Here is a 220748-nt window from a genome sequence, read left to right as displayed (position 1 = left end):
ATGAACGCCTTCGGCTGTAACCTTTGAAGCCGTCGCGACGAAATTGACCCTTGAGCGGCGAACGGTCGTCTTGAATTGCACGCCGAATACGTCAGATTTCAACCGATCGCCGTTTAATGGATGAATCGGACGCAAGCAGAGGGAGATCAGAATGTCAGACAAGAAGCTTTGCGCCGCCTTTGCGATCGCGGGCGCCTTCGCGACGGCCGTCGCTCTGGCGGAAACGGCTAAGGCCGCGAACGACCAAGAAAAGTGCTTCGGCGTTTCCTTGAAGGGCAAGAATGATTGCGCGGCGGGCCCGGGAACCAGCTGCGCAGGAACCTCAAAGACCAATTATCAAGGCGACGCATGGAAATATGTCCCGAAGGGCACGTGCACGTCTATCGTGACGCCCAAGGGCAAGGGCAGCCTCGAGCCGATTTCGCACTGAGGCCCCGGCATGGGCACGCATTCCGCCCCCGAACATCGCCGCGCGCGCGCAGCTTCCTCGCTGCCCGCCCGCGCTGGAGTCGGTTTCAAGAGCGTGCATCTCGCCGACATCGAAGCCTCGGCGCGCGATATCGGTTTTTTCGAAATCCACGCCGAGAACTACATGGGCGCCGGCGGAACTCCGCACGCGCAGCTTATGCGTTTGCGCCGAGATTGGCCCCTCTCGATCCATGGCGTCGGCCTGTCCGTCGGCGGCGCCGAACCTCTCGATCGCGAGCATCTTCGCCGCGTGAAGAGTCTTGTCGAGCAGTACGATCCAGCCGCGTTCTCCGAACATCTCGCCTGGTCGACGCAGGGAAGGCGCTTTCTCAACGACCTGCTGCCCCTGCCCTATAACGCGACGACATTGGCGCATGTCGTCGCTCATGTGGATGAAATCCAGGAGGCGCTCGGCAGGCCGATCCTCCTCGAAAACCCAGCGGCCTATCTGCTGTTCCGATCCTCGGAGTATTCGGAGATCGAGTTCCTGCGCGAAGTCGTGCGCCGCACGGATTGCCGGCTGCTGCTCGACGTGACCAACGTCTATGTCAGCGCAACGAACCTCGCCTATTCGGCGGAGGACTATATCGACGCCTTCCCGATGTCCTTTGTCGAAGAGATTCATCTTGCCGGATATGCCGAGGATGTCGACGAGATTGGCGACCCTCTGCTGATCGACGCGCATTGCGCGCCCATCCCTGACGCGGTTTGGCGCCTCTATGACCGCGCGCTGGCGCGACGCGGACCGGTCGCGACGCTGATCGAATGGGACAATGACGTTCCCTCCTGGCCGACCCTCTCCGCGCAGGCCACGCAAGCGGAGATGCGCCTTGAAAGGCGGCGGCGTGCTGTCAAAGACAGGCTGAGATCGGAGGCGCTTCATGACGACCTCGGCTGACTTCGATCAAGGCGCATTTGTCCGCACGCTGCTCGACCCGGAGCTGCCGCCGCCCAACGAACTCGAAACCCCCGGCGGCTTTCCGCCGGAGCGACGTTTGGCGGTCTATCGCAACAATGTGTGCGTCGGACTGGTCGACGCGCTGGCGGAGCGCTTTCCAATTTGCTTGCAGTTGGTCGGCGATGAATTTTTTCGCGCTATGGCGCAATGCTATGTGCGCGAACGCCTTCCGCGCACGCCGATGCTTTTCGAATATGGCGACGAGTTCGCGACATTCGTCTCGGATTTCGCGCCGGCGCGCGAACTTCCTTACCTTCCGGACGTCGCGCGGCTCGAATATGCCGTCGGCCAAGCCTATCACGCCGCGGACGCCGCGCCGCTGTCGTTGGATTTGATCCGGGCCGTACCGCTCGATCGACTGGAGAGCGCAACGGCTGCCCTGCATCCCTCGACGCAGGTCGTGGCGTCCGCGTATCCGATCGTTTCGATCTGGCGGCGGCACATGTCGGACGACGAGATGACGCCAGTGGAGCTGGACCACGGCGAAGAGGCGCTTGTCGTTCGGCCCGAGCTGGCGATCAAGGTGGCGGCTCTTCCCGCCGGCGGATCGGCCTTCGTCGATGCGCTTAGGAGCGGAGGAACATTCGGCGAAGCCGTGAATGCGGCGACCGCCGTCGCGGCGGATTTTAAACTGACCGACTGCTTGCGGGAGCTTCTCTTGACTGGAGCCTTCGTGGCCCTCAGCGTCGCGCACTGAACTTAAAAAACGCGTTTTAGCGTGGCCGCGGCGATCATTGATGGAGCTTGAACGTAATGAATTTCATAAGAAAGATCGCGCGCTGGTTGGATGCGATCCCCTATTCGCTGATCGCGCTTTTTCTGCGGATCGTCGTCGCGCATCCGTTCTTCGTCTCCGGTCAGACAAAGATCGAGGGACCAACACTAGGCCGCGAAATTTTCGGCCTTGATCTGTCGTTTCAGATCCCGACAGCGGTGCGCAGCGCAACCTTCACGCTCTTCGCCGAAGAATATAGATTGCCGCTGATTTCGCCGACCGCCGCCGCCTATGTGGCGAGCGGCCTCGAATTCGTCCTGCCGCTGCTGCTTGTCCTTGGGCTTTTGACGCGCCTCTCGGCGTTCGTTCTTCTGGCGATGACAATCGTCATCCAGATCTTCGTCTATCCCGATGCATGGTGGACGGTCCATGCCTATTGGATGGCGATCCTCACCGTGTTGATCGCCCGTGGGCCCGGCGCGATCTCCCTCGACCATCTGCTGTTTCGGCGTCGGAGCTAAGCGAGGCGGCCCTCTAGAACGGCGGCGATAAGCGCCGCCGTTGCATCCGAGACGCAAGCTCCATCTGTTCGTCGCTCACGCCTGATTCACCGCTCACGGCGCCTCGACATAGACAACAGATCCTGTCTGCTGAGGCGCGGTGTGTGCGTGCGCCAAGCCGACGCCGACTCCAAAGAAGATGACCGACCCGAGGATGGCTCCCACAATCGCGCTGGTGAATTTCGACATAACGTCCTCCTGTTGTTTTGCTGAGGAGAACGCTAGCCGTTTCAGAACCGCGCGAATGTGCGCCTTCGCACGCGGCCCTCACCGGGGCTGATCGTCGCCTGGCTTCTCAGCGCCTTGAACAGGAATTGCCTCAGCGGCGGTTTAGCCATACGCCGAGGACCGCTCCGCCGATCGCGCCGGCGATGGCGCACATGAATGCAACGGAAAGTCCTGCCGCGGCGACGCCCAAACCTGCGGCCAGTGCGGAGCCGATTCCGGCAAAGGCGAGTGGAGCCGTCGCGCCGCTGATGTCGTCAGAAGTCTTTGCGTCTGTCGTGGCGTATGGCTTGGCGTATGGTTTGGCCATCTTCGGTGTCTTGGCCATTGTACTGATCCTCGCTTGCGCTCAGGCCTTCCGCCTGATCACGCTCACAAGGACAGATAGGGCGCCACGCGTCGAAGGGACGAGGCGTGCGAGGTGGTTTGAAGCAGCTTAAGGAGGGGACCCAGCGCGTGCGCGACGCCGCGCTCTAGCAAGATTTTTCAATCCGCTTCAGGCGCGGCCGTCTCAGGCGCGATATATGGCGGCTTTATATCACCGGCGACGTAACGGGTAATCTTCGCTGTCGTAGAGCGGCCGAATCTCGCGGCCGAAAAAATGCTGTTCATCCACTTCCAGGGAACAGCCGGCGAGCGCTTTTGGCGTAAGCTCCTCTACGGCGAAGCGAATAGCCTCCGAGGCGTGCTCGAAGCGCCGAAAATTGAGGGACTTAGAATGCGAATTGGCCGCCTTGGAAAAATAGAGGGCGGCTTCCGTTGTATATTGCTTCGCGTCCATCGATTGCCTCCAGAAACTACTGCATGAAGTCTTCCCGCGCGACGAGTTCGAGAGCGGATTCTACGGCGACCCTTTCCTGCCCATCGCGTTCTCTCTTCATTCGGTATTGCAGGCCGGCGCCGGCGTCGGGCAGATGGCGCGTGACGCTGAACGAATCGGTCCCCGTCGCGGCGCCGAATTTTTGGATCACGCGAACCCCGATCGCGAATTTATGCGATGGGGTGGCGGTAAGCCTTTGCGCTGGACGCCGAAAGCTTCGGATCGTGTCGTTGTCATTGGTCATATAGAGGCGCTCCTCGAGTGATCGTCATGAGCGCATTCAGGCGGTGAGCCCGCCATGCGCTCGACTTACCGCCGTCGCTTCGCTTCGGCTTCGCGCGCCTGGAGCTTTTCAACGGTCTGCCAGGACGAATCCTTGACAACCGCCGCACCCCCGTCGCGGGGTTTATCTTTCTTGGGCTTTTTCGCTTCGCGATTACTGCGCCGTTGGCCTTTAGCCATGTCCGCCCCTCGTATGAATGGGCCTCGCGCTCAACGTCCACTGCTGCGCTATCTTGCGCGGACGTTAAATAGTGTCTTGGTTCCTCCTGAAAGGAACTTTCCCGGCCCCGGCGATCGGCCGCATTGCGGCCGGACCACCAGGGGCCGGGAAGATGATTAGGCTGCGACCTGCAGCTGATCGGCCGACGACTTTCCGCTACGACGATCGATGGCGATTTCGTAGCTGAGCTTCTGGCCTTCCGCGAGACCCATAAGTCCCGCGCGCTCAACCGCGCTGATGTGGACGAATACGTCCGGGCCGCCGGATTCCGGCTGGATGAAGCCAAAGCCTTTTTGGGCGTTGAACCATTTAACGATACCGGTCTGCATTGACGTGTCCTTTCGAGAACAGCTGTCTGCGCCATGCAAGATTGCGTGGCGCTTGGGGATCGAAGTTCTGGAGAGGAAGTCAGAAGCCGACGCGCCAAGGGAGCGGAAGCAAGATCATTCGGCCGAAACTCGATAGGCAATATTTAGCGCATATGGGCGAAAATACAAGCTGGAACGCGGGAAGAACTGAGCGAATATGAGACGTCGGCCGGCCTTCGAGCGAAAAACATTTCGGCCCGTTTCGGGAGTGAAAAACATTTCGGCCCGTTTCGGGAGTCAAGAATACATTGGGCTTCAACTTCGAGACGAAATAAGTCCAGATTAAAATTGCTTTCATCGGCAGCAGCGCCCATTTCGTAAACACCCTCCGGCTTCGCGGCACTGAGCACAAGGCGAAGGAGCAAGGGCGATGAGCGAAAAAGTGATTCTCCGATTTGCATCATCCGCGTGGTGGGCTGAGCATCCCCGGACGCATCTGGTTGTCGTGCATGCGATTCTGTCGCTCTCCACCCAAGATCGGACCCCAGAGGAGATCTGGCTCTCGCCCACCACCGACGAGTGGCGGAAGGTTGCTGAACTTGCCGCGGACTGCTGCGATGACGGCGACTTCGCTCTGACCGGCGACAGGATGGCTTGGCGCATCCTGTCGAGAACATTTCGCGCCGCCGCGCCGCCATTCACGATCTGAGTGGCGCGCCAGCGTGATGCGCGACCTCTGTTTTCACCGTCCGCACGCTTTTTTGAGGCGTAACGCCGTGACAGAACGCGGACCGCAAAACGCCCTTTGGAATTTGGCGCATCCACGCGCGTTTTGAATGCTGAGCGCGCCGCTGCAGCTACTTGTTGACTAGGAAACCAAATTCAGGCAGTTTCCTAGTCAACGGAGCGCCTGTGCCAAACGACAAGCCACCATCCGATCTCCACCACCACCTCGGCTATTGGCTAAGGGCGGTTTCCAACGCTGTATCGCAAAATTTCGCACGGCAGGTGGAAAAGGAGGGGGTCACCGTAGCGGAATGGGTATTTCTGAGAGTGCTCTACGACGCCAACCTGATTGCGCCGTCAATGCTCGCGGAACGCATGGGCATGACCAGGGGGGCAATCTCGAAGCTCGCAGAGCGCCTTGGCGAGAAGGGCCTTGTGGAGCATGAGGCGAATCCAACAGACCGGCGGGCTCAGGTGCTGGCTCTCACGCAAGCGGGCTGGGCGCTGGTTCCAGCCTTGGCGGAGATCGCGGATGCGAACGACGCCGCTTTCTTCAAGATGCTTGCGCCCGACGAGCAGCGCGCCTTGAGAGCGCTGCTCATGAAAATCGTGTTGGAACGCAAACTGACGAAGGCGCCGATCGACTAACATTGATCGGCAGAAGGACGCTATACACAGACGAGAAGGATGGCGCGATGCAAGCGCAGCGGATCTCTATTGCTCAAACCTGCCTGAACGCAGCCTACGATAAGACGATGGCGTTTCCCGATATCGTCGGAACGCTGATAAAGGCTGGGTTCGAGGGCTATTTCGTCGATTACCGCCGTAACGCCACAACCTATTTCCTGCTGGATGGGGAGAGCGTCGTGCTGGAAAACCGCGCCTCGGACGGAGTGATTGCCGCGCAGTTCGACGGGGCGGCCGTTTCGGCTCAAGTCAAGTGGGCGCAGACCAATCCGCCTGGCTATTCCTATGCCGCGTTCTGCAAGAACGTGAAGGCCTCGGGATGCGCGGGCTACATCGTGTCCTTCTCGGGCCGCCGCGTACTCTACTTTGGCCGCACCGCTGAAACGCATGTCGAGCACTTCCCGCAGTAGAGCCTCGAAAGTTTGTCGGGATGCGGCGGCACTTCGGCTTCAGGTGAGCGGCGGCATACGTCGCTCACCTGTTTTAACGCCATGCGAAGCTTTCGGATGCAGAGCAGATTGGACAGCTGCAGGTCTACCCGGCGCCAGGGGAACAGACCCAAGCGCTTGGTTCCGACACTTAGAAGATCGGTTCAGCAGCTTACAAATGGCGCGCCCGAGAGGATTCGAACCTCTGACCTCTGCCTTCGGAGGGCAACGCTCTATCCAGCTGAGCTACGGGCGCAATCGCGCTGCTTTTCTACAGGAAGCGCGCGTGCGCCGCAACGGCGGCGTCTGCCCCCCGAGACGACGCTCTGGCGACATGCTAAGCCGAAGACCTGAATTCTGAAGGCAAGACCTTAATCTGAGAGACTGTTTTGGCATTACTCGATCAATGGCTCGAGCGATTGCGCAGCGTGCGTGACAGGCTCATCGCCAATCCGAGATTCCAGCGCTGGGCGTTGAAAAATCCCATCACGCGGCCCTTGGCGCGGCGCGGCGCGCGCGCCGGCCTCGATCTCGCCGCCGGCTTCGTCTACTCCCAGGTTCTCGTCGCCTGCGCCCAACTGAAGCTCTTCGACATATTGCGCGACGGTCCGCTCAGCCTCGACGCGCTCGCGACCAAACTCGCGCTGTCTGAGCCCGCAGCGCGGCGCCTGCTCGAGGCGGCCGCTTCGCTGGGCCTTGTCGAACGACGCGGCGCGAAATACGGGCTGGGATTGCTCGGCGCCGCCTTCGCCGGCAATCGCGCGGCGCTCGCCATCGTCGAACACCAGCCGCTGCTTTACGCAGATCTCGCCGATCCCGTGGCGCTGCTGCGCCAGGAAAAGCGCGGCGCGCTCGCCGATTATTGGCCCTATTCGGATGGCGAGGCGCCCGAATCGCTCTCGGCGCAACAAGTCGGCCCTTACAGCGCCTTCATGGCGGCGACGCAGCCGATGGTCGCGCAGGAAGCGCTCGACGCCTACGACATTTCGCGTCATCGGCGCCTGTTGGACATCGGCGGCGGCGAAGGCGTGTTTCTTGCCGCCGCCGGCGCCCGTGCGCCGCATTTGCAGCTTGCGCTCTTCGATCTTCCCGCCGTGGCGGCGCGCGCCAAAGAGCGGCTCGAAGAGGCAGGCCTGCTCTCGCGCGCCGACATCCATGGCGGCGACTTCCTCAATGACGCTCTTCCAGAGGGCGCCGACGTCGCGACGCTCATCCGCATCGTGCATGACCATGACGACGCTTCGGCGCTGAAGCTCCTGCGCAATGTGCGCAAGGCGCTCGCGCCCGGCGCGACGCTGCTGATCATCGAAGGCATGTCGGGCGTCAAAGGCGCCGAGCCGCTCGACGCCTATTACGGCTTCTACACGCTGGCCATGGGCCGCGGCGAACCACGCCGCGTCGAAGAGATCGAGGCGCTGCTGCGCGAAGCGAAGTTTGGCAAATTTCGGCTCTTGCGGAATGCATTGCCGGCGCTTGCGAGCATTCTCGTCGCCGAGGCGGTGTGAGGTTTTGCCCTGGATTCCCGATCGCACGCTTCGCGCGCGTCGGGAATGACAACCCCGTATGTTCAGCAACGCGATGTCATTCCCGACAGGCCGAAGGCCTGATCGGGAATCCAGAGCAAAGGCGCGCGAAAAGGCGCGCACATCACCTCGACTCAATGCGACCTTCTCCACGCGATCAGGCCAGCCGTCGATGCGTCCAGCCCTTGCGTAGATTCGTCCTTATTCTCGATGATTGGCGCCAAACGGTTGGCGAGCTCCTTGCCAAGCTCGACGCCCCATTGGTCGAAGGGATTGATGTCCCAGATCACCGACTGAACGAAGACCTTGTGTTCGTAAAGCGCAACGAGTCGACCGAGCGTGCGCGGATCAAGATGTCGGTAAAGCAGAACGCTTGACGGGCGATCGCCCGGAAATGTCTTATGCGGCGCAAGGCGTTCGACCTCCTCCTCGCTCAGCCCCTGCCCGCGCAACTGCGCCTTCGCCTCTTGAAGCGTCCTGCCGCGCATAAAGGCTTCGGCTTGCGCGAGGCAATTAGCGAACAGCAGTTCGTGATGGCGTTCATCGGCCGCGGTCGGCTCCGCCGCGACCAGGAAATCGATCGGGACGACGTCCGTTCCCTGATGCAGCAGTTGAAAGAATGCGTGCTGGCCGTTGGTGCCGGGCTCGCCGAAAATCACTGGGCCTGTTTTATAACTGACGCGAGCGCCCTCGCGCGTCACCGACTTGCCGTTCGACTCCATGTCGAGCTGTTGCAGATAGGCCGGAAACCGCGCGAGCCGCTGATCATAGGGGATCACCGCATGCGCGGCGCATCCCATCACGTTTCTGTGCCAGACGCCGAGAAGTCCCATCAGCACGGGAATGTTTTGTTCAAGCGGCGCTTCGAGAAAATGCGTGTCGATGTCGTGTCCCCCCTGCAGAAACTGCAGGAAGTGTTCCGGTCCCACGCCGATCGCGAGCGCAAGGCCGATCGACGACCACAGCGAGTAGCGCCCGCCGACCCAATCCCAGAACCCGAAGACGCGCGCGGGATCGATTCCGAATTCGGCGACCTTATCGAGCCGCGTCGAGACGGCGGCGAAATGCGACTTCACCGCAGCCTCGCCGAGCGCGGCGACGACTCGGGCGCGCGCGCTTCTCGCATTCGCCATCGTCTCCTGCGTCGTAAACGTCTTCGACGAGACGATGAACAGAGTGCGCGCCAGATCGAGATTGTGCAGCGTGTCGGCGAGGTCGGCGCCGTCGACGTTGGCGACGAAATGCATGCGCGGCCCCTCGCCGCGATAGGGCGAGAGCGCGCGCGACGCCATCGCCGGGCCAAGGTCCGAACCGCCGATGCCGATATTGATCACATCGCTGAACGGCGCGCCCGTCGCGCCGCGAATGTCGCCGGAGCGCACCGCGCGCGCGAAGGCGAAAACCTTGTCGCGTTCGGCTTCGATCAGCGGCCGCATGTTTTCGCCGCCGACGAGAAGCGGCCGCGACGAGAGATCGCGTAGCGCCATATGCATGGCGGCGCGCCTTTCGGTGTTGTTGATGACGACGCCAGAGAACAATGCTTCGCGCCGCACGTCCAGATCACGCGTTTTCGCCAGCGAGGTCAGCAGCGCGATCGTCTCGCGCGTCACTCTATGCTTGGAGAAGTCGAAGAGAAAATCGTCGAGCTTGACGCTGAAATTTTTGAAGCGCGCGGGGTCCTCGGCGAAAAGATCGAGCGTTCGCGTCAGCTCCAAAGCGGAAGCGTGAAATTTCAGTGCGTCAAAAGCGACGGCGACGGCGTCCGACATTCTTTTCTCGAAGAGCAAGCGCGTTTTCCTTTGGGATTTGTACCCGATTCGCAGGCGGAGGGCGCCGAATGACTTTACTCCGAGAGGCTGGACCCTAAATTTTTACTGTATTGTGACAGAGGAATGTGAAATCCATATCGGCTGGATGACATTTTTCTGACAGCAGGACGACGATGGACGCGATTCATTTCCTCGACGTGCGCAACGGCGGCCCGGTCGCCCATGCGACGGCGCGGTTCGACGCGGCGGCCGCGCTTCGCAAGGCCTGTCTTGGCGCGGCGGCGCCGGTCGGCCGCCTGTGCCTGCCGTCGATTGACCGTATCGCCGCGAATTGGCTGAAGCGCTCCGCCTCCGCCTACCGGGCGGAGCTCGAGCGCATCGTCGCCATTCTCGGCTTTCCCGGCGCGATGACGCTGAACATGTCCTATCTCTTCGCCTGCACCACGCAAGCTTATGAGGACGAGCGCGGCCTGCCGCGCCTGCGCCGCACGCTCGACTGGCCCTTCCAGGGCCTCGGCAGGGGCGTGGAAATCGCGTTGCAGTCCGGCGGGGCGGGCGAATTTTACAACGCCACCTGGCCGGGGGCCGTGGGCGTGCTGAGCGCCATGGCGCCCGGCCGCTTTTGCGCCTCGATCAATCAGGCGCCGATGAAGCGGCGCACCCAGGGCTCCCTCGGCTTCGCCTATGACGCCGTCCTCAATCTGCGCGATGCCTTGGCGAGCGAAGGCGGTTGGCCGCCGGACCATGTGCTGCGCTATGCTTTCGAACATTGCGCAAATTTCGAGGCGGCCGTCGAGTTTATCGCCAGCGCGCCGATTGCGCGTCCAACTCTCTTCACCCTGGCGGGGGTGAGGCGCGGCGAGATGGCCCTGATCGAACGCACGGAACACGAGGCCCGCGTGCTGCGCGGACCGGTCATCGTCGTCAACGACTGGCAGGAGCCGCAGGCTGGCTGGCAGGCGCGCATGAGCTTTGAGAACAATGTGAGCCGCAAGGCGGCGATGCGCGCCGTCGCGCCTGACGCGCCGCCCTTTTCCTGGGTGCGTGAGCCCGTGCTCAACCGCCTGACGCGCCTCGCGGTGGAAATGTGCGCCGTCGGCGTGGGCGATTTCGCTGCGCGCGGCTACGAGTGCCCCTATCTGAAAGGCCGGCCGGAGCCGGTCACGCAGGACTTCTATCTGAACGCGGCGACGCCCACGGCGCTCGCGGCCTAATCCAGTCTCGGCGCGCTGGCGCGTCGCAGCCGATCATTGATCGCCTCGCCCAGCCCCCGCTCGGGCACATGCGCCACCGCGACATTGGCGATGCGGCGCGCGTCGAATTCCCGCAAATGGGCGAAGAGATTAGCCGCCGCCTCGACGAGATCGCCTGACGGCGAAAGATCGAGCACGAAAGCGCCGGAATTGGCGCGCGCGGCGAGCCGGCCGCCAAAATCGAGCGCCGCTTCGCCTTCGTTGAGTTCGTGCGCCTCCAAACGCAGGCGGGCGGCAGGCGCGTAATGTGACGGCGTCATGCCCGGCGCGAGGATTTCTGCGTGCGCCGGAGCCGCAAGCTTTGCGCCCAGAATCTTCTCGATCGCCTCCCGCGCGATCGCGCCGGGCCGCAGCAAGACGGGGGAGCCCTCACAGAAGGACACGATCGTCGATTCCAGCCCGGCGGCGGTGCGGCCGCCGTCCAGAATCATGTCGACCTTGCCCGAAAGATCTTGCGCGACATGCGCCGCCGTCACCGGGCTCACATGGCCGGAGCGGTTGGCCGAAGGCGCCGCAATTGGCCGGCCGAACGCCGCGATCAGCGCTTGCGCGACGGGATGCGCGGGAACCCGAACCGCGACGCTTGGCAGGCCGGCCCGGGCGAGTTCGCAGACAGCCCCGTCCGGCGCGAGCGGCGCGACGATCGTCAGCGGCCCCGGCCAGAAGGCCGCGGCAAGCCGCAGCGCCGGCTCAGGCAGCGCCGCCTCGCGGCGCGCGGCGTCGAGATCGGCGACATGCGCGATCAGTGGATTGAATGAGGGGCGGTCCTTGGCGTCGTAGATCCGGGCGACCGCCCATGCCTGCGTCGCATCGGCGCCGAGGCCATAGACGGTCTCGGTCGGGAAGGCGACCAGTCCGCCCTCGCGCAGGATCGCCGCGGCGCGAGCAATCGCCGCGGCGTCAGCCGGCGCAACAATCGTCACGCGTTGCGGCCGCTGTACGGAGGCTTGGGGATCGCCATATGCGCCTCGCGCAGCGCCTTCGACCAGCTCTCGCGCAAATCGCGAAAATACGGATCGTTCGAACCGATCCTGGTCGCCACCTCCATCTGCAGCGCGTCGCGACGCAGCAAGGCGATGTCGATCGGCGTGCCGACCGAAAGATTCGAGCGCATGGTCGAATCCATGGAAATAAGCCCGATCTTCAGCGCGTCATAAATGTCGGTGTCATAGGAGACGGCGCGGTCGAGTATGGGCTTGCCATATTTGTGCTCACCGATTTGCAGATAATTGGTGTCCGGCGTGCATTCTATGCTGTTGCCGGCGGTATAGATCATGAAAAGCCGGAGCGGCCCCCCGGCGATCTGACCGCCGAGCAGCAGGGAGACGTCGAAGCTGACGCCCTGCGCCGCGGGCTCCCCCTCGGCGTTGCCCGTCTGGACGCGTGAGAGGCGCACCGCACGCCCGACGAGCTGGGCGGCATGCAGCATGTTGGGCGTGTTCATGACGTTTTCGACGACGCCGCTCTCGGGATGCTCGATCCCGTCGCCGATCAGGTTCACGACGCCCTGCGTCACCGAGAGATTGCCCGAGGCGGCAAGCATCAGCACGCGCTCGCCGGGCCGCTCGAAAAGATGCAGCTTGCGGAACGTCGAAATGTTGTCGAGCCCGGCGTTGGTGCGCGTATCGGCGATCATCACCAGTCCATCGCGCACCAGAATGCCGCAACAATAGGTCATGTGCCTCCGTAGCGGTTCGCGCCAAACGCTGCAGGACTTACAAGTTTCGGGCCATGAGGCAAGTGCGGCGAGGCCACAGCGAAGGGGAATCGGGTGAAGGATCGTTTTCCTCACCCTCATCCTGAGGAGCCGCCCGCAAGTCGGGTTTACCCGACTTGCGGATTTAATGTCGATCTCGGGCAGGCCCGAGATCGAAGGCGGCGTCTCGAAGGACGAGGGTGAGGAAAAATACGGGAAACGGGCTTCCTCGCCCTTCGAGACGCGTGCTGCGCACGCTCCTCAGGATGAGGAAGCCCTTCACCCGATCACCTTGGGCCACAGCGAAGGAAAATCAATCGCCGTTTTCGCTCTTGTAAGGAAGCTCGGCCGCATGTTCGGCGGCCCATTCCGCCACCGCTGCGCGCTCGCGCGCCAGATAGTCCGAGACCGCCTCGGCGAGGCGTGGGTCGGCCAGGAAATGGGCCGAATGGGTGATCACCGGCCCATAGCCGCGGGAGATTTTATGCTCGCCCTGCGCGCCGGCCTCGACGCGCTTGTAGCCGCGGCGGATTGCGAATTCGATCGCCTGATAGTAGCAGACCTCGAAGTGGAGAAACGGCAGCGCTTCCAGCGCGCCCCAGTTGCGCCCGTAGATGGCGTCGTCGCCCAGAAAATTGATCGCCCCGGCGATATGCCGCGCGCCGCGACGCGCCATCACCAGCAGGATGCGATCCGCCATGCGCGCGCCGATCTCATCGAAGAACGCGCGAGTCAGATAGGGGCGGCCCCATTTGCGCGCGCCTGTGTCCATGTAGAACTCAAAAAACGAATCCCAGTGCGCCGGACGAATGTCGCTTCCCGTGAGCAGATCGATTGTGATGTCGTCGCCGAGCGCTTCGCGTCGCTCGCGCTTGATCGCCTTGCGCTTGCGCGCTGTAAGCCGCGCCAGAAAATCCTCGAAGTCCACATAGCCGTCGTTAACGAAGTGGAACTGTTCTCCGGCGCGGTAAATGAATCCGGCGCCGCTCAGCGCAACGCATTCCTGCTCCGTGCAGAATGTGACGTGAATGGAGGACGCGCCGCTCGCCTTGCGCAATCCGTGCAAGGCGGCGATCAGCGCCTCACGCGCGCCTTCGGGCGCGTCACTCGCGATCAGCAGCCGACGCCCGGTCACAGGCGTGAAAGGGGCCGCCACCTGAATCTTCGGATAATAGCGTCCGCCGGCAAGCTCATAGGCCTGCGCCCAGCTTTGATCGAACACATATTCGCCGAGGCTATGCGTTTTGATATAGGCCGGCGCGCAGGCGACAAGCCGCCCCCGCGAATCTTCGACGAGCGCATGCGCCGGCGCCCAGCCGGCGCGCGCGCCGACCGACTTCGACACTTCAAGCGCGCGCAGGAACGCATGCGAAACAAAAGGATTATATCGCTCGCCCACCGCATCCGGCAGGCCGGGCGGATTGGCGCACGCGTCCCAAGCCTCAGCCCCGACGGAGTCGAGCGATTCGGCGTATCGAACCGAAAATTCTTGCGCCGAAAATTGTTGCGCCATGTGTCCAGTGGAGCAGCCGCGTTTCAAAGCTTTCTAGCACAGCGCCGCGGCGCGCTCTAACATGGCGCGAATGGCGACATCATCCAAGCGCGACTTTTGAGCAGGCAAGAACGACAACATGAAAATTAACGGCCGTGACTACAGAACGATCTGGCTCGATTCGGACGGGCGGCGCGTTCACGTCATCGATCAAACCGCGCTCCCGCATCGCTTCGAGACGAAAACGCTCGCAAGTTGCGAAGGCGCCGCTGAAGCGATCAGCGCTATGACAGTGCGCGGCGCGCCGCTGATCGGCGTGACCGGAGCCTATGGCATGGCGCTCGCCGCCCAGAGCGATCCAAGCGACGACGCCATCGCTGGCGCCTATGCCGCCCTCCTCGCGACGCGGCCGACAGCCGTCAATCTGCGCTGGGCGCTCGATCGGCTGCGCGCGCTGCTCCTCGCGGCGCCGGTCTCGGTCCGCGCCGACCTTGCCTATGCCGAAGCCGCCAAGATCGCGGAAGAAGATATCGCGGCCTGCCAAGCCATCGGCCTCGCCGGCGCAGAACTCATTCATAAAGCGCGCGGCGGCGACGGTCCCGTCAACATCCTCACCCATTGCAACGCCGGCTGGCTTGCCACCGTGGATTGGGGCACCGCTTTGGCGCCGATCTACGCGGCGGCGCGGCAAGGCGCGCCGATACATGTGTGGGTCGACGAGACGCGTCCGCGCAACCAGGGGGCGAGCCTCACGGCCTTCGAACTGCTGGGCGAAGACGTTCCGCATACGATCATCGCCGATAACGCCGGCGGCCATCTGATGCAGCATGGTCTTGTCGATCTCGTCATCGTCGGCAGCGACCGTACGACGCGCGCCGGCGACGTCTGCAACAAGATCGGCACCTATCTCAAGGCGCTCGCGGCGCATGACAATGGCGTGCCGTTCTATGTTGCGCTGCCCTCTTCGACGATCGACTGGCGCATCGCCGACGGCGTCCGCGACATTCCGATCGAAGAGCGCGCCGCGCGCGAAGTCACCCATATCAGCGGCCGAGGCGCCGACGGCGCGACGTTCGAGGTTCAGCTCACGCCCGACGGGTCTCCGGCGCGCAACTTCAGCTTCGACGTGACGCCGTCGCGGTTTGTCACTCGGCTGATCACCGAGCGCGGCGTTTGCGCCGCAACGGAAGAAGGACTGAAGGGATTGTTCCCGGACCTCGCCGGTTAGCTAAGCTCTTTCTAACTCTCGCGCGTTCCGTAAGTTTTGAAGCGTTCGACCGTGCGCATGATCTCATCATCTGAAAGCACGACGGGTTTGCCGGCGAGCGCGCCGAGGTAGAAGACTTGCGCAAGCGCTTCGAGTTCGACGGCGCGCCACAATGCTCTGCGCATAGTCGCGCCGGTGACGATGGCGCCATGATTGGCGAGGAGCACGCCATCGCGATCCGCGAGCCCCGCCACGACGAGATGCGACAGTTCAGCGGTGCCGTAGGGCGCGTAATCGACGCAGCGCACGGTCGGGCCGCCGAAGGCCGCGATCATGTAATGCACGGCCGGAATATCGCGCCGCAAGGTCGCGATCGTCGTCGCATAGGGCGAATGCATATGCGCGATGGCGTTCACGTCCGGTCGGGCGCGGTAGATGTCGAGATGGAAACGCCATTCGCTCGACGGCGGTCGCGGACCGTCGAAAGCGCCGTCGGCCGCAAGCGGCATGCGCGCGATCAAGTCGGGCGAGAGTTCACGGCTGGGAACGCCGCTCGGCGTGACGAGCGCGGCGTCGCCGACGCGCAGGGACAAATTGCCCGCAGAGCCGTGATTGAGACCCAGCCGCTCCATTTCTTGCCCGGCGTCAACGATCGCCGTGCGTGCGTCATGTTCGTCCATACAAGAAGCCTTACAGGCGCGGCGCGGGCCCTGGCAAGACAGGCTGACGCATGCACGCGGCCCGCGCGCCAGGCGAACGCGAGCGCACGATGAGAGCGCGTGATGCATGCCCGCGATATTGCGCACGCCCGGCTTGCGGTATAGGACGGGCCTCCCCGTCTCGGGGCCGGTAGCTCAATGGTTAGAGCCGGCCGCTCATAACGGTCTGGTTGCAGGTTCGAGTCCTGCCCGGCCCACCAGTAAAAACAAACACTTACGAAATCACTTCAATGGCCGGGCCACCGATTTGGCCACCGAAACCCTACTTTTGACCGATCGCCAGTGCCGCCTCGTCCTGATAGTCTGGCGCGAGGTGACCATAGTGATCGATGACGATTTGTTCGCTCGTTCCGAGGAAGTCCGCGACCTTGCGCGTTGGCAACCCCTTCGCCACAAGCCATGACGCCGCGCTGTGCCGCAACGTGTAGGCGGTCACGCCGCCGCCTAGCAGTGCGAGCTTCGTCGCGCTGCCCATAGCGACTTTCACAGATGCGACGGGGTTGCCGTTAAACCTAACAACGTGACCGCGCTCGCCGTCGAGACGACGCCAGCGCAACAGATGCGCTTTCAAGCGTGGCGAGATTTTCACAGTAGGCTGACGCTTGTCAGTCTCTATCGCACCATCGGCATGGCGATGAAAAACGCCTCGCTCAATATCGACGTGCGATCTACCTGGGCCTCTATCCCATGTCGCATTTAAGATCGCGCCGGGTCGTGAGCCGGTGTAGAGGCCAAGGATCAGAAAGCGGCATAGATGGCGCAGCGGGCGCTTGTCCGTTCCGACGCCTGCCTGAATCTCGCGATAGCGCCAACATGTCCAAAGTAGGCGCGCCGCTTCGTCGCGCGTTAGCCATCGCTGGCGAGCCTGGCCCTTCTCAGGCAACACGACGCGCACAACCTCCCGGTGATATCCCTCGCGATGATGATGCGTGATCGCCGCGCGAAGATCTTCTAGATCACGACGCGCGCCACCGCCGGTGCCGACGCTTCCGCCCTTGCGCTTGTCGGATGATTGACCGTGCCGTGACGCGGCGTAAGAGCGGCATAGAGCTCCGTTAATGTCAGAGAGAGATATTTGGAGCCGAAAAAATCTAGGGGCCTCTCTATGCGTTCCGCTGTCTTCCCTGGACGCGCATGACCGGGCGCAACATCATCTGAATAGATGCGCAACACGTCCGAAACTCGGATTTCGCTTAGTGCGCGTTCGCGGCGCGGCGACTGGTATTTTGAGACGAGGTGATCCGCGAGCTTTCTTTCAGCCGCTTCGCGCTCGCCAGCGCCGCATCCAGTGCTAACTTGTCGTCCTGAATCTTTGATGATCCAGACTGCGTTTTTGACGATGCAGCCGGCAGAATCTCTTCGGGGCGGGCGCAACCAAAGGTGTGCGCCTTTGTTGGGACGAGGCATTGCTGAAACATCCGTTCGATGGCGGCGAGCGTTGTCCAATCTTTTCCCGCGACTCGATAGATTTCAAGAGTCCCCTTGCGCGCTTCACGGCGCAGCGCCGCGACCGTTAGGCCGGGAAAGTGCGACGCCGCGTCGGCCAGACGCAGCGGCTTGTCTTTAGGTGTGGGCTGTTCACAATGGCTCATGATCGATGTGCGAAAGGGGCGGAGATCGACCGCCCCTTTTCATTCTCGTTAGGCGGCTTTGCGATTTATGGCGGCGCTATACGCCCCATGCGCATGTTCGAGCTTGTCGATATATTTACGTTCGGCCCGATTAAGCTCACGGTGAGGATGGCGCGCCCCATAGGCAGACCTCCAAATTTGCTGAGCACCGCTCGCCTTTGCCCTCGCCTGCTTTAGCTCCGCGAGTCTTGTCTCAATCTCGCGAATTTCGGCAGCGCCGGGCGTTTCATCACGCAAAAGCGTGAAAGATACGGGCAGCTTTTTCACACGGCGCATGTCGTCCAGTTTATACGAAACATTTTCGCCGTGACCCACACACCTCATCTTGAACTTATAGACGGCGAGAATCCCCCGCGCGTTTTGCAAGATGTAGAAGCATTGCGAATCGGCGTGAAACTCGTCCTTGCCATCATTGGCGATGTAGACGCCGCTCGCCCCCGCCGGAAAGCGACAAGAGATGCGTTGTGGGTAATACGCCCCCTTTGCGGATCCCAAGACTTTTAGCCTCGCGATTGAGCGCAAGTTCCTGCTCGGCGGCCATCGCTGCCGGCTGATCGACGAAGAACCGAGCATTGCCAATGCTCAGCACCGCTGCATCCCGCCTTTCGGCCGGTGGGACGGCTTCGCGACGATCAAAAGAAGAGCAGGCAGACAGCAGCGAGACGACAATTCCCGCGATGATCAAAAGACGCGCCCATCGCGACGCACTACTCATGCTGCTCATAGACCCTCTCGAACGCCTAACTCATACTTCCGTCAGTGCGCATCGGCTTAAGCCGTATACTGCGCCCTCGATAAGTGCATGGATGGAAGAGACAACGATTGCTTGCCCAAATGGGCTCGTGCTCGCGTTTGATGTCCCAAAATCCTGCTGCCTATAAAGGTCAACGAACTGTCAGGCATCAAGCGCCGCGAAGTCAACGAAATGCATGTAGTTCGCGCGGTAGGATGGGAAAATTATGGAAGCAGTTGCAATTCGGCAACGAGATGGACAGATCCGCTGCAATGGACGATTCGCCTGTCAATCGGCGTTGAAGTTTGGCTCTGACTCACATTTGATGAAGTTTGGGCGCCGGCTTGCAATGGTTTCATCAAGGAATCAACGCCATGCCCCGAAGCTTGCGCCCTCGGCTTTTGTGCCGGCCGGTTTCCACGTTGAAAACGCCATCCATGATGGCGCGGTTACCATCATCACGGTCCGCCCCACGAGCAAATCGAGCCGATGTCCGACATGCACGGCAGACGCGGAGCGTATCCATAGCCGCTATCTCCGGCGTTTGGCCGATCTACCATTGACGGGTCGACAGGTTCGGCTTGTCGTCATCGCGCGGCGGTTCCGATGCGACGCTGCTTCCTGTCGCTGCGCCATTTTCACGGAGCGTTTTAGCGCCAATATCCTGGCGCCGCGGGCTCGCCGAACGGCGCGATTGGACTGCCTCGTTCATCATCTTTCTATGGCTCGTGCGCGTGACCGACAGATACGACGGCGCCGTCATGCTGACGAGAGCGCCGAGCGCTGCGCCGTCAAGTCAGATGATTTGCGGCGAATGCCGAGGCCATGACTTACGACCGCGCCGCGATCATGCGAGACGCCCGCAAGCGGTTCAGAGACAGCAAGCGACTCGGGCTCGTCTGGACGCGGGCAATGCCTGTCGACGTCGTGGGCGGCCCGCGAAAGCCCCGACCGTGGATTTAGCGATGGGCGTTGTCCGGATAGAGAGGATCGCCACAGAGCGGCGACGCGTCCAGTCGGGGGTATCGCTCCACGATAAGAGAAAATCTATCTGGAGCGTCCGCTTATGCCCCACCTCTGCCATTTGGCCACGCATTCTTCGCACTGCGGATGGAGCTAGTCCGCCGCCAACGTCGGGCCCCGCAGAAAACAATTTGTCATCCTTGCGGGCTATCGCGTCGACGACGCTCCTCGTCCTTTTCGTCCTGATCGCGGATGAGCCAATAGACCGCGCCGAGCGCAAGGGTGGCGGTCGCGAGGCCCAGCATCGTCGCAGGCGGCGCCTCGGCAATGTCGAGGACAATGAACTTTCGCACGACCGCGAAGAGGGCAATCAGAACCACTGTGCGCACCTGCACGATGTTCTGATGACGCTTGATCATGATCAGGACGGAGTGGTTGAACTCAAGCGCAATGAGCACCGTCATGATCATTCCGAAGACCGTCTGGAACGTGGCCTGATTCGCGGGATCGATCGCGTCCTGGATGAGCAGCAGCAGAATCCTGGTCCCGAGGTGATACAGGGCGACGCCGATGACCAGCGCGATCAGCGCGGTTAGAAACAGGCAAACGATCTGCTCAAAGCGCTCGTAGATGTCGAGCGCATGAAACGAGGCGATGTCCTTTTGCAGCTGCTTTCTGATTGTCTGAGATTCGACCATGGTCGCAAAGGCCTCGCAGCCAGAGGTGGAAGCGCACGACGCGCTGCGCACGGCAGCGCCGTCACGCAGAGGTCGCCTTCGAGATGTGAGGCTATATAAGCCACCGCCCCTTCAACGCCATCGCGGTTCTCCTATCGGTATCGGAGAAGAGCGAATTCCGCGAAGGTCCTTCCGAAAATTTCTCCGCCCGTCTTGAAACAGCGAATTTGATCATGAGCCAACGGGCTCATGGGCGCAGCGTAGCCGGCAAGAACGCGGATTGGCGATAGGCCGCTTTTTCATATCGGCCGGAGAACGCGCGAGCGCCCACACGTGTGGCGAAGCTTGGCTAACAATCAGATGATTAAAACGAAGCGAGCTGCAGCGTATCATTTGCGTGCAGCTGTTCGCAGAATGGATCAGCAGCTTACCAAGGGGCTGCAGCGCGATACATAAGAGTTTTCGCCCTATGTGGGACGAAGAGGAAAATATGGGAGGAAAGCCCATGCATAAATTCTTTGGAGTCGCGGTGGGCGCGTTGTTGATATTTGGGTTGGGAGCGACTGCTCAGGCAGCCCCAGCGCCAAATTCTCAGGGCAGCGTAATCTCCAACTCGAACCTTGTCCTTGCGGCTCAGAAAGAACGTCAAGAACGTCAGGGCGAGCGCCAGGATACTCGTAGCGGGCGTCAGGGCGAGCGTGAACAACGCCGCGACGATCGTCGCTAAGTCCCCAAATGACCGAATGACAATAATGTAGCCGGAAACACCTCGTGGGTTTTCGGCTACGTTTCTTTTCTGATCGGAATCTTAATTTTGGGTGAGGCGCGCGACGCGTCGATCGCAACACGTCTTTGCGTTGTCAGCCCAGCTTTGCCGCCAGCACGTCGATCTTCCCGATTTTCGGCGGCTGCGAGAAAAGCTCCGGCGCCTTCGCCATGAGTGCTTTTGCGACTTCCCCAGCAAGATGAGCCTCTCTGCCAGCTTCGTCGTTGAAAACGTCGAAAATGGCGTAAGTGGTGGGTGATACTCGGATCGCGAACCACGACACTGTGCCGGGCTCTGCTTCCACGAGCGGCAGCGCCGATTTCAAGAACGCCGCAACCTCGTGCTCCTTCCCAATCTTCGCCTCCAGCGTCGCCCAGATGCCGAATTTCACCATTGCGACCTCCTTAAGAACGACGGCCTCCGAGCCGTTAGTTTGCACCAAGCGTCCGCAGATGGCGGCAGCATGTTATTAACTATCGCGGCCGGTTGCTCCCGTCCCGGGGCGCAAATACGAATCGGCCTGTCGCCTGCTAACGGGCGACGATCCTTTCAACCGTAAAACTCAAGCCCGGCCGGCGATGACCGGGCTTTTTCGTGCGGGAGCGACGCTTTAAAAAGGCCCGCGGCCGTGAACCTCGGGCAAAAGTGACAGAACTAACCTGCCAGCCGACAGGCTTGGCGCCTGTCCTATTCATCCTCGCTAGACCAAGCCTCGATCAGGTAAAGCCTGTCGTAAAACTCGACGCGGCGATCGACCCTCGACTCGTCAACGACGGCATACTCAAAAATCTCGCGCGCTCGAACTGGGTCATCCTCGCGATGCAATGCAGTGCACCTCGCCCCCTCAAAGACGATGACCGCATATCGAGGTTCTGCCGATCGATTGATGCCTGGCATAGTGGCTGCCTTCGACTGGCACCCCAGTGGGATCCGAGATTACTGGCGCAGATTGTCCAGCTTGTGATGGTATCGAGGCGAGCCGCCTTGATTGGCGCGTCGACAGACTCGGGTGCTCGCTTGCGGAGGCGCCTATGGCATACATGCGCGTGCCGCGCTTTGTGCTTCCCGAACGACGCTCGCCTCAAGGTCTTCGGAGAACTGGCCGGTGAAAATCCGGGTCGGACGTGTCGAGCGGCGTTAACTCTTGCTCGCGCCTGAGCCATAGATGCACCCTCAAAAAGGCCGGCGTCGACGGCGACGAGCCGGGCGTGAAGCTGAGAAAAAGCCCGCACTGTGAACCCCGGGCGAGGTAGCTACGAAAAGGTCGCTGACAGGCGACGCCGCCTACTTGAGGATGAAGCGCATCGAGACAAGCGTCGCGGGTCAAGCGCCGCCTCGCGAGCGGGGGTCGAGGGCCCTGCTATCGCGGCTTTGCTCGCGTGGCGAGCGATGCAGAGCCGCAATCTCTCGATGTCGCTGTCGTAAGTCCGCTCGCTGCTCCATGCCTCAAAAGGCCCGAGACTCTGATCCGCGCCGCGAGCAGTCGCGAATCTCCCTCCGCTGTCGAGGACCAACGCAGAGGACGCAATCTTACCTAGGACCTCATCCGAACGGCGCAAGCGTCAAAACGGCTCGCATGCTACTGAGCGGATGAAATAGCCATTCACAGTTCCAACTGCTTCGGCCGGGACGAACAGCGGCGCTCGCAAGAGCGACGAGCCGGCGGCGCATTGCTAACCAGTGCGAAGTTCGAAACTTCAAACTCAAGTTATTTCTTGCGAAAGAGAGTGACCTCAATGGCTAATCGAACCATTCGCGTGTGGTGGAAGTCCGTCGCCACAGGCTGGCTGAATTTCAACTGGGATCCGATCACCTCGCAGTCGGTTGTTCACATCTCCGCCTGCGAGTGGAAGCCGAGCACCACGATCGGCGGCAAGAGCAAACACCGCGGCGCTGCACAGATTTTCGTAAAGAATATTCGCCCTCATGGCAGCAACGTTGAAGCGAACGGCGTCGAGTTCTTCGCACAAGTTGAATGGGGAACGCCTCTCGACGTCGTGTTCGACATCACTGTCTCTGACAACCCCGAACAGGAGCATACCATCTAGCCTCGTTTCTGATCTTCGGCGCTGCCGGTCAAGGATGCACCGGCGCGCCTAGTATCGGCAGTGTGCGCTCGCGCATTCCGCCGCAGAGTGGATATGCGCCACTGTCGGCCATGATCTCATGCGCCCCAAGGGAGCTTGACGGACTTAGGCAGACACTCGCCATGAAAAAGCAGACGGATCCTGATTTAGTTGGAAGCTGGACTTTCGAAGCAATCCGAACGTTTGCTGGCGCGGCCACGGGGGGAGAGGTCGCGGCCATGCAGGAATCATTCAAGCGTCAGGCCGAACTCTTTCGGCGTAACGGCGACGACGGCCGCGCCGCGTTTTGGCAGGCGCTGTCCAATAGGATTGCCGACGCGGCTGGCCGATCAGCCCGGCAAGCGAGTGAAGCGCTTCCCGCGTCTGATGCTGCCTGCAGCGTGCCCCCATAGTCAGCACGAAAGCGCCTAAGGCCACACAAAGCCGAAAAGTCACGTAAGCGCACGTTCGCACAGCGATGCTCGATTTGCTCGAGCAGCAGCGAGCGTGAAGCTGAAAAGCCAGCGCACGTAAGCCGTTGACGATAATCGCGGCGGAGAAACCAGTCATGAACTTTTATGTTTTCCTGGCCCCAAGCCATCAGTCGGCGACGGTTCACAAAGGATCTTGTCCTCACTGCAATGAAGGCAGGGGCCAGCGAAGGCCGGGACTAAAAGCAAATCTCGCTACGGAATGGCTTGGCCCGCATCTAGATAGCAAGAACGCGTTTGCAATCGCTCGCGGATCCGGCGTCAAGAATGTCACGGGATGCGGGCACTGCAAGCCTGAGAATACAGTTTAGAAACTACTCGCGCCGGACTTCTCTCTCCCGAACTCCCAATATTTGGAAACAGGGAAACAAGATGGGGGGCTCAAGCCACTTTGGCGACAGCGAAATGAGTGATGAAGCGGTAGCCGCCATATTCCGGCCTCATCTTGCCAGCTTGGATACCGGTGATACCTGGCGAGGAGATCGATGCCTATCGTCGCGAGCGATGCATCCTTGCGACAAGGATTTGTATGAGCTCGAATATCCCCGCTCCGTCGCGACGCTTTTTTCTCGGCGCCATCGCGCCAGTATTGGCGGCGGTCGCTCTAGGACCCGCCGTCGCCAGCATCGCCATCGTCGGCGATAGTCTCGCGTCCGGCTGCCCATTCGACACGCTGTCGTGTCGCCCCTTCGAGGTGATAAACTTCGCCAAGGGCGGCGCGCGGCTCGCGGATATCGCCGGGCAGTTGGAGCGTGCGCAACGGAATCGCGCGCAGAGCTTCATCATCGACGGAGGTCTGAACGATCTTTTCGGCTCCGCCGCGCCGATCCGGGACATCGAACGCGATTTCCGCGGTGTCCTGCAAGTCCTCGATCCGGGTGCTTCCGCGATCTTCACCTTGATGCCTTACATCGCCCAGAGAGAGGCGGCGCCGCGCATAGATGCGGCGAACGCAATGATGGCGGAGCTTTGCCTAGGGCGAGGCATCGAAGTGTTAGACCTCAATCCGCATGTCTCGCTCAATGGCGCGCGCCGCGCAGAGATGAGCGACGACGGGGTGCATTTCACGCCACGCGCCAATGCGGTGTGGATCGCGGCTCTTCGGGAGAAGTTGAGCGATCAGCTATTCCTCGACAGTGGGAGATTAGCGAAAATCTTGCTCGCGCCGAGCTGACCGCGGTCGAGCGCGACGAACATATCGCCGAGTGGATCAGGCTGACCGATCTTCAATCGGCTCAAGTTGAGCCAAATGAAACGAAGCGATCTGGGCCATCGCCATGAAGGTGAAGTCCGTGCCGCTGCTCGCGATCTCGGCATAGACCGCGACGAAGCCGCCGCGCGAAGGAGGTTGCTAAGGGCTCCCCGACCCCGCCGGCCTCTATTTCCTGCATTCGTTTCACGAGCCTCTCGGCGAGCGCATCGGCGACGGCGCCACGCGCTCTAAAACAACGAAAGAAGCGCGACCAAAGAAGCCATCCCAAGGGCGTCAAACACTATGCCCTCCCAAGTCGGTCCGATCCATGTCCCGACCGTGAGCAGGCTAACGCCGGCGACGAGAGATAGAAATGATGCCCCTATTCCATGACCGGTTGGGCGCTCGGCCATAGCTCCCCTCCATACTTGCCAATGACGATAACGCGGCCTCCCCGATGTCCCCGTCGTAAATCCGTTGGGTGCTCCATTCTCAAAAAAAACCCGCGACCTTGATTTTGAGCCGCGAGTTAGGGGCGCGCTCGATGGAAACGATCGGGCGCGTCTCGTCTGTCTATGGGCGCTGCGCTGAAATTGGGCGGCGAGTTCCTCTTTAATCGTCGCGCAGTCCAGAATACTAGTGATCAAAATCTAACGCTTGGCGCCCAGTTCTCGGCTATTGCGCGATAACGATGTCGAAGTCAGCGATGCGCCACGAGCGAACCAACAGCGCGCATTCCGTATTTGCTGGTGTTTAATCGGTTTCCTCAGCTAGACGACAAACCCTTGCTCGCCACCGCATGGGCAGCAACTCCAAGAGTCGTAGCATCGGCGACCACGCAACAGCTCCGATGCGCTATTACTCCTCAGCGTGGCTTGCCTGGAATTCGCTCCTCGGTTTCGCAGCACTTGAGCGCGCGTTCGATGTCGAAGCCGAGACGCTTCAGCACATCCGGATTCAGCGCACCGGACTCGAGCAGGCATCGCAGCTTTTCGCATACGCCTTCGTTTTGTCCGGTCGGCGGCGGCGCATCGCCACGCGCCCAGACGGCGGCGGTGCGAACGGCTTCGCGCGTGAAGAAGAAGCCGCGCAGCGTCTGTCCCTGCGACGTCATCCGCACCGTGTAGACGCCAGCGACGCCGGCGAAGAAAGCGGACTCGTAGACGCCATCGCCGGCGCCGGGCAGCGTCAAGTTCACGACCGCTCCGTCCGGATGCGTGACTCGGGCGGTCACCCGCGCACCATCGAGCGGAATCGACGCATATTGCGCAAGGCGAACGCGGAGCGTCACTTTCGCGCCCGGCTTGAGCGAGTCCTGCGAGAGCGACACAGTCATCTCGACGTCCGACCGCGCGTGCACGAGCGCTTCATAGCGGATGCCCGCGTTCTTCGACCCTTCGATCTCCTGCCGATGCGATTTCGCGCCACGTCTGGGAATGACTTGCCCCCAGTCGAGCAGCATCTCCCAGCGTCCCGGACCTTCGCTCGCGAATTCGCCCGGCACCGGCAGCGCGAAGCGATAGAAGCCGATGCGCGAGGCTTGCGTCCACGTCATCGACGGATGCGTCTGGTCGAGGACCTGTCCCGACGGCGTCTGCAGACGCACTTGCAGCAGCCGCGGCTCGGGTGTCAGGACGATCGCGTCCACTGCGGCGTCCGCTTCGTTAAGATAGAATGGAATCCGCTCGGTAACGCCAAAGTGGACCCAGCCGCCAGGATCGAGCACGACCTGATCGTTGGTCACGCCGGTCAAAATCTGCAGATAATATTTGTCCAAACGGAACGGATCATTCGCGTCGAGCGCGCCCGTCATCAGCATATAGCCATTCGTTCCATTGGTCAGCGCCTGCAGCGCCACAGGCTGAATCTGATCGGGCGTTCCAAGGCCGATTGCAAAGACGCGGCTGTTAATGAGGCCAGCGACGTCAGACAGATAGCGCGATCGGTTTTCGTATCCGTCCGTCAGCACCACGAGCGATTTGAAATCGACGCCCGTCTCGGGACCGATTAGGTTGGCGGCGGCAAATACGCCATCGCCGATCGATGTGAAGCTCGCATCTCCGGTCGCCAGCGTGTGCTTCGCAATCGCGGTGCGAATGACGTCGCGTCCGCCGGGGTCGGCTCCTTCAGGCCCCATGGTCGTCATCGGCGCGCCGGACGCCTCGTCGGTCGCGAAACGCACCAGACCGACGCGCGCGCCCTGAGGAGAGACCTCCACGAAGGCGGGAGCCGAGTCGAGCAGCACCTGAAGCCGTGTGCGTCCGTCTCCGCCGTCGTCCTGCATGCTTCCCGATCGATCAAGCGCCAGCACGGCGCCAGCTCTCGGCGCCGCAACGAAATTCGCCGTGATCGGCACATCACGCACGAAACCCGCCTCCGGACACTCGACGCGCACTGTCCCTGAAGCGGCGTCTCCGCCGATCCCGCCAGCGCAGGTCAGCCATAAAAAGACCTCGCGGGTCATCGGCGACGGAGCGGCGGCGACGCTGCTGGCCGCAATCGCGGTTCCGAAATTGATGCGCGTCGAACCGCCAGTGCGGCTGGGTCCCGAGATCACACGGAATGTCGCAGCGTCGCAACCGCTGATCCGGGCAATCACCGGCCGGCTCGAAGTTCTGCCTTCCGGACATTGGTTGAACACGACACCCGAGGTCACGAGCTCTACGGTCAGACCCGGAACGCCGCATGCGCACGCCAAGCAGAAGTTCAGCAAACCCGACGCGACTTCGCGGATCACGTCCTCGCGCTCAGGGCTCGTTGGCTTGAACCGGCTGGCGCGATGCTCAATCGTAAACGCCTCGACGCGCGAGGCGAATGGCGAAACCAGATGTCGCGACCACACGTAGTCGTCGGAAGCGCCGGCGGTGGGATACAAGGCGAAGGACTGCTGCGTGATATAGGCGCGACCGTTCACCGGATCGGCGCCGGTCTTGATCTTATTCGCGAGATATTGATGAATCGCGAGGTCGTTGGGGTGGATGTATTCCTTGACCCCGTCGCCCGAGCGGCCCCGTTGATGGTCGAACGCCGGGTTGCGCCAGTTCATCGCCGGATTTGTCGTCTCGTTTTCGTCATCGCCCCACGGGTAGTAGATCTCACCCGCGAACGTATATCCGTGAATGTCGATGAACCAGCGGATGCGCGGATATGTGTCGAGCAACCAGCGAACATTTTTCGTTTCGGTTTCCGAAAAGGCGCTCGGCCCATGGTAGACCTGATTAGAATTGCACGGGTCGTCCGAGGTGTGGCTCGTTACATCCGGATTGGCGAGATCGAAATATTTCCCTAGATCGAACGCAAAGTCGTAATTGCGATTTAGGTCCACGCCAACACATGACGAGCCGGGGATCGCATTGCGATTGCGCCGCCATCCCGCATCGGTCGTGTCGTGATCGAGACTGTGCTGACGCCCCTGCGGGTTGACGCATGGAACGAGAAAAACATTGACGTTGTTCAGGACGCGTTGGACATCGGCGGCGGAATAACTTTTGCCGCCATAGATGACGCCGCTGCCAGCCGTATAGGCGCCCAACAGAGCGCCGGCAAGTTCAAGCGCGATTTCCGGCGGCGTCCATTCGCGCGCATGCTGGCCGAATATGAGGAGCGCGCCGTCGACTGCGCCCGCGCCGTGCACGCCGATGCGCAGCGCCGTCACCGTTCGCGGCGCGACGCCAGGCTCTGCGCTCACCGCCTGCTCCGGTAGCGTGATGCGCTCGGCGATCGCTGGATAGGTCGACGCGAAGTTCTGGATGAGGGTTTCGATTTCGTCGACGTTAGTCCACACGGCGCACCTCTCTCAGACCGAGTGGCTTGGGCAGCTTTCCATCCGCGTAACGATTGCCCCGCGACACCTCGCCGGCCGAACGCTTCCCCTCTTCGGTCGCATTTGCCAGAACTTCCATCTGCACGGTGCGCTTGCGTTTCAGCTTCTTGATTGCGTCGGCGTCGATTTCCGCGACAATTTCCAGCGTGCCGTCCTCAAGCCGGCGCCGGGGCATGCATCCAGTGTCGGCTTCAATCGTCGCCAGTTCGGATGCATCCTTTACGCGCAACAAAACTCGGTATCGCGCCGACTCCATGGCCGCCTCCTACTAAAATGAACATGTAGCGCTCCCATCTCGATGCGCGGAAGCTCTCAAATGCGTCTTTATGGCAACTCTTGCGGCACCGGTAGGCGCCGCGCCTATGCTAAGTCAACGCTTTTGCTGGACATTCGTTCCACGGAATGATCCGCGTTGTTCATGCGCACGACACTCGACCTTTGATCAAAGTCGGTCGACGAACAATCGTTCTCGATGCGATGACAGGATGTCGGTGACGGATACAACGCTTCCACTCAATCTTTTCGCGGCTCCGTGCCCAGCATTGATAATGGCGATCCGCCGCGCCGCCAACAACGCAAAAACTATCTGAGGAGCGCACGACGGCGCTGTGAGCGCTACGCCCATCGAGGTGCTCGACGGCGCAAGGTTGCCAACCCCGACCAGCAGACGGGCGATCAGCTGCTTGGGGCGACAGTCCTGGCGGCTCCGCCGATATGATCGAGCGGGTTCGCAAAGCCAGCGGACGTTGCTGTGATCATCGATCCGTCGAAATTGCAATAGGAGTAGTGGAACCCTTCGCGCGGCTTCTAGGCATCAAGCTCACGGAGTGAAGCCAGTGCCAGCGATGACGCCGCTTCTGAATTTCTCTCATTACGCGCGTTCATGTGTCCAGACCTGCTTGACAGCAGAGCGTGCAATTCGCACGGTCCACCGTTTGGCCACCGATAAACATGAACTGAACGAGAACGCGACTAACCGCCAAGCTATATGAATCAACGGTTTCCAATGTATTTTACCGCCGCGCCGCCGCTCATAACGGTCTGGTTGCAGGTTCGAGTCCTGCCCGGCCCACCAGGCGATCGTGATTCCGCGATGTCACAATAGTGGCATGTGTCTCTGGCCCGCGCCTGCTCACAGGCCGATCGATGAGGCTTCGCTCTCCACAATTCCGATGCGCGCCGAAACCTCCATCCCCGGTTGAAGCGCCAGCTCTCGATTATCGACCTCGACGACGACGTCGACGGACGCGTCCGACTCCGTTTGGCGCGCCTCGGTCACTTTTCCCGAAAACGTCCGGCCAGGGACCGATTCGCTTGTCACGACCGCCTCTGCGCCCGGCGCGATCGTCAAAGCGCCCTCCCCCTCCGCTTTCACTCGAAGCCGAACGGTCTTGGCGTCGCCGATCATGAACAGCGGCGCGCCGGCTTCGACGCGCGCGCCGACAGCTGCCCTTCGCTCCAAGACGAAACCTGCGATAGGCGCGACAATCGCAGCGCCGGCTCGACCCGCTTCCGCCTTCGTCACCGCCTTGCGGCGCAGAGCGACTTCCGCTTCGGCGCGCTCTACTTGCGCCTGCGCGCGCGCCAGGGCGCCTCGGGCCGCGGCAAGCGCCTTGCGGCTCGCGGCGCGACTTGCCGAACGCGAGTCCAGTCTTTGGAGGTTCGCCTGCGCCCTCGCCTGCGCGCTCTGGCGCTGCGCCAGTTGCCGCTCAGCGGCCGCCAAAGCGCTTTTCGCGCGCGCGAACGCATCATCGCCGGAAGACGGCGCGAACGTCGCGCATGTCTCGCCCTTCTCCACTTGCGCGCCGACATCGCAAGAGAGCGTCGCGACGGCGCCTGCCGCAGGCGCATTGATCGGCGTCTGCGCGACCGGGGCGATCACGCCGCTGACGACGACCGTTCGACCAGCTGACGCTTCTTCGCGCGTGAGACTGACGCGCGTGTGAAGATAGAACGCGCCGCTTACGACAATGATGAGGAGCCCCAATAAACCGGCGACGACAGGTCGGACCCACTCGCCGGGCGCCACGACAGCGGCCGCGCCGGTCGCCGTCGCCGCAGACACGCGAGGCGCTGGAGCCCTGGCAGGAGAACGGAAAATGGCCTTCTCCACCTCGACGAGCAAGAACAGCACGACGCTCGCTCCGGCGATATGCCACCAGATCTCCGGGTCGAGCGGCGTGGTGTTGAATAGCGCCTGCATAAAGGGCGCGTAGGTGAACAGCGCCTGCAGCACCACGACGATGGCGACGGAAATCAGCACCGCGCGGCTGCCGAACAGGCCCTTCATTGAGAGTGACGACTCGGAAAGGAAACGAGCGTTGAAGAGATAAGCGACTTCGCAGGCGACGAGCGTGTTGACCGCGACCGTTCGCGCGCTGTCGAGCCCCATGCCGCGCGCCTTCTCCAATTCATAGAGGCCGAAGGTCGCGAGCAGCATCAGGAAAGAGACGAAGACGATGCGCCAGATGAAGTAGCGGGAGAGGATCGGTTCGCCCGACGGGCGCGGCGGGCGCAGCATGACTCCCTTCGACGGCGGCTCGAACGCGAGCGCAAGGCCGAGCGTGACCGCGGTGATCAGATTGATCCACAGGATCTGTACGGGCGTCACCGGCAGGGTCTCGCCCATTGCGATTGCCGCGATCACCGTGAGGCCCTCGCCGCCGTTGGTCGGCAAGATATAGAGGATGGTCTTTTTCAAATTTTCGTAGACGACGCGGCCCTCATACACCGCATGCACGATCGACGCGAAATTGTCGTCGGCAAGCACCATTTCCGCGGCCTCTTTCGCCGCCTCGGTGCCTTTGACGCCCATGGCGATGCCGATGTCGGCGCGCTTTAAGGCAGGCGCGTCGTTAACGCCGTCGCCGGTCATCGCAACGACTTCGCCGCGCTTCTGCAACGCCTGAACGAGTCGCAGCTTATGTTCGGGACTGGTGCGCGCGAACACAGTCGTGACGCTTGCCGCCTCGCCGAGCGCCTCGTCGCCTAAGGCGTCGAGGTCGCGGCCGGTGAGCACTGAATCGCACCGCTCCAGGCCGAGTTCGCGGGCGATGGCCATCGCCGTCGCGGCGTGGTCGCCGGTGATCATTTTGACGGACATGCCGGCGGTCGCGCATGCGCGGATCGCCTCGACGGCCTCGGGGCGCGGCGGATCAATCAGGCCGATGAGACCGACAAAGACGAGCCCGCTTTCAACGTCGCCGAATGCGAGTTGCTGCTGACCCTCTTCGGCTTTCTTGGAGGCGACCGCCAAAACCCGCTGACCGCGCGAGGCCATCTCAATGATGCGGTCGAGCCAGCAGGCGTATTCGAGAGGACGTTGCTCTCCGCGCACGTCCTGCTCCCAGAAGCACATTTCGAGCAGCCGCTCGGGCGCGCCCTTGACGAAAATGTAGCCAGCGCCGTCATGGTCGTGATGCAGCGTCGCCATGAAGCGGTGCTGCGACTCGAAGGGGATCTCGTCCGTGCGCGGCAGCTCCAGCGCCAGCTTTTCCAGATTGACGCCGCCTTTGACGGCGGCGGCGAGCAAGGCGCCTTCAGTCGGATCGCCCTCGACGCTCCAGGCGCCGTCAGTTTCGCGCAGCACGGCGTCGTTGCAGAGCGCAAGAGGGCGCAAGGCCGCGGTCAGGTGAACGTCCTCGCGCACCACGACATCCTTGCCATTGCGCAAGAAGCCGCCATGCGGATCATATCCCGATCCGGTCGTGTCGTAGGTCCCGCCGGAGATGACGATCGAGCGCACGATCAATTCATTGAGCGTCAGCGTGCCGGTCTTGTCCGAACAGATTGTCGTCACCGCGCCGAGCGTCTCGACCGCCGGCAGTTGGCGGATGATCGCCTTGCGCCGCGCCATGCGCTCGACGCCGATCGCCAGCGTAATGGTGATGATCGCCGGCAATCCTTCCGGGATCGCGGAAACAGCGAGCCCCACCGCCGCCATGAACATCTCGCCGGCGTCAAAATTCCAGACCAGCGCGCCAAAAGCGAAAACGGCGGCGGAAACGACCAGAATGACGACCGTGAGCCAGCGTGCGAATTCATCCATGCGCTGCAACAAGGGAGTGGTAAGCGTCTCCACCTCGGACAGCATGGCGTTGATGCGCCCGATCTCGGTCGCGGCGCCCGTGGCGACAACGACGCCCGTTCCCTGACCGTAGGTCACGACGGTCCCCGAATAGGCCATCGGCGCCCGATCTCCGAGCGGCACATCCACCATGACCGGCGCCGGGTCCTTGTCGACCGGCAGCGACTCGCCGGTGAGCGCCGACTCCTGCACTTTCAGAGATTTGACCCGGATGAGACGGATGTCCGCCGGAATCTTGTCGCCCGATTGGACATAGACGATGTCGCCAGGCGCTACGTCGGTCGCGTCGATGACGACGCGCTGCCCGTCTCGAATGACCGTCGCATGCAGCGACAGCATGTTGCGGACGGCCTCCATGGCCTCTTCGGCCTTGCCCTCCTGAATGAATCCGATGATGGCGTTGATGACGACGACCGCGACGATGACGGCGGTGTCGATCCAGTGCTGCATGAGCGCCGTGACGAAGGCGGCCGCGAGCAGCACATAGATGAGCACATTATGGAACTGCAGCGCGAAGCGCAGGAGCGCGCTGCGCCGTCTGCCGGCCGGGAGGCGATTGGGGCCATGGACGGCGAGCCGCCGTTCTGCCTCAGCCTTGCTCAAGCCCGAACGCGTCACGCCCAGGCGCTCAAGCGCCGCATCGGCTCCGATCGCCCAAAATTCCTTTCCTTCGGCCGAAGGCTGCATGCTTAGGCTCCTCCTCCCCGTCTTCCCCCACGGTCACGGCAGCCGCGCCAATTGATATGGGCTGCGCACGGCCGAACCGAGCCACTAGCATATTATGGTTCGTCGGGAGGGGGTTGGCAGCGCCACGTTTATGGCGGAGCAGCGCTGCCTAGGAGGCTAGAAAGTGTCGTTTGCGATGGAGCGCACGCATACATCGCTGACAGTTTCGTCGGTCGGCTTAAGTCCGATCCACTGGTCGACTGCCGCCGAGTCGAAACCAGCCTCGCAATGGTCGCCGATGCGCATCAGCGGGCGACGGATGAGCACCGGATCGAGCATCATCATCACCAATGCTTCCTGCGGCGTGACTTTCTCGAGGTCGATTTCGCCGGATTTGATGCGCGGCGAGGCGGCGTTGAACCATTCCGGCAACGGCTTGGAGCCGAAATAGGGACGCAGGCTCGAGGGGCTCCAGGATTCGGTCAGAAGGTCCCGAACCTCAACCTCATGTCCAGAGGCGACGAGCAACGCCTTTTGCCGCGCATTGCCGGCGCAGCCCGGCTTTTCGTAAAAGATGACATGAGCCATCAGCGACCCCTCACATTGCGGCCCACCAGTCGCGAACGCGAGCTTAGCGTGAAATTGTGCAGCGCGATACGGCTTCAGGCGAGCAAATTACGAGCAGCAGCGCCCGCTTTCGCCGCTTCAGCAGGCAGAGCGAACTAGCGCGAGAGTCCCCAGACGATATTCACGCGCGCAGAGAGACGCTCCAGGCCTGGACGCAAAGGAATCTCGGCGGCTCCGGGAGTCCCGGCCGCCTTCGCCGCATAGGCGCGCGGGCGCACGTCGATCTCCTCGAGCGGACGAATTTCGATCACGCGGGACAGCCGCAGCCCGGCCGCCTCCGCATAGATTTTCGCCTGCCGCTCGGCGTCCTTAACCGCTTCGCGCCGCAATGCGTCAAGCCGTTGCCTGGGTTGCGCGATTTCGAAGTCAATGCCTTCGAAGCTGTTAACGCCCTTGTCGATCAGACCGCCCGCGATTTCGCCGGCCTGTTCGATTCGAGTCACCCGCACGCGCAAATCGTTACGCGCGCGGAAAAACTTTTGCGATGTCTTGGGTTTGCCTGTCTTTGGGTCTCGCTCTTCGACAGTGACGGGCGTGAGCGTTACGCCCTGCGTCTGCACTTCAGCGTCGGGAACGCCTGATTTTTTGAGCTCGGCGAGAACAGCTTCGACCGCGCGCGCATTTTCCGCCGCGGCGTCGGCGGCCAGCGGCCGTTCGGTGACGACGCCGAACCGCAGGATCGCCAGGTCGGGCGCGACGTCCTCGTAAGCCTCGCCAATGACTGAGAGATTTGGAACGCCGTCCTTCAGCGTGTCGGCGTTCCCCGCGGCCGTGAACAACATCAGGCCGAGCGAAAGTGCGAAGAGCAAACGAATCATGGCATATCCTAGCAAAAGCTGCGCGCTAAAAGCTCATCAAAGCCGTAAAACCGCCGGCTAGCGGCGCTAACCCGAACCAGCATACAGAAGCGGCGTAGCTCGTCGCTTCGCGTCCGCTCGAAAAGGCCTCATGCCCACGCTTTATCATCACCCGCTCTGCCCCCATTCGCGATTTGTCCGGCTCGTCCTGTCCGAATACGGAATAGACGCTACGCTCATCGAGGAGCGCGTGAGCGATCGCCGCCCTGAATTTCTCGCGCTTGACGCCGCCGGCCGCACGCCAGTCTTCGTTGACGATAACGGCCTTGTCGCGCCCGGCGCCAATCTCATCGCCGAATATATCGACGAGACCTATGGCGCCGAACGTGGCGCGCAACGACTCCTGCCGCAGGAAATGGCGGCGCGCATCGAAACGCGTCGATTGGTCGACTGGTTCAACGTCAAGTTTTTCGACGAGGTCACCAACTGGCTGATCACGGAGAAGGTTTACAAGCGCTTTGCGCCTCCGGGCGGAGCGCCCGATATGGACGTGGTGCGTGTGGCGCGGGCCAACATTCGCCACCATATGCACTACATTGGTTATCTCACCAATGCGCGCAACTGGCTCGCGGGCGATCGTTTGACTTATGCTGACTTCGCAGCGGCCGCGCATATCTCCTGCGCCGATTATCTTGGCGATGCGCCGTGGGACGAAGTTGAGGCGGCGAAACACTGGTATCAACGCATCAAGTCGCGCCCCGCGTTTCGTCCGCTGCTGTCCTATCGGGCTCCAGGACTGACGCCGGGCCGCTACTATGCGGAACTGGATTTCTAAGCGTCGCTGAGCGGCGTCTGAAGGCTCAGGCGGCGCTGTCGCGAGCCGCGCTGCGGCCGCGCTTGACAACCATCGGGTGGAGTGAGGCAAGTAGCCCGCAATACGGGACCATTGTATGAGCGCACCCAACGAGCGCGAGAGCGAAAAGGTTGAGTCGAAGCCCGCCGACGCCGGCGATCCGTCGAACGGACTGCGGCAGCGCATTCGGCAGCAGGAGATATTGGCGGAGCTCGGCGTCACCGCCCTCCAGGGCGCTTCGTTCGATCAGCTGCTGACCGACACCGTGCGATTGACGGCGCAAGGACTGGACGCGGACTTCTGCAAAGTGCTGGAGCTACTTCCGTCTGAGAACCAGTTTTTGGTGCGCGCCGGCGTCGGCTGGAGTCGCGGCGTGGTGGGCGTCGCGAAAGTCGGCGCGGATCTCGACTCGCCTGCTGGATATGCATTACGCAGCGGCCAACCTGTCATCTCTAATCACCTCGAAAAGGAGACGCGATTTAGAACGCCCGAATTGCTGCGTCAGCATGGCGTTCGGCGCGCGATGAATGTGATCCTGCAGGGTGACGGAAAGCCATACGGCGTGCTGGAAGTCGACAGCCGCTCGCCGGCCGATTTCAGGGAGCAGGACATCGCTTTTCTGCAGGGCGCGGCGAATCTTCTTGGCATGGCGATCGAACGCGAGCGAGAAGAGCGCAAGCTAAGAGCGGCGCTCGCGCGCAACGAAGCGCTGCTCAAAGAAATGAATCATCGCGTGAAGAACAGCCTTTCCATCGTCGGCAGCATGCTCCGCCTGCAAGCCAACGACGCGGGCGACGAGCAGGTGTCGGAACTTCTCAACGAAGCCTCTCACCGGGTGGAAGCGATCGCGAAGGCGCATGACCAGCTGTCTCGCGGCTCGGACGTCGATTGCATGGACGTTGGCAAATACATTGAGGCGCTGTGTCACGATTTGGATGAAAGCGTCGCGCAATGCGACGTGCGCACAGAAGTCGAAGACGGCATCGTCATCGCAACCGATCGGGCGGTTTCGACCGCGCTGATCGTGAACGAACTCATCGCCAATGCGGCGAAATATGCTTACGAAAGCCAGTCGGGAATTATTTCGGTGAAGGTCGCGCGCCAGGGCGCTGAGAAATTCACTGTTTCCGTGCGCGACGAAGGCGCTGGAATGCCCGATGACATCGACCCTCGCAATCGCAAAGGGCTCGGCATGCGGATCATTGCGTCATTTACGCGTCAACTCAGTGCGACGATCGAAATGAAAAAGCACGATCCTGGCGCCGAGTTCATCGTCTCGATCCCCCTGCAAGCGCCCTGCTGACATGCAGGCGCCTGTTCCGAATGCATTGATGGGTTCGCCGACAGTTTATGATGTTCGATCGCCTGCGGTTCCGGCGCTGGAGGAGGAAATCCGCGCCCGCGCACTCGAGCTTGGCTTCGACGTCTGCCGCTTCGCGCGGGCCGATGTTGCGCCAGAGCAGGGCGAGCGGCTGCACGAATGGCTGCGGGACGGCGCGCACGGCGACATGGATTGGATGCGCGAGACGGCCGAGCGGCGGGCCGCGCCGCGCGCGCTCTGGCCCGAGGCGGCAAGTCTCGTCATGCTCGGCCTGAACTACGGACCGGATGGAGATCCGCTCGCTTCGCTAACGAAACCGGACTGCGCGACGATCTCCGTCTATGCGCGCAACCGCGACTATCACGACGTCATCAAGGGCCGGCTGAAACAGCTCGCCGGATTCATGCTCAAGCGGGCCGTCGCGGGCGACGCCAAGGTGTTCGTCGACACCGCGCCCGTCATGGAGAAGCCGCTCGCGCAGACAGCCGGCGTCGGCTGGCAAGGCAAACACACGAATCTCGTGTCACGCGAATTCGGATCGTGGCTCTTTCTCGGCGCGATTTTCACGACTCTTCGCCTCGAACCGGACCCGCCCGAGCACGATCATTGCGGCTCATGCACCAAATGTCTCGACGCCTGTCCGACGGCGGCCTTCCCAGCGCCTTACCGGCTCGATGCGCGGCGCTGCATTTCCTATCTGACGATCGAGCACAAAGGCCCTATTCCCCTCGAGTTGCGCGCCAAGATCGGCAATCGCATCTATGGCTGTGACGACTGTCTCGCGGTCTGCCCGTGGAACAAATATGCGAGCGCCGGACGCGAGGCGAAGCTCGCCGCGCGCCCCGAATTCGACGCCCCGCCGCTTGCGGAATTGGCGCGCCTCGACGATTCGGCGTTCCGAGCGCTTTTTGCGGGTTCGCCCATCAAGCGCATCGGACGCGACCGCTTCTTGCGCAATGTTCTGATCGCGATCGGCAATTCAGCCCGGCCGGAACTTGCCGCCGAAGCCGAGCGGCTCATCGCAGACGCCGCCGCCATTGTGCGCGGCGCCGCCGTTTGGGCGCTCGGCAGACTGGCGCCGACGCGAGCGGCGGAGCTGCGCCCCGATCGGCTGGCGGCCGAACCCGACGCGGCTGTCAGCCAAGAGTGGCGCCAAACGGCCTGAAACAGGCAAAAGCGCCACAGTCGCCTAAAAATCGGGGTCTTTCCCAGGTTTACTGCGTTGCGGCAGGCTACTCGCCGGCGATTTCGTTCTAATCTCTATCGAAGATCCCCTACTCAACCGCACCTCCGCCATGTCAGTCCTTTCGCGCCGCAATACCGACGAACCCGCAGAGGAGGCTTCCCGCCTTCTGCTGCGGATCGGCGTGTTTTTGCTGTTCGTGATCTCGCTCATCGCGCCCATTCTGGCGCGTCAGACGGTTTATGTGCTGCTGCCGATCGGCGCGGCGTTGCTGCTCGCCGCCGCGACGCTGACGCCGGAGGAAGGGTCGGGGCGCTCGATGCGCTCGATCTTGCTCTCGCCGCCCTTTCTCGCCGCTCTGTTGCTCGCCGCCTGGACGGCGCTCTCGCTGCTTTGGACCCCGTTCGAGGGACCAGCGGAACGCTTCGCAAAAATCACGGCGACGCTCGCCCTGGTGGCGCTCGCCACCGGATTTCTGCCGCTGCGCACCAAAACCTCTAATCTCAACCTGTTGCCGATCGGCGTCGCCGCGGCGACGATTGCGCTTGCCGCCGTCACTTTGCTGTTGAAGCCGCAGTACACGCTCGATGACATTCTCGATGTCGGACCGCTTGGCCGCGCCGGCCTCGGACTGGCCCTGCTCGTCTGGCCGGCGATGGGCGCGCTCGCCGTCCGCGGCCGGTGGTATTCGGCGGCCGCCCTCGCGGTGGCGACGGTGATCGCCTGCTATCTTTCCGGCGCCCCGAACGGCGTCCCGGCGCTGGCCGTCGGCGCGGCTGTTTTCGCCGCTGCCTTCGGCCGCGCCCGGCTGATGGCCATTTTCCTTGCGGCGCTCATGACGGCGATCGTGCTGCTCGCGCCGCTGACTGCCTATGCGGCCCATCTGATCTGGCCCGAACGTCCGCCCGGCTTCTTTAGACATCTCGCCTTCTGGGGTCAGATGATCGAGGCGGACGGCTGGCGGACATTGATCGGACACGGCTTTGGCGCGGCCACCTGGGGCGTGCTCGGCGGCTATCTGACGCCGGCGACGCCGCGCAGTCTGATCTTCAAGATCTGGTTCGATCTCGGCGTGCTCGGCGCGGCCGCGGCGGCGCTCGTCGCCGCCCGCACCAGCCTGTTCGTCGGCCAGTCGCGTCCGGCGCTCGCGCCCTTTCTTCTGGGCGGCCTCGGCGCGGGATTCGCCATTTGCCTGTTCGGTCCCGCGGCCGAGCAGCTGTGGTGGCTGACCCTCGCGGGACTGGACGCCATCGCCTTCGCGCTCGTGATGCGCGGGCAATTCCGGAAACGTCGCCCGCGCCTGCCGATCGGCTGGAGCGCGCCTGCCGAGGACCATGCATCGCCGTGACGCTGTCTTCCACGCTCGCCGACAAAGTCGAAACCCTTGGGCTTCGTGAGCCTGTCGCGGCCGCGGCGTTCCTCGGCGGCGCGCCGGTCTTCGCGCTCGCCGACGGGACGCTGCATTTCGGCGATGGCGCGGAGGGACGCCGCATTCCGGCCCATCAAGACGCGGCCATCCTCGTCGTCGCGCAGGACGGCGACCGACTCGTCACCGGCGGAGACGACGGGCGCGTTGTGGCGACCGACGCGAAGGGCGGCGTCGAAGTCATCGGCGACGAAAAGGGCAAATGGATCGACGCCGTCGCCGCGCGTGGCGGCGCGGTGGCGTGGACAGCAGGAAAGGTGGCGCGAGCACGCTCGGCCAAGGGCGACGTGAAGACGCTGGATCTGCCGTCGACATCGCGCGGGCTCGCCTTCTTCCCCAAAGGCTACCGGCTGGCGATCGCGCATTACGGCGGCGCGACCCTCTGGTTTCCGAACGCCGGCAAGCCGGAAGCGCTCGACTGGGCGGGCTCGCATCTTGACGCCACGATCTCTCCCGACGGGCGCTTTCTCGTCACCTCGATGCAGGAGAATATGCTGCACGGCTGGCGCCTCGCCGACGGCAAGCACATGCGGATGGCCGGATATCCGGGCAAAACGCGCAGCTTCTCCTGGTCGCATGACGGGAAATGGCTGGCCACCTCAGGCGCCGACGCCTGCATCGTCTGGCCGTTTTCGGGCAAGGATGGACCGATGGGCCAGGCGCCGCGCGAATGCGGCGTGCATTCGGCGATCGTGACGCGCGTCGCGTTCCATCCCGCCGCTCTGGTCATAGCGATGGGCTATGACGACGGCCTTGTCATGCTGGCGCGCCTTACCGATGGATCTGAGATTCTGGTGCGCCGTCCCGCGCAGGAGGACGATCGCGCACGGATCAGCGCGCTCGCCTGGGACGAGAAGGGGGCGCGTCTCGCCTTCGGCGCGGAGAACGGCGACGCCGGCGTGCTGAGCCTGCCGAAACCCTGAGCTGCGGAAGGGGCATGCCCGCGCGGAACTCCAGTCCTCATAAGAGGTTGAAGACCTGACCCTCTTAGAACGGGACGGCCAGGAGACAGCGATGACCCTGCATAGCGACAGCAATCCGCACCAGCACGTTCAGAGAATTCAAATCGCCTCCAGGAGACGATCAACCATCTGCGCGAGGATATCGAAAAGGTCGAGGAGCCGCAGCTCAAGGCCATGTTCGAGACCTCCGCCGAGGTTCTGACAGGATTGAAAAAGGCCTACAGCGACTACGAAGAAAAGAAGAGCCGGCTTGGCCCGGCGGACGCGAATTGCACAGCTGATCTGCGCCGTTTGCGTTGGGCGCGGGAAGCGCGGACATTCCTGTCATGACCGCGCCCGTTCCCAAGCTTCTGTCGATCGCCGGCTCCGACCCCTTCGGCGGCGCGGGCGTGCAGGCGGACCTGAAAACCTTCTCGGCCTTCGGCTGCTACGGCATGGCGGCGATCACGGCGCTCACCGCGCAGAATACGCAGGGCGTGACCGCTTCCTATCCTGTCGCGCCGGAGATCGTCGCCGCGCAGATCGAGGCGGTGCTGTCGGACATCTCCCCCGACGCGATCAAGATTGGCATGCTTTCGACGCCGGACATCACTCGGGCCGTCGCCGAGACGCTGGCGCGCTACAAGGCGCGTAACATCGTGCTCGATCCGGTGCTGGTGCCGACGCAGGGCGTCAGCCTCGCGTCCGCCGGGCTGGAGGCTGCGCTGGTTGCGGCCCTCCTTCCCCTGGCGCGGCTCGTGACGCCCAATCTTTATGAGGCGAGCGCGCTCACGCAAACGCCCCTCGCCAAAAACGCCGATGAGATGGCGGCGCAGGGGCGGCTCCTCTGCGACGCCGGCGCGCGCGCCGTGCTGGTCAAGGGCGGCGATCTCGAGGGCGAACCTGTCGACGTTCTTTTCGAGGCTGGAGAGAAACGGGTTTTTCGCGGGCGGCGCATTCCAACGCGCAACACGCATGGGACCGGTTGCGCCCTGTCCTCGGCGATTGCCTGCGAATTCGTCAAGGGCGCGCCGCTGATCGACGCAATCGCGACTGCGAAAGCCTGGCTGGAGGGCGCGCTGGAGGCGGCGGACCAGTTGCGATTGAGCGAGGGCCGCGGCCCGCCGCATCATTTCTATGCGCTGTGGCGCTAGCCCCGTCCTCGACCCTCCCCCGCTTCGCGGGAGAGGGAGCAGGTTGCGCCATCCCAACACGCGTGAATGTTCGGTTCATCCGACAGGGTTGGCGATAGGCGAAATGGCGCCGCTCCCCTTCTCCCGCTTTAGCGGGGGAAGGTGGCGCGAAGCGCCGGAAGGGGGCACATGCGGCAGTCCCGCATCATGACGGAACGCGCCCGCCATTTGCGACGCGCCACAGCCGGCGGCCGCTAGCCCGACAGCGCCGCCTTCACCGCCGCGCTGGCCTTTCCGAAGTCCATGCGGCCGGTATATTTGGCCTTGAGCGAAGCCACGACCTTGCCCATGTCCTTGATCGAGGCCGCACCGGTTTCTGCGATCGCCGATTTCACGGCCTCGGCCACTTCCGCCTCGGAAAGCTGCTGCGGCAAATAGGCGGAAATCACCGCGATTTCGCCGCGCTCCTTGCCCGCGAGATCTTCGCGCCCGGCTTTTTCATAGATTTCCAGCGATTCCTGCCGGCTCTTGATCATTTTCTGGAGCAGCGCGAGTTCGTCGTCCCCGCTGAGCGTCTTGCCTGCGCCGCGCGCCTCGATGTCCTTGTCCTTCAGCGCCGCGTTGATGAGCCGCAGCGCGTCGACCTTGGCGCGCTCGCCCGCCTTCATCGCCGTCTTGAGGTCCGCCGCAATCTTCTCGCGCATGTTATGTCCTTGGGGTTTCCAATTCCGGGGCGGATGCATTACATCCACAGCAATCGCGTCATGCCCGCGCTTGTCGCGGGCATCCACGTGGCGCCGCAGCCGTGGATGGCCGGATCAAGTCCGGCCATGACGCGCGGCGAGAGCGCTGTCAAGCCAGCGACGCGCCGGAGAGCCGAGACCCTGATGACCATCGATCAAGATAATGGCTGGAAGAAACCCCTCCACACCGGCGTGCTCGTTCTCGCGGGCGGCGAAGTGATCGAGGGCTACGGCCTCGGCGCCGTTGGCGAAGCGGTCGGCGAAGTCTGCTTCAACACCGCCATGACCGGCTATCAGGAAATCCTCACGGACCCCTCCTACGCCGCGCAGATCGTCACCTTCACTTTTCCCCACATCGGCAATGTCGGGACCAATGAGGAAGACGTCGAAACCGTCGATCTCGACAAAAGCGCCGGCGCGGTCGGAGCCATCTTCGGCGCGCCCTGCACCGACCCCTCGAATTTCCGCGCCCAGAAGCCGCTCGCCGACTGGCTCGCCGGGCGCGGCGTCGTCGGCATGTGCGGCATCGACACGCGTGCGCTGACGACGCTCATTCGCGAGCGCGGCATGCAGAACGCCGTCATCGCCTATGCGCCGGACGGCCGCTTCGATATTGCGGCGCTCAAAGCCAGGGCCGCCGCCTGGCCGGGGATCGACGGCATGGACCTGGTGCCGAGCGTCGGCTCAAAGGAGCGCTACGACTGGCGCGAGACGATTTGGCGACTCGGCGGCGGCTACGGCGCGCGCAGCGGCGCGCCCAAATATCGCGTGGTCGCGATCGACTATGGCGTGAAGCGCAACATCCTGCGGCTTCTCGCCGAACAGGATTGCGAAGTGGTGGTCGCGCCCGCCAGCGCGACGTGCCAGGAGATCTTGGCGCTCAACCCCGACGGCGTCTTTCTCTCGAACGGCCCCGGCGATCCGGCTGAAACCGGCAAATACGCCGCGCCGGTGATCCGCGACCTGCTCGAAGCAAAAATTCCGACCTTCGGCATTTGTCTTGGCCATCAGATGATGGCGCTCGCGGTGGGCGCGAAGACAAAGAAGATGCCGCAGGGCCATCACGGCGCCAATCATCCGGTCAAGGATTTCACTACCGGCAAGGTCGAGATCGTCTCGATGAATCACGGCTTCGCCGTCGATCGCGACAGCCTGCCAGTAAACGCCGTCGAGACGCATCGCTCTCTGTTTGACGGCTCCAATTGCGGCATCGCGCTCACTGACCGCCCGGCCTTTTCGGTGCAGCATCACCCCGAGGCGTCGCCCGGCCCGCAGGACAGCCATTATCTTTTCCGCCGCTTCGTCGAGATGATGGCGAAGGCGAAGGCGGCCTAACGGTTAACGGCCATCGGCGTCTCGGCTTTGTTCGCGAATTTCTCGCAAGGCGGCACGAGCTTTTCGAGCGGCTTTTCCTTCATCGCCGCTTCGCGCATGTCGAGATTCTTGAGCACCGTGAGATAGGGGCCCGAAGCCTGCGTGCGCAAATAGGTCGTCGTCAGCAGCGGGCCCGTCGGGAAGTCGCCACGCCGGCAGGCGTCCGCGCCGACGCCAAAGGAACCATGCGTCTTGCCGGGATCGCGCGCCTTCTCTTCCAGAAACTCCTTCTGCCGGGCGCGGATCGCCGCATAATCGGCCGGGTCGACGCGAAAGGCATAGAGGCGCGTTCCGGACTTCCGCTCGCCGGCGAGCGGCGCGACGTCTTCCGACGCGGTCGTTTCCCTAAGCGCGAAAACCATCTCATGCTTCGCGTTTTCTTGGCCGTCGCGCCACCAGCCAATTTTCAGAGTCACGCCGCCCTTCTGCGGCTCGAAAGTTTCGGGCAGGCGCACCGCCGCGCGCAGCAGGGCCGGATCGACGGAAGCGGCGTCGAAATTGCGCAGCGCCCACATGGTTGAGACCGGCACATGGCTGCAGGCGGCAAGCATGGCGGCGGCGAGCGCCAGGCTAGACAGGCGACGAATAATGCACGACATAGAATGCCTCATGTTTTTAGAGTAGTTTTTAATGTTTGACATTAAATTTTTCTTGTGTCAACGTAAGCGACATAAGGAGACCGCTATGACCGACTTCGCTGCCCCTTCTTCCTTCGATGACCGTCGCCTCGACTCGCTGCGCCGCCACATCGGCTGGCTCTGCCAAACGCTGCGCTTCGCGCTCGTCGGCTATTGCCTCTGGATTCTCGTCACGATCGTGATGTTCTGGAGCGACGAGTCGCTGGTCGTTTCGCACTTTGCGTCGCTGAAGGTCGATGTCGAAGGCCTGTCCGCCGATCAGCGGCTTGCGGCCTTTGGCGTCAGCTTCGTGATCTGGGCGCTGCTCGTCGTCGCCTGCTACGCCGGCTGGAGACTGTTCTCGGGCTATCTTGAGGGGCGCATCTTCACGCCTGATGCGGCAGGATGGCTGCGCTGCCTTGCGCTCGCAGGCCTCATCGCGGCGCTCGTCGATATCGCCACGCGACCGCTAACGTCGCTCATCCTCACGGCGCACAAGGCGGCGGGCGCGCATATGGTGTCGATCTATCTGCGACCTGAAGATCTTTCGACCGTCATGCTGCTCGCGACACTCCTCGCCCTCGCCCATATCCAGAAGACCGCGGCCGACATCGCCGATGAAAACGCGCAGATCGTCTGATGCCGATCATCGTCAATCTCGACGTGATGCTGGCGAAGCGCAAGATGCGCTCGCGCGATCTCGCCGCGCAAATCGGCATCGCCGAACAGAATGTGAGCCTGTTGAAGTCGGGCAAGGTGAAGGGCGTGCGCTTCGACACGCTCGAAAAAATCTGCGAAATTCTGCAATGTCAGCCGGGCGACATTCTCGAATATCGGCCGGACGACACGACGACGCCGTAACTTTTGGCAAGGAGCGCGCGGACATGCCGCGCACGGTCACCCGTGCACTTGGGATTGGGCTTGGGTTTGGGCTCGCCTGCGCCGCCGCGCTCGCTATCGCGATGATGCTGCGGCCAGAGCTTCGCCTCACCGCGCGCGCCGCGTGGAATGATCCGCGACTGCTCGCCGCTTTCGCCGACGATGCGCGCATTCGCTACGAACCAGAGGCGCGCGCTTGCGCGGCCGAGACGGCCGCGCTGCTTCCCGCCGCCATTGCGCAGATCGAGGCCGCACACGGGCGTCCCTTCGCACAGCCGCCGACGGTCGGCGTCTACGCATCCTATGAGAATTACGGAAGCGCCAACGGCATGGGCGATCCCGGCATCGCCGCCGTGACGCGGGCCGGCGTGGCGCTTTTATCGCCGACGCTGTGCGGCGACGAGCGCGATCGCCTCGAAGGCGTTCTCACGCATGAGCTGTCGCATGTGCATCTCTCGGGCTGGCGGCCGCTTGGCGCGCCGCGCCCGCCGCAATGGTTCACGGAAGGGCTCGCGGTGATGGCCTCAAACGGCGGCGGCGCCGAGGGCGTCAGCGACGAGGACGCGGCGCAGGCGATCCGCGACGGCTATCGCGTCGTGCTCGACGAGCGTCGATGGATCGACTTCGCGGCGCTCGGTTTTGAGCGCGAACCGCCGCGCGATCCAACGAAGGACGCGCTCACCCAGCGCCAGCGGCTCGCCTATCGGCAGGCGGGCATGTTCGTCGGCTGGCTGCGCATGCGCGACGAAACGGCGTTCATGCACCTCCTTCGCGCGCTCGAAGCCGGAGAGCCATTCGAAGGCGCCCTCCACTCGGCCTTCGGCGAAAGCGCGCCGTCGCTCTGGCGCCGCTTCGTTTCGGATCTCTCTCAACAGTCTAGCGCCGGCTAATCTTCAAAGACCTCACGAAGGCCAGCGAGAATCGCCGCGAGCGTAGATTCGGACGCTTTGCCCAAGCGCTTGACGAGCCGCTGCTTGTCTATTGTGCGAATTTGATCAAGCAGCACGAGCCCGCGCTTGCCCTTGAACGTCAGCGCGACGCGAAAGCCGGCGGGGCGGCTTCCCGTTGTCAGCGGCGCGACGATCGCGGTGCGCAAATGGTCATGCATTTCCGGCGGCGAAACAATCAGGCATGGCCGCGTCTTCTGTATCTCGCTCCCGACCGTCGGATCGAGCGCAGCGAGCCAGATTTCGCCGCGCTTCACCACGTCAGTTTTTCGTCGCCTTCATTGCCAAACTCCGGCCATAGAAGCGCGTCATCGCCATGCTCGGCGATACGGCGGGCGTCATCGCCCCAACCCTCCCGAACGCGCTTTTTGAGCGGCGTGACGACAAGGCGACCTTTCTCGACGGTCAATTCGACGTCATCTCCGACATCCGCCCCAATTTCGGCAAGAAACGGCTTGGGGATGATCAAGCCGGAAGAGTTTCCCATTTTTCGGAGCGCGCTGCGCATGACAGACCCATCAATGTTATAACTAAGTTATAACATTGATGGGTGGATTCGCAACCGCTCACTTCAAAAACACATAAATATCGACGTCGACGCTCGCGTCGTCGCCCTTAAAATCGGTCAGATATTCCTCGAGAATAAGATCCTTCGTATCGAGCCCCTTCTCGTCGAGATAGGCGGCGATGGCCTCATACGTGGCCTCGATCTCGTCGTAAGCGCCGCGATGCTGGAATTTGAGCGCCTTGCCGGCGGGCGACGCGCCGATGCTGACGCCCTCAGGCAGCTTGGGCTTGCCTTCCGGCGCCGCCGCAAGCGGAACCATCGCCTCGAAAGCGAAGCCCGTGTCGTCGGTTTTGGTGAAGACGGCGAATGGCCGACCGTTGACCGCAAGCCCCGCCTTTCCGACCGCCTCGCTGAGCCTGGCGAGAGCCTCGCCGACGGTCTTGCCGGCATCCTCCCACTTGCCCTGCCCCTTAGTCACAGCGGCGGGGCGCGCGTCGACGGTCACGGTCTGGCTCATCACCGCCTGCGCCGCATCGTCAGCGACGCCCGGAGGCGGGCTTGCATCGCCTGGCTTGACGTCAGTCGGACCGGCTTCAGTCGGATTGGCGTCTGTCGGACGGGCCTCGGTAGGCTTCGACTCGCTCGGCTTGGCGTCGCTCGTCTCGCCGGATGTCCTATCTGGCGCCGCGTTTGGTGGTGTAGGCCTTTGCAGCGTGGCAGATTTGTCCGCCTCCTGAACGCCGCCGACGGGAACCAGCGCGCGTTCGGAGTAGATCGCGGCGCCCGCGACCAGAATGATGAAGATCGCCAGCGCACGCCAATGGCGTCGCAGGCTGTCCAGCAAGCCCGGTTCTTCTTCCATCGTCGAGCTTTCCTAAACGGCCATCATGGCCTTTTCGCGCGCACATGCGACGCGCGTCCGGCGGGAGCCCGCAGTGGCGCTTCGGCGCAGCCTTCTCTATATACGAGCGCGTCTCTCGGAGAATAGACGAAAAGCTGCCTATGGCGCATCCGCTCGACCGTCTTCCGATTCTGCGCATGAACGGCGCCGGAAACGAAATTCTCGTTCTCGATTTGCGCGTGAGCGAGCATGAGCTTGCGCCGCAGGAGGCGCGCGCCATCGCCAAGGCGCCCGGCCTGCGCTTCGATCAGCTGATGGCGCTCCACAGGCCGCGCAGGCCTGGCGACGACGCGTATATGCGCATCTACAATATCGACGGTTCTCTCTCCGCCGCCTGCGGCAACGGCACGCGCTGCGTCGCCTATGCGCTGGCGCGCGAAGGCAAGGACGCGCTGCGTCTGGAGACGGACGCCGGCCTCATCGAAACGCGCCGTGAAGCCGACACGGTTTTCACTGTCGACATGGGTCGTCCGCGGTTGGGCTGGCAGGAGATTCCACTCGCCCGCGCCGTGGAGGATACGCGCGAGGTCGCGCTTGATCCGCCCGTCGCTGGCGCGCCGTCGCGTTTCTCCGCGGTCAGCATGGGCAATCCCCATGCCGTGTTCTTTGTCGACGACGCGACGCAGATTGATCTCGAGACGCTTGGCCCGCGCATCGAACGCCATCCGCTCTTTCCCGAACGCGTCAATGTCTCCTTCGCACAGATGCTTTCGCGAAACGATATTCTGCTGCGCGTCTGGGAGCGTGGAACCGGCGCGACCAAGGCGTGCGGCTCCGCCGCCTGCGCGACGCTCGTCGCCGCGGCGCGCGTGGGGCTCAGCGAACGCGCGGCGCGTCTGCGCCTGCCGGGCGGCGATCTCCAAATCGAATGGCGCGCCGACGATCATGTGCTGATGACGGGGGCGGTCGAATTTGAATTTGAAACCAGGCTCGATCCCCAGATTTTTGAAGGCGTAGCCGCGTGAACGCGCCGCTGCGCAACGCCGAGGTCGTGACCTTCGGCTGCCGGCTTAACGCCGTCGAGTCGCAGGAGCTCGCCAAAGCGCACGCCAGCGCGCGCGAGACAGTGATCGTCAACACCTGCGCCGTCACGGGCGAGGCCACGCGACAAGCGCGTCAGGCGATCCGCCGCCTGCATCGCGAGCGGCCCGACGCCGAGATCGTCGTTGCCGGCTGCGCGGCGCGGCTCGACCCTCCGGGTTTCGCCAAGATCGAGGGGGTGACGCGGGTTCTCGCCGAACATGCCCCAAATCGCGCGCTTGCGGGCAATGAGGGCACGCGCGGACTGCTTGCCGTGCAGAACGGCTGCGATCATCGCTGCACCTTCTGTATCATTCCTTTTGGCCGCGGCGCGGCGCGCTCGGCGCCGCCCAGTGAGGTCGTCGCGCAGGCCGGCGCGCTTGTCGCGAGCGGCAAAAAGGAGATCGTGCTGACGGGCGTCGATCTCACGAGCTATGGCGTCGACCTTGGCGAAGATTGGACGCTCGGGCGCCTCGTGCGTCTGCTGCTGCGCCGCCTTCCAGAGCTTGAACGGCTGCGTCTCTCGTCGGTCGATTGCATTGAGGTGGACGAAGATCTCGTCGAGGCTTTTGCGGAAGATCCGCGGCTTTGCCCGCATCTTCATCTGTCGCTGCAGTCCGGCGACGATCTGATCTTGAAGCGCATGAAGCGCCGCCATTCGCGACAGGACGCGATCAGCCTCTGCCGCGCGCTGCGCGAGGCGCGGCCCGACATCATCTTTGGCGCCGACTTCATCGTCGGCTTTCCGACCGAGACGGAAGCGATGTTCGACGCCACGCTCGACATTGTCGACGCCTGCGGTCTCACGCTCCTTCATGTCTTTCCATTCTCGCCACGCCCGGGAACGCCGGCGGCGCGCATGCCGCAACTCGCGCCGCAGATCGCCAAAGAGCGCGCGGCGCGATTGCGGGAAAAGGGCGACGCCGCGCTGCGCCGCCATTTCGACGCGCAATGCGGCCGAACCTTGCGGCTGCTGACCGAGCGCGGCGGCACGGCGCGCGCCGCCGATTTCACCCTTGCGCACACGCCGGGCGTCGAAGCGGGTCTGATGATCGAGGCGCTCTGCACCGGCCATGACGGGCGCGCGCTCACGACGCGGCTTACGGCGCTTGGTAGCTGATCCGGTAAATCGCGCCGTTCTGGTCGTCGGTGACGAGAAGCGAGCCATCCGCAAGCTCTGCGACGTCGACGGGCCGGCCCAAATAGGAACCGGAACCGTCGTTCCAGCCTTCGGCGAAGGGCGTGCTCGCGGTTGGTCCAGCGAGAGTGACCATCACCCGCGCGCCGATTGGGACGCTGCGGTCCCAGGAACCATGCTGCGCGTAAAACATCGCGCCCCGATATTCCTTCGGAAACATGTCGCCGCGGTAAAACATGACGCCAAGATCGGCCGCGTGCGGCGCCGTTTCGACGACAGGAAAGACGACGCCCTTCGGCGGCTCAGCGCGCGCATATTCATTGGTGCGAACATGGCCGCCGCCATACCAGGGGAAGCCGAAGTTCAATCCTGCGCGGTCGGCGCGATTGATTTCGCCAGGGGGACGATCGTCGCCCATGGAATCGACCTGATTGTCGGTGAACCAGAGCGACCCGTCCGTATCGAACGCCATGCCGACGGAATTGCGAATGCCGGTCGCGAAGACTTCGCGCTGCGATCCGTCGAGATTCATCCGAATGACGCCGCCGATTCCCGTCTTCTCGTAAAGCGCAAGCTTGTCTCGCGGCGTGACATTGTGCGGCTGGCCAAGCGAAATATAGAGCTTGCCGTCGGGACCTATTCGGCACACGCGGGAAGAATGGCCGCGACTCTCTTCGTTCCTTGGAATGAGATCGCCTGATTTTACGACGACCTTGGCGTTCGCCGCAGCGTCGCGCCACGTGTTTTCCGCATCGTCGAACCGTGTGACGCGGTTACGCTCAACGAGAAAAAGCGCGCCGTCATTTGAGAAGCAAACGCCATGCGGCATCGTGAATGGCATGGACGGCGCGAAGCGTTCGACCGCAGCGGCCGTCTTCTCCCCGGGCGTGATCGCATAGACGTCCTTCTCCTCGGCGCCGACAAAAATCGCCTTTCCTTCTCGCCCGATGGCGAGCGTGCGCGCCCGAGGCGCTAGAGCATAGAGCGCAATCGAGAAGCCCGGAGGAAGCTTGATGCGCTTGAGAGTGGATTCGATCTCCGCGCCGCGACGGTCTTGACCAACCGACTGAGGCGCGGCGACGCCGCCGCCCAGAGTCCAGAAAAGCAAAAGTGCGGCGGCTCCGACGCGCATGTCCAAAAGCCTTTCGAATAATCCTTTCGACGCCATATAGGCCGCAAAAAGGGCGGAGCCAGTTACGGCTCCGCCCTACCGCGGGTTCCCACTTCGGTCAAAGACACTCAGACGTCAGCGGTCTCTCGACATCGTTGACGTCGTCGTGTCTTCCCAATAGGGGGAGGACCCGTAGTTCCTGTGCAGCCGGCTTTCCCAGTCGCGATCGCTCCAGCTTTCTTCGCCTGTGAATTCAGGAGCGTTCTGCAGCTGCTCTTCCGTCACATCCGCGATGTATCCGCCAAGATTGGTGTCGTAACGGAACGCCTTCCATGGCAAGGGATGCTCGCCTTCGCCGATGCCGAGAAAGCCGCCGAAGGTCATGATCGCGTATCGAACCGAACCAGAGACGCGATCGATCATCAGGTGATCAATTGCGCCAATCTTGTTGCCGGCCGCGTCGTACACGTTGGTGCCTTCGACCTTATCGCTGGAAATGAGGTTGGCGTTTGGCTGTGCCATGCCCATAGTGACCTCCTGCAGCGCGCACTTAACCGACGCCATTGTCGAACTTGCCGCGCCTTTCCAAGATGAACACAGGGTGAAGGCCCTTGTTCCGCAGGAAAAAGAAAAAACGGCGGTTACATAAGCTTAGCGACGCCTTCCTTCTTTGGTAAAATGTCGCTATTGCAAGTGCGTGATGCGCGGCGCCTGCAGATGAAAAGCTTCAGTCGTCAGATGCACGGTCGCCCATCGCCAATGCATCAGGCGGATTGCGGCGAGCGGAATCGTCCTAGCTCCGTTCGTCGGCAACCGCAGCAATGGGCTTCGCCCAGCAGGTAAGAAGCGCGCATGTCTCCGGAATTCAGCCTTGGCTGGGAAGTCTTCGAGATCATCTGGATCAACCTGCTGCTCTCGGGCGACAACGCAATTTTGATTGCGCTTGCGTGTCGGCAACTGCCCGTGCGTCAGCGACGCTGGGGCGTTTTTCTGGGCGCCCTGGGCGGCGTCATTCTGCGCATCGCTTTCACGCTCGTCGTCGTCGAGCTTATGGCGGTTCCCTATCTGAAAATTGTCGGCGCGATTCTGCTGCTCATCGTCGCCGTGAAACTGCTGATCGATGAAGCCGAGCATTCGGACGTCAAGGCCAAACCCAACCTCTGGAGCGCGGTCGGGGCCATCATCATGGCAGACGCGGTGATGTCGCTCGACAATGTGATCGCCATCGCGGCGGCGGCGCATGGCTCGACCAATCTCATCGTCTTCGGGCTTCTCGTTTCGGTGCCGATCGTGATGTTCGGCGCGGGCGCGCTGCTGAAAGTGCTGGAGAGGTTTCCGGCGCTGGTCTGGGCGGGCGCAGGCCTTCTCGGCTGGGTAGCGGGCGACATGGCGGCCGCTGACCCAGCATTGCCCGCATTCGTGCATGTCGCGAACCACAGAGCGCTCGAACTTGGGCTTTCGATTGCCGGCTGCGTCCTGGTGCTGGCCGTCGCCTTCGCGATTGCGGTTTACCGGCAGTGGCGTGAGGACCAACGCGTCTCACGAGACTAGAGCGCTACCCGATCACATGAAATCATGTGCTCGATAAGGAATCGCTCAAAATCGAAATGGTGGAGCAGGTTCTCAGCGAAAAAGTCTGTCTACTTTTTCGGAACCTGCGCTAACCGCGCCCCATGCCCTGTTTGGCGAGAGGCTGCTGCGGATCGAGCGTGAGCGCGCGCTGATAGGATTCCTGCGCCTTGGAGCGGTTGCCGCTCTTGTCGTAAGCGACGCCGAGCCAGGCCCACGCCAGCGCGCTCTTGCTGTCGACGTTGAGCGCGGCGTTGAAGTCTTCGACCGCCTTGTCGAATTTGCCGAGTTTAACCAGGCTTTCGCCGCGCGCCAGATAGGGCGCCGCCGCAAAGGGATCGCGGTCGATCGCGTTGTCGAAATCCGTCACGGCGCGCGCATCATCGCCACGCTTCTGGTGGATGAGCCCGCGCGCATGAAACGCCTGCGCGCTTTCGGGATTGAGGCGGATCGCCTGGTCGAGATCGGCAAGCGCCTGATCAAGGTTGCCCTGGGCGCGCAGCAGGTTGGCGCGACCGACATAAGCCGGCGCATGTTTGGGATTGACTTCGATCGCTCGGTCGAAGTCGGCGCGGGCGGCGTCGCTCTGGCCCATTTGGCGGAGCGCGAGCGCGCGATTGGTGAAGGCCGCCGAATTATTCGGCTCGAGCTTGATGGCCTGCGTGAAGTCGCCGACCGCCTCCTGGAACCGCCCGACCCGAGCGTAAGCGACGCCGCGGGTGTTGTAGGCCTCGGCGCTCGACGGATTGCGCCGAATCACTTCGCTGAGCGAATCAATGTTGACGGAGGCGGAGTTGGCGTCAGTGTCGGCGATCTCGGCGATGCCGCGTCCCGGCGGACGGATGCCGCTCGCGGTCTCGCAGCCCGCGAGAGCGATGATGGCGAGCGCCACCGCGCCGCGCGTGAGAGACTGACCAGATAGGAGCGAAGCTTGGCGACGCGACGTCGCCGCACGGCAAAAGCCCATGCCTTCAGATCCTCCCAGCCGCAATACGACTTCCCCGTCTATCTTCTATGCGCAATTTTTAAAAAGCGCTTGCAATCGGGCGAGAATTCGACGGCTCTAGCCGGATCAGCGGGCGCCGACCGGCTTCGCCTTGACCGGCAGCAGGCCTTCGCGTTGGAGCTTCTTGCGGGCCAGCTTGCGGGCGCGACGGACCGCTTCGGCCTTCTCGCGCGCGCGCTTCTCGGATGGCTTTTCATAGTGACCGCGCAGTTTCATTTCGCGGAAGATGCCCTCGCGTTGCATCTTCTTTTTCAGAGCCTTGAGCGCCTGATCGACATTGTTGTCGCGAACGAGAACTTGCACGTATCCATCCTGTGTTTGGGACCCGCCGCGACGGCTCCGTCGTTGAGCGGCCATAATAGGGAATAGGTATCCGGGCGCTGACGGAGCGCCTGACCCGTGCGGCACGGGATAACAGAATCGCCCTCCCCTGTCCACGGCCGATTGGCGTGAACGTGCCTCAACCTATACTTAATGCGGCGCTCCACGGCGTCTATCCGCGCTGCGGATGACTGCTTGTTCGATCTCGGCGTTATAATATAACATTGGCTATGTTCGACATGACGACCCAACATCGCGCCCTGGCCCATGTGCCCGCCAGCGCAGCCACTGACGCTCGAGGGGCGCGGCTCTCAGCTCTCGGAGCCTCCGCCGGCGCCCGCGTCATCGTCGCCGCGCTGCTTCTTGCGGCCCTGTGGGCCGGCGCCTACTGGGCGCTGCATTGAGCGCGGCGGCCAATGCGCCGGCGATCCGGCTCGTCAATCTCACCCTCGGTTATGATCGTCGCCCCGCGGTTCATCACCTTGAAGGCGAAATCGCCCCTGGAGAGGGACTCGCCGTCTGCGGCCCGAACGGCGCGGGCAAGTCGACGCTGCTCAAGGCGCTCGCCGGGCTGCTGGCGCCGCTCGGCGGCGAAATCCGTTTCGGCGGTCTGTCGCCGCGCGCCGTCGCCTATCTGCCGCAGGTCGTCGACATTGACCGCGCCTTTCCGATCAATGTGCGCGATTTCGTGGCCATGGGCGCTCTGGCGCGCGTCGGTCTTTTCGGGGCGCTGAACGCGGCCGAGCAGATTCGGGTGGGCGCGGCGATCGAAACGGTCGGACTCGTCGGCTTCGAATCACGGACGCTCGAAACCCTGTCTGGGGGGCAGATGCAGCGGGCGCTGTTCGCGCGGCTGATCGTTCAGGATCAGCCGGTGATTCTTCTCGACGAGCCTTTCGGCGCGATCGACGCAGCGACGATCGACGATCTTTTGGCCTTGATCGCCCGATGGCGCACCGAAGGGCGTACCGTCGTCGCCGTTCTCCATGAACTGGACATCGTCCGCCGCGCCTTCCCGCGCACGCTGCTGCTTGCCCGCGAGTGCATCTTCTGGGGCGACACGCGCGACGCCCTTTGCGAAAAGAATCTCGTTCGCGCGCGCGCGATGTCGGAAGCCTTCGACGAGCGCGCACGCGAATGTCTTCGCGATGAGTTTGACGCCGAAGATAAGCTGCATGTTCACTGACGTCTTCGTCACGCCATTCGCCGATTATGAATTCATGCGACGGGCGCTTGTCGGCTCCCTGGCGCTCGCGCTCTCGGGCGCGCCGCTCGGGGTCTTTTTGATCCTTCGGCGTATGTCGCTTGCCGGCGACGCGTTGTCCCATGCGATCCTGCCTGGCGCCGCCGTCGGCTATCTCGTCGCCGGCCTTTCTTTGCCTGCGATGACCTTCGGCGGCCTCTTCGCCGGGCTCGTCGTCGCGCTCGCCGCCGGCGCGGCCTCGCGATTTACGACGCTGCGCGAAGACGCGTCGCTCGCGGCCTTCTATCTCGTCTCGCTGGCGCTGGGCGTGACGCTCGTATCGCTGCGCGGCTCAAACGTCGATCTGCTCCACGTGCTCTTCGGCTCAGTCGTCGGACTTGATGACGCGGCGCTCCTGCTGCTTGTCGGCGTCTCGACTCTCACGCTCATTCTGCTGGCGGTTTTCTACCGAGCGCTGGTGCTGGATACGCTCGATCCTCTGTTCTTGCGGCAGACGAGCGCATTCGGCGAATTCACGCCCTTCCTCTTCCTCGCCCTGGTTGTGCTCAATCTCGTCGCGGGCTTTCATGCACTCGGCACGCTGATGGCCGTCGGCGTGATGATGCTTCCCGCCGCTGCGGCGCGGTTGTGGACCCGCGATCTCGCCGTCGCCCTGCCGCTCGCGGCAGGGATCGGCGCCCTCTGCTGTTACGGCGGTCTCGTCTTCTCCAACGAGACCAGCGCGCCGACAGGACCCGCCATAATTCTCGCCGCGGGCGTCGTCTATTTTTTCTCGATGATTTTTGGCCGCGCCGGCGGCGTGCTGCGATTAAAACGGCCGCGCCGGCATCTTGAAGGATAGAGCGATGCTTACACGCCGCAGCGCGCTAGCGCTTTCACTCGCCGCATTGGCCGCGCCAGCGATGGCGGAGGCGCAGAAAATACCCGTCGTTGCAAGCTTTTCGATTATCGGCGATCTTGTGCGGCAGGTCGGCGGCGACCGGGTCGCTGTCACCACTATCGTCGGTCCCGACGGCGACGCCCATGTCTACCAGCCCAGTCCGGCCGATGGCCGCAACATTGCGCAAGCCCGGCTGATTTTCGTCAACGGACTCGGATTTGAAGGCTGGCTCGACCGTCTCGTCACTGCCGCCAAAAGCAAGGGAGAGGTGTTCACCTTAGGCAAAGGCGTCACTGCGCGAAAGGACGAAGAGGGGCAAGATCCGCACGCCTGGCAGGACGTCGCCAACGCCAAAGTTTATGTCGAGGCGATCCGGGAAGCGCTGACGGCCGTCGATCCCGAGGGCGCAAAGACCTATAAGGCCAACGCCGACGCCTATCTCGCCAAGCTCGACGCGCTCGACGCGGAAATCCTACAAGCGATCGCCGCCATTCCCAAGGAGCGGCGCCGGGTGGTTTCGACCCATGACGCCTTCGGCTATTTCGCCGCGCGCTACGGCGTCGAATTCATCGCCCCGCAGGGCGTGTCGACAGAGGCTGACGTCAGCGCCCGTGACGTCGCGAAGATCATCGACGCGGTCAGGGCGCATAAGGTTCGGGCGGTCTTTGTCGAGAACGTCGCCGACCCGCGCCTCGCCAAGCGCATCGCCAGCGAGACCGGCGCCCAGGTCGGCGGGGTCCTTTATTCCGATGCGCTGTCGGACGCCAAAGGCGATGGCGCAACCTATATCGACATGATGCGCCACAATGTAAGAGAATTGACGAAAGCCCTGGCGCCCTAACCCCCTCCCCACCCCTCCCCCACTCGTGGGAGAGGGAGCAGGCTTGGCCCCCTCAGAGAGTTTCGCGCAAGGCCGATCATTAGGGTCGAACTGGAGTAAGCGGCATTGACCGAGAAAATCCCCGTTACCGTCATCACCGGCTATCTCGGCGCCGGCAAGACGACGCTTCTCAACCGCATTCTCACCGAGCAGCATGGCCGGCGCTACGCCGTCATCGTCAATGAATTCGGCGAGATCGGCATCGACAATGACCTTGTCGTCGGCGCCGACGAAGAAGTCTTCGAGATGAACAACGGCTGCATCTGCTGCACCGTACGCGGCGATCTCATTCGCATCATCGAGGGCCTGATGCGCCGACGCGGCAAGTTCGACGCGATCATCGTCGAGACGACGGGGCTCGCCAATCCGGCTCCCGTCGCGCAGACCTTCTTCATGGACGCTGACGTCAAGGAGGCGGCGCGGCTCGATGCGGTGGTGACGGTCGCCGACGCCAAATGGCTTGGCGAGCGGCTGAAGGACGCGCCGGAAGCGAAGAGTCAGATCGCCTTTGCCGACGTGATCGTCCTGAACAAAACCGATCTCGTTTCAGCCGATGAGCTCGCGGAAGTCGAAGGCCGCATCCGCGCGATCAATCCCTACGCCGCTTTGCATCGGGCGGTGAGGTCGGACGTTCCCTTGCAGGCGGTTTTGGAGCGCAACGCTTTCGACCTCGACAGAATTCTGGAAATCGAGCCGGCGTTCCTCGAAGCCGAGGAGTCGAGTCACGATCATGACGATGGCCATGATCACGAATGCGCTCCAGATTGCGGCCATGATCACCACGACCATGATCATCACGACCACGATCATCAGCACGGTCATGGCCATGAGCATGAGCATGCGCATGCGCATGCGCATGAAAATCATCACGCGCCCCACGCCGGGCTGAAGCATTTCCATGACGACGAAATGCATTCCGTCTCGATCCGCCACGACGGCCCGGTCGATCCTGAACGATTCGTTCCGTGGCTGAACGATCTTATTCAGCGCGACGGGCCGGACATTCTGCGCAGCAAGGGAATCATCGCTTTCAAGGACGAGCCGCGACGGTTCGTGTTCCAGGGCGTCCATCAGATCCTGGACGGCGATTTGCAGCGAGAATGGAAAGAAGGAGAGAAGCGCGAATCGCGCCTCGTTTTCATCGGCAGGAAGCTCAAGGAGCAGGAAATCCGCGAAGGCTTCGAGAAGATCGTCCTTGGCGCGTCAGCCGCGCAGGAGACGCTTCATTCATAAGAAGTGATCTCGCGCTCGTCGCCATGTACGACCTTCGTGCGGCGGGAGTCGCCGGCCTTGCGGCGAATGAGAAATCGCGGACGACGCTTGCCCAAACTGGTCTCGCAGCGCCGGCGCGCGGAGGCGGCGGCGAACTCTTCGGCGACGGCCTCGAGCGAACGCAATGCGCCATCCTCCTCGGTGACGCGCGGCAGCCCCAGCCAGGCCGCCCAGTGACGCCAGTCCGACGCCGCAGCGCCGCAGTCTTGAGTATCGCCGAGAAGAATGTCGAGGTCCGGGTCGCGGTGCGCCAGCGAAAGAACGTAGCGCGGCGATCCGTCGTCCGCGGGCTGCACCTCGAGGGCGACGCCGCAATAGGCGGTGACGGGCACCGAGATGACCATGGAAACGCCGCTGTATCGGCGGGAGATCAAGACGTCTTCCCGGGTCACGCGGATGCGCCGCGCCCCGCCGTCGGCGCGGCGATCACGCTGAACGAAGACCCTTTCGTCGATCCTGCGCGCAGTATTGGCCTCAACCATCGATCGCTCCTTGCGGCTTGAATTCTCTGTCGGCGCTTATATTGCCGCAGCCTGCCGGCGAAGGCCCTAAAAAGCCTGGTGAACAGCACGTAAATCATTGCTTCTACGCATGGTTTAGGCGATGAGAGTGAAGTCCATGAAAACGAATTCGTTCAAATTGCTCCTATTCTGCGCAACGCGCCCGCTTGCGGCTCGCCGGCGCCTCACCTACTCCTCCTCATGATGGGCTCCAGCCAAGCAGAACTCGCCGCTTTTCTTCCAGAACTCGAGAGCGTCACGCGCAGGGCCGGCGACATCGCCATGGCTTATTTCCGCCTGGGCGAAACCACGACCGCCGCAGTGTCCTACAAGGGCGGCGGCTCGCCGGTCACCGAGGCGGATTTCGCCGTCGATCGGTTCCTGTTCCATGAGATGGCGCGGATCGCGCCCGAGGCGGCATGGCTTTCTGAAGAGAGCGTCGACACGGCCGAGCGGCTGACGCGGGACGCCTTGATGGTGGTCGATCCGATCGATGGAACGCACGCGTTTTCGCGGGGCGACGCGCGCTGGTCGGTTTCCATCGCTCTGGTGGTTCGCGGCCGGCCGGTCGCCGGAATCATCCACGCGCCGGCGCTCGGCGAGACTTATGTCGGCGCGCTTGGGCTCGGCGCCTTCCTCAACGGCTCCCCCCTCATCGCGCCGCAGCGCGCCGGAATCGCCGGCGCGGCGCTCGTCGCGCCTCGTACGATGCAGGACCGGCTGGCCGCGTCGCCCCGGGGATTCGTGATGGCGCCGCGAACGCCCTCGCTCGCGCTGCGGCTTGCCGATATCGCCTCCGGCCGGCATGATATCGTGGTCGCCGGGCCTAATGCGCGCGACTGGGACATCGCCGCCGCGGATATTCTCCTCGCAGAAGCGGGCGCCATGTTGAGCGAGCCGGAGGGCGTCGCGCTCACCTATAATCGCGCGTCGCTCGCCCGCGACATGCTCATCGCGGCTCCGAAATCGCTGTTCGACGATAGCCTCGCGCTGGCGCGGGAGGTCTTGGAAGGAAAATTATGAACAAAACGACGCAAGTAACCTCGGCGAAGAAAGAAAAACAGCTGTTGCATCTTGTATTTGGCGGCGAGCTGGAGACGCTTGACGGCGTGGCGTTCCGCGATCCGGGCAAGCTCGACATCGTCGGCATCTATCCAGACAACGATAGCGCGCTCGCCGCATGGAAAGCCAAAGCGCAATCCACGGTGGACAATGCGCATATGCGCTATTTCGTGGTGCATCTTTATCGGCTGCTCGATCCGGATGTGGAGGAGCTATAGGCGGCGTTCCAAAATTCGCCGGTATTGCCAGGCATAAAGGCGGCATCCCGGTTGGCTCGACGCGCGGAGAAGACGCCGTCAAATGGCGAATGTGGACCGGATTCTTAATAGATTGGAAACATGTCGCTTCTGACAGTGTACCGGCTGGCGACGATCGCGGCGACGCCCTTCGCCAGCGCCGCGCTCAATTGGCGTGCGAATCACGGCAAGGAAGATCCCGCGCGATTGGCCGAACGCATGGGCGAGTCGAACCGCCCCCGACCACGCGGACGACTCGTCTGGCTGCACGGCGCGAGCCTCGGCGAAAGCCTGTCGCTGCTGCCGCTCATCGACCGCTTCATTCAGCGCGGACTCGACGTGCTCGTGACAAGCGGCACCGTCTCGTCTGCGCGCGTTCTCAGCGCGCGCTTACCCGCGGGCGCTTTCCATCAATATGCGCCGATCGACGCCCCGAAATTCGTCGAACGCTTCCTCGATCATTGGCGTCCCGACATCGCGGTCTTCGCCGAGTCGGAGCTTTGGCCCAATATCGTCGCGGCCGTGCGCGCGCGCGGCGCGCCGCTGGTTCTCGCCAACGCCCGCATCTCCCGCAAATCCGCCGAGCGCTGGCGGGCTGTTCCCGGCGCGGCGAAATCCGTCTTCGGCGCCGTCGATCTTTGCCTCGCGCAGGATTCCGATAATGCGGCCCGCTTTCTGGCGCTCGGCGCGCGTTGCGTGCGCATCGCCGGCAATCTCAAATTCGACGTGCCGCCGCCGCCGGCCGACTCTTCAAAGCTTGCCGAGTTCAATGGCGCGATCGGCGGGCGGCCGGCGTGGGCGGCGGTCTCCACCCATCCGGGCGAAGAGGACCTCGTGCTCGACGCGCATGTCGACATGGCCGCGCAAACCCCGTCGCTGCTGACGATCATCGCGCCGCGTCATCGGGAGCGCGGCGCCGAGATTGTCGAAGCCGCGCGCGCCAGAGGATTGACTGCGGCCTTGCGTTCGCAGGAAGGCGAGCCGCGGCGCGACGTCGACGTCTACGTCGTCGACAGCGTCGGCGAGCTTGGCCTCGTTTTTCGAAGCGTCGGGGTCGTCCTGATGGGCAAGTCGCTGCTGCCCGGCGGCGGACAAAATCCAATCGAGCCGGCGAAGCTCGGCTGCGCCATCCTGCATGGCCCCTATGTCGAAAACTTCACGGAAGTCTACGGCGAACTCGCAGCCGCAAAAGCCGCCGCGCGCGTTACAGACGCCGCATCGCTGGCGCGGGCCGCGCATTATCTCCTCTCCGAACCATCGCGCATGCGCAAAATGGGGCGCGCCGCCGGCGAAACTGTCGAGAGACTGGGCGGCGCCTCGCGCGGCATCATGACCGCCGTCGAACCCTATCTCGCGCAAATGGCTGTCGCACAGCAATGACCGTCACGCGCCGCGCCGCTGTTTGAGATGCGCGCGCCCGCCTTCTGGCGTGAAGACGGCGCGGCGGCGCGGCTGCTGTCTCCGCTCGGCGCGCTCTACGGCGCCGTCGCCTGCAAGCGATTGGCGTGCGAAGCGCCGCGCGCCAATTTACCGACGATTGTCATTGGGGGACTGACCGCAGGCGGCGACGGCAAGACGCCGCTCGCCATCGCCATCGCGCAGCGTCTCAACGCGGCGGGAGAGCGCCCTGCCCTTCTCACCCGGGGTTATCGCCGCAAGCGCGGCGGATCGTCCTCTCTCGTCGTGGACCTGACGCGTCACGGCGCCGAGGACGTCGGTGACGAAGCGCTGCTGCTTGCGCGCGCCGCGCCGACGATCGTCGGCTCTGACCGACTTGCGAGCGCAGACCTGGCGCAGCGCCTCAGCGCCACCGTCGTCATTCTCGACGACGGATTCCACAGCCGTCGCGTGACGCCCGACCTGACGCTCATCGTCGTCGACTCGGACTATGGCGCGGGCAATGGCCGCTGCATCCCGGCCGGTCCTTTGCGCGCGCCGCTCGATGCGCAGCTTGCGGCGGCGGATATGCTCGTCGTCGTCGGCGACGGCCTGCCCGGGCGCGACATCGCCGCGCGCGCGAATAGACCCGTCATCGCCGCCCATTTGGCGCCCGACAGCGGAGCCGCGGAGGCGATGAACGGCGCGCGCCTCGTCGCCTTCGCCGGCATCGCAAGGCCGGAGAAATTCTTCAGCTTGTTGGAGGCATCCGGCGCCGAAGTCGCGGCGCAGGTCTCCTTCGGCGATCACCGCCGATTCACGCAAAGAGATTACGCGACGCTATCGAAGTTACGGCAGGAACAGGGCGCGCGGCTCGTCACGACGGAAAAGGATGCCGCGCGAATGGGCGGCCAGCTTGCGACGCTTGGCGTCGATACGCTACCCGTCACCTTGGTTTTCGATGACGCCGACGTTTTGGACGAGGCGCTTCGCGGGCTGTGTGAGGCGCGCCGCTCCGAGCCTTAATCGGGCTTCTTCACGCCAAGACGCATCAGCTTGGCGTGTGGGCCGCTGTAAGGCTCCTGCAGATCGACGTTCCAGTAACGCAGATCCTCGAGCGGGATCGGCTCGCCCGTCACCGCGCAGCGCACATAAGCGCCGGGCTTGCGCACGCGATATTCGCCGTCGAGATATTCGACGACAGCCTCTTCAGCGGGCTCAGGCTGGCGGTCATAGCGGTTCATGCGCGTTCTCAACCCGTAGCGCCGCGGGAATGGACGCCCCACCAGGCGCCTGAGCGTGGTCACAAGCGACCTCATCGGTGAAGCCGAACGCTCCCTATCGGCGGATTAACTTCCACGAGATATAGCATCCGAAGGCATACTAGGAAACGCCCGCCGGCGGTCATTTGCCTAAGCGTGGCGACGCTTACCAATAAACCTTGGCGCGAGCTCAAACAGATTGGGATGCGCGCCGGTGTAATTGGCGCCAAGCAAGGTGGGGAGTGGACCACCGTTGTAAAGGTTCAATGGCGCAACGACGTTCATTACGCGCGTCCAGTTCGCCTGGAATGCGATGCAAAAGCTTCCGCGCCCCCAGAGGGGGCGCGGCTTTTCGAGTTGCAAGAGCTAGAAGTAGACCTTCGCCCGCATTTCGAGGAACGTCGGGTGCGAGCCACTCTCGTAGGAAGACTGATTGTTCCAGTTCAACGGCGATTTCAGAGACATCACATGGGTCGCGTTGAACTGGAAGGCGATGCCGTTATCCGGATACCAATTGACGCCTGCCGTCACGTTTTGTTGATAGCCGCCATAGACGCCGGAGTTTGCGATAACGTTCTGCAAGAGAGTTGCATTGGCGATCTGTGCAGGAGTTCCCGGGAGGCCCCCGAATAATCCGAACGCGTTATTGGCGACCGCCAGGTTGTTATAGAGAGACGCGCCCTGGTATGGCCCGTTGTTCAGGTTGAGAACGCTCCAGCGGCCCACCAGACCCCATGCGCCCCATCCGCCCCTCATGAACGGATCCTTGATCTTCAGCTGACCAAACGTGACGCCGTTCTTGTCTTTCATGTCGTAGGACTGAGCTTTCTCTTCTCCTGTAATCCACCACTCGCCCTGCACATAGCCTCCGGTGGTCACGTAATTGGAATTACCGGGGGAGATAAACAGTCCCTGGGTGGGGGAAGCGGCGCCCAACTGAGCCAGTTGGGTCAACGCAAACTGCTGAGCTGCGGACGTGTTACGATTATAGTTCGCCATGAGCCACTCGCCCTGGACGAAGAAGTTTTCGTAGGACAGTGCGGCCTCAAGGTCGACTTTTTCGATATCCTTTATACAGTTACCTGCGGCGTTATACTGGTTCAAGTTTACCCCCGCCACGAAGGGGGCAGACTGAGCGAAACGGCCACACGAAAGATCCGTCGTTCCGAGGAAGTTCGTGCCCAGGACATTGGCTTCCGACCCGAGGCGATTCCCTGGCGCCGAGTTACGATCGTCGCTGTAGGCTGTCGCATTATTTGGCTGATGGTAGCTTCCGGCGACGCCTAAATGCACAAGTCGATGCTCATCCAAGATGGGCGCCCAGGTTACGCGGCCGGTGGTTTCCCAGTAGGCGCCGCCTCCCCAGGGTTGATACCAATTGGCGTTTTTCACGCCGTAGCCACTATAGGCCGGCACTAAAACGCCCGCATTTCCTGACGACGTATTCACCGGACGAGCGTTGAGATCCTGGAAGCTGAGCGAGTAAAGACCGAAGTGAGCCGTCCAATTGTCTTTGCCGATCATGCCAGCCGCCACGCCAATATGACGGAAGGGCGCGATTGCGTCGACCGCAAGCGGCCGTTCGATCGTGTCGCGATATTTCGAAGAAGCCAACGCCTCTAAGCTGAAAGACTCGTACTGGCTGCCGATCTTGAAATAGACCGGCTCAGCGAGCAACGGATGCGACAAGCGCGGATCTTGCAGACCGAGGTATGCATCGCGGAATCCGCCCCAAAGGAAATTGCGGTCGGTTACGTAGTTTCTTGACCAGAACTGGAGACCCGTGCCCCCGTTCGCATTCGGCAGATTTGTATTCCAAAGCTGCGTTGTAGAATTCGCGAAGTCGTACTGGATCTTATAAAACCAGGGCCTGAAGCTACCCTCGACTTCGAGTCGCGCCTGGCCAAAGCCAACATTGCCCTGCCAGCCGTTGCCCGGGGAGCCAACAGTCCCGCCTCCATCTACAAAGAGGCGACCGCCAATCTTGAAGCTAAATTGCTTATCCGCCGTTTCCACGAAAAGGCCGTTCCTAAAGCTGACGAAGACCGGCGGCGGCGGGGGCGGACCCGGCGGGCCCTTCGCCACGACTGCGGCGTTGGCGACGTTGGTCGCGATCGTCGCCTGCGCTTTGGCTCCGCGCGTCTCATGACGAAGTTTGGCGACCTCCGCTTCCAGCGGACGAAGCCTAGCGATCTCCGCTTCCAGCATGCGCAGCCGCGCCTCAGTGGCGCTGTCGGCCGCCTGGCCAGTTGTCGAGAGCAGTGCTCCCACCGTCGCTAGAGCGAGTGATTGATTGAACCGTGTAATTGCCATGTCCCAGCCTCGCGCTTTCATTAGCGTTCAAAAAACAGCGCGCGACTTATGGCCTCTGTCGGATGACAAATCCATGACTTAATATGTATTAGCGTAGTACTTAATCGCTATAATTCGATATGTTGCTGCCGTACCACACATTTAATCGCAGTAGATACAGTACGTGATTGACCTAATTACTAGTTAAAATCATTTTTAATTTCAATTTAGCCTTATGCATAGTATATCATTTTGCGTACGTCCTTATACATTTTATGACAACAGTCGCAGAGTCCCAATAATGCACTATTTTAGCAAACTTTCAGCAATATTATTTCTATAAAATACAATGTACACACATTCGAGAAATATAATTCCCGACTTAGAAATACAGCAGCAACATGCGACTGCGAATGTCTGCTCGGGTTAAGCAAACGCCAGGGCGCGTCGCAGCCCAGCAACGGACAAACGACACTCGAACCCGTTCCGACCAGGCGGGGCTGATGATGAAAGGCGCTGTGAAGGGTCTGGAACAGTAGCAGGCTTCTCACCTGCCGGCCGTGGGCTAAAGCCCGCCGACCACGGTTGATCAAACGGGCGCAAAGCTTATCGCCGGAGGGGCGTGGTGGCGGACTTGGCTGAACGGGGCTGAAACAACCCTCGTCGATCAGCTGCTCGTGGGACTAAAGCCTGCGAGCCCGACAGCGAAAGACCAAATCCAAATCGAGCGAGAATAGACGGAAATCAAAGGCGGGAACGCTCTGCTCGATCCGAGCGTTCCCCTGCAGCTCAGTCGCAATTTTTAAACTTCGATTCCTTGCAGCGAGCGACCATGGCTTGAGCCTTGGCGACGTCTGCCGGCGACAATGACTTTGCCGACATGTCGCGCACCGCCTTCTTTTCGGTCTCGCCCATCGACAGCGACTCCGTCGCAAGCTGCGTCCACATGAAGCCGCGCAGCAGATCGCGCTCGACGCCCTGTCCGGCGACATACATGTTGCCGAGATTCAACTGCGCGTCGGCGTCGCCCTGCTCCGCCGCGAGCCGCAGCCATTTGGCCGCTTCCTTGTAATCCTGCGCGACGCCGACGCCGTCATAATACATCGAGGCGATGTTCACTTGCGCCGCCGCCAATCCCTGGCCCGCGGCGAGCAAATTCCACTTCATCGCCTCCTTGTAATCTCTCATGACCACTTGTCCTTCGAGATACATGGTGCCGAGATTGAATTGGGCGGAGGCATTCCCGTGATCTGCGGCCAAGCGAAGCCATTTTAACGCTTCCTTGGGATTGGCGGCGACTCCCTTGCCCGTCAGATACATCGCGCCGATGTCCGCTTGCGCGCGCGCGTCGCCCTTCTCGGCCAGCGGCTTGAGCAATTTAAATGCGCCAGCGAAATCTCCGCGTCGCGTTGCGCTGACGGCGTTCTCATAGTCTTCAGCAAGCGCTGACCCTGCCAACGCCAACATGAAGGACAAGGCAATCGTCGCGATCAGCTTCATCTTTCTGGTCCTCGCACCAAAACCCAACCAAGGTCATTTCGTTATCAGACGAGCAAACGAAAGTCCCGAAATCGCAAACGCCCCCGGCGCGAACCGGAGGCGTTTGCAAGAGTTAGTCTGACCAGATGATCAGTAGTTCCACTGCAGCTGCATTCTCAGCAGATCCGCTTGGAACTGCCGATAGGGCGCTGCGACCGTATTGGTGCGGTCCATGTGAGAGTAGATCGCGGTGAATTCGAGTTCCGGCAACGGCTGGTACTCGACGCCGACGTCCCATTCGTTCACGCGGCCCTGCGGCGCGTTGTTATCGAATTTGAACCCGCCATTGTAGTATTGCCACTTGACGAAGGGGAAATACACGCCAGTGCCGAAGTCCTTGTCCTCATATTTATAGCTGGCTTCGACATAGCCGCCATTCAGCCGTTTCGCCTCGATGGCCGTCTGCGTCGCATTGAGCTGCGGCCCGACGCCCCAGTTCCATTCGGCGCGCAGGCCGAACGGCTGCGGATAGATCACCGCGGTGACGGCGACGCGCGAGTCGCGAATGCCCTGGCCGCCATTGGCCACGGCAGGTCCCCAACCGTTGACGGCGCCGTATTGGGCAAGGTTAAAGTTGCCAAGGCTGCTCCATCCGGGACCATTCACATAAGGGACAAAGGCCGATCCGAGGGTATTGTACGGGCTGTTCAACGGAATGAAGCCCGCCCAGTTCGTCGCCATGCCCAAAGAGGGCCTGATCGCCTGCGTATAGGGCACGAAACGTCCCGTGTAACCCTGGACGCTCGCTTCGACCACCTGACCATTTTCAAAAACGTAAGGATAGGTGAAGCGCGCGACGAGATGCGTGCCCTTGTTGAGTTCGATGCGGTTGGCGCCCTGGCCGTTGTAAACGCCGAAGGCCATCATGCCGTAGTCGCCAGAGCCTTTCAGATTGTTCTTCACGAGATCGCGAAAGAGATGCCGCATTTCCTTCGGCGTGTAATAGAAGAACAGGCCGATGTCGCGTTCGTCCTTACAGCAGGTATTGATCGCGTCGGCGCGATCGAGCGCCAGACGATTCTGCGACGACTGCATATTCTCGAAGCCGTAGGGAATCTTCGACTGGCCGGCGCGGACGCGGAATTCCTTGTCCTTGTCGAAGTAGATGTCGGCGTAGAGGTCGCGAATCTGCGCGAAATTGCCGGGCGCGTTGGAGTAACTGCCGACCTGGTTGTAGCCTGGAAAGGCGAAGACGGGATTGTAGAAATAATAGACGGCCTGACCGGCGGCGTTGGTCGGAGCTGCGAAGGTCGCCGAAGTCGAGTTCGCATTCGGAGGAGAGCTCGCGAAGTCGTTTTGGAAATAAAGGTACAGATGATCTGAGACGTCGCCGCTCAGAATGATGCGCGCGCGGCGAATGAAGAAGTTCTGGCGGTCGCCGACCGAACGGTCGTTCGTCGTTCTGATGTCGTACCAGTTGGGTCCGCCGCTCAGAATGTCATTGTAGCGCATCTGCGTATAACCGCGCAGGCTCAGCCTTTCATACCAGTGCAGCGGCGGCGGCGGCGGCGGCGGCCCCTTGTCGGCCGGGAGCGACGCGTGCACGACCCTGGCCTCGCGCCTCGCGCGGGCTTCGTCGGCTTCGAGCTTGGAGAGCCGCGCCTTGAGCGCGCGGATTTCGGACGCAGTGTCGGCTGCGGCCGGAGCGGTCGAAGCCATCGCATATAAGCCGAACGCAGCGATGGCGAGCGCGCGTTGTCCAACTCCAGGTTTCATTGGTTCCATTCCCCCGTTAACTTTCGGGGGACAGTGAAGCCGACGCTGGATGACAGACCCGTGACAAACTTTGCCCCAGCCGTAATGTGACGTTGCAAGGCACAAGAGGTGTGGCCCTGGCGCCACAGTCTCTGGCGCTGATCATTGTTTTTTGTGGCCTTACCGCCACAGCACAGGTTTTTTTCCGGAAGCGTCGTCGCGAATTTGCGGCTTTTTCGACGCGAGTTCTCCTCCGAATAGAATCGATTGGAGGCTTCTTTCAGGGTCGGCCAGTGGCATCACGCGTCACGCGTGACCTGGCGCACGCAGTCGGACCACGCTAATCCCGCCGCCCCGTCGCTCGACGCAGATTTTCGTCGCGATGCGCTGCTGGAGTGAATCGACATGGCTGATCACCCCCACCCGCCTGCCCTGCCCCTGCAGCGTCTCCAACGCGTCTATGACGACGTCGAGGGTCGCGGAATCGAGCGCGCCGAATCCTTCATCGATAAACAGCGTGTCGACGAATGAATCGCGCCCCTCGAGTCCGGCAAGCGCCAAAGCCAGGGCGAGCGACGCGAGGAAGCGCTCCCCGCCGGAGAGGGAACGCGTCGAACGCCGCTCGTCGCCAAGATCGCGGTCGATGATCTGGAGGCCCAGCGCGCCGGCCTCGCCCGAGCGCTCGAGGGCATAGCGCGGCGCAAGCAGCGCCAGGCGCTGATTGGCGAGCGCGACGAGGTGCTGCAGCGTCGCGGCCTGCGCGAAACGGCGGAACTTGTCGCCGCTCGCCGATCCGATGGCTTCATTGATCTCGCCCCAGAGTTTAGCGTTTGTGCGCGCCCGTTCGAGTTCCTCGCCGAGCGCTGTCGCGCGTTCTCGCGCCTCATCGTCCTTCGCGCCACGCTCGCGCAGCGCGCCGAGCCGCGCCGACAGTTCATCGAGGCGACCAGCGATGTCTTTCTCCTGAGCCTCGAGAATCTCACGCGAAACTTCCGCCGGGGCGACCGCCTGCGCGTCATCAAAGTCCTTCTGGCGCTCCATAACGGCAGCCTCGGCGGCGGCGCGCCCGGCTTCCGCCGCCTCGACGGAGCGACGTAGCTCCACGTGCTCTTCGCGCGACGTCGCAAGCAGAGGCGCCGCAGTCGCCTCGTCGAAGCCCGTGGCATAGAGCGCCGCTACGAAGCTTTGACGCGCTTGCTCGGCGCGGGCCGCGGCGCTTTCCGCCGCGCGTGCGCAATGTGCGTGACGCGTCTCGCAGGCCGCTTTCGACTGCTGGGCTTCAGCGAGCCGCTGACGCGCCTCGTCGCGCGCCGCCATCGCCGCCCTCTGGCGCGCCTCGAAGCGGGACCGATGCGCGGTCGTCGCTTCTCCCCCCAGAAGCAGCGCGCGCGCGTCGCGCGCCTCAGTAACGCTCCTTGCGCGCGCCTCATGATCGCCTTTGGCCTCGGCCTCGCGCGCGCATGCGCTGTCTGCTTCCGCCGCAACGCGCTCCGCCTTCAGCCCGATCGCGGCGCAGTTTGCGGCGAGCTCATTTGACCGCGCCAGCGCCTCCCGGTAACGCGCGCCCGCCGTCTCGAGCCGGCGGCGCGCAGAAGCGGCGTCGCGATCGAGATCGGCGGCCGAGAGGTCGCAAAGCTGCAGATAAGGCGCGAGCGACCGATCGAGTGATTCGAGACGCTCAACCAGTCCGGCGCCTTCCGCCCTGGACCGCGCGCGCGCTTCGCGCAAAGCTTCCAGCGACACGGCGAGCGCCGCACGCTCCTCCTGACGGGCGTCGAGCGCCAGTCGAACCGCGTCGCGCTCAGCGCGCAGCCGATCCCGCTCCTCCCGCAGCCGACGCGCGGCGCGAAGCTTTTGCGCGACGCCGTCACGCGCGGCCGCAAGCTCCTTCGTCAATATTAGCAGCCGCGGCGAGGCGGACAGAATTGACGTTGGCGGCGCCAGCTCCGGCGCCATATCTCGCGCGCCATCGGCGCTCAGCAACGACGCATATTCGGCCTCGGCGCGCCCGCGAGCCGCCTGCGCTTGTGCGGCGCGCCGCGATGCGTCTTCGTGAAGCGCGTGCGCCTGCGCCGCCCGCGCGCTTAAGGAGACAGTCTCCTCGTCCAATCCGCTGAGCGTTCGCCGCGACTCATCGCGCCGCGCGCGCAGCGCTTCGATTAACGCGCTCGCCGCGTCATGGGTCTCGGCGAAAGGATGTTCGCGCGCGCCGCACACGGGGCACGGCGCATCCTCGTTCAACGCCGCGCGCAATCGCAGCGCGTGGGGATCCGCCGCGGCGTCCGCCAACTCGCCGAAGCGTTCGGCCTCGGCGCTTTGCGCCGCCTGTCGCGCGCGCTCTGAACGTACTCCCTCAAGCTTCTGTCGAACCGCCGCTTCGTCCTGCGCGAAGCGGGCGATGTCCTGATGCGCGGAAGCCGCCGCGACGTCCGCCTCGTCAAATGTGCGCGCGCATCTGCGCAAAGCGTCGATCCATTCGACGGCGCGCGCCAAATCGTCGGCGCGGGCGAGCGCGGCCGGTTCGTCGAGGGCGAGGAGCGCGCCGTCGCGGTCCGCAATTTGCGCGGCAAGCTTTTCACAGGCCGCTCTGTCTCGCGCGTCGCGCGCGTTAAAATCCGCAAGCGTGGCGTCGCCGCGCTCGATGTCGGCGAAGGCCGCGGCGAGCGCGCCATCACAGGCGCGCTTGGCTTGCGAGATTTCGGTACGCTTCGTCAGCCAATCGTCGATGTCTCGCCAGCGTTCGCTGAGCGCCCGCGCCGGCTCGAGGCGCGCAAGATCGGCGAGCGCCGTCTCCTTCTCGCGTTCAATATCGGCGCGCCGTTCCATTGTTTCGGCGCGTTCGGCGCGCTTCTCCGCAGTGCGCGACGCGGCCTCCTCGGCGACGCTCCGCGCTTTCGCTTCCTCCTGCGCCAAATTGGCGATGCGCGCGTCGAGCGCCGCGGCTTTGCTCCATATCGGCGCATATCGAGCGAGCTCCGCTTCCGAGGCGGCGACCGACTCTGCAGCCAAGAGCGCGCGCGCCTCCTGAGCGGCGAAAGCTTCTTGAGCGGCGCCCGCTTTCGCTTGGGCGTCGGCGGCCTCTTCGAGCGCCGCCTTTTGCGCTTCCTCGGCGCGCCGCATCTCATCCCGCGGCGCGCGCAGCGGCTCGACCTGCGCGAGCGCCGCAAGCGTGTCGCGTCGCGGCGCCATCTCGTCGAACGCCCGCAATGCGCCCTCGCGCGCCGACATCGCCTGCGCAAGCTTTGCGTGCGCCTGAGCCAAGGCGTCGAACCGGCGCAGCGCATCAGCCATCGCGCTGCGCTTTTCGGCGACTTGCGCGCGTTCGGCTTCGGTCGCTGCGACGTCTGCGTCGATCGCGGCGCGCTCATCTTCCGACATCACGCCGATTTCGGCGCGACGGCGTTCAACAATCGTCGTCGCCTGCTGCGCCTCGCGAGCGCGCTCAAAGGCGCGCTGCGACAGAACGCCATAGATTTCGGCGCCGGTGATCTTTTCGAGAAGTTCGGCGCGCTCCTTTGCGTCGGCGCGCAAAAAGGCGTCGAATTCGCCCTGCGCCAAAAGCGCCGTCCGACGAAACTGGTCGAAGGTGAGATCGGTCAATTCGACGACGCGGGCGTTGACGGGCTCTATGCCACTCTCAAGCGCCGCGACGATTTCGCCGGCCTCGTCGATTCGCCACAACGACCTGACACGCTTTTGCAACGCGCCCGACGCTCTGCCGCGGGCCCGCTGCAGGTCGCAGCGCGCCCGATAGCGCAGCGCGTCCTTGCCGATAAAATCGACTTCCGCGAAACCGCGTCCGGCGCCGCGGCGAAGAATTGTGCGCGGGTCGCCAGAGCCGAGCGTCTCTCCGGACGGATCTGGCGCGCCTTCGCTCGCGCCGGCGGCGACGACGCGCGGGAATTTATCGTAAAGCGCCAGACAGATCGCGTCGAGAATCGTCGACTTGCCGGCCCCTGTTTCCCCGGTGATGGCGAAAAGGCCCGCCGAGCGCAGCGGCTCGCTGTCGAAGTCGATCGCGAAGCCTTCGGCGAGACTGGCGAGATTGGCGCCTCGGATCGCCAGAATGCGCAATGTCACGCCTCCTGCAGAAGACGCTCGAAAAAGTCGAAATGATTGTCGGTCGGGGCGACGCCGTGCGCCTGCTCAAAGGCTTCGCGAAACAATTCCGTCGGCTTACGCTCCGCAAGGCGCAGCGGCGTCGGCGCCGCCGCAGGCGCTTGTGGCCGCTCGACGCTGGTCGAAACGACGCGCAGCGGAAATTTCTCGCAGATGGCGTCGAGCTCGGCCTTCAACCCAACGGCTGGGCCGTCGACCCTGATCGCAAGATGCGCGAAGGGCCAGGCGTCCATCGGCGCCGAGGCGTCCAAATCGAGCGCCCCGAGCGCGGTCTCGAGTTCGATCACGGACAGCGCGCCTGTCGCCGGCGCCCGCAAATGCCGGACGGGGCGGATGATCGGCGCATGTTGGACGACAACGGCGCCGCTGTCGTCGACGTCGACGATGCTGACGCCATGCGCATAGCCGATTTCGGTCTTCGACATAGGAATGAGCGAACCGGAGTAGCGGATCGTCTCGCGGTCGACGGATTGCGGACGATGCAGATGACCAAGCGCGACATAAGCGATATCAGGCGAAAACATGTCGGACGGAAGGGCGTGTTCGCCGCCGACGAGAATCCGTCGTTCGGACCCTTCCGATTCGAGCGCGCCTGCGACATGAAGATGGCCGGTGACGATGAGCGGCGCCGCGCCGATTTCGCGCCGCGCGCTTTCGACCGCCTCGCGATAGGCCTCGCGCACGGCGCTGGCGCCGCCGCCGCTCGTCACGGGCAGATCCACCGCGCGCGGATAAGGCAGCGCGAGCAAATGCGCGCCAATTCTGCCGCTGGCGTCACGGATCGGCGAAAGATGCGCGCGGGCGTCGAAGGCGCCGTCGCGACGCGCAAAGGCGCCGATCGAAACGACGTCCGCCATCTCGAACAATGCGCGCGGCGCTTCGAGTCGCGCCGCCGGATCATGATTGCCGGCGACGAGCGCGATGCGCGCGTGCGGACAGGCGACGCGCAAGTCGCGCAATGTGTCGTAAAGCAGCCGCTGGGCGTCGGCGGATGGATTGAGGCTGTCAAAAACGTCGCCCGCCACGATGACGGCGTCGACCGCCCGCTCCCGGGCGATGGCGACAAGCTGCGCCAGCGCGTCGCGGTGCTCGGCTTCGCGCGACCAGCCCTGCAGCGTCGCGCCAAGATGCCAGTCGGCCGTGTGAAGAAGGCGAATCACTTCGGCAGTAGGCAACAGGCCGTCGGGCGTGGGCAAGGGCCACGCTTGGGCGCGCCGGCCTGCCGATGAATATTTCGCCGATTTTCGCCCATCGGGCAACAAACGACGAGCTGCTGATAGGCGAGCGGCGACAGTCCTGCGTAGATGTCGTCGAAACAAAGACATGCCAACTACTTTAATATACAAGCCGTTGCTTGCAGCGTACTGCTTCGCCAGCGTCTATCTCTTTCGAGCGGCGGAGCGCTCCTCAGCGTCGGAAGTCCTGTCGCGGGCCTTCACAACCCTGTCGTGGTGCCTGTAAAATATGCGGCATCGCAAAGGGCTGGACCTTGGCGCGGTCCGTCAGGCCCCTCCTCAATCCGAGAGGAAGCAGGGTGACTGCACACTTTCGTCAGCAGACCGTCTCGCCGCAGGCGTGTCCCGCGCTCGTGCTCAACGCCGACTACCGGCCGCTGAGCTACTATCCGCTCTCGCTGTGGGGCTGGCAGGACGCAATCAAGGCGGTGTTTCTTGACCGCGTGAACATCGTCTCGGAATACGACAAGACCGTCAAAAGCCCGAGCTTCGAGATGCGTCTGCCCTCGGTCGTGTCGCTCAAGGAGTATGTGCGGCCGACCCGTCACCCGGCGTTCACGCGGTTCAACGTGTTCCTGCGCGATCGCTTCACCTGCCAATATTGCGGAGAACATGAGGAATTGACGTTCGATCACGTCATTCCTCGATCGAAGGGTGGCGCGACGACGTGGGAAAATGTGGTCGCGGCATGTTCGCCGTGCAATCTGCGCAAGGGCGACCGGCTCCCGAAGGAAGCGCATATGTCGCCGGCGCAGGCGCCCTTTCAGCCGAGCGTCGGCGACCTGCATCGCAACGGCCGGCTGTTTCCGCCCAATTACCTGCACGAAAGCTGGATGGATTATCTCTATTGGGATTCGGTGCTCGAACCATAGCTTGGCGCGCCAGGAAAGACGGCTCCAATGATGCGCCGAATTGTGGTCATGGCTTTCGGCTTCGTCCTCGCTGTGGGCGTCGCCGCCATTTTTCTTATCGTTTCGGCGCTCCTTGATCCGGCGACGCGGGAGGCGGGATTCGCCGCCGCAACGTCCGGCCTGTTCGCCTTCGTCGAAGAAGATGTGCGCGCCGGCGGATGGAGCGAGCCTCTGGCCACTTTCGGATTCATCCTTTGGTCGATGATCATCGCCACCTGCGTCGCGCCCCTCGCGGTCGCGGCGTTGATCGGCGAGATCGCCGGCGCACGCTCGCTCCTTTGGTATGCGGGCGCGAGCGCGACGCTCGCCGGCGCGTCGCCGTGGATCGCGCGCGCTGCGATGGGACTTGATCGCGCCCACGAAGCGAGTCCGCTCGAATTAAGAATCGCCCTATTGTTTTTTCTGACCGGCGCGGTGGCGGGGGCGATTTACTGGTTGATCGCCGCGCCGTCCGCTCGTCAGATGACGCGCCCCAAACCGTCCCGTCGCGAAGTTTAACGCGCAGGCTTCCTGGGGCTGAGGCGCCGATAGACGATGAGCGCGGCGCAATATTTTTTGCGCGAGACATCCGGCAAATCGCCGGCCATCTGAACGAGTGCCAAGTCGCAAGAATCCTTCATGCTCGAGGTCTTATCGATACTCACACGTGCGCGGGCCGGCGAGTGACGCAGAATGCGCGCTGAAAGCGAACATTGGCGTCAGGAATGCTTGATCTCCATTTTGGCGACACATCGAGTGAACTGAGGCGCCTATGAGATCTTGAGGCGCCGACGTCGCGAAATCCCCGGGTTTTCTTGGACTCTGGCGGCGTCAGGATTGACGCCAAAAGCCGGAAGTGCTCTTAACCGAGCATGGCAGACTACCATTCTTTGATCGCGAGAGCGGTCGCCGCTCTGCCGCAGTCCACGCCGGACACGCGCCAAGCGGTCTATGAACGCGCCCGCAAGGCGCTGTTCAATCAGTTGCGCGGCATCCAGCCGCCGGTCGCAGAAGCCGATATTGCCGCCGAAGGCCGCGCGCTCGAAGACGCGGTCCAGCGAGTCGAAGCTGAGCTCGCCGCAAACGAGGCGCAAGCGACAGAGCCTCGCGATGGGACGTCTGCGCCGCAGCGCAAGCCGCATCCGAATAAACCTGTCGAGCGCGCGCCGAGCGATAACGCGGATTCGTCTTGGCGCGAGGCGCCTCACTCATCCATCACGGGCGAAGACGATGTCCCGCTGCGTGAAGCACAGAGGCCGCCAGCGCCGCTGCCGCCAGCGCCGAGGCCGCAGCGTTCGAAGCGTCTCATTCTGTCCGTCGCCGGCGTTGTCGTGGCGCTCGTGGCGGTCGTCGGAACTCTTGCCTGGCAACTTCGCGAGCAGCCTGAGGATCTGGCCAAACTGAAACCGGAGAAGTCCGCCTCCAATGGGCCCGAAGGCGGCAAGATCAACGACCGCGTCGCGGGCGACGGGCAAGCGGCCAAAACGGCCAAAGCGCCCACGCCGCGCAGCCCCGCCGTGCCGGTGGCGCAAAAGGCGGAGATGTGGGTGGGCTCGCTCGCCGAGCCCACAAAAGTCGACAAAATCTACAATGGCTCCGCCGTCTGGCGCCTGGAGAACGTCGGCGGGCCCGGCGAACCTGTGGGATCGGCCATTCGCGGCGACATCGAGGTCCCCGACGCGAAGCTAAAAATGACTCTGCTGTTTCGCAAGAACACCGACGCCACTCTTTCGGCCTCGCACACCATCAACGTGTCGTTCACGGTGGCTCCTGGCAGTCCCATCGGCGGCGTCAAGGCCATCGGCCCCATCCAGATGCGCCGCTCCGATGCACAGTCGGGAGAAAAAGTCGCCGGCATTCCCGTGCCGATCACCGAGAATAATTTCCTCATCGGGCTGATGCGGGGCGACCATGAGGCGCGCAATATTCTCCTGTTGCGGTCGCTCGCGGCGTTAGACTTGCCGATGCAGCTCGCCGACGGCCGCGCGGCGACGATCAACATGGAAAAAGGCCCGTCTGGCGAGCGCGTCTTCGCCGACGCCATCGACGCCTGGGGAAAATAAATCCCAGCTTCGCTGCAACGGCCATGACGGCAGCGGTCTTCGCTCTAGTGCGCTTCCCGATCACATGAATCACGTGATCGATAAGGAATCGCTCAAGATCAAAGTATATTGGAGCAGGTTCTCATCGAAAAAGTCTGTCAACTTTTTCGGAACCTGCTCTAAACGTCACACGACGAGCGTCAGTCTCTTCGCAGCGCGCGTCACGCCGGTGTAGAGCCATCGCGCCCGATGTTCGCGGAAGGCGAAGGACTCATCGAAAAGCGTCACGTCGTCCCATTGCGAACCCTGGGCCTTGTGGACGGTGAGCGCATAACCGAAATCGAACTCGTCCGAGTCCTTGCGAAGCGCATAAGGAATGTCGGTCTCAGCGCCGAACAGTTGCGGAACGACCGCCACACGCTGAAATTTAGCGGCTTCGCCATCTTCCGGCGTCACCAGCATTCTCACCTTGCCGCGGCGCAGGGCTCCGGCGCTCTTTACCGTAAACAACGCGCCGTTCAGAAGTCCCTTCTTGCGATTGTTGCGCAAGCAGACGAGCTTCTCGCCCGACTGCGGCAGGTCGCCCGTAAAGCCACGCAGCTGACGCAGGCGTCCGTTATAGGCGCGCCGCGTTTTGTTCAGACCGACGAGCACCTGATCGGCGCCGGTCACGAGCGCCGGATCAAGCGAGTCACGGCTGATCACGCGCGTATCGCCGAAGACGCCGCGCTCGACGCTCTCGCCTGCGCGGATCGCCATTGACAGGCGGATGATCGGATTGTCCGCCGCCTGTCGATGCACCTCTTTCAGCATCACGTCGGGCTCGGCGTCGGTGAAGAAGCCGCCGCCTTTCACTGGCGGCAATTGCGCCGGATCGCCGAGCACCAGCACCTTCTTGCCGAAAGACAGAAGATCGCGGCCGAGTTCCTCGTCGACCATCGAGCATTCATCGACCACGATGAGTTTCGCACGCGCGGCGGCGCTGTCGTCATTGAGAACGAAAGACGGCTCTTCGGTCTCCGTGTCGGTCGCGCGATAGATGAGGCTGTGAATCGTGCGCGCGTCCTTGCAGCCCTTGGAGCGCATGACGAGGGCCGCCTTGCCGGTGAAGGCTGCGAAGGCGACATCGCCCTCAACATGTTCGGCAAGATGCCGCGCGAGCGTCGATTTGCCGGTTCCGGCGTATCCAAACAGCCGAAACACCTGCCGCGCGCCGGGCGTTTCAAGCCAGCGCGCGACGGCGGTCAGCGCTTGATCCTGTTCGGGCGTCCAGATGGGCATGGCTACGGTGTCGAATCCAGGCGTCACGATGGCGGAGCCGACGCCGGCGAACAAGCGCCATTATCAATCTTGTCAGGCGCTGAAGCCCGCAATCAGCAGCGCGCCGCCGAGCGCGAAGGAGATGAGCGCAAACACGGGATAGCGCTTTTCATATGCCATTCGGGCGAAAATGTCGCGCACCGTCTGCGGCGGCAGAAAGAGCGTCAGGAAACCGCTGATCAGCGTGATCCAGCCGACAAGCGAGACGAGCGCCGCGGCCGTGTCGCTCCAAATGTCGTGGCCGATCACAATGGCGAGACCGATCGCGAGGCGTATCATGCCGACGAAGGCGATGGCGACAGGCTCGCGCGAAACGCTCTCGATCATCTGCAGCGCCACGTCCCTGCGCACCAGCATCCACGCCGACATGATCAGCGCGTAAGCGCCTATCAGCTTTGCGAGAAAAAGCGTAAGCGGCGTCATGAACGCCTCCTTGCCGAATCGCCCTTCACACCGCCGAGGAATGGCGGGCCGGCGCCGACTGCAGGTAGGCGTCAAAGGCGGCTGCGACAAGGCGAACGAAGGGCTTTCCATATTCGGTCACGGCGAGTCGTCGGCCCTGTACGTCGATGACGCCGTCGTCCGCAAGAGCCTCGAGCGACGCCTGCGCCGCGTCGAAGGCGTCTTCCGCATAGCCGTGACGCGCAGCCACCGCGCCGTAGTCAACATCGAAATCGCACATGAGGCGTTCGATCAGATCGGCGCGGGCGATATCCTCGCGCGTGAACGCGAGGCCGCGCGTGGTTGCAAAGCGTCCTGACTCGATCGCGCGTCGCCATCCCGCAAGATCGGTGGCGTTCCCGACATAGCCCTCCGGAAGCCGCCCGATGGACGAAACGCCAAAGGGCAGCAGCGCGTCGGCGGCGTCAATCGTGTATCCTTGGAAATTGCGGCGCATGCGCCTTTCGCGCGCGGCGACCGCCAGCGGGTCCTCGGGACGCGCAAAATGATCGAGTCCGATCGCCTCGAATCCCGCGGCTTCAAGGGTCGCCCGCACGGCCGCCGCCTGCGCGAGACGCTCGCCGGCGCCCGGCAGCGCCGCGGCGTCGATCAACTTCTGGTGCGACTTGAACCAGGGCACATGCGCATAGCCGAAAACCGCGAGCCTCTGCGGCGCGAGCGACGCCGCGAGTGAGGCGGTGCGCGCGGCGTCTTCGACGCTCTGCTTCGGCAGCCCATACATCAGATCGAGATTGATGGCGGTAATGCCTGCGCCGCGCAGCAATTCCACGGCGCGCGCCACCGTCTCATAAGGCTGGATGCGGCCGGACGCCTCCTGCACATGCGCGTTCAAATCCTGCACGCCGAGCGACGCCCGCGTAACTCCGGCGGCGGCAAGCGCCTCGACGAGATCGGCGTCGAGAATGCGCGGATCGAGTTCGATCGCGTGTTCAGTTTCGGCGGAAAGATCGAAATGATCGCGCAGAACTGCAACGATGGCGCTGAAACGCGAAGCGCCCAGAATGCCCGGGGTGCCGCCGCCCCAATGGATGCTCACGACGCGCCGCGCGCGCGTCGCTTCTGAGGCGAGGGAGATTTCGCTCTTTAGTGTCTGCGCATAAGACTCGAGCGGCGCATCCTGGCGCACCGCCTTCGTGTGACAGCCGCAATAGGCGCAGATGGCTGTGCAAAATGGAACGTGGAAATAGAGCGAGAGCGACGCGGAAGGCGCGAGGTTCGCGAGCCACGCACGCGCGTCGCCGTCGCCGATCGACTTGGAGAAATGAGGCGCCGTGGGATAGCTCGTGTAGCGCGGCGCGGATTTTTCGGCCAAGGCCAGCGACGCTGGGTCCATCCTAGTGACTCCCTCGCCGCCGCGCGGCGCCGCTTAAATTGATAGCGCGCCTCGGCCCGGCGCGCAAAAGCGACGACCTGCCGCACTTTGACGCGGGCGCGGTGTGAATCGGCTTGGACGCAGGCCGTGAAAAAAGGCAAAGTGAGGCGATTTCACGAGGGCGGGAGCATGGCGCAAATGGCGATATTTTCTGGGCGACGACAGCAATGGCTGGGGTTCTGCCTTTTCGCCGCCGCGAGCGTCTCGGCGCCGCTCGCGCTTGCCGCCGGACCGACGGAGGCCTCTGGCCGCTACTCGATTCTCCGCGAGGGAGACAAGGATACGGGCTGCATGCTGACGCTGGATGCGCGCACGCGCGGCGGCGCCGGCTTGAAGGCGCAGCTTGCTCCGGCCTGCCGCGACAATGGCGTCGTCATTTTTGATCCCATTGGCTGGGGTCTCGACAGGGGTAGGCTCGTGCTCACCGCTCGCAAGGGGCACAAGGCGCATTTTGAGAAGGGCGCCGACGGCGTGTGGCGCCGCGACGCCAAGGAAGGCAAGGCGCTCGGCCTTCGCCCCCTCTAGCAAGCCTTAGCTCTTCATCCGCCAAACGCTTCCGAAAAAGAAGCCTCCCGGATTTCTCCGGGAGGCTCTCCACCGTCGCCGCGCGAGAGGGGCGGGGTGCCGGCGACGGATCGTGTGGCGCGGCCGCCGGCTAATCGCAAACTCGTACCCGGCGATAGTCGACGATCTCGCCCCACGGACCATGAATCGGCTTCCGGAGAAAATGACACTCTCCGTATCCGTAATAAGCATCGGCGTGGTCTGCCCACGAGCCACGATAGGGCTCCGGCGCGAACCAGGCTTCGCGTCCGTCATCATAGGGATCGTAGCCATGACCAAAGCTCTCGCTTTGGTGGCGGCCATGACCAAAGCTCTCGCTTTGGTGGCGGCCATGACCAAAGCTCTCGCTTTGGTGGCGGCCATGACCAAAGCTCTCGCTTTGGTAGGGAGCATGGCGTTCGGAGGAATCGTCGCCCAGATCCTGCGCGACGACCGGGGTAGCTGCGAGCGCCAGGATGACAGCGAGGATGGAAAGCTGGCGCGACATCTTGGCTCCGGTCACTAGGGAGAACAGGCGCGGGGAGAAGTTCGCAAGCTCGCCTGCCGATACGCTCACTCTGACGCACGTCAGCTGAACCGGACATGGCCGCGCCGTTCATCCGGCAGTCAGCTTGCGGTGGGGCTTCTGCGTCTGTGGCGCGAAGCCGCAAAGCGTATCATTTTCGTCCAGGCTGATCATTTTCGCGACTGCGGCGTTTCAAAAAGGCACACTTTTTGGCGTCTCATCCCCGACGCCCACATCAAGTTGTCCAGGAAATCGCTGTGCATCCAGGGACCAGCGAAGGAACGGCTCAAGCGCCGCGCGTTAGCACGCAATCTGCAGAATAACGAGATATTGCGCCAAGTTGCGTCAAATTGGAACGTGCGGCGGCTACTTGTCGATGCCTGAGATGCGCATTGAAAGACAGCCATTCGGCAATGTGACCTGCCGCACTGCTGAGCAATCAGTTTCCGACGCAAGTTGCGCAATACCTCGGCCAAGCGGACAGGCAACCCGCTTCAGGCCCAAAACTGGGGATTAGAGCGCCGATGTCGATCGCGAATCCAAAAGAGATGCTGAAGCCCTTCGTCGCGCGCGCCAATGGCGAAGACGTCGAACATGAAATGGCGTCGCATGAAGACGGCGCACGCGGCACGCTCACGCGCGAGGACATTGCGCTGGCGATCCATCGCCGGCTTGAAGGCATGTCGCGCCGCGAAGCCAAGCGCCTGACCGATCTGGTGATCGAGGAAATGGCGGCGACTCTCGCGTCCGGCGAGTCGCTCAAGCTGCACGACTTCGGCTCATTCATCGTGCGCACGAAACGCGAGCGCGCGGGCCGCAATCCGCGCACCGGCGCGCCGGTGCCGATCGAAGCGCGGCGAGTCATCACGTTCAAGGCGTCGCCCAATATGAAGGCGACCATCAACGGCGAGATTCCTTTGACGAAGGTCAAGAAGCGGGCCCGTGGCCGCGTCGCGCGGCAGCAGGACGGGGCCGAAGTGGTGAGAATCTTCGCCCCCTGAAATCTCGGAAGTCCGCGCTCCTCCCTGTGAGCGGACCTCGGGCCCGATCGTTCGCCGCACGCCCCGGCGAACCTTCGGGCCCTCTCTATTTACGGCAAGGCCGCGCGATTGAGCTTGCCATTGGCGTTGCGTGGCAGCGCGTCGAGGAACATGACCGCGCGCGGACATTTGTAGGCGGCGAGATGCGCGCGGCAGTATTCGAGGATGGCGGTCTCGTCCCGCGCCACGCCATCGCGCGTCACGACATAGGCCTTGATGATCGTCGCGGTTGCGTCGCGCCCCGGCCGTTCCGCCGCCGCCGCTTCGACGACGCCGTTGATCTCGAGCAGCCTTTTCTCGACTTCCGCCGGCGAGACCCGGTAGCCGCCCGCGTTCATGACTTCATCGACGCGGCCGTGGCGCCACATGTAGCCGTCGGCGTCGAATTCGACGAGATCGCCGGAGACGAACCACTCGCCGCGAAACGCCTCGCGCTCCTCTTCTTCACGGTTCCAATAGCCGAGCATCATGCCCGGATCGTCCCGGCGCACGGCGAGGAGGCCTGTTTCGCCTGGCCGAAGCGGAGTCTCGCCGCCCTCTTGCGGCAGCGCCGCCACGGCCCTCCCCGGCTGCGGCCTGCCGGGCGAGTCCGGACGCACCGGCGCCGTCGGCCCGCTGGAGACGAAGGTCGAAATCTCGCTCATGCCGAAGGCTTCGAAAATCTCTTTGCTCGTACGGGCGCGCCAATCGGCGAGCAGGCTCGACGGCAGCGCCGCGCCTGCCGAGAGCGCATGGCGCAGGCTCGATAGATTGGCGCTCTCCGGCGCGCCATATTTGAGGATCTGCCGAAAGACGCCTGGCACAGCGGCGAAGATCGTCGCGCGATAGGTTTCGATGAGACGCGGCCATACCGCAGGATCTGGATGCCCGTTGTAAAGCACCGCGCTGGCCCCGGCCGACAGCGGATCGACGACGCCAACGCCAAGCGTATAGGTCCAATTGATGGCGCCGGCGTGCAACATCACGTCGCCGGGGCCAAGCCCCGTCCAATGCTCCCGCATCGGCCGTCGGCCCCAGGCGGCGCGATGCGCATGCAACACGCCTTTCGGCCGGCTCGTCGTGCCTGAGGTGTAAACGAGATAAGCGGGATCGTCAGCGCCGGTGTCGACATAGTCCGGGATGGGCGCGCTCTCGGCGAGCCGCGCCAGATCGGCGCCGCGCAAGATGTGAAAGTCTCCGCTATGCGGCTCGTTCTCGAAGGATGCGCCCAATGCGAGCACGGACGCGCCGCAATCGCGCGCCATGAACTCGGCTTCCTCGAAGGTAAGCTGAGAGGACGCGAGCAGCGCCACATAGCCGGCGGCGATTGACGCGAAATAGGCGAGCGCGGCATTGGCCTCATTGCCCATCCGGATCATGACACGCGCGCCCGCCGGAAGGCCGAGCGACCGCAAACCGGCGGCCAGACGCCGCACCTTCAAATCGAGCTCAGCGTGGGTCCAGCGCTGCGCGCCGGCGTCGCCGACGACGGTGAGCGCCGTCGTGTCGGGCCGCAGCCGCGCATTTTCGGCGAGGCAATAGCGCGCGAGATTGAAACGCGGCGGGACGGGGTCGTGCATGAGAGAAATCTTCGCAGTCACACGGCCTTCTGGCATTCGGCGCCAGCTTGGGCAAGAGCGCGCCTTCATTTGACAAATGTCGAGGCAAATGGCCACGGAATTTGGTCGCAGCCACATCGTATCGATTTGAGATTGACGCGCGCCAGATCGCGATGCACGGCTTTGGCATGACCCGCTATGTCGCGCTGTTACGCGCCGTAAATGTCGGAGGAACCGGCAAAGTCGCCATGACCAAACTCAAGGCGATGTGCGTCGACGCTGGTTTCGATCGTGTCCAAACTTATATCGCGAGCGGAAACGTCGTCTTTAAAAGCAAAGCCTCTCCAAGAAGGGTAAAGTCGGAACTGGAGGCGAGATTGCTCGCCTATGCCGGAAATCCTGTCGCGGTGTTTGTGCGCACCGCCGATGAAATGCAGGCAGTTCTCAACCAAAATCCCTTTCCGGAAAAGCCGGCCAATTTCACCGTGGCCATTTTTCTCGATGATCCACCGCCGCCCGATGCATTAGATCGCGCCAAAGGCAAAGCAGACGAGGAAATGCATTTGGGATCACGCGAGATTTACGTTCACTATGGCGCAGGGATGGGGCGCTCGAAACTCGAAATTCCGGCTGCCATGCATGGCACGGCGCGCAATATGCGCACGATCGCAAAACTCGTCGACATGGCGCGCGAAATTTGAGAATGCGCGCCGACGCCAAGGCAAGGCGGGACTAGTTGCTACCTGCACGCATCTCACGCGCGGATTGTCCAAACCGCCGGCGGAACGCGCGGCTGAAATGCGAGAGATCGCTGAACCCCCAGCGGTAGGCGATCTCGCCGATCGGCGCGCAAACGTCGGCGCAGAGGTCGCGGCGACAATTCTCGAGACGCCTCGCCCATACATAGCGCATAAGCGAGAGGCCCTCGGCTTCGAACAGCGAATTGAGATAGCGCGACGAGAGGCCCAGCGTCTGCGCCGCCATCGCTGGATCGAGCCGCGGATCGCCGAGGCGGCTCTCAATGAACCGCTTCACCCGGCGCAGCGTGGCCTCCCGCCCTCGGTTTATCCGGTGATGTTCGCTGGGTTCTAAGAGCGACAAGGCGATCAGATCGGCGCAGTGACTGGCCATCGCATCGAAGGATTCCCCGGTCAGCTCGCCCGCATGGGCCGCGAAGGACCGTATGTAAGACACAGCCATCGCGCCGACTCCCGCTGCGCCAGCGACTCGCAACGCCGCGCAGCGGTCGACTTCGGGCGAGAACGCACGCGTCGTCGCGCGCGGCAGCGAGACAATCAGCTTGGAGAATTTTCCCGGGCAGTGAATCTTATGCGGCCGCGTCGCGTCGTAAATTGTCATATCGCCGGGCTTCAACGAGACCTGGCGTCCGTCCTGCTCCAGAAAATATTCGCCCGAAAGCAATACGGCGGCGAGATAAACATCATGGCTGTCGGGTAGCGACGGCTGGTTGGGCTTTTCGATCAGTATGGCGTTTGAGCGGATCGAAGAAAGCCGAACATCCTTCCCCGCATAGATCGTCATTTCGTTGAACAGGCGTTGCGCCGGAAGAGGACGCACGTCGACGCGCGCGTATTCGCGTCCGATCACCTCGCATAGCCAGTCGCGTCGCCGCTTCGGCGGAGCGTGCTCGGTCGAAAGGATCTGCGCCTTCGTCATCGATAGTTCCTTCAACCGCAGCCGACGGCCGTTTCAGACAAGTTTATCAGCCGTCCCGGTCAAGCGCTTTCTTGCTGAACGCGGCATGTATCGAGCTTCCGGCGATCGGCCGAGAAGAACCCGAGGATGTCGTGATGACGGACAACGCGCAATCGGCCGAGACGACAAACATTATTCTCGTCCGGGGCGCCGCCCTGTGGATTCTCGTCGCGCTCGTTCTGGCGTGGTGTCTGGTGTCGCTCAAAATGGAAGCGCCGCTCGTCTCGGCGGTCTTTCCCGGGAAGTTCTCGCGCGTCTTGCAGGCCCATATCGACTTCCTGCTGATGAGCGCGCTCCTGCTCGGCTTCTATGGAACGCGCATTCCTTTCGCCTGGCCCGTGCGCTGGGCGATGGTCGTGGGCGCTTTCACTAATTCGAGCCTGTTCGTCTTGCAGGCGGCGTTTCCAATCCTCGACGGCCCGCCGGCCGAAGGCTGGGGTCCGAATTTGTTCAGGCTCTATCTCATGGCGAGCATCGTGACGACGACGCTCGGCTTCGCCGGCGCTTGCCTCACCGTCCTGCGCTTCCGTCCGAATCCCTCGAGACTCGATGTCTGACTGACGCAGCTCGGCGGAATGTCTAGTCGAACAGGCTGGAGACGCTCTCTTCCCTGGCGGTTCGGGCGATCGCCTCGCCGATCAGATGGCCGATCGGAATGACGCGGATGTTCGGGGCGGATTCGACCGCGGCCGTCGCGCGGATCGTGTCGGTGACGACAAGCTGCTTCAGCTTCGAGTTGGCGATGCGCTCCGCCGCCGCGCCCGACAGCACGCCATGGGTAATGAAGGCGTAGACGGAGCCGGCGCCCGCCGCGAGCAGGGCTTCGGCGGCGTTGCACAGCGTTCCGCCCGAATCGACGATGTCGTCGATGAGGATGCAGTTGTGGCCGCTCACGTCGCCGATGATGTTCATGACCTCGGAGTCGCCTGCGCGCTCGCGGCGCTTGTCGACGATGGCGAGCGGCGCGTCGATGCGCTTCGCCAGCGCCCGCGCGCGCACCACGCCGCCGACGTCCGGCGACACGACCATGACATTCTTGAGCTCAAGGTGGGACTTGATGTCCGCCACAATGACCGGCGCGGCGAAAAGATTGTCCGTTGGAATGTCAAAGAAGCCCTGAACCTGGCCGGCGTGTAGATCCACGGTCAGAACGCGGTCCGCGCCCGCCCGCGTGATCAGATTGCTGACAAGCTTGGCCGAGATCGGCGTGCGCGGCCCCTGTTTGCGGTCCTGGCGGGCGTAGCCGAAATAGGGAATGACCGCCGTGATGCGACGCGCCGAGGCGCGGCGCAGCGCGTCGATCATGATCAGCAGCTCCATCAGGTGGTCGTTGGCCGGCGCGGATGTGGACTGGATCACGAACGTGTCCTGCCCGCGCACATTCTCCAGGATTTCCACCCAGATTTCCTGGTCGGCGAAGCGGCGAACCTGGGCGCGACAGAGCTGAACGCCCAGGTGGGCGGCGATCGCCTCCGCCAGCGGCCTGTTGGAGTTGCCCGCCAGGAGTTTCATCGCCGCCATTTAAATCCATCCCCGCGCCTTAAACGCCGCGGCGTCATAGCAGCGATGGCGGCTGCGAACAATATGACGCAGGAATGTCGGATCTCCGAAAAACTTCGACAGGATTGCCTCTTGGACGGGTAATGCTCTAAATGGTGACAGCGGCCTCACCGATGCGCGGCGGGCCGGGGCTTTTGCGCCTTCACCCATCTCGCCCCACTTTCCGTATAAAAACAGGCGTCGCTTCCGAAAATGACGAATAGCGTATCGGATCATGCGCCGCAGCCTTCCTCGCCGCGCGAGACGCGCGTCGTCGTCGCCATGTCGGGCGGCGTCGACTCCAGCGTCGTCGCCGCTCTGCTGCAGGAGCAGGGCTACGACGTCGTGGGCGTCACGATGCAGCTTTATGATCACGGCGAAGCCACGCACCGCAAGGGCGCCTGCTGCGCGGGGCGCGACATCCACGATGCGCGAAATGTTGCGGCGCGACTGGGCATTCCGCACTTCGTTCTCGATTACGAGAGTAAGTTTCGCGAGAAGGTGATTGACGAATTCGCCGCGAGCTACGCCAGCGGCGAGACTCCCGTGCCCTGCGTCGCCTGCAACCAGTTCATCAAATTCGCCGATCTCATGGAGACGGCGAAGGACCTCGGCGCGCACGCGCTCGCGACCGGCCATTACATTTCCGCCCGCGACGACGGACGCGGCGGCCGTGCGCTCTACCGCGCCAAGGATGCGGCGCGCGACCAGAGCTATTTCCTGTTCGCGACGACCCGCGAGCAGCTGCGGATGCTGCGCTTTCCGCTCGGCGACTATACCAAGGCCGAAGTTCGCGACATGGCCCGTCGCTTCGGACTCGAGGTCGCCGATAAGCCAGACAGCCAAGACATCTGCTTCGTGCCGACGGGACGCTATACAGACGTCGTCGAGAAGCTTGCGCCAGCTTCGGTGGTGCCCGGCGAGATCGTGCACCTCGACGGCCGTGTGCTCGGACGCCACGCCGGCGTCATCCACTACACCATCGGGCAGCGCCGTGGCCTGGGGCTAGGCGCAAAAGTCGCCGGCCGCGACGCGGAGCCGCTTTACGTCTTGCGTCTTGACGCCGCGAAGGCTCAGGTCGTGGTCGGCCCGCGCGAGGCGCTGGACACGCGCGCCGTGCAGCTACGCGACGTGAACTGGATTGGCGACGGCGCGCTCTCTTCCCTGCCGCCTGAGGGCCTCGACATCATGGCGCGCGTGCGCTCGACGCGGCCGCCAGTCCCCGCGCGATTGATCCCGGGCGGGGACGGCGGCGCGCTGGTCGTCTTCGCGGCAAGCGAATTCGGCGTCTCGCCTGGGCAGGCGTGCGTCTTCTACGACGCAGACGAAAATGAAGCGCGCGTGCTCGGCGGCGGATTTATCGCCGGGATCGAGCCTGCAGCAATGGTGATGGCATCAAAGGCGCCGCCGCTGCGCGCCGCAGAAGTGCGAAGGGCGCCTCGATGAGCGAAGCAAGGAATTTTTTACGGGAAGTCGAAACACTCGACAACGGCAATGTCGAGGCCGCCTATGCGCGCTGGGCGCCGATCTACGACCTGACGTTCGACATTTTGTTGAAGCCAGGCCGTCGCGCCGCCGCCGCGGCCGCGTCCAACTCTCACGGACCGATCCTCGACGTCGGCGTCGGCACGGGACTCGAACTGCCGATGTTTGCGGCCAATACGCGGGTCGTCGGCGTCGATCTGTCGGAGCCGATGCTGCGCCGCGCCGCGCAGCGCGTGCGCCGCGAGCGTCTCGGCCATGTCGCGGGCCTCGTGAAAATGGATGCGACGCGAATGGCGTTCTCCGACGCGAGTTTCGGCTGCGTCGTGGCGCCCTACGTGCTCACGGTCGTGCCGGAGCCTCAAGCTATGCTCGACGAACTCGCGCGCGTGCTGCGGCCGGGCGGCGAGATCGTGCTGGTCAATCATGTGAGCGGCAAGGACGACGCCATCGCGCTGTTCGAGGCGTGGCTCGACCGCCATATGGCGCCGAAACTCGGCTGGCGCCCGCAATTTCCCTGGTCGATCATCGGCGACTGGATCAATCGGAACCCGCAGATGAGGCTCGTCGAGCGCCGCCCGCTGGCGCCCTTCGGTCTGTTTACGCTGACGCGGATCGAGCGTCTCCCAGTAGAGAGAAAAGAACGCGAAAGGTCCGCGCCAAAACAGTTGGCGCTCGCCTAGAGCGTTTCCCGATCTGTTTCCCGATCACATGGACTCATGTGATTGATAAGGGAACCGCAAATCGAAATGTTGGAGCAGGTTCTGATCGAAAAAGTCCGTCGACTTTCTCGGTACCTGCTCTGGCGAAACTCGCAGACGCCACTGGCGCCCGGCCGCGCATAGCGCTACATTCATTGGGCGGCGCTGCGGGGTGCGTGCAGGACTATTATTCCCCGGGGCCTTATCGATCCTTATGGGAGCTGTCCCTGGCCTCGCCCGTGGGCTTGGTCATATGGCGCCCACCTACGTTGTAGGTTCCCGGGATCGATGTCCCACGGCTCTTGTGGCCCGCACTCTCCTTCCCTGTTATTGCTCTCGCATGAGCGATTTGAAAGCCGAGCTGCGGCGCCGTTCTCTGGCGCGCCGCGATCTCATCGCGCCGCACGAAGCGCATGAGGCGGCCGCTTCCGTCGCGCGCCAAGGCGTCGCGCTCGTCGCCGGCATTGCGCGCGATGCGAAACTGAACGCGCCGCCCGTCGTTTCCGTCTATTGGCCGATCCGCAGCGAGTTGAACACCCGACCGCTCATCGATGCCCTCACAGCCGCAGGTTTTTGCGTGACGCTGCCGGTCATGCACAAGGTGCGTCAGCCCTTGGTGTTTCGCGCCTTCACGCCGGGCGACGACCTCGTCAAAGGGCCGTTCGGCCTATCGGAGCCTTCGGACGACAAGCCTGCATACGACCCCGATATTGTGTTTTCGCCGCTCGCCGCCTTCGATCGGCGCGGTTTTCGGCTGGGCTATGGCGGCGGCATCTATGACGCCACGCTCTCTACCCTTCGCGCCAAAAAGCCGGTCATCGCCGTCGGCGTCGCCTATTCCTGCCAGGAAGCAGACCATGTGCCGATCGAACCGCATGACCAGCGGCTCGACGCCGTCATGACCGAGCAGGAGACGCTGCGGTTCGCAACCGCCGCCGCCTAGAGCGCGCTGCGAAAAAGTGGGAACCGGTTTTTCGCGTAGAGCGCGCTCTACACTTTGGGAGTCGATCACGATTATCTGCATTTGGGCGATGCGCCCAAATGCAGCGTGATCTGGGACGCGGAACCAATTAGAACGCAGCACGTTAACGTGCTGATGCGGACTATTTAAATTTCTTTTTCGGAGAGTTTGAGATGAAGGCTTGCTATACAGCGGCCGCCCTCACGGCGGCCCTCTTGTTTTTTCCGGCCAGCGCGCAGGCGACCTGCCGGATTTTCCAGCATCGAGACTATGGCGGCTCCGGCTACACGCTCCACAATTTTGAGCGGATGAAGATGGTGCGCGGCGAAAGTCTCGGATGCACGACGAACGGCCACGGCGGCGGGTGTGAAAGCACGATCTACAATCCGTCGTGGAACGATCATGTTTCGTCGTTCCGCGTGAAGGACGGATGCACCCTCACATTATGGCAGCACGTCAATCAGGGCGGCTCGAGATTTCGTTCAAACAGAAGCTATCGTTACGTCGGCGACCGCTGGAACGATCAGGCGTCCGAAGCGCTCTGCATGTGCTGATTTGGCGCGGGGCCGATCACAGGCGTCTCGGCGGTTCGATAAGAGCCGCCGAGATTTCACGCCATACTCCCTCACCTCATCGCGTCGGCGCTGACGGCAGATTGACGAGCTGACCGGCGCGCAGCTTTTTCGACTTTAGATCGGGATTGCGCTCGGCGATCGCGCGCCATTTGCTGGTTGCGCCGTAGAGCCGCCTGGCGATGGATTTAAACGTGTCCCCCGCGCGCGCCGTATACGTTCCGCTGTCCACGGCGGGTGCGGGAGGGACCGCAGACTCATTGGCCGCGACCTGAGCAGCGGGCTCCGTCGATTGGCTGGCCTCGCTCTCCGCTTTCGGCGCAGCGTCCGACGCCGCGGGCTCGGTCTGCGCGACGGCCGCGGCAGGTTCGGTTGGCTCGGCGGATTCGCCAGTCTGCTCGGGTTGGGGCTCCTGCAGCTGCGCCGTCGCCGAATCGGGTCCGACATTGGGCCCACGGGGTCCCACGAAGAGCAAATAGGCGATCGCGAGAGCGGCTGCGACAAGCGAGGCCTCGGCAAGTCCGCGTCGGCGCTTAGGGGGAACGAGCGCCGGCCGCTCCCGACCATCCGCGGCGCGCGTGTGCTGCTCTTCCGGCTCGCTTCCGCGCAGCCAGACCAGCGCCTCGAAGGCGAAATACAGGAACAGCGCCGCCGTCACCGGCGGCTTCTGGAATGATAGAGGGGCAAACATATAGGCGACGACCCCGAGCTGAATCAGCGCCGATAGCCATGGCAGGCCAATCGCGCCCAGCGTCATGCGGCGACGGACCGCCTGGGCTGCGGCAAGAAGGAAAAGCGCCAGATAGGCCCAGAGCAGCATGCCCGCGCCGGCGAAGCTCCAGCCGAACGCGGCGTCGCCCAGGAGATAGATCAGCCCGAGCGCGGCGGCGGCATACGCCAGATGAAGTAGCCTCTGCGGAGTCAAGATCCGGGTGAGATGAAAGGTCAGCGCCGCCACGAGCGCCGCCACCAAAATGATCGCCGCAACGTGGGATGTAAGGTTTGAACTCATGCAACCGGGCTCCTTATGGCGCCAGCTGCGCGCCGTCGGTCCGACTTCAATGCACATGCCTATGTGACAGTTTCTTGAGAAGAAGCGCGGCAATCGCAATTATACTGATTTTTCCGATACGCCCGCGCTATCGAACGTGGCCATGTCGCTGTGACATGCGAGCGCCGCTTTTATCAGGCCAATGGCCAGCGCCGCGCCCGAACCTTCGCCGAGCCGCATGTCGAGATCGAGCAGCGGGCGTTTGCCAAGCCGCGTCAGAACTTCGCGATGCGCGCCCTCCGCCGAGACATGGCCCGCTAAGCAATGGGCGATCGACTCGGGCGCGATGGCGTGGAGTAGCGCCGCGGCGGCGCAGGCGACATAGCCGTCAAGCACCACGGGAATGCGGTTGAGCCGCGCGGCGGCGATAGCGCCCATCATGGCCGCGATCTCCCGCCCGCCGAGCCGGCGCAGGATTTCCAAAGGATCGGCGAGATCCCGAGCATGCAACGCCAGCGCGGCGTCGATCGCGGCGTTCTTGCGCGAAAGCCCGGCGTCGTCGACGCCCGTGCCGCGTCCGGTCCAGCGCGAGGCGGGCCCGCCGTAAAGCGCGGCATAGATCGCCGCCGCGCTCGTCGTATTGCCGATGCCCATCTCGCCTGGCGCCAAGAGATCGATATCGCCCTGGATCGCCTCCATCCCATAGGCGAAGGTCGCCGCCGCTTCGCGCTCGTCCATGGCGGGAGATTCAGTAAAGTCGGCGGTCGGCCGTTCGAGCGCCAGCTCATAGACTTTCAGGCCGACGCCATAAGACTTGCAGATCTGATTGATCGCCGCGCCGCCAGTGAGAAAATTCGCCACCATCTGCTGGGTGACGCTCGCCGGGAAAGCTGAAACGCCCTGCGCCACGACGCCGTGATTGGCGGCGAAAACCGCGACGAGGGGGCGCTCGATCGCGGGCTCCGCCCTGCCCTGCCAGGCTGCGAGCCATTCGACGATCTCTTCGAGACGACCGAGCGCGCCGGGCGGCTTGGTGAGCCGGCCGTCACGCGCGCGGACCGCCTCCGCGGCTTGCAGATCGGGGCCGGGCAGCGCCGCCAGCAGGATACGGATTTCTTCGAAGGGATGAACGGCGTGAGACATGCCGCCGGCTTTACCGGGTCGCGGCGACATTGGCGAGCGGCTGAGCCATTGAGGCCGAAGACTGCCTCGTCGGCGCCTCCTCCAATGACCGCCCAGGACGTCAGAGGCTTTGCCGCTACGCTTCCCGCAACGACGGTTGGGCCCGCACGGCCTCGAAAGCGGCGAGCGCGCGCTCCCGCGCCTGGGCATGGTCGACGATCGGATGGGGATAGGTGACGCCAAGCACGACGCCGGCCGCGCGCAAGACGTCGTCTGGCGCCGCCCACGGACGATGGATGTAGCGGACGTCGAGCCCCGCGAGCTCCGGCACGTAACGGCGCACATAAGCGCCGTCCGGATCGAATTTTTCACCCTGAAGCGCGGGATTGAAGATGCGGAAGTAAGGCGCGGCGTCGGCGCCGCAGCCCGCCACCCACTGCCAATTGGCGCTGTTGTTGGCGAGATCGGCGTCGACCAGCGTGTCCCAGAACCAGCGCTCCCCCTTCCGCCAGTCAATGAGCAGGTGCTTGATCAGGAAGCTCGCCGAAACCAGACGCGCGCGATTGTGCATCCAGCCCGTGATCCACAATTCGCGCATCGCCGCGTCGACGAGCGGATAGCCGGTCTGACCGTTCCGCCAGGCGTCGAGCGAGGTCTCGTCGTCGCGATAGGGAAAACGCTCGAAGGTCCTGTCCAAAGGGCGGTCAGGCAGGTCGCAGTGGGAGATCAGCAAGTGATGGCAGAACTCCCGCCAGCCAAGCTCCCTCAGATAGGCTTCGCCGCCGATGCTCCCGGGGTCGCTGATCGCGTGCCAGACTTCGCGCGGCGACAATTCGCCAAAGTGCAGATGCGGGGAAAGCCTGGAGACGCCGACTCTGCCCATGAAGTCGCGTTCAACCTTGTAGTCGACGACATGGTGGCGCGCGAAGTCTGCAAGTTCGGCGCGCGCGGCCGTCTCGCCGACGAGCCAGACCTTGCGCATGCCGATCGCCCAATCGGGATTTTGGGGCAGCAGCCGCCACGAGTCGAGATCGTCGCTGTCGGGCGGAAGCGGCGCGGCGTGCAAAACCTCGGGCGCCGGAAGCGGCCGCTCCGGCGGCGGCGCGGCGAGGCAGGCCCGCCAAAAAGGCGTGAACATGCGGAAGCTCTCGCCCTGTTTGGTGCGAAGCGTCTCCGGCTCAAAGAGCAGCGACTCATGGAAACAACGGGCTTCTACTGCATCGTCGGCCAGCTGCGCCTCGAGTTCGGCGTCTCGCCGCATCGCCCAAGGCTCGTAGAGCTTGTTCCAGAAGACGGCGCCGGCGCCGGTTTCGGCGATGATCTGCTCAAAGACGTAGGGAGCGCGCCCGCGGCGCAGGGTCAGCGTCAGGCCCCTGCTGGCGAGGCTCTCGGACAGCGCTCTCAGAGAATGGTGCAGCCACCAACGCGCAGCGGCGCCGGTGCGCCATTCTCCGGGGCTTTCATCGTCCAGGATGTAAAGGGCGACGAGCGGCGCTCCCGATCGAGCAGCCGCCAGAAGCGCCGGATTGTCAGAGATGCGCAAGTCATTGCGAAACCAGACGATCGCCGGCGCATTCATATCGCGAGAACCCCGTTTGACATTCCGAAAGGTCACGACCCGATCATTCCGATGCGACGAATGATCGGGACTAAGTCGTAACCTCGCCGGCCGCCAAGGGTTCCCCCCTTCGCGCTTTCAGGTCGCCAATCTCGTCGCGCCAGCCGCCTAATGGAGGCGCTTGGCGTGCTTGATGCCATAAAGGAGGTAGATCGCGATCCCGATGACGGTCCAGATCAGCAGCCGGAGCCAGGTGTCGAGCGGAAGCGCGACCATCAGCGCGAAACAGGACAAAATGCCGGCGACCGGCAACCATGGGATTCCCGGCGCGCGGAACGGACGCCTGATTTCCGGATGCATTTTGCGCAGTTTGATCACCGCCAGGCAGACAAGCGCGAAGGCCGCCAGCGTGCCGATGCTCACCATCTCCCCAAGCACATCGAGCGGCAATAGACCTGCCGCGAGCGCAACGACCACGCCGACCAGGATCTGGCTCACGGCGGGCGTGCGCCATTCCGGGTGAAGCCTTGCGAAGATCGGCGGCAGCAGGCCGTCATGCGCCATCGCGAAGAAGATCCGCGTCTGTCCGTAGAGCAGCACCAGAATCGCCGTCGTCAGTCCGGCAAGCGCGCCGAGTTTCACGGCCCAGGCGAGCCACGACACGCCGGTGCGATCCATTACCAGCGCCATGGGATCGGGGACGCCGAGCTCCTTGTAGTTTACGACGCCAGTAGCGACCGCCGCGACGGCGACGTAAAGGATCGTGCAGATGATGAGCGAGCCGATAATGCCGATCGGCACGTCCCGTTGTGGATTATGCGCCTCCTGCGCAGCGGTCGAGACGGAGTCGAATCCGATATAGGCGAAGAACACCACCGAAGCGCCGCGCACGACGCCGCTCCAGCCGTATGTGCCGAACTCGCCGGCGTTCTCCGGAATGAGCGGCGACCAATTGGCTTGGTCGATATGCGCAGCGCCGACAACGATCACCATCAGCACGACCACGACCTTGATCGCGACGATGATATTATTGAAGAGCGTCGACTCGCTCGTGCCACGCACGAGCAGCGCGGTGAGCAACAGGATGATCACAGCGGCGGGGACGTTAAACAACCCATGCACAGCGCCGGGCGGCGCCCCAGGCGCTGTCGGATCGGCGAAAAAGGCGGTGGTCAGCTCGGGCGGCACATGGATCCCGAGCCCTTGCATCACGCGATTGAAGTAGCCGGCCCAGCCAACGGCGACCGTTGCGGCGCCAGCGGCATATTCCAGAATGAGATTCCAGCCGATGATCCAGGCGAAAATCTCGCCGAGCGTCACATAAGTGTAGGTGTAGGTGCTCCCCGCGACGGGAATGAGCGACGCAAGCTCCGCGTAGCAGAGGGCGACAAAGGCGCAGGCGAGCCCCGATAGAATAAAAGAGATCATCACGCCGGGTCCGGCATAGTTCGCCGCCGCCGTGCCGGTCAGCACGAAAATGCCGGCGCCGATGATTCCGCCGACTCCGAGCGACATCAACGACGCCCAGCCGAGCGCGCGCTTGAGGCCGTCTCCTTCGGCGGCGTGATCGGCGATGATCTTGTGAACGGATTTGCGGTTCAGATAGCTCTTGCTGGCGCCCTCGAACAAACGTCCCCCTTTCGAATTCGCGACGTGGCGAGCGCGCCGCGCCTTCGGCGGCGCCGATTATCGTTGCGGCGCCAAAACATACAAGCGGAAAGACGGAGAGAAGCGAAACGCGATCGCGGCGCGCGTCAATTAGCGTTCCAGATCCATGACTTCGACACCGTCTGCGCGCCGCGGCGCGCTCCGTCCGGCTTGCCTTGCAGCAGCCTTTGCTATAGCACGACTCGAGCGCGGCGTCGGCCGCCTGTTAAGGGGTCGAGCTCGAGAATGACGTCATGAGCCAGAAGCCCATCAATTATCTGCGCCTGTCGACGCTCGTCGCCGTGGCGATCTTAGTTGGCACCGAGCTTGTCGGCGCATCCTGGGCCGCGGGCTGGGCGCTGGGCGGGCTTTTTCAGCTTGATCCCCTCATCAGCCGCTCGCTCGAAATCATCTTCTCCCTCGCCGGGCTAATCGGACTCTACTTCTTCATGCGGACCGCCATCCGCAATGAGCCGATTCGCGGCTAATTAGGGTCCTGCGCTTTAATGTCTCGCGCCCCCCGACAGGCTCGCGGCGGCGGTAGACCCAGGCGCGCATCTCCCAAACTTCGCAACAAGGACGCCGAGATGGTCGAGAAGCAGGATCGTCGCTCGTTTATCAAAGCGGCGGCGGCGACGAGCGCCTTGGGCGCAGTCGGCGCGCCCCGCAGCGAGGCGGCGACAAGCGTCTCCAATCTTCGGCTCGGCGAAGCGCGGCCATTCTCCTTCGAGACGCTCAAGCAGACGGCGCAGCGCCTTATCAAAGAGCCTTACCGCAAGCCGAATATCCCTGCCCCCGAGATCACCTCGCAGATCGACTACGAGAAGTGGGGACAGATCTCCTACAACACCGATCACGCGCTTTTCGCCGACACCAAGGACCGCTTCCCCGTAGAGTTCTTCCACCTTGGGATGTTCTTCAAGAAGGCCGTGCGCATGAATGTCGTCGAAAACGGCGAGGCGCGCGAGGTTCTTTACGATACGAGCTACTTCAATATGCCGGCGGATTCGATCGCGCGCCAACTGCCGCCCGGCGCCGGCTTCGCGGGATTTCGCATTCAGGAGGCCAAGGACGGCGCGCTCGACTGGAAGAAAAACGACTGGGTGGCGTTTCTGGGCGCGTCATATTTCCGCGCGATCGGCGAATTGCGCCAGTATGGCATGTCGGCCCGCGGCGTCGCGCTCGATACCTGGCAGGCGGGGTCGAACGAAGAATTCCCCGATTTCACTGAAATTTACATCGGCCCGGAGACCGCCGACGGCGTCGTCCTGCATGCGCTGCTAGAAGGGCCGTCGATCGTCGGCGCCTATCGCTTCCTGATGACGCGCGGCAAGGGCGTCGTCATGGACATCGACTGCTCGCTGCATTTGCGCGGCGCCTTCACGCGCTTTGGCGTCGCGCCGCTCACCTCGATGTTCTGGTTCTCGGAGACCGCGAAACCGACGGCCATCGATTGGCGGCCGGAAGTGCATGATTCCGATGGATTGAGCATGTGGACAGGCGCAGGCGAGCGCTTGTGGCGGCCGTTGAACAATCCGAACCGGGTCATGGCGTCGGCGTTTGGCGACAATAATCCCAAGGGCTTCGGCCTGATGCAGCGCGACCGCAATTACGATCATTATCTCGACAACGTCTTCTATGATCGCCGTCCGAGCGTCTGGATCGAACCCAAGGGCGACTGGGGCAAGGGCGCGATTCAGCTAATCGAAATTCCGACGGACGACGAGATCCACGACAATATCGTCGTCATCTGGGCGCCCGAGAAGCCCGCCGTTCCCGGCGCCTCCTTCGAATATTCCTATCGGCTGCACTGGCTTGCGGACGAGCCCTACCCGACCAAACTCGCGCGCTGCGTCGCGACGAGGCTCGGCAACGGCGGCCAGCCCGGCAGGCCTCGACCCAAGGGAGTAAGGAAGTTCATGGTGGAGTTTCTAGGCGAGCCGCTCGCGAAACTTCCCTTCGGCGTGAAACCCGAACCCGTGTTATGGGCGTCGCGCGGAACGTTCTCCTACGTGTTCACAGAGGCGGTTTTTGACAATGTGCCGGGCCATTGGCGGGCGCAATTCGACCTGACCGTGGAAGGCTCTGAGCCAGTGGAGATGCGCCTGTTCCTCAAGAACGGCGATGACGTGCTTTCGGAAAATTGGCTGTATCAGTATCACCCGCTCTAACGCGGGCGATTGACACTCCCGCCGTCTTCAGGCCAAGACTTCGGTGAGTTGCAAAGAGGCATCATACGGAAGGCCTTCCTCGCTTCGTTCGCACCGCCTCTAAGGCTGCGGACGTTCATTCGCGAATGCGCCGGGAAATTGGACAATGACGAAAAGAATTACCGAGTGTCGCGTTAGCGGCTCCACCAATCTCGTCTCGGTTCTGGCGCTCGGCGACCAGGCGCTCACGGGCGTTTTTCCGAGCTCTCGCGAAACGCCTGTGACGGTCGGCCCTCTGGAGCTCGTCTGGTGCCCTGATTCAGGCCTGCTGCAGCTCGCGCACAGCTATGAGGCAAGCGAGATGTATGGCGAGAACTACGGTTATCGCTCGGGCCTCAATCAGTCGATGGTGCGACACCTGACCCAGAAGATCGCCCATCTCGAGCGATTCGCCGATCTCAAGCCCGGCGACGCGGTGCTCGACATCGGCTCAAACGACGCGACGTCTCTCAAGGCCTATACGACGTCGAGCTTGACGCGCATCGGCATTGATCCCACCGGCGCCAAGTTCCGACAATATTATCCAGACGATATCAAGCTTGCGCCGGAGTTCTTCTCTTCACAGGCGTTTGAAAAGCTCTCGCCGAAGCGGGCAAAGATCGTCACGTCAATCGCGATGTTCTACGATCTCGATGATCCCGTCTGGTTCGCCCGCGAAGTCGCCAAGGCGCTCGCGCCCGACGGGGTATGGCATTTCGAGCAGAGCTATATGCCGTCAATGCTGCGGCTCACCTCCTACGACACGATCTGCCACGAGCACATCGAATATTACTCGCTGGGGGTCATCGAGAAAATTCTCGGCGCGGCCGATCTCCAGATTCTCGACGTGCAGATGAACGCGGTCAACGGCGGCAGTTTCGCCGTCACCGCCGGCCACAAGAACGCGCAGCGCAAGCGCAATCTCGCGGTGATCGACTGGCTCTTGGCGCAAGAGGAGCGGATGGGGCTGAACACGCCTCGTCCCTACCGCGATTTCGAAGATCGCGTGTTCCGCCATCGCGAGGACCTGCGCCGCCTGCTGCGCGCACTCAAGGACGACAACAAGCGGATCCTCGGCTACGGCGCCTCGACCAAGGGCAATGTGGTGCTGCAATTCTGCGACATCGGCCCCGACCTCGTCGAGGCGATCGCCGAGGTCAATCCCGACAAATTCGGTTGCTTCACGCCCGGCTCACATATCCCGATCGTCTCGGAAGCCGAGGCCCGGGCGATGAAGCCGGATTACTTCCTCGTGCTTCCCTGGCATTTCAAGGACGGGATATTGGCGCGGGAGCAGGAATATCTCGCCAGCGGCGGCAAGATGATCTTCCCCTTTCCGGAGATCGAGATCGTCTGATCAACTCAACGCACCCATTTTGGAGTTGAAGCAATGCTAGCGGGCCTCATTGTCTCACACAAAGGCGAACATTGCGGCGTCTATCAATATGGCCGGAACTTATATGACGTCTTGACGAAAGATCAGACGATCAACTGGTCCTATGTAGAATGCGCGGGATTCGAGGAATTAAAGACCGCCGTCCACGACTCGAAGCCTGACGTCATTCTCTTCAATCATCATCCAAGCACAATGAACTGGCTTGCGACGGCGCCGACGGCGGAGCTCGGCGCGACGCTCTTTGGCCTCCTTCATCAGGTGACCCAGGAAATCGCCGATCGTGCGAGTGTCGCACCGTTCGATTTCCTCATTTGCCTCGATCCGACGCTCGTTCCCCGAAATCCCGCGCTACTGCGCGCGCCGCGGTTTCTTCCAGCCTACCCGGCAAAATCACCGCAGCCGCCCGAGGTCTTCACGATCGGCTCTTTCGGCTTCGCGACGCCGGGCAAAGGCTTCGATCGGCTCTGCGAGCTGGTGAACGACCAGTTCGACCGCGCCGTGATTCGAATCAACCTCCCCCCGCATGATGACCCCAGCATCGTGCCTGAGTCCCGCTTCGCCGAAACAGTCGAGAAATGCAGTAAAGCAATCACCAAACCTGGTATTGAGTTGCAGGCGACGAGCCATTTTTTTGACAATGCGCAGATCGTTGAGTTTCTTGCCTCGAATACGATGAATGCTTTCGTCTATGACGACATGTCGTCCGGCATATCAAGTTGCGTCGACTTTGCTTTGGCGTCGGGACGTCCTTTCGCACTGACGCGCTCGGCGATGTTTCGCCACATGTTTCACGTTAATCCTTCGATCTTCATCGAAGATCGCGACCTCATCGATATCGCCGAAGGCGACACGTCCATGCTCAAAGCGCTGCGCGACGCCGCTGCGCCGGAGAAAGTGGCGGCCGAGTTGAATCGGTCCATGATCGACGCGATGAGAGCGCGAGAGGCGAGCCGCGCCACGCCCGATCGACGCGGCTTCAACAAGATTCTCGACGATCGCTCGCGGGCCGCTTATAGCGACGCGATCAGCGATCTTGCACAACATGTCCCAGACATGCTCGCCCGCAAGATCGAACGCGCGAATATTCAGCAAGGCTTTGCGCTCGACGCCGCTCAGCGCTTTCTTGCCGAATGCCCTAACGCCCGCATCCTGGCGGCAGGCTCCTTTGAAGACACCGCCGTCGCGACGCTCTGCGAGCAAGGCTACCGGATCGATGAGATTGATCCGAACGTCAATGGAATGACGTTGCTCGATTTCTATCGCTCTCCTGGGGCCCGGCTAGGCTCGTATGACCTGTGCCTCAGCGTATCGGTTCTTGAACATGTGGCGGATGACGAGCAATTCGTCCGCATTATCAGCGAATTCCTCCGGCCAGGCGGCCTCGCGGTGCTGACCGTGGATTTCAAGGAAAGCTGGCGACCGGGACAAATCAAGCCGATCGTCGATCACCGGCTGTACACGACTCATGATTTGCGTGACAGGTTGATCAACGCCATGGGAGAATGCGCGCTTGTCGACCCGCCAATCTGGTCCGAAGGGGTCGAAGATTTCGAGTATGAAGGCAGCGAATACGGCTTTGCGGGCTTCGTATTCAGAAAGCTCGACGCCGACACCGTTCGCATGGCGAACGCGCAACCTGTGTGGCGGGAATTGCTCGCGCAATCGCCAGGGTCGAGCATTCCTCGAGAGGACAAGATGACCGCTATCAAACGCATTTTTGGCGTCGGGCGGTGAATTGACAATCAAACCACAGGGCAGGACTCCATGACGGCCGAAAAAGACGTGGACATCCTGGTCCACGATAAATTCTTCAAGGATAAGAGCGAGCCGGGCGTATTTGTCGAGGTTGGCGCCGCCCTTCCCGACTATCTGTCCATCAGCGCAAGGTTTCGCGACCTTGGGTGGAAGATCGTCGCGGTCGAGCCAAATCCGGAATTTTGCCAGGCCCATCGAAGCCGCGGGCACCAGATCTATGAATACGCCTGCAGCGACGTCGACGCCGACGACATTGATTTCTTCGTCGTCGACTCTCAGGGCGCCGATTACCTAGGCGGGTCCGTTTCCTTCGAGTCTTTCTCGTCTCTCGGCATAAAAGACGAGTTCGCCGAGCTTCACGAGACGGTCAAGAACAACACGCGCGTCAAGACGGTGCCCGTCAAAGTGAGGCGGTTAGACACCATTTTGAAGGAACATGAGCCCGAAATCGATCATATCGACATACTCGCGATCGACGTCGAAGGCTGGGAGCTGAACGTATTACGAGGACTGTCGCTGGAAAAGTATAATCCCAGCGTCGTCATCCTCGAAAACCTCTTTAATAAGGAGGAGTACGTCGAGTTCATGAAAAAAGCCGGCTACGCCATGTGGAGTCGCCTTGAGCCAAATGACGTCTATGTCGCGAAAAGCTTCGCCAATATTGAGGAACCGAGAAAGCCTCTATGGTCTCGCCTGTTAGGATTTGTGGCGAAGCTTAAAAAGTAACGGGTCGCGCTGAACGTGCGCGGCGCCGTTTACGGCACGGCCCACACGGCCAAACATCCGAGCGCGCTATTCCACCCTTTTTTCATAGGCCGCCCAAAGCCTATCGCCCAATCGCGTTAGAGACTTGGCCTTTGAGTACTTTCCGAGCGTCGACAGGGTTTCTGCGGATTTTTTAAGGACGGAGGCTGGGACGTAACGCTTGACGACTGCGGGTAGCTCTTCTTGCGCGTCGCCTGCGTTCAAGCCGGAAATCAAGCGCTGCCTTGATGGAGGCGAGTTTTCAACGAACTGCTTTGGCCATTCCGTTACACGGCCTATATGGCGCGCCCAAGCCGCCCTGTAACTACAGAACAATATGTGCTGTGTGTACCCGGAAACGTTCGAACCGCCGGCATGCACGGTATTATGCAAAAATAGAATGGCGTCGCCCGCTTTCGCCAGCAATGTGACAGCCTCCTCCTTCAGGCTCTCCATGTCCGTTCCGGGCTCAAGGTGAAAGTAGTTGTGACTGCCGGGCACAACCGCGAATGGCGCGTGCTCGAATGTCATATCACTCAAGTAGCAAGCGACATTGACCCATAAGGCGTTGGAGTTCCGGTAGTCGCCCTCGCGCTCCAAGATGCCGTAGTCAACATGCAACGCCGTTCGATGAGGATCGCTGACTCCTTGCTTGGAATGCTTGGGGACATAAGCGCCTTTGAAGCAGATGAAGTTGGAGCCGAGAATACTCGTGAGCGCTGAAACAAGCTTTGGATGATCAACCATCGGTGCAAAGGATGGCGCGGAACAGAAGGCTTCGCTCATATCGATTTTCTTTTCGGCGAGTCCGTACTGCTCAATTTCCTTGTGCATTAAATCGACTTCTTCAGGGGTAAAAAGCTGAGGGATCACCAAGAAGCCGTTCTTCGCAAAGAACGCGCGTTGGTCGGTCGCACTCATCGCCGCCCAGTCATACTGGAAAATGTTCTTCGGAATCTCCATCTTTACTTCTCCAACCGCTGGCTCGCTCCGCAATTTAGCGGAAAACATGTCCGACCGCCAAACTCGAGGCTACGCACGTTAAGAGTAGGGATAAGCGTCGTCTGACAGCGCATTTGTGGTTTTGCTCGTCTCAAAACATTGTTGCTTGCGTGAAGTGGTCATCCAGCGTGCCGTTCGTCCATCTTTCCGCTCGGCGATCTCTGTTTCTCATGATGCGCGCTGAGTTCAGGCTGTTGCCGTCTGAAGCGCTCAGCCGACATCGTCGCATAGGCGAATTTCGCGCGCAGATTGCCGATTGAAAAATCGGAATAGACCTTTTTCATCAGGCTATCCATCAGCGTGCGGCTTTCGCCGGCCGGATTGACGAAGCACATGAATTTTCCAAGCTGCATCGCCAGCGGATGGAACTCGTGTCTGATCACGCGCCGCACGTGGAAGGCCTCGATGCTGTCGTGGCCGAAGAAGTGGTCGGCGATATTGTGGAATCCGTCGATGGCGATGCGATAGCGATTGACCATCCCGCCGCCTGCGAAGGAGTCATTGTCTGGGCGCCGGTCCAGCAGCGCGCCAGAGAGAACTTTGATGCTTAAGCCGCCGGGCATCAGTTCGAAAAAGCGCGCCACATGCCCCCAGCAGCTGCCGACGAATTCCTCATTGAGCGGCACGCGATTCCACGTCGAGCGCTTCACGATGATTCCGCCGATGAAGCTCAAGAATGCTTCGGTGTTGACCGCCTTGCTGAAATAGTCGCGGCGGCTGCGCATATCTGAAAGCTCGAAGACGGCGCCGTCCTCGCACGCGACGGTCGGATATTCGGTCCAGCTGTCGTGATAAAAATAATACTCCATGTGCTTGCACAGATAGAGATCATGGCCGCTTTGAATTTCGTTGAGCGCGCGACGCAGCGCGCCCGGCCGCATGATGTCGTCGCCGCTGAACAGCCAGCAATAATCGCCGGTCGCGGGCTCAACGGACTTCGCCATGTCGCGGTCGATGCCGCCTTTCTGAGGCTGACGCACATATTTGATATTGGGATGCTTGCGCTCATAGCCCGCGAGAATTTCCGCGGTGTTGTCGGTCGAAGCGCCGTCGAGGATGACGATTTGCACCTCATCTCCACCGTCCTGCCCAAGGATCGAATCGAGAGTTTCAGGAATGAATTTCGCGAAATTATAGATGGGAATGCAGATGGAAAGGCTGGCGGTCATCGACGCAAGATCCCTACGCGAGAGTTGAGAGCCCTCGCTGCGCTTCAATCGGCCGGAAGATAGGCGGAAGCGGCAGTTGAGGCAACGCGGCGATCCGTGACTTCATTCGGTGGCTCTAGGACCTTGGCCAGTTCGACGGCGTCGATCTGATAGTGATCTCCCCGCACCATTGAGACAAGACGTGCGGCCGATTGTCGCCAGGTCGTTACCGTCGGGGCCTTCATCTCTCTTACTTCAAAGAGCGCTTCGCGCACGCGCTCGGCAAGTGCCGGCGCGTCGAGCACGTCGAAATAGACAGCCCCGTCGCCGCCGACTTCGCGGAAAACCGGGATATCGCTTGCGATCACCCGCGCGCCGTGATGCGCGGCTTCGATCAGCGGCATGCCGAAGCCCTCGACGAAGGATGGAAAGATCAACCCCCGCGCGCGCGGATAGAGGTGTGAAAGATCGGCGTCGCTCGCATTGTCGAGCCAGAACAGCCGGCGTCCGTATTCGCTGTGTTGTCTGATACGGCGTAGCAGCGCCCGCGTGTTCCAGCCCGGCCGGCCGACGATCACGTAACGCGTCTCGCACCCTTCCGCCCAAAGACGTTCAAACGCGTCCAAAGCGATCGGATAGGCCTTGCGCGGCTCGAGCGTGCCGACGCTCATGAAGAACGGCGCCGGCGCTGAAGCGATGCGCTCGACGGCCTTTGAGGGCGCTTCCTGAGCGCCAGCGCTAAAATCGGCGCCAAGCGGCCACCAGCCGATCCGCATATTCGCGGGCGTCGCGAGACCCTGTTCCCGCACGTAGTCCACGAGGTCCCTTGCGACGCTCTGCGAAATGCAGACGATGGCGTCGGATTGCAGCAGCACCTTCTCGAACCAGGGCGTGAAGGGCGCGCTGTTCTTTAAGGCGGTCGCGGCGGGATAACGCAAGGGAATGAGATCATAGAGGCCGCCGACGACTTCGGCGCCAACCTCATGCGCTGCGCTCAAGAGCGGCGGATATTCCTCGACGAAGCCCCATCCGGAGTCGAGCAAGAGCAGCGTGTCGCCCGATTGCAATTCAACCGCGTCTGGCAAATTGTCGTGCTGAAAATGGCCATACAAGCGGCCCGCTTCCAGATAGACCGGAAGCGCTTCGCCGCTTTCGACGCAGGCGCGCGCGATTTCACGCACCACGCGCTGGACGCCGGTATGGCCGCGAAAGCGATGCGTCGCCGTCATATCGATGAGCAGACGATTGTGCGCCGCTGGCGGGGGGATGTCGCCTTGGAGGCGCGTGCGCAGCGCCTGCGCCTTCGCGGCGTCCGGCGCGCGCCAGCGCCCGTCGTGCAGGCGGCTCAGGCCGAGCAGGCGAGAGAGCGTCCAATAAAGCTCCAACGCCTTGGCGTAGACGAGTCGAATGCGCGGATCAACGTCATACTGCTCGATATCGCTCAACTCGCGATGCAACTCCTTGAGCAGATAGGCGTCGATCTCCTCCTTCATTCCCGCTCTCCGCAGTTCGCTCGCGCCGCCTTTCGCCTTGCCGCCCGTTCGGACGGATCTCGCAAGAAAGCTAAAGCGTGCGGCCAACGGCCACTCTGCTGGAAGGCATCGGAAAAATCACGATATTTCCGCCCTGCCCGGATGCGGCGATCACCGCCGCCGCGATGTCCGCCGACGCTTCGCTCACGCAGCGCCGCAAAAATGAATCGGCGGCGCCTTCGTAATTCATGCTCAGCAAGTCATGCGCGCATTGTTCTGCGCGCACGAGCGAGATTTCCGCCAATGGCGGGACAGGATCAGCGCTCGACAAATTGGAGAGTGCGTTCAACTCGCATTCGAGCGATCGACGCGCGAAGTCCGGCAGCGCCGCAAGCACTTGGCGCTCGAAATGGGTCCGAAGCTTATTCGCGGCGTCTTCAAAGAATGCACAAGCTTGGCTGTCCGCCGAAAGCTTAGCATTATTCGCATTCATCCTACATCCTTCCCGAAGCGCAAAGTCTAGGCTTTAAGACACAAGCAAGACGGCAGCTTTTTTGCTCCGGCATCTACCTCAAAGACACAATTACGGCAAACAAAAGGAGACGCTAAAATTATCGAGCCCGCGGGCGCTTAGGCGGTCAGGCTATGGGCCGTGTGGCGACAAGCCAAGCGACATCTCCCGGTTGCACGAAACTTAGACGTGAACTCGAGACATGAGATCAGCCGGCTCGACGACGTTTTACGCTGGTTCGGTCGCATAGCCCGCCAGTTCGAGAAGACGCCGCACGCCGACCGGCTCTTCGCTTAGCAGCGGCACGACGGCGTAACGGCGCGCATGGGTTGTTGCCACTTTCTCGACCTCGCGCAGTTCATTTTTCGCGCGCTGTTGCAACAAGGGCGACTGCGGACGCGACGCCGCGACGCTGTTATTGATGACCCACGCCCAAGGCTCGATCCCGGCACGGCGCAAATCGGCTTGCAGGTTGGCGGCTTCCAAGACGGGCGTCGTTTCCGCGAGCGTCACGAGCAAAACCTTGGTTCTGCGCGCGTCCTGTAGCTGCATCATCGGCGTGGTGTAATGCGCGCCCTTGGCGTCCAGCATACGGGCGACTTCGCGGTGATAGGCGCCCGTCGCATCGAGGAGCAGCAGCGTGTGGCCGGTCGGCGCGGTGTCCATGACGACGAACTTCTCGCCCGCTTCGCGGATGACGCGCGAGAAGGCCTGAAAGACGGCGATTTCCTCCGTGCAGGGCGAGCGTAGATCCTCTTCGAGCAAAGCCCGTCCCTGCGCGTCGAGGTTCGCGCCTTTCGTTCTCAGCACCTCTTGCCGGTAACGTTCAGTTTCGGCGTGCGGGTCGATGCGGCTTACGGTCAGATTGTCGAGCGAACCATGCAGCGTTTCGGCGAGATGCGCGGCTGGGTCGGAGGTGGTGAGATGGACGGGCAGTCCGCGATGCGCCAACTCGACGGCGACCGCCGCCGCAAGCGTCGTTTTGCCGACGCCGCCCTTGCCCATCAGCATGACGAGGCCATGCCCATCGGCGGCGATGCCGTCCACCAGTTCCGATAGGCTTGGCGCGCGCAGCTCGACGGGTTCGCCAACCGCCGCGTCAATATGCGGCGGCGTCGCAACGAGGAGCTGACGCAACGCATCAAGTCCGACGAGATTGAAGGGCTTCAAAGGCACATAGTCGCAGGGCAAGCTGCGAAGCGCACCCGGCGTCTCCGCCAAAGCAGCCTGCTCGCGCGCGTAAAGGGCGGCGGCGAGCGCATCGAGCGCCGCCTCTTCCTTCGGCAGTAGACCATTCACGACGAGGAATTGCTGATTGAGGCCAATCGCCGCCAGCTCCTCGTGCGTGCGCCCGGCTTCGCGCAGCGCGGAATTTTGCGCACGGGCGACGAGGATCAGGCGGGTGCGCTGACCGTCGGCCAAAGCGGCGACCGCGGCGCTGTATTGGGCGCGCTGCTTTTCCAATCCGGCAAGCGGACCGAGGCAGGAGGCGTCGCCTTTCCCCGCCTCAAGGAAGCCGCTCCAGGCGACAGGGAGCTGCAACAGGCGGATGGTGTGGCCGGTCGGGGCCGTATCGAAAATAATATGATCGTATGCCGATGTAATGGCGGCGTCCGTCAACAGCGCGGTGAATTCGTCGAAGGCGGCGATTTCCGTCGTGCAGGCTCCCGAGAGCTGCTCTTCGATGCCCTTCACCAAGGCTTCCGGCAGCTTGCCGCGCACGGGGCCGACGATGCGGTCGCGATAGGCTTGCGCGGCGGCCTGCGGGTCAATCTCCAGCGCGAACAGGTTCGGCACGGCGTCAATCGCCGTGATCTTATCGCCGATGCCGACTCCAAACACCTGCCCGACATTCGACGCCGGATCGGTGCTGACAAGCAGCACGCGGCGTCCGGCTTCAGCAAGCTCTATCGCCGTCGCGCAGGCGATCGAGGTTTTCCCGACGCCTCCTTTGCCCGTGAAGAAGAGGAAGCGTGGAGCCTGTTCAAGAAATTTCATATCGACCTTTCAGCAGCAGGACGAACCGCTACAGCACGCGCCTGACTTCGCTTCCTCCACCTCTTTGACGCCCGCCCAGCGCGCAAGTTCCTCACGGTTCGGATAGCGTCCGGCGAGCGCGATCTCGCCATCAATGAGGATCAGCGGCAAAGCTTCCTGCCCCGAGCGTTCGAGAAAGCCTTTAACGGTCGCATTTTCAGCAAAGACCATGGGCTCCTGGGCGAGATTGAAACGCTCGATGTGCGCGCCGTTCTGCTTCGCCCAGTCAACGTCGGCAGAGAAGGTCACAAGCGCCTGATCGGTCTCGACGCCGCAGACGCCCGTGCTGCAACACAGGGCGGGATCAAAAACTTGAATGGTCGTCATATTCGTCCTTTCAGGATTGAGGTTGAGCAGCCCTGCCGACGACGACTTCGCCATCTTCCTTGGTGAATTCGCCAATGGCAGGATTGGGGAGGATGTCGAGCACGGCTTCCGAGGGACGGCACAGCCGTGCGCCCTTCGGCGTTACGACGATCGGACGATTGATGAGGATCGGATGTTCGAGCATGAAGCCGATCAATTCCTCTTCCGACCACTTTGAATCGCCAAGGCCGAGCGCGTCATAGGGCGTGCCTTTCTGGCGAAGCAGATCGCGCGCTGAAATGCCCATGGCGTTGAGCAGCTCGACCAGTCGCTCGCGCGTTGGCGGGTCTTTCAGATATTCGATGACGACCGGCTCTTCGCCGCTTTGGCGGATCATCGCGAGCGTGTTGCGCGACGTGCCGCAGGCGGGGTTGTGATAGATGGTGATGGTCATCGCTCAGGCGTCCGTTTTGTGGCCGTGGCTTGCGCCTGAAACGGTCTCAGTCATTCTGAGCTCCAGAACAACAGGCGGCTTCAATCACAGGCGCTGGCTTCGCGCCGCAGCAGGCGGAGGACTCCTCCTTCACGACGCTCGTGCGGAATCCTGCAAGCGCTGCATCGTCGCCGTAAATCGTGCTCTCGCCGGTCGTCAGGAAGGACTCCCACAAAAGCCCTTGCGGATCGGAGGTCCACGCTTTTTCGGACTTTGCGTAGCAGCAGATCGTGGCGCCTTCCTCCAGCACGGGCCGTTCGGCCTGTTGCAGGCGCTGATAGACTTCTTTCAGCTCTTCGGGCGTCTCGACCTCAATCCCGAGATGATCGACCCCCGCCTCTCCGCCGCGCGCCGATATGGCGAAGTTCACGCGCGGATCATCCAGCATCCATTTCGCGTAATCGGGTTTAGCGACGGCCGGCGCCGACCCGAAAAGCGCGCTGTAAAACCGGATGGACCCCGCAAGGTCATCAACGGACACGTGCACGTGCAGGCGTTTCATGACGTTCCTCTGGTTGGCAAGTCGAAGGAGTGGCGGGCTCGCATGAGGCAGCAGCGCCTTGGCAGCAATTCTCGGTCATGTAGGCGAGCAGCGCGTTCATGACCGGATAAGCCGCCGAGTAGATCAGCGACCGGCTTTCGCGCCGAAAAGTGATGAGGTCGGCGTGCTTGAGCTGGCTCAGGTGGAAAGACAGCGTCGCCGCCGGTAGCGCGAGCCGCTCGCCGATTTGCCCCGCGGCAAGCCCCTTAGGTCCAGCTTGCATGAGCAGCCGGAAAATATCGAGCCGCGTCTCGTGGCCGAGCGCGACAAGTGCGGCTAGGGCTTCCTGCTTTTCCATATTTCTAATATGATGGAAATATAGAAGGCGTCAATACCGTCGAGACGTCGATTCCCCGTTGTGCCGGTCGAGAGACTTCCGGCGCGTCGCGCTCCGTCGCATTGAGTCAAAAACGAAAGGAAAGTGTCGTATCGAGACGTTGAATGGAGCGTGCATGACGCGACCTATGCCGTTGAGACTAAATCTACAATGCTGACACATCAGCATATTAGATTCGCCGTAGCGCCGATGATGGATTGGACGGATCGGCACTGCCGATACTTCCATCGCCTGTTATCGCGCCGCGCGCGCCTTTATACGGAAATGCTCACGACGGGCGCCGTGATCCACGGCGACCGCGCGCGGCTGATGGCGTTCGACCCGTTTGAGCAGCCGGTCGCCATGCAGCTCGGCGGCGCAGAACCCGCTGCGCTGGCGACGTCGGCGGTTCTCGTCGAAAAATTCGGCTATGCGGAAGTCAATCTCAACGTCGGCTGCCCGTCGGATCGCGTGCAGAACGGCGCGTTCGGCGCCTGTCTCATGCGCGAGCCTGCGCGCGTCGGCGACTGTATCAAAGCGATGAAGGACGCCGTCGCCATTCCCGTCACCGTGAAATGCCGCATCGGCGTCGACGATCAGGAGCCGGAACAGGCGCTGTTTGCGCTTGCGGAAGCCTGCGTCGAAAGCGGCGCCGACGCGCTGTTCGTGCATGCGCGAAAGGCCTGGCTCAAGGGGCTCTCGCCCAAGGAAAACCGGGATGTCCCGCCGCTGGACTATCCGCTGGTGCACCGTCTCAAGCGCGCGCTGCCGGACGTTCCGATCGCCATCAATGGCGGGCTGACGCGGATCGCCGAAATGCAGGAGCAGCTGCAGTTCGTCGATGGAGTGATGATCGGCCGCGCCGCCTATCATGATCCCGCGTTGCTGCTTGAGGTCGACCCACAATTGTTCGGCGAGCCCGCGCCGGTCGCCAACCTCTTTGACGCCGTGGACGCGTTCCTCCCCTACGTCGAGCGCGAACTCGCGAAAGGTGAGCGGCTCTCAGCGATGACGCGTCATCTGCTCGGCCTCTTCGCCGGCATGCCGGGCGCACGGTCGTTCCGTCGGCGGCTGGCGCTCGAAGCCGTCAAACCTGGCGCCGGAGTCGAAACGCTGCTTGGGGCCGTGAATGAAGTTTGCACGGCCATTGCGCGCCTCGCCGAAGCGGAAGCAGAAAAACCCGCCAACGCCGAACCTGCCGAGATCGCCTGAGATCAAACCGCCGATAGCGTCGCCAGAATAGCGATCTCTGCGAGTTGCTGCGCGGCGCCAAGCACATCGCCCGTGTAGCCGCCAATCTGCTTTTTTGAGAGGTTGGTAATAAGCGCAGCGACGACGAAGGCGGCGAAGATCGCGACTGCGATCTGGATTAAGCCGGCGCCGGCGAGCCAAGGCGCGAGACCAAAGCCGGCGGCCGCGAGCCAGGCGCGAGTCCAAATCTCGCGCGAGGGCGCCGAGACGGTCGCGCCCAGCCCATCGGCGCGCGCTGTCGGAAGACGCATCATCGGCGCCAATCCGGCGACGCGCGACAGGGCGCCCGCGAAGATGAGGGCGCCGGCCGCGAGCGTCCCGCTTCGCTCCAGAATCGACGCGAGCGCCGCGACGCGCAGCAGGATCGAGAAACACAACGCCAGGACGCCATAGGTCCCCACGCGGCTGTCGCGCATAATGGCGAGCTTCGACTCGCGCGTCGCGCCGCCGCCGAACCCATCCGCGACATCCGCGAGTCCGTCCTCGTGCAGCGCGCCTGTGGCGAGTGTGAGGACCGCGACCGCGACGAGCGCGCAGACGAGCGCAGGAAGATGGCAGATGCGCGCCAGGAACAGACCCGCCGCGCCTGTGGCGCCGATCACGGCGCCGGCGATCGGCAGCGCCAGCGCCATGCGCGCAAAATCAAGCGGCGCATGCGCGCCCTCGCCGATTGGAAGGCGCGTATAAAATCGCAAAAAGCTCTGGACGTCGGCGAGGAGCGCGCGCTGCATCGGTTCTATTTTCGGCGCCGCGTCGGATTTGTCGAGAACCCGAACCCTTCCGCGCGGCTCTAAATCGTCTGGTTGTAGGCGCCGACCTCTGGATTTTCGCGCAGCACGCCGTCGATCGCCGTAAACATCTCCTTCATGCGCGACTGTGAGACGGGGCTTTCGACCACGACGACGAGCTCCGGCTTGTTGGACGATGCGCGCACGAGGCCCCAGGTGCCGTCGGCGACCGTGACGCGCACGCCGTTGATGGTGACGACGTCGCGAATCGGCTGGCCGATGATCTGCTCGCCCTGCGCCCGCATCGCCTCGATGCGCGCCGTCACTTTGTCGATGACGCCGTATTTCTTTTCGTCGTCGCAATGCGGCGACATCGTCGGCGAGCCCCAGGTCTTCGGCAGCTCGGCGTAGAGCTCGGCCATCGACTTCGTTGGATTGCGATCGAGCATTTCGAGGACATGCACGGCGGTGAGCAGGCCGTCGTCATAGCCGCGTCCGATCGGCTCGTTGAAAAAGAAGTGCCCCGACTTTTCAAATCCGGCGAGCGCCTTGCGCTCGCTGACGCGGCGCTTGATGTAGGAATGTCCGGTCTTCCAATATTCCGTGACAACGCCGCGCGCGACGAGTTCCGGATCCGTCGCGAAAAGCCCGGTCGACTTCACGTCGACCACGAATGACGCATTCGGATGGACCTTGGAGAGATCGCGCGCGAGCATAACGCCGATCTTGTCGGCGAAGATCTCCTCGCCATTATTGTCGACAACGCCGCAGCGATCCCCGTCGCCGTCAAAGCCGAGGCCGACGCAAGCGCCGGTCTCGCGCACCTTGTCGGCGATGGCGTGCAGCATGTCCATATCTTCGGGATTGGGGTTGTAGCGCGGGAACGTGTAGTCCGGCGAGACGTCAAGCGGGATCACGTCGCAGCCAAGGCGCTCCAGCATTCGCGGCGCGAAGGCGCCGGCGGTGCCATTGCCGCAGGCGGCGACGACCTTCATCTTGCGGGTGAAGGGCGGCCGGCGAGTAAGATCGTCAATGTAGCGCGCGCCGAAATTTTCGATGTAGCGATAGGAGCCGCCTTCCGCCTCGTGAAATTCGCCGGCGAGAACGATCTCCTTCAGGCGTCCCATCTCCTCCGGCCCGAAGGTCACAGGCCGCCGCGCGCCCATCTTCACGCCCGTCCAGCCGTTGTCGTTATGCGAGGCCGTCACCATCGCCACCGCGGCGACATCGAGATCGAATTGCGCGAAATAGGCCATCGGCGACAGCGCGAGCCCGATGTCGCGCACGCGCACACCGGCGGCCATCAGGCCGCTCACAAGCGCCAATTTTATCGATGAAGAATAGCTGCGATAATCATGGCCGACGACGATTTCAGGCGCGACGCCCAATTCGCGCAGCAGCGCGCCAAGGCCCATGCCGAGCGCCTGCACGCCCATCAAATTGAGGTCGGCGCCAAACAGCCAGCGCGCGTCATATTCGCGAAAGCCTGTCGATTTGATGAGCGGCGCCTCTTCATATTCGAATGTATTCGGGCGCAGATTCGGGACGGGCTTGGGAAACATCAACGATCCTTCACGTGTGTCTTAAACCCTGGCATAGGCGAAATCGCATAAACCGCCAACTTTCCTCTCGCAAAAAAGTCAGTCGATCACAACTTGCCGAACGGGCAAAACGCTCGTAGCATTTGCGGTTACGGCGATTGATTTTTCTTTATTTTGAGGCGCTCGTTATGTCCAAGAAAATCGTTCTTCTCGCCGATGGCACGGGAAATGGGCTGCTCGTCCAAGTTTCCAATATTTGCCGACTTTGGCAAGCGCTCGACACCTCCACGAATGGTCAAATTGTCCTCTACATCCCGGGCGTGGGAACCCAGGGCTTCAAGCCGATCGCCATGCTCGACGGCGCGACGGGATTGGGCGTGCCGTCGAACGTGCGCAAGCTTTATCGTTTCTTGTGCGCCAACTGGGAGTTTGACGATGAAATCTACATGTTCGGCTTCAGTCGCGGCGCCTTTACGATCCGCACGCTGATCGATCTCATCAGGATCGAAGGGCTGTTGCCGAACGACGTCACGCGCGTTGAAATGCACCGCCTTTCGATGGCCGCATGGCGCTCCTATCGCAAACATGACGCACGCTGGGATTGGTCGAAGCCGTGGAAAATTTCGCCAACCTTTCCCATTTTCCGCGCGATCCGCGACGTGCTCCTGTTTGTCTGGCGCCGCGCTTGGGGACATCGCAGCTACGCGAGCGTTAAGGCGACAAGGCCCGGCGAGCGGAGCGGCGAGCAGGTCAAAATCAAATTTGTCGGCCTGTTCGATACTGTCGAAGCATATGGCGTTCCGGTCGAGGAGCTGCGCGCCGCGATCAACTGGGTCTGGCCCATTTCCTTTGGCGGCAACCACCGAGTTTCGGAGAAAGTCGAATGCATTCGCCATGCGCTTTCGCTGGACGATGAGCGAACGACTTTTCATCCAATTCGCATCGATCAAAAGTCCAACGCCCAATGTCCAGACCGCATCAAGGAATTTTGGTTCGCCGGGGTCCATTCGGATGTTGGCGGCGGCTATCCCGACTCGTCGCAGGCCCTTGTGCCATTTGTCTGGATTTTGGATGAGGCCGTTAAGGCGGGCCTTGTCTTGCGGAACGGAGAGATCGAAGAATTTCGCGCTCATTCCTCGCCATTTGGACCGGTGCATGATTCAAGAGCGGGAATGGCTGTTCTCTATCGCTACCATCCGCGCGTGATCGCGCAGAGCGATGAAGAGGGCAATTCCTACGGTCCCACGCTCGTGCATCATTCGGTGATCGAGCGAATTGTCCACGGTTCTGACAATTACGCGCCCATTTCCCTGCCCGACGATATCCAGATATCGCTGCCCGACGGATCCGAATTCGAGGACACGCTCAACGCTCGTTTCCGACAAATCGCCGGAGGGGATGACGCGATCTCTTCATCGAGCGCGGCGTTGAACACACATCGCATGCGGCGCGCATGCGATGCGATCGAAAATCTGCAGAAGCCGAACCGAACCGACATTGATCTGGCGCTCGACCTCGTTTGGCTGCGCCGCGTGAATTACTTCGCGACGATCACTCTGCTGGCGCTGTTGGTTCTGCTGCCCTGGCTGGGAGATTATATCGAGCGCTGTTTAAGATGGCTTGCGTCATTGATCGGCTCGTCGCGCGTAAACTCGGAAGTCGACGCCATCGGCGGCGGCGCGGCGAATTTCTTCCGCGGAATTGTTGATTCGCTGCAAGCCGTGACCCCCAGCTATGTGGCGCCCTATTGGCAATCATTGCGTTCCCATCCGTTGATCGCCGGCCTGCTTATCGCCCTATCAGCGATGCTGTTGTGGGGAGGCGCAAATCTGGGCGTGAAAATCAACGATCATGCTCGGCGCGCCTGGAGATCAAGATCCATCGCAGCCGGGCAAGGGGCTGGGCCGCGACCGGGCCCTCTCATGATGGTCGCGAGGAAGATGCGTCTCAGTCCGGCCGCCGCCGCGATTCATCGCGTCGCTTCCCGATATCTGCTGCCAATCATCTGGGGCGTCGCTTTGGCGATCGCCGTGCTGCCGCCGTTGGCTGGCTTGGTCAGCCGCTGGATATTTGATTATCAAGTCGGCGCCGGCAAAGTCTGCTACGGAACCGACAATCGGGAAAAATGGCCCGCCCAGTCGCCCCTAAGGGCGAAAACGCCGCAGCTCCTTAGCGTCGGCGCGAACGAAACCCTGTCGAAGCGAGGCTGGTCGCGGGGCCGAGAGGAGGAAAACGGCTTCAGGACAAGCGACCCCTGCTGGGCGAGCGGCTTCCAGGTGGAGCGCGGCGTGGCATATCGTTTGTTCATAAACATCGATACGGCCGCGGGCGACCAGCCCTGGTTCGATCAGCTGATAATGACCGACGTTGGGGGCTTCGAGAGCGACAGCTTCGTTCGAAAATTCTTCTTGGCCTGGTTCCTGAGATGGCCCTCGGCGGGCTGGTTCCAACCAGTCGCCCGGATCGGCGAGCAAGGCGACGCTGAGTGGCCACTCGCGTCGCTCGACAAGAGCGGGCCGATCGCAATGAACGGCGACAAGTGCACGCAGCTTCCCATCCGTTACGATCAGACGTCTGAACGGCAAGCGTTTTGCTATACCGCAAATGCCCCAAAGACATGCGCACAGGATCGACTGGACCTTCCCTGGGACGCCCAATTGCCAAAGGACGAGCAAGAGGCCGCCAACGCCGCCTGGGAGCGTAGAGTTTTCCATTCGGGAGAGAATGGCGCCGCCTGCATGTCAGCCTATCCCCGCAAGACCTTCGTTTCCGACTTCGTCGCGTCAAAATCGGGAGAGCTTTTCCTTTTCGTCAACGACGCCGTCGGATTTCCATTTAGCCGCCAGCCACAAACTCCATATCGAAACAATTTGGGAACCGCGACAATCACATTGCAGCGCGTGTCGCCCCCGCCAGACGCCGCCCCAGAGTGAGAGATTCAGTGATGCGAGATCCATTGATTTCGGCGTCGCGGACCTGCCAAAGGTTGCGCGATCATCGCCCCGCCAAAAGCTTGACTGGCGCTTTTCCCGTCCGACAAAGTCAATCGCAGTTCAACTATCCGCAGGGCTCACGAGCCCCGCGGCTTGGCGCGTGTGGTCGGCTGCGCAGCCGCCGGATCGTCCGGCCAGAGATGGCGCGGGTAGCGCCCTCTCATTTCCTTCTTCACCTCGCTCCAGGAGCCTTTCCAAAAGCTCGGAAGATCGCGCGTCGTCTGGATCGGCCGATGCGCCGGCGACAGCAGTTCCAGCGTTAAGGGCGCGCGGCCGCGCGCAAGAGTCGGATGAGTTGAAAGGCCGTAAAGCTCCTGCACCCGCACCGCGAGGATCGGTCCGTTCTCGGTGGAATAATCGAGCGCGTGACGCGCGCCGGCGGGCGTCTCGAAATGAGCCGGCGCTTCCGCATCAAGCCTGCGCGACAACTCATAGGGGAGAAGCTGAGCGAGCGCGGCCTCGAGGTCGTCGGTCGCAATATCCGCGAGCGACGTGCGCCCCTCAATGAACGGCGCAAGCCACTCTTCGGCGCTTGCGGCCAGAGCGGCGTCGGAAAGATCAGGCCACTCGTCGCCCTCGGCGCGACGCAGAAAGGCGACCCGGTCGCGTCGTTGCATCTGTGACTTCGTCCATGGCAGGCGCGCGACGCCAAGCACGGCCACGCCGCGCGCAAGGATCCGCGCATTCTGATCAGACGGCTCGACCGCCAGATTGCGCTCGGAAAGCCGAATCGCCCCGAGACGCCGGAAGGCACGCCGCCGCAGGCTCGCGCTCGCCGGGTCAAAAACGGTTTCATCGCGAGTCTCGATGCGCTCGCCGGCGATCGCCTCGACCTCCTCGGCGGTGAGCGCGCAAGCGGCAAGGATGCGCGCCTGCGCCGCCCGGCCGGTGATTTCCGCGATGGCGAGAAAAGACGCGCGCGACAGCGGATCTTCAACCGGCAACATAGCGGCGCGACCATTCGCCATCAGGAACTCGCCGCGCGCGCCGCGTGATTTGGCGACGCGATCGGGAAAGGCGAGCGCGATCAGCGCGGCGTCGGATAACTGCCCCCTCCCTGTCGCTCCCCCGCTCCGCGGGAGAGGGGATGCTAACGATCGGCGATTCGCGACGGGAAGCGCCGGATCTGATCCCTCTCCCGCGTAAGCGGGTGATTGGAGTGGGGGCGATCGAGCAGCCGCCGCCATCGCCTGCCGCGCCCATTGTGCAGCGAGGCGCAGGGCGTCGCGCGCGCGTTTGGCGTTTTCGCTCCGCACGCGCTCGAGCCGATGCGAAAGGTCGGCGTCCGAGCCGCCGATCCCGCGCTCCGAGAGCAGCATGGCGAGTTCGGCGGCGCGCTTCGCCTCGCCGTGACCCGCCGCCTCGACCACCATTCGCGCCAATCTGGGCGCAAGCGGCAGCGCCCGCATGGCGCGGCCCATGTCGGTAAGCCGACCGTCGTCGAGCGCGCCGAGTTCGCGGTCGAGCGCAACGGCTTCCTTCCAGGCGGGCGCCGGCGGCGGATCGAGCCATTTGAGTCGCCCCGGATCGCTCACCCCCCAGGCCGCGAGATCAAGGGCAAGGCCGGAGAGATCGGCGTCGAGAATTTCGGGCGCGGCGAAGGCCGGGAGCGCCGCCGTCTGCGGCTCGTCCCACAGGCGATAGCAGACGCCAGGCTCGGTTCGGCCGGCGCGGCCGCGGCGCTGATCGACGCTGGCGCGCGCGGCGCGCACGGTCTCGAGCCGCGACAATCCGAGATCCGGCTCGAAGCGCTGCACACGCGCCAGCCCGCTGTCGATCACGATGCGGACGCCTTCGATCGTCAGCGAGGTTTCTGCGATCGACGTGGCCAGCACGATTTTTCGGCGTCCAGGCCGCGCCGGCGCGATGGCCAAGTCCTGATCGCCACGATCGAGCGCGCCATAGAGCGGTGCGACGTCGATGTCGTCCGGCAGGCGCGACTCGGCGAGGCGTGAGGCGACGCGCGCGATCTCCCCCTGCCCCGGCAGAAACGCGAGGATCGAACCTCGCTCCTCGCGTAGCGCCAGAAGGATCGCGCGCGTCATCGCCTCGTCGATGCGCGCACCAGCGTCGCGGCCGAGATAACGCGTCTCGACGCCAAATGCGCGCCCCTGGCTCTCGATCGTCTTGGCGCCCATCAGCGCAGCGACGCGCGCGCCGTCGAGCGTCGCCGACATGGCGATGAGCCGCAGATCCTCCCGCAGTCCTGCCTGGGCGTCGAGCGCCAGCGCGAGGCCGAGATCCGCGTCGAGCGAGCGTTCGTGATATTCGTCGAACAGCACGCCGGCCACGCCCTCGAGCCCCGCATCGTCGAGGATCATCCGCGCAAACACACCCTCGGTGACGACCTCGATGCGCGTTCGCCCCGAGATTTTCGATTCGAGGCGCATCCGCAGGCCGATCGTTTCGCCAACGGTCTCGCCAAGCGTCGCCGCCATGCGGCTCGCCGCCGCGCGGGCGGCGAGACGTCGCGGCTCCAACAGAATGAGCTTGCCGCCCTTCGCCCAGTCGGCGCCGAGCAGCGCGAGCGGCGCGCGCGTGGTTTTGCCGGCGCCGGGCGGGGCGACGACGACAAGGTTGCACGACGCCTCAAGCGCCGCGCGGATCGCCGGCAGCACATCGTCGATCGGCAGCGCAGAAAGATCATGCAGCATCGGAGGCGCGCGCTTCAAAAGTTCCAAATTCCGTAGCGCGACGCACATTGCGGACGCCGCTCAAAGGGTCAAGACGCCGCGCCGCGCCGGACCGGCAATAAAAAAGCCCCTCCCTTGCGGGAGGGGCAAAAGATTGCAGCCCAATGCTGAACTTACGCGGCCTGCTGAATCGCCGAGAGCTTCCACTCCTGCGGCCCGGCGCCCGCCGGTCGGCGGAAAGTCCAGGCCTCGGACGTCTCCGTCGGCCCGGGCGAACCGGGCGCTGGCTTGCCGGTGGCGCGATCCTCGATCACGTCATTGAGCGCGAAGCGCATGGCGACGGTGGCGTATTCGTCGACGCCTTCGCGCCACGCCTCCGACAAGTCGCCTTGCAGCAGCTTCACGTCAGAGACGCGGTTGATGACGCCCTTGCGGCGGTTCTCCTCCAATTCGTCGTCGAAATAGGAGGCCATTTCCGGCGTCGACATGCCGCGCAGCGCGCCAAGATCCTCGCGGCTATAGGCGGCCTGCGATTCGCCGAGCAGCCGTTCGAAGGCGTTGAAGTCCTCGGGCGCAATCTTGATCGGCTTCGCCATCGCCGCTTCCGGAGAAGCGCCGGAGCCGAAGCCCGCCGCGCCGAAAGGCGCGCGCGCCGTGAAGGGCGAGGCAAAGCCCGGGCTCGGACGGTGACCCGCCCCAGCCATGGCGTTCGCATTGCGACGCGTCCACCAATTGAAAGCCATGCGGGCCAGGAAGACAATCAGCCCGATCTGCAACAGCAGGCCGATGATCGACATGAACCCCATCATGCCGCCGAAGAGGCCATGGCCCGTCAACAGGCCGAAGAGGCCGGCGCCGAGCAGGCCGCCGGCGAGACCGCCGAGCATGCCGCGACCGAAAGCGCCGCCAAAAGCGCCTTGCTGCGATATCGGCCCGGCCGCGCCCGGGATAGAGCGCGGCGTGACGCTGCGCTCGAAGGGCGAGGCCTGGCCCGGCATGGTGCGGGTCGACGGCGGGGCCGACCAGCTGCGCGAGCCGCGGCTGCCAAAGCTGCCGCCGCCGCCCATACGCGCTTCGGCGATGGCGGGCGCGAGCGCCAGTAGCGTCGCAAGCGCAAGAGAAATCAGCGATCCACGCTTAAGGGCGAAGAAACGCGACATGTTTGTATCCTCGAAATTGCGGGGAAACAGTCTCCCCTAACCGCGCATATATAGGAACGCCGGGGGGTGCACGCAAAGGCTTGGCCGCAAGATCGTAGTCCGCATCTTGCGCAGCCATCCCATCACGCTAAACTAGTCAGTATGACTAGATTTTCAAAATCAACCCAAAAGGAGCCGACTTCACCGGGTCGGTGGGTCCTTCAAGACGCCAAGGCGCGCTTCAGCGAACTGGTGCGGCGCGTCCGCAGCGAAGGGCCTCAGCATGTGACTGTTCACGGACGCGACGCCGTGGTCGTCGTTTCGGCCGAGGAATTTCGTCGGCTCGAGGGAGAGCGCACGGGGGACTCGTTGATCGCCGCGATGCAGGCGTCGCCCGCGCGCGACATCGACATTGAGCCCAAACGGGAAGCGATGCCCGTGCGCGGGATCGAATTGTGAGCGGATGGCTGCTCGACACCAATGTGCTTTCGGAACTGCGTCGTCCGAGGCCCAATGCAAAGGTCGTCGCATTCGTAGCGGCGCAGCCGCTCGATCGGCTCTATGTCAGCGCGGTCACTTTTGCGGAGATCCGCTTTGGAATTGAGCTTATCGCCGACCCTTCGAGACGGGCCGAATTGCACGACTGGCTCACGCTCAAGGTGCGGCCGCTGTTTACACAAAGGACGCTGCCGGTTAGCGAGGATGTCATGTTGAAATGGCGCCTGCTCGTCGAAGAAGGGCGCAAGACGCGATATACTTTCTCCCAGCCGGACCTCATCATCGCCGCCACAGCTCTTCTCCACGGCTTGACGGTCGTGACGCGAGATACTGGCGATTTCGAGAAAGCGCGCGCGCCGGTTATCAATCCGTGGCAATGAACGCGGACGCCCTTTGGTTGGAATGGAGCGCGGGGACTATGGAGTGAGCGTCGCAACCTTCGGCCAAACAAGAGATTAAACCCTCAACATGCGTCAATATCTCGACCTTCTGGATAAGGTCCTGCGCGAAGGCGTGCGCAAGGACGATCGCACCGGCGTCGGAACGCTGTCGCTGTTCGGCCATCAGATGCGTTTCGACCTGTCGCAAGGCTTCCCGCTGGTCACGACCAAGCGCGTGCATCTGAAATCGGTCATTCACGAACTGCTTTGGTTTTTGCAGGGCGACACCAACGTCAAATATCTGCGCGACAATGGCGTCACCATCTGGGACGAATGGGCGAATGAAGACGGCGACCTTGGTCCGATCTACGGCATGCAATGGCGGCGCTGGCCCGACGGCGACAGGGATATCGACCAGCTCGCCCATGTCGTCGAGGAGATCAAGCGCAATCCCTTCTCGCGCCGGCTGATCGTCTCCGCGTGGAATCCAGCCCAGGTCGACGAGATGGCGCTGCCGCCCTGCCACTGCCTGTTCCAGTTTCATGTCGCTGAGGTCGGCGGCGAAAAGCGGCTTTCCTGCCAGCTCTACCAGCGTTCGGCCGACGTCTTCCTCGGCGTGCCTTTCAACATCGCGAGCTATGCGCTGCTGACGCATATGGTCGCGCAGGTCACGGACTGTGTTCCGGGCGATTTTGTGCACAGCTTCGGCGACGTGCATCTCTATTTGAATCATGTCGAGCAGGCGCGGCTTCAGCTCTCACGCGAGCCAAAACCCCTGCCCCGCCTGAAACTCAATCCGTCGGTGCGCTCACTCTTCGACTTCAGATACGAAGACGTGAACGTCGAGAATTATGACTCCTGGCCGGCGATCGCCGCGCCGATCGCGGTGTAGGCGACGATGGAGCCCAAAATCGTCGCTGTCGTGGCGCGCGGTCGCAATGGCGTGATTGGCGTCGCCAACGGCCTCCCCTGGCGCCTTTCAAGCGATCTCAAGCGCTACAAGGCGCGCACCTGGGGCAAGCCGATGATCATGGGACGGCGCACCTTCGAATCGATTGGACGGCCGCTGCCGGGGCGCGAAAGCGTCGTGCTGACGCGCGATCCTCATTTCAGGGCCGAAGGCGCGCATGTCGCGGCGAGTCCCCAGGAGGCTCTGGCGACGGCGCGACGGCTGGCCGGTTTGCTCGGCGCCGACGAGATCATCATCGCGGGCGGCGAGGAAATCTATCGCGTCTTTCTCGACCTCACCGACGTCATCGAACTGACCGAGGTCGGGCTCGAAATCGCGGGCGACGCGCATTTTCCCCCGCTCGACCCCAAGGACTGGCGCGAGATCGCGCGCGAAGCGCCGCCGCGCGGCGCCAAGGACGAAGCGGACTTCGCTTTTGTCACGCTTGAGCGGGTCCGTCCCTAAAGCGCCCGAAACCAGTTGCGGCGCAATCCTGCTGTGGCTATAAACCGGCCCGAAGCGGCTTCGGCCATTTCTGTCGGAGTGTAGCGCAGCCTGGTAGCGCACCTCGTTCGGGACGAGGGGGTCGGAGGTTCGAATCCTCTCACTCCGACCAATGTTCCCAATGGCTTAGCAAGTTTGGTGTCTTCGGCGGCCACTGAAATGGCCACTGAAGCGAATGCCGGCTTGACCGCGCATGACGCATGTTCTTTTTTTGTTCCCATGTCGAGCGGACGCCGCATCCCCCAAAACACCGCCGAATATGCCCGCTGGCTCGCGGGAGAGATTTCGCGCCGATATCGGCCAACCTGGTTTGAACCGACACGGCGATGTTCCTCGCGATGGCGTTGGAGGGCTACGCAAGTTCGCTTGATCATCAGGCAACGCGGGCCCTAAACTTCACCGTGACGTCGATCGACGACGTTGGAGCGTCACGTGTGGTCGCTGCCGCGGATAATGTTGAGGTCGCATGGGCCGCGTACAGCGCCGCAATTCCCAAACAAACGCGCGGACGCCTGGTCCTTCATCAAAAGGCGCGCATAATTGCGCAGTATCCCGCGGTGCCTGCCTAGATTAATCTCCTGAAATTTGCACTCAAAGAGCGGCGGAATATATCGTTTAGCGTGCGATTCGCTGAGGGAAGCGGATGGCCAAGCGAGCAAATTAGCACGAGGGAAAATGCCAATACCGCAGCGCCCCAACATTCTTCCTGATCACGTTTATATCAAATTAGAAGCTCACTCTGCTCCAGAAGTCTTAACGACCGCTTTCCTAAACCAGTGCGAATCGCTGACACGCCTTGAGGACGTTGCTTCGGCTTTCGCTGATTTTAGTGCACGCAATCGCTTCTCAGGCCCGGTGATTGAGCTAACTGATGATGAGACATTGGGAAACGTTCGCTCCTTCAGGCGAACGGCAGAGCAGCTCCAAGCGCTAACGGGTCAGGACATTGAGGCCATCGAAGAGCGCCTAGACCACTTGTCTGGCAATGGAACAGCTCGGCAGCGAGAGGAGGCGCGCATCTGGTTCGAGAGTGAGGTAGTGTCCGAGCGACACAATCCTGACTGTCGATTGGGTCGCCCTCCGTCTTGGTTGTTCCGTCGGGATGAGGGTGGAACTGATCTTTTTGCATCGCCGGAGTGTTTGCCATGGAGACTTGGCCTCCCGTGGTTAACGATTTCCAAGATTCCCTGCATAGGCATCAGTTTTGGCGCTGCGGAGGCCGGAATAGTAGCTTACCGACCAACTGCTTTCGATTGCGATTTTGACTGGTTGGCGGACCTTTGGGAACCGCTGGGCGAGACAAAGCCATTGGAGTCACGACCAGACCCATGCAAAAATCAGGGAGGCTTGCGAGAGGTCGTGGTAGCTCCCCCTACCTTTGGAGACCTCCGGCTGCCAATAGTTATGTTTGAACCCGCCGAGTGAGTGCTATGAGTTATACCGAATTTAGAAACCGGCTTGTTGATGTCATAGCGGATCAGGGAACGAGTACCCTCGATCGATACGATTTTACGACTCTTGATTTACTGATAGGCGAGCTACGCCGACAAGGAGAGCCCGTTCTAGGCACTCTTGAAGAAGCCCTGCTGTCCATCGTGCCAGGGCTTGCACTAAGCGATCCGAATCCCTGGAGAGCGATCAGGGCTATCGCGAAGCAAACGGACCTACATTCGCCGCCGTTATCTGAGGCACTTGAAAAGCTGCTTGATGATACAACAATTGCATCAGATCCGATGGCCCGTTACTGGATTCTACGAACCATTGTGGATCTAGGAGGACTGTTAACGATCAAGAGCTTGAGTAAGGAAGAAGGCCTGAAAACACAAGCTCCAGGGTTGTGGTTAGATCTTGCAAGAGTCGCGCTCGTCGGCGCTCCCCGCGAACTCACGAGCTTATACATAGACGCCATTCAATACCACGGGCTTGCATGGAGTGAAGTAAGAAAGAGAATTCCGGATCTTATGAAAGCTCTCGGAAACGAGCACTTTGTGCTCGGGATGAAGAAAATTCTAGGCGCTATTCAGGCCGATGACGAAAGAAAATCTCTAGCGATCGCGATTGAAGCCTACTCGGGAGTGAATATTCGAAACGCGATGCACGAAGATAGCCCAAGAGCGCCGGAAGAGAGTTCCGAGGCGCGAAAAGTTGCGACTTTTAGGTTGGGCGGGCCCGTCCAACGTGCAATCTTAAAGCAAGCACAATTCCGACAGCAGAGGAATTGTTGTCCTGCTCAGATAGTGGCGTGATAATTGTGATCAAACGCCCTCTATCTCCCAGCGATTTCCTCCTAGCAGTTCCCTTCGAGAAAGCGAGTCAAGTCCTTTGGTCATGTTGGTTCGCGGCGGCGAAAGAATTCCTCGAAACACCTCCGGATTCCTGGCAGAGTCATGATTTTATCGCCAAAGTAAATGATCATTTCGCACCGCTCTCACGGTTGCCCACCAGAATTGATCCGCACATCACGGCAGGTGTGTTTTCATCTGCTAGGCATATGGGACACGCCCAGCTAGCTGACCAGGAAAGGATCACCCGGCCGTACCTCGTCATGCGTGAGCAATTCGAGAGTGCCGCAGCGGTCCCGCGACGAACACGAAGTGACGAACTGGGAGGAGCTGGAAACCGCCCTCGTCGTTACCTGCCATCTCCTTTGTATTTCCTTCGCCAGATGCTGACGTCTCCAGACTACCCGTCAAGCGAAGCCTACGCGCACGCCCTGATCAGGGCTCATATTTTCGCCGATGCAATGCAGCTCGCAGCAGCCTCAAAACCGACTACTGGTGGAACCGACCTCTTCGAAATCCTTCGGCACCATCTGCAACTAGAAAAAATCGGGAATTCCCTTGCTAAAGCTGCTGCTTACCGCCGGAAAGTAGACACATTCCCAATCACGGACCCCACGGATTTTATCGTCGGCCACCTGCTTGCGTCCAAGGGCTTGGCCGTGATCACCACGGCTCCGAGTTCGGCAGAATACAAATCGCAGCGCGCTCACGAGAAACCCGTTATGGGGGTCGATGCATTTATCTCTGCAGCAACTTTGTTGCCGGGCAATAGTTCTTACGAGTTTCGGTTTGTTCCCGAATTGACCAGGATGCCCGCCCCCTCCGAAATCATAAACCAACTTGATGGGGTACCCCTTGCTCTGCCGGGGGCAGCGGCGATTTTCGATGGCGGCTTGAGAACATCGACGAGGCGCGGGACAGTAGTGCGCGTGTCAGGCTCGTCAGGCTGCGGAAAGACGTCTTTCGCGCTGGCCCTTGCAGCGTCCTGTGCCCCCTTAGGGATGTCAACATGTTACTTGTCCTGCGAAGAGGACAAAGAGGACCTTGAGAGGCGCCTTACCACGCTTATTCCGCCATTCGTGGCAAAAACCGTTTCGTTTAACAAGAAAATCCGGGACTGGTTCGAGGCACACCATATCGATGCGGGGGCTCCCGACGAAAATATGGCGGTGGTAGAGCAGTTCATAGCTTCGGTGAGAAGGGAATACACATCTAAAGATATCGATCCGGCAACTGATCGGCCACCTGGGGTCGTGCCACTGTTAGTGGTGTTTGACGGCGTGCACGAGCTACTAAAACGACCGAGTCTTCCTGGCGAAGATCAAGTTAACAGAATGCGGGCATTTGTTGAGAGTTTTAGAGAACTTGGCGCGATAGTAGTCATCATGTCGGCCGATCTTAATGAACCGGCTCTTCGTGAGTTGAACTACGTGGTCGACGTCGTCGTCACCCTTGAACACGATTATGATCATAATTCAAGCGATGAACCCAGAAGGAAATTTGTATTACAAAAGACTCGTCTGCAGAGAAGCTTTGCCGGCGCACATCATTTTCATATCTCTCGCGATGAGGGTGTAAAAATATATCCACAAATAGCAACCCAGCTTGAACCCTATGCCGCGTACTCGTGGAAAAGCGTCAACAAGAATGTTTGGTATGATTTTTTACAAACTGCGGTTCCCGTGGCAACTGCTGTAACCATACCATTGGTCCGCATATTTAACCACTCACAAGTGCTGTTGGGAGGAAACGGGAGCTCAGGCAAAGCCGCGTTCGCGCTGCGTCTTCTATCTTCAGGCCTTCTTACAAGTGGCCAAGGAGGCAGACCGCGGCCTTTAGATGAAAACCCAGATCAAAAAGCAAAAATTAGTAGACGAATTCTTGTAGTGTCGTTTCTATACACCGATGAATACTACCAAAGTATAGCTGAATCGATTAAAAAATCCAAGTTTCATGACGCTCTATATGAAAGGACCGCCGATCCAAGGGTTGATGTAGTCTCATTCTACCCGGGATTTTTAGCTCCCGAGGTATTTCTTAGTAAGGTAATGACTAAGATTGTATCAGCTGAATTACAGGGAGCGAAATTTGAGGGCATCCTTATCGACGGGCTGCACAACGTCTTTCTTCAATTTCCTAGGTTAGAAGAGGCAAAGATGCTCTGGCCAACATTGTTCGAAATGCTGCGCGTTGTTGGAGTTACGGTAGTTGCGACCCATACGCACTTTACAGTTCACGGAATGGAAGAGGATCCATCTCTGCAGCTAGACGTCAGGATCGCGAATAATAGAATTGCGCCTTTGCTACAAGCGCTTGTTAACTCAGCTGATTTTTATCTCGATGTTTCGGCTAAGCAAACTAAGGACGAGGCTCCGAATTACGAAATTCGAGTCATATCGGCTTTCGGCCAGTCCGTAAGTCGGTCAGAGCACTTCTGGAATAGAGAAAAAATGTATGTTGAACAAAGGAGGACCAGATTACTTTGAAAAGACAAGTAGGTTTTCCGCCAGGGATGGATTGCCCCCCTGCTGGGGCGAGGTACGCATAGAACGGCAGCTCTCGACGTACTGCAAATCAAGCGGCAAATTGCGGGACAGTTCGTAAATTATTTTTCCAGTCTCAATGATAACTCCTGAATACTGGCTGTTGCCAACAATCATGTACACTCTACCACGCTTCCTGAGGTGGCGCGCGACTTCACGAAGGAGACTGTCCATCTGCGCAAAATAGGAGCCAACCATCGCAGGAATATCCCGATGCCAGAGAATGTCACGCTTTTCCTGCAATGACATGAGAGCCTCCGCCAGCAATCGTGAACCATTGGGAGCAGGTTCATAAGTCCTCTTCAACTGCACATGAGACGGAAAGGTTGAGCGCCTTAAGCGATCACTTTGATGCTTCGAACGCAGATACCCGAGCGTCCATAGCTCAACATTGTACACATCAGTATAGTCGAATGAGTTTGGGTAGGGTGGGGAAAAAACGCAAAGATCTATATAGGGTAACGTAGTCATTGATGTCACACAAGAGCCTCTGAACAATTTGAATCTACCGTGTTTTAAGTCACCTAAGTGATCTACATCTGAAATCGCAGTCAAAACTGCAGCTTGATAAATCTCTCCTACCTCGCTGGCATCTAATTGTCGTTCCCGCCAGTTCCGTCTGTACCTGCGTCCCTTACCACTAATAGTGACATTACTAACGTCAACGCAAACAGAACCAAGTATTGCCCGAAAAAATGCCCTAAGGCCTGGCCTCAAATTATTGATAGATAGGTTTAAACTGACAAGCTCTTTCGCGACATCCATCGGGAAAACATAACTGTCAACTTCAGAATTCGGAAGAAAAGTTTTTGGAGCATATTTAAAATATGCTCTTACTTCCGCTGCCGATAATTTTGTTTTTTCATCAAGGACCTTATCAAGCGAACTCTTTAAGACGGAATTCTTATACGAAGATAGCTTCGCCTTTATTAAATCACAGAGATAGGGATTTATTTCATAGAGAAAGGGATCAATGCCCAGAAACTGGCAAGCCAGACCAGTGGTCCCAGATCCGGCGAAAGGATCCAAGCAATACTCCACTTTTCCAGGTGTTTCGCGAACCGCCCGCTCAATGACCTCTGGAGCGAAAGCCTCCTTGAAGCGCTTCCATGATTGGAATGAAAGCTCCGGCGTACCGGCGTTGGTTCCTAACGTTTTTACGGTCCGGTTGCCGGTCCAGGCTTGGAAAGGCGTCATCGAAATTTTCGTATCCGCTGTGATCCCGAAGACTCACACTGAATGAGCCAATGGATCATAACCGCTGCTTCGGGAAAGACGAAGCCCGAGCGGCGCGAGTCCTGAGCGCGTCACGTTAGCAACAAAAAAACTCGTCGGCGGCGAGTCGACGGGGTTATGAGCCGCTCTATTCAGAGCAGCGCAGAAAGATCGCGGGCGCCAATCGAGCTAAACCGAAAAACGATCACCTTGATGACGAGCAGAACGACTCCCAGCGAAGCAACCAGCAAGGGATCCATCGCATCACAAATGGCATTCAGGATTTCGGCCTAACCGAGCGATGAGGTCATTGAAGCGCGTGTCCAAGCCATCGAGACGCGCATCCTGGCGCGCCAGTGTAGTAAGAATGTCAGTCTGTTTCTTGGCTTCGCCCTCCAGATCGGCGAGACGCGCGTCAAGCGATTTGAGCTGGAAGCGAAGCGCGCCAAGCGTCATCAACCCGCCAGCCGCGATGACGATCGTGTTTAGGATCGCGCCGAGCGAGATCGTATAATCAATATCGATCATCTCTCTTCTCGCTGGGAATCGTCAGGGCGGAACAGCGCGGCGAGCGGGTTGCGAAATGCGGAAGCCGCCGGCGCGGCGCGCGTCGGCTCTTCCGCCTCTTTCGGCGGTTCAGGCAGCGCCTCGCCGGCGAGCCCCGCATCGCGATTCCTGCGCCAGGCGGCAAGCGCCATGTGACGGCCGGCGCAGGCGACCAGGGAAGCGCGATCGCGCCCCCAGCGTCTTTCCACCTCGCCGGCGGTTATTGCCTTGCCAGGGAGCCGCGCTGGCCGCGCACAGGCCTTTTCCAGCAGACCCGGAGGCTGCGCCGCCGGAGTCGCCAGTTCCTTTGGCTGCGGGCTACCTGATCCTGTTGAGGCGCATGACGCTAGAAGCAGGAAGACAGGCACTGCGATCGTTTTCGCGCGACGCATGGTCGGACTCCTTTAGGATTTTCTCTCGATCGGCTTCGAGCGCGGCTTGCGCGCGCGCTTCGGCGCCAGCGGCGTTGCGCGCTTTGGCGATCGCTGCCTCTCGCCTGGCGTGTTCGGCGAGTTCGACCGCGAGGCGCGCGGCCTCGGCTTGGTTCCATGCTTCGCGATCGATCGCCGCGCGATAGGAGTAGCCCCCATCGAAACAAGCGAAGCCGATCGCGAGGGCGAAGAGCGCTTTCGAGAGCGCCGCGCCAGCGATGGGCACATTCCGCGCGGCGACCGCGCCAGTGAGCGCCAGGGCGGCGAGCGCGCTGTAACGATGATCGCCGATGAACTGGAAGAGCTCGACGAAGGGCGCCGCGATTTTAAGAAGCACTAGGTTCTTGATCATCGCGCCAAGATCTCCACGAGCTTCCAGAGCAGAAACAGGCAAAGGGCCACGCCGGCCCAGAAGCGCAGCAACGGCCGCGGATAAACGCCTCCGCACATCGGAAACCTCCTTGTTTTGGATTTCGGGATCGCTCAGGCGCTAAGCCTGTTCGGCTGCGGTCTCTGGTTCGAACTGGTCTGCGTAGGCGCCGCCGCCCGCCTCTTCGTCGCCCCAGGCATAGTCGCCGGGCCCGAGATCGAGGGCTTCGTTCGTGCCGTCGACCTTCGCGTGAACGACGCGACGGGCGCCTCGGATGGTCCACCAGAGGAAGAACACGACGAGCGCCGAAAGGACGATGATCGCGATGGTTTTCCAGTCGTGGGAGAGCCAGCCCAGGAAGCTATGCGCGGAGGTGACGGAATCGGCGGCCGTCGCGACGGTCTCCGAGACTGAGCTGGCCACGTCCCTGACCTGAGAGGCGACGCCGAGCGCGCCGACGGCGGAGATGCCGCCGCCGACGACGCCGGTCTGGACTTCGTCGGCGCCGCTCATGGTTCGCGATCCCGCATTGCGGAGATCCTTAGCCGTCAGTCTTACGACCTGGCCTTCGCCGGCGTCGCGCTTCTCCTGCGCGATTAGCGCATAGGTCGCCCTGATGAACTGCTGCTGCTCGCTTTCGCGGCGGCCGATGATCTCCGGCGGCTTGTTGTAGAGCATGATCGCGTTGGCGGCGCCGCGATAGTCGCCCTTGTTGAGGCGCTTTACGATCGTTGATTTTGGCAAAAGCGCCGTCTCGACGTTGAAGCAGATCGAGACGAGCGAATCGAACTGACCCTGCGTCAGAGGAACGCGCACATTGCGATTGACGATATTCTCGTATTTGACGAGATCGCGCGAAAGATGCTCGTCGACCTCCTGGCGCGTAATCACCATGCCAGGCTTCGGGATCGGGGCCCCCGCATTCGCCGTGTGGCCGACGCCGATCGTCCAGACGCCTTTCGAGTCGCGATAGGCGCGCGTTCTTACGCCCTCGCGTTGCATCAGCCTGGCGCGGCCGTCCGCGCTCATTCTAAGAGCGGTCATTCAGTTTTCCTTTTCGGAAGATGCGGCGCTTGTCAGGAAGCAGCAGGAGAGCGCTTGCCGGCGGCGCGAAGAGATGCTCGCGCATTCAGTATCGCCAGCAGAGAAACGCCGCCGCGATCAGCATCGCGGCGACGGTCGAAATGGCGACGCGGAACATGCGCGTCTCCGGCTCATCGAGCGACGGATCAGGACTGCTGCTGGTCGGCCGACGCCGTCTGCACGGCGGCGCGATAGGCGTCGAGCCATTGGCGGCCCTCGTCGACGAACTGTCCGAGGCTTGCGTCGACCATCTGCGTCTGAAAGTTTTCGAGATCATGCTTGAGCGCCGCGATCTCGCGATCCTTCGCGCTATTCGCTTCGTGCATCGTGAGCAGCATCTGCCGCATGTCGACGATGAGATCGCGCGCAGCCTGTTCGTCTCTGGTCATGGCGTTCGTCCTGTTGGGGAAAGTGCCGGGAGACCGCCCGGCGGCGGATTGCTGGCGTCGCGAACGACGCTCGAGGCAGCGCGATAACTCAGAACAGCGACTTGTCGCCGAGATACATCGAGGAGACGGCGCTCGCCGCGAGATAGACGGTCGATTGCCCGGCGGCGCCGATGTAGATGGCCGCAACGCCCGGCGTCCAAGTCAGAACGATGATCCCTTGCGCGCCTGCGCCGCTCGTCCCGAAGCTCGTCGTGGCGACGGCGCCGCCGCCAGCGCCATAGTTCCCTGCGGCCCCTCCCGCTGTGCCGCCGCCAGCGCCGCCGCCCCCGGACCCCTTGCCGGCCCCCCATTCCGAACCGTCGGCGCCTGCGCCGCCATCGGCGACGCCGGCCGAACCGCCGGAGCCATTGTCGCCGGCGCCGCCATTCGTCTTCGCGTTCGAACTATTGCCCTGGACGCCATTGCTCCCCGCGCCGTTCGGGCCGGCCGCCCCGCCGCCGCCCGTCGCGACTCTGCCGCTGGCGCTCGCCCCGGAGCTTCCCCCGTTGCCGCCATTGTTCGAGAGCGAGCCGACGCCCGCCGCTCCAGATCCGCCGGCGGCGCCGCTCTGATTGTTGACCGTGTTCGACGCAGGACCGCCGGCGCCGGCTTTCGACGCGACGCTCGCACCTGCGAGGTTTGCGCCATTGAACCAGGTGTCGCCGCCGGCGTTGCCGGCGAGGTTCGCGAAGAGGCCGGGCGTGACGCTCGCGCCGGCGGCGCCAATGCGGTAGGCCGCCGTCGTCGTTCCGGGCGAAGCGAAGGAGAAATTATTGATCTTGTTCCAGGCGCCGCCGGAGCCGCCGCCGGCGAAACGCGCGCTCAGAAAATGATTGGCGGAGCCGCCGCTTCCGCCGCCGGCGACCGTCTCGATCGAGTTGGCGGCGTTATTCCAGGTCGGATCGGACGTATAGGTCTGATTTGAGCCGGGAGAGGCGGTGAGGAAGTCCTGCGCGAAAACCGGAACGTGTTGAACGTCCGGCTCGCCGAAGGCGCGCAGTAATACGAAGACCCAGCGGCTCCAGCCGAAGTCGCGTTTCTCCTCGATGACGACGAGCTGCGCGAAACGATCGACGAAGCGAAGCGCCTCGCTGCGCGTGACGACGCGCCGGCGCCCGCGCCAATCCGGCTCGCGCCAGTCGAGCTGCCGCGAGAGAAGCATTTCGCTCGACATCAGGCGAGAACGACGACCCGGAACTGGTTCGAACTCGGCGCGCTCGCAAAGGTCAATCTCACCGCGTTGACGCTGGTGCGCTCGACGTCGACGATGACGCTGTCGTAATTGCCCGAGTTTCGGTAGATCTCGACCTGAACGTCGCGCGTATTGAAGTTGTGCGTGATCGTGTATTGCGTCGCCGAACCGTCGCCGACGTCGGTCGCATATTTGAGCTTTCGGCCAGACCAATTGGCGAGCTTTAAGGGCGTGACGAAGCGCGCGTCATCCACGCCCGAATCCGCTTCGCTCTGCGTGGCGATCTCGGCGACGCCCGCCGAGGATTCCGACGCGGCGCCGGCCGCGGTGCCGAACGCCGACCAGGACACGACGCCTGAGCCCAGCGTGAAGTTGACCGCCGTCTGCCGGTAGCTCGCGCCGGCGCTCGTGCCCTCTTCGACGGTGGTGACGGCTTGTTCGAGCTCCGCCGCCGTACTGCAGTCGGGCGCGCGCGTCGCCGGCGTCGCCGCGCCGTTCCAGATGTAGATGCCGTTCTCGGCCGGCGTCGATTGCGCGCGCACGAGCACGCGATCGCCGGCCGAAAGAGAGATGCCATCGATAGACGCGCCGGGCGACGCCAAATTGAGGTTCGACTGCGTCGCGACGCGGACGCTGTCCTTCCAGGCGAGGCCCTCGACGGCGCTATCGACATAGGCTTTCGTCGCCGCATGCTGCGCGGCCGTCGGGTCCGGGAGATTGAGCAGCTTCGCGACATTGTTGAAGTCGAGATCGGTGAGAACCTGCCTGGACATCCCTAGCCCCCAATTAGCTGCAGCGCGCGAACCCGGCGATCGAAGTCGCAAGGTTGATGACGGCCTGATTGTCGGTGACGTGCGTGATCTGGCCTTCGAACTCGACGCCGCCGACCGAATAGAGCGAGATCGTCGGCTTCACGCCGAGATTGTGGTTGATCGTCCATGCGGCGCTCGCCGACAATTGGACATGCGTATAGCCGCCGATCGGTCCCGGCGGTCCGCGCAGCATCTCAGCAAGAACGATCGCCGCCGGCTCCGGAAGCGGCGGAACGCTGAAGGCGCAAGCGTTTGACCGGAACTCGATGGCCGAGACCTCCAGATCGTTCCTGAGCGCGATCTTGACGCAGCTCATGCGGGCGGCGCGCCGGAAATCGCGACGCTGAACGGCGCGCTCGTCGTGACGACCGGCGTCGGCGAATCGTCGGCGAAGCGGATGCGAGCGACGGCGGCTTTCTTCGCGCCGCCGACTGTGTTCCAGCCGGCCGTGCGCGAGGCCGGCGCGCTGAGCACGATCGCCCAATCGAACTTGCCGTTTTCTTGCGAAGGGCCGACGAGGCCCAGCGCTACGTCGAGTTCGAACGCTTCGTCGTCGAGAGCGGCGACGCAGTGCGCCGACCATGTGCCGGCCGGCAAGATGACGACGCCGCTATAGCTGACCGTGTCGCCGGCGACGATATTGAGCGCTGCGGACATCGAGCTCTTCCCCTAAGCCGTAACGCCCTTGATCACCGTGAAGCGGATCACGATCGCTTCCGCCAACAGGCCCCCAGTGCTGTTCATGACGTCGATCGTCGCCGAGCCGGCGACACATCTGCCGTTGAGCCTGTAGGCGCCGAAGTTCGCGCCGCCTCCGACATGATTGAGGATGAGATTGTCGCCGGCCTCGATGAAACTGTTGGTCAGCACGAAGGAGGCGATCCCGAGCGAACCGAGCGCCGCGGCGTTCATCGTGATTTGCCCGCAGAGCTTATGGAGCGTGACGCCGGTCGATTTCGACGTGAGCTGCGTCACCGTCCCGCCGGCGCCGGTCGCATAGCCGAACGCCCCGACGCCCTTGAGCGAACCGTCCTGATCGAGCGTCCATTTGTCGACGAGCGTCGCCGAACCATTCGCGGCGACCGAGAAGACGAGCTTCGAGCCTTGCGCCGTCGACGTCCAATTTTGCGTCGCCTCGGCGCGGATGCTCGCGCCCGTCGCATAGGCAGGTCCGCCGCTTGTATACCAGCCTGCGAAGTTCCATTGTCCGACGATATCGCCGTTCGAAATCGCCGTCGGGGTCCCGCCGGTTCCATTGGCGCGGCGCAGCCAGCCCGTTGGCACGCCCCCGAAGGCGTCGATCGCATCGCCTGCATCCGCGCCATTGGCCCCGATCGCACGTCGCACATAGCCGGTCGGCGCCGACGTCGGATTTGCCGCAGCGTTTGCGTTATGCGTGCGCGGCGCGGCGACATAGGTTTCGATCGTCGAGCCTAGCGCACGCACCGTCGACTTGACGACGTTCGATGCATCGACGAACGCGGCTGTAAAGGCTGAAGCGACAGCGCCCATTATGAGCCTTTCAGTTAGGGGATGGTCGCCGTGACGGACGACGAATAGGAGCCGACTGCGCCGGCCGGAGAAACAAAGCGCGCCTGCATCGTGACGACCGTTCCGCTCAAAAGCTCCGCCGTCTGCATGATCAGCGCCGACAGCAGCACGTTGAAATTTGTCCATGTCGCGCCGCCATCTGTCGAATAGCGACCGTCGAGCTGCAAACTCGGATCGCTGCGTAGCGCCGCTGCGTTGATATCCGGGCTGGCCTGAAATGGCGGGTTCATATTGGCGTCAAGCGATAGTTGCGCGACGCCGACGTTGGGGCCGGTCGAGATTGCCGAGGCGATCATTACTGTTGGCGTCCCAATCGCCGGCTGATTGACGATCGACAGGCCCATGATTGGATCGGCCGGGATTGCCTCATCCGAAAACTGATCTTCGCTGACCTCGGTTAGCTCCGCTTGCCAATTCGCCAACGTCGCATCCGCCGGCGCGAGCGAGTCGACACGGAACGTCCCGATCAATCCAACTTCTGGCGCATTTATGCCGACGACGCGCTGTTGCAGCGCCGTCATCGCGCGCGCCCCGAGAGAGACCGACAGCCGCCGCTTGCGCGCGTTGCGCTTTACCTGTCGCGCGGCGAGACGATAAGCTTGATCAGGCGATGTGACCCAATCGAACACGACAGCGCCGGTGCGCCGGCCGATCTCATCTTCCGATCTGCGATCACGGTATATCGCCGTCTCGACGCGGTTGCCGCCCTGCCGTGCCTCCATATAGGAGACGTGCATATAATTGACCTGCTCATTCGAGGGCGCGCCAAACTCCTCAACGAAGTCTCCAATGTCGCGCCCGTCGAAAACGACAATCGGATCAACCCATTTGTTGATCCACATGGTGAAACGGCCATTCTGGTCTATCCCCCAGTCGCCGTCGCAGCTTTCCATGAATTTCTTGAGAACGTCCCGCGGCTCCATATCGAGCGTGATCAGCGCCGAAATGCGCGCGAATGGCTCATAGCTCTGGGTCCCGGCGTTGAACCCGTTTCGGCTGATCGGCGCGAGTCTATCGCAGTCGTTCGCGGCTTCTTTGATCGTTTCCCAATTTATCCCGCTAATGGCGGTGAGGTTTTGCAGGATCAGCCAATTGACATAATGCGCGGCGCAGAGCGCGGGGTTTTCCGAAAACTTCCATGTTTCGTTGTAGATGTCGAAACCTGATTCGCTGAACGTCTGGCCGGGGTCGCGCGGATCATAGACGCGGGCGCCGCGATAGATGATCCGGAATTCAGGAAACCCATTTGGGTAAACGGTCAACCTCTCTCCCGGTCCAGAGGACGGGACTCGGTAGGATATCGTGTAGAGAATTGAGCATCCCTTGCCGAGGTGCGTCTCATCCCAGAACGGCGGCCAATCAGATCCGCTGTTAGACACAAGATAACTCGCGGGGCCACCGATCAATTCCGAGAGCTTCCCCTGGGGCGTCCCGTTGACGATCTCGACAACGATATAGCCGATGCCAAATCCGCCGGTGCTTTTGATGCCGGCGGTTGGATATAAAATCGGCGCCGTCGCGCTGAATGAAGCATTGGAAAGCGGGACGAGCTCGTCATCGCAAATAATCGCGTCGAGACCACTGAATGGCCCATCGCAAAGGTAAATCCCCTCGATGTAGATCAGCTTGCTCGGCGTGTTCTCGCGTAAGAAGCTGACGCCGGCTGAGTTCACGCGTCCAAATGACAGAATGCGCGGGGCCGTCCCGCCCCGCACGGTCTGCGAAAGCGGCGGCGGGCGCTGCATAAGTTGTGCGATAAATTGCAGCGCCTCAAGCTGCTGATTGCCGCCTTTTTTCCCGCCGCCGCCGACCCCACCAAGAAGACCAAGTCCGACTGCGCCAGCCGCGAGAAACGGCTGCTGCGGCCCGGGAATGAGCGAGGCGATCCCGAGTAGCGAACCGCCGATCTTCCCAACGCCCTTGACGACCTTAGACATGCGGCGCGCCCGGAATGCGCCACGCCGCTAGAATACGCGGCTCTCGTTTCAATGCTACCGATCCGAACGCCCGCGTCACGAAACGCCCAGCATCATCGATCACGCCGACAAGCGGCCCGTCGCCGTCTTGCTCGGCGACTGCGACGCAGTTCGGCTCCGGGTCGCATCGCTCAAGCCCCATGAGCGCGAATTGATTCTCAGCGCCTATGAGAACACCGTCCATCCGCCACCTGTAGAGGATTTCCGCCGTCGTCGGAGTGCGCGCGCGGACGCCCGTAGCCTCCAGCCAGCGCGCGACGAAACCGCCGCATGTCTCCCATTTCGATGCAGGCTCGCGGGCAAATTCGAGAGGCGTCATGATCCCCAAAAGATCGCATGCACATACGCGGTTCGCTCAAAGATGCGGTCGCCTGGGTAGCGCGACTGCTGGTCGGCGTCCGTCACCAGATTCAGCGACGGGATGTGCTTGGTGTTGAAGATCGGCTCCGCCACGACTTCGAGAACATATGCGTCGCCGGAGCGCTTCATGCTGGCGTGGTCGATCGTCGCCAGCATGCACAGATACGGCAAGTCGATCGGCTGCATGCTTTGATCGAACAGCAGCGCAAAGACGCTCACGCGGCGCCCGCGCATCTGTGAATTTTGCTCGCGCGCGGTGTTGGCGAGGCCGGCGTCCAGACCGGAAAGCGTGAGCGTGATTGGCTGCGTCGCCGCGAGGGCGCCGAACTCAAGACCGGATATGCCGCCGAGCCGGCCAAGTCCTTCCCATTCCTGGCCGTCGTTCGAGCGAACGCGCCCGTTCCCGAGCCATAGATTGAGCGTCTCGCTCGCCAGTTCCATTTTGACGCCGAGCGTCGCCCCGACGCGCTGACCGGCGAGAACGAGCTGCGCGGCGTCGCTGAAGACGAGCGATCCTGACCCGGCTGCGACCGCCATCACCAGCCGGCCTCGACGAATTCGAGCGTCGTCTCACCCCAGCGGCCATATTGCATCTGCGCCGCGGCGGCGGCGTCCTTTGTCTCGAGATAGGCTGTCATGCGCGGGTCGGCGATCTCGAGGACGGTCCCGCTCGGATAGTCGGCGCGTAGGCCTGGCCAGATGAGCGCGAGGGGACCGGAAAGCTCTTCGATGACGTGAAGTCGCCCGTCGAGCTCGAAATAGTCGCCGCCCTTTAGAGGCGCCGTGACCGAGTTCGTAATGCTGATCTGCGTCGCGCCCTGCGCGGCGTCGGCCGCGAGCGTGCAATCGTAGATCGAGGTCTCCCAGCGCGTTCCGTCCGAAAAGATCGTCAGATCGGAGAATGTCGACGTGATCGGGTTTGTTGCGCCGGCGCGCTTTACCGGCCCATAGGCGTAATCATAGGGCCCGACAAAGATCGGCTGCGCGCGCCCTTCGATCTTCGCCATCAGCGCGCGCAGCGCATGGACATTGAACGGACGCACGAGCACGCCGGTGTAGACCAGGCGCCAGCCGGCTGCGGGAGAGACGACGGTCTGCGGCCGTCCCACGAGCGGCTGCGGGCCGCTGGAGACGGCGCGTTCCTTGACCAGCGTCACATGGCGGACCGGAATCGTATTTTCCGGCCATTTCGAGACGAGAGGATCCCGCATCGCTAGTTCGCGCGGTTGCGCTGATCGGCGAGAATGCCGGGGATCTGCCGGCTGAAATCCTTGAGCATGCTCTGAACGGTCAGCACCACGCCTTCCGGCGTCATTTGCTGGGCGATATCGACGCCTGGCGCGAAGTTCTGGACGATCACCTTGGTCGCGCCGCCGATCTGACCCGCGACATTTTTCTGCTGCGCGGCGTTGAGGACGATCTCGCCGGCGTGCAGGAAAGCCGGGACCGCGCCGCCGTCGGCGAAGTGCGGCGCGCCGCGGAAGGCGGAGATCGGCGCGCTGAAGAGATGGCGCGGCGGCGCGCCGACCCGGCCGCCATCGGGGAAGCCGGGGAACGCGAACTTGAACGCGCCGTCGAAGAGGCCGCTCTTGCCGCCGCCGAGCAGGCCGCCGAGGACGTCGGCGCCCGAGCCGAAGAGAGAGCCGAGAAGCCCGCCGGCCGACGACTTGTCGCCGCTCTTGCCGAACAGCGAGTCCGTCAGGCTGCGCGCCGCGATATCGATGACCTTGCGCTCGATCTGGTCGAGAACGCTCTTGAAGGCGTCGCCGGCGCTCTTGCTGTTGCGCAGATCATTGGCGAGCGACGAGAAGGCTTCGCGCGCAATGTCGCCGACTTCGCGCAGCGAATCGCGCCAGGCCTCCGCGGCCCTGGTCGCTTCCTTTTGCGCGCGCTCGGCGGCGTCGAGCTGCGTCACGAGCTCGGCGACGCGGTCCTTTTGTTCCTGCGTCGCGCCGACGCCGATCCGCCGCTGCTCATTCTCGATTTTGATCTTGAATGCGATCTTGTCGTGTTCGGCGCCTTCCGCGGCGACTGACGCAAGTGCGATCTTGCTTTGAAGATCGCTCTCGATGTCCGAAAAATTTTCGGCCGAGCGCTCGGCGTCGGATTTGCCCTTGCGGCCGCCGGTCGTCGCAAAGAGCTTGCGCGTGTCGCCGACCGGCGCATTTACGAGCTGAGGGAGCAGTCGACGCTTATCGGCGTAGAACGTATCGCTGAACTGAAAGGCGTTCGCCGGTGCGGGCGCCGCGCGATTCTCGTCTTCCAGTCTGACGACAGGACGCGCGCCAAACATCCTGTCGACCTTGTCATATGCCGCGCCGATCTCCTTGAAGAGCGCGCTCCAGCTCGTCATCGCGTGCAAGGCGCGCTGGAGACGTTCCGACTTCTCGACGGCGTCGGCCATGGCGCCGACGACGCCATACCAGCCGAGCTTGATGTCGTCGGTGGGGCTCTTGATGTTCTTGAACGCGTTGAGAAGCTTGTTGTCAGCCTCTTGCGCCGCTTGCGCGATTCTCTTTTGCATGTCGTCCGCCGCGCCGGCCGCCTGATTGAGGCTATTGCCTGTCGAGCCGGACGCTTCCATGAGTGATCGCATCGAGACTTCGCCGCGCCTGATCGCGTCGACGAGCTTCGCCCCGCCTTCGTCCTGATAGAGCGCTCTGGCGAGCTGCTCGGCCTGCGCCGTCGGCAGGCTGCGGATCTTCTCGTTGAGGATGTCGATGAACTCGCCGGCGCTGCGCGCGCGATCGACGACGCTGAGAAAGCCCTTGTCGATCTTCTCCAGCTCGCCTTTGACGGCGCCCTCGTTGCGCCCGTAGGCCTGGAACTCCTTTGCGGCGTTACTGAATGCGCCGAGCGCTGCCTTTTCGTCGAGACCGGCGCCGGCGCCGACCGTCTTCGCGCCCTGCAGAATATCGGCAGGAAGCCCGGTCAGCCGCGACTGTTCTCCGAGCTTTGCGAGCTTTTCCTGTGCGGCCCCCGCCTCATAGCCGACCCCAGCGATCGCCGCCGCCAAGGCGGTCGCGGCTCCAATCGGCGAGAACAGCGCCCGCACGGCCGTCGCGCCGAAGGAGCGTAGCGCCGCGCCGGCGCCAGCGCCGCTCGAGGAGAAAATATCGGCGATTTGCGAACCTTGCTGCAGCAGGACAAGCGTCGGCGACGCGCCGCCGGCGAGCGAGACGCCGACGTCCTGGAACTGCCGGGAGAGATTGATCCACTCGTGACGCGCGAGGCCCGTCGCCTTCGCATTGTCTGTCATGACGCCGGCGAGTCGCCGGTGCCGCTCGACGGCGAGATCGACGACGCGCTGGGCGTCCGCTTGCGTGCGAACGCCAGCGGCGACGGCGTTGTTCGCCGACACATAGGCGCGCGCCACCTGCGTCGACGATCGCGCCGTTACGTCGAGGCTCTTTTCGAGCCGATCGAAGGATCGCGCCGCTTCCTTGGCCTCGCGCGAGAGCCCGGCGAAGGCGTCATTGCCCGCCTGGCCGATCTGGCGCAAAGCCTCGCGGATCTTCTCATCGCCCTCCGCTCCGAGGCGCAGCGTAACGGCCGCTTTAACCGCCATGGTCAGTCCGTCCTAAGTTTGGCGACGCCGGCAAGGCAGCCTTGCTCGGCGATGAGAAGAAGATCCATGAATGAGTCGCGATCGCAGTCCTGCGGGGCGAGGAGCCAAGCCAGCCCAAAGTCGAGGCCGACGATCTGCCCGGTGAATCCGCCGCGCTTCACTGCGCCCGGCGCGAGGCTGGCGCGCAGCGCCGCCGCCCCTTCGACGCTCTGCGGCGCGTGCTCGTGCTCCGGGCACATTCTGCCGTCGGCGGATGGCCGACCTCTGGCGCAGGGTGAGCCTAGTTCGCGGCAGGCTCTGCAGTAGGCCGCGCCCCCGCCGGCGCGCCATTCGGCGAGGGCGCTGATCCGTTTCCCTCCTGGTCCAGCGTCACAAGCCGCGCGGTCAAAACGCTCGAGATGAGCTCATAGAGCGCCGGATCCTTGAGGAGGCTAGCGACGTTTTCGCGCGTGAGCGGCAGCGGCACGCCGTTCTCGTCGCCGATCCCGTCCCAGTGCGAGACGCAGCGCATGAAGAGCTCGACGTTGAACACGAGCAGCGAGACGCCGGAGGACAGCGCTTCATCCGCTTCGAGCGCCTTCGCGTCGCCGATATCGAGACCAAAGTCGGCGAGCGCCTTGGCGCCCAATTTGACGGCCTTGAAGAACTCACGCGCGTTGCGATACGCGGCTTCGCGATCGACGCTCGTCGCCTCGCGATAGGTAAGCCAGGCGCCGGGCCCAAGCGGCAGGCGCTGATCGCTCTTGGGTTTGCCGATCCTGATCATCAATAGCTCGCTATTTGGTTCTTGAGAGTGGCGGTGAGCATCGGCGCGCCGGCGGTCTGGGCGCAGCGGAACGAGATCGTCTGCTCGATGCCGCCCGGCCCCTCGATCGCGACGCCCGCGCGCGCGAGGCGCGTCGCCGGCGCAAGGAACGTCAGGGAGTTGTTCGCGCTCTTGACGAAGTTGAACTCGAGCGACTGGTCGGTCTCGTTTACCGCAGCCGTGTCGAAGGCGGCCGAGGTGTAGCGCACCCGCAGTTCGCCGGTGAGGCTCGCCTGTTCGGCGAGGATCGACGCGCCGAACTTCGCCGACGCGTCGACATAGCGATCCTGCGACAGGCCGGTCTCGTACTGGAATTTCGCTGAGAGCAGCACGCCGACCGCGACGCCGCCGAACAGCACCGCGCCGCCCGTCGCCTTGACCGGATCATAGGCGCGGGCCGCCGTGGGCGTGCCGGCGCCGGATGATCCGAGCAGGTTCTCGCCCTGGCCGAGGAGATCCAACGTCGCGCGCTGGTAGCCATTGGCGTCGGCGACGTCGAAGGAGAAGCTCTTCGCCGCGCAGGAGACGTGCTGGCGGAAGTCGCCGGCGATCGGATTGAGCTCGATCGTGCGCGTCGGCAGCGTCAGCGCGCCGGACGTGAAGGCGTGTACGAAGTTCGTGGCGCCCGACGTCTGCGGCGCGCCGAGAAGGAGCTTCAGCCAGTCGCCTATCTGATTGAGGCAGACCGGCAGTTCGAGCGAACCGCCATGTTCGGACAACGCCGGCGCGGGCGGCGTCGCGTCGCGGAAATTGTTGTAGCCCGCGCCGATGATCGGATCGGCCTCGATCGGCTTCGTCTCGCGCAGCGACGATTTGTAATAGAAGCCGTACTGATAGTTCCCGCTCGCCGGCGTTCCATAGGCGCCGGATTCGTCCTTGAACGCCAGGCGCGCGACCTGGCCTAGCGCAATCGAAGCCGTGCTCATCTTCTCAAGCCTTTCCGGTCATGATCCCGGCGACGCCGAGATCCTGTTGCGTGGCGGGACGGCACTTGCCGGCAAGACTTTTGGCGATGTCCGGCGCATTCGGGACGATCGCGCCGCGCTGATAGTCGCCCGTCGCCTCGATGACCACGAGATGCGTCGGCTCCGGCGCGGATGGCTCCGACGCCGGGGAAGGTTTCTCGGCCATGTTCAGTAGCTCCTCGTGGAAACGTAAGTGAGCGCGACGCGGATCAGCGCCGTGCGCGCCGCGCGAGATCCGGCGCGCTCGACGCCAAGTTCGGGAGGCTCCGCATCGGCGCTGTCGACGACGCCGCCGAGCGTGTAGGAGGCGGCGATCGCGTCATAGATCGCCTGCAGGCCCGCATCGAAGGCCGCGTTCAACGCGTCGCCCTCAGGCCCGGCGACATAGAATTCGATCTCGGCCTTGCGCACGATTTCATGATGGGACGGCCCGTCCGGTCCGTAGCCGACCGGGACGTCTTGCACGATGTCACCATCGAGCAGCGCCAGAACCGCCGAGAATTGCGGCGTGCAGGCGTCGAGGCCTTCGAAGACGCCGTCGAAAACAGGACTTCGGCGCGCTTCCGGGAGAGCGCCGGAGGCCTTCAACGCCGCCAGGAGGGCGAGCATCGCGGCTTCCGTCTTCGAGCTCATGAACCGTTCGCCGCGCGCTGGTAGACCGCGCTGTATTTTGCGCCGGCGCGATCGGCGATCCCCGCAATGTCGAGACGCTTGCGCAACCGCACTTGTTTCTTGAGCACGAAGAAAGCGACGCCTTCGCCCTTGCCGTTCTTCGCGCCGCCGATCGTCGGCGTTCGCGCGCCGCCCCGGCGGTGAGCTCGCCGAGATCCGCGCGCCGCCTGCGCAACCGCTAGGAAGCCGCCATTCTTGAGCGGAATGAACCGGAACTTCCCGACGCGGGCCATGACTTCGCGGGGCGAGAGGCGCTTGCCGCCGCGCCCGCGCGGCACATTCTCGGTCGGAATCCAGAGATATTTCTTCCCCGCGAGCGGCTGAATCGTCGCGTCGTTTTCGAACGCCGTCATGATCGCCGGCGCTTTCGAGAAGGCGAAGAAGGCTGGCGTCAGCGTGTGACGCGCCTCTTCCGGATAGAGCCTGGCACGCCAGGTCGTCGGGAGCTTGCGCGAGTCGAACGCTTCGCGCGTCATGGCGCGGAGCGGCTCGACCAGGAGCTCGCGCCCCGCCTTTTCCGTCGCGACGCGCACCCGGCGCGCCAGGCCCACGCGCTCTTCCTCGAGCGCGCGCGACACCGCGTTTCTATCGACGTCGAGTTTCAGGAGAGACATGGCTGTGGATCGCACATGCAGGTCCACACGAGGCCGGAAGGATCCTCGTGCCGCGGCGCGCCGACGATCTTGAATTCCCGGTTGTCGGCGATGAAGGCTCCGCCCTTCGACGGCGCAGCGATCTCGGAAGCGCGAACCTCGACGATCATTCGCCCGGCGACGATCGGCACATTGCCGAGCGCAACGACCTCATCGGCGCTGTTGACGACGATGCGGCAATCGGTCGTGACGAGATCGGGCGAGACATAGCTCGCCGGCGTCCCGAATCTGGCGAAGACGCTCTGCAGCGTCCGCGCCGCCGATGCGTCGAAGGGCGAAGGCATAACGTGTTAAGCGACGATCCCGAGTCGCACGCGGCCGACGCTGGACGGATTCGCCGCCGCCTCCGTCGCGACGCCGATCAGCGTGTTGCCAGATGCGGTCGTCGTGCAGCGCTTATTGGTGTTGTCCCAATAGATCTTCGCGCCCTCGGTCCAGGCCTCCGCCGAGTTTTTTGCGAGCTCCCAGACGCCGCAAAGCTGAAATGCGCCGCGCTCGCCATTGCCTAGAGTCGTCTGTGCGACGCCGAAGATTGCGCCGATGAGCGCTCCCGCGCCAGACGCGACGGCATAGGGGGCCGCGAATTCCACTGCTTCGCCAGATTGAATGAAGCTGGTCGCCATGATGCATGCCTTCTATGTGAGGGAAAGCGCGCCGCCCGATCGCGCGCAAAAGGAGTTCGCGCGCACCGAGATTGGCGCGCGCGGTGCTTGCAGTTAGTTGCCGGCGTTCTTAACGGCGTTGCGCCAATCGATCCATTTGGCCGCGAAGTCGAGACGGCCTTTGATTTCGAGACCATCGATCTCGAAGCCGACACGCTGCTCGACATAGACGCCTTCCTGGCCGTCGAGATAGGCATATTCGAACGTGTCGAGCACGTTGTAATCGCCAAGGACGAACCACGGCTGCGCGCCCGCTGCCGGCTTCAGGCGGGCTTCCACGATCAGGGTCAAGCGATTGGCGAAGGTGTTGACGCCGGAGGTCGCCGTCGCCTGAACCGCGGTTAGGAGCTTCTGCGCTGCAACCTTCCTCTTCGGCGTCACGATCAGGTAGACCGGCAAGAGCCCATTGAAAGGCTGTCCTGCCGCGTCGAGCTGCTCCATCATGAGCTGCTCGGCTTCGGCGAGCGTCGTTTCGGTCACGTCGCCGGCGGTGCCGAGATTCGCGTGATTGGCATGGAACAGCGCCACGCCATCGCTCATATTGGCGTTGGCCGAGAAGGTTCCCCAGACCACCTGGTTCTCGAGTTCCGCCGCCGAACGCCCCATCATGCTCGGCAAGCGGTTGAAGGCGCCGAGATCGTCATTGATCAGCGCCTGGCGCGTGATCGGAACGATTTTGCCGTACGTCGCGAGCGCATATGTTTCGCCGGCGTCCGAGAACTTGCCGTATTTGAACTCAGCGCCCTCCACGACTTTTTCGAAGCTCGGCTGCGACGACAGCGCCACCACCGATTTCGACTTGAAGTCCGGCGAATTCGATTGACGGCCGAGCTGGCGCCAGGCCTGCGGAATCGCGCTATAGGCGTCGCGCAGACGTTTCGTCGCGACGTTTGCCATGAGGTTGGAAAAGTCGGACGTCGACATACCAGCACGGGACATGAGCCCAGTGTCGGGTAGACCGAGCGCCAGCGTCGCGCGCTCCATCTTCGAGAGGTGGCGCAATGAAACGCCCTGCGTCGCGCTCACATAATCAGAGAACATGCCAAGGACCGAGTCGCATCCGCGCCAATTGCGGGCGAGTTCGCGCGACTCGCGCCCTTCCGCAGTATTAACTGGGAAGGCCTCCGGATCAGCGCGGAGAATGAGCGCGCTTTCGACCGCGCGTCGGACGATATCGCCCTCGTCGCGTGTGACATGGGCCGAGGGCCCGGTGATCGCGGCCGTCGCCTCCTGCCGGCGCGCTGCGCGTTCGCCGAGTCGATCGAAAATGGAGTCTCGAGAGAGTCCCTCATCGATCCAGCCGTCGACGTCGCGGCGCGCTCCAGCGAGATCGGCGAGGCGCTGCAGGCCCCGAATGTCGGCTGCATTAATCGCCGGTGTGGCGCGAGCGGCCTCGGACCGTTCAGCCGGAGCCGTCGCCGGAGTCGAGGCGGGCGTCTCGGGCGCCGCGCGCGTTTCCGTCGGCGTCGGAGTAGCTGCGGGCGTGGGAGCGTTGCTGTTTTCGACGGCCGCCGCAGCGGCCGCCGGCTGGGCGGAACGAGTCATGTCGTCAATCTCCTGTTGCTGACGATCCGGAAGAGTTCCGCTTGTCGCGGCGGCCCGGACCGTCGCGGCGGGATCTGCGGGAACGGCGCAGAGAGTCACTTCGAGGAGCGACCAGTCGTCGGCGCGCCACGTCTGCTCGCCCGTTTCCTCTTCGCTGATAAGAACCCAGCGTTTGATCGAGTAGCCGATGGAGAATCCGCTTAGCTCCCCACGAACGACCATTCCCTCAGCCTTGCGGCCCGCCTCGGTCTCGGCGAAACGAACGCGGCCGACGAGTTGGCCATTCTCGATCCTGGCTTCCTCGACAACGCCAAGTATGGCGTCGATCGCGAAGGCGTTGTGCGAATCGAGAACCTTGCATTGGCCAGCCTGCACGCGCGAGAGATCCACTGCGGCCGGGTCCATATTGAGAGTTTCGACGTAACCCCAGCGACGCACGGGAGAGCCGGCGGCGAATACGGCCTCGACTGTCCGACTGGACTCGTCATAGCTGGACGCTAACGTCTCGAACCGCATCTCGCGTGCGAGATTGCCGCCCGGCTGAAAACCGGGCGGCGCGTTCAATGAACGCGTCATGGGCTTTCCTTTCAGTTTTAATTGTTCGCGGCGTCAGCGCCGCCGAGCGCGCCTTGCAGGATCTGCAGCGCTCCGGCGTGATTGATCCGACGCGGGTCCGTGTCGAGAACGACTTTCGAGGACGTCGAGTCGAGCGCGCCGAGAAAGCCGTCGATCTCGGCGACGACTTCCTCCCAGTTCACGCCGCGTTCGGCGAGCGCATCGGGTTGCGCCTGCAAACCGGCGCGTATCTCCATGACCTTCGCCATGATCTCCTTAAGCGGGTCGACCCAGGGCCGAACCGGCATGGCGAGCTCGCAACCAACTTCCGCAATGCGGTGGTCGCGCTTCAGAATTGCTTCGCGAAGCATGACGCGTCGCCAGGCGCGCCGCTCGCGTGGCGCGAAGACGAGCCACTGAACGACGTCGATCAGCACATTGCCTGAGACGATCGCCGCGCGCTGACTCGAATAGTTCGCTTGGCTGGGATCGCCTGTGACTGCGAAATATGGAACGCCGATCGAGGCAGAGAACGCGAAGAGCTGCGAGCGGATGAAATCGAGCGTATCGCCGCTCGTCGACGGCTGAAATGGCGTCACATCCTCGCCGGGGCCGGTGCGCAGTAATTTACCCGGCGAGAGGGTCTCTTCTATACGCCCTTTTGAGTCCGTCTTTTGCGGACCGAGGATGGGTGCCGCGCCTTGCGCCTCTGGCGTGCGGATGACGAGGCCGATGCAGGCTTCGATGCGCTTGCGCCAGATGATCGCCTCGTTGACATCGTCGAGACCGCGCAATGCCGTTATGGACGGCGCCAGCCAAGACGCGCCGCGTATCTGGCCTGGCCTTAGCACTTGGTAGATATGATCTACGTCTTGTGCATCGACCCAATTCGAGATCCCGCGCATCAGGCGGTTCGGCGTCACGCCGATGAGCTCGCCGGGATGGACGGGATAGAGCCAATAGCCGGTTCGCGCGCCGATTTTGTTGAATTCGACGCCCTGAATGACAATTTTGTCGTCTTTCGCAGCCATTCCGAATGTTTCTCGGCTGGAATCGAGAAAATCGGCCTCGCGAAGCATGATTTTGCCGTCGGAGTTGCCGTCTTCGTCCTTCGTCCAAACTCTCAGCACCTCGCCATCGCGGAACATCGTCCCCGCCGCGAGATTCTGCATGCCATAGTAATCCTGCTGCCCCTCGGGATCGCAGGTCTCGACGAATCGCTTCCAGGCGTCGTTTGCGATCTTTCGCAGGCTCTTGCGCGGGTCGACGGCCCTCGGCGTGATGCCCGTGCCGACGACGCGACCCGCGAACTGGGCGCGCGCCGAGGCAACGAGTTTGTTGTTGCGGTCGAGATCGCGCGCGCGATTGCGAAGACGATCGATCGCGCCATAGTTCTCGGAGTTTGCCGAGGCTCCGGTTGTAATCCAGCCCGATAGTCGACGATCATGCGAGGCGCCGTCGAACGCGCGGAGCAGCTGCTCCGCGACCGCGCGCGCATGCAATCGCCTGATGCCGAGCGTCGGCGCGATCGCAAGCAACGCGCGGTCGAAAAAGGACGGTTTGAAGGTCATTCAGTCTCGCGAAAAGCTCGCATAGGAGCCGCGATCGGCGCTCGCCGGCGCGGGGCCCGTCGTCGGCACACCCTGCTTTTGGCGCTTGAAATACTCGAGCGCCTTGATGATGTTGTCTTGCGACTGGTAGGTCGTGCGCCGTCCCGCGTATTCTACGGTTAGCTCGCCGGAGGCGAGCGCCGCCTCGAGCGCGGAAATCGCCGAGTCGATTTCGGAAGGCATCATAGCCAGGAGCCTCCCGAATAGGGCCATCCGCCGGACTGTTCCTGCGCCTCTCCTGGCGGAGACTCGCTCGGCGCTTCCGCATCGAGCTTCGCTGCGGCGGCGATCGGATCAGCGGCGCGGAGCAACGGCGCCAGCACCGATTCCGGCGCGCCGCGCTCATAGGCGAGATCGCGCCAGAAGCTCTCGGGGCGATTGCCTATGTCGAAAACCGGCGCGCCGAAGGCGAGGCTCATCGCGATGACGCGGCAATCGAGCCAGTGATTGTCCTCTTCACGCTGCTTCCAGATGCGGTTTCCGGCTTTGTCCTGTCCCACATACTCCGACGTGAGCTGCCGGAAATAGCCTTCCGGCAGGAAGGAGCCGAAATGGCAGAAGCCCGAGGGCGCGACAATCAATCCGTCCTCGCCGATCGACGTCTCGCGATTCAGATAGGCGTAGAAGCGCGACTTGAGATTATAGGAGCCGGCTTTCCACTGCTGGACGCCCTTGCGAATGCGCTTTCCGCGCCAGTCGAAGTCGACGAGCTGCGGAGCGGCGAGAGCCGGTCGGCCCCAGCCTTCCTCTGTGCGGATGGCGTAGGCGCCGTGGTGTCGACGAACCCAGTCATAAACAACAGGCGCGTTGTAGCGACAGTCGACGCCCGTCGCATCGATGCGCCGACGTCCGCCGAAGGCGTCGGCAAGCGGCGTTTCGTGCAACTCCGAAAGCCTCTTCCAGCACGAATCTTCCGGGTCCGACGTATCGGACGGCTTTTCGACCGTTCCTGCTGCAATGTAGGTCGCAAACAGCGTGAAGCTGCGGCGATCCGCGGTCCAGCCGGTGAGCTCGACGTAGAGTCCGCGCTTTTGCACGTCGACGCCCATGACGACGATCAGGGCGTCGACGGGAATGACACGCTCCGCGTATGGCTCGCGGCGCTTATAGAGCGCCTGCCAGTCCGGGGCGTCGGACTTTTCCTCATAGGCGAGGCCGAGCCAGTGATTGTAGAAGCTCTTGAGCTTCTGCGGATCGTCGCCGGCGCTGACAAAAGTTTCGGCGATCTTGTCCCAGGTCGTGAAGTTCGACGCGATCGCATCGATATGCCACGAGGGATGCCGTCCCGGTTCCGGCTTTTCGGCAATGAAACCGTAATCGGGCAGTTCGAGCGCCGCCGCGACCATCCCTTGCTTTTGCCAATGCTCGATGCGCACGCCGCATGCTTGGCAGACGTAGTGCGCGTCATAGGGGGCGCCACGGTTGAACCGCAATCCAACGCTGCCTGTCTCGTCGGCGTAGCCGCCGAACACGAGTCGAATGCGCTCCTTGCAGTGCGGACACGGCAGATGCTGATAGCGCTGGTCGCCTGCCTCAAATTCTGCGTCGACGAGCGACGAGCCCTTCAGCGTAGGTGTGCCACCCTGCAGTTTGCGATAGTCGCGTGTCGTGTGAAATGCGATCTGGCGAGCGTCGATCATCGCCATCGGCGAGCCTTGGCCCTCAAGATCCTTTGGATACTGATCGATCTCGTCGCAATTCGCGTATTTGATCGTGCGAAACTGCAATTCGGAGGCGGAATTGGCCCCGACGATGGCGATGGAGCCGCCGGGAAACGCTTTGTAAAGCGAATTGGAGCCGACGGCCCCTCGACTGGACACGTCGCGGATGCGCGCTTTGAGAGCGGCAGTCGCATCGATAACGGGCTGCAATTTTTCGCGATTGTAGCCGAGCGCGAGCGAAGTCGTCGGCATCACATGCAGCGTGCGCGCGGGATTTTCCGCCGCAATCCATCCTTCGACGGCCGTCAGGCCCTGCGTGAATCCAGTCTGCGCCGATTTGCGTACAGTGCCCTTGACGTGAGGGCCGCAATAGACCGTGTCGATGATCGCGCAGATGTATGGCGCCTGCGCAGGGTCCCAGAGTTCGCCAGCGCGCGGCCCCTCGGCGAGGACGAGATTTTTCGCAGCCCATTGCGACGGCGTTAGCGACGATGGCGGCGTGATAGCGGCGGCGATCGCGCCGGCGACGATCGCCAGCGCGGAAGCGAATTTCGGTTGCATAGGTGATTAGTCCGTCTTTTCCGTGGTGGCGGCGAGCGCGTTCATCGAAGCGCGGATGTCGGCGAGCTGCTGGTTGGCGTATTGCTCGAGTTCGATGCGCAATGCTTCTTCGCCGCCGCCGATCGCCGCCGCGTAGAATTTCCCGCTGTTCGCCGTCAGTCGCTTGACGTGCTGTTGGATCGCCGTCCCGACTTCCGTCAGTGCGCCGGCAAGCTCCCGTGCCGGCACCAGCTCTCCACTCTTCTGCGCGAGCTGTATTTCGGCGAGCGCGGCCCTCGCATGCTTTTCACGAGTGGATGCGTCGTCATACGCCGAAGGTTTCGGCGGCTCCTTCGCCGGGTCATCGACCGTTGGCGGCGCTGGAGGCTCCTCGATGAGATCGCGGAGCCCATCATCGTTCGCCGAAACGCGGCGTTGATGGCGATTGCGGAGATCCTGCGCCGGATCATGCGATGCGGCGGAAAGCGCGTCGAACGATGGTCGATGAACCAGGACAGTCTTGCCCTGTTGCTGCGTCGACAGTTGACCGCGCTTCGCGAGCGCCCGGACACGCTTCGAGATTGCCTGATGACTTACGCCACGCTCGCGGGCGAGCTCTGTGACCGAAACCCAGTCCGCGTCGTCCTTTCTCGCCGCCGCTTCGCTCGCCATTCAGGTTCGCAACCTCTTGCCCTGATACGCAACCAACATCGCAACCCGGCGCTATCGCAACCAGCGATCCGCAACCCTGATGAAACTAGTAATTACGTTCCCACCCCCGGACCCCCGCCCCATCCGTATAGGGGCTACCAAGGAAGGACCCGCGACGCCGCCTGTCTCGCACCGGGCTTTACCTTCATCGTATCGATACGCGCTGTGTCATTTCGCCTTGAGCAAAGGAACGCTGCGCATCTCGTCGTCCCAACTTGGGCTTGTAGGAAAGATCGGATGAGTGCAGACTTGAGGGTGCATAACATTAGAAAGGCCCGCCCGAAGCTTTCAAGCTTCTTACCCGGTTTTGAAAGAGCATGGTTGCTTTTCACAAAAAAAAGCCCTCGGCGGCAGCGCGTCGGTTGCGATTTCGCTCGATCGATCATCGGAAGGACAGCAACCCGATTGACTTTTTAAAGCTGATTAGAGACCAAATGATTTTCGTAGCCACTTTTTTTGCTGTTTTTGGCCTAATAACTACCGACGCATATTATTCTCAGTTTGGGATCAAATATCAATTTCTTGGTCTGGATTATTCTCACATAATATACAGAGGATTTACACTGCTGTACGCGGATAAGCTATTTCTTGTAATCTTCTCATCGATTATAACTGCTGTTTTTGTTCATAGAATTTCATTCAGTATACAAGCGACTCAACTCGTTATAGGGGGGGAGGCCCTGTCTTATGGCCTCTTGATTGCCGCATTGGTAGGAGGAAGCTATTTCGCATTTGCCGTTGGTGCAAGATCGGCTGTCGATGACATGTATGTCAGTACCACAACACTACAGGCCCTTACACACTTTTACAGCAACAGCAAGGATAAATCAGATCTAGTTAACAAATTAATAGGCACTTGGCCTCCCCGTACAAAGGAATCGCTGCTCCTCCTTCTTCATAGCTCGTCGAATGAAATCGTAGTATTCAAGACTCCTACGATGTCTGCGCAGAATCCAAGCATTGATATACATCACATAAGGCTATCAGATCATGATCAATTTTCTCACACGTCGCCATAATGGCTTCGCACTGTTTATATCTTGCCTTGTTTTCATGCGTTCCGCTGACTTAAGCATGGCTGATAATCTAATATTCCATACTTATCCATTGGAGCAATATTCCGGGGTTGTAGTTTCAGCAGATAAGGACGGGATATTGTTTGATCTTGAGTGTAGCGGCAAGCAAGTTAAGGTTCGCTGGTCCGATGAGAGAACGCCAGAGATTGCTTTCAACGATAAATGCAAAAAAAAATTGAACATTGTAATCCGCGGAGATGGTAATTTGCGAGTTTCAAAGCAAACACTGACTAAAATACAAACTCGATGCAAGAACGTAGGAAAGTTTGAAATAATAACACGAATAGGTGATTTTTACGTGGACGAATTCAGCTACACTCCCGGCAAACTGACTGCAAAAATAAGCCAGCAAAAAAATTTATCTTTGGAGGGAGACAGCTACATGTACCTCCGAAAAATAGAGGAATGTTAAGTAACGAGAAAGTGTGGTCCATTGGAAGAAGGCGACCGGCTCCGCCGGCTACAGCACCGAGAGTTCGCAAAAATGAAACGCCCGGCCGCTTTTCTGCTCCGGGCGTGATTATCTCAGTATCAATTTCCGACTATGCCCTGGATTTCGTTTTTGTCAATACGACCGAGCTCAACAGCGAGCCCAAGTAGCCCGCGCTCTATCGCGCCGATCGGCGATCCCGCCGCCGGGTCAATGCCGTCAACGGCCATGGATCGGACGTATTCGAGCACTGCGAGTCCATATCCAGCAGGTGCTGCGGTCGCTATGGCGATTTCCAATGCGTCGAGTCTTCGTCCCCACTCTTGCGCGGTCGCGAGCGTCACGCCGGTTCCGGAGCCGGAGAGTCGGTCGGGCATTGGAGCGCCGAAAAACGCGAGCCACTGGCGCTTGAGATTCGCGTATTGCTCGCCAGCGTCATAGAGCTCGCGACGCAGCCCTCGCGCCTTCACGAAGCGCCCTAACGCTGATGCGCAGAGCTGATCCTCATCGCCGCGCCGGTGCGGCTGAGCGAGCACCACCGACATTTCATGGCGTCGCTGCTCGGCCTCTGCCGCCTCGATCTGAGCGACCGTAGTAGGACGCTGAATTCGCCCGTTCCGCTCGCGTGCGCCGGCTTTCCTCGCTCTTCCAGCCCGAGCCATTATGCCGCCTCCTTCAGCGCTTTCGTCCAGTCCAGCGGTTTGTCGCTGCGCCGGCGAACAACGACGGGGATGCGCGAGCGGATCACGCGGCGCTCGACGCGCCAGAGGCGCTCCGGATAGAGGTTCGCGAGCGTCATGCCGCGGCCTCGTCGTCGACCGGATAGGGCACGCGCCGCAGTCCGAACTCGGCGAGGATTCCCGTCGGCACGCGGCAACCGGGATCGTCCGGCGAAAAGCCGAACGCAATCGTGTTCCAGGTATTTTTTCGCTTGTCGTCGAGCCAAGCCGCGAGGTGTTTTCGGATTTCGCTCTCGCGGCGTTTCGATCCGCCGAGATCGACGAGCGGATCGCTCGGATCATCCGGCGGCTCCGATCGCCTCGGCTGCGGAGCTTTGACCGAAGCCGCCTCGGCGATGGCCTTGTCGAACCATTTCAGGCCCTTGTCGCGAGCGCCCGGCATCTTCGAGCGAACGACCGAGAGGCAGAGTTCGGGCGGATAGCCTTGCGCCAGCCACACGGCGGCGTGGCCAGTTTCCGGCGGAATTGCAGCGCCGTACGCCGCGTAAACGTCGACGATCGCCTTGCGCAAATCGAGCTCGGCTGAGCTCGCGCGCGCGCGGGCCGTAAGCTGACTCGCTGGAAGGTTATCCGAATCTATTCTCCCTTCCTTCTCCCTTCCTTCTCCCTTGGAGCTTGTTACAGTTTCTGTAACAGAACTTGTCACTGGCGATGTTGCATCCTCTGTGGTTGCGTTTTTGTGTTTTGACGACAGACGCGCGTTGCGTGCTGCGGCGGTTCTGTCACGTTGCTTCTTCTTCGCCTCCCATGCTTCGTTCGCCTTCTCTGCGACAGTCGGGTGATAGAGCCTTCCGTCGCTGCATTTCACCCAGTGACGTAACGCCCCTCGCTTGACCTTCAGCCACTCCTTCACGATTCGCCCGTAGCCGGCGAGCGCCGAGAGAACCGCGTCATCGTCAGGCAGGCTTGCGGCAGGTATCTGATGCCAGGACGCGCACCAAAGAAGCACGGCGGCGCGGAACTCCTCGCCCGTCGCGCTCGCTGAGAGGTCGCAGTCGCGCAGCCGCACGACGTCGAGCGGCATGTAAGGGAAGTCACGGAGATCGACTTCCGGCGCGACGAGAGGTTCGGGCGCCGCATTCACCATTGCTTTGCTCCGTTATCGATGAAGCTGCGCGCGACGTCGCAGTAGAGATTGATCGCCTTCGTCGGGCCGAGCCGGTTCTTGAGAAGGATCGCTTCGAGATCGTTGGCGCGGGCCGCGGCGATCTCGACAGCCTCCGGATCCGTGCCGTCGATCACCTTGGGATTGCGCTGGTCGTAATAGGCGGGGCGATAGAGCCCGATGACGACGTCGGCGTCCTGCTCGATGGTGCCTGAGTCGCGAAGATCCGAAAGCTGCGGTCGCTTGTCGTCGCGCTTGTCGACCTCGCGCGAGAGCTGAGACAGAAGAACCACGGCGACCTCGAGGCGCTTCGACATAGCTTTGAGGCTGGCGGTCGCCTCGCCGATCTCGTCCACTCGGCGCCCGCGGTAGCGCTCGCCAAACTTCATGATCTGCAGATAGTCGACGAAGACGACGTCGAGCGTCTTGCCTTGGCGCTCGAGCCGCTGCTTCGTGCGCTTGGCGCGCGCCTCGATCTGCTCGGCGGCGAGCTGCGGCGTCGCGTCAACGGTGAGCGCGAAGCGCGAGAAGCTCCGCTCGATGTTGCGCAGGCGCTCGATGTCCTCGGACTCAATCTTGCCGGAGAGGATGTCGCTGTAATCGAGCGGCGAGACGCCCGCGGCCATGGCGTTCGCCGCCATGCGGGCGGAAAGCTCCCGGCGATCGATCTCGAGCGAATAGATGTCGACGCCGAACTGCGGGCGGCCCTCGCGTGGCCGTGCGACGCGCCTCGCCGAGGCGCACATAAAGACCGTCTTGCCGCAGCCGGGGCGCCCGGCGATTACATAGAGGCGTCCGGGGCGATACCCGCCGGCAATCGCTCTGTCGATGTCGACGAAGCCCGTCGAGGGAATCGGGCGGGCGTCTCCCGCGGCATGCGCCTCGGCGTCGGAGATGACGTCGGCGAGTCCGCCGGCGAGCGTCGAGCGATCGAGCTCGTCTCTCGTCGCAGCGGCGTTGCGCAGGCCGATGACGCCGGCGTCGAGATCGTCGAGCGTTTCGCGCAGCCGGCCGACGCCGGGCGCGCGCGCCGCGGCCGCCGTCGCCTCTGCCAGGCCGATGAGCTCGCGACGCGCCCAGGCGTCGACGATCATCTCGGCGTAGTCGCGCGCGTTGATGACGTTCGGGGCTTCCACTGCGAGCCGTGCAAGATAGGCGCGCAGCGGCGGCGCATTGGCCGGCAATTCGAGTCTTGAAAGCTCCGCCCCGATGGCGATGAGCGTCGGCGCGCGTCCTGATCCGGCGATGTCGAGCGCGGCCTGATAGATCGCCTTGTGCAGCGGCTCGCTGAAGTGCCGGCCTTCGAAAAAGCCCTGCACATAGGTGAGCGCATCCGGATTGAGCAGGATGGCGCCGAGCAGCGCCTGCTCCGCTTCGATCAAACAGGGAAGCGCGTCGTTAGGCGCGAGGGCATGGGCTGTCATGCGGCGCGCGCCTGCGCGCTCTTCTTTTCAGCGTCAGGCTTGCGGAGCCAGCCGAACTGCGCCGTCGTCGCAGGCGGCGCGGTTAGATCCCAGACCAGCCAAACCCAATCGTCGGTCCCCTGCCCCGCCTTTCCGCCGGACAATAGATATTCGCCCGGCGGGCATGACACGCGCGGCGTGATGACCCAGATCCGATGCGGGCAATGGTCGGCGAATAGCCCATTCGCTCGCTGCGCGCCGGCAAGGAACTTGATCGAGGCGAAGACCGCGACCTTGCCTTCAGCGATCTGCAGCGCCTTGCGGATGAAGGCCTCGGTCCCCTTGCCGCGAAAGAACGGCGGGTTGGTGACGATGTTGGCAGCGTGCCAGGAATCGAGAGGAAGATGCGCCGGATTGATCGCATGAGTGAAGTCGAAGACGCCGGCGAAGAAGCGCCGCAAATCGTCTCCCATGCGCTCGCGCAGGTCTGAGCCCGAGACTTGAAGTCCGGCCTCGTGGGCGGCGCGCACAATGTTCCCGCTGCCGCAGGCTGGATCCCAAACCGGGCCGACGAATTTCTCGACGGCAAAAAGCGCTTCGCTCGCGCGCCGCTCCTCGACATAGAAGTCGAGCGCGTCGCGCTTGAAGACATGCGCACGCTTTTCGCGCTTTTCGAGGGGTGCGCTCATCATTGCGTTCCCCTCGCTACGAGCCACGCCAGCGCCCGGTCTTTGACCGCGCCGCCGGGGCAGACATTCAAGAGCGCCTCGACGATCTCAGTGATGTCCGTTCCGTTCGACTCCCGCCGCGCGGCAGCGCGCTCGATGCGCGCGCGAATGGCGCCGATGTGGCGTTCGAACACTTCCTGCTCGCCGCGCGTCAGCCGCACGCGGCCGTGCGCGAGCCCTATGGCCGTCTGCAAGGCGCTGAGTTGCGAGGCGTCGGAAATCGTCTGCGACGCGCGAGCGATCGTTTGCGACGCGCGAGCAATCATTGGCGCGCCTCCGGATGCGCCGCGCCGGGGATCTCGTCGAACATCACGAGCTTCGAAGGCCGCACGCGCGCATAGGTCGCCGCTGCGTAATCCCATATCGCGCAGGCGTCGGCGCGATTGTCGTCGATGCAATCGCGGGGGATATAGCCGAGCGCGCGGGCGCGGTTCAGCACCGCCGCCTTTGTCGCCTTGCGCTCGCCCTTGTTGGCGGCGCCGATGAAATGCTTCCGCACCGTCGAGGCCGCCGGCTTCTCGTGCCGGATGTCCCGCGCCATCGCCTCCGCCACCGCGACGCCGAAGCACATGAGCTGCAGGATCACGGCGTCCGCGCTCTTCTGCGCGACGGGGTTGAGATAGTGCTCGATGCAGATGAGGTCCGGCCGCTCGAGCATCAGCCTGTCCCGCAGAAAGCAGCGCATGTTGAACGCCGCGACGTCCGCTGGCTCGCCCGGGCGCTTCAGGCGCACGGAGCCGGACGCCGGGATTTCCCCCGCGCGCCCGAGCGCGAATCCGCAGTAGGTCGCGATATCAAGCGCGAGTATCAGCATCGCCCCTCGGTCTCGGAACGAAATCCTGGATCATGCCGACGATGGAGCTGTTGAGAGAGAGGCGAACCGATCCGGATTCAGGGCCGCTCCCGATGCGTTTGCTGCCGATGACCGTCTTGCCGGAGTCGAGAAGCTCGACCAGCTCGTCAACCGACGCAGCTTCCATCGTGTCGAAGACAAATTGGAAATGCTTGTCGTTGTTCTTCATGTTGGTCGTGACGTAAAATTTCGCCATCGTTTCCTCACTGGTAGGAGTAAGTCCCGGCCTTTTCGTCGGCGCCGTCGTCTTCCGATTTCTTCGCGCGCCGCCGCGACGGCTTGCTCGACGTCGCGTCGTCGAACTCGCGCTCTTCATCGCTGAGCTGCGAAATGCCGTTCTCCAGCCGCTCGACGTTTTCGGCGACCTGCGCCGCCTCGGCCTCTTCCGCTTCCTTCTGCGTGTCGCGTCGCGCCATATCGTCGAGATCGCCGACATGCTCCTCGAAGAGGTTCAGCTCGCCCGCCATGTCGCGATAGGCGTCGAAGGAGCGCAGCCACGCGTCCCGCTTCTCCGAGTCCATCCGATAGAGCTTCAGGATCGCCTTGAAGGCGCCAGCGTGCAGATTGCCGTTCTCGACGGCATGCTTGATGCGCTCGCCGATCTCGCCGTTTACGCTCGCGACCTTCGTCTTCGCCTGATCGGCCGCCTTGATGAGCGCCCCGAATTGCTTCTTGTTGACGAGCTTTTCTGTTTCCGACATGCCGTCCTCCTCCTAAGACTCCAGAAGATCGAGCGCTGCGCCGATGATCCCGGTCGCGGCGCCGTCCGTGGTGCGGGTCACCGCTTTGCGGATGACGTCAGCTGGCGCGCCATATTGCAGAGCGATCGAAAGACAGACCGCGGCCTTGGCGTCGTCGCCAAGCGGCAGCATTACCTTGGAGGCGCAGTCGATGAAGACTTCGGCGAGCGCGCCGTCCTCGAACCGTCCGACGCCGACGGTATAAGGCGCGCCCCGAAATTCGAACTGGCGCGCCTCATGCGCGCGGCGATTAGGGAGAGCGCGTCGAAGCATCGGTCAGTCGTCCTCGCGCTCCAGAACATCAGCCGCGCGAGCCAACGCAGCGCCAGCGCGGACAAAAGCCGAAGAAATCCTGCTTTTCGCTTCGGTGATTTCTCGTTCATGTCGAAGAAGCCGTTCTTGCTTTTCGTGTTCGGCCAGATAGGCGTCGCGCAGCGCCTCGTAGACGCCGACGAAGATGTCCTTCGGCGGCCGGTAGCGGAGCGCCCAGAGCGTCGAGAACGGCACGCCGTAGCGCGCCTCGAGCCTGCGCATGGCGTTTTCGAGATCGCCGGGGCCGCGCGTCTCGCGCTGAACGAGCCATTTCGCCCACTCTCTCGCCTCGCTCACCGCGCTCGTCATTTGCTCCTCATGCAAAGGCTTTTTGCACATCTGCAAAGCTCCTCATGCCAAAACCCAGGACATGAGGAGCCATCAATCTCCCTCTCCGACGCGCTCTGCTTGGCGGCTCAAGCGCGTCGCCGAATTCGAACGCCAACGCGGGAAGGAACGCGTGACCTTTTGCCTTCCCCGCTGGTGCGGTCGCCGGCTTCAAAGCGCCGGCGCCCGCCTTCTCGATTGGATCCTCGCTTCCATTCGAGTCTCCGCCACGGATTGCGTGACGTGGCGAACCCATGAAACTTGCGCCGCCCTGAAAGGCCCCGACGCCGAAGCGCCGGGGAGTTTCAAGGACTGGGAAAAACACCGCACTCAGCGCTGCGGCGCGCGCTTTCCCGGGAGCACACCCGGAAACTCTTAGTCAGCCGCCTCCAAGCGCGGCGTCGAGCATCAGCACGAGGAAGTAGAGCGCGACGCCGAGCGCTGCGGACGCGACGGCGGCGGCGCCGATGATCGCGAGCGATGCGGGCGTACTGAATGAGCGAACGTCGTCCGGTTCGGTCATGACGCGGCCTCGGTGAGGTCGGTTTGTGTCGGCTGATCGGGCAGGAAGTCGCGCGCCGTAACTGCGCCGTTGGTGATCTCCTCGATGCGAACAAGCTCAGGAAGCCGCGGGTTGCGTTCGCCGTATTTCCATTTGCGAACGGCGCTTGCCGAGATCTCTCCGTCGAACTCTGCCGCGAAGGCTTCGTCAGCGATCTCGTTGAGCTTCAGGTAATCCAGGAGTTTCATGCCGCTCCGTCCGCGCCTCAGCTATATTCCCCAATTTGGGGAACATGGTCAAGCAGAAAGTTCCCCATAATGGGAGACGCAGGCGACAGCGGAGCGCGTCAGTATCCCCTTTATGGGGAATAATCTGAAAGCGCTTCGAAAGGCCGCGAGGATGACGCAGCAGCAGGCGGCCGATGCGATGGGTCTGTCGAAAGGCGGCTACGTCAAAGTTGAAGACGGCGACCGCCGTTTGACTGCCGATTACATCGCCAGAGCCGCCCGCGCATTTGGTGTTCGAGAGGCCGACGTAATCGAAGAGGTTTCAAGAGTTGTCCCTGTGGTCGGCTACGTTGGCGCCGGCGCGGAAGCGTTTTTCGACTTGGGACAAGGCCCGTTCGATGAGGTTGAGGCGCCGGATGGAGCGACTGATGAAACCGTCGCGGTTGAGATTCGGGGAACTTCGCTTGGGGAGCTGTTCGATCGCTGGCTGATTTTTTACGATCAGCGGCGCGAGCCGGTGACGAGTGATCTGATCGGAAAGCTTTGCGTCATCGGGCTCGATGATCAACGCGTCCTCGTTAAGAAGCTCAAGAGAGGCCAGCGCAATGGCAAATACGACCTGATATCAAACACCGAGCCGCCAATTTATGATGCCACTGTGATCTGGGCGGCGCGAGTTAAACAGATGGTTCCGCGATAGGTTTATGGACGGGGCTCGCCGCGGGATGAATCTCTTTAACCCGGCCTTCGGCTTGCATTCGTCGGCACTCAATGGGTTTGCAGATCTCGTGCTTCTCCAGTCGCGATCTACTTGAATGTGCGCCCACTGTCGCTAAAGGTCTGTGCAAACGGGTTGATGCGGTTCAGATAGCAGCAGGACGAGAGCGCCGTATCGATCGCGCAACCAGTTCGTGTACGTGGCAGCAAACGGGCTTGAAAGCTGCGACGCTGCAACTGATAGCCAGCTCTTGTATTCGTCCTCGGGCAGGCACATCGCGGCCATCAGGGCGGCTGGCTTTTCCCATTCGCTCAAGGATCCGAGCTGGGTTTTTTGCGCGCGGAAAAATGCGCGGTCGTTCGCCAGACCACGCAAAAAGAAATGAGAGCGGCGCTCGATTACGCTTCTATTAAAATCATAATAGCGCCAATCGGCAAGTGATACGGGAATTGTGCCATCAACAAAGAGATACAGCAGCCAAGATCGAACATATGCTAGGTCCGAGTAGGGTGGCATAGCAAGTAACTCAATAACTCTCGCTTTCACTTGATCGACGGCAAAGCCATCTTGCTTGGACGCCGCGCTGAGCGCTAGGCAATATTCACGAGGCACATAGTAAAGCAGGTCCGCGTGCCTCTCAAGCAGGCGGACCGCATCAATGCCCGGCAAAAACCGTAACGCCCGAAGGATGGCCTTGAAAACCGATAGGTCAATACGCCTCTTATCACCAATCTCGTCCAGCTTCTGCAATAAGAACTCCGCTGAAATAAAAGGATTTGAGACGATATCTTCGTCTCGTGGCGCATCGTCCTCACCGTAGCTCAATGTAATCAGCGCCTGCATTTTTTCCATTTCAGCATTAGTAAATACATCTTGCAGACGTTCCCTTGAAGAGCGTTCAAGTTCCCTAACGGTAGTCATTTTTGTTTTGGTAACGTTTAGGGACAATCCCTCAGTAACCATTAAGTGTTCAGCCAATTGGCATAAAATCGAATGCGCCTCCATTCCGGAAGGCACCGCAATTCGAAAATCGTCAACGAACCGGGTGAATCTAACACCCATGTTCTTCAAGAGCATGTCCGTGTCGTTCAGTAGGCATTCTGCTAGTAATCGCGAAGCGGTGCTCCCGACAGGCAAGCCGTACGACTGCCTTGCGCGGGTCGTCTTGATTATTTTCTTTACCAGGGCCGACGGCCCCTTGGGGCACCCAGCATCTTGCAATACATTTTCGATCCTATGGAAGTATATACGTTGATAAAAGTCCGAGATATCTGTGATAATGGCCGGACGATCTTCAGCAAAAGGATTCTCTGGACCGCCGAACTCCGAGAGATAGGCCAGCCACTGGTGATAGCCACGAGCCGGCTCAAATATCCTTGGAGACTCGCCTTCGGAGAAGCGGTACGCAAACGCCTCATTGTCATCCTTGGGTAACCGAACCGATTCGAGGTAAGGAGCGCAATCCAGAAGCGCGGCAAGATAGATCACGTTATCGGATGCAGAAAGCTGGTGAGCGATCCTGAACCCCAGCCACGATTTGGGCGTCAGTGTTTCGAGAGTCCCTCCGGGTGTGTAATGCCTCAGGTTTAAGTTTTCGCAGTCTTTGGCGGTAGTTTTGGGGCGCTCGAGGAAACAGCGCATCTCCGGCAATCGTGGGAAGAGATCTGTATCTCCAAATGATCCAAGGTGATCTATAGCGCGCCGAACGCTTGCCTCCGAAATCATGAATCAGTCCTCATTTGCAGGCGGATCCAAGGGTGAGAAGTAAACACCTTTTACCGTAGTCTTACGGCCCGATGGCTCCGGCAACATCCTGCTACTCGTGCATCCTATCCGAGCTTAACTGGACAGGACCGATTACCCATTATGGGGTTGCATAATTCCCCAAAATGGGGAATAATCCTCCAATCCGGATCATTCCGGAAGGAGGGATGGATGTCCGACCAGCCGCTTTCAGCCCTCGAGCGCGCGATGGAGCGCATCGCCAAGGAGTGCCACGCCGCCGCGCTGATGGCGTTTGATGCGGCCGCGCAGCGCCTCGTCGATAGCAACTGGCTCTATCGCGACACCGCCTCCCGCGCGCTCAATATCGACTTCGGCGACGTCTTCAAAATGAACGACGCCGACATTCGCGCCCGCGCCGAGGAGCGCGCCGCGAGCGAACGCAAGCGCATCAATCACTATTCCCACAACCGACCCCGTTATCTCGCCTGCCTCGAACTCGCGGAAGCAGCAAAGCGTCGAATGGAGAAGCGCGCCGCGCCGGCCGAGGAGATCGCGGCGTGAGAAACAACTCGCTCTCCTGCTTCCACATCTACGGAGCGCCCGAGCTTCGCTTCAGCGGAACGAAATTCACTGTTCATGACAGCGCGGATGGCGAAAAGACGCTCGACGACGCCGACTTCCACATCGAGCCCGAGTTCGCCGAGCGCGCGGAGCGAGCCTGCGAAGCCTTCAACGCGATCATGCGCGAGGGCGTCATTGCGCCCGTCGTGGAGAAGGCGGCATGACGATCGCAACCTTTCCGCAAACCTCCCTTGGTTCCGCCGCCGCGGCCGTCGTGGAACAGCTTTCACCGCCGCAGGGCGTCTCGCGGGTTCCCTGTCCCGATGACGCGACGTGGCGCGCGCTGCGCTCGAAAGACATTACGGCGAGCGTCGCCGCCGCGCTCCTCAACGCCCATGCATGGGAGACGCCCTTCGGGCTCTTCGCGGCGAAGTCCGGAATGATCGAGGCTGATTCCGAAGAGACGGCGCCGATGAAGCGCGGGCGCCTGCTCGAGCCCGTCGCAATCGAACTCCTGCGCGAGGACCAGCCCGACTGGACCGTGATCCACAACGCCGGTCAGAACCGCGTCTACTACCGCGACCCGCAGGCGCGCATCGGCGCGACGCCCGACGCGCTTGTGACCGATCCGACGCGCGGGCTCGGCGCGGTGCAGATCAAGAGCGTGGAGGCGAGCGTCTTCCGCCGCAAATGGATGGTCGACAACACGGGCGACGGGCCGGAGCCGCCGGTCTGGATCGCCGTGCAGGCGATCATCGAGGCGACGCTCATCGGCGCGCAGTGGGCGGCGGTCGCGCCGCTCGTCGTCGGGCATGGCGTTGACATGCCGCTGATCGAGGTTCCGCTCCACGCCGGCGTCATGACGCGCGTTCGCGCTGCGGTGAAAGACTTCTGGCGGCGCGTCGCCGAGAACGATCCCTATCCGCCGGACTTCGCGCGCGACGGCGCGTTGATCGCGAATCTCTTCGCCGACGACGACGGCGGCGAGATCGACCTCTCCGGCAATGCGCGCATCGTCGAGATCATGTGCGCCCGCGACGAATTGAAGAAGCGGGAGGCCGACGGCGCCGACGCGGCGAAGCAGCGCAAGGTCTACGACGCCGAGATCATCCATCTGCTCGGCAATGCGGCGCGCGGCCGGCTGGCCGACGGACGCCTGATCGAGGCGAAGACGATCCGTCGCGCCGGCTACACGGTCCAGCCGAGCCAGTACCGCGCCGTCAAAGTGAAGGAAGCGAGAGCATGAACGCCCTCGCTCAGAAAGACGCCGTCGAGCAATTCAAGGCTCAGATCGCCAATCGCGAGAGTGACTTCAAAATGGCGCTGCCGGCGCACATTCCCGTCGAGCGCTTCGTCCGCGTCGTCATGACCGCGGTGATCGGCAATCGCGACCTTCTGCAGGCCGACAGAATCTCGCTGTTCGAATCGGCGATGAAGGCGGCCCAGGACGGCTTGCTGCCCGACGGTCGCGAAGGCGCGCTCGTCATCTACAACACGAAGATCAAGGAACGAGGCGAGGAACGCTGGATCAAAAAGGTTCAGTGGATGCCGATGATCGCCGGAATTCTCAAGAAGGTCCGCAACAGCGGCGAGCTTTCGACGATCGTCGCGCGCGTCGTTTATGCAGGCGATAAGTTCCGCAACTGGATCGACGATAACGGCGAGCACATCGAATACGAGGCCGGCGAGGAACAGGACCGAAATATCGTCCGCCGCGTCTTCGCAATGGCGAAACTCAAAGACGGTTCGATCGAGGTCGAGCCGCTCTCGCCTGACGACATCGAGAAGATCAGAAGCGCCAGCAAATCCAAAGATAAAGGACCCTGGGTCGACTGGTGGGAGGAGATGGCGAAGAAGAGCGCCCTTCGCCGCCTCGCCAAGCGCCTGCCGATTTCGACCGATCTCGATGACCTGATTCGTCGCGATGACGCCCTATATGACTTCGACGGCGCGCGCGGGCAGGCGCAGGAAGAGACCTCGCGCCCAAAGACGCTCGCCGGCCGCCTTGACGCATTGGCGGGCGTCGATCCCGAGACGGGCGAGGTGATTGGACACGACGCCGGCGTAGCGCCGGCGCAAGAGACTGACGCGGGCCAACCGAAGCAGCCCGCGCCTCAGGAGGCCGCAGCGGAGGCAGCCGGCGGAAAACGGCCCCCCGACATGCACGCCAGCGGCGCCGCTGCGGCCGCTCCTGAAGAGGGCTCCCGCGTAGCCGACGATGATCGCTCGCGCGTCGCAGACGATGATCCCTTTGCCGGAAAGTCGAGCGCCTGGCGCGAAGGATGGACCGCCGCCGAGAAGGGCACGCCCAAGGACCGGCCGCCTGCGCACATCGCCGAAGATGACGAGCTTGCGGACTTTCGCGAGGGCTTCGAGGCGTGGTGGGCGCAGCACGAAGGAGCCGGCAGGAAGCGGGGGCGGGCGTGACGCAGGCCTACCCGCTTCAATGGCCGCAAGCCCGCGCGCGCCGGCCGGCGTCGGCGCGTAAGCAGACGCGGTTCAATCGCAAGGAGCGACAATATTCGTCGTCCAATCCAAATTGCTCATGGATGGCGACGAGCGACATCACCGTCGCCGAGGCGCGTCGCCGATTGCAGGAAGAGCTCGATCGCATAGGCGCAAGATTTCCGGTCATCAGCTCGAACCTTGAAACCCGCCTCGACGGGATGCCGCGATCCGGACAGCGAGAGCCCGCCGACCCCGGAGTCGCCGTCTATTTCGAGCTTGGCGGAAGCCCGCATTGCCTCCCGTGCGATACCTACACGACCGTCGCCGGCAACATCGCCGCGATTGCTGCGCACATTGAGGCGACGCGCGCGATCGAGCGCCACGGCGTCGCGAGCGTGCGCGAGATGTTTTCAGGCTTTGCCGCCCTGCCGGCTCCGAAGTCCTGGTGGGAGATTCTCGGCGTTCGACAGAACGCCACGCGATCAGAAATCGAGTCCGCGTTTCGCTTGGCGGCGCGCAGGGCCCATCCTGACAGCGGCGGCTCGAACGCCGCAATGGCCGAGCTGAACGAAGCGCGCGCCGCGGCGCGGCGCGGGATCGAGGGCCGTTAGGATGAAGAAATTCCGCCCCTCCAACGGCTCTGAAGGATTGGCGTTCATGGAGCGGTTCTGCGACCGCTGCAGGCGCGACGACGCGTTCCAAAGAGACCCGCAGAACAATGACGGGTGCGAGATCGTAGCGAACACGATGGCTCTGACCATCGACGACGAACGATATCCTTCCGAGTGGACATTCGACGCAGATGGACGCCCGGTCTGCACGGCGTTTGAACCCATCGTCGAGTCGCCTAGATGAAAGCTCTCCTTCGCCTCTCCGAACTCGCCTGCACGATCGGTCGGGCGATCACGCGCGCCGGAGACGCCCTTTACAACATTGCGACCGGAACGCGCTTTAGTCGCACGGAATGGGATCACGCCAATCCGGTCTGGTCGCCGCAGTTCTACGAGGCGTTCGGCGAGCAGGAATACGGCAAATTGATCGCCGCGCTCTCCAGCGTCCGGTCGCCAGAATTTTTCCGCGCCTACGGCGAGCGAGAGTGGCATCGCCTGCATCCGAGGAAGACGCGGACGTGACTTCCAGGCTCTCCTCCCCACTCTCCGAGGTCATCTCGTGACCAGCGCCTGTGATCACTGGGGCGCGTTTGGGAGCGCCCCCTGCCCCACCGCGCCATTACGACTCGCCGATGCCGTGAGAATGGCCTTCCCTGCCGGCGGCATGACTGTCGCCGGGTTGCGGAGGGAGGCGGCCCGTGGCCGTCTTGTCATCGAGCGCGTGGCGGGCAAGGATTTCGTCACCCTGGCGGCGATCGAGGAAATGAGGAAGCTATGTCGCGTCCCAGCAAAGGCGCACGCTTGTGGCTCCGGCCCGCACGCAAGACCGGCGAGCGTCTCCGGCCCGCCGTCTGGCTCATCCGAGACGGAACGCATGAAGAGAGCACAGGCTGCGGCGCTGGCGACCGCCGCGGCGCTGAAGAAGCGCTCGGCCGCTACATCGCAGCCAAATACACTCCCGAGCGAACCGGGAGTCGTGTTCCCTCTCAAATCCCAATCGCAGACGTCCTCAGCATCTATCTCGCCGACATCGCACCCAACCACTCCCGGCCAAAGGAGACGGCGCAACGCGTAACCGAACTGCTCGGGATCTTCGGCGACAAGCCGCTCTCCGCAATCAACGGCGCGCTGTGCCGCGCATATGCATCGGCCCGAGGCCATCAGGCCGCCGCACGACGCGAGCTCGAGGATCTGCGCGCAGCGATCAACCACCACCGTCGCGAGGGACTCTGCTCCGAAGTTGTCGAGGTGGTGTTGCCTGAGAAGCCGCGGCCACGCGAGCGCTGGCTAACGCGTCCGGAGGCCGCAAGACTGTTGTGGGCGGCGTGGCGCGCTCGGCAGAAGGACGCCAACAGCGACGGAGAGACCGTCAGGGCTACGCGCAAACACATCGCGCGCTTCATTCTTGTTGGGCTCTACACTGGCACACGCGCCGGCGCGATCTGCGGCGCCTCGCTCGATCGACTGTCTGGTCGCGGCTACATCGATCTCAATGCTGGCGTTTTCTATCGGCGCGCCGTTGGCGCCCGAGAGACGAAGAAACGACAGCCGCCCGTCCGCCTCCCTGCCCGCTTACTGGCACACATGCGCCGATGGGTCCGCGTTGGACTGTGCGAAACCGCTGTCGTCGAGTGGGGTGGGAAGCCCGTCGGCCGCGTCAACAAGGCATTTGCCCGATCGGCAGCCGACGCTAGGCTTGAGGGCGTTTCGCCGCACACGCTTCGGCACACAGCAGCGACATGGCTCATGCAGAATCGTTGCGACCTGTGGGAGGCTGCGGGTTATCTTGGGATGACGGTCGAGATGCTGGAGACCAATTACGGGCATCACCATCCCGACCACCAGAAAGGCGCTGTCGAGGCGATTGGGCGGCGGGCACACTAATCAACACTTCTGCTAAGCGGCCCGCTGCCAAATAAGCGGTTTAGTTAGTTCAAAAGGCTGGAGTGAACCGTTCTTTTAGCAAGATTTCTCTCACTTGAGTATCGTTCTCGAGGCGCACATTTATCGGGGCAGAACGCGTGATGATCGTTCCTAGCGGCGTGCCAGCCTGATTGTCGTCGATGCAAGCTATACTGTTTTCGAGCTTCCACCACATCTCTGGCGTCGTCGTGCAGCCAAATAGCCCAGCCGCTGTTGCCATAAAGCTCGCAGATTGCCGAGACGGCGCGACCGTCAATTTACTGCAGTCGTTCTCACGACAAAATCGCTCTTCAGAGATCGCACTTGCTCCAAAGGTCATATTTTCAAGAAGCCTATTGGCTTCGCGTAAATCACTTTGAGTGGACAAATCAATCAGCTTGTAGACCGCAGGACTTGCCGCCGGCTTCACAACATTCTCAAGCCATCGTTTGTGTATGCCCTGTTGCAAATTAGGCCATATATATTCAGAGCTACCGGGATCCTCTGCTATGATTTTCGCCTTCACATAATAAATCCAAAAGCCACGCATCATGTTCAGCTTTGCTGATGAATCTGAGAATTCAGTGTTTTCCAAGAACCCTTCGTAATCCTCAAAAGCTAGGACGATTTTTGAGGCCATAGCTTTGATGCGTCGGTAGATCAAGTCGTTGAGGCCGGGCTGCCCCTCTTGTAGCAAAGCTTTGAGTCGAACAATTTCAGAATAACCGCTGATGACCGCACGATAAGCTTGCACAGAGCGCCAGTTAATAATTGCGTGATCGTAAAAAGCACTTTTTTTTGCGAGAACGTCTAGCATTGTTTTGGTATTATCAACGATATCTCGCAACTCGGCTACTCGATAGCGTCGCTGAATCTGTCCCACCTCTCCCTTTTCGACGGATTCGTTTGTAAATACCTGATCTGCCGTCAGCCCCTTTTCAACGAGTAGCGCTGAAACTACCTCATCAGGGAGCGGATTAACTAAGTAAGACCTGAGATAATACTCGGCGAAAGGCAACAGCACCACCATCTCGTCAGCATTCTTTGCCTGGTATGCGGCAAGGGTCGACGCCAATGCGCAAGACGCCATATATTCGGAAAAGCGATCTGCTCCCCTCTGCCATGCTATGAAGCCAAGCAGAATATCCAGGTCGAGATCCCTCTTGCCGGTTGCCGTGATGAAGTTTGACTGCGCGGATGAGAGCCGACCCAGCACATCAGATACTTCACCACTTCGATAAAGGGCCGGCCGTGAGAAAATGTCCCTAATTAGCCGTATCTTAGCGTCGCGGGCCGTTGCTTGGAGATCGGAGGGATCGAAAACATGAAGCTGATTGGCGTAGAATACTGCGTCATCAAACCGGATATTATTGAAGTTCTCAGTATAACTTTGGGTATAATCATCGACCACTCTCTGTCGAGCCTGATTTTGATTCCACCAAACATATGCATTGGCCAACGCTACGAAGGTTACCAACAGCACGATTCCAATGCCTGTTGAGTAGGCAATCGATCTTAGGGGCCTCCGATAAAGCACTATCTGTTGATAGCCGCGCCATGTCAGAGCTCCAAGACCCACCAAAGTCACGAAAAAGACGATCGTGTTGGCGAGCGTTTCGGAAAGATCGCCAATTTGCCGCTGCAGTTGCGATTCGAGGCTGCCGCGTTGTTCGCTGAGCTTTTGATCCGCTATCTGCATATTTGTCTTGAGCGTGCGGTCAAGCTCCGAAACGGTGCTCATGGAAATTTCCCGAAGCTCAACAGCCAGTTTCGCCCGCTGCTCGTCGGCCAGCTTTTGAAGATCGCTGAGAAAAGCCTTTCTTTGATTGGTTAACGTACCGTCCAGCAACCCCATGGCTCGATCCACCGATTTGTCGGCGGAGGTTTTAAAATTGTCGACCGACGGACCAAGGAATAGGCTGTTGATGCTGTCGCCAATAAAGTTCATATTCACTATGCCACGGCTGCCGCCGCAAGCAACAGCGCAGGGCAGCTTAAGGCCGCCGATGCGGAGATTGCCTATAAAGGCCCATGTGAGAGTGGCGTGTGAGATAATGGCGATGAGGCTCAGACAAACGCGAAGACCTGACCTATTCTGACGGTCCGCCGAGCTTCGCGGTGTATTCTTGAAAGCAGCTAACATATTTCTGGCGCGTTGACTGGCAGGAAATGAAAATGAAAGTAGCTCATCTTTCGACGGTAACAAGTCGCTTTAGGATCGGCATTGCCGCTTGCTTAACCCTTTCGGGTTGCGACCTCTTCAGTTCCCCGAACAATAAGGCAGCGGAACGCAATGTCAACGAACCGTGGGTCGTTTGTGCCCCAACCGGAATGAGTCCGCAGGCGTGCGCCGTAATTGACTTGTCGTCAGGAGCTACGTGCAAGCTGGCCACGAAGAGCCGACATCTTACCAAAGCCAAAGCCTGCGAAGCCGCACGCGATTACGATGAGTGCAATACTCAACCAAATATTTGGGGTTGCTGATCGCTTAAAATGGAGCATGGCGGACACGTAATCGAGTGACGCGCCATGCAATTTAAACCGGTATGACGTCTCCCTCAGAGCCCTGAAAAAGCCATTGCAATATCAGCATCGGTAAATTTTAAAAAGTTGCCGGCGGAATGAGGGGGAACGGTTTGCTTAGGCCAGAAGCGGCCACTAATTGGCCACTGTTTGCGCGGAACTGAAGGCGAACATTCAGCGGCCAATGCGATCAGAAATCATTGAATTTGCATGCTATTGAAATCGCGGACCTCGTTCGGGACGAGGGGGTCGGAGGTTCGAATCCTCTCACTCCGACCATTCTCAAAAACTCAGGATGCGTTGACGCTCCGGCGGCCACTGGAACGCGCGCTATTCAGCGCGCATCCTGGCGAAACCTCCTGGCCAAGCACCTGAACGCGCACTGATTCCTTCAGCCTCGACGAAGCGCGCCAAGAATGCGAGGCTTGCATAGGGCGATAATGGCGTGCGCCCGCATAGCTCGTGCGGCCATAAAACGCCGAGAGCTTCAGCGGATGCAGTCGGTATTTCCCGGCACAGGCCGACCAACTGGGAGAGGCCCTCCATTACCAAACATTCCAAATGACCCGCCCAGCGGCGCGGACGTAGTAACTGGTAAATCACGATTATTTACGAACAAATGCTCGAATCGATCAAGTCACTTTCATCGTGAACTTCTGGAGAGTATTATGACCCCTACCACTTGCAGCACATCTCAACCGCTATCCTTTGGAGATTCTTCTCAGCAAACCTTCAAGGTTTGCACGTTCCTTGTGAACATGCTCAGTAACATGTATGAACAATGGCTCAATGCCGGCTCGCCGCGAGACTTTGATTGGCAGCCGGCTAACGCTTGCCCGATCACCAAAGATTTCAAAGTAGAGGACTACGCCTTTGGTCAGCTGATTTGGAGCACGTTCACTTTAGAGTTTAAAAAGACAGTCACTGAACCTTTCGGATGCCTCGTTAAATCCAAGACCGACGGCAGTCTTTATCTCGTTTTCCGGGGCAGCAAAAGCCTTGCGGACTTCGAAGTAGATATTGAATTCAAACCGGTAGCGTATAGCGCGCCGACGCCCAATCCCCCTCCCGGCATTCTCGTCGCAAGAGGCTGGTACGCAGTTTACACCGGGCTTGTGGAGGCGCTGGACGCCCAGCTCAAAACAATCGGCAGCAAACCTCTTACCATCACTGGCCACAGTCTCGGCTCGGCGCTTGCCACGCTTGCTGTGCCATTGGCGGCTTCTCACAATATTGCGGCCTTGCACTATAATTCCGCAAGCCCAATGGTGGGGCTAAAACCCTTCCACGATTACTACGAAAACTTAAAGGTTCAAACATTCCGTCTTGTGAACACCGCCGACACCGTACCGAATCTTCCGCCAAAACGTAGCGGTGACTATCAACACGTCGGCATTGAGGTCCCCTTCAACGCGGACTATGGCGCTGAGAAGAAAACACACCATCCGTGTTGCAGCTACGCCTATGCAATCTACAATCCGGATGCGCCCTGCAATAAAGACTTTGACGCCTGCGCCCCGACGCTCGGGCAGTCTCACGAATAGACTGAATACGTGGATGACCTCGCCCTGACCCAATCGGCGGCGTCCGACTGGGTCGCAGCCCGCGTCATCGCCCATCGGCGCTGAAGAAGAGAAAAGCCCAGCCGCGAGGGCTGGGCTTTCCTGGATCCGTCGGGCTTGAATGATCGATCAGTATTTCGCCAACACCGGCGCCGAAGAGCCGAAATTGAGGTGGTAATTCACGCCAAAGCGGATCGTGTGGAAGCGGGTACGGTTGTTGACGTTGTTCAAATTGAGGCCGAAATTGAAGCCGTTGTTGTTGTTGCCGCTGAGCTGCGTATAGAGATACTCGGCCTTGACCGACCAGTTCGGCAGCGCCACGAACATATACTCGGCGCCGCCGCCGGCGGTCCAGCCCGTCTGCACCGTGCTGTTCTGGTTCAACCAGCCGTTGCGTTTAACTTCGCCATAAGCGAAGCCGCCTGTGCCATAGACCAGCAGTTGCGGGCTCAGCAGGTTGACGCCGACGCGGCCACGCACGGTGCCGAACCAGTTCAGAGTCGCGGTGGTCACCGGAGGGACGCCAAAGAGCCAGGCGTAGCTGTTGCCGCCGGCGCCGGAGCCGATGCTGGTTCCCTGGAAATCGGTCTCGACGCCGACGACGAACATCGGCGTGATCTGGTAATTGTAGCCAATCTGACCGCCGCCGACGACGCCCGCCCGGCTGCCGCCGTGATTGTTTACGCCCCACCCCCAAGCGTTGGATGAATTTTGGGCGTAAAAGCCGACGCCGAAGTTGAGACCGGCATAAAAGCCCGTCCAGGTCATGATCGGCGGCGGCGGTGGTGGCGGCGGCGCCTTGTAGGACGGAAGGTCCGCGGCCATGGCCGAACCAGCCGTCAGCGCGAGGACAAAAGCGGCAAAAGTTGCCTTCTTCATTATAGCTTCTCCTAAAGCTTAAAACGGCTTGGGCCGAATCCCCGCACCAAAGGCGGCTTCCAGGTAAAAAAAGCGACCAGCCCTGCACAGTCAAAGCAATTTAGAAGCTATTCGGCCCTCCGGGCACGCTTTCCACCCGACTGTGGCAGCGGCGCCACAACGATGAAGCGGGTTTCCATCGAAAAAAATCTCTCAACCTTTTCGGAACCTTAGGGCCGCAGAGAAATTCGCCTATGTTCCGAGGGTGGGTCAGATCGGCGTTTATCAAACTCGCCGTGGCCGGCTGACGCGCTGAGCGCCCCGCCACGACTACCGCCCTCAGTGTCCGTCATTGGAAAAGTGCTGATAGTCGACGCTTCTCTTCCAATGTCCGCCCCAGCGCCAGCCTCGTCGCGCGAAGGACCTGGTGACGACGTCGCCGTCAACGATGATCCCGACAACATCTCTCCTGCGCTCGGAGGGCTCGTCGTAAGCGCGCCCGGCTTCAGGTTCGGTGAGGTTTCCTTCCCGGTAGGGATTTTGAACGGGATTGATGTCCACGGCCATGCCATAGGCGTGTCGCGACATCGCGCCGCGATCGGTGGTTCGGCAGTTGAAGGCGCTCGTATTATTCGCCGCCATCGATCGCGCGTCGTCGCCGTCGAATTCATCGATCAGCGACATTCGATAGATTCGAAATTTCCCGCTGTCGAAAATGTCCTGAAAGGCGGCTGCGACTGCGTTTGCGACGCTCTTTGCGACAATCAAAGAGCCGGTCTGAGGGTTGCCGTCGAAATCCCGGTAAGGAACCCTCAACAGAACAAGTTCGTCGCGTCCCGGACATCGAAGCTCCGCCCGCCACGATCTTCCCTGCATATAGGCCCATAGGGCATCCGGAATTGGTTCAGCCGCCACCTTGGCGACGCGCGCATTTGCTTCTGCGCCAGCGAGAAGCAAAAACAGAAGCGTAACCGCTCCGAATCGTGAGCAGTGAATCGTCAAAATCATTTGCGCGCCAATCCGCATCTTCGTTCGGCCAGTGCTTCATCTGCCCAATTCTCGGAGCACTCTCAACGGCCTTCGATCATCGAGACGGTAACACGATTGAATTGGCATATTCCGATGCGCGCCAAGGTAAGAAAGGCAGCGCCTCGATCGTCAGCGCCGCAATGCACACGAATTCGCCGACTCCATCGGCGATCACCATGTCGCCGATTGTGAGTATCGCGAGTCCCTTGCAGATTTCCGAGACGGCAAAAATTCCGTTTGCCCTGGCCATGCAAACCAACCTGCCGAGCGGACCGCCCGTCCGAGCAGTAATTGCATTCGCCGAAAGGAGGGCGATCTCTTTTTCTCCGGGCGACAGCCCGACAGAAGATGGCTCCCGTGGAAAGCCCATGCCTGCCCTTCCTGGATGGAGGTGCTGTTCCTCTACCTTGAATTGCGAACGCCAATATGGCCGACATGCGGCCCCACCTAGGCAGAAGGCGCCGCTCAACGCGGCGCAGATCACCGACAGACCTCGCAGCGGTCGCCTCGCATCTCCGCGGCCAATTGCGACGATCTTGACTTGGGCGAAGCGAGGTCATGAGCGTCAATAGAAACGCCCCGACTGCACAGCGGGGCGTTTCTTGCGTCTCATCGAACTGGCGTGTTGCTCAGCACACCCATACCCAGTTGCCAGCGGAATCGCTCCACTGCCAGCACACGCCGGGGTTAAGAGGCCGCCAGGGCGTGCTATAATCCCTCTTCTGATAGCGCCAGAGCCCGCCATAGGACTGGACGTTGCCATCGCCAGGGTATGATCGCTGCGCTTGAGCCATCGGCGCGAAAGTAAAAGACGCCCCGATTATCAATAGCAAGAGCTTGCGCATTTTTTCCTCCAGATTGTTTGGCTGTTAGCCAGTTCAACTGGGTCAGGCGCAAGGTCATTCAACCCGCCGGCGAACGCTTACATAGTCAAGCGTATCCGACGCAGCTTATTGTTTAATCCTAAGCTTGCGCGGCCGAGGGAAACGCAAAGCTTAATGTTTTGCAAAACGCTCTATGGCGTTGATAAACGCCTCCGGCGAAGCGGCAATGCGTCGAACGATATTCTTCGGCACTTGGATGAGCATTTGAACGGTCGAGAAGGTGACGATGACTTTCGACGCGGAAACGAGACGCTGCATTCGGCTCTCCATACTTGGTCTGCGCGGCGCTGCTGTGCGGGGAGGCATTCGGCGGCGCTAAGCGCGAATTCTGAGATATGCGAGCGCACACTTTAAGCATGCCAGCGTTTCGGCTGGGTTGCCGCAATGTTGCCGGTTGTTTCGGGCTTGGGGCGAATTTGTGCGGCGCATCGCCCCGCTTCGGCTATTTGCCCAGAATGTCCGCGCGCAATCGGCCGGCGACGGTATCGACCGCCGCCGCCACCGCCGGCGACATCGACGCGCCGATGTCGAAAATTTCACCTTCGATCGCATAGACGACGCAGCGCGAGGGCAATACGCCCAGCGCGCGGGCCAGCTCCAGAGCTTCGGCGAGGCCGAAGCCATGCGTCGATGCGCCAAAAGCCGCTCGCGGAAGCGGGCTTGTGCTGACGTCAAAGCGGCGTATCTCGCCGGGCGTCGCCCCGGAAACGCAGGCGTCGACAATGTAGGCGGCGTCCGCGCCGTCGAGCCGCGCCAATACGCGCGTCGCCTCGCCCTCCTCCTCGATAATTTCGACGTCGACCAGCAACGCTCTCAGCGCACGCGCGACCGCGCGGCCTGCCGCGTCGTCGCCCCGCTGGGGATTGCCGATACAGAGCACAATGATGCGCGGTCCTTCGCGCGCGCTATCCGCCCCGGTCGACATCGAGCCGCAGAAAATGCGTCGCACAGGAAATGCAGGGGTCGTGATTGCGAATGGTCTGCTCGCAGCGGTGACGCAAAGCATCGTCCGGCAGATCGAGCCACGCCGTCGCGAAAATCTTCAAATCCTCTTCGATGCTCGGCTGGTTCTGCGACGTCGGGGGGACGATGCGGGCGTCGGCGATCTTTCCATCGGCATGAAGCTGATAGCGGTGATACAGCATGCCGCGCGGCGCCTCGGTCGCCGCAAAGCCAACCCCCGCACGCGGTTCGAGATCGACGGCCGGGCGGTCAGGCTCTTCATATTGGTCGATGATCCGTAGCGCCTCGTCGCAGGCGTTAAGAACTTCGACGGCGCGAACGATGATGCTGCGGAAGGGATTGGCGCAGACCGATCCAAGTCCTGCTTCACGCGCGGCTTCCCGCGCGATCGGCGAGAGCGACGCCGCGTTCAGCGCATAGCGCGCCAGGGGCCCCGTGAGATAAGCCCCGCGCGCCTTGAGGTGCGCGTGCAGCGCGGTCGAATGTTCGACGTGGCTCTCTTCGAAATGTTCGTCATATTCCGCGGCGGCGATGTCGAGCCCGCGGCTTGAGACGATGCGGCCCTGGTTCAAGGGATATTCGCCGTCGCCGCGCAAGGCGACGAATTCATAGTCGCGCTCGACATCAGGAAAATCAAAACCGGCCGTCCAGCGCACGGTCGCGAGCGCCCCGTCCCGCGCACGCTTCAGCTCTTCGGCGAGCGGCTGAAGTTCACGCCGGCGCGGCGCACGATAAAAGCCGCCGACGCGGACATTGATCGGATGAATCTCGCGGCCGCCGAGAAGCGCGATGATCGCATTGCCGGCCTTTTTGAGATCGAGGCCCCGACGCACGATGTCGGCGTGGTCGCGCGCCATCTCGATTGCGCCCGCATAGCCGAGGAAATCCGGCGCGTGCAGCATGTAGACGTGCAGCGTGTGGCTCTCGATCCACTCGCCGCAATAGAGAAGCCGTCGTAGGTCGCGCAGCGGCCCATCGACAACGACGCCGAGCGCGTTCTCCATCGCGTGAATCGCGCTCATCTGATAGGCGACCGGACAGATGCCGCAGATGCGCGCCGTAATATCCGGCGCCTCGCTATACATACGGTCGCGCAGGAAGGCTTCGAAGAATCGCGGCGGTTCGAAAATACTAAGCTCCGCCGACTGCACGACGCCGTCGCGCGCGACGACCTTGAGCGCGCCCTCGCCTTCCACCCGGGCGAGCTGATCGACCTTGATCGTCTTAACGATCATGACGTTCGCTCTCCTCGCGGAAGGCGTCGGCGTTGGCGTTGAAGGTTCTGTAGACGCGCCGCAGCGCATCTTCATCCATGCCGAGCTTGCTCAACCACACCGACAGCGATGGCGTATTGGGCGTCTCCATCGGGCCATAGCAGCCATAGCAACCGCGATTGTAGGAGGGACAGAGCGCGCCGCAGCCCGCATGCGTGACGGGGCCCAGACACGGCGTGCCGTGACCGACCATGACGCAGAGATTGCCGGCGATCTTGCATTCGACGCAGACGCTATGCGGCGGCGTTTGCGGCTTGCGCCCCGCGAGAAAGGCCGAAATCGTTTCGACGAGCTGCCGCGTGCTGATCGGACAGCCGCGCAGTTCGAAGTCAACTTTCACGTGATCGGAGATCGCGGTCGATGTCGCCAGCGTCTGGATATAGTCCGGCCGCGCATAGACGATCGCCGCATATTCGCGCACGTCGGCGAAGTTGCGCAGCGCCTGAATGCCGCCTGCGGTGGCGCAGGCGCCAATCGTGATTAAGAACCGCGACTGTTTACGGACCTCCTGGATGCGCGCCGCGTCATGCGCGGTCGTCACCGAACCTTCGACGAGGGAAAGATCGTATGGACCTTCGACCGACGCGCTCGTCGCCTCGAGGAAGTGCGCGATCTCGACCTCGCCGGCGATCTCCAGCAATTCGTCCTCGCAATCGAGGAGGCTGAGCTGGCAGCCGTCGCATGAGGCGAATTTCCAGACAGCGAGTCTTGGTCGAATGCGCGCCACGTCACAGCTCCCGATAAGCGAGAAGATCGCGCACGCGATCGTAGCGGTGGACCGGCCCGTCCTTGCAGATGAACAGCGGACCGAATTGACAGTGGCCGCAATGGCCGATGGCGCATTTCATGTTGCGCTCCATCGAGACGAAAATTCGCGAATCCGCAATGCCCGCGTCTTCAAGCGCGAGCGCGGTCGCGCGGATCATCACTTCCGGTCCGCAGATCATGGCGATGGCGTCCCCCGGATCGTAGCGAAGCTTGGACAGCAAAGGCGTCACATAGCCGACGTCTCCGGTCCAATCTGGTCCGGCGCGCTCCACAGCGACGCGCAGCTGGAAGTCAGGCGTCCTCCGCCATTCTTCGAGTTCGCTGACAAAGATGAGGTCGTCCGGCGTGCGCGCGCCATAGAGTACGCCCACCCGGCCGTAAGCGGCGCGATGGCGCAGCAGCCAGTAAATCGCCGGCCGAAGCGGCGCGAGGCCGATGCCGCCGCCAATCAGCAGGACGTCGAAGCCCTTGGCTTCCTCAACCGGCCAGCCGACGCCGAAAGGACCGCGCAAGCCCACTTGGTCGCCAGCCTTCAATCTGCCGAGCGCCGCGCTCACCGGCCCGACGGCGCGGATCGTATGCGTCAGCCGATCAGGCGCATCGGCGGCGCCGCTGATGCTGATCGGTATTTCGCCGACGCCGAATGCGTAGAGCATATTGAACTGCCCCGGCGCGAAGGGCGTGGCGCGCTCCGGCGCGAGGTCGAAGGTGAAGACGTCCGCCGACTCGCGAATGAAGCGCGTCAACCGCGTCATGCTCGGCGCCATGGGATTGGGCGGCGGCGTGCAGGCTTTAAGCGTTTGTGGCATCATACATCCCGAGCGCCTGCATGCGCGCCGACTGCAAGCGTTTGACGAGCGGCGGAATGAAGCGCTTCATCATTTCATAGCCGACGCGCGGATCCGCCTCGCATTTGCCGCGCAGACACTTTCCATCAAAGGAAATGGCGCGCGTCAGTTCGACGGCGCGCGCATCGAAGGACGAGCGATAGGGTGGAATGAGCCAGTCGGCGCCGAGAATTTCTCCGCTCTTGACCGTTAGAAAGGAGAACGCTCCGCGCCCGGGCACGAAAGTTTCGAGCGCCACGGCGCCATGTCGCAGGAGATAGAAGGAATCCGCCGCGGCGCCCTCGCGATGCAGATAGTCGCCCGGCTGCAGGACGACATTTTTGGCGCATCCGGCGATAAGCGCCAATGTTTCTTCGTCGAGCCCCTCGGCGAAGGGATGATGACGAAGCAGATCGGCAATGTCCTTCATGGCCAGTCCCCAGCGGACGTGTCACAGCCGCGGATGGCGCGCACCTCTTCAGTAATGTCGATACCCACCGGACACCAGGTGATGCAGCGCCCGCACCCCACACAGCCCGACGAGCCGAACTGATCGATCCAGGTCGCAAGCTTGTGGGTCATCCACTGTCGGTAGCGCGATTTCGCGCTGGCGCGCACGCTGCCGCCATGAATGTAGGAAAAATCCATGGTGAAGCAGGAATCCCAGCGACGCCAGCGTTCCGCGCGTTCTCCGGAAAGATCGGATGTGTCTTCCACCGACGTGCAGAAGCAGGTCGGACAAACCAAGGTGCAATTTGTACAGCTCAGACAGCGGGTCGCCACCTCGTCCCAGCGCGGATGCTCGAGATTGCTCATCAGCAGTTCGTTGAGGTCGTCCGAACGCATCTCGCGGCCCATCGAGGATGCGGTGTGTTCGATGACAGCTTCACCGGCTTCGACCTCGCGACTTGACGCGGGCCGGTGCGGGATCTCCGCCAACAGCGCGCGCCCTTCTTCGCTGCCGGCCTCGACGAGAAAGATGTGCTCGGTCCCATCGAGGAGCTCGGTCAGTGCGATGTCGAAGCCCTGCTGGACGCGCGGACCCGCCTGCATCGAAACGCAGAAGCACGTGCCTCCCGCCTGGCCGCAATTGACGGCGACGATCAGCGCGCGCTCGCGCAGCGCTTTGTAGTGCGGATCGACATAGAGATCGCCGACGAGAACCCTGTCCTGGATCTCAATCGCGCGAATTTCGCACGCGCGCACGCCGATGAAGGCGAGGCGATCGGAGGGCGGGGGTTCGGGCGTGACGCTGGCGTTCTCGCCATCGCGTTCGGCCGTCCAAAGCCGCAGCTTCGGCGCGTGCAGAAATTTTTTCCACGACTGCGGCCCGACGGAATATCCAAAGAGCGCGTCGTCATCGCGTCTGGCCAATCTGTAGCGGCCGCCGTCCTGCTCGTCCGTCCACCCGCGGGGCAGATCGTCGACAGATTCGATATCGTCGTAAACAATCGCCTGATTTTGCACGGTGGGGCCGATGGGGCGATAACCGCCGGCCCGGATCGCCCGCAGCAAATCTTGCAGGCCCTCGATCGTGATGATCGCCGCCGCTTCGTCAGCTTTGGCCATGAGCGCTCCTAACCCAGCTTCCCTGCCCGCCGATATCAAAACGAACGACGTCGGATGTTTCGTCAAGTCTAGCCTTTGCCGGCGCCCTTGTGACGCGAGGATGACATTAGGCCGACGTCCGGCATCGCGCGCGATCGTCTTCCCTGCCGGAGTTCAACCGCCCCACGCGATCCTAGAGCCCAAGTTTACCAGCAGGCGAGACGAGCCGCGCGCGCACCCCCGCGCCCAGTTGCTCGGTTCCCGCGCACGAACTATCTTGAGCTTCTAATTCGGCCAACAGGCGCGTTGGACAAGGCGAACTTGCCGCCGCTGTGTCGTTCGCGCCGAACTGCGAGGATTGTTCATGTCCAATAGCCCCGATCCGGCCGAACCCAACTTGCCCGATACCTCGCCGCAGCACGAGAGCTGGGCGACGTCGATCGAGCACGGCATTGAAGAGATCAGAACCCAGTCCGCCGGCGTTCTCTTCCTCGACGTCATCAAAATCGACCTCCCCTACATCGTGATGCTGTCAACGGCCGTGCTCGGCATCGGCATCGTCACCTTCACGGGACAGCCGGTCGCCTACTACTGGGAGTTCCTGACGCCGGTCTATTGCGCGATCTGCATTTATATCGGCTGGCGGCACACCGAAACGACGCATGAACGCACGCGGCTGGTCTGGACCCAAATACTGCACTGGGCGGCGTTTCTCTTCGGCATGTGGCTGATCTATTCGCCGCCGCTGCGAAAACTGATCGACGTCAACGCCGCCGGGCTCAATCTGATGGTGCTGCTGGCTGTGGCGACCTTCGTCGCGGGCGTTCACGCGGCCGCATGGCAAATCTGCGTCGTCGGCTTCATTCTGGGGATGTTTGTCCCCGCGGTGGCGATCATTCAGCGTTCGTCGCTGTTCATTATCGTTTCCCTCCTCGGCATATCCTTCATCGCCGCCAGCATCTACATCACCCTGCACTCCCATCGCCGAAAAGCTCGCGAGGCGGAGGAGACCGTCTAAGCAGGGTCTGAAAAAGTTGACAGACTTTTTCGATGAGAACCTGCTCCAACATTTTGATTTAGAGCGCTTCCCGATCACATGATTCCATGTGATCGGAAGCGGTCTAAAGAGGTGCGCGCCGAAGAGCCATTCGGCGCGCAGTCCGTCTAGGTAGAGGCCGGCTGCGCCGCGAGCGCCGCGCGGATGGCGTCGTCCTTGGATTTATCGAACGACGTCCGCAGCACCACGCCGCCGACTCCTTTCAGTCCTTCGAGAACCTTGTCGGTCGTCATCTTGCGCACGAGCAGGAACAGCGCGGCGCCGCCGGGCGGAACCGCGGCCGCTACGTCCTTCATGAATTTGTCGTCAATGCCAAAGTCGGTCAGCGCGCCCGAGACGGCGCCGGCGCCGGCGCCGATCGCGGCGCCTGCGAGCGGCATCATAAAGATCAATCCGATCAGAGCGCCCCAAAAAGCGCCGGAAACTCCGCCAAGGGCGGTTGTGTTGAAAAGCTGATTGAGCTTTATCGCGCCATCGGCATTCTTTACGGCGACGACCGCGTCGCCGAGTTCGATCAGATATTCCTTCTGCATGGTGAAGAGCTTCTGCCGAACTTCTTCGGCCTTTTCTTCCGACGAAAATGCAATCACGAGAAGATCATTCATTGGCCTCTCCTGTTCCGCGCGCGGATCTCGCGCGCCGCCATTGACGATCTAGTTCAGTGAAAAAAGCAAGACAATGCGCCGGTGAGCGGCTGAGGCGAATGAAGAGACCTCACATCGGTCGGCGAGCTCCGCCGTCATCGCGTTCACAGCGAAGTCGGCGGGCCAGCCTTCCATCAAGACAACTAATCCTGGCGACGTCGCGAAGGCGCGAATTCGCAGCGGGCGCGCTGCGGGAGCCGACGCGGCGCGGCATACAGGAAGCAGAGCGGCGAGAGCGCCGCGGCCAGCAGCAGCATGACGACAACCATAGGAGCTTCTCCCTTTTTGTTTTGACGCCGCCCGCCTTAAAGCGGGCGGCGAAGTCTCGGATTACTCGGTCAGGAGGGCGACGCCTTCCTTGCCGATCAGGCGCTGAATGTTCATCAGCAGCTGAAGCACGACGCCGAACACGCCGAGCGCCATCCAGCCGAAGAACACGAAGCCCCAATGCAGCGGCGCAACGAACAGTTCTTCCATGAACCAGAACGTGTGGCCCCACTCATTCAGGCCGACGTTCGGGATGATCATGAACGGGCCAATCGCCACGATCAGATAGGCGACCGAATAGCCCTTGGAGAAATACGGAAGACGCGTCTTCGCATAGAAGAAGCCGCCGACCGCGATCACCGAGTAAATCGGGTAGCTCATGTAGAACTCGATGATGTGCGACGGCGTGAAGTCCGTGTCGCGAATCACCGTCATGTGCCAGGTGCCGTCCTGCTCGGTGAAGAACGACGCGCCCCAGTAAATGGCCGCGGCGTAAACAACCAGCCATTGCACTTCGACAACCAGGCGGCGCATCTCTTCGCGCGGCGCCAGGTTCGAGAAGTCGCGCGTGCGCGTCTTCCAAAGAAAGCCCGCAAGGCCAATGCCGGAGATCAGCTCAAGCGGAATCTCGGTCCAAAGGATCGACATCCAATATGTCTGAAACTCCGGAGCGAACGAATCAAGGCCGGCGCGCCAGCCAAAAACCTGCTCGTAAATCCGGACGACCAGATAGAACCCGTTCAGAACGGCCAAGCCGATCCACATGCCCTTCAGGTCTACTACAGCTTCCGTGCCAGCAGCAGCGCGGGCTGCTGTGTCAGTCGTTGAGCTCATTATGACTCCTCCATAAAATTTGTCTCGAAGAGACGCTCTTCGAGGCTGACGCATTTTGCTTGTTATGGCGCATTGAAACAGTGACTTTGTCGCCAAATACGGCGCAGAACCCGCCACGCGGAGGAGCTTGAAACCGCGCTTCCGATCCTCTCGCGTTGCAAAAAAAAGCCCGGCGCAGACGCCGGGCCTTTCTTTTCAATCGCCACAGTTTAGACCGGCTGCGGCTCCATGCCGCCGACGTCCGGCTCTGGCTTTTGCCCCGTCGTCGGCACCGCCGAGCCGCGCGGCGGCGGCGTTGGCGTCGACTCTTCGCGCACCGGCCGCTTGCCGGCGAGCAGGCCCTTCATCTCGTCCCCGGACAGCGTCTCGAATTCGAGAAGCGCGTTGGCGAGCGTGTCGAGTTGGCTGCGCTTTTCCGACAGGATGCGCATCGCCTCGTCATAGGCCTCCTGCACCAATCGGCGCACCTCAGCGTCGATCGTCTGCTGCGTCGCCTCGGAAATCGTCTGCTGACGCCCGAGGGAATATCCGAGGAACTGCTCTTGCTCGGGATTGGCGTAGGCGACGGTGCCGAGCTTGTCCGAGAAGCCGAGCTGAGTGACCATCGCACGCGCCACACGAGTGCATTGCTGGATGTCCGAAGCCGCTCCCGACGTCACCTTGTCGTGGCCAAAGATCATTTCCTCGGCGACGCGGCCGCCCATGGCGATGGCCAGCATCGCGGTCAGCTGCTCGTAAGTTTGCGAGATCTGATCGCGCTCGGGAAGGCCCTGCACCATGCCGAGCGCTCTGCCGCGCGGAATGATCGTCGCCTTGTGGATCGGCATCGCGCCGGGAACAGAGAGCTGCACCAGCGCATGGCCGCCTTCGTGATAGGCGGTGAGTTTCTTCTCCTCATCCGTCATCACCAGCGTGCGCCGCTCGGCGCCCATCATGATCTTGTCGCGGGCGTCCTCGAACTCCTGTTTCGTGACGATCCGCTTCGAACGCCGCGCCGCGAGCAGCGCCGCCTCGTTGACAAGATTCATCAGATCGGCGCCCGAGAAGCCCGGCGTGCCGCGCGCGACGATCTTCAAATCCACGTCCGGCGCCAAAGGCACCTTGCGGGCGTGAACCTTGAGGATCTTCTCGCGGCCGATGAAATCCGGGTTCGGCACCTGGATCTGCCGGTCGAAACGGCCCGGACGCATCAGCGCCGGATCGAGCACGTCCGGACGGTTGGTCGCGGCGATCAGGATGATGCCCTCATTCGCCTCGAAGCCGTCCATCTCGACGAGCAGTTGGTTCAGCGTCTGCTCGCGCTCGTCGTTGCCGCCGCCAAGGCCGGCGCCGCGATGGCGGCCGACCGCGTCGATCTCGTCGACGAAGATGATGCAGGGCGCGTTCTTCTTCGCCTGTTCGAACATGTCGCGCACGCGCGAAGCGCCGACGCCGACGAACATTTCGACGAAGTCGGAGCCCGAGATCGAGAAGAACGGCACGCCCGCCTCGCCGGCGATGGCGCGGGCCAGCAGCGTCTTGCCGGTGCCGGGCGGTCCCACCAGCAGCACGCCGCGCGGAATGCGCCCGCCGAGCCGCTGGAACTTCTGCGGATCACGCAGGAATTCGACGATCTCCTGCAGATCCTCCTTGGCTTCGTCGACGCCGGCGACGTCCTCGAAGGTGACGCGGCCTTGGGTCTCCGTCAGCAGCTTCGCTTTCGATTTGCCAAAGCCCATGGCGCGGCCGCCTGCGCCGCCCTGCATCTGCCGCGCCATGTAGATCCAGACGGCGATGAAGAGCAGCAGCGGCAGCCCGTTAACGAGCAGAGTCGTGAGCCAACCCGGACTGTCGTTCGCGGGCTTGGCGCTGATCTGCACCTTCTTGGACTCAAGCTTCTGCACGAGGCTCGGATCGCTCGGCGCGTAGGTCGTGAAGGAGCGGTTGTCGTTAAAGTGGCCGGAAATCTCATTGCCGGACATCGTCACGTCATGGACGCGGCCTTCGTCGATCTGCACCAGCAGCTCGCTGAAGGTGATCTCGCGAGCCGGCGTGCGGGTCTGCTGATGCTGGAACAGCCCGAAAAGCAACGCGCCGACTGCGACGAACAGGACCCAAGGCAAATATTTCTTCCAATTCGCCTTCATTTTCACCTCCATGACGAGAGCCGCGGCGGGCCGGGGCGTCGTCGTCAATATGTATGCATCCCCCACCGGAAGCCGAAGATGCCTCGACTAGCGCAGGATGAGATTAGAAGTAATCTAGGTCAGGATGGCGCAATAGCCAAACAGGCGTCATAATTCGCCAAAAGTTGAGCGGATGAGAAAGATTGTCATCGCCGGCCTAAATGAATGCCTGGGCTCGGCTTTCTCGGGACTGACGGATGTTTTGACGCTCGCGCGGCGCGCGGTCGTTCGCGCCGCCGCGCCCGCTGAAAGCGCTGAAGATCCTTTCTATGTCGTTGCGGCAAGCGCGGACGGCGAGTCGATCCGCGATCGCGCGGGGGCGAGCTTCCCCGTCGCCGCGTCGTTCGAGGCCATCACGAACTGCGACGCGATCATCGTGCCGAGTTTCTGGCCAGGCGAGGACGGGAAGCCCCCGGACATGTCGCGCTTTGGCGCGACGGCCGCCTGGCTACGGCGCCACCATGTGCGCGGGGCGCTCATCGCAGGCTGTGGAACGGGCGTTTTTCTTCTTGGTGAGGCGGGTCTTCTCGATGGCCGCCGCTGCACGACGAGCTGGCGGCATCATGAGGAGCTGAAGCAGCGGTATGCCCGAATCGACGCCGCCTGGGGCGCGCGGCTGATCGAGGACCGTCGAGTGGTCACCGCCGCCGGCCCCTTGTCGTGGATCGACGTCGCTCTGCATGTCGTTCGTGAGCTTTGCGGGGTCGATGCGGCGCGGATCGCGGCGGAGTTCACCCTGGGCGAGGCTGCGCCCTTCAAAGGCGCGCAGCTCGACCCGACCGTTTACAACACAACAGGGCTGAACGAAGGCGCCGGCGCCTTTTTGTCCGATGCCGAGCGAATCGTTCGGCAGTCCAACTCGTCAATGAGCGCTCAGGAGCTCGCACGAGCGCTTTCGACGTCCGAGCGAACGCTGCATCGCAGGCTCAAACTGGCCTCCGGAGAGTCGCCGAAGACCTTCATCGATCGGATACGCGTCGAGACTGCGCGCATGTTGCTGGAAACCAGCGCCAAGCCAGTCAAGGAGCTGGCCTCCAGCGCCGGCTTCGCCGACGAGGCGAGTTTTCGGCGCGCGTTCCGGCGTTTCGCCGGCATGGCGCCGAGCGCCTATCGGGTGTGGGCGCGCGCCAGAAGCCAGAACAAAGGCCAGCTTTTCGCCCTGCGCAAGGAAGCGGAAATCATTCCGAAAATGCTGACGACCATATTCGACGCCTGCGTCAACGGGGTCACGCTCGCGGACCCAGACCTCGAAGATTCGCCGATCATTTACGCCAATCGACCGTTCATGCGGATCACCGGCTATGAACTCGACGAGATTATCGGACGCAACTGCCGCTTTCTTCAGGGCGACGACCGCGACCAAGAAGGAAGACTGCGGCTGCGCGAAGCGATCCGCAATCGAGAACAGATCGAAGTCACGCTGCGCAATTATCGCAAGGATGGCGCGCTCTTTCACAACAAGCTCAACATCACGCCGCTCTTCGACGCCGACGGCCGTCTGCTGTATTTCCTCGGCGTGCAATATGACGTCAGCGATCAGGTGCAGGCCGAACTGGAAATCGGCGACCTTAAAGCGAAGCTTATGTCTTTGACGGATTAATCGTCATTGCGGCGCACAGACGCTGAAGCCGAGCCGACTAACCGTTGTTTAGAGCCGGATTACTGGCCGCAAGCCGAAACAGTGCAGCGCTCTTTTGAGCGGCGTGGCAGGTGCATCGCAAAACCTTTTCCTACTTGGCATATTTCTAAGTCGGTGCGCTAATTTGTCGCGCCTGCCTCAGATGCGGCTCTTCGTTTCCTCAATAGGCAGCGAGCCACAGGACAAAGCCATGAATGCGATCTCAGCGATTCTCTCAATTTTTGCCGCGGCCGCCGCCATCACGCTTGCGATCACCGCGTTCGTGAACGCCTGACCCTCTCGCGGCCACTCCTCTAAAAAGCGTCGCTCGCCGCCCTGCGGCGAGACGCCGACGTCCTGATTTTTTAAATTGCCCCTCGGAGGCTCGCCCGGCGCGAGGGTGCTCTGCTCATGACCTGCAGTTCGTCTGGCGCAGACGTTCCAGATCGGCAAGATTGATCGGCGGCGCCGAGGCGTCGCCCGCAAGACTTCTGAATGGCGCGTCCATCGCAGCGCCGACTTCATAGAGCACAGCAAACATGTCAGCGCCGTCGATGCGCATCTGCGGGGCTAATGTTTCGCCGGCGCAGCCACGATGCGACAGCAGCCGATGCATCGACCTGTCGAAAACGCCGATCACATGCGTCAGCGCGGCGGTTTGGGCGATCGCATTCAACGCGACGCCTAGCTGACCGATCGTGCGATCTATGGCCGCCTCCGTCGCGGGAGAATCTCCGGCGGCGCGGAGCGTCAAACGACTCGCTTCCCAAATCAGTGGGCTTTCGACGCGCAGACCATCCAGCGCCGCTCCCGCGAAGCCGTCGTTCAACATCGTGACGCCGGTAGTCGGCAGAACCCTCAGCGCTCCCGCGACGCCTTCCATTTCGTCGAGCGCAAGAACGTAGAGCGGATCAAGCGAATCAAAATAATCGACGACCGCCAAGCGATGGACCGCAGCGGACGGCCGACCGGCATGCGCGCGAGCAGCGCCGAGGCGCAGGTCATACATCTCATCCATCAGACGGGGAAAAAGCGCGCGCGATTCGCCAGGCAGCAGCGCGATCATCGCTCCCGCCGATTGATCGAAGAAAAGTCAGCGGGAGAGGACTCGATCGCGGAACGAAGCCGTTCAACGCCGACGCGAATCAGCCCTATTCGGCACGCCTCCTCGACGGCGTCGTCGACCGAGTCGGCGTGAAGCCGCGCGCGCGCCGTTTCGAGCCAGAAGCGCGCAGCCGTTGGACCAGCGCCAAGCGCCAACCCGATCTCATGATCGCTGATCCCTTTCGCCTTGAGGCGCAGGCAAGCCAACTCCGGATCCGACAACCGCATGTCGACGTGGTGTTCTATGGCAAGTGAGTCTCGCACGCCGGCGTGAAAGATCGCGCTTATCGCCATGAGCCGGCGAATCAGGTCATGGCGCGGCGCCAGCAGGGATGAAGCGTCTTCAGGGCAGCAGACGCTAAACAGCGCATATTCGCCGCTTCGGCCGCGCAGGGGAATGGAGACGCCATTGGCGCCGAGGTCGAGCTCCAGCGCTTCGCCCACGAGTTTACTAACTATCGGATCGTCTCGATCCAGCAGGCGCCAATCGAAGGGCATTATCCCGCCGAACCCAACCCGGAGGACGGGCTCGAGATCGATACGGCGCGCCTGGGCATAGGATTTTCGCCACGAGGCGGCATGAACGGCGGACAGCAGCGGTCGGTCGGCGAGCCCTGTAGGAATGTTGAAGGCGAGGTAAGCGACGTTCGCGAGGCCTGTCGCCCGCAGGAATTCACTGAGGAAGCTGTTGGGAACGGGGAATCTCTCGGCGCGCGTGAGCCGATCGATGAGATCGAAAACATCCTCGCAATACACGCGACGCCTGTAGCCGGAAGCAATTATCAATTTGATACAGCGTCACCTTAGGTTAGGCAATGCGCCGCCGCCATCAGATTTACGAAATGGGCGTCAGCCGCTGTAAAACGAAGTGGGGCTTGAGGCCTTTCCAAAAAAAGAGCCCGGCCAACCGGCCGGGCTCTTTCATATCGATTGTTCAGGCTGGATCAGTATTTCGCAACAATCGGGGCAGCGCCCCAGTTGAAGTGATAGTTGACGCCAGCGCGGACGATGTTGCCGTTGAAGCGAGTCTGGGACTGCGTAACGACGCCGGAGATAAGGCTCCCAGCAGGGAACGCCGTGAGCGTATTGCTGAATGTCGTCAAGAGGCCCCCGGAGTAGCTGACATTGCCGAGATCGTAATACAGATACTCGACCTTGGCGGACCAGTTCGGCATGAACATCCATTCCAAGCCGGCGCCCGCCGTCCAGCCGACACGCGTGTCGGAAAAGGTTCCGGACGAGAAAGCAGAGCTAGTGATACATCCCGCCGGGAACTGAGCGCAGTCATTGTTGAACTGCGCGATGCCGGTCGACACCGAGACGCCGCCGTAGGCGAGACCGCCGGTGCCGTAAACAAGCAACGTGGGGGTGAAGAGCCAACCGAGTCGGCCGCGAACCGTGCCGATATAGTCGAGCCGCTTCGAGGTCGTGATCGCGGTCGTAACGATTTCGCTGGCGGCGATAAACGGAAATGCGCCCGCCGCGGTAACCGACGTCTTGTTGCTGTTGCTGCTGGCGACGCCCTGGATGTCAGCCTCTACGCCCGCGACAAGGCGGCCGCCCCAAAACTGCCAGTTATAGCCAATCTGGCCGCCACCGATGAATCCGCTGGTATTGCCCTGCGAAACGCCCGAAGCGCCGAGCGCGGAATACGCCGCATATAACGCCGAAGGGGCGCTTCCGGGGAAGGAGGAAATCGGGGCTGACGACGTCCAAATGTTGTTGCTGTTGCCCCAGGTCCCGCCGGCGTTCAAACCGACGTAGAAGCCACTCCACAACGGGGGCGGCGGCAGCGGGGGCGGCGGAGGAGCCTTGTAGCTGGGAAGATCGGCCGCCAAAGCCGAGCCCGTCAGCGCGACCATAAGAGCGGCGACGGAAAGAGCTTTTTTCATCTGTGTCCTCTTTGCTTGAGGCGGAAAACCTTCGCCCGATTGCCTAGTTGAAAACCTTCAGCGATCGCTCGCCATGCACTGCACTCAATCAGTCGAGGCCGCGCACAGTCAATCCAAAAGCCCCGTATCTGGCGGGCGTTCGGTCGGAATTCCGGCTGGTGTGGCGCCGGCGCCACAATGGCGCAGCGCGTGGATCGACTGGCTCGATCTCGCCCACCGCGAAGGGGCTGATCGAAGCCGCGACTTCGGCAGGCGTTAAATCATCTGACCGGGACGCTCACGTCGCGACTCGCGTTATGGAGCGCAAAAGGGGGTGGGCACGCGCTGATAGCGTGAGGCTTCGCTCTGCTATGATCGTGATTGGAGGCGATGGCTCATGGCCATCCTGGCTCGAAAAGGCCGCTAGCGATCGGCCAACGGCGCGATCTCGGCGCGGCGCCAATCCTCTTCTGAGCCCTCCGCCGCCTGGTCCTCCAGCACCCGCGCGGCGACCAGGTCGAGTGATCCCACGGGACAAATTCCAATCCACTCAAGCCGCTGTGCCGGCGCAAGCGACCCCAGCACGCGCGAACAGCTCTTGCCGAAGTGATGCAGAGGCAGAAGCAGGAGTTCGAGTTCCGCCGCATCCCGGTACGGCGCTGTCCGGGCGCATGCGATAAGCGGCGTTTGGGCGTCGATGACCCGGCGAATCGCCTCAGCCGCCTCCTCCCGCCGCTGCGCTCGCCACCATCCAAGGAAGGAGCGTCCTTTCTGTTCGCGCTGCCAGAGGGCGTTAACCCGAGCGCCGCAGAGACGGAGCGGAAGTCGGCGTTCCGGGTCCACTTCAATGATGAAGATGTCGGGCAGAATGTGGCGAATCGCGACGGGATCGATCTCCGCTCGATCCGGCGCCGTCCGTTCTCCCTTCAATCGCCCCCAATAGTCGTGAAGCTCCCTAGAAACCGATAATCTCATTCAACCCGCCCAACTCGTGAGCCCCCGCCCAGGATTGGGACACATTCCCGCCTAGTGTTCCATTTCCCGACTTACGCAGCGATTGTGCCATCGTAGCGGCAAACACCAGGATGGAGAGCTGACCAACGGCCGGGACCCCTCACCCTGAGCGAAACCACCAAACTCAACCGGCCGGCTGTCTCCCACGAACCGCTGACGATCGCGCAAACGGTTGTGGGGCGCTGACCGGCACCTCAAATCAGGACGCTCGCCGACTCCGGTCGCGCTAGATAGCTTAATGCTGCGCGGGCTCTTGCCCAGCAAAACGGACAGGAGCGAACGTGCACGCCAGGCGAGAGCAAATCTTCAATCTCCCGATAGTGACAAAGGCGCTGATCGGCGCGCTGGCGGCGACGCAGCTCGTCATCGCTTACGGTCCTTTGGAATTCTCAAACTGGCTGCTCACGACGTTCGCTTTCATCCCCGCGCGCGTGACGCTTGAAGGCGGCGCCGAATACGCCACCATGCTGACCTATTTTTTCTTGCACGGCGATTGGACGCATCTCATCGTGAATGCGTTAGCGCTTGCAGCATTCGGCACGCCGGTCGAACGTCGATTCGGTTCGGCGCGCTACCTCTTCTTTCTCGCCGCGTGCGCCTTCGCAGGCGCGTTGTTGTTTCTTGCGCTGCACCCTTACGAAATCGCCCCTGTCGTGGGCGCATCAGGCGCAATCTCAGGAACAATGGGGGCAATTGTGCGTTTCGCATTTACGCCAGGAGCGCGGCTGGCGGACAAGCGGCTCAGTCCCGGGACGCCATACGACGAGGAATCGCATTCCACTTCGCTGTCGCAACTGCATTTGAACCGACAGGCGATGTTTTTCCTTCTCGCATGGCTGGCGGTGAACGTGCTTCTTGGCGTCTTTCCGCAGGCGGTCGGCGTATCGAACGCTATCGCTTGGGAAGCGCACGTCGGAGGGTTTTTGTTCGGCCTGCTCTTTTTCAGCTTCTTCGATCGCGCGGGTCGGCATGCCCTGAGTTCGCAGTAACGCCCTTCGGCTGGCACGGGAGGCCGGTCGAGAGCGAAAAGGAGGGCCAGATGACGATCTCGAACATACTCGCAGAGAAAGGACGAGAGGTGGTGACTGCGAGCGCCGACACGACGCTGCACGAGGCGGCCCAGCTTATGATGCGCTATCGAATCGGTGCGCTTGTCATTCTGGACGACAGCGGCCGACTGGCCGGACTGATCGCCGAGCGCGACATTGTTTCGGCGGTGGCGCTGGACGGGCCAGAGGCGCTGACGCAGCGCATATCTGCGTATATGCAGCCTAGCCCCCAGCCGGCGAGAGAAGATGACGCCGTCGAGAACACGATGCGGGTGATGACCATCGAACGGCGCCGGCATATCCCCGTGATCCGGGAAACGCGCCTCGTGGGCCTCGTGTCGATCGGCGACGTGGTCAAATACCGCATTCGCGTCATCGAGGAAGAGCACCGATCGATGCGCGAATACATCGCGCAAGCCTAAGGACAAGCCTAAGGATCAGGCGGGGCCGACAGCGGGATGTGGGCGAAGATGTTCGGCAGCGCGCGCTTCGTCGCCTCGCGCCCCACATGGATCAGCTGCTCCGCCTTGTGAAAGTCGAACATGCCGACCTCCTCCAGTCGCGCCGTGATCGTGGCGTCTGGCGGGTCGCCGGCCAACCGCGAACGCAGGATGCGATCCTGGATGATGTTGAATGCGTCGATCATCGCGGTGGCGACGTTCGGCGCATCGCCCGGCTGACGATCGAAATAGCGGGGCAGGAATCGATCGACGAAGGAGGCGTCGGCTTTCTGTCCGAACGGACCGGCCTCTGCGGCGCGATGCAGCGCGCCGGGATCGTCGCGGATGACGCGCGCGCGATACATCGTGTCGGCGGTGACGTTCACCGCGATCACATATTCCGCGCCGAGCGCGCGGCATACTGTGACCGGCACGGGATTGACCAGCGCGCCATCAAAGAGCCAGCGATCGCCAATGCGCACCGGCTCGAAAACGCCCGGCAACGCATAAGACGCGCGGATGGCGAGCGACACGGAGCCATGCTGCAGCCACACCTCATGGCCCGTCCCAACCTGAGTCGCGACCGCGGCGAAAGGTATGGCCAGGTCCTCGATCTCCAGGCCTTCGAGTTCCTTTTCCAAGGCGGACCGCAACCGTTCCCCGGTGATGAGGCTCGCGCCGGAAAATGAGAGATCCATCAGCGTGAAGACGCGCCGCTTGGTCAGGGTGCGGGCAAAGGCTTCGATCTGATCAAGCTTGCCGGCGGCATAGCATCCGGCGACGACGGCGCCGATCGATGTGCCCGCGATCACATCGGGCTTGATGTCATTGGCGGCGAGTTCGCGCAGCACGCCGATGTGCGACCAGCCGCGCGCCGCGCCCGCGCCGAGCGCCAGCCCGATCGTCGGCTGACCGCGCCTTTGCCGTTTGGCCTCGGTATCGGCCTTGCGTACGAGGGTCGTCGGAGGAGCTTGTGGTTCGTCCGTCATCGCGCCAGCCGCCTCGGCATCGACAAGTTGAGGGTTGCGTGAGCGTAGCGATAACATACGGGCCTTCCCGCGCCGCTGTCTCCGTCATGGTAAGCGGCACAAGATATATTTGGAGACCAGCCTGCGCTTCGGAAGGTGTGCTTCAGGTTAACTTTCCGCCAAAAAAACGAGCGCCTACGCGCCATCGGCGGAGAAAACCAGTGCGCCGTCATCGCCGAGCGCCCGATAAAAGCAGGACTTTCTCCCCGTATGGCAGGCCTTGCCGTCGCCGCCCACTTCAACCTCGAGCAGCACGGCGTCCTGATCGCAGTCGACGCGCAGCGACAGCACTTTTTGCGTCTGACCCGACGTCTCGCCTTTGCGCCAGAGCGAGCGCCGCGACCGCGACCAATAATGAGCGAGACCCGTCTCGATCGTCTTCTCGAGCGCGAGTTCGTTCATATAGGCGACCATCAGCACTTCATGCGTCGCCGCCTCGGTGGTGACGCAGACGATGAGGCCGTTCGCGTCGAATTTCGGCGCGAAAACGCTCCCCTCCTCCACCTCTTTCGAAGCCTGCGACATCAGCGCGCTCCGCGCAGCAGCGTGTAGAAATGCGCCTGCTCAGCCGGATCCTCGCGGAACACGCCAGAAAACTGCATGGTGACCGTGGACGATCCCTGCTTCATCACGCCGCGCATCGACATGCACATATGTTCCGCCTCGACCATCACGGCGACCCCGCGCGGCGCGAGCGCTTCGTCGATCGCCGCCGCGATCTGCGCCGTCATCGCCTCCTGAGTCTGGAGGCGGCGGGCAAAAATCTCGACAAGCCGGGCAAGCTTCGATAGGCCGACCACCCCGCCCGCCGGATAATAGGCGATGTGCGTCTTGCCAACGAACGGCACGACGTGGTGCTCGCAATGCGAGGTGAAGGGAATGTCGCGAACGAGCACGAGATCGTCGTAGCCTTCGACCTCCTCGAAGACTTTCGACAGGACCTCGTCGGCGCTCTCCCGATAGCCGCTGAAGAACTCTTCATAGGCTTTGACGACGCGACGCGGGGTGTCTTGCAGCCCCTCGCGGTCCGGATTGTCTCCCGCCCAGCGCAACAGGGTGCGTACGGCGGCTTCGGCTTCATCACGGGAGGGGCGTTCGACGGTTTTAACCGTCTCGAGCGAAGAAAAGGGACAGGTCTTAACCACGTCATCCATGTGGCGCCTCCATATGCTTCAGCGCGCGCCTCTAAAAGGCGCAACGGCAGCGAATGCCTCGCGCGAGCGAAGCGGTCCCTCAAATCGTCGCCCTCTCCAGATGGTTCGAGATCACGCGAGAATTCGAGACTGACGAGGGCGGTTGAAGCCCCGGCGCGACCCGCCGCTTTCGCGAGGGCGCGCAAAATCCTATATAGAGATTTACCGAGGCGATGGTAAGGCCTTGGCTTGAAACGCGCGGCGGCGATGCTCGACAACATTTACAATCAACGCATTCTGGAACTTGCCGGAAACATTCCGCGCATCGGCCGGCTGCCGCGCCCAGACGCGACCGCCTCGGCCTATTCCAAACTCTGCGGCTCGACGATCACCGTCGATCTGAGGCTGGAAGACGGGAAAGTGGCCGACTACGCGCATGAGCTGAAGGCCTGCGCGCTTGGCCAGGCGTCGGCCTCGATCATGGCGCGCAACGTGGTCGGCTCCACGCCGCAGGAGCTGCGCGAGGCGCGCGAGGCGCTGCGGAGAATGCTCAAGGAGAACGGTCCGCCACCGACCGGCAAATGGGCCGACCTCGCGGTGCTGGAGCCGGTGCGCGACTATAAGGCCCGCCACGGCTCGACGATGCTGGCGTTTGACGCCGTGGCGGACGCCGTGGCGAAGGCGGAGGCTTGATCGCAAGCCAAAGAGGGCGGACAAGCTCTCATCCTGCCGCCTCGACAGGCTCTATAGCCAGGACAAGGGCCGCACTCATTTGATCTCACAAGAACGAACGACCGACGGCCTGGGCGTCCTCGGCTGGTGGCGCGCGACGCCCCTCTATCTGCGCATTTTAGGGGCCGTAGCGCTGGGGCTTGTCGTCGGCGTCACGCTTGGCGACCAGGCGGCGGCGCTCGAGACGCCGGCCAAGCTCGTCCTGCGGCTCCTGGGGGCGCTTGCCCCTCCGCTGATTCTGCTGGCGATCATGCAGGCGCTAATGCGCGCGGATCTTGGCGGACGGCAGGCGCTCCGGCTGGTGACGCTGCTGTTGACGAACACGCTGGTGGCGATCGGCATCGGCCTCCTCGTCGCTAATGTCCTTCAGCCCGGTTCATGGTGGAGCCCCGCGCCGGCGCATGCGCCCGCCAAGGCCACAGCCGGCGCCGATCCCCTCACGCAATTCCTGGACAGCGTGCCCAAAAGCATCGGCGGACCATTTTCGGACAATGGCACGGTGATGGGCGTCATCTTCATTGCGGTGGCGCTCGGCGTCGCCCTGAGAAGCCTGCGGCATCATGAGGTGCGCACCGTCGAAGACCTCGTTCACGTGGCGCTGACCAGCCTGATAACGATACTGCACTGGATCATCGACCTGGTGCCGCTGGCCGTTTTCGGCATCGTCGCCAGCATCGTCGGCGTGAAGGGCTTTGGCGATTTCCTCGCCTTGGGGGGCTTCGTCGTCGCCGTGCTCGCGGCGCTGACATTGCAAGCCGGCTACTACCTCATTCGCGTGCGTCTAGGTTCCTGGGTGCGTCCACTCGAACTGCTGCGGGGCGTGCGCGACGCTTTGGTGATGGCGTTTTCGACCGGCAGCTCCACCGCCACGATGCCAGTGACCTATGCGCGCCTGCGCGAAAATGTCGGGCTGCGCGAAGAATCCGCCAGCATGGGCGCGCTCGTGGGCGCGAATTTCAATAATGACGGCACGGCGCTCTATGAAGCCATGTCGGCGTTGTTTGTCGCGCAATTGCTCGGCATGCATTTGACGCTCAGCCAGCAGTTCATCGTCGTGGTGACGTCGGTCGTCGCATCCGTTGGCGCAGCCGGCATTCCGGAAGCGGGTTTGGTGACGATGACGATGGTCTTCAAGGCGGTGGCGCTGCCCACCGACTACATCGCCATGCTTTTTACCGTCGACTGGCTGTTGGACCGCTGCCGGACAGCCATCAACGTCATGGGCGACGTAACGGTCAGCTGTCTGCTGGATGGCAAAACGCGCGAGCGGCCGGAGACGCGACCGCCCTGAGGCGTCCCGAGACGCCGCAAGAGACGCCGCAAGAGTCTCGCCCCAGCGCCGCTTTCCGCCTACGCTTGCAGCATGACCCCTGCCCCGATTCGCATCCTCGGCATCGATCCCGGCCTGCGCAACACCGGCTGGGGCGTCATCGAGGCGCAGGGCTCGCGGCTCTCCTTCATCGCCTGCGGGCGCGTGCGCTCCGACGCAAGCCTCAACATGGGCGAGCGGCTATCGCAGCTGCATTTGGGTCTGATGGGCGTCATCACCGATCATGCGCCACATGAAGCGGCGATCGAGGAGACTTTCGTCAATCGCGATCCGCAGTCGGCCCTGAAGCTCGGACAGGCGCGCGGCGTGGCGCTCACCGCGCCAGCGCTCGCCGGCCTCGTCATCGCGGAATACGCCGCCAATCTCGTCAAGAAGACCGTCGTCGGCGCCGGCCACGCCGACAAGACGCAAGTGCAGATGATGGTGCGGGTGTTGCTGCCGGCGAGCGGAGCGACGAGCGCCGACGCCGCCGACGCTTTGGCGGTGGCGATCTGCCACGCCCAGCATCGCGGCGCGAGACTGCGGATTTCGGCATGATCGGCAAGCTCAAAGGGCTGATCGACAGCTATGGTGAGGATTTCGTCATCCTCGACGTCAACGGCGTCGGCTATGTGGTGCATTGTTCGACACGCACGCTGCAAAAGCTGCCGCGCGTCGGCGAAGCCTCTGCGCTCGCCATCGAAACGCAGGTGCGCGAAGATTCAATCCGGCTCTTCGGCTTTGCGACCGAGTCTGAGCGCGACTGGTTCCGGTTGCTGCAAACCGTGCAGGGCGTCGGCGCCAAAGTGGCGCTGGCGATCCTTTCAATCCTTCCGGCGAACGATCTCGCCTCGGCGATCGCCATGCAGGACAAGGCGACCGTCTCGCGCGCGCCGGGCGTCGGCCCGAAGCTCGCCGCGCGCATCGTCGCGGAACTGAAGGACAAGGCGCCCGCCTTCGGCGCCGTCGACCCCGCCCTGGCGCGGCTCTCGGGCGAGGAGCCGGAAGGCGCGCCGTCGGCCGCGCGCGACGCGATTTCCGCTCTGGTCAATCTCGGCTATGGGCGTCCGCAGGCGGCGGCCGCGGTGGCCGAGAGCCTTAAGCAGCTCGGCGAAGCCGCCGAGGCGAGCGCGCTGATTCGCCAGGGCCTGCGCGAACTCGCGCGCTGAACGCGCGATCAGGCGGCGATCACGTCGCGATAGATTTCAGCGAGCGTCGTTTCGAACTTTATCGCCGGGAGGCGCAAGGTCTCTTCTATTGCGCCGCGTCGCGGACGTTCAAAGAAACCGCCCTCGACGCGGTCGATGACGTCGACGGCGAGATGGTCGCGCTCGACCAGCACATAATGCTGCAGCGACGGAAGCTTCTGATAGAGCCCCCATTTTTCCCATCTGTCGCGATGGGCGGAGCCTTTCGACACGACTTCGATGAGCACGACCGGGTCGTCGAGCGAGGTCGCGTCGGGCGACAGCGGCCCACAACGCACCATAACATCAGGGAAGCATGCGAGATCGAGCAGCCGCTGCTTCAGGTAGAACGTCTCGTTGAAGGGCCGACAGTCCGACCCGCGCCGCCGAAACTCGTTCATCAGCGCGACGGTCAGATTTTGGATGATGCGCTTGTGCTCCCAGCGTGCGCCGACCATCATGCGCACGACGCGGCCGCCGATCAGCTCCCACTTCTCATCGGCGGGCTTGTCGGGGAGAAGTTCCTCGAAATCGTCGAGGGACATATACTCATATTGCGAGGACGGGCGATTCACGGCGCGGCTCCGTTTGCCGCATCATAGCATAGCGCCTGCGCCATCGCATGGGAGCCGCCCGTTTGACCACCCCCGCGCGCCTTATAAGCCCCGAGCAGCACGACGACGACGCCGACGCGTCGCTGCGGCCGCTGTCGCTTTCGGACTTTACGGGTCAGGAGGCGGCGCGCGCCAATCTCAAGGTCTTCATCGAGGCCGCCAAGACGCGCGGCGACGCGCTCGATCATGTGCTGCTCGTCGGCCCGCCTGGGCTGGGCAAGACCACGCTGGCGCAGATCGTCGCGCGCGAGCTTGGCGTCAATTTTCGCTCCACCTCCGGCCCCGTCATCGCCAAGGCCGGCGACCTCGCGGCGCTGCTCACCAACCTCGAGCCGCGCGACGTGCTGTTCATCGACGAAATTCACCGGCTCAATCCGGCGGTGGAGGAAATCCTTTATCCGGCCATGGAAGATTTCCAGCTCGACCTGATCATCGGCGAAGGTCCGGCGGCGCGTTCGGTGAAGATCGATCTTGCGAAGTTCACCCTCGTCGGCGCGACGACGCGCGCCGGCCTCCTGACGACGCCGCTGCGTGACCGCTTCGGCATTCCTGTTCGATTAAATTTCTACACGGCGGAAGAATTGGAGCTGATCGTCAAGCGCGGCGCGCGCGTGCTGGGGATCGGCGTCGACGCCTCGGGCGCGAAGGAAATCGCCCGGCGTTCGCGCGGCACGCCCCGCATCGCCGGCCGCCTTCTGCGACGCGTGCGCGACTTCGCCGTGGTGGATGGCGTGGGATCAATCACCCGCAAACTCGCCGATCACGCTCTGTCGCTCCTCGAGGTCGATTCAATCGGCCTTGACGTGATGGATCGTCGCTATCTCAATCTGGTGGCCGTCAATTTCGGCGGCGGCCCGGTCGGCATCGAGACGATCGCCGCGGCGCTGTCGGAGCCGCGCGACGCGATCGAGGACATTATCGAGCCGTTTCTTTTGCAGCAGGGCTTCTTGCAGCGCACGCCGCGCGGGCGCTTGCTGACGCCGCACGCCTTTCGTCACCTCGGCCTCGCCGAGCCCACGCGCCCTGCCGCGCAGTTCGGATTGTTTGGCGAAGGCGAAGACTAACCGGCGATCACGCGGTGAGCACGAAATAAATCATTGCGCCAAATAAGAGAACGGCGGCGATCTCGCCGGCATGCTCCAGCGCCTTGAGCGCGCGGCTTACGAGCTTCGAGTTCATAATGCACCCTCCATAGGAACGTACATGGCGTCTCAAGCTGCGCTTTCCAGCTCCTTACGAGGAGTCAACTCGATCGAGCCAAAATCGAGCTAATGTCCGAATTAAACTACGAGCGGACCGCCGGCCTTGATCCAGGCGTCGAGGCCGCCCTGAATATGGCGAGCGGACGTTAGTCCCGCTTCCTGCGCGGCCTCGACCGCCATCGCCGAACGCTCGCCGAAAGCGCAATAAAAAACGATGCGCTTGCCGGTGGCGACCGCCAATTCGTGCAGCAGGCCGCCGTCCCGAATATTCTCGTCGAGTTCGTCATAGGGCATATGCAGCGAGCCGGGGATAACGCCATGAACTTCGCGCTCGCGCGCCTCGCGCAGATCGACCAGAGCTGTTGAAGGCTGACCGAGAACGTCGAGCGCTTCTTGCGGCGTCAACGACCAGCCCCGCCGCGCGATGTCCTCCTGATGCAATCCGATGTGAACGTTCGCCGGCACCGCGACGTCCATCATTTTCGGATTGGGCAGATGCAGGCTTTCCATCAGCGCGACATATTCATCGACGGATTTCACCTGCAAGCGCGGATTGAACGCCCGCTCCTCGCCAATCGTGCTGACCGTATCGCCCTTATAGTCGTGCGCCGGATAGACAAACGTCGAGTCGGGAAGCTTCATCAGCTTGCCGAAAAGCGACTCGTACTGCGCCCGCGCGTCGCCGTTCTGAAAGTCAGTGCGGCCCGTGCCGCGAATCAACAGCGTGTCGCCGGTGAACACCCGGTCGGTCATCACAAAGCTGTATGAATCGTCCGTGTGACCAGGCGTGTAGAGAACATCGAGCTCGACGCCCGGGATGCGGATGCGCTCGCCTTCGCGAACGCGCATCGACACCACGTCAGCGTTGCTGCGCTCGCCCATCACCGTGATGCAGTGCGTGCGGTCGCGCAGCGCGCCCGATCCGGTGATGTGATCGGCGTGGGTGTGCGTGTCCAAAGACTTGACCAGCCGTACGTCGAGTTCGCGCATCAGCTGCAGATAGCGTTCAACCTTGTCGAGCACCGGATCGATGATCAGCGCCTCCCCGCCGCGATGGCCGGCGAGGAGATAGCTGTAGGTGCTGGAGACGCTATCGAACAGTTGCCTGAAGATCATCGCGCGCGTTCCTGCGCCTGCCCCGCGTCATTTCGGTTGCGGTACAATGCGAAGATAGGGCCGCGGCGCATTCCAGCCCTCAGGATAGATCTTTTTCGCTTCCTCGTCGGAGACTGAACCCGCGATGATGACGTCATCGCCCGGCCGCCAGTTGACGGGCGTCGCGACCTTATGTGTCGAAGTCAATTGCAGCGAGTCGATGATTCGGAGCACTTCATCGAAGTTGCGGCCGGTCGTCATCGGATAGACCATGATGAGCTTGATCTTCTTGTCGGGACCGATGACGAAAATATTGCGCACCGTCTGGTTGTCGGCCGGCGTCCTGACGCTGGCGTCGCCGCCCGCGCTCGCGGGCAACATTCCATAGAGCTTGGAGATGCGCAGGTCCGGGTCGCCGATCATCGGATAAGTCGGCTTCGCGCCCTGAGTTTCCTCGATGTCGACCGCCCATTTGGCGTGATTGTCGACCGGATCGACGCTCAAACCGATGATCTTGACGTTACGTCGCTTAAATTCGGGCTCGAGTTTGGCCATGTAGCCAAGTTCGGTCGTGCAGACCGGCGTGAAATCCTTGGGATGCGAGAATAGAATGCACCAGGAATTTCCAATCCAATCATGAAACTTGATATGTCCTTGCGTCGTGTCGGCTTCGAAATCCGGCGCGGTGTCGCCAATCTGGAAAGACATGTGGAAGCTCCTCGGTTATGGTTGCGACGCGCCTTGGAGCGCGAGCGACGCTCTTCGCCGCCTGAGAGCGTATGCCTATAAATGCGATTGTTTCGCTCAGTATCAAGAACAGCCGCGTTCAAGCCAATTCCGCCGCTTTGATGAAACTCCAACCTAGCCGCCAGCCGAACGCAGAATGACGACGATCGCGCCATGTCAGTCCCTGTCCATTCGCGTCTATTACGAAGACACGGACTTTTCCGGACTCGTCTATCACGCCTCCTATTTGCGATTCATGGAGCGGGCGCGCACCGAAATGTTGCGTTCCCTCGGGCTCGATCAAAAGGCGCTGCTCGAGGGCGCAGCCGGCGCGCCGATTTTTTTCGTTGTCCGGTCGATGGACGTCGACTTCCAAAAGCCCGCGACGATGGACGACCTGCTGACCGTCGAAACCGACACTCTTGAGCTCGGCGGCGCCTCGCTCACGCTTGAGCAGCGGGTTTTGCGGCAGGCGGAACTGCTTGTCCGCGCCAAAGTCCGGATTGTGTGCGTCGAAGCCGGCCGCGCGCGCCGCCTGCCGCCCGAGGTGCGCGCGAAATTCGAATGTCTTCTGCCAAATTCAGAGTAGAATGCCGTCGCCATCTGGACGCCGCCTTTTGCGGCCTAAAATGGCGGCGAGATGGGAATCAACGAACCCGCTGCGCGACTGCGGCCCCGGACCGAGCCCTCGGACCCGGCGGAGACCGGCGTTCTGATCGTCGACCTCGCCGCCCTCGCCGATAATTGGCGCACGATGGCTCGGCTGGCCGGCGGCGCGGAATGCGGGGCGGTGGTGAAGGCCGACGCCTATGGATTGGGGCTCGCGCCCGCGATGCGCGCGCTGCTCTCAGCCGGCTGCCGAACCTTTTTCGTCGCCAATGTCGTCGAAGGCGAAGCGGCCCGGGCCGTCGCCAACGACGCGACCATCTATGTGCTGGACGGGCTCGTGCCCGGCGCGGCGCCGCGGCTCGTCGCCGCCGATCTTATTCCAGCCTTGGGTTCGCTCGGCGAAATCGACGAGTGGGCGGCGACGGGGCGCAAGCCCAAAGCCGCCATCCATTTCGACACGGGGATGAATCGCTTCGGAATTCCGATCAGCGAGGCGGCGCAGGCGGCCGAGCGCGCGCGCCACATCGCGCCTACGCTGGTGATGAGCCATTTCGTCAGTTCGCAAATGCGCGACGCCGCCTGCAATGCCCGGCAAATCGAGGAGTTCCTGGACGCCCGCGCGCGCTTCGCCAAGATTCCGGCGTCCATGGCGAATTCCTCGGCCGTCTTCCTGCCGCAGCGCCCGCATTTCGATCTCGTTCGTCCCGGTTACGCGCTCTTTGGCGGCAACCCCACGCCTTACGCCGAATGCCCGGTGCGGCCGGTCGCGCGGCTCAGCGCGCGCATTCTCTCAACGCGCGAGATCGAGCCAGGCGCCTGCGTCGGCTATGACGCGCTATGGTCGGCGCCGAGGCGCACGCGCATCGCCACGATCGGCGTCGGCTATGCGGACGGCGTGCCGGTCGGGGCTGCCTCTTGCACTGAAAAGCCGACAGGCGAAGCGCTCGTCGGCGGAGTCCGCTGCCCCTTCATCGGCCGCGTATCGATGGATTATGTCGTGCTGGACGTTTCCGAGGCGCCGCGCGAGGCCGCGCAGCGCGGCGAATGGGTCGAGCTGCTGGGCGACGGCATTTGCATCGAGGACGCCGCGGCCCGCGCCGGCACCATCGGCTACGAGATTCTCACTCGGCTCGGCGCGCGATTCTCGCGACGCTATCTGGGGGCTTAGCTCGGCGTTACGCCATCGCGAACCACGGCGCGAGCACCGGATATCCCTCGCCTGCGAGGAGCGACACCGTCTCATGCAGCGGCAGGCCGACGACGGCCGTATAGGATCCGACGATCTTCACCAGAAACACGCCGGCGCGTCCCTGAATGGCGTAGCCGCCCGCCTTGCCGCGCCACTCGCCAGTTGAGAGATAGGCTTCGATCTCGGTCGAGCCGAGGCGCTTGAACCGCAGCCGCGCCTCGACGAGACGCCTGCGCTCCAAGCCGCGCGGCGTAATCAGGCTCACCGCCGAAAAGACCCGGTGCTGGCGCCCCGAGAGCAGCTGCAGGCACTCCTCGGCCTCTTCCCGCGTCTCCGCCTTGGGCAGGATGCGCCGGCCGACAGCCACGACCGTGTCGGCGGCGATGAGAAAAGACTCCTTCAGCTCGGGCTGCGTCGCCCGCAGCTTTACCGCGGCAGCCGCCTTCTCGCTGGCGATTCGTGTGGCGTAGGCGCGCGGCGATTCCCCGCGGTGCGGCGTCTCATCGATGTCGGCCGGCAGCAGGGCGTCGGCGTCGAGTCCCGCCTGCTGCAACAGCGCCAGGCGCCTCGGCGAAGCTGATGCGAGAACGAGCTTGGGACGGGCGATTGGGGGATTGGCTGTCAAGAATGTCGCTCCGCCAAAAGAAAATTACCGGAAACGATATGTTATACGCCCTTTGGTCAAATCATAAGGGGTCATCTCGACAAGCACCTTGTCGCCAGTCAATACGCGGATGCGGTTCTTGCGCATTTTGCCGGCGGTATGAGCGATGATTTCGTGGTCGTTTTCGAGCTTGACGCGAAACATCGCGCTCGGCAGCAGTTCGGTGACGACGCCGGGAAATTCGAGCAGTTCTTCCTTGGCCATGTGGTTCCTTGTGAGGCGCTCTCCGCCGCGAGTCTTGCCGCGCGGCTTAGATAGCGCGTGAAATGCGAAAAACCCGCTGCCCCGGCCGGGGAGCGGACTCGGCGCGGACCCTAGTCGAGAACGAAGGATTTGTGAACCAGGGAGTTGAGGGGCGACCACAGCTCTCACAATTCGACGGCGCGGCCAAAGTCGCACGCGCGATCGAGATCGACGCCTTCGAGCGGCGCCGCAGCGAGAAGCGCCTTAAGCGATCCCCTTGCAAGCAAACGCTCGAGCTTTTTTCTTTCCCTGCGTCGGCGAAAGATTTGAGTGCGAGACTTTCGTAACTTCCTCATCGCAGTTCTATTTTTCGTCGTTTCATCAAGCGGGATCATGCCTCCACACGAGGATCAATGATATTGATAGGGACGTTCGCTGCCTGCAAGAACTCTACGAACCCATTTCTAGTGGAAGGGATCACGAACAAACTAAAAAAGAAACAGATCTCCCAAAGGTCCTGCTGCGACAATACGATATTCGAACCAACGGAGAATACTCGCTCACGCATCATCGCCTTGCCACAAATAGCCATCGGCTCCAAAGTTTTCTGGCCAATAAGCTTAGGAATCGCATGGATGGTTCCCGTTTCTTCCCCTTGAGCAAAAATATCAAAAGTCTTCCAAGTGATCTTAAATGAATCCCCAGGCCCGCATCTTTCGGGTTTGATTCTCCCCAAATCGTGAGTTAGAGCGTTACGCGCTGAGTACAGGCTTTTAATGCTGTCTGCTTCGTTTGGTGCGATTCTGAATCGCTTTAGAAGCTTGTCGAGTTTGCGGGGGATGCCCAGGCTATTCTCAAATTCCTTTTGAGCCTTTTGAGGGTTATTCAATTCGAGACTTTTATTTTTGCATGCAATAATGAGACAGCTCTCGTGAACGCGATCGAGAAACAACGCGTAATGTTCGAGTAACTCGCGCAAACCACATCCAATAATCCACGTAGCAAAATGTTCCTTGAAGTCCCGGACGGCCTCTTCTGGCAAGTTCGATGGGAGGAAGTCGATCGGCATACCGGTTTGGCCGGGCATAATTGGTAACTTATGTAACTCGTAGTCATTAAAATCACCGCGCTTAGCAGCGTTCAAACCTAAACCCATAAAGACTGCCGCGCGGCGAACGCCTACGTGAGCAAGCTCCGCAATATTATCGATGTCCACGTTGATTTTGAGCTTCTGCACCAATTGTGAAGGTCCGTCTATTGTGATGTCTAATTGATGGTCGATAAATTTCTTACTTCGGCTTGCCCTTCACCGTGCGCGTGCCGGGCTTGCCGCCCGAAGAGCGTGGCGAGACGCGCGGCGGCGGCGCGATCCGACCCAGCGGCCGCGCTTCCCCTCCCCCGAAATTATGCGGCCCCATGTCGGCGTCGGTCGGCTTATGCGCACGGGTCGCGAGCTTTTCCTCTTCGTCACGGCGTATGGCGCCGCGCCCTCCCCGACCAAAGGAGGCGCGAAATTGCGGACTCGCCTCGGCGAGCAATTCGGCGCGTTGCAGCCGCTGGATTTCATCGCGCATGCGCGCCGCCTCTTCGAAGGCGAGATCGGCCGCCGCCGCCTTCATGCGCTTTTCGAGATCGGCGATCGTGGCCGCGAGATTATGCCCCGGCGCGATGTCATAACCCGTGTCGATGGTCACATGATCCTGCTCGGCGACCGAGCCGAGAATGTCGGCAATGCCGCGCTTGATCGACGCCGGCGTGATGTTGTTCTCGAGATTGTAGGCTTCCTGCTTGGCGCGGCGGCGGTCGGTCTCGTCCATCGCGCGCTTCATCGAGCCGGTGATCTGATCGGCGTAGAGGATGACGCGACCGTCGATATTGCGCGCGGCGCGGCCGATCGTCTGCACGAGCGAGGTCTCAGAGCGCAGAAACCCTTCCTTGTCGGCGTCGAGAATGGCGACGAGCCCGCATTCGGGAATGTCGAGTCCCTCGCGCAACAGATTGATGCCGACGAGCACGTCGAAGGCGCCGAGCCGCAGATCGCGGATGATCTCGATGCGTTCGATGGTATCAATGTCGGAATGCATGTAGCGCACGCGCACGCCGTTCTCATGCAGATATTCAGTCAGATCTTCCGCCATGCGCTTGGTGAGCACGGTCACAAGCGAGCGATAGCCGATCTGCGCCGTCGCCCGCGCTTCGTCTAGAAGATCGTCGACCTGGGCGCGCGCCGGGCGCACCTCGACAATCGGGTCGATCAATCCCGTCGGGCGAATCACCTGTTCGACGAAGACGCCGCCTGTCTGATTGAGCTCCCAGTTTCCCGGCGTCGCCGAGACCGAAACGGTCTGCGGCCGCATCGCGTCCCATTCCTCGAAACGCAGCGGACGATTGTCCATGCAGGACGGCAGACGGAATCCATATTCCGCGAGCGTCGCCTTGCGGCGGAAGTCGCCCTTATACATCGCGCCGATCTGCGGAATGCTGACGTGGCTCTCATCGGCGAAGACCAGCGCATTGTCCGGGAGATATTCGAACAGCGTCGGCGGCGGCTCTCCGGGCCTGCGGCCGGTGAGATAGCGCGAATAATTCTCGACGCCGGCGCAGGAGCCGGTCGCCTCCATCATCTCGAGATCGAAGCGGGTGCGTTGCTCGAGCCGCTGCGCCTCCAGGAGACGCCCGGAACGGTGCAATTCGTCGAGCCGCGCGCGCAATTCCTCCTTGATCGCCTTGATCGACTGCAGCAGCGTCGGCCTCGGCGTCACATAATGCGAATTGGCGTAGACTTTGACGAATTCGAGGTCGACCGTCTTCTTGCCGGTCAGCGGATCGAATTCGGAGATCGACTCCACCTCATCGCCAAAGAAGCTGACGCGCCAGGCGCGATCCTCATAGTGGGCCGGGAAGATGTCGACGGTGTCGCCGCGCACGCGAAACGTTCCGCGGGTGAAATCGGCGCCGATGCGGCGGTAGTGCAGCGCAACGAGATCGGTGACCAGCTGCCGCTGCTCCAGCTTCTCGCCAAGAGTCACCGAAAAGGTCATCGCCGTGTAGGTTTCGACCGATCCGATGCCGTAGATGCAGGAGACCGACGCCACGATGATGACGTCGTCGCGCTCGAGCAGCGCGCGCGTGGCGGCGTGGCGCATGCGGTCGATCTGCTCGTTTACCGAGGATTCTTTCTCGATATAGGTGTCGGAGCGCGGCACATAGGCCTCAGGCTGATAGTAGTCGTAATAGGAGACGAAATATTCGACGGCGTTATTGGGAAAGAAGCTCTTGAACTCGCCGTAAAGCTGCGCCGCAAGCGTCTTGTTCGGCGCGAGAATGAGCGCCGGCCGCTGCACGCGTTCGATCACGCTCGCCATGGTGAAGGTCTTGCCGGAGCCGGTGACGCCGAGCAGCACCTGGTCGCGCTCCTGCGCCGCGATGCCCTTGACCAGCTCCGCGATCGCCGCAGGTTGGTCGCCCTTCGGCGTGTATTCGGACACGAGGTCGAACCTCACGCCGCCTTCGGACTTCGCCGGCCGCTCCGGCCGATGCGGCGTCCAGGGCTTTTGGTCGCGAATGTTCGGATCGCCAAGGCGCAGCAGTTGCGCAAGACTGTCGGCGGTGGCTTCCACTCCGCCAATGTTTTGAGCGGCGCTTCCTGAAGTCGCGCCGCCCGCCTGAAACCCTTCGCCGAGGCCGTATTTTTCGATGTCCTCCTCGTCGAGGCCGTGAATTGAAGAGGCGTCATAGGCCCCCTGCGGCGCCTCGCCGAACCCGGGCGCGAGCGCCGGATTGAGGAGTTGCACGAGATGCGGCGCGAGCGGCGCGACCTCGGGCTTCGCCGCCTTGGCGCGCGTCGGCCGCGCCGGGTCTTTGGGCTTTCCGGGAGGTTTGGCCATGGCCGCAATATGGGGGAGACGGCGGCGGGATGGAAGCGCCCAAAGGAGCAGTTACGCCACACCCAGATCAATGACGACGATCTCCGGCGGACAACCGATCCTCACGGGCGCGATCGAACAGCCAAGCCCGGCGGAAACGACTAGGTGACGATCGTTCTCAATCTTGTGACCATAAGCGTAGCGCGCGCCATAGTGTGATGGCACGTTCGGGCGCCAGCCAAAGAAATTCAGCTGTCCGCCATGTGTATGGCCGCTGAGCGTGAGCGAAACGCGCGCCGGCACGCTCGGAAAAATATCCGGCTCATGCGCCAGCAGAATAACTGGCGCGTCGTCCGCGACTTTCGTCAGCGCCCCGTTCAGATCATCGATCCCATATCGGGGGTGGCGCCACCCCCGCACCGGGACAAAGGCGATTTGATCGCCCAGTCCGACAATCCAGAACGCTTTCCCGTCCTTGACCAAACGCACGGCGTCATTCTGATAAACGGCGAGACCCGCATCCTGCATGGCCTTGCCAACATCCGGCAGGCCCTCGCCGCGGCGCATCGACGCCTCATCCGCCCACCAGTCATGGTTGCCGAGCACGGCATGAACGCCGAGAGGCGCGTCGAGCCGCGCCAATGCGCGCGACCAGGCGCTCGCCGGCTCCTGTCTCTGAAATTTGTGAGTCGCCACATAGTCGCCAACGAGCAAGGCGCAGTCAGCGCCCTGACTGTTGATCAGGTCGACAATTTCCGTCACACGCTCGGCGGTCATCCACGGATCGCAGGCGTGAAGATCGGCTACAATCGCGAGCCGCAACCTTAAGTCTTTTGGCCACGTCGGCGGCGTGAAGGCGTAACGGGTGACGCGCAAACGAAAAAGCGGCTCGACGAGCGAGCCATAGATCGCGATGCCGCCGCCAGCGACAATAAGTGTGGTCATCAGGCGCAGGAACGCGCGGCGATTCAGCATCCGCGATTACCAAACGGAGAGGAGAGGAAGAGGAAGATGACGGGAAACACTGGTTAGATCAAATGCCGGCGCAATGTCCGTCCCCGCTTCTGCGGAGAGGGCGGGGAGGCAAATCAAATGCCGTCCGTCAGATCAAACGGCGGCGGCGCATCCTCGCCCTCTATAGCATAAAACTCTTGAAGCCAGCGCCACGCAGGCATAGCATGTGTATGGAGTCGGAGCATCATACACATGCGCACCAACATCGTCATCGATGACAAGCTAATGGAAGAGGCGCTGCGCGCGACGGGCCTCAAGACCAAGAAGGAAGCCGTCGAACTCGCGCTGCGGACGCTGCTACGCCTCCAGCGGCAAAAGCAAATCCGAAGCCTGCGCGGAAAGCTCGACTGGCGGGGCGATCTCGACGCTATGCGCACGGATAAGAAAACATGATCCTCGTCGATTCCAGCGTTTGGATCGACTATTTTCGTGGCGTCGCCTCGCCCGAGACCGATCGTCTGGACAGGTTGCTCCAGGACGAATTGGTCGCAATAGGCGATCTGATCTTGACTGAAGTGCTGCAAGGCTTCGATCGGGACCGCGATTTCAATCGCGCTCAGAAATTCCTGACCACGCTGACGATCGTAGAACTCGGCGGCAAGGAAATCGCCCTGCGCGCGGCAAAAAATTATCGCAAGCTGCGCGGTCTCGGCGTCACGCCGAGGAAAACCATCGACACGATCATCGCCACCCGCTGCATCGAAAGCGATCTGCCGCTGCTCTACAGCGACAGGGATTTCGACCCATTCGTCGAGCGCCTCGGTTTGCGCCCGGCCATGGCGTAGCGATGCTCCGCTCTCAGCGCCCGTGACTTCCAATGTTTCGCGGTGACAGTTGGACAACGCATCGACCGCGCTATCTGCCTCCATAGGGGGCCAACATGCGCAGACGTCGATCGAAAATGAACAAGCTTTTCTCCGACACGCTCAAGATGAGCTTCGTGGCCAATCAGGTCATCGGCTTGCGGCTGATGAAGATCGCCACGGGCGGCGCGCATGGCAAGCGCGAAAGCGACCTGATGGTGAGCGAAAAGCTCGAAGCCGCGGCCGAGGCCAGCCTCGCGGCCGCGATGAGCATGGCGACAGGACAACCGCATCGCGCCGCCGAACGCGCGCTCGCCGTTTACACGAAGCGGGTCAATGGCAATCTAACGCGACTGTCGAAGCGCTGACGGAGACGATTTGTCTCGCGCGAACCGTGGCCGGGGCGCCGCGCGCTTGCGCCGCCACATCGCCAGTGCGCAGCCAGCCCCCACAAGCGAGAGCACGCCGAACGCGGCGGACCATTCAGCCCCCTCGCCCACCGAAAAATCATACTGCCCGACATATTCCTTGGCGCCGTCGTCGCTGGTCGCCCTGACGAGAGCGACATAGCTTCCGTCGCTGACGAAATTATGCGTGAAGCTTGTCGTGCCCTTGTCCGCCAAATATTTCTGCGGCGGCAAAACGGCGACGGTGTTGGCATCGAGATCGTCGCGCCAATCGGCCTGACCGACATTGCGCAGCACGCGGATTTCGATGTTCATGTCGCGCAGCTCGATCTGCCGCGCGTCGAGGATGATTATCGTCGGACCGAGCGTCGGCACATGCCGGCAGAAAATCTCGTCGGTCTGATTTTCTTGAAAAGCGCTGAACATCATTTGCGTCGGACCGACGCTCATCACGCAATGGCGCGGATGTTCCGCCCTGATCTGCGCCTGAGCAATGTTTACGCACACGCAGGCCAGAAGCGCGGCGAGCAGAAGTCTTCCCGACATCGGACCCTCCGGTCATGGCGCGCGAGACGTTCGGCTCGACGCCGTCGACTTGCCGCCAAAAAAAGCATCCAAGGCCGCCGCCCCCGTTGAATGCGCCGAGCTTTGAAGCTGCCGCCAATCCGGATTTCGACAAAGAAGCGATCTTGCCAAAGAGCGGCCAGAATTCGCCATCCGAGGCTCGCGTCGCCTATTCCGCCTCCTCCAATTCCTCCCGCTCCGCCTCCAGCAATTTAGCGCGCGCCTCGGCGGCCTCGCGCTGACGGTTCCACATGCCGGCGTAATGGCCGCCAAGCGCCAGCAGCGCCTTGTGCGTGCCGCGTTCGACGATTCGGCCATGATCGAGAAACAGGATTTCGTCGGCGTCGACGATGGTCGACAGACGATGCGCGATGACGAGCGTCGTGCGGCCGCGCGCGACCCGCCTCAACGCCTCCTGAATTTCATGTTCGGTCAAGCTGTCGAGCGCCGACGTCGCTTCATCGAGGATGAGAATCGGCGGACCTTTGAGAATCGTGCGCGCAATCGCGACGCGCTGCTTCTCGCCGCCGGAAAGCTTCAGCCCGCGCTCGCCGACCTGCGCGCCATAGGCCTCCGGCACGCTTTCGATGAAGCGGTCGATCTGCGCGAGCCGCGCCGCCTCGCGCACCTCTTCGTCGCTCGCGTCCCATCTTCCATAGCGGATGTTGTAGCCGATCGAATCGTTAAACAGCACGGTGTCCTGCGGCACCATGCCAATCGCCGCCCGCAGGCTTTCCTGCGTGACGTCGAGAATATTCTGCCCGTCGATCGTGATGCGGCCGCCTTGCGGCTCGTAGAAACGATACATCAGGCGCGAGATCGTCGATTTTCCGGCGCCGGACGGCCCGACGATGGCGATGGTTTGTCCGGGCTCGGCTTCAAAGCTCACGCCCTTGAGGATCGGCCGGTTCGGCTCGTAGTGGAACGCGACATTATCGAAAACGATCCGCCCTTCGCGCACGAGGAGCGGCGTCGCGCCGGGCTTGTCCAGGATCTCCGGGCTCTGCGCCAGGATCGAAAACATCGTTTCGATGTCGATGATCGCCTGCCGCACCTCGCGATAGAAGGTGCCCATGAAATTTAGGGGCTGCGCCAACTGCCCCATCATCAGGTTGATCAGGACGAAATCGCCCACCGTATTGCGGCCGGCCTCGATGCCATAGACGCACATCACCATCATGGTGGTGAGGCCGATGATGAAGATCACCGTCTGGCCGGCGTTGAGCACCGCAAGCGAGACATAGGACTGCGTGCTCGCCTGCTCGTAATGGATCATCGATTTGTCGTAGCGCTCAGCCTCACGTCTCTCCGCGCCGAAATATTTGACCGTTTCATAGTTCAGCAGGCTGTCGATCGCCTTCTGATTGGCGTCGGTGTCGCTGTCGTTCATCCTGCGCCGAATGGCGATCCGCCAATTTGTGGCGAGCGTCGTATAGAGAAAATATCCGGCGAGAGTCGCGACCAGGACGAGCCCATAGCGCCAGCCGAACTGATAGAGAAAAATGCCAAGGACCAGCGCCATCTCCAGCACTGTCGGGGCGCCGGTCGACATGATGAGGCGCGACAGCGTCTCGATGCCGTTGCGCCCGCGCTCGAGCACGCGCGTCAGTCCGCCGGTCTTTCGGCCGATATGAAACCGCAGCGACAGCTCATGCATATGCACGAAAAGATCGGTCGCCAGCCGACGCACGGCGTGCATCGCCACCGCCGCGAAGATGCCGTCACGCAGCTGCATCAGCACGACCGAAGCGATGCGGATAGCGCCCATCATTAGAGTGAAAAAGACCGCCGCGGTTGCGAGCTTCCCCGCCACGCCTGGGCCGCCCTCAGCCAGCGCGTCCGTCGCCCATTTGAAAGCGTATGGCGTCGCGGCGTTGAACAGCTTGCTGACGACGAGCAGCGCAAAGACCGCGGCGACCCGAAGCTCGAGATCGCGGCGGCCGCGCGGCCAGATGTAGGGCCACAAATGGCGTATCGTCTTGAAAAGAGACGATTCCGACAATTGCTGTTCATTAATGGGCTGAGGCGCGGCGTCTTCCGCATCGATTGCGCTTGATTCGCCTTGATCAGGATTCAGCATAGGTCTCCGATTGAATGGGCCGCCGTCGCGTTTTGCGTCATATATGAGTTTTAGAAGGAATGCGCACCCCAAGCCGCAGCGCGGCGATAGCGCTGCAAGAGAATGCACATGCGAGAAATTAAGAACGTTTGCGTCTATTGCGGCTCCTCGATCGGCGCCGATCCGCGTTACACAGCGGCGGCGCGCGCGCTGGGCGCGGCCCTTGCACGCGCCGGAGTCGGCCTCGTTTATGGCGGCGGCGCCATTGGCTTAATGGGCGTTCTGGCGAAGGCCACGGTCGCCGCCGGCGGCGTTGTCACCGGGATCATTCCCGAGTTCCTGGACCGACGGGAGATTCCCTTCACGGGCGCGACGGAACTCGTCGTCGTCGACGACATGCACACGCGTAAGCGCCTGATGTTCGAACGATCCGACGCCTTCATCGCGCTGCCTGGCGGCGTCGGCACTTTGGAGGAGCTGACCGAGCAGCTGACCTGGATTCAGCTCGGCCGTCACACCAAGCCTCTGGTCATCGCCGACATCGGCGGCTTCTGGCGTCCGCTGCTGTCGCTTTTCGCGCATATGCGGAACGAGGAGTTCTTCGGGGAAGTCGATAACGTGCGCTATCTCGTGGCCGAACGCATCGAAGACATTCTGCCGATGATTTTCGCGGCGGTTCGCCATTCTCCAGACATCAGCGAGACAGCGATCACCGAACGGCTGTAGCGGTCTGACGGTCGTTGCGCTCGACCGACACCAGCAGCTTGTAGTTGATCGCGTCGACGAGCGCCTCGAAGGACGCGTCGATGACATTGGCCGAAACGCCGACCGTCGACCATCGCCCGCCCTCGCCGTCGGCGCATTCGACGAGAACGCGCGTGACCGCGTCGGTGCCGCCTTGGAACACGCGGACTCGATAATCGACGAGCCGAACGTCGTCGATGAAGCGTTGATAGGCGCCGAGATCCTTGCGCAGCGCGAGATCGAGGGCGTTGACGGGGCCGTTGCCTTCGGCGGCCGAAATGCGGCTCTCGCCATCGACATTGATCTTGACGATCGCCTCGGCGCCCTGGTCCTCGAAGCCGCCATTCCTGGCGAAGCGCCGATCGACCGCGACGCTGTAGCGTTCAATGTCGAAGAAATGCGGCGCCTCGCCAAGCACGCGCTTCGCCAGAAGAAAGAATGAGGCGTCGGCGCCCTCATAGGCGTAGCCTTGCGCTTCCTTCTCCTTCACCTCATCGAGAAGCCGCGCCAGACGCGGATCGTCCTTGTCGAGGACGACGCCCAATCGGCCAAGCTCGGCCGCGATGTTCGAGCGCCCCGCCTGATCGGACACGAGGACGCGCCGCACATTTCCGACCGATTCCGGCGTGACATGTTCGTAAGTGCGCGGATCGGTCAGCACCGCCGAGGCGTGAATGCCGGCCTTGGTCGCAAAGGCGCTGGCGCCGACATAGGGCGCATGGCGGTTGGGCGCGCGGTTGAGAAGCTCATCGAGCGCATGGCTGACGCGCGTCAGATGCGTCAGCTTCTCCTGCGTCACGCCGATCTCGAAGCGCTTGGAAAATTCGCCTTTCAGCAACAACGTCGGGATGATCGTCGTAAGATTGGCGTTGCCGCAGCGTTCGCCAAGACCGTTGAGCGTGCCCTGGATCTGCCGCGCGCCGGCGCGCACGGCGGCAAGCGAATTCGCCACCGCCTGTCCCGTGTCGTCGTGGCAATGCACGCCGACGCGGTCTCCTGGAATCTGCTTGACGACCTCCGCGACGATGCGCTCGACCTCGTGCGGCAGCGTGCCGCCATTGGTGTCGCAGAGGACCACCCAGCGCGCGTCCGCGTCATAGGCGGCCTTGGCGCACGCCAGCGCATAGTCCGGATTCGCCTTGAAGCCATCAAAGAAATGCTCGCAATCGACGGCGACTTCCTTGCCGCGCGCGACGGCGGCGTTTACGGACTGCGTCACGCTTGCGAGATTGTCCTCTTCCGTTGAGCGTAAGGCGACGCGGACCTGAAAGTCCCAGCTCTTGGCGACGAAGGTGACGACGTCGGCGCTGCTGTCGAGCAGCGCCACGACGCCCGGATCATTCTCGACCGAGCGGCCCTGACGCCGCGTCATGCCGAAGGCGGCGAAGCGCGCGCGCAGTTTCGGACGCTGCGCAAAAAACTCCGTGTCGAGCGGATTGGCGCCAGGATAGCCGCCTTCGATATAGTCGATTCCGATCTCGTCCAGCATGGCGGCGATCTGACGCTTGTCGTCGAGCGAAAAATCGACGCCCGTCGTCTGCGCGCCGTCGCGCAGCGTCGTGTCGTATAGCGTCAGCCGTTCCTTGGCCGAATCCTTGGCCCATTCCTTGGCCATCAGTGCGCTCTCCCGGCGGCCTGGACCGCCAACTCCTTGGTCATCGTGGTATTGCCGAGCCATTGGCCGGCGATTGTTTTCATATTGCGCGTCGTGGCTACATAGCCGCGGGCCGCGAAAAAGTCCTGCGCCGCGTCGGAAGCCTCGACCGTCAGCAGTGTCGTGCCGCGCGCGGCCGCGAGTTTTTCAATCGCCTCCGCCAGCGCCGACCCGACGCCCTTGCGCGCCATGTCGGGCCGCACATAGAGCATGTCGAATATCTTGTTGTCGCGCAGCGCAGCGAAGCCGGCGATGTTTCCGTCGACAAGCGCAACGATGGTCAGCGCATCCGCGAGGTGCGACGCGAAGGCCGCTTCGTCGTCAGCCGCGGACGCCCAAGCCTCGCGCTGCGCATCGTCATAGTCATCGGCGGCAAGCGCCTCGACGCTGGCGCGAAAAAGCGCCGCGAGCGTCGCGGCGTCTGTGGCAAGAAACGGCCGCAGACCGGGCGTTTGCGCGCTGCGCGCCATCACATGATCTCGAACGCGCGCAGCAGATGCCACGCGATGAAGGCCGCGAGCGCCAGCACGATCAGCTTGAAGGCGAGATAGAGCGCCCAGTGGCGCTTGAAGGGAAGCGTCTTTTTCCAGTCATCATTGGACATAGGATATCCCCTTCTGTTCACCACCCGGTTCGCTTCGCGAACCACCCTTGCATGCTCGAAACGCAAGAAATCACAAATCTCGCCTTGCGTAAGCGTTCCATCGTTACGCCGAGCCGCGCCGTTCTGATCCCTCCCCCTTGCGCGGAGGGTGGCGCGCGAAGCGCGCCGGGTGGGGGAGACGTCAGCGCTTCTCACGACGCCGCCCGCAAATGTTCCTTCGCTCGGGCGACGATGGTCTCCACGACGCCGATCAGGTTGGCGTCGATCTCGTGATTCCAGAAGCGCAGCACATGAAAGCCGTTCGCTCGAAAAATCGCGTCGCGCCTAGCGTCATGACGGCGCCCGTCAGCTTCGCCGTGCTGTGAACCGTCAGCTTCAATGATCAAGCGATATTTGTAGCACACGAAATCGAGCACATACCCTTCAAGCGAAACCTGGCGACGAAAATGAAATCCCTGCGGACGCAGCAGGCGCAATTGCGACCAGAGCTTCACCTCTTGCGGCGTCATGTTCTTGCGCAGTTCGCGCGCGCGCGGGTTGGCCATGTCCGTCACCCCACCCGGTTCGCTTCGCGAACCACCCTCCCCGTCAAGGGGAGGGATGGGCCTGCATCAACGAAACGCAAAACTTCATGCAAAATGCCTCGCATGAGCGCGTGATCGCTACGCCGAGTCGCGCCGTTCCTATCCCTCCCCCCTGCGGGGAGGGTGGCGCGCGAAGCGCGACGGGTGGGGGAAAGAGCGCTCACCGCTTCACCTCCCAGGTCGTCGTGCCGTCCTTATTGTCCTTGAGGGCGATGCCCATAGCGGCGAGTTCGTCGCGGATGCGATCGGACTCGGCCCAGTTTTTTGTAGCGCGGGCGGCGTTGCGTAGATGAATTAATTCCCCGACCTTGTCTGTACCACATATTTTGTAACTGACCGATCCGGTATGCCTGACGTCGGCTTCAACCCCTTGTTCCTTTAATTCCTCAGTTATCGCTCTCTGGCGTTCTTCGTTGTTGTTCGCGAAAGCAATTTGAAGCTCATCGAGCCGTCGCATCACATCACTTGACGCAAGAACGCTCTCCCCCACGTGGTAAGGGTTTAGAATGAACATTCTTTCTGGATTCACGATCCCCAAGAATATACAGGTATCCAAGAGTGACACTTGATCCTCATGGACCTTTGATCGAGCAAGCGCTCTCAATTCGCTAATTGCTTGGGGAGTGTTCAGATCGTCGCAAAGAGCAGCCATTACTTTTTCGTTAGGCTGTAGCAGGCTCGCATGTACACGATATTCTGCTTCAGCAGCACGATTTGCGAGCAAATTCGTCCACTCTTGGAGCTCTGCGTGCGCCTCCTCTAGCGCCTTCACCGTCCAATCGATCGGCTGGCGATAATGCGTGCGCAGCATCGCGAATCTCAACACTGGACCGTGCCAGCCTCTGCCGCCAAACTTCTCTGTATGCAGTAGCTCGTGGATCGTCACGAAATTCCCCAGGCTCTTGGACATTTTCTCGCCCTCGACCTGCAGGAAGCCGTTATGCATCCAGTAATTCGCCATTACATCTTGCCCGAAGGCGCAGCAGCTTTGCGCGATCTCGTTTTCGTGATGCGGGAAGACGAGGTCGATGCCGCCGCCGTGAATGTCGAAGGTTTCGCCAAGATGCGCCCAGGACATCGCCGAACATTCGATATGCCAGCCGGGACGCCCCCTGCCCCATGGGCTGTCCCAACCGGGCTCGTTCTCCTTTGAGGGCTTCCACAGCACGAAATCCATGTCGCCGCGCTTATAAGGCGCGACGTCGACGCGCGCGCCGGCCAACATTTCATCGAGCGAGCGCCGCGACAGGCGTCCGTAATTTTGCATGGACGGCACGTCGAACAGCACATGGCCATCGGCCGCATAGGCGTGGCCGGCGGCGATCAGGCGTTCAATGATCGCGATCATCTGCGCGATATGCTCGGTCGCGCGCGGCTGCATCGTCGGCTCGAGACAGCCGAGCGCCTTCACGTCCTGCTGGAAAACCTTGTTGGTCTCTTCCGTCAGATCGCGAATGGAAATTCCGCGCTCCGCGGCGCGCGCGTTGATCTTGTCGTCGACGTCGGTGATGTTGCGGACGTATGTGACATGCTCGGCGCCGTAGAGGTGGCGCAACAAGCGAAACAACACGTCGAAAACGATGAGCGGCCGGGCGTTGCCGATATGCGCGTAGTCGTAGACCGTCGGTCCGCAGACATACATGCGCACATGCGCGGGATCGATCGGACGGAATTCCTCCTTCGTCCGGCTCAGCGTATTGTAAATTTTCAGCGCAGGCGTCGACATGAATTTCCCCGCAAGGCCGCCGGCCGGGGCGTCGCTTCATGTCGTTTGGAGAGACGTGACGGCTCCGGCCAGCGTGATCGCTAGCTGATGATGGTCTTCCGACAAATGGTGAGCCGAAGCGTCATGGCGGCGACCATGCGCTAAAGCGCGCCGCCGCGTCAAGCGCGAGCCTCTGCCGAGCGGCCGCCGATTTAACTCGGGTTTTACCGCTATGCGCTAGGTCTGCGGCAGGCTGTCGGGGTCGCGTGGGGCTAGTTCGTCATGTGGAAATATGAGGCGCCGTTCGGGCGGCGCGCGTTTGCGTCGCTACTTGCAGGAATGTGGATCGGCGTCGGCTACGCCTGCGCCGCACGGGCCGAAGCGAGCGCGGTCGGCGCCTATGTTATCGCCGATCAGGAGGGCTACGGCCTGACGGAATGCCTCACGCGTAAGGCCGATTGCGGCAAGATCGTCGCCGACTCCTGGTGTGCGGCGCATGGCCATGGCGCGGCCAGAGCTTTTGGCCGCGCCGACGATGTGACCGCCTCGATCGACGTAAGCGCGGCGCGCGCCTCGATCGAGCCGGACGCCGCGGTCGTCGCCTGCGTCGATTAGGTCAGCGCAGAAAGTCCCCGCATTGCGGGACTTCGTTCTGGCCGGCCCAGGGCTGAATGGCGAGGGTCGAGGTCGAGCTTTCGGGCGAGCCTTCGACGAGCTTGTCGGAATAAACCATATAGATCAGCACATTACGCTTGGCGTCGCAGCCGCGAACGATATGCATGCGCTTGAACAGCAGCGACCGCCGCTCGCTGAACGCCGTATCGCCCTGGCCGAACTTCTCCTTGAATTTGATCGGGGCATATTGCCGACAGGCGAGCGAAACCTCCGACGACTGCTCCGCCACGCCGAACATGCCGGCGACGCCGCCTTTTTCATGCGCCGTATAGTAGCAGACGACGCCGTCGATCACCGGGTCGTCGATTCCGTAGGTCGCGAGCTTGTCGTTCGGGGTGAGGAGCTTGAAATCCACCGATTTGCGGAAAATGAGATCCGGCCCACTCTGCGCAAAGGCCGGCGCGGCGCCGAAACAAAGAAAGGCCGTCGAAATCAGAGCCAGCAATTTGGAACGCTTCATATCGGCAACCTCCTGGATCACGCTGCCTTTGGACGGAATCGCCCAGAGGCGGATATCATGATCAATCTCGAAAGCTTAGAGCGCGCTCTGTGCGAAAAACCCAATTCCGCTTTTCCGCGAGCGGCGCTCTAGCGACGCCGTTGCCGATATGGGCGAAGCCGCGCGGCAAGGGAAGGGCTTCGGCCCTGGGCGAGGCAAAAAATTCGGCGCGCGCAATGGGGCTGACGGCGTCGTCCGGCGCCTTGTTGCCGACATGATGGGCGCGATTAATCGAGCGACGTTTGATCCGCGGCCCGGATTGGTGAAAATGGCGCGATTCGTCGCAAGCGACGCGCGCCGGAACATCAGTCGCCAAGCGATCGCGCAAGCGTTTCTCGGCTTCTTACCCAGAGTGTGAAGAGAGCCAAAAACTTCAATGAGGCCGCGACCATAAAGCCCTTTTTGACGAGATGCGCCTTCAGGCGGACGAAACTGGCGGTCGCCGCCGGCGTCGCGTTCGGCCTCCTCGCCGTTTCGCCGGCAGCAGGGGAAAGTCCCTATTGTACGGAGTTGCGCGCGCAGATCGCCCGCGCCAGCGCCGGCGGCAGCGCGGGGAGATTCCAGGCCGCGGCCGCCAAGCAGCGCGGCGACTATGCCCGCGTCTCGGCGAAAGCTCGCGCACTCGGCTGCGATCGCGGCCAATTCCTGTTCTTCGGCGATCCGCCGCCGCCTCAGTGCAGTCAAATCAACGCGCAGCTCAACCAACTCTCTGGCGCTATCGCCAGCTATGAACGGGCGAGCGCCGACGACGGCGGCCAGCGTCAGGCGCTTGCCGCGCGTTATGAGGCTGAATGCCGCAATCCTCAGGCGGCGCAAGCGCGCGTTGCACGACCGCGCAATTTCTTTGAAGAGCTGTTTGGCGTCGCGCCCGATGAAAGTCCGGGCGCGCGCGACATGCCCGTCGGTCCAGACCCGGATCAGGAACCTTCAGACGGGAAGCCGCGCGGGGGTCCAATGGCGATCTGCGTGCGCGCCTGCGACGGCGGGTTTTTCCCCATCACCTATTCGGCGCGCAGCTCCAATCTCGACGATCTCGCGACGATGTGCCGGGCGCTGTGTCCCAACGCCGAGGTGAAACTCTATACGGCGTCGCAATCGAAGGTGCTCAGTTCCGCCCTTTCGATCGACGGCGAAGCTTATTCGGACCATCCCAACGCCCATAAATTCGAGACAACCTATGATCCGTCCTGCGGCTGCAAGCCGCCGGGGCAGTCGTGGGCCGAGGCGCTCGTCGAAGCCGAGCGACTCATCGCCGAGCGCCACGCAAAGGATCAGGTCGTCACCGCGGAGCAGGCCGAGCAATTGTCGCGCGCGCTGCCGCCCGGCGTTGCGCGCGGTCGGAAAGCGAAAGGCGCCGCGGCGACGCCAGAGCCGACGAAGACGCCAGAACCCGCGGCGCAGGCGCAGCCCAGCGCCGCGGATGGCGCGGCCGCTGCGCCGGAAACCTATCGCGAAGTCATCGGACCTGATGGGATCAAGCGCCGCATGCGGGTCGTCGCGCCGGCGTTGTGAGCCTCATCCCCTCGCTTTAGTTCTCCGCCGCGTCAGGGCATATGCGCCTTGACCGTCTCGATCAGCTGTTTGATCGAGAACGGCTTCGCCAGAAAACCAAAGTCGCCCTCGGGAAGGTTTTTGGCGAAGGCCTCTTCGGCATAGCCGGAAACGAAGATCACCTTCGCCGCGACGCCGCGCTTGCGCAGTTCGGCGAACATCGCGGGGCCGTCCATCTCCGGCATCACCACGTCGGAGACGATGAGATCGATCTTGCCGTCGACGCGCTCGACGACCTCGAGCGCCTCCATGCCCGTCGCGGCTTCGAGCACCGTGAAGCCGCGCGAACTCAAGGCCCGTGCGCCGATCGAGCGCACCGAATCCTCGTCTTCGACGAGGAGAACCACGCCCTGTCCTGTGTAGTCCGCAGCGACCTTGGGCGTATCGGCCTTCTGCGACGTCTCCTTCTCCTCCGGCACGTAGCGCGGCAGGAAAATGCGGAAAACCGCGCCGCGCCCGATCTCGCTGTCGACGGAGATGAAGCCGCCCGACTGCTTGACGATGCCGAACACCGTCGAAAGGCCGAGGCCCGTGCCTTTGCCGACTTCCTTCGTCGTGAAGAAGGGTTCGAAGATCTTTTCTTTCACATCGGCGGGAATGCCGCTGCCCGAGTCCTCAACCTCGACCAGCACATAATCCGCCGCGGGGAGCGCCGCCTCATTAAAGGCGGCGCATTCCGAGGCGGCGACATTGCGCGTGCGGATCTGCACCCGTCCGCCTGACTCCAGCATGGCGTCGCGCGCGTTGACGACGAGATTGATGATCACCTGTTCGAACTGGGTGATGTCGGCCTTTACGAACCAGAGATCGCGGCCAAGACGCAGTTCCAGCTCGTTCTTTTCGCCGACGACGCGGCGCAGCAGATTCTGCACTTCGGAGAGCGCGTCGCCGAGCTGCAGAACTTGCGGACGCAGCGTCTGACGCCGAGAGAAGGCGAGCAGCTGCCGCGTCAGGCCTGCCGCGCGATTGGCGGTTTCCTTGATCTGGCGAATGTCGCGGAAGGCGGGGTCGGTCGGCCGGTGGCTGGAGAGCAGCAGATCCGAATAGCCGATGATCGCCGTCAGCATATTGTTGAAGTCATGCGCGATGCCGCCGGCGAGCTGGCCGACCGCATTCATCTTCTGTGACTGCGCGAACTCCTCCTGCAGCTTGCGCTGCTCGGTCGTGTCAAGCGCATAGACCATCGCGCCCTTCTTGCCGGCGTCCTCGGCGGAAGAGACGAAGAAACGCGCCGAACG

Annotated in this window: 228 protein-coding genes, 3 tRNA genes, 1 other RNA gene and 1 pseudogene (1 of these 233 running past the window's edge); 90 read left to right on the top strand and 143 right to left on the bottom strand. The window is 62.2% G+C overall.

Going from position 1 to position 220748, the window contains the following annotated elements; all coding sequences use genetic code 11:
• Nucleotides 1–151 precede the first annotated feature (151 nt).
• From A3OO_RS0111920 to A3OO_RS0111905, 4 genes are read left to right on the top strand one after another with little or no spacing between them, the layout of a single operon-like run.
• A complete protein-coding gene (locus A3OO_RS0111920; RefSeq protein WP_014893121.1) occupies nucleotides 152–430 on the top strand; it encodes a BufA1 family periplasmic bufferin-type metallophore in 279 nt (92 codons plus the stop codon).
• A 9-nt stretch (nucleotides 431–439) separates the two neighbouring features.
• Nucleotides 440–1366: an MNIO family bufferin maturase gene (gene bufB, locus A3OO_RS0111915; RefSeq protein ID WP_018408074.1), complete on the top strand. Its 927-nt coding sequence runs from the start codon at nucleotides 440–442 to the stop codon at nucleotides 1364–1366.
• Nucleotides 1350–2123, top strand: coding sequence for an HvfC/BufC N-terminal domain-containing protein (locus A3OO_RS0111910; RefSeq protein WP_018408073.1), 774 nt, complete (start codon nucleotides 1350–1352; stop codon nucleotides 2121–2123). The genes bufB and A3OO_RS0111910 overlap by 17 nt, the downstream gene beginning before the upstream one ends.
• Before the next feature lie 56 nt (nucleotides 2124–2179).
• Nucleotides 2180–2662, top strand: coding sequence for a DoxX family protein (locus A3OO_RS0111905; RefSeq protein WP_018408072.1), 483 nt, complete (start codon nucleotides 2180–2182; stop codon nucleotides 2660–2662).
• Between the two features lie 93 nt (nucleotides 2663–2755).
• Here A3OO_RS0111905 and A3OO_RS24575 read toward each other — a convergent pair whose 3' ends face one another.
• From A3OO_RS24575 to A3OO_RS0111875, 5 genes are all read right to left on the bottom strand, one after another.
• The gene (locus tag A3OO_RS24575) at nucleotides 2756–2890 is read right to left on the bottom strand and encodes a hypothetical protein (protein WP_018408071.1); all 135 of its coding nucleotides are present in this window, start codon (nucleotides 2888–2890) and stop codon (nucleotides 2756–2758) included.
• A 130-nt stretch (nucleotides 2891–3020) separates the two neighbouring features.
• Nucleotides 3021–3254 carry a hypothetical protein gene (locus tag A3OO_RS0111895; RefSeq protein WP_018408070.1) on the bottom strand — a complete coding sequence of 78 codons (234 nt, stop codon included), beginning with the start codon at nucleotides 3252–3254 and terminating at the stop codon, nucleotides 3021–3023.
• A 210-nt stretch (nucleotides 3255–3464) separates the two neighbouring features.
• Nucleotides 3465–3707, bottom strand: coding sequence for a hypothetical protein (locus A3OO_RS0111890; protein ID WP_018408069.1), 243 nt, complete (start codon nucleotides 3705–3707; stop codon nucleotides 3465–3467).
• A gap of 16 nt (nucleotides 3708–3723) precedes the next feature.
• Nucleotides 3724–3990 (bottom strand): hypothetical protein, encoded by a 267-nt coding sequence (locus A3OO_RS0111885; protein ID WP_018408068.1) that lies wholly within the window; start codon nucleotides 3988–3990, stop codon nucleotides 3724–3726.
• A 374-nt stretch (nucleotides 3991–4364) separates the two neighbouring features.
• Nucleotides 4365–4577 (bottom strand): cold-shock protein, encoded by a 213-nt coding sequence (locus tag A3OO_RS0111875; RefSeq protein WP_018408066.1) that lies wholly within the window; start codon nucleotides 4575–4577, stop codon nucleotides 4365–4367.
• A 409-nt stretch (nucleotides 4578–4986) separates the two neighbouring features.
• Between A3OO_RS0111875 and A3OO_RS0111865 the strand changes: the two genes are divergently transcribed.
• The 3 genes from A3OO_RS0111865 to A3OO_RS0111855 all read left to right on the top strand — a co-directional run bounded on the left by A3OO_RS0111865 (nucleotide 4987) and on the right by A3OO_RS0111855 (nucleotide 6379).
• On the top strand, nucleotides 4987–5265 hold the full coding sequence (locus tag A3OO_RS0111865) for a hypothetical protein (RefSeq protein ID WP_018408064.1): 279 nt from the start codon (nucleotides 4987–4989) through the stop codon (nucleotides 5263–5265).
• 203 nt (nucleotides 5266–5468) lie between these two features.
• Nucleotides 5469–5930 (top strand): MarR family winged helix-turn-helix transcriptional regulator, encoded by a 462-nt coding sequence (locus A3OO_RS0111860; RefSeq protein WP_026222919.1) that lies wholly within the window; start codon nucleotides 5469–5471, stop codon nucleotides 5928–5930.
• A 47-nt stretch (nucleotides 5931–5977) separates the two neighbouring features.
• Nucleotides 5978–6379, top strand: a complete 402-nt coding sequence (locus A3OO_RS0111855; RefSeq protein WP_026222918.1) for a DUF1398 domain-containing protein — start codon at nucleotides 5978–5980, stop codon at nucleotides 6377–6379.
• Between the two features lie 197 nt (nucleotides 6380–6576).
• Here A3OO_RS0111855 and A3OO_RS0111850 read toward each other — a convergent pair.
• Nucleotides 6577–6653, bottom strand: a tRNA-Arg gene (locus A3OO_RS0111850).
• A gap of 133 nt (nucleotides 6654–6786) precedes the next feature.
• Between A3OO_RS0111850 and A3OO_RS0111845 the strand changes: the two genes are divergently transcribed.
• Complete coding sequence (locus tag A3OO_RS0111845; protein ID WP_018408061.1) at nucleotides 6787–7902, top strand: methyltransferase; 1116 nt, start codon at nucleotides 6787–6789, stop codon at nucleotides 7900–7902.
• A gap of 152 nt (nucleotides 7903–8054) precedes the next feature.
• Here the strand turns inward: A3OO_RS0111845 and pgi are convergent, their stop codons facing one another.
• Entirely contained in the window at nucleotides 8055–9689 is a 1635-nt protein-coding gene (pgi, locus tag A3OO_RS0111835; RefSeq protein ID WP_026222917.1) for a glucose-6-phosphate isomerase, read from the bottom strand.
• A gap of 173 nt (nucleotides 9690–9862) precedes the next feature.
• On the opposite strand from pgi, the gene A3OO_RS0111830 reads away from it, so the two are divergent.
• Complete coding sequence (locus tag A3OO_RS0111830) at nucleotides 9863–10903, top strand: C45 family peptidase (RefSeq protein WP_018408059.1); 1041 nt, start codon at nucleotides 9863–9865, stop codon at nucleotides 10901–10903.
• On the opposite strand, the gene A3OO_RS0111825 is transcribed toward A3OO_RS0111830, so the two are convergent.
• The 3 genes from A3OO_RS0111825 to A3OO_RS0111815 all read right to left on the bottom strand — a co-directional run bounded on the left by A3OO_RS0111825 (nucleotide 10900) and on the right by A3OO_RS0111815 (nucleotide 14151).
• Nucleotides 10900–11865, bottom strand: coding sequence for an L-threonylcarbamoyladenylate synthase (locus tag A3OO_RS0111825; RefSeq protein WP_018408058.1), 966 nt, complete (start codon nucleotides 11863–11865; stop codon nucleotides 10900–10902). The two genes, A3OO_RS0111830 and A3OO_RS0111825, sit on opposite strands and share 4 nt — an antisense overlap.
• Nucleotides 11862–12620, bottom strand: a complete 759-nt coding sequence (locus A3OO_RS0111820; protein ID WP_018408057.1) for a proteasome-type protease — start codon at nucleotides 12618–12620, stop codon at nucleotides 11862–11864. Before A3OO_RS0111820 ends, A3OO_RS0111825 begins: the two co-directional genes overlap by 4 nt.
• Before the next feature lie 331 nt (nucleotides 12621–12951).
• Nucleotides 12952–14151 carry a GNAT family N-acetyltransferase gene (locus A3OO_RS0111815; RefSeq protein WP_018408056.1) on the bottom strand — a complete coding sequence of 400 codons (1200 nt, stop codon included), beginning with the start codon at nucleotides 14149–14151 and terminating at the stop codon, nucleotides 12952–12954.
• A gap of 118 nt (nucleotides 14152–14269) precedes the next feature.
• Here A3OO_RS0111815 and mtnA point away from each other — a divergent pair, with 118 nt between their 5' ends.
• Nucleotides 14270–15358, top strand: coding sequence for an S-methyl-5-thioribose-1-phosphate isomerase (gene mtnA, locus A3OO_RS0111810; protein ID WP_018408055.1), 1089 nt, complete (start codon nucleotides 14270–14272; stop codon nucleotides 15356–15358).
• A gap of 11 nt (nucleotides 15359–15369) precedes the next feature.
• Here the strand turns inward: mtnA and A3OO_RS0111805 are convergent, their stop codons facing one another.
• Nucleotides 15370–16017: a class II aldolase/adducin family protein gene (locus tag A3OO_RS0111805; protein ID WP_018408054.1), complete on the bottom strand. Its 648-nt coding sequence runs from the start codon at nucleotides 16015–16017 to the stop codon at nucleotides 15370–15372.
• Between the two features lie 163 nt (nucleotides 16018–16180).
• On the opposite strand from A3OO_RS0111805, the gene A3OO_RS0111800 reads away from it, so the two are divergent.
• A tRNA-Ile gene (locus tag A3OO_RS0111800) sits at nucleotides 16181–16256 on the top strand.
• Between the two features lie 62 nt (nucleotides 16257–16318).
• Here A3OO_RS0111800 and A3OO_RS22955 read toward each other — a convergent pair.
• The 3 genes from A3OO_RS22955 to A3OO_RS21590 all read right to left on the bottom strand — a co-directional run bounded on the left by A3OO_RS22955 (nucleotide 16319) and on the right by A3OO_RS21590 (nucleotide 18209).
• A complete protein-coding gene (locus tag A3OO_RS22955; RefSeq protein ID WP_156824808.1) occupies nucleotides 16319–16951 on the bottom strand; it encodes a site-specific integrase in 633 nt (210 codons plus the stop codon).
• 298 nt (nucleotides 16952–17249) lie between these two features.
• Nucleotides 17250–17648 (bottom strand): hypothetical protein, encoded by a 399-nt coding sequence (locus tag A3OO_RS22640; protein WP_018408051.1) that lies wholly within the window; start codon nucleotides 17646–17648, stop codon nucleotides 17250–17252.
• 48 nt (nucleotides 17649–17696) lie between these two features.
• Complete coding sequence (locus A3OO_RS21590; protein ID WP_198008795.1) at nucleotides 17697–18209, bottom strand: hypothetical protein; 513 nt, start codon at nucleotides 18207–18209, stop codon at nucleotides 17697–17699.
• Nucleotides 18210–18646: 437 nt separating this feature from the next.
• Here A3OO_RS21590 and A3OO_RS22950 point away from each other — a divergent pair, with 437 nt between their 5' ends.
• Nucleotides 18647–19249, top strand: coding sequence for a transposase family protein (locus A3OO_RS22950; RefSeq protein WP_083909757.1), 603 nt, complete (start codon nucleotides 18647–18649; stop codon nucleotides 19247–19249).
• Between the two features lie 328 nt (nucleotides 19250–19577).
• On the opposite strand, the gene A3OO_RS0111770 is transcribed toward A3OO_RS22950, so the two are convergent.
• Together A3OO_RS0111770 and A3OO_RS0111760 are read right to left on the bottom strand one after the other, a co-directional pair.
• Nucleotides 19578–20081: a phosphate-starvation-inducible PsiE family protein gene (locus A3OO_RS0111770; protein ID WP_018408048.1), complete on the bottom strand. Its 504-nt coding sequence runs from the start codon at nucleotides 20079–20081 to the stop codon at nucleotides 19578–19580.
• Nucleotides 20082–20920: 839 nt separating this feature from the next.
• Nucleotides 20921–21220, bottom strand: coding sequence for a putative quinol monooxygenase (locus A3OO_RS0111760; RefSeq protein ID WP_018408046.1), 300 nt, complete (start codon nucleotides 21218–21220; stop codon nucleotides 20921–20923).
• Nucleotides 21221–22562: 1342 nt separating this feature from the next.
• Between A3OO_RS0111760 and A3OO_RS0111750 the strand changes: the two genes are divergently transcribed.
• Both A3OO_RS0111750 and A3OO_RS0111740 read left to right on the top strand, forming a co-directional pair.
• Nucleotides 22563–22874 carry a hypothetical protein gene (locus A3OO_RS0111750; protein WP_018408044.1) on the top strand — a complete coding sequence of 104 codons (312 nt, stop codon included), beginning with the start codon at nucleotides 22563–22565 and terminating at the stop codon, nucleotides 22872–22874.
• A 1038-nt stretch (nucleotides 22875–23912) separates the two neighbouring features.
• Entirely contained in the window at nucleotides 23913–24557 is a 645-nt protein-coding gene (locus tag A3OO_RS0111740; protein ID WP_018408042.1) for an SGNH/GDSL hydrolase family protein, read from the top strand.
• 883 nt (nucleotides 24558–25440) lie between these two features.
• On the opposite strand, the gene A3OO_RS22635 is transcribed toward A3OO_RS0111740, so the two are convergent.
• From A3OO_RS22635 to A3OO_RS0111710, 5 genes are all read right to left on the bottom strand, one after another.
• On the bottom strand, nucleotides 25441–28359 hold the full coding sequence (locus tag A3OO_RS22635) for a M14 family zinc carboxypeptidase (RefSeq protein WP_018408041.1): 2919 nt from the start codon (nucleotides 28357–28359) through the stop codon (nucleotides 25441–25443).
• On the bottom strand, nucleotides 28349–28654 hold the full coding sequence (locus tag A3OO_RS0111730) for a hypothetical protein (RefSeq protein WP_018408040.1): 306 nt from the start codon (nucleotides 28652–28654) through the stop codon (nucleotides 28349–28351). Before A3OO_RS0111730 ends, A3OO_RS22635 begins: the two co-directional genes overlap by 11 nt.
• An 876-nt stretch (nucleotides 28655–29530) precedes the next feature.
• Nucleotides 29531–33172 (bottom strand): HAD-IC family P-type ATPase, encoded by a 3642-nt coding sequence (locus A3OO_RS21575; RefSeq protein ID WP_018408039.1) that lies wholly within the window; start codon nucleotides 33170–33172, stop codon nucleotides 29531–29533.
• A 156-nt stretch (nucleotides 33173–33328) separates the two neighbouring features.
• Nucleotides 33329–33739: an ArsC/Spx/MgsR family protein gene (locus tag A3OO_RS0111715; RefSeq protein ID WP_018408038.1), complete on the bottom strand. Its 411-nt coding sequence runs from the start codon at nucleotides 33737–33739 to the stop codon at nucleotides 33329–33331.
• 134 nt (nucleotides 33740–33873) lie between these two features.
• The gene (locus tag A3OO_RS0111710) at nucleotides 33874–34596 is read right to left on the bottom strand and encodes an SIMPL domain-containing protein (RefSeq protein WP_018408037.1); all 723 of its coding nucleotides are present in this window, start codon (nucleotides 34594–34596) and stop codon (nucleotides 33874–33876) included.
• Between the two features lie 130 nt (nucleotides 34597–34726).
• Here A3OO_RS0111710 and A3OO_RS0111705 point away from each other — a divergent pair, with 130 nt between their 5' ends.
• The 6 genes from A3OO_RS0111705 (at nucleotide 34727) to thiD (ending at nucleotide 41453) form a co-directional block, all read left to right on the top strand.
• Nucleotides 34727–35410, top strand: coding sequence for a glutathione S-transferase family protein (locus A3OO_RS0111705; RefSeq protein ID WP_018408036.1), 684 nt, complete (start codon nucleotides 34727–34729; stop codon nucleotides 35408–35410).
• A 115-nt stretch (nucleotides 35411–35525) separates the two neighbouring features.
• On the top strand, nucleotides 35526–36731 hold the full coding sequence (locus A3OO_RS0111700) for a sensor histidine kinase (protein WP_018408035.1): 1206 nt from the start codon (nucleotides 35526–35528) through the stop codon (nucleotides 36729–36731).
• A 28-nt stretch (nucleotides 36732–36759) separates the two neighbouring features.
• Nucleotides 36760–37914, top strand: coding sequence for a tRNA epoxyqueuosine(34) reductase QueG (queG, locus tag A3OO_RS0111695; RefSeq protein WP_051080410.1), 1155 nt, complete (start codon nucleotides 36760–36762; stop codon nucleotides 37912–37914).
• Nucleotides 37915–38044: 130 nt separating this feature from the next.
• A complete protein-coding gene (locus A3OO_RS0111690; RefSeq protein ID WP_018408033.1) occupies nucleotides 38045–39280 on the top strand; it encodes a hypothetical protein in 1236 nt (411 codons plus the stop codon).
• Nucleotides 39277–40281: a WD40 repeat domain-containing protein gene (locus A3OO_RS0111685; RefSeq protein ID WP_018408032.1), complete on the top strand. Its 1005-nt coding sequence runs from the start codon at nucleotides 39277–39279 to the stop codon at nucleotides 40279–40281. Before A3OO_RS0111690 ends, A3OO_RS0111685 begins: the two co-directional genes overlap by 4 nt.
• Before the next feature lie 365 nt (nucleotides 40282–40646).
• Entirely contained in the window at nucleotides 40647–41453 is an 807-nt protein-coding gene (gene thiD, locus A3OO_RS0111675; protein WP_018408030.1) for a bifunctional hydroxymethylpyrimidine kinase/phosphomethylpyrimidine kinase, read from the top strand.
• Nucleotides 41454–41686: 233 nt separating this feature from the next.
• Here the strand turns inward: thiD and A3OO_RS0111670 are convergent, their stop codons facing one another.
• Nucleotides 41687–42136, bottom strand: coding sequence for a GatB/YqeY domain-containing protein (locus A3OO_RS0111670; protein ID WP_018408029.1), 450 nt, complete (start codon nucleotides 42134–42136; stop codon nucleotides 41687–41689).
• A gap of 183 nt (nucleotides 42137–42319) precedes the next feature.
• On the opposite strand from A3OO_RS0111670, the gene carA reads away from it, so the two are divergent.
• Nucleotides 42320–43510 carry a glutamine-hydrolyzing carbamoyl-phosphate synthase small subunit gene (gene carA, locus A3OO_RS0111665; protein ID WP_026222914.1) on the top strand — a complete coding sequence of 397 codons (1191 nt, stop codon included), beginning with the start codon at nucleotides 42320–42322 and terminating at the stop codon, nucleotides 43508–43510.
• Here the strand turns inward: carA and A3OO_RS0111660 are convergent.
• Entirely contained in the window at nucleotides 43507–44148 is a 642-nt protein-coding gene (locus A3OO_RS0111660) for a hypothetical protein (RefSeq protein ID WP_040573422.1), read from the bottom strand. The two genes, carA and A3OO_RS0111660, sit on opposite strands and share 4 nt — an antisense overlap.
• 85 nt (nucleotides 44149–44233) lie before the next feature.
• On the opposite strand from A3OO_RS0111660, the gene A3OO_RS0111655 reads away from it, so the two are divergent.
• Genes A3OO_RS0111655 through A3OO_RS0111645 form a run of 3 tightly spaced genes read left to right on the top strand, consistent with a single transcriptional unit; the run spans nucleotide 44234 to nucleotide 45935 of the window.
• The gene (locus tag A3OO_RS0111655) at nucleotides 44234–44806 is read left to right on the top strand and encodes a DUF2975 domain-containing protein (protein ID WP_018408026.1); all 573 of its coding nucleotides are present in this window, start codon (nucleotides 44234–44236) and stop codon (nucleotides 44804–44806) included.
• Entirely contained in the window at nucleotides 44806–45027 is a 222-nt protein-coding gene (locus tag A3OO_RS0111650) for a helix-turn-helix domain-containing protein (RefSeq protein WP_018408025.1), read from the top strand. The genes A3OO_RS0111655 and A3OO_RS0111650 overlap by 1 nt, the downstream gene beginning before the upstream one ends.
• A 23-nt stretch (nucleotides 45028–45050) precedes the next feature.
• Nucleotides 45051–45935 carry a hypothetical protein gene (locus tag A3OO_RS0111645; RefSeq protein ID WP_018408024.1) on the top strand — a complete coding sequence of 295 codons (885 nt, stop codon included), beginning with the start codon at nucleotides 45051–45053 and terminating at the stop codon, nucleotides 45933–45935.
• On the opposite strand, the gene A3OO_RS0111640 is transcribed toward A3OO_RS0111645, so the two are convergent.
• The 3 genes from A3OO_RS0111640 to A3OO_RS0111630 all read right to left on the bottom strand — a co-directional run bounded on the left by A3OO_RS0111640 (nucleotide 45932) and on the right by A3OO_RS0111630 (nucleotide 47362).
• On the bottom strand, nucleotides 45932–46252 hold the full coding sequence (locus A3OO_RS0111640) for a type II toxin-antitoxin system PemK/MazF family toxin (RefSeq protein ID WP_018408023.1): 321 nt from the start codon (nucleotides 46250–46252) through the stop codon (nucleotides 45932–45934). The genes A3OO_RS0111645 and A3OO_RS0111640 overlap by 4 nt on opposite strands.
• Nucleotides 46246–46479 carry an AbrB/MazE/SpoVT family DNA-binding domain-containing protein gene (locus tag A3OO_RS0111635; protein WP_018408022.1) on the bottom strand — a complete coding sequence of 78 codons (234 nt, stop codon included), beginning with the start codon at nucleotides 46477–46479 and terminating at the stop codon, nucleotides 46246–46248. Before A3OO_RS0111635 ends, A3OO_RS0111640 begins: the two co-directional genes overlap by 7 nt.
• A 79-nt stretch (nucleotides 46480–46558) precedes the next feature.
• Entirely contained in the window at nucleotides 46559–47362 is an 804-nt protein-coding gene (locus tag A3OO_RS0111630; RefSeq protein WP_018408021.1) for a GyrI-like domain-containing protein, read from the bottom strand.
• A 140-nt stretch (nucleotides 47363–47502) separates the two neighbouring features.
• On the opposite strand from A3OO_RS0111630, the gene dapF reads away from it, so the two are divergent.
• Nucleotides 47503–48366, top strand: a complete 864-nt coding sequence (gene dapF, locus A3OO_RS0111625) for a diaminopimelate epimerase (protein WP_018408020.1) — start codon at nucleotides 47503–47505, stop codon at nucleotides 48364–48366.
• On the top strand, nucleotides 48363–49541 hold the full coding sequence (locus A3OO_RS0111620; RefSeq protein ID WP_018408019.1) for a MiaB/RimO family radical SAM methylthiotransferase: 1179 nt from the start codon (nucleotides 48363–48365) through the stop codon (nucleotides 49539–49541). Before dapF ends, A3OO_RS0111620 begins: the two co-directional genes overlap by 4 nt.
• On the opposite strand, the gene A3OO_RS0111615 is transcribed toward A3OO_RS0111620, so the two are convergent.
• Nucleotides 49522–50691, bottom strand: a complete 1170-nt coding sequence (locus A3OO_RS0111615; protein ID WP_040573845.1) for a PQQ-dependent sugar dehydrogenase — start codon at nucleotides 50689–50691, stop codon at nucleotides 49522–49524. The genes A3OO_RS0111620 and A3OO_RS0111615 overlap by 20 nt on opposite strands.
• Nucleotides 50692–50805: 114 nt before the next feature.
• Entirely contained in the window at nucleotides 50806–51234 is a 429-nt protein-coding gene (locus tag A3OO_RS0111610; protein WP_156824807.1) for a PRC-barrel domain-containing protein, read from the bottom strand.
• Between the two features lie 288 nt (nucleotides 51235–51522).
• Between A3OO_RS0111610 and A3OO_RS0111600 the strand changes: the two genes are divergently transcribed.
• Nucleotides 51523–52221, top strand: coding sequence for a TerC family protein (locus A3OO_RS0111600; RefSeq protein ID WP_018408014.1), 699 nt, complete (start codon nucleotides 51523–51525; stop codon nucleotides 52219–52221).
• 109 nt (nucleotides 52222–52330) lie between these two features.
• Here A3OO_RS0111600 and A3OO_RS0111590 read toward each other — a convergent pair whose 3' ends face one another.
• Complete coding sequence (locus tag A3OO_RS0111590; protein ID WP_026222911.1) at nucleotides 52331–53206, bottom strand: tetratricopeptide repeat protein; 876 nt, start codon at nucleotides 53204–53206, stop codon at nucleotides 52331–52333.
• 117 nt (nucleotides 53207–53323) lie between these two features.
• Nucleotides 53324–53548 (bottom strand): annotated as a pseudogene (gene rpsU, locus A3OO_RS0111585) (30S ribosomal protein S21); the annotation flags it as partial.
• Between the two features lie 257 nt (nucleotides 53549–53805).
• Between rpsU and A3OO_RS23590 the strand changes: the two are divergent.
• The 5 genes from A3OO_RS23590 to A3OO_RS0111560 all read left to right on the top strand — a co-directional run bounded on the left by A3OO_RS23590 (nucleotide 53806) and on the right by A3OO_RS0111560 (nucleotide 57763).
• Nucleotides 53806–53970, top strand: coding sequence for a hypothetical protein (locus A3OO_RS23590; protein WP_156824806.1), 165 nt, complete (start codon nucleotides 53806–53808; stop codon nucleotides 53968–53970).
• On the top strand, nucleotides 53967–54752 hold the full coding sequence (locus A3OO_RS0111575; RefSeq protein ID WP_018408010.1) for a metal ABC transporter ATP-binding protein: 786 nt from the start codon (nucleotides 53967–53969) through the stop codon (nucleotides 54750–54752). Before A3OO_RS23590 ends, A3OO_RS0111575 begins: the two co-directional genes overlap by 4 nt.
• A complete protein-coding gene (locus A3OO_RS0111570) occupies nucleotides 54742–55611 on the top strand; it encodes a metal ABC transporter permease (protein WP_018408009.1) in 870 nt (289 codons plus the stop codon). The genes A3OO_RS0111575 and A3OO_RS0111570 overlap by 11 nt, the downstream gene beginning before the upstream one ends.
• A 4-nt stretch (nucleotides 55612–55615) precedes the next feature.
• Nucleotides 55616–56491 carry a metal ABC transporter substrate-binding protein gene (locus tag A3OO_RS0111565; RefSeq protein ID WP_026222910.1) on the top strand — a complete coding sequence of 292 codons (876 nt, stop codon included), beginning with the start codon at nucleotides 55616–55618 and terminating at the stop codon, nucleotides 56489–56491.
• A 105-nt stretch (nucleotides 56492–56596) separates the two neighbouring features.
• On the top strand, nucleotides 56597–57763 hold the full coding sequence (locus A3OO_RS0111560; protein ID WP_018408007.1) for a CobW family GTP-binding protein: 1167 nt from the start codon (nucleotides 56597–56599) through the stop codon (nucleotides 57761–57763).
• Here the strand turns inward: A3OO_RS0111560 and A3OO_RS0111555 are convergent.
• Complete coding sequence (locus A3OO_RS0111555) at nucleotides 57754–58284, bottom strand: DUF6101 family protein (RefSeq protein WP_018408006.1); 531 nt, start codon at nucleotides 58282–58284, stop codon at nucleotides 57754–57756. The genes A3OO_RS0111560 and A3OO_RS0111555 overlap by 10 nt on opposite strands.
• 219 nt (nucleotides 58285–58503) lie before the next feature.
• Between A3OO_RS0111555 and A3OO_RS0111550 the strand changes: the two genes are divergently transcribed.
• From A3OO_RS0111550 to lpxK, 4 genes are all read left to right on the top strand, one after another.
• Nucleotides 58504–59325: a 3'(2'),5'-bisphosphate nucleotidase CysQ gene (locus A3OO_RS0111550; RefSeq protein WP_245257151.1), complete on the top strand. Its 822-nt coding sequence runs from the start codon at nucleotides 58504–58506 to the stop codon at nucleotides 59323–59325.
• Nucleotides 59322–59582, top strand: coding sequence for a DUF4170 domain-containing protein (locus tag A3OO_RS0111545; RefSeq protein ID WP_018408004.1), 261 nt, complete (start codon nucleotides 59322–59324; stop codon nucleotides 59580–59582). Before A3OO_RS0111550 ends, A3OO_RS0111545 begins: the two co-directional genes overlap by 4 nt.
• A 120-nt stretch (nucleotides 59583–59702) precedes the next feature.
• The gene (locus tag A3OO_RS0111540) at nucleotides 59703–60980 is read left to right on the top strand and encodes a 3-deoxy-D-manno-octulosonic acid transferase (protein ID WP_018408003.1); all 1278 of its coding nucleotides are present in this window, start codon (nucleotides 59703–59705) and stop codon (nucleotides 60978–60980) included.
• 27 nt (nucleotides 60981–61007) lie between these two features.
• Nucleotides 61008–62003, top strand: coding sequence for a tetraacyldisaccharide 4'-kinase (gene lpxK, locus A3OO_RS0111535; RefSeq protein WP_018408002.1), 996 nt, complete (start codon nucleotides 61008–61010; stop codon nucleotides 62001–62003).
• Here lpxK and A3OO_RS0111530 read toward each other — a convergent pair.
• The 6 genes from A3OO_RS0111530 to A3OO_RS0111505 form a co-directional block, all read right to left on the bottom strand.
• The gene (locus A3OO_RS0111530) at nucleotides 62000–62221 is read right to left on the bottom strand and encodes a DUF2093 domain-containing protein (RefSeq protein WP_018408001.1); all 222 of its coding nucleotides are present in this window, start codon (nucleotides 62219–62221) and stop codon (nucleotides 62000–62002) included. The two genes, lpxK and A3OO_RS0111530, sit on opposite strands and share 4 nt — an antisense overlap.
• A gap of 384 nt (nucleotides 62222–62605) precedes the next feature.
• Nucleotides 62606–64552 (bottom strand): OprO/OprP family phosphate-selective porin, encoded by a 1947-nt coding sequence (locus tag A3OO_RS0111525; protein ID WP_026222909.1) that lies wholly within the window; start codon nucleotides 64550–64552, stop codon nucleotides 62606–62608.
• Nucleotides 64553–65320: 768 nt separating this feature from the next.
• On the bottom strand, nucleotides 65321–66031 hold the full coding sequence (locus A3OO_RS0111520) for a tetratricopeptide repeat protein (protein WP_018407999.1): 711 nt from the start codon (nucleotides 66029–66031) through the stop codon (nucleotides 65321–65323).
• Nucleotides 66032–66160: 129 nt separating this feature from the next.
• Nucleotides 66161–67786 (bottom strand): porin, encoded by a 1626-nt coding sequence (locus A3OO_RS0111515; protein ID WP_040573843.1) that lies wholly within the window; start codon nucleotides 67784–67786, stop codon nucleotides 66161–66163.
• Nucleotides 67787–68071: 285 nt separating this feature from the next.
• Nucleotides 68072–71845 carry an AAA family ATPase gene (locus A3OO_RS0111510; protein WP_018407997.1) on the bottom strand — a complete coding sequence of 1258 codons (3774 nt, stop codon included), beginning with the start codon at nucleotides 71843–71845 and terminating at the stop codon, nucleotides 68072–68074.
• Entirely contained in the window at nucleotides 71842–73080 is a 1239-nt protein-coding gene (locus A3OO_RS0111505) for an exonuclease SbcCD subunit D (RefSeq protein ID WP_018407996.1), read from the bottom strand. The genes A3OO_RS0111510 and A3OO_RS0111505 overlap by 4 nt, the downstream gene beginning before the upstream one ends.
• Before the next feature lie 392 nt (nucleotides 73081–73472).
• Here A3OO_RS0111505 and A3OO_RS0111500 point away from each other — a divergent pair, with 392 nt between their 5' ends.
• The 3 genes from A3OO_RS0111500 (at nucleotide 73473) to A3OO_RS0111485 (ending at nucleotide 76072) form a co-directional block, all read left to right on the top strand.
• Entirely contained in the window at nucleotides 73473–73991 is a 519-nt protein-coding gene (locus A3OO_RS0111500) for an HNH endonuclease (RefSeq protein ID WP_018407995.1), read from the top strand.
• A gap of 27 nt (nucleotides 73992–74018) precedes the next feature.
• Nucleotides 74019–74528 (top strand): hypothetical protein, encoded by a 510-nt coding sequence (locus A3OO_RS0111495; RefSeq protein WP_018407994.1) that lies wholly within the window; start codon nucleotides 74019–74021, stop codon nucleotides 74526–74528.
• A gap of 353 nt (nucleotides 74529–74881) precedes the next feature.
• Complete coding sequence (locus tag A3OO_RS0111485; RefSeq protein ID WP_018407992.1) at nucleotides 74882–76072, top strand: hypothetical protein; 1191 nt, start codon at nucleotides 74882–74884, stop codon at nucleotides 76070–76072.
• A gap of 165 nt (nucleotides 76073–76237) precedes the next feature.
• On the opposite strand, the gene A3OO_RS0111480 is transcribed toward A3OO_RS0111485, so the two are convergent.
• The 3 genes from A3OO_RS0111480 to hemN all read right to left on the bottom strand — a co-directional run bounded on the left by A3OO_RS0111480 (nucleotide 76238) and on the right by hemN (nucleotide 79166).
• Nucleotides 76238–77332, bottom strand: a complete 1095-nt coding sequence (locus A3OO_RS0111480) for an ATP-dependent DNA helicase (RefSeq protein WP_026222906.1) — start codon at nucleotides 77330–77332, stop codon at nucleotides 76238–76240.
• A 72-nt stretch (nucleotides 77333–77404) separates the two neighbouring features.
• Nucleotides 77405–77794: a hypothetical protein gene (locus A3OO_RS0111475; protein WP_018407990.1), complete on the bottom strand. Its 390-nt coding sequence runs from the start codon at nucleotides 77792–77794 to the stop codon at nucleotides 77405–77407.
• A 25-nt stretch (nucleotides 77795–77819) separates the two neighbouring features.
• A complete protein-coding gene (gene hemN, locus A3OO_RS0111470) occupies nucleotides 77820–79166 on the bottom strand; it encodes an oxygen-independent coproporphyrinogen III oxidase (RefSeq protein ID WP_018407989.1) in 1347 nt (448 codons plus the stop codon).
• 177 nt (nucleotides 79167–79343) lie between these two features.
• Here hemN and A3OO_RS0111465 point away from each other — a divergent pair, with 177 nt between their 5' ends.
• Nucleotides 79344–79730 (top strand): AprI/Inh family metalloprotease inhibitor, encoded by a 387-nt coding sequence (locus A3OO_RS0111465; RefSeq protein WP_156824805.1) that lies wholly within the window; start codon nucleotides 79344–79346, stop codon nucleotides 79728–79730.
• 130 nt (nucleotides 79731–79860) lie between these two features.
• On the opposite strand, the gene A3OO_RS23585 is transcribed toward A3OO_RS0111465, so the two are convergent.
• Complete coding sequence (locus tag A3OO_RS23585) at nucleotides 79861–80325, bottom strand: hypothetical protein (protein ID WP_156824804.1); 465 nt, start codon at nucleotides 80323–80325, stop codon at nucleotides 79861–79863.
• Nucleotides 80326–80798: 473 nt separating this feature from the next.
• Between A3OO_RS23585 and A3OO_RS0111450 the strand changes: the two genes are divergently transcribed.
• Entirely contained in the window at nucleotides 80799–81275 is a 477-nt protein-coding gene (locus A3OO_RS0111450) for an integration host factor subunit alpha (RefSeq protein WP_018407985.1), read from the top strand.
• Nucleotides 81276–81364: 89 nt separating this feature from the next.
• Here the strand turns inward: A3OO_RS0111450 and A3OO_RS0111445 are convergent, their stop codons facing one another.
• The gene (locus tag A3OO_RS0111445; protein WP_026222905.1) at nucleotides 81365–82873 is read right to left on the bottom strand and encodes an acetate--CoA ligase; all 1509 of its coding nucleotides are present in this window, start codon (nucleotides 82871–82873) and stop codon (nucleotides 81365–81367) included.
• A 167-nt stretch (nucleotides 82874–83040) separates the two neighbouring features.
• Here A3OO_RS0111445 and A3OO_RS0111440 point away from each other — a divergent pair, with 167 nt between their 5' ends.
• Nucleotides 83041–83553, top strand: coding sequence for a DUF1697 domain-containing protein (locus A3OO_RS0111440; RefSeq protein ID WP_026222904.1), 513 nt, complete (start codon nucleotides 83041–83043; stop codon nucleotides 83551–83553).
• Between the two features lie 31 nt (nucleotides 83554–83584).
• Here the strand turns inward: A3OO_RS0111440 and A3OO_RS0111435 are convergent, their stop codons facing one another.
• Entirely contained in the window at nucleotides 83585–84529 is a 945-nt protein-coding gene (locus A3OO_RS0111435) for an AraC-like ligand-binding domain-containing protein (protein ID WP_018407982.1), read from the bottom strand.
• 134 nt (nucleotides 84530–84663) lie between these two features.
• On the opposite strand from A3OO_RS0111435, the gene A3OO_RS0111430 reads away from it, so the two are divergent.
• Nucleotides 84664–85125, top strand: coding sequence for a hypothetical protein (locus tag A3OO_RS0111430; protein WP_026222903.1), 462 nt, complete (start codon nucleotides 84664–84666; stop codon nucleotides 85123–85125).
• A 22-nt stretch (nucleotides 85126–85147) separates the two neighbouring features.
• Here A3OO_RS0111430 and A3OO_RS0111425 read toward each other — a convergent pair whose 3' ends face one another.
• The gene (locus A3OO_RS0111425) at nucleotides 85148–86080 is read right to left on the bottom strand and encodes a ribose-phosphate pyrophosphokinase (RefSeq protein WP_026222902.1); all 933 of its coding nucleotides are present in this window, start codon (nucleotides 86078–86080) and stop codon (nucleotides 85148–85150) included.
• A 240-nt stretch (nucleotides 86081–86320) separates the two neighbouring features.
• Between A3OO_RS0111425 and mnmA the strand changes: the two genes are divergently transcribed.
• The 5 genes from mnmA (at nucleotide 86321) to A3OO_RS0111405 (ending at nucleotide 89805) form a co-directional block, all read left to right on the top strand.
• Complete coding sequence (gene mnmA, locus A3OO_RS0111420; protein ID WP_018407979.1) at nucleotides 86321–87553, top strand: tRNA 2-thiouridine(34) synthase MnmA; 1233 nt, start codon at nucleotides 86321–86323, stop codon at nucleotides 87551–87553.
• Complete coding sequence (locus A3OO_RS0111415; RefSeq protein ID WP_018407978.1) at nucleotides 87550–88272, top strand: class I SAM-dependent methyltransferase; 723 nt, start codon at nucleotides 87550–87552, stop codon at nucleotides 88270–88272. The genes mnmA and A3OO_RS0111415 overlap by 4 nt, the downstream gene beginning before the upstream one ends.
• A gap of 177 nt (nucleotides 88273–88449) precedes the next feature.
• A non-coding RNA gene (gene ssrS / locus A3OO_RS22940) (6S RNA) lies at nucleotides 88450–88604 on the top strand.
• Nucleotides 88605–88630: 26 nt separating this feature from the next.
• Entirely contained in the window at nucleotides 88631–89233 is a 603-nt protein-coding gene (locus tag A3OO_RS0111410; protein ID WP_018407977.1) for a 5-formyltetrahydrofolate cyclo-ligase, read from the top strand.
• Nucleotides 89234–89424: 191 nt separating this feature from the next.
• Complete coding sequence (locus tag A3OO_RS0111405) at nucleotides 89425–89805, top strand: hypothetical protein (protein ID WP_018407976.1); 381 nt, start codon at nucleotides 89425–89427, stop codon at nucleotides 89803–89805.
• Between the two features lie 76 nt (nucleotides 89806–89881).
• Here the strand turns inward: A3OO_RS0111405 and A3OO_RS0111400 are convergent, their stop codons facing one another.
• The 4 genes from A3OO_RS0111400 to A3OO_RS0111385 form a co-directional block, all read right to left on the bottom strand.
• Entirely contained in the window at nucleotides 89882–90835 is a 954-nt protein-coding gene (locus A3OO_RS0111400) for a LysM peptidoglycan-binding domain-containing protein (RefSeq protein ID WP_198008792.1), read from the bottom strand.
• A 99-nt stretch (nucleotides 90836–90934) separates the two neighbouring features.
• Nucleotides 90935–91957, bottom strand: coding sequence for a nicotinate-nucleotide--dimethylbenzimidazole phosphoribosyltransferase (gene cobT, locus A3OO_RS0111395; RefSeq protein WP_018407975.1), 1023 nt, complete (start codon nucleotides 91955–91957; stop codon nucleotides 90935–90937).
• A gap of 115 nt (nucleotides 91958–92072) precedes the next feature.
• Nucleotides 92073–93515: a cryptochrome/photolyase family protein gene (locus A3OO_RS0111390; protein ID WP_018407974.1), complete on the bottom strand. Its 1443-nt coding sequence runs from the start codon at nucleotides 93513–93515 to the stop codon at nucleotides 92073–92075.
• 147 nt (nucleotides 93516–93662) lie between these two features.
• Entirely contained in the window at nucleotides 93663–95123 is a 1461-nt protein-coding gene (locus tag A3OO_RS0111385) for an amino acid permease (RefSeq protein WP_018407973.1), read from the bottom strand.
• A 272-nt stretch (nucleotides 95124–95395) separates the two neighbouring features.
• Here A3OO_RS0111385 and A3OO_RS0111380 point away from each other — a divergent pair, with 272 nt between their 5' ends.
• The 5 genes from A3OO_RS0111380 to A3OO_RS0111360 all read left to right on the top strand — a co-directional run bounded on the left by A3OO_RS0111380 (nucleotide 95396) and on the right by A3OO_RS0111360 (nucleotide 101207).
• Nucleotides 95396–95629, top strand: coding sequence for a hypothetical protein (locus tag A3OO_RS0111380; protein ID WP_014890049.1), 234 nt, complete (start codon nucleotides 95396–95398; stop codon nucleotides 95627–95629).
• Nucleotides 95630–95728: 99 nt separating this feature from the next.
• A complete protein-coding gene (locus A3OO_RS0111375; RefSeq protein WP_018407972.1) occupies nucleotides 95729–97312 on the top strand; it encodes an OpgD/OpgG family glucan biosynthesis protein in 1584 nt (527 codons plus the stop codon).
• Between the two features lie 145 nt (nucleotides 97313–97457).
• Entirely contained in the window at nucleotides 97458–98687 is a 1230-nt protein-coding gene (locus A3OO_RS0111370) for a class I SAM-dependent methyltransferase (RefSeq protein WP_018407971.1), read from the top strand.
• A 33-nt stretch (nucleotides 98688–98720) separates the two neighbouring features.
• Nucleotides 98721–100460: a methyltransferase domain-containing protein gene (locus A3OO_RS0111365; protein WP_018407970.1), complete on the top strand. Its 1740-nt coding sequence runs from the start codon at nucleotides 98721–98723 to the stop codon at nucleotides 100458–100460.
• Nucleotides 100461–100490: 30 nt separating this feature from the next.
• Nucleotides 100491–101207: an FkbM family methyltransferase gene (locus A3OO_RS0111360; protein ID WP_018407969.1), complete on the top strand. Its 717-nt coding sequence runs from the start codon at nucleotides 100491–100493 to the stop codon at nucleotides 101205–101207.
• Nucleotides 101208–101273: 66 nt separating this feature from the next.
• Here A3OO_RS0111360 and A3OO_RS0111355 read toward each other — a convergent pair whose 3' ends face one another.
• The 9 genes from A3OO_RS0111355 to A3OO_RS0111315 form a co-directional block, all read right to left on the bottom strand.
• Entirely contained in the window at nucleotides 101274–102188 is a 915-nt protein-coding gene (locus A3OO_RS0111355) for a phytanoyl-CoA dioxygenase family protein (protein WP_018407968.1), read from the bottom strand.
• A gap of 158 nt (nucleotides 102189–102346) precedes the next feature.
• Nucleotides 102347–103396 carry a glycosyltransferase family 2 protein gene (locus A3OO_RS0111350; protein WP_018407967.1) on the bottom strand — a complete coding sequence of 350 codons (1050 nt, stop codon included), beginning with the start codon at nucleotides 103394–103396 and terminating at the stop codon, nucleotides 102347–102349.
• Between the two features lie 44 nt (nucleotides 103397–103440).
• Complete coding sequence (locus A3OO_RS21570; protein ID WP_018407966.1) at nucleotides 103441–104868, bottom strand: glycosyltransferase family 4 protein; 1428 nt, start codon at nucleotides 104866–104868, stop codon at nucleotides 103441–103443.
• A 70-nt stretch (nucleotides 104869–104938) separates the two neighbouring features.
• A complete protein-coding gene (locus tag A3OO_RS0111340; protein ID WP_018407965.1) occupies nucleotides 104939–105340 on the bottom strand; it encodes a hypothetical protein in 402 nt (133 codons plus the stop codon).
• Nucleotides 105341–105586: 246 nt separating this feature from the next.
• On the bottom strand, nucleotides 105587–107356 hold the full coding sequence (arsA, locus tag A3OO_RS0111335) for an arsenical pump-driving ATPase (RefSeq protein ID WP_018407964.1): 1770 nt from the start codon (nucleotides 107354–107356) through the stop codon (nucleotides 105587–105589).
• 9 nt (nucleotides 107357–107365) lie between these two features.
• The gene (arsD, locus tag A3OO_RS0111330; RefSeq protein ID WP_018407963.1) at nucleotides 107366–107722 is read right to left on the bottom strand and encodes an arsenite efflux transporter metallochaperone ArsD; all 357 of its coding nucleotides are present in this window, start codon (nucleotides 107720–107722) and stop codon (nucleotides 107366–107368) included.
• A 10-nt stretch (nucleotides 107723–107732) separates the two neighbouring features.
• Nucleotides 107733–108155, bottom strand: coding sequence for an arsenate reductase (glutaredoxin) (gene arsC, locus A3OO_RS0111325; protein ID WP_018407962.1), 423 nt, complete (start codon nucleotides 108153–108155; stop codon nucleotides 107733–107735).
• A gap of 46 nt (nucleotides 108156–108201) precedes the next feature.
• Nucleotides 108202–108696, bottom strand: coding sequence for an ArsI/CadI family heavy metal resistance metalloenzyme (locus A3OO_RS0111320; protein WP_018407961.1), 495 nt, complete (start codon nucleotides 108694–108696; stop codon nucleotides 108202–108204).
• Nucleotides 108665–109033 (bottom strand): ArsR/SmtB family transcription factor, encoded by a 369-nt coding sequence (locus A3OO_RS0111315; RefSeq protein ID WP_018407960.1) that lies wholly within the window; start codon nucleotides 109031–109033, stop codon nucleotides 108665–108667. Before A3OO_RS0111315 ends, A3OO_RS0111320 begins: the two co-directional genes overlap by 32 nt.
• A gap of 189 nt (nucleotides 109034–109222) precedes the next feature.
• Here A3OO_RS0111315 and dusA point away from each other — a divergent pair, with 189 nt between their 5' ends.
• Entirely contained in the window at nucleotides 109223–110263 is a 1041-nt protein-coding gene (gene dusA, locus A3OO_RS0111310) for a tRNA dihydrouridine(20/20a) synthase DusA (protein WP_083909756.1), read from the top strand.
• Between the two features lie 2 nt (nucleotides 110264–110265).
• Here the strand turns inward: dusA and cobS are convergent, their stop codons facing one another.
• Nucleotides 110266–111033, bottom strand: coding sequence for an adenosylcobinamide-GDP ribazoletransferase (gene cobS, locus A3OO_RS0111305; RefSeq protein ID WP_018407958.1), 768 nt, complete (start codon nucleotides 111031–111033; stop codon nucleotides 110266–110268).
• A 59-nt stretch (nucleotides 111034–111092) separates the two neighbouring features.
• A complete protein-coding gene (locus A3OO_RS0111300) occupies nucleotides 111093–112592 on the bottom strand; it encodes a phosphomannomutase/phosphoglucomutase (RefSeq protein WP_026222900.1) in 1500 nt (499 codons plus the stop codon).
• Between the two features lie 167 nt (nucleotides 112593–112759).
• On the opposite strand from A3OO_RS0111300, the gene A3OO_RS0111295 reads away from it, so the two are divergent.
• Nucleotides 112760–115504, top strand: a complete 2745-nt coding sequence (locus A3OO_RS0111295; protein ID WP_156824803.1) for a DUF2235 domain-containing protein — start codon at nucleotides 112760–112762, stop codon at nucleotides 115502–115504.
• A gap of 137 nt (nucleotides 115505–115641) precedes the next feature.
• On the opposite strand, the gene hrpB is transcribed toward A3OO_RS0111295, so the two are convergent.
• Nucleotides 115642–118218, bottom strand: a complete 2577-nt coding sequence (gene hrpB, locus A3OO_RS0111290) for an ATP-dependent helicase HrpB (protein WP_026222899.1) — start codon at nucleotides 118216–118218, stop codon at nucleotides 115642–115644.
• 152 nt (nucleotides 118219–118370) lie between these two features.
• Complete coding sequence (locus A3OO_RS0111285; protein WP_018407954.1) at nucleotides 118371–119357, bottom strand: Tim44 domain-containing protein; 987 nt, start codon at nucleotides 119355–119357, stop codon at nucleotides 118371–118373.
• Nucleotides 119358–119498: 141 nt separating this feature from the next.
• On the opposite strand from A3OO_RS0111285, the gene A3OO_RS0111280 reads away from it, so the two are divergent.
• From A3OO_RS0111280 to A3OO_RS0111245, 7 genes are all read left to right on the top strand, one after another.
• A complete protein-coding gene (locus tag A3OO_RS0111280; protein ID WP_018407953.1) occupies nucleotides 119499–119795 on the top strand; it encodes a type II toxin-antitoxin system Phd/YefM family antitoxin in 297 nt (98 codons plus the stop codon).
• Complete coding sequence (locus A3OO_RS0111275; protein ID WP_018407952.1) at nucleotides 119792–120214, top strand: type II toxin-antitoxin system VapC family toxin; 423 nt, start codon at nucleotides 119792–119794, stop codon at nucleotides 120212–120214. The genes A3OO_RS0111280 and A3OO_RS0111275 overlap by 4 nt, the downstream gene beginning before the upstream one ends.
• 88 nt (nucleotides 120215–120302) lie before the next feature.
• A complete protein-coding gene (locus A3OO_RS0111270) occupies nucleotides 120303–121106 on the top strand; it encodes a thymidylate synthase (protein ID WP_018407951.1) in 804 nt (267 codons plus the stop codon).
• Between the two features lie 6 nt (nucleotides 121107–121112).
• Entirely contained in the window at nucleotides 121113–121628 is a 516-nt protein-coding gene (locus tag A3OO_RS0111265; RefSeq protein ID WP_018407950.1) for a dihydrofolate reductase, read from the top strand.
• A 74-nt stretch (nucleotides 121629–121702) separates the two neighbouring features.
• Nucleotides 121703–121779 (top strand) — tRNA-Pro (locus tag A3OO_RS0111260).
• A 1318-nt stretch (nucleotides 121780–123097) separates the two neighbouring features.
• Nucleotides 123098–123913 (top strand): hypothetical protein, encoded by an 816-nt coding sequence (locus A3OO_RS0111250; protein WP_018407948.1) that lies wholly within the window; start codon nucleotides 123098–123100, stop codon nucleotides 123911–123913.
• A gap of 5 nt (nucleotides 123914–123918) precedes the next feature.
• Complete coding sequence (locus A3OO_RS0111245; protein ID WP_156824802.1) at nucleotides 123919–126435, top strand: RAD55 family ATPase; 2517 nt, start codon at nucleotides 123919–123921, stop codon at nucleotides 126433–126435.
• Here A3OO_RS0111245 and A3OO_RS0111240 read toward each other — a convergent pair.
• The 29 genes from A3OO_RS0111240 to A3OO_RS0111080 all read right to left on the bottom strand — a co-directional run bounded on the left by A3OO_RS0111240 (nucleotide 126427) and on the right by A3OO_RS0111080 (nucleotide 150364).
• A complete protein-coding gene (locus tag A3OO_RS0111240; protein WP_040573418.1) occupies nucleotides 126427–127689 on the bottom strand; it encodes a DNA methyltransferase in 1263 nt (420 codons plus the stop codon). The genes A3OO_RS0111245 and A3OO_RS0111240 overlap by 9 nt on opposite strands.
• Nucleotides 127690–127971: 282 nt before the next feature.
• A complete protein-coding gene (locus tag A3OO_RS0111230) occupies nucleotides 127972–128235 on the bottom strand; it encodes a hypothetical protein (protein ID WP_018407944.1) in 264 nt (87 codons plus the stop codon).
• Nucleotides 128232–128645 (bottom strand): Rz1-like lysis system protein LysC, encoded by a 414-nt coding sequence (gene lysC, locus A3OO_RS24900; RefSeq protein WP_483414198.1) that lies wholly within the window; start codon nucleotides 128643–128645, stop codon nucleotides 128232–128234. The genes A3OO_RS0111230 and lysC overlap by 4 nt, the downstream gene beginning before the upstream one ends.
• The gene (locus A3OO_RS22625) at nucleotides 128572–129036 is read right to left on the bottom strand and encodes a hypothetical protein (protein WP_018407942.1); all 465 of its coding nucleotides are present in this window, start codon (nucleotides 129034–129036) and stop codon (nucleotides 128572–128574) included. The genes lysC and A3OO_RS22625 overlap by 74 nt, the downstream gene beginning before the upstream one ends.
• Nucleotides 129037–129174: 138 nt before the next feature.
• Nucleotides 129175–130098 (bottom strand): lysozyme, encoded by a 924-nt coding sequence (locus A3OO_RS22620; protein ID WP_083909755.1) that lies wholly within the window; start codon nucleotides 130096–130098, stop codon nucleotides 129175–129177.
• 185 nt (nucleotides 130099–130283) lie between these two features.
• Nucleotides 130284–130526, bottom strand: coding sequence for a hypothetical protein (locus A3OO_RS0111200; RefSeq protein ID WP_018407938.1), 243 nt, complete (start codon nucleotides 130524–130526; stop codon nucleotides 130284–130286).
• 88 nt (nucleotides 130527–130614) lie between these two features.
• Nucleotides 130615–131727: a glycine-rich domain-containing protein gene (locus tag A3OO_RS22615; protein WP_198008791.1), complete on the bottom strand. Its 1113-nt coding sequence runs from the start codon at nucleotides 131725–131727 to the stop codon at nucleotides 130615–130617.
• 11 nt (nucleotides 131728–131738) lie between these two features.
• Nucleotides 131739–132530, bottom strand: coding sequence for a hypothetical protein (locus A3OO_RS0111190; protein WP_018407937.1), 792 nt, complete (start codon nucleotides 132528–132530; stop codon nucleotides 131739–131741).
• Between the two features lie 13 nt (nucleotides 132531–132543).
• Entirely contained in the window at nucleotides 132544–132885 is a 342-nt protein-coding gene (locus tag A3OO_RS0111185) for a hypothetical protein (protein WP_018407936.1), read from the bottom strand.
• Nucleotides 132882–133226 (bottom strand): hypothetical protein, encoded by a 345-nt coding sequence (locus tag A3OO_RS0111180; RefSeq protein ID WP_018407935.1) that lies wholly within the window; start codon nucleotides 133224–133226, stop codon nucleotides 132882–132884. The genes A3OO_RS0111185 and A3OO_RS0111180 overlap by 4 nt, the downstream gene beginning before the upstream one ends.
• Nucleotides 133227–133238: 12 nt before the next feature.
• Nucleotides 133239–134081: a hypothetical protein gene (locus tag A3OO_RS24005; RefSeq protein ID WP_051080351.1), complete on the bottom strand. Its 843-nt coding sequence runs from the start codon at nucleotides 134079–134081 to the stop codon at nucleotides 133239–133241.
• A gap of 14 nt (nucleotides 134082–134095) precedes the next feature.
• Nucleotides 134096–136057, bottom strand: coding sequence for a phage tail protein (locus A3OO_RS0111170; protein WP_018407934.1), 1962 nt, complete (start codon nucleotides 136055–136057; stop codon nucleotides 134096–134098).
• Nucleotides 136050–136415, bottom strand: coding sequence for a hypothetical protein (locus tag A3OO_RS0111165; protein ID WP_018407933.1), 366 nt, complete (start codon nucleotides 136413–136415; stop codon nucleotides 136050–136052). The genes A3OO_RS0111170 and A3OO_RS0111165 overlap by 8 nt, the downstream gene beginning before the upstream one ends.
• On the bottom strand, nucleotides 136412–136996 hold the full coding sequence (locus A3OO_RS0111160) for a hypothetical protein (protein WP_198008790.1): 585 nt from the start codon (nucleotides 136994–136996) through the stop codon (nucleotides 136412–136414). The genes A3OO_RS0111165 and A3OO_RS0111160 overlap by 4 nt, the downstream gene beginning before the upstream one ends.
• Nucleotides 136993–137667: a hypothetical protein gene (locus A3OO_RS0111155; RefSeq protein ID WP_018407931.1), complete on the bottom strand. Its 675-nt coding sequence runs from the start codon at nucleotides 137665–137667 to the stop codon at nucleotides 136993–136995. The genes A3OO_RS0111160 and A3OO_RS0111155 overlap by 4 nt, the downstream gene beginning before the upstream one ends.
• Before the next feature lie 2 nt (nucleotides 137668–137669).
• Nucleotides 137670–140024: a phage tail length tape measure family protein gene (locus tag A3OO_RS0111150; RefSeq protein ID WP_020561383.1), complete on the bottom strand. Its 2355-nt coding sequence runs from the start codon at nucleotides 140022–140024 to the stop codon at nucleotides 137670–137672.
• Nucleotides 140025–140026: 2 nt separating this feature from the next.
• Nucleotides 140027–140263 (bottom strand): hypothetical protein, encoded by a 237-nt coding sequence (locus A3OO_RS0111145; RefSeq protein WP_018407930.1) that lies wholly within the window; start codon nucleotides 140261–140263, stop codon nucleotides 140027–140029.
• Between the two features lie 41 nt (nucleotides 140264–140304).
• Complete coding sequence (locus A3OO_RS22605) at nucleotides 140305–140790, bottom strand: hypothetical protein (RefSeq protein WP_018407929.1); 486 nt, start codon at nucleotides 140788–140790, stop codon at nucleotides 140305–140307.
• The gene (locus A3OO_RS0111135; protein WP_018407928.1) at nucleotides 140790–141755 is read right to left on the bottom strand and encodes a phage tail tube protein; all 966 of its coding nucleotides are present in this window, start codon (nucleotides 141753–141755) and stop codon (nucleotides 140790–140792) included. Before A3OO_RS0111135 ends, A3OO_RS22605 begins: the two co-directional genes overlap by 1 nt.
• A 4-nt stretch (nucleotides 141756–141759) precedes the next feature.
• A complete protein-coding gene (locus A3OO_RS0111130) occupies nucleotides 141760–141960 on the bottom strand; it encodes a hypothetical protein (RefSeq protein ID WP_018407927.1) in 201 nt (66 codons plus the stop codon).
• Nucleotides 141961–141962: 2 nt separating this feature from the next.
• Nucleotides 141963–142427: a hypothetical protein gene (locus A3OO_RS21535; protein WP_018407926.1), complete on the bottom strand. Its 465-nt coding sequence runs from the start codon at nucleotides 142425–142427 to the stop codon at nucleotides 141963–141965.
• Nucleotides 142424–143080, bottom strand: coding sequence for a DUF6441 family protein (locus A3OO_RS0111120; protein WP_018407925.1), 657 nt, complete (start codon nucleotides 143078–143080; stop codon nucleotides 142424–142426). Before A3OO_RS0111120 ends, A3OO_RS21535 begins: the two co-directional genes overlap by 4 nt.
• Nucleotides 143068–143403 carry a head-tail joining protein gene (locus tag A3OO_RS0111115; RefSeq protein WP_018407924.1) on the bottom strand — a complete coding sequence of 112 codons (336 nt, stop codon included), beginning with the start codon at nucleotides 143401–143403 and terminating at the stop codon, nucleotides 143068–143070. Before A3OO_RS0111115 ends, A3OO_RS0111120 begins: the two co-directional genes overlap by 13 nt.
• Before the next feature lie 6 nt (nucleotides 143404–143409).
• A complete protein-coding gene (locus tag A3OO_RS0111110; protein ID WP_018407923.1) occupies nucleotides 143410–143742 on the bottom strand; it encodes a DUF2190 family protein in 333 nt (110 codons plus the stop codon).
• Nucleotides 143743–143835: 93 nt separating this feature from the next.
• Nucleotides 143836–145902 carry a prohead protease/major capsid protein fusion protein gene (locus tag A3OO_RS21530; protein WP_018407921.1) on the bottom strand — a complete coding sequence of 689 codons (2067 nt, stop codon included), beginning with the start codon at nucleotides 145900–145902 and terminating at the stop codon, nucleotides 143836–143838.
• A gap of 17 nt (nucleotides 145903–145919) precedes the next feature.
• Nucleotides 145920–147452, bottom strand: a complete 1533-nt coding sequence (locus A3OO_RS0111095; protein WP_018407920.1) for a phage portal protein — start codon at nucleotides 147450–147452, stop codon at nucleotides 145920–145922.
• Nucleotides 147453–147677: a phage head-tail joining protein gene (locus tag A3OO_RS21525; protein ID WP_018407919.1), complete on the bottom strand. Its 225-nt coding sequence runs from the start codon at nucleotides 147675–147677 to the stop codon at nucleotides 147453–147455.
• Complete coding sequence (locus A3OO_RS21520; RefSeq protein ID WP_018407918.1) at nucleotides 147674–149713, bottom strand: terminase gpA endonuclease subunit; 2040 nt, start codon at nucleotides 149711–149713, stop codon at nucleotides 147674–147676. The genes A3OO_RS21525 and A3OO_RS21520 overlap by 4 nt, the downstream gene beginning before the upstream one ends.
• A gap of 6 nt (nucleotides 149714–149719) precedes the next feature.
• Complete coding sequence (locus A3OO_RS0111080; protein ID WP_018407917.1) at nucleotides 149720–150364, bottom strand: MarR family transcriptional regulator; 645 nt, start codon at nucleotides 150362–150364, stop codon at nucleotides 149720–149722.
• A 1029-nt stretch (nucleotides 150365–151393) separates the two neighbouring features.
• Here A3OO_RS0111080 and A3OO_RS23580 point away from each other — a divergent pair.
• On the top strand, nucleotides 151394–151891 hold the full coding sequence (locus tag A3OO_RS23580; protein WP_156824800.1) for a hypothetical protein: 498 nt from the start codon (nucleotides 151394–151396) through the stop codon (nucleotides 151889–151891).
• Nucleotides 151892–152010: 119 nt separating this feature from the next.
• Here the strand turns inward: A3OO_RS23580 and A3OO_RS23575 are convergent, their stop codons facing one another.
• The 13 genes from A3OO_RS23575 to A3OO_RS0111015 all read right to left on the bottom strand — a co-directional run bounded on the left by A3OO_RS23575 (nucleotide 152011) and on the right by A3OO_RS0111015 (nucleotide 158867).
• Complete coding sequence (locus A3OO_RS23575; protein ID WP_156824799.1) at nucleotides 152011–152286, bottom strand: hypothetical protein; 276 nt, start codon at nucleotides 152284–152286, stop codon at nucleotides 152011–152013.
• 284 nt (nucleotides 152287–152570) lie between these two features.
• Nucleotides 152571–152708, bottom strand: a complete 138-nt coding sequence (locus A3OO_RS23570; protein ID WP_018407914.1) for a hypothetical protein — start codon at nucleotides 152706–152708, stop codon at nucleotides 152571–152573.
• Nucleotides 152705–153736 (bottom strand): DUF1376 domain-containing protein, encoded by a 1032-nt coding sequence (locus A3OO_RS22600; RefSeq protein WP_018407913.1) that lies wholly within the window; start codon nucleotides 153734–153736, stop codon nucleotides 152705–152707. The genes A3OO_RS23570 and A3OO_RS22600 overlap by 4 nt, the downstream gene beginning before the upstream one ends.
• On the bottom strand, nucleotides 153730–155178 hold the full coding sequence (locus A3OO_RS0111060) for a replicative DNA helicase (RefSeq protein ID WP_018407912.1): 1449 nt from the start codon (nucleotides 155176–155178) through the stop codon (nucleotides 153730–153732). The genes A3OO_RS22600 and A3OO_RS0111060 overlap by 7 nt, the downstream gene beginning before the upstream one ends.
• Nucleotides 155175–155849 carry a TRM11 family methyltransferase gene (locus A3OO_RS0111055; RefSeq protein WP_018407911.1) on the bottom strand — a complete coding sequence of 225 codons (675 nt, stop codon included), beginning with the start codon at nucleotides 155847–155849 and terminating at the stop codon, nucleotides 155175–155177. The genes A3OO_RS0111060 and A3OO_RS0111055 overlap by 4 nt, the downstream gene beginning before the upstream one ends.
• Nucleotides 155846–156151, bottom strand: coding sequence for a hypothetical protein (locus tag A3OO_RS0111050; RefSeq protein WP_018407910.1), 306 nt, complete (start codon nucleotides 156149–156151; stop codon nucleotides 155846–155848). The genes A3OO_RS0111055 and A3OO_RS0111050 overlap by 4 nt, the downstream gene beginning before the upstream one ends.
• Nucleotides 156148–156699: a hypothetical protein gene (locus A3OO_RS0111045; RefSeq protein WP_018407909.1), complete on the bottom strand. Its 552-nt coding sequence runs from the start codon at nucleotides 156697–156699 to the stop codon at nucleotides 156148–156150. Before A3OO_RS0111045 ends, A3OO_RS0111050 begins: the two co-directional genes overlap by 4 nt.
• Nucleotides 156680–156934 carry a hypothetical protein gene (locus A3OO_RS0111040; protein WP_018407908.1) on the bottom strand — a complete coding sequence of 85 codons (255 nt, stop codon included), beginning with the start codon at nucleotides 156932–156934 and terminating at the stop codon, nucleotides 156680–156682. The genes A3OO_RS0111045 and A3OO_RS0111040 overlap by 20 nt, the downstream gene beginning before the upstream one ends.
• 7 nt (nucleotides 156935–156941) lie before the next feature.
• Entirely contained in the window at nucleotides 156942–157439 is a 498-nt protein-coding gene (locus A3OO_RS0111035; RefSeq protein WP_018407907.1) for a hypothetical protein, read from the bottom strand.
• A gap of 12 nt (nucleotides 157440–157451) precedes the next feature.
• Nucleotides 157452–157751 carry a hypothetical protein gene (locus A3OO_RS0111030; protein ID WP_018407906.1) on the bottom strand — a complete coding sequence of 100 codons (300 nt, stop codon included), beginning with the start codon at nucleotides 157749–157751 and terminating at the stop codon, nucleotides 157452–157454.
• Between the two features lie 3 nt (nucleotides 157752–157754).
• A complete protein-coding gene (locus tag A3OO_RS21510) occupies nucleotides 157755–158129 on the bottom strand; it encodes a hypothetical protein (RefSeq protein ID WP_018407905.1) in 375 nt (124 codons plus the stop codon).
• 367 nt (nucleotides 158130–158496) lie between these two features.
• A complete protein-coding gene (locus A3OO_RS23565; protein ID WP_018407904.1) occupies nucleotides 158497–158640 on the bottom strand; it encodes a hypothetical protein in 144 nt (47 codons plus the stop codon).
• On the bottom strand, nucleotides 158637–158867 hold the full coding sequence (locus A3OO_RS0111015) for a helix-turn-helix domain-containing protein (RefSeq protein WP_018407903.1): 231 nt from the start codon (nucleotides 158865–158867) through the stop codon (nucleotides 158637–158639). The genes A3OO_RS23565 and A3OO_RS0111015 overlap by 4 nt, the downstream gene beginning before the upstream one ends.
• Nucleotides 158868–158979: 112 nt before the next feature.
• On the opposite strand from A3OO_RS0111015, the gene A3OO_RS0111010 reads away from it, so the two are divergent.
• On the top strand, nucleotides 158980–159546 hold the full coding sequence (locus A3OO_RS0111010) for a helix-turn-helix domain-containing protein (protein WP_018407902.1): 567 nt from the start codon (nucleotides 158980–158982) through the stop codon (nucleotides 159544–159546).
• A 132-nt stretch (nucleotides 159547–159678) separates the two neighbouring features.
• Here A3OO_RS0111010 and A3OO_RS0111005 read toward each other — a convergent pair whose 3' ends face one another.
• Nucleotides 159679–161289: an RNA-directed DNA polymerase gene (locus A3OO_RS0111005; RefSeq protein ID WP_083909754.1), complete on the bottom strand. Its 1611-nt coding sequence runs from the start codon at nucleotides 161287–161289 to the stop codon at nucleotides 159679–159681.
• Nucleotides 161290–161499: 210 nt separating this feature from the next.
• Between A3OO_RS0111005 and A3OO_RS22595 the strand changes: the two genes are divergently transcribed.
• From A3OO_RS22595 to A3OO_RS21485, 8 genes are all read left to right on the top strand, one after another.
• Entirely contained in the window at nucleotides 161500–161850 is a 351-nt protein-coding gene (locus A3OO_RS22595; RefSeq protein ID WP_051080350.1) for a hypothetical protein, read from the top strand.
• Nucleotides 161847–162074: a hypothetical protein gene (locus A3OO_RS0110990; protein ID WP_018407899.1), complete on the top strand. Its 228-nt coding sequence runs from the start codon at nucleotides 161847–161849 to the stop codon at nucleotides 162072–162074. Before A3OO_RS22595 ends, A3OO_RS0110990 begins: the two co-directional genes overlap by 4 nt.
• Nucleotides 162071–163096, top strand: coding sequence for a YqaJ viral recombinase family protein (locus A3OO_RS0110985; protein ID WP_018407898.1), 1026 nt, complete (start codon nucleotides 162071–162073; stop codon nucleotides 163094–163096). The genes A3OO_RS0110990 and A3OO_RS0110985 overlap by 4 nt, the downstream gene beginning before the upstream one ends.
• Nucleotides 163093–164277 (top strand): recombinase RecT, encoded by a 1185-nt coding sequence (locus A3OO_RS22590; protein ID WP_018407897.1) that lies wholly within the window; start codon nucleotides 163093–163095, stop codon nucleotides 164275–164277. The genes A3OO_RS0110985 and A3OO_RS22590 overlap by 4 nt, the downstream gene beginning before the upstream one ends.
• Nucleotides 164274–164909, top strand: coding sequence for a J domain-containing protein (locus A3OO_RS0110975; RefSeq protein ID WP_018407896.1), 636 nt, complete (start codon nucleotides 164274–164276; stop codon nucleotides 164907–164909). Before A3OO_RS22590 ends, A3OO_RS0110975 begins: the two co-directional genes overlap by 4 nt.
• A 1-nt stretch (nucleotide 164910) precedes the next feature.
• Nucleotides 164911–165153: a hypothetical protein gene (locus tag A3OO_RS21495; RefSeq protein WP_018407895.1), complete on the top strand. Its 243-nt coding sequence runs from the start codon at nucleotides 164911–164913 to the stop codon at nucleotides 165151–165153.
• The gene (locus A3OO_RS0110965) at nucleotides 165150–165431 is read left to right on the top strand and encodes a hypothetical protein (protein ID WP_018407894.1); all 282 of its coding nucleotides are present in this window, start codon (nucleotides 165150–165152) and stop codon (nucleotides 165429–165431) included. The genes A3OO_RS21495 and A3OO_RS0110965 overlap by 4 nt, the downstream gene beginning before the upstream one ends.
• 252 nt (nucleotides 165432–165683) lie before the next feature.
• Nucleotides 165684–166793, top strand: coding sequence for a site-specific integrase (locus A3OO_RS21485; protein ID WP_018407893.1), 1110 nt, complete (start codon nucleotides 165684–165686; stop codon nucleotides 166791–166793).
• 49 nt (nucleotides 166794–166842) lie between these two features.
• On the opposite strand, the gene A3OO_RS0110955 is transcribed toward A3OO_RS21485, so the two are convergent.
• Nucleotides 166843–168954, bottom strand: a complete 2112-nt coding sequence (locus tag A3OO_RS0110955; RefSeq protein ID WP_156824797.1) for a hypothetical protein — start codon at nucleotides 168952–168954, stop codon at nucleotides 166843–166845.
• A 1048-nt stretch (nucleotides 168955–170002) separates the two neighbouring features.
• Here A3OO_RS0110955 and A3OO_RS22585 point away from each other — a divergent pair.
• Nucleotides 170003–170878 carry a lipase family protein gene (locus A3OO_RS22585; RefSeq protein ID WP_198008789.1) on the top strand — a complete coding sequence of 292 codons (876 nt, stop codon included), beginning with the start codon at nucleotides 170003–170005 and terminating at the stop codon, nucleotides 170876–170878.
• Nucleotides 170879–171025: 147 nt separating this feature from the next.
• Here the strand turns inward: A3OO_RS22585 and A3OO_RS0110945 are convergent, their stop codons facing one another.
• The 10 genes from A3OO_RS0110945 to A3OO_RS0110900 form a co-directional block, all read right to left on the bottom strand.
• Entirely contained in the window at nucleotides 171026–171775 is a 750-nt protein-coding gene (locus A3OO_RS0110945) for an outer membrane protein (protein ID WP_018407890.1), read from the bottom strand.
• Nucleotides 171776–172093: 318 nt separating this feature from the next.
• Nucleotides 172094–172762 carry a M15 family metallopeptidase gene (locus A3OO_RS0110940; protein WP_018407889.1) on the bottom strand — a complete coding sequence of 223 codons (669 nt, stop codon included), beginning with the start codon at nucleotides 172760–172762 and terminating at the stop codon, nucleotides 172094–172096.
• Between the two features lie 76 nt (nucleotides 172763–172838).
• Complete coding sequence (locus A3OO_RS23560) at nucleotides 172839–173153, bottom strand: hypothetical protein (protein WP_156824796.1); 315 nt, start codon at nucleotides 173151–173153, stop codon at nucleotides 172839–172841.
• A 625-nt stretch (nucleotides 173154–173778) separates the two neighbouring features.
• Nucleotides 173779–173925: a hypothetical protein gene (locus tag A3OO_RS23555; protein ID WP_018407887.1), complete on the bottom strand. Its 147-nt coding sequence runs from the start codon at nucleotides 173923–173925 to the stop codon at nucleotides 173779–173781.
• Nucleotides 173926–174109: 184 nt separating this feature from the next.
• Nucleotides 174110–174592 (bottom strand): hydrogenase maturation protease, encoded by a 483-nt coding sequence (locus A3OO_RS0110925; RefSeq protein WP_018407886.1) that lies wholly within the window; start codon nucleotides 174590–174592, stop codon nucleotides 174110–174112.
• On the bottom strand, nucleotides 174573–175865 hold the full coding sequence (locus tag A3OO_RS0110920; protein WP_018407885.1) for a Ni/Fe hydrogenase subunit alpha: 1293 nt from the start codon (nucleotides 175863–175865) through the stop codon (nucleotides 174573–174575). Before A3OO_RS0110920 ends, A3OO_RS0110925 begins: the two co-directional genes overlap by 20 nt.
• Nucleotides 175855–176631, bottom strand: coding sequence for an NADH-quinone oxidoreductase subunit B family protein (locus tag A3OO_RS0110915; protein WP_018407884.1), 777 nt, complete (start codon nucleotides 176629–176631; stop codon nucleotides 175855–175857). The genes A3OO_RS0110920 and A3OO_RS0110915 overlap by 11 nt, the downstream gene beginning before the upstream one ends.
• A 1-nt stretch (nucleotide 176632) precedes the next feature.
• Nucleotides 176633–177427 (bottom strand): FAD/NAD(P)-binding protein, encoded by a 795-nt coding sequence (locus A3OO_RS0110910; RefSeq protein ID WP_245257149.1) that lies wholly within the window; start codon nucleotides 177425–177427, stop codon nucleotides 176633–176635.
• 37 nt (nucleotides 177428–177464) lie between these two features.
• Nucleotides 177465–177929 (bottom strand): cyclic nucleotide-binding domain-containing protein, encoded by a 465-nt coding sequence (locus tag A3OO_RS0110905; RefSeq protein ID WP_018407882.1) that lies wholly within the window; start codon nucleotides 177927–177929, stop codon nucleotides 177465–177467.
• Complete coding sequence (locus tag A3OO_RS0110900; RefSeq protein WP_018407881.1) at nucleotides 177926–179068, bottom strand: 4Fe-4S dicluster domain-containing protein; 1143 nt, start codon at nucleotides 179066–179068, stop codon at nucleotides 177926–177928. The genes A3OO_RS0110905 and A3OO_RS0110900 overlap by 4 nt, the downstream gene beginning before the upstream one ends.
• Nucleotides 179069–179411: 343 nt before the next feature.
• Here A3OO_RS0110900 and A3OO_RS0110895 point away from each other — a divergent pair, with 343 nt between their 5' ends.
• Nucleotides 179412–180065 (top strand): hypothetical protein, encoded by a 654-nt coding sequence (locus A3OO_RS0110895; protein ID WP_018407880.1) that lies wholly within the window; start codon nucleotides 179412–179414, stop codon nucleotides 180063–180065.
• 146 nt (nucleotides 180066–180211) lie between these two features.
• On the opposite strand, the gene A3OO_RS0110890 is transcribed toward A3OO_RS0110895, so the two are convergent.
• From A3OO_RS0110890 to ftsH, 4 genes are all read right to left on the bottom strand, one after another.
• Nucleotides 180212–180709 carry a DUF1269 domain-containing protein gene (locus A3OO_RS0110890; RefSeq protein WP_018407879.1) on the bottom strand — a complete coding sequence of 166 codons (498 nt, stop codon included), beginning with the start codon at nucleotides 180707–180709 and terminating at the stop codon, nucleotides 180212–180214.
• A gap of 182 nt (nucleotides 180710–180891) precedes the next feature.
• Nucleotides 180892–181017, bottom strand: coding sequence for a hypothetical protein (locus A3OO_RS24570; protein WP_018407877.1), 126 nt, complete (start codon nucleotides 181015–181017; stop codon nucleotides 180892–180894).
• Between the two features lie 61 nt (nucleotides 181018–181078).
• Entirely contained in the window at nucleotides 181079–181849 is a 771-nt protein-coding gene (gene amoC, locus A3OO_RS0110875) for a bacterial ammonia monooxygenase, subunit AmoC (RefSeq protein WP_026222791.1), read from the bottom strand.
• A gap of 209 nt (nucleotides 181850–182058) precedes the next feature.
• A complete protein-coding gene (gene ftsH / locus A3OO_RS0110870; RefSeq protein WP_026222894.1) occupies nucleotides 182059–183975 on the bottom strand; it encodes an ATP-dependent zinc metalloprotease FtsH in 1917 nt (638 codons plus the stop codon).
• 172 nt (nucleotides 183976–184147) lie between these two features.
• Between ftsH and A3OO_RS0110865 the strand changes: the two genes are divergently transcribed.
• On the top strand, nucleotides 184148–185614 hold the full coding sequence (locus tag A3OO_RS0110865) for a GlxA family transcriptional regulator (RefSeq protein ID WP_018407875.1): 1467 nt from the start codon (nucleotides 184148–184150) through the stop codon (nucleotides 185612–185614).
• 427 nt (nucleotides 185615–186041) lie between these two features.
• On the opposite strand, the gene A3OO_RS0110855 is transcribed toward A3OO_RS0110865, so the two are convergent.
• The 4 genes from A3OO_RS0110855 to A3OO_RS0110840 form a co-directional block, all read right to left on the bottom strand.
• Nucleotides 186042–186698, bottom strand: coding sequence for an acyl-homoserine-lactone synthase (locus A3OO_RS0110855; protein ID WP_018407873.1), 657 nt, complete (start codon nucleotides 186696–186698; stop codon nucleotides 186042–186044).
• Entirely contained in the window at nucleotides 186695–187492 is a 798-nt protein-coding gene (locus A3OO_RS0110850; RefSeq protein ID WP_198008788.1) for an autoinducer binding domain-containing protein, read from the bottom strand. Before A3OO_RS0110850 ends, A3OO_RS0110855 begins: the two co-directional genes overlap by 4 nt.
• Nucleotides 187493–187680: 188 nt before the next feature.
• Nucleotides 187681–188628 carry an outer membrane protein gene (locus A3OO_RS0110845; protein ID WP_018407871.1) on the bottom strand — a complete coding sequence of 316 codons (948 nt, stop codon included), beginning with the start codon at nucleotides 188626–188628 and terminating at the stop codon, nucleotides 187681–187683.
• A 402-nt stretch (nucleotides 188629–189030) separates the two neighbouring features.
• Nucleotides 189031–189582, bottom strand: coding sequence for a PAS domain-containing protein (locus tag A3OO_RS0110840; RefSeq protein WP_026222893.1), 552 nt, complete (start codon nucleotides 189580–189582; stop codon nucleotides 189031–189033).
• A gap of 320 nt (nucleotides 189583–189902) precedes the next feature.
• Here A3OO_RS0110840 and A3OO_RS0110835 point away from each other — a divergent pair, with 320 nt between their 5' ends.
• Together A3OO_RS0110835 and A3OO_RS0110830 are read left to right on the top strand one after the other, a co-directional pair.
• A complete protein-coding gene (locus A3OO_RS0110835; protein WP_026222892.1) occupies nucleotides 189903–190610 on the top strand; it encodes a rhomboid family intramembrane serine protease in 708 nt (235 codons plus the stop codon).
• 50 nt (nucleotides 190611–190660) lie between these two features.
• Entirely contained in the window at nucleotides 190661–191092 is a 432-nt protein-coding gene (locus A3OO_RS0110830) for a CBS domain-containing protein (RefSeq protein WP_018407868.1), read from the top strand.
• A gap of 8 nt (nucleotides 191093–191100) precedes the next feature.
• On the opposite strand, the gene A3OO_RS0110825 is transcribed toward A3OO_RS0110830, so the two are convergent.
• The 3 genes from A3OO_RS0110825 to folE all read right to left on the bottom strand — a co-directional run bounded on the left by A3OO_RS0110825 (nucleotide 191101) and on the right by folE (nucleotide 193292).
• Nucleotides 191101–192099 (bottom strand): patatin-like phospholipase family protein, encoded by a 999-nt coding sequence (locus A3OO_RS0110825; protein WP_018407867.1) that lies wholly within the window; start codon nucleotides 192097–192099, stop codon nucleotides 191101–191103.
• Between the two features lie 174 nt (nucleotides 192100–192273).
• A complete protein-coding gene (gene hisI / locus A3OO_RS0110820; protein ID WP_018407866.1) occupies nucleotides 192274–192663 on the bottom strand; it encodes a phosphoribosyl-AMP cyclohydrolase in 390 nt (129 codons plus the stop codon).
• The gene (gene folE / locus A3OO_RS0110815; RefSeq protein ID WP_018407865.1) at nucleotides 192663–193292 is read right to left on the bottom strand and encodes a GTP cyclohydrolase I FolE; all 630 of its coding nucleotides are present in this window, start codon (nucleotides 193290–193292) and stop codon (nucleotides 192663–192665) included. Before folE ends, hisI begins: the two co-directional genes overlap by 1 nt.
• Nucleotides 193293–193538: 246 nt before the next feature.
• Between folE and A3OO_RS0110805 the strand changes: the two genes are divergently transcribed.
• The 4 genes from A3OO_RS0110805 to ruvA all read left to right on the top strand — a co-directional run bounded on the left by A3OO_RS0110805 (nucleotide 193539) and on the right by ruvA (nucleotide 196481).
• Nucleotides 193539–193964 carry an iron-sulfur cluster assembly scaffold protein gene (locus A3OO_RS0110805; RefSeq protein ID WP_026222890.1) on the top strand — a complete coding sequence of 142 codons (426 nt, stop codon included), beginning with the start codon at nucleotides 193539–193541 and terminating at the stop codon, nucleotides 193962–193964.
• Between the two features lie 79 nt (nucleotides 193965–194043).
• On the top strand, nucleotides 194044–195294 hold the full coding sequence (locus A3OO_RS0110800; protein WP_018407862.1) for a dicarboxylate/amino acid:cation symporter: 1251 nt from the start codon (nucleotides 194044–194046) through the stop codon (nucleotides 195292–195294).
• A 72-nt stretch (nucleotides 195295–195366) separates the two neighbouring features.
• Nucleotides 195367–195870 (top strand): crossover junction endodeoxyribonuclease RuvC, encoded by a 504-nt coding sequence (ruvC, locus tag A3OO_RS0110795; protein WP_018407861.1) that lies wholly within the window; start codon nucleotides 195367–195369, stop codon nucleotides 195868–195870.
• On the top strand, nucleotides 195867–196481 hold the full coding sequence (ruvA, locus tag A3OO_RS0110790) for a Holliday junction branch migration protein RuvA (RefSeq protein ID WP_018407860.1): 615 nt from the start codon (nucleotides 195867–195869) through the stop codon (nucleotides 196479–196481). The genes ruvC and ruvA overlap by 4 nt, the downstream gene beginning before the upstream one ends.
• 8 nt (nucleotides 196482–196489) lie before the next feature.
• On the opposite strand, the gene A3OO_RS0110785 is transcribed toward ruvA, so the two are convergent.
• Nucleotides 196490–197074, bottom strand: a complete 585-nt coding sequence (locus A3OO_RS0110785; RefSeq protein ID WP_026222889.1) for a Uma2 family endonuclease — start codon at nucleotides 197072–197074, stop codon at nucleotides 196490–196492.
• 47 nt (nucleotides 197075–197121) lie between these two features.
• On the opposite strand from A3OO_RS0110785, the gene ruvB reads away from it, so the two are divergent.
• Nucleotides 197122–198177: a Holliday junction branch migration DNA helicase RuvB gene (gene ruvB, locus A3OO_RS0110780; RefSeq protein ID WP_018407858.1), complete on the top strand. Its 1056-nt coding sequence runs from the start codon at nucleotides 197122–197124 to the stop codon at nucleotides 198175–198177.
• Nucleotides 198178–198393: 216 nt separating this feature from the next.
• On the opposite strand, the gene A3OO_RS0110770 is transcribed toward ruvB, so the two are convergent.
• Both A3OO_RS0110770 and A3OO_RS0110765 read right to left on the bottom strand, forming a co-directional pair.
• A complete protein-coding gene (locus A3OO_RS0110770; RefSeq protein WP_018407856.1) occupies nucleotides 198394–199431 on the bottom strand; it encodes an MBL fold metallo-hydrolase in 1038 nt (345 codons plus the stop codon).
• A 27-nt stretch (nucleotides 199432–199458) separates the two neighbouring features.
• The gene (locus tag A3OO_RS0110765) at nucleotides 199459–200118 is read right to left on the bottom strand and encodes a peroxiredoxin (RefSeq protein ID WP_018407855.1); all 660 of its coding nucleotides are present in this window, start codon (nucleotides 200116–200118) and stop codon (nucleotides 199459–199461) included.
• Between the two features lie 175 nt (nucleotides 200119–200293).
• Between A3OO_RS0110765 and ybgC the strand changes: the two genes are divergently transcribed.
• Together ybgC and alr are read left to right on the top strand one after the other, a co-directional pair.
• Complete coding sequence (gene ybgC, locus A3OO_RS0110760) at nucleotides 200294–200725, top strand: tol-pal system-associated acyl-CoA thioesterase (protein ID WP_018407854.1); 432 nt, start codon at nucleotides 200294–200296, stop codon at nucleotides 200723–200725.
• A gap of 51 nt (nucleotides 200726–200776) precedes the next feature.
• Nucleotides 200777–201913 carry an alanine racemase gene (gene alr, locus A3OO_RS0110755; RefSeq protein ID WP_018407853.1) on the top strand — a complete coding sequence of 379 codons (1137 nt, stop codon included), beginning with the start codon at nucleotides 200777–200779 and terminating at the stop codon, nucleotides 201911–201913.
• A 7-nt stretch (nucleotides 201914–201920) separates the two neighbouring features.
• On the opposite strand, the gene A3OO_RS0110750 is transcribed toward alr, so the two are convergent.
• The 5 genes from A3OO_RS0110750 to A3OO_RS0110725 form a co-directional block, all read right to left on the bottom strand.
• A complete protein-coding gene (locus tag A3OO_RS0110750) occupies nucleotides 201921–202559 on the bottom strand; it encodes a Maf family nucleotide pyrophosphatase (RefSeq protein ID WP_026222887.1) in 639 nt (212 codons plus the stop codon).
• Between the two features lie 24 nt (nucleotides 202560–202583).
• Nucleotides 202584–202802: a translation initiation factor IF-1 gene (gene infA, locus A3OO_RS0110745; RefSeq protein WP_014890360.1), complete on the bottom strand. Its 219-nt coding sequence runs from the start codon at nucleotides 202800–202802 to the stop codon at nucleotides 202584–202586.
• A gap of 370 nt (nucleotides 202803–203172) precedes the next feature.
• Nucleotides 203173–204021, bottom strand: a complete 849-nt coding sequence (locus A3OO_RS0110735; RefSeq protein WP_018407850.1) for a hypothetical protein — start codon at nucleotides 204019–204021, stop codon at nucleotides 203173–203175.
• A 49-nt stretch (nucleotides 204022–204070) separates the two neighbouring features.
• Nucleotides 204071–206668, bottom strand: a complete 2598-nt coding sequence (gene uvrB / locus A3OO_RS0110730) for an excinuclease ABC subunit UvrB (protein ID WP_018407849.1) — start codon at nucleotides 206666–206668, stop codon at nucleotides 204071–204073.
• 51 nt (nucleotides 206669–206719) lie between these two features.
• Nucleotides 206720–207622 (bottom strand): metallophosphoesterase, encoded by a 903-nt coding sequence (locus A3OO_RS0110725; RefSeq protein ID WP_018407848.1) that lies wholly within the window; start codon nucleotides 207620–207622, stop codon nucleotides 206720–206722.
• 231 nt (nucleotides 207623–207853) lie between these two features.
• Here A3OO_RS0110725 and A3OO_RS0110720 point away from each other — a divergent pair, with 231 nt between their 5' ends.
• The 3 genes from A3OO_RS0110720 (at nucleotide 207854) to A3OO_RS0110710 (ending at nucleotide 208832) form a co-directional block, all read left to right on the top strand.
• Complete coding sequence (locus A3OO_RS0110720) at nucleotides 207854–208054, top strand: type II toxin-antitoxin system VapB family antitoxin (RefSeq protein ID WP_018407847.1); 201 nt, start codon at nucleotides 207854–207856, stop codon at nucleotides 208052–208054.
• Complete coding sequence (gene vapC, locus A3OO_RS0110715) at nucleotides 208051–208446, top strand: type II toxin-antitoxin system VapC family toxin (RefSeq protein WP_018407846.1); 396 nt, start codon at nucleotides 208051–208053, stop codon at nucleotides 208444–208446. Before A3OO_RS0110720 ends, vapC begins: the two co-directional genes overlap by 4 nt.
• Nucleotides 208447–208562: 116 nt before the next feature.
• Nucleotides 208563–208832, top strand: coding sequence for a hypothetical protein (locus A3OO_RS0110710; RefSeq protein WP_018407845.1), 270 nt, complete (start codon nucleotides 208563–208565; stop codon nucleotides 208830–208832).
• Here the strand turns inward: A3OO_RS0110710 and A3OO_RS0110705 are convergent.
• Together A3OO_RS0110705 and A3OO_RS0110700 are read right to left on the bottom strand one after the other, a co-directional pair.
• A complete protein-coding gene (locus A3OO_RS0110705) occupies nucleotides 208809–209417 on the bottom strand; it encodes a hypothetical protein (RefSeq protein WP_018407844.1) in 609 nt (202 codons plus the stop codon). The two genes, A3OO_RS0110710 and A3OO_RS0110705, sit on opposite strands and share 24 nt — an antisense overlap.
• A 187-nt stretch (nucleotides 209418–209604) precedes the next feature.
• A complete protein-coding gene (locus A3OO_RS0110700; protein WP_018407843.1) occupies nucleotides 209605–211515 on the bottom strand; it encodes an ABCB family ABC transporter ATP-binding protein/permease in 1911 nt (636 codons plus the stop codon).
• Between the two features lie 108 nt (nucleotides 211516–211623).
• Here A3OO_RS0110700 and A3OO_RS0110695 point away from each other — a divergent pair, with 108 nt between their 5' ends.
• Nucleotides 211624–212220: an LOG family protein gene (locus A3OO_RS0110695; protein WP_051080409.1), complete on the top strand. Its 597-nt coding sequence runs from the start codon at nucleotides 211624–211626 to the stop codon at nucleotides 212218–212220.
• Here the strand turns inward: A3OO_RS0110695 and cimA are convergent.
• The 5 genes from cimA to cysS all read right to left on the bottom strand — a co-directional run bounded on the left by cimA (nucleotide 212204) and on the right by cysS (nucleotide 216806).
• On the bottom strand, nucleotides 212204–213853 hold the full coding sequence (cimA, locus tag A3OO_RS0110690; RefSeq protein ID WP_018407841.1) for a citramalate synthase: 1650 nt from the start codon (nucleotides 213851–213853) through the stop codon (nucleotides 212204–212206). The genes A3OO_RS0110695 and cimA overlap by 17 nt on opposite strands.
• Nucleotides 213853–214362, bottom strand: a complete 510-nt coding sequence (locus tag A3OO_RS0110685; RefSeq protein ID WP_018407840.1) for a GNAT family N-acetyltransferase — start codon at nucleotides 214360–214362, stop codon at nucleotides 213853–213855. Before A3OO_RS0110685 ends, cimA begins: the two co-directional genes overlap by 1 nt.
• Complete coding sequence (locus tag A3OO_RS24565) at nucleotides 214362–214496, bottom strand: hypothetical protein (RefSeq protein ID WP_018407839.1); 135 nt, start codon at nucleotides 214494–214496, stop codon at nucleotides 214362–214364. The genes A3OO_RS0110685 and A3OO_RS24565 overlap by 1 nt, the downstream gene beginning before the upstream one ends.
• A gap of 191 nt (nucleotides 214497–214687) precedes the next feature.
• The gene (locus tag A3OO_RS0110675; protein ID WP_018407838.1) at nucleotides 214688–215041 is read right to left on the bottom strand and encodes an endonuclease domain-containing protein; all 354 of its coding nucleotides are present in this window, start codon (nucleotides 215039–215041) and stop codon (nucleotides 214688–214690) included.
• A 199-nt stretch (nucleotides 215042–215240) separates the two neighbouring features.
• Complete coding sequence (gene cysS / locus A3OO_RS0110670; protein WP_018407837.1) at nucleotides 215241–216806, bottom strand: cysteine--tRNA ligase; 1566 nt, start codon at nucleotides 216804–216806, stop codon at nucleotides 215241–215243.
• 261 nt (nucleotides 216807–217067) lie between these two features.
• Between cysS and A3OO_RS0110665 the strand changes: the two genes are divergently transcribed.
• Nucleotides 217068–217400, top strand: coding sequence for a hypothetical protein (locus A3OO_RS0110665; RefSeq protein WP_018407836.1), 333 nt, complete (start codon nucleotides 217068–217070; stop codon nucleotides 217398–217400).
• 1 nt (nucleotide 217401) lies between these two features.
• Here A3OO_RS0110665 and A3OO_RS0110660 read toward each other — a convergent pair whose 3' ends face one another.
• A complete protein-coding gene (locus A3OO_RS0110660) occupies nucleotides 217402–217920 on the bottom strand; it encodes a CreA family protein (RefSeq protein ID WP_026222885.1) in 519 nt (172 codons plus the stop codon).
• A 441-nt stretch (nucleotides 217921–218361) separates the two neighbouring features.
• Between A3OO_RS0110660 and A3OO_RS0110650 the strand changes: the two genes are divergently transcribed.
• Nucleotides 218362–219471, top strand: a complete 1110-nt coding sequence (locus A3OO_RS0110650) for a DUF2865 domain-containing protein (RefSeq protein WP_245257148.1) — start codon at nucleotides 218362–218364, stop codon at nucleotides 219469–219471.
• A gap of 32 nt (nucleotides 219472–219503) precedes the next feature.
• Here A3OO_RS0110650 and cckA read toward each other — a convergent pair whose 3' ends face one another.
• A protein-coding gene (gene cckA, locus A3OO_RS0110645) for a cell cycle histidine kinase CckA (RefSeq protein ID WP_018407832.1) crosses the window boundary here: on the bottom strand, nucleotides 219504–220748 show its final stretch. It continues 1284 nt past the right edge of the window; the window shows 1245 of its 2529 coding nt (coding positions 1285–2529); the start codon falls outside the window, past its right edge; its stop codon occupies nucleotides 219504–219506.

Source organism: Methylocystis rosea SV97 (genome assembly GCF_000372845.1).
Lineage (GTDB): Bacteria > Pseudomonadota > Alphaproteobacteria > Rhizobiales > Beijerinckiaceae > Methylocystis > Methylocystis rosea.
This window is presented reverse-complemented; position numbering and strand designations above follow the sequence as displayed.

Coding starts and splice junctions, on each gene's coding strand:
- A3OO_RS23560 (WP_156824796.1), bottom strand. CDS start 173,153: ATGGGCTTTCCACGGGAGCCATCTTCTGTCGGGCTGTCGCCCGGAGAA.
- cimA (WP_018407841.1), bottom strand. CDS start 213,853: ATGGCCAAGGAATGGGCCAAGGATTCGGCCAAGGAACGGCTGACGCTA.
- A3OO_RS0111180 (WP_018407935.1), bottom strand. CDS start 133,226: ATGTCCGCAGCGCTCAATATCGTCGCCGGCGACACGGTCAGCTATAGC.
- A3OO_RS0111165 (WP_018407933.1), bottom strand. CDS start 136,415: ATGACGCCTCTCGAATTTGCCCGCGAGCCTGCATCGAAATGGGAGACA.
- A3OO_RS0111555 (WP_018408006.1), bottom strand. CDS start 58,284: ATGGTTGAGGCCAATACTGCGCGCAGGATCGACGAAAGGGTCTTCGTT.
- A3OO_RS0111110 (WP_018407923.1), bottom strand. CDS start 143,742: ATGGCGACCAGCTTCATTCAATCTGGCGAAGCAGTGGAATTCGCGGCC.
- A3OO_RS0111630 (WP_018408021.1), bottom strand. CDS start 47,362: ATGGAAGAAGAACCGGGCTTGCTGGACAGCCTGCGACGCCATTGGCGT.
- A3OO_RS0111185 (WP_018407936.1), bottom strand. CDS start 132,885: ATGAGCTGCGTCAAGATCGCGCTCAGGAACGATCTGGAGGTCTCGGCC.
- A3OO_RS0111635 (WP_018408022.1), bottom strand. CDS start 46,479: ATGGGAAACTCTTCCGGCTTGATCATCCCCAAGCCGTTTCTTGCCGAA.
- A3OO_RS0111280 (WP_018407953.1), top strand. CDS start 119,499: ATGACTAGATTTTCAAAATCAACCCAAAAGGAGCCGACTTCACCGGGT.
- A3OO_RS0111520 (WP_018407999.1), bottom strand. CDS start 66,031: ATGAAGCTGATCGCGACGATTGCCTTGTCCTTCATGTTGGCGTTGGCA.
- A3OO_RS0111035 (WP_018407907.1), bottom strand. CDS start 157,439: ATGTCGGAAACAGAAAAGCTCGTCAACAAGAAGCAATTCGGGGCGCTC.
- A3OO_RS0111435 (WP_018407982.1), bottom strand. CDS start 84,529: ATGACGAAGGCGCAGATCCTTTCGACCGAGCACGCTCCGCCGAAGCGG.
- A3OO_RS21520 (WP_018407918.1), bottom strand. CDS start 149,713: ATGCAACCGAAATTCGCTTCCGCGCTGGCGATCGTCGCCGGCGCGATC.
- A3OO_RS0111030 (WP_018407906.1), bottom strand. CDS start 157,751: ATGCTTCGACGCGCTCTCCCTAATCGCCGCGCGCATGAGGCGCGCCAG.
- A3OO_RS0111715 (WP_018408038.1), bottom strand. CDS start 33,739: ATGGCTCATGTCATCTTTTACGAAAAGCCGGGCTGCGCCGGCAATGCG.
- A3OO_RS0111660 (WP_040573422.1), bottom strand. CDS start 44,148: ATGTCGTGCATTATTCGTCGCCTGTCTAGCCTGGCGCTCGCCGCCGCC.
- A3OO_RS0111265 (WP_018407950.1), top strand. CDS start 121,113: ATGGAGCCCAAAATCGTCGCTGTCGTGGCGCGCGGTCGCAATGGCGTG.
- A3OO_RS22615 (WP_198008791.1), bottom strand. CDS start 131,727: ATGCTTCTCTCGCGGCAGCTCGACTGGCGCGAGCCGGATTGGCGCGGG.
- A3OO_RS0111380 (WP_014890049.1), top strand. CDS start 95,396: ATGAGCCAGAAGCCCATCAATTATCTGCGCCTGTCGACGCTCGTCGCC.
- A3OO_RS0111895 (WP_018408070.1), bottom strand. CDS start 3,254: ATGGCCAAGACACCGAAGATGGCCAAACCATACGCCAAGCCATACGCC.
- ybgC (WP_018407854.1), top strand. CDS start 200,294: ATGACGACGATCGCGCCATGTCAGTCCCTGTCCATTCGCGTCTATTAC.
- A3OO_RS0111285 (WP_018407954.1), bottom strand. CDS start 119,357: ATGTCGCGTTTCTTCGCCCTTAAGCGTGGATCGCTGATTTCTCTTGCG.
- mnmA (WP_018407979.1), top strand. CDS start 86,321: ATGACGAATAGCGTATCGGATCATGCGCCGCAGCCTTCCTCGCCGCGC.
- A3OO_RS0111515 (WP_040573843.1), bottom strand. CDS start 67,786: ATGAAACCTGGAGTTGGACAACGCGCGCTCGCCATCGCTGCGTTCGGC.
- A3OO_RS0111740 (WP_018408042.1), top strand. CDS start 23,913: ATGAGCTCGAATATCCCCGCTCCGTCGCGACGCTTTTTTCTCGGCGCC.
- A3OO_RS0111060 (WP_018407912.1), bottom strand. CDS start 155,178: ATGACAGCCCATGCCCTCGCGCCTAACGACGCGCTTCCCTGTTTGATC.
- A3OO_RS0111730 (WP_018408040.1), bottom strand. CDS start 28,654: ATGGAGTCGGCGCGATACCGAGTTTTGTTGCGCGTAAAGGATGCATCC.
- A3OO_RS0111300 (WP_026222900.1), bottom strand. CDS start 112,592: ATGTTTCCCAAGCCCGTCCCGAATCTGCGCCCGAATACATTCGAATAT.
- A3OO_RS0111240 (WP_040573418.1), bottom strand. CDS start 127,689: ATGACGCCTTTCCAAGCCTGGACCGGCAACCGGACCGTAAAAACGTTA.
- hisI (WP_018407866.1), bottom strand. CDS start 192,663: ATGTCGCAGGCTTCGAAAGAGGTGGAGGAGGGGAGCGTTTTCGCGCCG.
- A3OO_RS0111355 (WP_018407968.1), bottom strand. CDS start 102,188: ATGGAGATTCCGAAGAACATTTTCCAGTATGACTGGGCGGCGATGAGT.
- A3OO_RS0111600 (WP_018408014.1), top strand. CDS start 51,523: ATGTCTCCGGAATTCAGCCTTGGCTGGGAAGTCTTCGAGATCATCTGG.
- A3OO_RS0110910 (WP_245257149.1), bottom strand. CDS start 177,427: ATGACGCGGTTGACGCGCTTCATTCGCGAGTCGGCGGACGTCTTCACC.
- A3OO_RS22620 (WP_083909755.1), bottom strand. CDS start 130,098: ATGACCGCTCTTAGAATGAGCGCGGACGGCCGCGCCAGGCTGATGCAA.
- dusA (WP_083909756.1), top strand. CDS start 109,223: ATGCTGACACATCAGCATATTAGATTCGCCGTAGCGCCGATGATGGAT.
- A3OO_RS0111820 (WP_018408057.1), bottom strand. CDS start 12,620: ATGACCTATTGTTGCGGCATTCTGGTGCGCGATGGACTGGTGATGATC.
- mtnA (WP_018408055.1), top strand. CDS start 14,270: ATGAAAATTAACGGCCGTGACTACAGAACGATCTGGCTCGATTCGGAC.
- A3OO_RS0111150 (WP_020561383.1), bottom strand. CDS start 140,024: ATGGCGGTTAAAGCGGCCGTTACGCTGCGCCTCGGAGCGGAGGGCGAT.
- A3OO_RS0110765 (WP_018407855.1), bottom strand. CDS start 200,118: ATGTCTTTCCAGATTGGCGACACCGCGCCGGATTTCGAAGCCGACACG.
- A3OO_RS0111760 (WP_018408046.1), bottom strand. CDS start 21,220: ATGGTGAAATTCGGCATCTGGGCGACGCTGGAGGCGAAGATTGGGAAG.
- dapF (WP_018408020.1), top strand. CDS start 47,503: ATGGCGCATCCGCTCGACCGTCTTCCGATTCTGCGCATGAACGGCGCC.
- A3OO_RS0111865 (WP_018408064.1), top strand. CDS start 4,987: ATGAGCGAAAAAGTGATTCTCCGATTTGCATCATCCGCGTGGTGGGCT.
- A3OO_RS22950 (WP_083909757.1), top strand. CDS start 18,647: ATGGAAGCAGTTGCAATTCGGCAACGAGATGGACAGATCCGCTGCAAT.
- A3OO_RS0111145 (WP_018407930.1), bottom strand. CDS start 140,263: ATGTGCCCGGAGCACGAGCACGCGCCGCAGAGCGTCGAAGGGGCGGCG.
- A3OO_RS0110945 (WP_018407890.1), bottom strand. CDS start 171,775: ATGAAGAAGGCAACTTTTGCCGCTTTTGTCCTCGCGCTGACGGCTGGT.
- A3OO_RS0110705 (WP_018407844.1), bottom strand. CDS start 209,417: ATGTCGGGAAGACTTCTGCTCGCCGCGCTTCTGGCCTGCGTGTGCGTA.
- A3OO_RS0111905 (WP_018408072.1), top strand. CDS start 2,180: ATGAATTTCATAAGAAAGATCGCGCGCTGGTTGGATGCGATCCCCTAT.
- A3OO_RS0111080 (WP_018407917.1), bottom strand. CDS start 150,364: ATGGCGAGCGAAGCGGCGGCGAGAAAGGACGACGCGGACTGGGTTTCG.
- A3OO_RS0111805 (WP_018408054.1), bottom strand. CDS start 16,017: ATGGACGAACATGACGCACGCACGGCGATCGTTGACGCCGGGCAAGAA.
- cobS (WP_018407958.1), bottom strand. CDS start 111,033: ATGCAGCGCGCGCTCCTCGCCGACGTCCAGAGCTTTTTGCGATTTTAT.
- A3OO_RS0110660 (WP_026222885.1), bottom strand. CDS start 217,920: ATGAAGCGTTCCAAATTGCTGGCTCTGATTTCGACGGCCTTTCTTTGT.
- A3OO_RS23565 (WP_018407904.1), bottom strand. CDS start 158,640: ATGACCGAACCGGACGACGTTCGCTCATTCAGTACGCCCGCATCGCTC.
- alr (WP_018407853.1), top strand. CDS start 200,777: ATGGGAATCAACGAACCCGCTGCGCGACTGCGGCCCCGGACCGAGCCC.
- ruvA (WP_018407860.1), top strand. CDS start 195,867: ATGATCGGCAAGCTCAAAGGGCTGATCGACAGCTATGGTGAGGATTTC.
- cysS (WP_018407837.1), bottom strand. CDS start 216,806: ATGTCGACGCCTGCGCTGAAAATTTACAATACGCTGAGCCGGACGAAG.
- arsA (WP_018407964.1), bottom strand. CDS start 107,356: ATGAAATTTCTTGAACAGGCTCCACGCTTCCTCTTCTTCACGGGCAAA.
- A3OO_RS0111830 (WP_018408059.1), top strand. CDS start 9,863: ATGGACGCGATTCATTTCCTCGACGTGCGCAACGGCGGCCCGGTCGCC.
- A3OO_RS0111700 (WP_018408035.1), top strand. CDS start 35,526: ATGAGCGCACCCAACGAGCGCGAGAGCGAAAAGGTTGAGTCGAAGCCC.
- A3OO_RS0110855 (WP_018407873.1), bottom strand. CDS start 186,698: ATGATCGCGCTGCTGCCTGGCGAATCGCGCGCGCTTTTTCCCCGTCTG.
- A3OO_RS23580 (WP_156824800.1), top strand. CDS start 151,394: ATGATCAATTTTCTCACACGTCGCCATAATGGCTTCGCACTGTTTATA.
- A3OO_RS23570 (WP_018407914.1), bottom strand. CDS start 152,708: ATGACGCTCGCGAACCTCTATCCGGAGCGCCTCTGGCGCGTCGAGCGC.
- A3OO_RS0110845 (WP_018407871.1), bottom strand. CDS start 188,628: ATGAAAAAAGCTCTTTCCGTCGCCGCTCTTATGGTCGCGCTGACGGGC.
- A3OO_RS0110940 (WP_018407889.1), bottom strand. CDS start 172,762: ATGATTTTGACGATTCACTGCTCACGATTCGGAGCGGTTACGCTTCTG.
- A3OO_RS0110700 (WP_018407843.1), bottom strand. CDS start 211,515: ATGCTGAATCCTGATCAAGGCGAATCAAGCGCAATCGATGCGGAAGAC.
- carA (WP_026222914.1), top strand. CDS start 42,320: ATGACCATCGATCAAGATAATGGCTGGAAGAAACCCCTCCACACCGGC.
- A3OO_RS0110695 (WP_051080409.1), top strand. CDS start 211,624: ATGCGAGAAATTAAGAACGTTTGCGTCTATTGCGGCTCCTCGATCGGC.
- A3OO_RS0111480 (WP_026222906.1), bottom strand. CDS start 77,332: ATGCCCATCTGGACGCCCGAACAGGATCAAGCGCTGACCGCCGTCGCG.
- A3OO_RS24575 (WP_018408071.1), bottom strand. CDS start 2,890: ATGTCGAAATTCACCAGCGCGATTGTGGGAGCCATCCTCGGGTCGGTC.
- A3OO_RS0111095 (WP_018407920.1), bottom strand. CDS start 147,452: ATGACCTTCAAACCGTCCTTTTTCGACCGCGCGTTGCTTGCGATCGCG.
- A3OO_RS21510 (WP_018407905.1), bottom strand. CDS start 158,129: ATGTGCAAAAAGCCTTTGCATGAGGAGCAAATGACGAGCGCGGTGAGC.
- A3OO_RS0111045 (WP_018407909.1), bottom strand. CDS start 156,699: ATGCTGATACTCGCGCTTGATATCGCGACCTACTGCGGATTCGCGCTC.
- A3OO_RS0111400 (WP_198008792.1), bottom strand. CDS start 90,835: ATGAGTTCAAACCTTACATCCCACGTTGCGGCGATCATTTTGGTGGCG.
- A3OO_RS0110685 (WP_018407840.1), bottom strand. CDS start 214,362: ATGGCGCGCAGCGCGCAAACGCCCGGTCTGCGGCCGTTTCTTGCCACA.
- A3OO_RS22585 (WP_198008789.1), top strand. CDS start 170,003: ATGACCCCTACCACTTGCAGCACATCTCAACCGCTATCCTTTGGAGAT.
- folE (WP_018407865.1), bottom strand. CDS start 193,292: ATGGATGACGTGGTTAAGACCTGTCCCTTTTCTTCGCTCGAGACGGTT.
- A3OO_RS0110675 (WP_018407838.1), bottom strand. CDS start 215,041: ATGGCCAACCCGCGCGCGCGCGAACTGCGCAAGAACATGACGCCGCAA.
- A3OO_RS0111340 (WP_018407965.1), bottom strand. CDS start 105,340: ATGAATGCGAATAATGCTAAGCTTTCGGCGGACAGCCAAGCTTGTGCA.
- A3OO_RS22640 (WP_018408051.1), bottom strand. CDS start 17,648: ATGAGCCATTGTGAACAGCCCACACCTAAAGACAAGCCGCTGCGTCTG.
- A3OO_RS21570 (WP_018407966.1), bottom strand. CDS start 104,868: ATGAAGGAGGAGATCGACGCCTATCTGCTCAAGGAGTTGCATCGCGAG.
- A3OO_RS0111440 (WP_026222904.1), top strand. CDS start 83,041: ATGACCCGCTATGTCGCGCTGTTACGCGCCGTAAATGTCGGAGGAACC.
- A3OO_RS0111430 (WP_026222903.1), top strand. CDS start 84,664: ATGACGGACAACGCGCAATCGGCCGAGACGACAAACATTATTCTCGTC.
- A3OO_RS0111495 (WP_018407994.1), top strand. CDS start 74,019: ATGATGCGCCGAATTGTGGTCATGGCTTTCGGCTTCGTCCTCGCTGTG.
- A3OO_RS0111855 (WP_026222918.1), top strand. CDS start 5,978: ATGCAAGCGCAGCGGATCTCTATTGCTCAAACCTGCCTGAACGCAGCC.
- amoC (WP_026222791.1), bottom strand. CDS start 181,849: ATGAGCTCAACGACTGACACAGCAGCCCGCGCTGCTGCTGGCACGGAA.
- A3OO_RS0110965 (WP_018407894.1), top strand. CDS start 165,150: ATGAAAGCTCTCCTTCGCCTCTCCGAACTCGCCTGCACGATCGGTCGG.
- A3OO_RS21530 (WP_018407921.1), bottom strand. CDS start 145,902: ATGACGCGTTCATTGAACGCGCCGCCCGGTTTTCAGCCGGGCGGCAAT.
- A3OO_RS0111570 (WP_018408009.1), top strand. CDS start 54,742: ATGTTCACTGACGTCTTCGTCACGCCATTCGCCGATTATGAATTCATG.
- A3OO_RS0111610 (WP_156824807.1), bottom strand. CDS start 51,234: ATGGCGTCGGTTAAGTGCGCGCTGCAGGAGGTCACTATGGGCATGGCA.
- A3OO_RS24005 (WP_051080351.1), bottom strand. CDS start 134,081: ATGGGCGCTGTCGCTTCAGCCTTTACAGCCGCGTTCGTCGATGCATCG.
- A3OO_RS0110710 (WP_018407845.1), top strand. CDS start 208,563: ATGAACAAGCTTTTCTCCGACACGCTCAAGATGAGCTTCGTGGCCAAT.
- ruvB (WP_018407858.1), top strand. CDS start 197,122: ATGGGAGCCGCCCGTTTGACCACCCCCGCGCGCCTTATAAGCCCCGAG.
- A3OO_RS0111360 (WP_018407969.1), top strand. CDS start 100,491: ATGACGGCCGAAAAAGACGTGGACATCCTGGTCCACGATAAATTCTTC.
- A3OO_RS0111450 (WP_018407985.1), top strand. CDS start 80,799: ATGTCGATCGCGAATCCAAAAGAGATGCTGAAGCCCTTCGTCGCGCGC.
- A3OO_RS0111540 (WP_018408003.1), top strand. CDS start 59,703: ATGTCGCTTCTGACAGTGTACCGGCTGGCGACGATCGCGGCGACGCCC.
- A3OO_RS0110920 (WP_018407885.1), bottom strand. CDS start 175,865: ATGATCGTTAAGACGATCAAGGTCGATCAGCTCGCCCGGGTGGAAGGC.
- A3OO_RS0111115 (WP_018407924.1), bottom strand. CDS start 143,403: ATGCCTTCGCCCTTCGACGCATCGGCGGCGCGGACGCTGCAGAGCGTC.
- A3OO_RS0111040 (WP_018407908.1), bottom strand. CDS start 156,934: ATGGCGAAATTTTACGTCACGACCAACATGAAGAACAACGACAAGCAT.
- A3OO_RS23555 (WP_018407887.1), bottom strand. CDS start 173,925: ATGCAGCGTCTCGTTTCCGCGTCGAAAGTCATCGTCACCTTCTCGACC.
- A3OO_RS0111525 (WP_026222909.1), bottom strand. CDS start 64,552: ATGGCAATTACACGGTTCAATCAATCACTCGCTCTAGCGACGGTGGGA.
- A3OO_RS0111910 (WP_018408073.1), top strand. CDS start 1,350: ATGACGACCTCGGCTGACTTCGATCAAGGCGCATTTGTCCGCACGCTG.
- lpxK (WP_018408002.1), top strand. CDS start 61,008: ATGCGCGCGCCCGCCTTCTGGCGTGAAGACGGCGCGGCGGCGCGGCTG.
- A3OO_RS0111320 (WP_018407961.1), bottom strand. CDS start 108,696: ATGAAACGCCTGCACGTGCACGTGTCCGTTGATGACCTTGCGGGGTCC.
- A3OO_RS22605 (WP_018407929.1), bottom strand. CDS start 140,790: ATGATCAGGATCGGCAAACCCAAGAGCGATCAGCGCCTGCCGCTTGGG.
- A3OO_RS0111250 (WP_018407948.1), top strand. CDS start 123,098: ATGAGTTATACCGAATTTAGAAACCGGCTTGTTGATGTCATAGCGGAT.
- A3OO_RS0110865 (WP_018407875.1), top strand. CDS start 184,148: ATGAGAAAGATTGTCATCGCCGGCCTAAATGAATGCCTGGGCTCGGCT.
- A3OO_RS0111710 (WP_018408037.1), bottom strand. CDS start 34,596: ATGATTCGTTTGCTCTTCGCACTTTCGCTCGGCCTGATGTTGTTCACG.
- A3OO_RS0111485 (WP_018407992.1), top strand. CDS start 74,882: ATGGCAGACTACCATTCTTTGATCGCGAGAGCGGTCGCCGCTCTGCCG.
- A3OO_RS0111170 (WP_018407934.1), bottom strand. CDS start 136,057: ATGTCTAAGGTCGTCAAGGGCGTTGGGAAGATCGGCGGTTCGCTACTC.
- A3OO_RS0111565 (WP_026222910.1), top strand. CDS start 55,616: ATGCTTACACGCCGCAGCGCGCTAGCGCTTTCACTCGCCGCATTGGCC.
- thiD (WP_018408030.1), top strand. CDS start 40,647: ATGACCGCGCCCGTTCCCAAGCTTCTGTCGATCGCCGGCTCCGACCCC.
- A3OO_RS0111130 (WP_018407927.1), bottom strand. CDS start 141,960: ATGGCCGAGAAACCTTCCCCGGCGTCGGAGCCATCCGCGCCGGAGCCG.
- lysC (WP_483414198.1), bottom strand. CDS start 128,645: ATGCGTCGCGCGAAAACGATCGCAGTGCCTGTCTTCCTGCTTCTAGCG.
- queG (WP_051080410.1), top strand. CDS start 36,760: ATGGGTTCGCCGACAGTTTATGATGTTCGATCGCCTGCGGTTCCGGCG.
- A3OO_RS0111690 (WP_018408033.1), top strand. CDS start 38,045: ATGTCAGTCCTTTCGCGCCGCAATACCGACGAACCCGCAGAGGAGGCT.
- A3OO_RS0111155 (WP_018407931.1), bottom strand. CDS start 137,667: ATGCGGGATCCTCTCGTCTCGAAATGGCCGGAAAATACGATTCCGGTC.
- A3OO_RS23575 (WP_156824799.1), bottom strand. CDS start 152,286: ATGCCCGACCGACTCTCCGGCTCCGGAACCGGCGTGACGCTCGCGACC.
- ftsH (WP_026222894.1), bottom strand. CDS start 183,975: ATGAAGGCGAATTGGAAGAAATATTTGCCTTGGGTCCTGTTCGTCGCA.
- A3OO_RS0110725 (WP_018407848.1), bottom strand. CDS start 207,622: ATGCTGAATCGCCGCGCGTTCCTGCGCCTGATGACCACACTTATTGTC.
- A3OO_RS0111615 (WP_040573845.1), bottom strand. CDS start 50,691: ATGCGCGTCGGAGCCGCCGCACTTTTGCTTTTCTGGACTCTGGGCGGC.
- bufB (WP_018408074.1), top strand. CDS start 440: ATGGGCACGCATTCCGCCCCCGAACATCGCCGCGCGCGCGCAGCTTCC.
- A3OO_RS0110805 (WP_026222890.1), top strand. CDS start 193,539: ATGCTCGACAACATTTACAATCAACGCATTCTGGAACTTGCCGGAAAC.
- hrpB (WP_026222899.1), bottom strand. CDS start 118,218: ATGCTGCATGATCTTTCTGCGCTGCCGATCGACGATGTGCTGCCGGCG.
- A3OO_RS0111010 (WP_018407902.1), top strand. CDS start 158,980: ATGGGGAATAATCTGAAAGCGCTTCGAAAGGCCGCGAGGATGACGCAG.
- A3OO_RS22600 (WP_018407913.1), bottom strand. CDS start 153,736: ATGGTGAATGCGGCGCCCGAACCTCTCGTCGCGCCGGAAGTCGATCTC.
- A3OO_RS0110665 (WP_018407836.1), top strand. CDS start 217,068: ATGTGGAAATATGAGGCGCCGTTCGGGCGGCGCGCGTTTGCGTCGCTA.
- A3OO_RS0111425 (WP_026222902.1), bottom strand. CDS start 86,080: ATGAAACTCCTGGCGGGCAACTCCAACAGGCCGCTGGCGGAGGCGATC.
- A3OO_RS0111315 (WP_018407960.1), bottom strand. CDS start 109,033: ATGGAAAAGCAGGAAGCCCTAGCCGCACTTGTCGCGCTCGGCCACGAG.
- A3OO_RS0111590 (WP_026222911.1), bottom strand. CDS start 53,206: ATGGGCTTTTGCCGTGCGGCGACGTCGCGTCGCCAAGCTTCGCTCCTA.
- A3OO_RS0111350 (WP_018407967.1), bottom strand. CDS start 103,396: ATGACCGCCAGCCTTTCCATCTGCATTCCCATCTATAATTTCGCGAAA.
- A3OO_RS0111920 (WP_014893121.1), top strand. CDS start 152: ATGTCAGACAAGAAGCTTTGCGCCGCCTTTGCGATCGCGGGCGCCTTC.
- A3OO_RS0111415 (WP_018407978.1), top strand. CDS start 87,550: ATGAGCGAAGCAAGGAATTTTTTACGGGAAGTCGAAACACTCGACAAC.
- A3OO_RS0111875 (WP_018408066.1), bottom strand. CDS start 4,577: ATGCAGACCGGTATCGTTAAATGGTTCAACGCCCAAAAAGGCTTTGGC.
- hemN (WP_018407989.1), bottom strand. CDS start 79,166: ATGGACCCAGCGTCGCTGGCCTTGGCCGAAAAATCCGCGCCGCGCTAC.
- A3OO_RS0111050 (WP_018407910.1), bottom strand. CDS start 156,151: ATGATTGCTCGCGCGTCGCAAACGATCGCTCGCGCGTCGCAGACGATT.
- A3OO_RS23590 (WP_156824806.1), top strand. CDS start 53,806: ATGACGACCCAACATCGCGCCCTGGCCCATGTGCCCGCCAGCGCAGCC.
- cobT (WP_018407975.1), bottom strand. CDS start 91,957: ATGTCTCACGCCGTTCATCCCTTCGAAGAAATCCGTATCCTGCTGGCG.
- A3OO_RS21495 (WP_018407895.1), top strand. CDS start 164,911: ATGAAGAAATTCCGCCCCTCCAACGGCTCTGAAGGATTGGCGTTCATG.
- A3OO_RS0111650 (WP_018408025.1), top strand. CDS start 44,806: ATGCCGATCATCGTCAATCTCGACGTGATGCTGGCGAAGCGCAAGATG.
- A3OO_RS0111655 (WP_018408026.1), top strand. CDS start 44,234: ATGACCGACTTCGCTGCCCCTTCTTCCTTCGATGACCGTCGCCTCGAC.
- A3OO_RS0111890 (WP_018408069.1), bottom strand. CDS start 3,707: ATGGACGCGAAGCAATATACAACGGAAGCCGCCCTCTATTTTTCCAAG.
- A3OO_RS0111370 (WP_018407971.1), top strand. CDS start 97,458: ATGACGAAAAGAATTACCGAGTGTCGCGTTAGCGGCTCCACCAATCTC.
- A3OO_RS21535 (WP_018407926.1), bottom strand. CDS start 142,427: ATGAGCTCGAAGACGGAAGCCGCGATGCTCGCCCTCCTGGCGGCGTTG.
- A3OO_RS0110925 (WP_018407886.1), bottom strand. CDS start 174,592: ATGTCGACCGGGGCGGATAGCGCGCGCGAAGGACCGCGCATCATTGTG.
- A3OO_RS0111550 (WP_245257151.1), top strand. CDS start 58,504: ATGATGGGCTCCAGCCAAGCAGAACTCGCCGCTTTTCTTCCAGAACTC.
- A3OO_RS0111365 (WP_018407970.1), top strand. CDS start 98,721: ATGCTAGCGGGCCTCATTGTCTCACACAAAGGCGAACATTGCGGCGTC.
- A3OO_RS0110890 (WP_018407879.1), bottom strand. CDS start 180,709: ATGAATGATCTTCTCGTGATTGCATTTTCGTCGGAAGAAAAGGCCGAA.
- A3OO_RS21575 (WP_018408039.1), bottom strand. CDS start 33,172: ATGCAGCCTTCGGCCGAAGGAAAGGAATTTTGGGCGATCGGAGCCGAT.
- A3OO_RS22590 (WP_018407897.1), top strand. CDS start 163,093: ATGAACGCCCTCGCTCAGAAAGACGCCGTCGAGCAATTCAAGGCTCAG.
- A3OO_RS0111530 (WP_018408001.1), bottom strand. CDS start 62,221: ATGAACCGCTATGACCGCCAGCCTGAGCCCGCTGAAGAGGCTGTCGTC.
- A3OO_RS0111770 (WP_018408048.1), bottom strand. CDS start 20,081: ATGGTCGAATCTCAGACAATCAGAAAGCAGCTGCAAAAGGACATCGCC.
- A3OO_RS0111055 (WP_018407911.1), bottom strand. CDS start 155,849: ATGATGAGCGCACCCCTCGAAAAGCGCGAAAAGCGTGCGCATGTCTTC.
- A3OO_RS0110840 (WP_026222893.1), bottom strand. CDS start 189,582: ATGAGATTATCGGTTTCTAGGGAGCTTCACGACTATTGGGGGCGATTG.
- A3OO_RS0111815 (WP_018408056.1), bottom strand. CDS start 14,151: ATGGCGCAACAATTTTCGGCGCAAGAATTTTCGGTTCGATACGCCGAA.
- A3OO_RS0111120 (WP_018407925.1), bottom strand. CDS start 143,080: ATGTCTCTCCTGAAACTCGACGTCGATAGAAACGCGGTGTCGCGCGCG.
- A3OO_RS0111465 (WP_156824805.1), top strand. CDS start 79,344: ATGGCGATATTTTCTGGGCGACGACAGCAATGGCTGGGGTTCTGCCTT.
- A3OO_RS0111670 (WP_018408029.1), bottom strand. CDS start 42,136: ATGCGCGAGAAGATTGCGGCGGACCTCAAGACGGCGATGAAGGCGGGC.
- A3OO_RS0111190 (WP_018407937.1), bottom strand. CDS start 132,530: ATGTCCAGGCAGGTTCTCACCGATCTCGACTTCAACAATGTCGCGAAG.
- A3OO_RS0111750 (WP_018408044.1), top strand. CDS start 22,563: ATGGCTAATCGAACCATTCGCGTGTGGTGGAAGTCCGTCGCCACAGGC.
- pgi (WP_026222917.1), bottom strand. CDS start 9,689: ATGTCGGACGCCGTCGCCGTCGCTTTTGACGCACTGAAATTTCACGCT.
- A3OO_RS0111545 (WP_018408004.1), top strand. CDS start 59,322: ATGAACAAAACGACGCAAGTAACCTCGGCGAAGAAAGAAAAACAGCTG.
- A3OO_RS0111375 (WP_018407972.1), top strand. CDS start 95,729: ATGGTCGAGAAGCAGGATCGTCGCTCGTTTATCAAAGCGGCGGCGGCG.
- A3OO_RS0111475 (WP_018407990.1), bottom strand. CDS start 77,794: ATGACGCCGCTTACGCTTTTTCTCGCAAAGCTGATAGGCGCTTACGCG.
- A3OO_RS0110895 (WP_018407880.1), top strand. CDS start 179,412: ATGTCCAATAGCCCCGATCCGGCCGAACCCAACTTGCCCGATACCTCG.
- A3OO_RS0111405 (WP_018407976.1), top strand. CDS start 89,425: ATGAAGGCTTGCTATACAGCGGCCGCCCTCACGGCGGCCCTCTTGTTT.
- ruvC (WP_018407861.1), top strand. CDS start 195,367: ATGACCCCTGCCCCGATTCGCATCCTCGGCATCGATCCCGGCCTGCGC.
- A3OO_RS0110985 (WP_018407898.1), top strand. CDS start 162,071: ATGACGATCGCAACCTTTCCGCAAACCTCCCTTGGTTCCGCCGCCGCG.
- A3OO_RS0111295 (WP_156824803.1), top strand. CDS start 112,760: ATGTCCAAGAAAATCGTTCTTCTCGCCGATGGCACGGGAAATGGGCTG.
- A3OO_RS21525 (WP_018407919.1), bottom strand. CDS start 147,677: ATGATGCCTTCCGAAATCGACTCGGCGATTTCCGCGCTCGAGGCGGCG.
- vapC (WP_018407846.1), top strand. CDS start 208,051: ATGATCCTCGTCGATTCCAGCGTTTGGATCGACTATTTTCGTGGCGTC.
- A3OO_RS0110900 (WP_018407881.1), bottom strand. CDS start 179,068: ATGGCCAAAGCTGACGAAGCGGCGGCGATCATCACGATCGAGGGCCTG.
- uvrB (WP_018407849.1), bottom strand. CDS start 206,668: ATGGCCAAACCTCCCGGAAAGCCCAAAGACCCGGCGCGGCCGACGCGC.
- A3OO_RS0110830 (WP_018407868.1), top strand. CDS start 190,661: ATGACGATCTCGAACATACTCGCAGAGAAAGGACGAGAGGTGGTGACT.
- A3OO_RS0111230 (WP_018407944.1), bottom strand. CDS start 128,235: ATGATCGATATTGATTATACGATCTCGCTCGGCGCGATCCTAAACACG.
- A3OO_RS22625 (WP_018407942.1), bottom strand. CDS start 129,036: ATGATCAAGAACCTAGTGCTTCTTAAAATCGCGGCGCCCTTCGTCGAG.
- A3OO_RS0111270 (WP_018407951.1), top strand. CDS start 120,303: ATGCGTCAATATCTCGACCTTCTGGATAAGGTCCTGCGCGAAGGCGTG.
- A3OO_RS0111645 (WP_018408024.1), top strand. CDS start 45,051: ATGCCGCGCACGGTCACCCGTGCACTTGGGATTGGGCTTGGGTTTGGG.
- A3OO_RS0111390 (WP_018407974.1), bottom strand. CDS start 93,515: ATGAATGCGCCGGCGATCGTCTGGTTTCGCAATGACTTGCGCATCTCT.
- A3OO_RS0110825 (WP_018407867.1), bottom strand. CDS start 192,099: ATGACGGACGAACCACAAGCTCCTCCGACGACCCTCGTACGCAAGGCC.
- A3OO_RS21485 (WP_018407893.1), top strand. CDS start 165,684: ATGTCGCGTCCCAGCAAAGGCGCACGCTTGTGGCTCCGGCCCGCACGC.
- arsD (WP_018407963.1), bottom strand. CDS start 107,722: ATGACGACCATTCAAGTTTTTGATCCCGCCCTGTGTTGCAGCACGGGC.
- A3OO_RS22595 (WP_051080350.1), top strand. CDS start 161,500: ATGTCCGACCAGCCGCTTTCAGCCCTCGAGCGCGCGATGGAGCGCATC.
- A3OO_RS0110720 (WP_018407847.1), top strand. CDS start 207,854: ATGCGCACCAACATCGTCATCGATGACAAGCTAATGGAAGAGGCGCTG.
- arsC (WP_018407962.1), bottom strand. CDS start 108,155: ATGACCATCACCATCTATCACAACCCCGCCTGCGGCACGTCGCGCAAC.
- A3OO_RS0110770 (WP_018407856.1), bottom strand. CDS start 199,431: ATGATCTTCAGGCAACTGTTCGATAGCGTCTCCAGCACCTACAGCTAT.
- A3OO_RS0111015 (WP_018407903.1), bottom strand. CDS start 158,867: ATGAAACTCCTGGATTACCTGAAGCTCAACGAGATCGCTGACGAAGCC.
- A3OO_RS0111200 (WP_018407938.1), bottom strand. CDS start 130,526: ATGACCAGAGACGAACAGGCTGCGCGCGATCTCATCGTCGACATGCGG.
- A3OO_RS0111705 (WP_018408036.1), top strand. CDS start 34,727: ATGCCCACGCTTTATCATCACCCGCTCTGCCCCCATTCGCGATTTGTC.
- A3OO_RS0111885 (WP_018408068.1), bottom strand. CDS start 3,990: ATGACCAATGACAACGACACGATCCGAAGCTTTCGGCGTCCAGCGCAA.
- A3OO_RS0111005 (WP_083909754.1), bottom strand. CDS start 161,289: ATGATTTCGGAGGCAAGCGTTCGGCGCGCTATAGATCACCTTGGATCA.
- A3OO_RS0110955 (WP_156824797.1), bottom strand. CDS start 168,954: ATGTTAGCTGCTTTCAAGAATACACCGCGAAGCTCGGCGGACCGTCAG.
- A3OO_RS24565 (WP_018407839.1), bottom strand. CDS start 214,496: ATGTCCAATGATGACTGGAAAAAGACGCTTCCCTTCAAGCGCCACTGG.
- A3OO_RS0111135 (WP_018407928.1), bottom strand. CDS start 141,755: ATGAGCACGGCTTCGATTGCGCTAGGCCAGGTCGCGCGCCTGGCGTTC.
- A3OO_RS0111445 (WP_026222905.1), bottom strand. CDS start 82,873: ATGCACGACCCCGTCCCGCCGCGTTTCAATCTCGCGCGCTATTGCCTC.
- infA (WP_014890360.1), bottom strand. CDS start 202,802: ATGGCCAAGGAAGAACTGCTCGAATTTCCCGGCGTCGTCACCGAACTG.
- A3OO_RS0110905 (WP_018407882.1), bottom strand. CDS start 177,929: ATGAAGGACATTGCCGATCTGCTTCGTCATCATCCCTTCGCCGAGGGG.
- A3OO_RS0111410 (WP_018407977.1), top strand. CDS start 88,631: ATGAGCGATTTGAAAGCCGAGCTGCGGCGCCGTTCTCTGGCGCGCCGC.
- A3OO_RS24570 (WP_018407877.1), bottom strand. CDS start 181,017: ATGGTTGTCGTCATGCTGCTGCTGGCCGCGGCGCTCTCGCCGCTCTGC.